Origin of the sequence: Pseudomonas sp. WAC2 (assembly GCF_030403525.1) — a bacterium.
Lineage (GTDB): Bacteria > Pseudomonadota > Gammaproteobacteria > Pseudomonadales > Pseudomonadaceae > Chryseomonas > Chryseomonas luteola.
Genome location: NZ_JAUEPD010000001.1, coordinates 170,202 through 398,938, shown reverse-complemented (window position 1 = coordinate 398,938; position 228,737 = coordinate 170,202). Strand labels below are relative to the sequence as shown.

Here is a 228,737-nt window from a genome sequence, read left to right as displayed (position 1 = left end):
CTGGCTGCTCAAGCCGGTTCGGTAGGGGCTGCCTGGCTCTCCGATATTGTCGAGCTACCGTGGCTGGCCATCAGCGCCACATTGGGTCTGTCCGCGCTACTCTGCGGCATCACCGCGCTGCGCCTGAGTCGAGACTGGCCTGTAACCGAGCAGGAGTATGCGGCGCATCTTGCCTTCGACCTGCTTATCCACAGCGTGCTGCTCTACTATGCCGGAGGGGCAACCAATCCCTTCGTGTCCTACTACCTGGTGCCGCTGACCATTGCGGCGGCAACCTTGCCTTGGCTCTACACGTTGCTGCTGGCGGGCCTTGCTTTGGTCAGCTTCACGTTCATGCTGATCTGGTTCCGGCCACTGCAACTTCTGATCAATCCAGGTGGCGAGATTCTGAGTTACGGCATGTGGCTGAGCTTTGCGCTATCGGCATCACTGATCACCTTTTTCGTCGCCAAGATGGCTGAAGCGCTCCGCCACCAAGAGCTGCTGCAGGCCCAGCGCCGTGAGCAGGGGATGCGCGATCAGCAACTGCTGGCGGTGGCCACGCAGGCCGCTGGCGCTGCCCATGAGCTGGGCACACCATTGTCGACCATGAGCGTACTGCTCAAGGAGCTCCGCCAGGAGTACACCGATAAGGCTGAGCTGCAGGAAGACCTGTCGCTTCTACAGGATCAGGTTCAGCTCTGTAAGGAAACCCTGCAGCAACTGGTGCGCGCCGCTGAAGCGGATCGCCGTCAGACCATTCATGAGCAAACGGCACTGGAGTGGCTGGAAGCCGTACTGAGCCGCTGGCATCTGATGAGGCCCGAGGTCAGTTACCGCTTTGAATGTCCAAGCGTAGGCGCAGCGCCTCGTTTGATTCCACCCACGGATCTGACTCAGGCGCTTCTTAACCTGCTGAACAATGCTGCCGATGCCTGTCCGGATAATCTGCTGGTAACCCTGTCATGGAATGCCTCGGAAATTTGCCTGTCCATCAGAGACCGTGGCCCGGGTGTACCGCTGGCCATTGCCGAGCAGATCGGTAAACCGTTCTTTACGACCAAGGGTAAAGGCTTTGGTCTAGGGTTATTCTTGAGTCAGGCGAGTGTGACCCGTGTCGGTGGTACAGTGAAGCTGTATAACCATGAAGAAGGCGGCACGCTGACCGAGCTGCGTCTGCCACGTCAGTATCCATTGGTCTGAACTGCTGTCGCGAGGATTACAATGAGCGAAAACATTCAACATGACGATGAGCAGCCCCATCTGCTGCTGGTCGACGACGATGCCACTTTTACCCGCGTCCTGGCACGGGCCATGGATCGTCGCGGGCTGCGCGTATCGGTTGCGGGCTCGGCAGAGGAGGGCTACGAGCTGGCCAAGCAAGATCTGCCGGATTACGCCGTGCTGGATCTGAAAATGGAAGGCGATTCCGGCCTTGTCCTGTTACCCAAGCTGCTTGAGCTGCATCCCGACATGCGCGTCGTGATTCTTACCGGTTATTCCAGCATTGCCACGGCGGTCGAAGCGATCAAGCGTGGTGCTACGAATTATCTGTGCAAGCCTGCCGACGCAGATGATGTGTTGACCGCGCTACTTTCCCAGCATGCCGATGTGGACAGTCTGGTGCCGGAAAACCCGATGTCGGTTGATCGGTTGCAGTGGGAGCATATCCAGCGAGTATTGAATGAGCACGACGGCAATATTTCGGCAACGGCACGTGCACTTGGAATGCACCGTCGTACTTTGCAGCGCAAGTTGCAGAAGCGTCCGGTTCGCCGCTGATCAGCTGATCCCCTTCCGGCTGGAAGGGGATTGATAAAAAATGGACAGAAATCTTTTGTTACGTTTGTCATGACAGAAACCATTCAGCTTGGCTGCCCTATGATGGCCTTTGGTTACGTTATTACGTGCTTGCCGAGCTGGAGCGATGAGAGAAAAAGATACTCCCGTACCGCCTGTGTATGGTTCGACCAAGGGCCATTTCTTGTCCCGCGTTTGGGCATTGACGATACCCTACTGGCGCAGTGAAGAAAGAAAGAAAGCCTGGCTGTTGCTGGTTGCTGTGATAGCTCTTTCGCTGGCGGGTGTCGGCTTGTCAGTGGTATTCAATACCTGGAACCGGTACTTCTATGATGCCCTGCAAAATCATGATCTGAAGTCCTTTACGCGTCTTATTTTGTATTTTTGCGGCTTGGCGGCCCTGTTCATTCTGCTGGCCGTATACCGGCTTTACCTGACCCAGATGCTTACCATCCGTTGGCGACGCTGGCTAACCGAGCAGCATTTCTCGCTATGGCTTAGGCACCGCAACTATTATCACTTGGAGCAGAAGGGGGGCGCAGACAACCCGGACCAGCGTATTGCCGAAGATCTGAACAGCTTTACGGACATGACGCTCTCTCTGGGGTTGGGATTCATCCGTACCATTGTCAGCCTGATTTCCTTTTCTGTCATCCTGATCACTATGTCAGGCAGTATCGAGCTGTTTGGCATCACCATTCCTCATTACATGTTCTGGGCTGCAGTACTGTATGCCGCCATTGGCACCGTGCTGACGCATTACATTGGTCGACGGTTGATTGGCCTTAGCAATCAGCAGCAGCGCTATGAGGCGGATCTGCGTTTCGGGTTGATCCGTGTCCGGGAGAATGCCGAGAGCATTGCACTCTATAATGGGGAGCAGAACGAGCAGCAACGGCTCCAGGAACGATTCGGGCACGTCTGGGACAACTTTTGGATGCTGATGCGCTATCAAAAGCGTCTGACCTTCTTTACCTCTGGCTACTCCCAGATTGCCGTCATCATTGGCGCCGTACTTTCGGCACCGCGCTATTTCAGTGGCAAGATCCAGCTTGGCGACATGATGCAGATCAGCGACTCGTTCAGTAACGTTCAAGGCAGCTTGAGCTGGTTCATTGACGCATACCTGCAATTGGCGAACTGGCGTGCTGTAACTGATCGTATCCTGAGTTTTCGCGACACCATGCACAGGCATGAGGCTCAGGCTTCCGCCATTACGCTGGAGCGCGGCGAGGATGCATTGGTATTCGACCGGCTCCAGGTTTCGCTGGCCAACCAGAAGCACTCACTGATCAACCCTATCAGCGGCCGCATTGAGTCAGGCGAGCATGTGCTTATCAGCGGTCCTTCAGGGGGTGGCAAAAGCACCCTGCTACGAGTTATCGCAGGGCTGTGGCCCTATGGTAGCGGGACAGTAAGTCTTCCGATTGGTCGATGCCTATTTCTGCCGCAACGACCTTACCTGCCTATTGGAACATTAAGGGCTGCGTTGAATTATCCTGAGGAAGTTCAGCATGCGCCAGAGCGCCTCGAGAGTGTGCTAAGGCAATGCCGTCTGGCGCATCTGGTTTCTGTCATGGACGAAGCTAACCATTGGGAGCGGCGCCTCTCTCCTGGAGAGCAACAGCGCCTGGCCATTGCTCGGGCTATCCTGTACCAACCGCACTGGCTGTTTCTGGATGAAGCGACCTCTGCCTTGGATGAGCGTGATCAAACGGCTATGTACACCTTGTTACGAGAGCACTTACCCGATACGACGCTGGTGAGCGTAGGGCATCGAAGCAGTCTGCAACGCTTCCATCAGCGGATCTTGCGCCTGGAGGAGGGCATCCTCAAGGACGTTACTGTCTATGAAAGTGCCCAACTTTAGATTAATAGGGTCATCCTACAACGCGGTTACGCTATTATGGTTCATATTTCCAAGACGCCCTGAATGAACCCTTATGCAAAACAGTAACGTGACTCCTCGCCCACGTAAAAAGTCTCGCAGTCTGGCCGAAAACGTTGTCGAGGTCATGAAAGCTCGTATTCGTGACGGCGACCTGAAACCCGGCGACAAGCTGCCGACCGAGTCGGCCATCATGCAGGAGCAGGGCGTCAGCCGAACGGTGGTTCGTGAGGCAATCTCGCGCCTGCAGGCTGCAGGGCATGTCGAAACGCGCCACGGGATCGGTACGTTTGTGCTTGAGCGGCCTGCCGAAGGGCCACTATTCATCGATCCGGCTACCATCACAACCTTGCGTGATGTGTTGGCAATGCTTGAGTTGCGAATCAGTCTGGAGGTTGAGGCTGCCGGCCTGGCGGCGCAGCGCCGAAATGACGAGCAGCTTCAGGAGATGCGTCGTCTGCTGGATCAAATGAAGGCGCGCACCGAGCAGCCTGCCGAGGCTGTCAGTTTCGATCTGCAGTTTCATTTGCAGATCGCCATGTCCACGGGCAATCGTTATTTCAGCGACATCATGACCTACCTCAGTAGCGTTCTGATCCCCCGCACCCGTCTCAACTCGGCTTATCTGGCTCACGATGATCAGCAGCGCTATCAGCTGCGCCTGGATGGCGAGCATGAAGACATCTACAACGCTATCGCTCGGCAGGACACTGATGCGGCACGTGCAGCGATGCGCCTGCATCTGACCAACAGTCGCGAGCGACTACGTCGAGCCAATGAAGAGGTAGGAACAGGCCAGAATTCACGCTGATTAAAAAATCTGCGTAAGGGGAGTTGTACCCTGGAATCTATAGTTGTACGATGACTGACAACGAGCGATATCCCGTCTCATCAACTTCTGTATGCCGTCAGGCCAGGGTGCAACAAAAATGACTCCACAAGAACTCAAGCACACCCTTTCATCCGGATTGCTGTCCTTTCCGGTAACCGATTTCGATGCGCAGGGCGAATTCCGCCGCGATACCTACATCAAGCGCCTGGAGTGGCTGGCGCCCTACGGTGCCAGCGCCCTGTTTGCGGCTGGCGGCACCGGTGAGTTCTTCTCGCTGGACCAGAAGGAATACTCTGACATCATCAAGACCGCCGTGGATACCTGCAAGGGCATGGTTCCGATTCTGGCCGGTGCCGGTGGCCCGACCCGCGTAGCGATTCAGCAGGCTCAGGAAGCCGAGCGCCTGGGTGCCCAGGGCATCCTGCTGCTGCCGCACTACCTGACCGAAGCCAGCCCTGAAGGCGTAGCCGCGCATGTCGAGGCGGTGTGCAAGTCCGTCAAGTTTGGCGTGGTGGTGTACAACCGTAACGTCTGCCGCTTGAAGCCTGACCAGCTGGAAATGCTGGCCGAGCGCTGCCCCAACCTGATCGGCTTCAAGGACGGCATGGGCGATATCGAGTTGATGGTCTCCATCCGCCGTCGTCTGGGTGATCGCTTTACCTACCTGGGCGGCCTACCGACCGCTGAAGTCTATGCCGCGGCCTACAAGGCGCTGGGTGTACCGGTGTATTCCTCGGCGGTGTTCAACTTTGTTCCCAAGACGGCCATGGATTTCTACAAGGCCATTGCTGCGGATGACCACGAGACCGTGGGCAAGCTGATCGATGACTTCTTCCTGCCGTACCTGGACATCCGTAACCGCTGTGCAGGCTATGCGGTAAGCATCGTCAAGGCTGGTGCGAAGATCGCAGGTTACGATGCCGGTCCGGTACGCGCACCGTTGACCGATCTCAAGCCTGACGAGTACGAGCGTCTGGCTGCGCTGATGGACAAGCTCGGTCCGCAGTAAGTGCGTAAATGGCTGACTGGTTTTAGTAGACCAGTCAGCCATTTTTGTTTTATTGTGTTCTGAAATGATTGCGCTATCATTTGGTTGTATAAGCAAAGGCGATGTTTTCGCCTCGCTATAAAAGACTACCCGCGACAAGAATAACGAGTGGGGGCAGAGTGAATATCAACCGAGTCAGTGTGACATCGCTTGCCTTGTCAGGCGCTTCATTGCTCGGTGCTCTTGGCATTCGCAGACCCCGCATTCTGCGCGCGATCAGCTTTTCTGAGCGCTTATCTTTAGTCATCCCGCTTGCCATGGTCGGCTCCCTTATCGGAACGCTGAGGGTTGCCAGAACCTGTCATTTGTCCAGTGGCGAGTCGATCAGGTGCTCTTTATTGCAACCAGTGGCGAAGCGTGGAGAAGCGTCCGCGTGTGTATTGGTGACTCACCGCGGCGGTATGGAGATGGATGAGTTGACCGCCGGTTTACGTTGAATAACAGAACGCGGGCAGAGCATCGCTCTGTTCGCATGCCTTAGCCTGAGTGAGTATAAGAAGGAGTGAGTCATGCAGTTGATTGAACACCAGGACTCGCCTCGTTACATCCGACTTCATGCTGACGATAACGTCGCAATCGTTGTAAACGAGCAAGGTGTTGCGGCCGGTGGCCAGTTTCCAGACGGTCTCATGACCATTGAAGCCGTTCCCCAAAGTCACAAGGTAACGTTGGTCGATATCCCTGAAGGTGGCGCTGTTCTGCGCTACGGTACAGTGATCGGGTATGCCTTGAAGCCCATTCCGCGTGGCTCCTGGGTGAAGGAAGAGCTGCTCAGCCTGCCTTCGCCGCCCCCGCTAGACAACCTGCCGCTGGCAACCGATGTGCCGCCCATTCAGCCTCCCTTGGAAGGCTTTACCTTTGAGGGTTTCAGAAACCCGGACGGTAGCGTAGGGACGCGCAATATCCTTGGCGTGACCACCACGGTTCAGTGCGTGACCGGTGTGCTTGATCATTGCATCGAGCGTGCCCGCAAGGAGCTGCTGCCCAAGTATCCGTATGTGGATGATGTCATCGCATTGACTCACAGCTATGGTTGCGGTGTAGCGATCAACGCCCCCGATGCTGTCGTACCCATTCGTACGCTGCGTAACATCAGTCGTAATCCCAACCTCGGTGGCCAGGCGCTGGTGATCAGCCTGGGATGTGAAAAGCTTCAGGCCAGCCAGATCATGCCGGACGATGAATTGCCCTCTGGTATCGATGAAGAGGAATGGCTGTTCCGCCTCCAGGACTCCAATACCGGTTTCAGCGGTATGGTCGAGCAGATTCTTGGCATGATCGAGGATCGCCTGAAGGTGCTCAATGAGCGCCGTCGTGAGCCATGTCCGGCTTCCGATCTGGTGGTTGGGATGCAATGCGGCGGCAGTGACGCTTTTTCCGGGGTAACAGCCAATCCGGCATTAGGTGTTGCGGCTGACCTGCTGGTGCGCGCAGGGGCTACCGTGATGTTCTCGGAAAACACCGAGGTGCGCGACGGTATCCATCTGCTGACCTCGCGGGCGGCTACACCTGAAGTCGCCAAGGCCTTGGTTCGTGAAATGGATTGGTACGACCGCTATTTGGATCGCGGCATGGCGGATCGCAGTGCAAATACGACGCCCGGTAACAAGAAGGGTGGCCTGAACAACATCGTGGAAAAGGCCATGGGCTCGATTGCCAAGTCGGGCTCTAGTGCCATTGCAGGCGTCGTATCACCCGGCGAGCGCGTTAAGGGCAAAGGACTTTATTACTGCGCAACACCTGCCAGTGACTTTATCTGCGGTACGCTTCAACTGGCTGCCGGTATGAACCTGCACATTTTTACTACAGGTCGCGGAACGCCTTATGGTTTGGCCATGGTGCCTGTCATCAAGGTAGCAACACGCACCCAGCTGGCCGAGCGCTGGCCGGATCTAATCGACGTAGACGCCGGTCGGGTGACATCGGGCCGAATGACACTGGAAGAGTTGGGTTGGGAGATTTTCCATCTCTACTTGGATGTTGCCAGTGGCCGCAAAAAGACATGGGCTGAACACCACAAGCTGCATAACGATCTGACACTGTTCAATCCGGCTCCAGTGACCTGATGGCTAAGTGAAGTACAAAACAGCGGAGCTTGGTGCTCCGCTGTTTTTTGCCTATCAGGATAAGCGCCTGGTTCGGGACAGCGAATTGAAAGGGCGCCCCTCACGCCAGGACGCTAGCTAGGTATAAGGCAAGCTGACCTCTCTGCTCCAACGCATTACTAGCCCCGTCTAGTCAAATCAGTCCAAGGCCCTGATCTGGACTTTCGCAACGCCATCAGAAATCAAGCCGATTGAACTGGCCGCATTGCGTGACAGATCAATAATCCGTCCACGTACGTGAGGGCCACGGTCATTGATGCGTACGACTGCACGCTTTCCGTTGCTCAGGTTGGTCACCTCGACTCGCGTGCCGAAGGGCAGCGTACGATGAGCTGCTGTCATCTCCGAAGGATTGTAGCGTTCTCCGCTGGCAGTGCGGCGTCCGGCATGGCGTTTGGCGTAGTAGGAAGCAAGGCCGGAGTCCTGGTAACCATGAACAGCAGCAGGTGACATGGGTGAAGAATAAGGCTCCCGGTTGGCACACCCGGCAAACAGTATGGTGAGCGATAGAAGAGCAATGCGTAGGCTCCATGACATATCGAAAGCTTCCTGGCGATTTGATATCAGATTGGCTATATGACTCTCTTGAGTTCAAGCCGTTTCGCTGTAATTACGTGCTGAAACACATTCCAGGACTAGTCCGACATTCAGCCCTGCAGATTGTATAAGCGTGCGTAATCTACAGGCGCAGGCCAAGTCCATCGCTCAGATGCTCGACTGCTTCGCATCGGCTGAAAAATAAAAATGAAGAAAGATGAAGTAGATTCGTGAGTGGCATAGCCATGACGCAAGGTTGCGTCATGGCTATCGGAGGAGGTTAACCTTCCAGCTTTTTCTTCAGCAATTCGTTGACTTGCTGAGGATTGGCCTTGCCTTTGGAGGCCTTCATCGCCTGGCCTACGAAGAAGCCAAACATCTTTCCGCGCTTGGCCTCATCACTGGCACGGTACTGCTCGACCTGGGCGGCGTTGGCTGTCAGGACTTCATCCAGCATGGACTCAATAGCGCCGGTGTCGGTTACCTGCTTGAGCCCCTTCTTTTCAATGATCTCATCGGCAGAACCTTCGCCAGCGGCCATGGCTTCAAATACCATCTTGGCGATCTTGCCGGAAATGGTGTTGTCCTTGATACGCAGGATCATATCGCCCAAATGCTCAGCAGAAACCGGCGAGTCGGCGATATCCAGGTCCTGCTTGTTGAGCAGGCTGGAAAGCTCACCCATGACCCAGTTGGCGGCCAATTTGGCATCGCCGCTGACCTGTTGGACCTGCTCGAAATAATCGGCCATTTCACGGCTGGACGAGAGGACCGTCGCGTCATACGTAGACAGGCCAAAATCACGCTCGAAGCGCTCACGCTTCTGCTGCGGCAGCTCCGGCAGCAGGCTGCGGGTCTCTTCAAGGAAGCTCTCTTCGATCACCACGGGCAGCAGGTCGGGATCAGGGAAGTAGCGGTAGTCATTTGCCTCTTCCTTGCTGCGCATGGAGCGAGTCTGGTCTTTATTCGGGTCATACAGGCGGGTTTCCTGAACAACCTTGCCACCATCCTCGATGAGCTCGATCTGGCGCTGGACCTCGTAGTTGATCGCCTTCTCGATGAAGCGGAAGGAGTTGACGTTCTTGATCTCGGCGCGCGTCCCGAACTCGGCCTGGCCTTTCGGGCGAACCGAAACGTTACAGTCGCAACGCAGCGAGCCTTCGTTCATGTTGCCATCACAAATGCCCAGGTAACGCACCAGTGCATGAATAGCCTTTACATAGGCGACGGCCTCCTTGGCGCTGCGGATATCCGGCTCGGAAACAATCTCCAGAAGCGGCGTGCCGGCGCGGTTCAGGTCGATGCCCGTCATGCCCTGGAAGTCCTCGTGCAGGCTCTTGCCTGCGTCTTCTTCCAGGTGCGCACGGGTGATGCCGATGCGCTTGACGGTACCGTCGTCCAACGTAATGTCTAGGTGGCCCTTGCCTACGATAGGCAGTTCCATCTGGCTGATCTGATAGCCCTTGGGCAGGTCAGGGTAGAAGTAGTTCTTGCGCGCAAAAACGTTACGCTGGCCAATGTGTGCGTCTATGGCCAGGCCAAACTTGACGGCCATGCGCACTGCTTCCTGGTTGACTACTGGCAGTACGCCGGGCATGCCCAGGTCGATCAGGCTGGCCTGGGTATTAGGCTCGGCACCAAAGGTGGTGGAGCTGCCAGAAAATATCTTCGATTTCGTGGAGAGCTGTGCGTGAATTTCCAGCCCGATCACGGTTTCCCATTGCATGTGAGTCGTCCTCTGCCTTCTATTCCAGGAACCCAGTCGGGGCTTTCGTATGCCAATCAGTCGCCTTCTGGTACTGATGGGCGATGTTGAGCAGGCGGCCTTCCTGGAAGTAGGGGGCCAGCAGCTGTACGCCAACGGGCAGGCCGTCGACAAAGCCGGCCGGCATCGAAAGACCAGGAACGCCGGCAAGGTTGGCAGTGATGGTATAGATATCCATCAGATATTCAGCCACGGGATCGTTGTTCTTCTCGCCGAGTTTCCACGCCACGCTGGGCGTCGTCGGGCCGAGAATGACGTCCACGTCATTAAAGGCGGTCATGAAGTCATTCTTGATCAGGCGGCGGATACGCTGTGCCTTCAGGTAGTAGGCATCATAGTAACCGGCAGAAAGTGCATAGGTGCCCACCATGATCCGGCGGCGAACCTCATCACCAAAGCCTTCTGCGCGAGAGCGTTTGTACAGGTCGGTCAGGTCTGCCGGGTCTTCACAGCGATAACCGAAACGTACACCGTCATAACGCGACAGGTTGGAAGACGCTTCCGCCGGTGCGATCACGTAATAGGCAGGAATCGCGTGCTGCATGTTTGGCAGACTGATGTCCTTGACGGTTGCGCCCAGCGCCTTCAACTCTTCTACAGCCTTGAGCGTAAGATCTGCGATACGGCTGTCCAAGCCCTCACCGAAATACTCTTTCGGCAGGCCAATGCGCAGGCCGGCGAGCGGCTTGTCCAGGCAGGCCAGATAGTCATCGACCGGTTGGTCTACGCTGGTGGAGTCCTTGGGGTCGAAGCCTGCCATTGCCTGCAAGAGTAGGGCGCAGTCTTCGGCGTTGCGAGCCAGCATGCCGCCTTGATCGAGGCTGGAGGCATACGCAATCATGCCCCAGCGGGAAACGCGTCCATAGGTAGGCTTGAGGCCAGTCAGGTTGGTTAGTGCCGCAGGCTGACGGATCGAGCCGCCGGTATCGGTACCGGTTGCAGCCGGGACGAGGCGAGCCGCTACTGCCGCCGATGAGCCACCTGAAGAACCGCCTGGAATACGAGAGGTATCCCAGGGATTCTTGACCGGGCCGTAGTGGCTGGATTCGTTGGCCGAGCCCATCGCGAACTCGTCCATATTCAATTTGCCCAGGCTTACAACGCCTGCATCTGCTAGCTTCTGAACCACAGTGGCGTTGTAGGGCGCGATGAAGTTATCAAGCATTTTCGAGCCGCAACTGGTGCGAATGCCCTGAGTGCAGAAGAGGTCTTTGTGTGCGATCGGTGCCCCCAGGAGCGCGCCGGTTTCGCCCGCTGATCGGCGCTGATCGGCGATTTTGGCCTGCTCAATGGCCTGTGTTTCCGTCACGGTGATAAAGCTGTTGAGCTGTGGATCAACCCGGGCGATGCGGTCCAGCAGGGCGCGAGTCAATTCCTCGGCAGAAAATTCCTTTGCCGATAGCGCACGGCTGATCTCGGCCAGGGTCAACGTATGCATAGGGGTGTCCTTCATTACTCAATCACCTTGGGTACCAGGAACAGGCCGTTTTCGACCGCCGGGGCGATAGTCTGGTAGGCGTCACGCTGATTGGTTTCGGTGACTTCGTCCGGTCGCAGGCGCTGTACGGCTTCCAGCGGGTGCGCCAAGGGTTCGACGTTATCGGTATTGACGGCCTGCATGCGATCAATCAGGCCGAGGATGTCATTCAACGTCCCGGTGGTCCGTTCAATATCGGCATCGTTAAGGCCTAGTCTGGCCAGGTGAGCGATCTTTTCGACGTCGGAGCGTTCGAGCGCCATCGGATTCTCCAGCAATATCGGGGCTTGACCATGGCGAAAGTCATAAATCGAGAGATTTGCACGGTAGGCGGTCAAGCACCGCGTTAAGAAAGGCCTAAAAGGGCCGCAGAAACGAGCAATCTAGCACATCACCGCCTTGCTCAAAATCCCTGCCGTTGTTAGAGTCTGCCGCAATTTTTCCCACGCGTTTCATCTGCGTGCCTGACGCCACCGCCTAGGGTCACTTCATGTTCAAAAAGTTGCGTGGCATGTTTTCCAGCGATCTGTCGATCGACCTGGGTACAGCCAATACCCTCATTTATGTCCGGGATCGCGGTATTGTCCTTGACGAGCCATCCGTTGTTGCCATTCGTACGCATGGCAATCAGAAGAGTGTAGTTGCCGTCGGTACCGACGCCAAACGCATGCTGGGTCGTACGCCTGGCAATATTTCTGCGATCCGACCGATGAAGGATGGTGTGATTGCAGACTTCAGCGTTTGTGAAAAAATGTTGCAGTACTTCATCAACAAAGTTCACGAGAACAGCTTTCTCCAGCCAAGTCCCCGTGTACTTATCTGCGTACCGTGCAAGTCCACTCAAGTCGAGCGCCGTGCCATTCGCGAATCGGCTCTGGGCGCTGGCGCCCGTGAAGTCTTCCTGATCGAAGAGCCGATGGCAGCTGCCATTGGCGCAGGTCTTCCGGTTGAAGAAGCGCGTGGTTCGATGGTAGTGGACATCGGTGGCGGCACCAGCGAGATCGCCTTGATCTCCCTGAACGGTGTTGTCTATGCCGAGTCCGTACGCGTAGGCGGTGACCGCTTCGATGAAGCGATCGTGACCTATGTCCGCCGCAACTACGGTAGCCTGATCGGTGAATCTACCGCTGAGCGCATCAAGCAGGAAATCGGTACGGCCTACCCGGGCGGTGACCTGCGTGAAATCGACGTCCGCGGTCGCAATCTGGCTGAAGGCGTACCGCGTAGCTTTACGTTGAACTCCAACGAAGTGCTGGAAGCCCTGCAGGAATCGCTGGCAACCATCGTCCAGGCGGTCAAGAGCTGTCTTGAGCAATCCCCGCCGGAGTTAGCTTCGGATATTGCCGAGCGCGGTCTGGTCCTGACCGGTGGTGGTGCTCTGCTACGTGATCTGGATAAGCTCCTGGCGCAGGAAACCGGCCTGCCGGTGATCGTGGCGGAAGATCCTCTGACGTGTGTTGCCCGCGGTGGCGGCAAGGCGTTGGAGATGATGGACCGTCACGCTATGGATCTTCTTTCCACCGAATAAGTCGCATGCATGAATATCAGGGCCTGCGTAGCGGGCCTTGGTGTTGTCATGATTGACGCTTCGAGGACGAGACCATCAAGCGTATATTTTCCAAGGGTCCTTCGCTTGGCGTCCGTCTGCTGGCTCTGGCTGTTCTGTCTGTCAGCCTGATGGTGGTAGATGCCCGCTTCGATTATCTGAAGCCGGTGCGCAGCGAAATGGGCCTGGTGCTTACACCATTCTATTGGGCAGCCGATCTCCCGGTTCGTGCCTGGCAAGCCGTGCGCGATCAGTTTTCCAGCCGTACTGAAATCATGGCTGAAAACGAGCGCCTCAAGGCTGAAGCACTGCTTATGCAGCGTCGCCTGCAAAAGCTGGCGGCTTTGACCGAGCAAAACGTACGCCTTCGGGAATTGCTCAACTCTGCCGCCTTGGTAGACGACAAAGTGCTGGTCAGCGAGCTGATTGGCGTCGATCCGAATCCATTTACTCACCGTATCCTGATCGACAAAGGCGCGAAGGATGGGGTCTTTATCGGCCAGCCGGTGTTAGACGCCAGTGGGTTGATGGGGCAGGTGGTCGAAGTCATGCCCTATGCCGCCCGTGTCCTGCTGTTGACGGATGTCACCCATAGCATTCCTGTTCAGGTCAACCGCAATGGCTTGCGTGCCATTGCTATGGGAACCGGTAACCCTGAGCGCCTTGAGCTGCGCCATGTGGCGGATACCGCCGATATCAAGGAAGGCGATCTACTGGTCAGCTCTGGCCTGGGGCAGCGTTTTCCCGCAGGGTACCCGGTCGCGACCGTGACCGAAGTGGTGCATGATTCAGGGCAACCGTTTGCCATCGTGCGAGCTGTACCTACTGCCAAGCTGAACCGCAGTCGCTATGTGCTATTGGTCTTCAGTGATCCACGCACACCAGAGGAGCGGGCGTACGACGCTGCTCGGGCCCAAGAAGAGGCGGATCGCAAAGTGTCCCAGGAACAGCAGGGGACAACCCCAGCGGCAACCTCGCCCGCCCAGGTTAATAATCCCGCTCAGCCAGCCAATGGCAATAACAAGACACCGGCGACCAACGCGGCGGCTCCAGCAGCTCAGCCGGCTAAACCCCAGGCTCAGCCCGCGAAGCCTGCCGCCAAGCCGCAGGCCAGCCAGGCCCCGGCTGCCTCGACACAACGCGCCCAGGAGGCCCGTTAATGGCCTTTCGGATCGGCCATAACGGCTGGGTTATCTGGCTGACATTGTTGGTGGGGCTGTTGCTTTCGGTTGCGCCAATGCCGGACTTCATGGAAATCGGGCGGCCCTTATGGCTGTCCATGTTCTTGACGTTCTGGACGTTGGCGCTGCCTCACCGGGTAGGCCTGAGTACGGCCTGGGTTTTCGGATTGGCAGAGGACGTACTGTACGGAAATCTGCTTGGCCAGAATGCCCTGATTCTGAGCCTGGTAGTTTTTCTGGTGCAATCATTACAACAGCGGCTTCGCGTCTTTCCCATTTGGCAGCAGGGCTTTGTGCTGCTGGTCGTCTATGGCATCTCGCAGCTGGTTCAGCTCTGGCTGAACACGTTGACGGGTAATCGCCCACCCACGCTGGTATTTCTTGCGCCCTCCCTGGTCAGCGCCTTGCTCTGGCCTTGGGTATATCTGGTGCTACGTGATTTGCGAACGCGTTTCAATGTAAGTTGACGTGGCGTCGGCGGCTGATCTGCTGACGTGAGCGTTTCAAGGAGCCTTCTATGCCACGTCTGTATCTTGCTTCCGGATCTCCACGCCGTCGTGAGTTGCTTGAGCAAATCGGTGTGCCGTTCGAACGTCTTTCGGCCGAAATTAATGAGGCCGTGCTGCCTGGCGAGACGGCAGATGCCTATGTCGAACGTCTTGCCAGAAGCAAGGCACAGGCAGGTCTGGCACTTTTGTCTGGTGACACGGTTGATTGCGTCCTGGGAGCCGACACTAGCGTCGTATTGGATGGGCATATTCTGGGCAAGCCGGAAAGCCGCGAGCATGGCATGGACATGTTGGTTCGCTTGAGCGGCAAGACGCATACCGTTCTGACCGCAGTTGCCGTAGCCAGTAAGGACCTGTGCCTGGCGCGTGTCGTGTCGAGCGAAGTAACGTTCAGGCCTATCAGTGAAGACGAGCGTCAAGCCTATTGGGCAAGCGGTGAGCCGGCCGACAAGGCAGGCGGTTACGGAATCCAAGGGCTGGGCGCTGTCTTTGTTCAACATATAGCAGGAAGCTATAGCGGCATCGTCGGACTCCCCCTTTGTGAAACAGCGGAGCTTTTATCAACGTTTGGCATACCATGCTGGCAGCCCAATGTACCTCGTTGAAAAGGTTAATACCCTAGATAGCGCCGATACCGATAAGCTGCAAGACACCTCGAATAATGGATAAGTCTATGAGCGAAGAAATCTTGATCAACATCACCCCGATGGAGTCTCGGGTGGCGGTTGTTGAAAACGGCGTTCTGCAAGAGGTTCATATCGAACGCACGATGCGCCGGGGCATTGTAGGCAATCTGTATCAAGGCAAGGTTGTCAGAGTCCTGCCTGGGATGCAGGCGGCCTTTGTGGATATTGGGCTGGCCAGGGCCGCTTTTATTCATGCTGCCGAGATTTCTACCCGCGAGGGCAGTGCTGTCGAAAGCATCAGTGCCCTGGTTCATGAGGGGCAAAGTCTGGTCGTTCAGGTCACGAAGGATCCGATCGGAACCAAGGGGGCGCGCCTGACGACGCACCTTTCAATTCCCTCGCGCTATCTGGTGTACATGCCCAAGACCAATCATGTGGGCATCTCGCTGAAAATCGAAGACGAAGCCGAGCGTGAACGGCTCAAGAACATTGTTGAAAAGTGCATCGCCAACGAGTGTATCGAGGAAGCCGGTGGCTTTATTCTTCGTACGGCGGCGGAGGGCGCGCGTGAAGATGAAATCAAGGCGGATATCCGCTACTTGCGGCGGCTGTGGGCTCAGATTCATTCTCAGATGAACAAGGTGCCTGCGCCTACAACCATCTATGAAGACCTTGACCTTCCATTGCGTACCTTGCGGGATCTGGTCAGTCCGCGCAGTGAAAAGATTCGTGTGGACTCGCGGGAAAACTTCCAGCGAATTGGCCAGTTTGTGTCCGAGCTGATGCCTGAAGTATCTGATCGCCTGGAGCATTATCCTGGCGAGCGTCCGATTTTCGATTTGTATGGCGTCGAGGATGAAATCCAGAAGGCGCTTGAGCGAAAGGTCATGCTCAAGTCGGGCGGGTATCTGATCATCGATCAGACCGAGGCGATGACTACGATAGACGTGAATACAGGTGCATTCGTAGGGCACCGTAACCTGGAAGAGACGATCTTCAAAACCAATCTTGAGGCAGCTACGGCAATTGCCCGGCAATTACGGCTGCGAAACCTGGGCGGCATCATCATTATCGATTTCATCGATATGGAAGATGAAGAGCATCAGCGCCAAGTGCTTCGCAATCTGGAGAAGCAGCTGGAGCGCGATCACGCCAAAACCAACATCATTGGCATTACTGAGCTTGGTCTCGTCCAGATGACGCGCAAGCGCACACGTGAGAGCCTGTCGCAGGTCCTGTGTGAGCCTTGTCCGGCGTGCCAGGGACGCGGCATGCTGCGGACGGCTGAAACTATCTGCTACGAAATCTTCCGTGAAATTTTGCGCGAAGCACGCGCTTACCAGGCAAACTCCTATCTCGTGTTGGCCAATCAGAAGGTGGTAGACCGTCTTCTTGATGAGGAGTCAGGCAATGTAGCGGACCTGGAAGCTTTTATCGGTCGAACGATCAAGTTTCAGGTCGAACCTATGTACTCCCAGGAGCAATATGATGTTGTACTGCTGTAAGCCGCTGAGCTTAGGCTGATGGCAGGGTTGGGCCGCTTCATCGGAACACTCCTGCGCCTTGGTTTCGGTCTGTGTGCTCTGATCCTGATCCTGCTGGCGCTTTATGTCAGCGTAGGGCGCCAACTCATACCGGGCGTTGCCGAGTATAGAGCCGACGTTGAGGCGCGCTTGAGCAGTGCCTTGAAGCAGCCTGTACGCCTGGGCGCCTTGAAGGGAAGCTGGCAAGGACTCAATCCTGTCATTGACCTGCAGGACCTGGAACTGGGTGAGGGCAGCCAGCCTCTGCATCTGGAGCGAATCAGGGTTGTGCCGAATATGTTCCAGAGCCTCCTGCACTGGCAGCCCATACTGAGTTATGCCAGCCTCGACGGTGTACGACTCGAGTTGCTGGAGGAAGCGGATGGGCGCTGGCGTATCGCAGGACTGCCCCAGCGTGATGATGAGCAAAAGCCTTTTGATCCCGCACCGCTTCTCAAGTGGCTGCCCTCGCTTGGGCGACTATCAGTACTCAATGGACAGCTCAGCGTTTTATCCCACGAAGGAAAAGTGTTTACGCTGCGCTATGTCGAGGCAACGCTGTCTACGAGACGTAACGGCGACGTCCGCCTCGATGCGCGTTTGAATCTACCTGACGGGCAGCCCTTGGCGTTGGACGTCCAGGGGCAGGTCGATTCGGCGCATTGGCAGGACAGCCGATTCAAGAGCTATTTGAGCCTGCCCCAGACGGACTGGGCACAGTGGGTGCCGCGTACTCTGACGCGGCAGTGGCAGCTGCATGAGTTACATGCAGGAGGAGAGGTCTGGCTTGACTGGGCTCATGGAGTGCCTCAAGACGCAGCCTTGCGACTCAATGCGGCTCGGCTGGTGGCTTCGTATGGTACCCGTGCGCCTGCTGGTCTTGATGACCTCGCCCTAAACCTTGCATTTACCCGCGAGAAAAACGGCTGGCGAGCTATCGGTTCCGATCTGGCGGTAAGCCTTGGGGAGAAGCGCTGGAGTGGTGTGACATTAGCGGTTCAGCGCAATAATGCAGCGGATCGCTGGCAGGTACGTGCCGACCGGCTCGATCTGGCACCATTGACGGCCGCCGTCCAGGCACTTGCGCCTTTACCTGAAAATGTGGCGTCAGCGGTATCGGCACTTAGTCCGCATGGTGCGCTACGTAACATCTCGCTGGACTACCAACCCCAGGAAAGTCTTGCTGATCGTCTGGCGTTTGCAGCCAACCTAGAAAAGGTAGGGTTCTCGGCCTATCACGGTGCGCCGGCTGTCGAAAATGCCAGCGGTAGTGCAACTGGCGGACTGCAGCATGGCGAATTACGGCTGGACACTACTAACTTCTCGCTGCATCTGGCCACCCTGTTTCCTGAACCGTGGCAGTACCGTACAGCCAATGCACGCTTGAACTGGTCCTTAAGCGATGACAGCTTTACCTTGTCGAGTCCGTTGATGCGCGTCTCGGGTGAAGAGGGTGATGCCGCCGGTGACATGTTCATACGGCTGGCGCGCAAGCCAGGCATTGAAAGCTACATGGACCTGCGTGTTGGGCTGCGCAATGGTGATGCGCGCTATACCGCCAAGTATCTGCCTACCCGGACACCCGCGATGAGTGGTCCTCTGGCTGACTGGCTCAAGACTGCGATCAAGGGTGGCCATATCGATGAAGGTATTTACCAGTATCAGGGTTCCCTGATGCACGATGCACCGCCGGGTGCACGTACCATGAGTCTTTTTTTTCGCGTCCACGACGCATTGCTTGCCTACCAGCCGGGTTGGCCAGAGTTGCGTGAGGCCAGCGGCGATATAGTCATTGAAGATGATGCTGTTCGCATTCAGGTACCGGAAGGGCGAATCCTGGATACCCAGGTCAGCAAGGCAAATGTCACCATCCCGCTGCGACATGATGGCAGTACGGTCCATCTGTATCTGAAAAGCGACTTGGACAGCAGTGTAAAGGACGGGCTCACGATCTTGCAGGAGACGCCGTTACCGACAGCCAAGACATTCAAAGGATGGCGGGGGGAAGGGGCTCTAAAGGGTAAGCTTGACCTGGATTTGCCTTTTGATCATGGGCTACCGCCCAAGGTGATTGTGGATTTCGTGGCTAATGGGGCCCGGTTACAGCTGGCAAATCCCATGCTCGATGTCACCAATATCCGCGGTACGTTTCGCTATGACACGACACGAGGCTTGAGCGCACCGGATATCAAGGCGCAGGTATTGGGCAGTCAGGCCCACGGCAAGGCGTTCGCCGAAGGTAACCAGACCGATCCCAAGACCCGCCTCGTGGCTGAGGGCAAGGTAGCGCTCGGTCAGCTTACCCAATGGCTGGGTGTTGGAGGCCGGCCCTTGCCGGTGTCAGGCAATATTCCGTATCGCATGAGCCTGACCCTGGCAAACGAGGCCAGCGAAATCGTAGTAGCCTCGAATCTTCAAGGGGTAGCTATTGATCTGCCGGCACCGTTTGGCAAGGATTCGCAGACCGCCCATGATGGCTTTTTCAGCATGACGCTTAATGGGCCCGAGCGTCGTTATGAGGCGACGTATCAAGACTTGGCGGATGCCGTTATCGTCGTCCCGCCGGATCGCTTGACCGAGGCCCGTGGTGAGGTTGTTCTGGGAAATGGCACAGCCAATCTCCCGAGCGGTCCGGGAATCCGTGTTCGTGGCGTCCTAGATCGTCTCGTGCTGAGTGAATGGCAGGTCGCTATCGAAAAGTACGTTACGCCTGGTAAGGAACCAGCTACGCGCTCCAGCGGTGGGCCTGCCGCGTCCGATTCCATGCTCTCAATGTTTACGGACGGGCAGCTCAAGGTAGGGCATTTCGAAGGTTTCGGTCAGACCGTCGAAAACCTTGCTGTTCAGGTGGAACCACAAAGTAATGTCTGGGTGCTTACGCTCGATAGCTCGGTCATTGCCGGCCAGGTGCGTTTGCCGGAAGACCGCAAGGTACCCATTACGCTTGCGCTCAAACACTTGGACTTTCCCAGTCATGCTGCTCCGGCAGGGGGTGCCAAGCCCGTCGAAAGTCCTGATCCCCTAGCGGATATCGACCCGCATGGCCTGCCGGCAATGGACGTATCGATTGATACCCTTTCGCTGGGCGGTGAGCCTGTTGGCGCACAGCGACTCAGGATCCGGCCAACGACGGCAGGAGTGCGCTTTTCAGACCTGAACCTCTATCTGAAGGGGCTGAAGGTCGAAGGTACGATGGATTGGGAGGGGTTGCCGGGCACTACGCGTACACGGTATAGCGGTCGTCTCTCGGGTGACAACGTTGCCGATGTATTGCTGGCCTGGAAATTTGCATCCAGTGTGACCAGTCGCGAGTTTCGTCTTGATGCCAACGTCAGCTGGCCTGGCTCGCCAGCCTGGGCGGGGCTGAATCGTCTGTCCGGTACACTGGATGCCAGCCTGCGTAACGGACAGTTGCGTCAGGTTGAAGGCTCTGCATCAGCGCTCCGAGTGTTTGGCCTGCTCAATTTCGAGGCCATACGGCGGCGGCTGCGGCTGGACTTTTCCGATATTTTTGGCCGCGGCCTGAGTTACGACACGATCAGCGGGTTACTGGAAGCGCAAAACGGTGTTTTTCTAACCCGGAAACCCATCATTCTGGATGGTCCTTCTACTGATATGCAGATGCAGGGTACGCTGGACCTGGCCCATGATCAGGTTGACGCCCATTTGCAGGTTGGATTGCCATTGACCAACTCATTGCCTATCGCAGCGTTGATTGCCGGAGCACCTGCCATAGGCGGAGCCCTGTTCATTGTGGATCGCTTGATTGGTGATAGGGTAACCCGCATGGCCAGTGTGAATTATCACATCCATGGGCCCTGGCAAAATCCACAGATGACACTGGGCAAGAAGTGAACCCTGCGCAAAAGAAATGCAGGCTGTTCTGCCATGACAGAAGTCGGTTGAGCGTAAGCGGATCCTCTGCGTAGCATAGACAAGTCAATACGAGGTGGGCTATGACGTTTGCGGTAATCCAGATGGTCAGCCAAGACGACATAGAGGCCAATCTTGCTACGGCATACCGTCTGCTTGAGCAGGCGGCCAAGGCTGGAGCACAGCTGGCGGTCCTGCCCGAGAATTTCGTTGCGATCGGTCACTCCAATCCAGCCATGATCGGCCAGGCGGAGGCGCTAGGAGCAGGGCCAATCCTGCCTTGGTTAAGCTGTTCTGCTCGTGCATTGGGGCTCTGGATTGTCGCCGGGACATTACCGCTTCCTCCAGATGATCAGCCATATGCCAAGCCAAGGGCGTGCTGCCTGTTGATCAATGATCAAGGGGAGCGAGTAGCTCGTTATGACAAGCTGCATCTCTTCAATGCCCGTGTAGATGACCGGCAGGGTAGCTATCGAGAGGGTGATCACTATGCGGAAGGCCAGGATATCGTCGTGGCGGATACTCCTGTAGGGCGGCTTGGCTTGACGGTTTGCTATGACTTGCGTTTCCCTGAGTTGTACACCTCTCTACGTGAGGCCGGTGCCGAGTTGATTGCTGCGCCTTCGGCATTCACGGCTGTTACGGGAAAGGCTCATTGGGATATCTTGATACGTGCCCGGGCTATCGAAACGCAATGTTATATTCTGGCCGCTGCGCAGGGAGGCTTGCATCCGCGGGGTCGGGAGACCTGGGGTCACTCCGCTATTATCGATCCTTGGGGGCGCGTCCTTGAAGAGTCGCCTACAGGGGAGGCTGTCATGATTGGACGGCGTGATATTGGCAAGCAACAAGCATTACGCGAACGGATGCCGATTACTCAGCATCGTCGCTTTGGTTTTGCAACATCGCCCTTGCCAAGCCACGAATGACCACAATCGACTTGATTGGGCATTTCCATTAAGCACAACGCGCAAGACGCGCTAAGGTCAATAAAGAAGATCTGTGTTGTTTCAACGTGTTGTGCACGCCTTGCATAAGACCTTTCGGCTATTGGAGTAAGCATGAGCCAATACCTGACTTCTGTCAGTCAACATCTTCTCAATCCAGGTGGGCTTGAAATCGACAGCCTGCCAGCGGTTCTTCATCAACTGGCGGGACCAGGAATCGACGCCGCCGATCTGTATTTCCAAAGCATGATTTCCGAGTCTTGGCTGCTTGAGGACGGCATCGTCAAGGAAGGCGGCTTTCATATGGACCAAGGCGTTGGTGTCCGTGCTCAATCAGGTGAAAAGACCGGGTTTGCCTACAGTAACGCCATCACGCTGGATGCCTTGAGCCAGGCTGCCCAGGCTGCACGTTCCATCTCACGCAGTGGGGATAAAGGCAAGGTTCAGGTATTCAGCCACATCGAGCCGGTACGGCTTTACCCCGAAGAAAACCCATTGGATGTCTTGAGCCGTGCGGAGAAAGTCGAGCTGCTCAAAAATATTGACGTAGCCACGCGGGCTCTGGATCCCCGTATCCAACAGGTTACGGTCAGCCTTTCCGGTGTCTGGGAGCAGGTGCTTGTCGCCGCCAACGATGGAACGCTGGCGGCGGATGTACGTCCTCTGGTGCGCTTCAATGTCAACGTGGTCGTCGAGCAGAATGGTCGCCGGGAACGTGGCAATAACGGCGGTGGCGGACGCACGGATTATCGTTACTTCCTGCGTGAAGACCGTGCCATGAGCTACGCGCGCGAAGCGGTGCGGCAGGCCTTGGTAAATCTGGAGGCTGTTGCCGCTCCAGCGGGTACGCTACCGGTTGTGTTGGGCTCGGGATGGTCTGGCGTCCTGTTGCACGAAGCTGTAGGTCATGGCCTGGAAGGTGATTTCAACCGCAAGGGCAGTTCGGCCTACAGCGGGCGTATGAACGAGCGTGTAGCTTCATCGCTATGCACCATTGTCGATGATGGCACTCTCCCTGATCGCCGTGGTTCGGTATCGGTCGATGACGAAGGCACGCCAGGTGCCTACAACGTGCTTATCGAGAATGGCATCCTCAAGGGATACATGCAGGACAAGCTCAATGCCCGGCTTATGGGAGTGGCACGTACCGGCAACGGGCGGCGTGAATCTTATGCGCACCTGCCCATGCCTCGCATGACCAACACCTATATGTTGGCAGGTGAAAGCGACCCGGCAGAAATCATCGCCTCGGTCGAGCATGGCCTGTATTGTGCCAGCCTGGGGGGCGGTCAGGTCGATATCACCAGCGGTAAATTTGTCTTTACGACCAATGAGGCTTACCTGATCGAGAACGGCAAGGTGACCCGGCCGGTGAAGGGCGCCACGCTGATAGGAAACGGTCCGGAAGTCATGACTCAGGTATCGATGGTCGGCAATGACCTGTCGCTGGACAACGGTGTTGGCACGTGCGGTAAGGAAGGCCAGTCAGTTCCGGTTGGCGTAGGCCAGCCAACTCTGAAAATTGATGCCATCACGGTAGGAGGAACGGGTGCCTGACGGGCAGGCAAGGGCCGCGTATTAACGCAGGCCCCGCTTGGTATCATCCAGTTCACGGATGTACTTGAACAGTTTACGTGCCGCTGACGGCGGCTTGTTATGCGCCTGCTCGTGTTGGGCGTGACGGATCAACTGGCGCAGGTGCTGGCGATCAGCGTCCGGGTAGTCTTCGACAAAAGCCTGCAGGACCTCGTCGCTACCACCCAGCAGACGATCCCGCCAGCGTTCAAGGGCGTGAAAGCGCTCGTTGTACTGGCGGGTCGAGGAATCGACTTGTTCGAGCATGGCCATGATCGCATCAAGATCCTGATCGCGCATCAGTTTGCCCAGGTACTGGGTATGTCGCTTCCGGGCGACGTTGGCTTTGTGCTTGGGAGCCTCGGCCAAAGCGCGGCGCAAAGGCTCGGTCAAGGGGAGGCGGTCAAGCAGGTCAGGGCTCATCCCGGCGAGGCGCGCGCCAAGGTCCTGCAGGGCATGCAATTCGCGCTTGATCTGCGATTTGCTCTTCTCTCCGGAGAAGGAGTCGTCGTCAAGAAAATCAGACATGAGGGTGGTCCATAACTAAAGGTCGCCATCATAACGAGTTGAAGGTCGGTTGTCCGGTCCGCCGGGCTGCCAACGCTGTATAGGAGAGAAGCATGAATCAATCCGTGGAAGCTGTCGGCCCGGCTGCCTTACCTGCCTTGCGTGAACAGGTCGAGCGCATTTTGGCAGAGGCGCGTCAGCAGGGTGCCACTGCTTGTGAGGTCTCGGTATCTGTTGAGCAGGGGTTATCTACAACCGTTCGCAAGGGCGAGGTTGAAACGGTTGAGTTCAATCGTGATGAGGGCTTCGGTATTACCTTGTACGTAGGGCACCGCAAGGGCTCGGCCAGTACGTCCGCAACGGGCGAAAATGCTATCCGTGAGACAGTAGCCGCGGCTCTTGCCATTGCTCAGCACGCTTCCGAAGACGAATATTCAGGTTTGGCCGATCCGGAAAAAATGGCCAAGAGCCTACCTGACCTGGACCTGTTCCATCCCTGGAGCATTACGCCTGACGAGGCGATCGAGAAAGCGCTTATTTGCGAGTCAGCGGCCTTCGCAGCCAATCCCAAAATCACCAATGCTGATGGGACAAGCCTCAACACTCATCAGGGTTGCCGTATCTATGGCAACAGCCACGGCTTTATCGGTGGGTATGCCAGCAGTCGCCACAGCCTGAGCTGCGTCATGATTGCGGAAAGTAATGGCCACATGCAGCGCGATTACTTTTACGACGTCAATCGTGTGGCTGAAGAGTTGATGGACCCTGTCTATATCGGTCAGCGCGCAGCAGAACGGGCGGTGAGTCGCTTGGGAGCTCGTCCGGTTCCAACAGCCCAGGTTCCTGTGCTGTTTGCGCCTGAACTGGCCTCAGGATTGTTCAGTAATTTTCTGGCTGCCATTTCTGGCAGCAACCTCTATCGCAAGACGACCTTCCTGGAAGGCGCAATGGGGCAGCAACTCTTCCCCGAGTGGTTATCTGTCGATGAGCGTCCATTAATCCCCAGGGCATTGGGCAGTGCATCGTTCGATAATGAAGGACTGGCGACCTATGCCAAGCCCTTTATCGATAAAGGTGAGTTGGTTTCCTATTTGTTGGGCACCTATTCCGCCCGCAAGCTGGGGATGCAAAGTACAGCCAATGCCGGAGGCGTGCATAACCTGTTTGTCAGTCACGGCAGTGATGACCAGGCGGCCCTGATCCGTCGCATGGGCAAAGGACTTCTTGTAACCGAACTCATGGGGCAGGGGGTCAATCTGGTAACGGGCGACTATTCACGGGGCGCTGCCGGTTATTGGGTCGAAAACGGCGAAATACAGTTTCCGGTGCAGGAAGTCACTATTGCGGGGCGTCTTCAGGATATGTTTCGCAACATCGTTGCGATCGGTTCGGATGTAGATCGTCGCGGTGGTATTCGAACCGGATCGGTGCTGATTGAGTCCATGACTCTGGCCGGACGTTGATTCAAGCTTTTGCGCCTGCTAATCAAACTACTGTAGGCAGGCGTAAAACGTCGCTTTCGTTTGTCGAATCTGTTAGATATGTTATTGATAAAGAATCTCATTTCTTATGAAGTCTGGTTTTATGGGGTGACAGGTCTTTAATTCTGGCCAGTTAACCCATAGCTAATAACTTTCAGCGTCAAGCCTCACTGGCGCGCTTCACTCAGCAGTAAACACGTGAACGTTCGAGTAACACGGGTCTGCCCTTAGGCAGACGATAGTTATCCTCACATCAGGAGACGACATCATGCCTCATACGCTTCCAGCTTTACCTTATGCCTACGATGCACTGGAACCTCACATCGATGCGCAGACAATGGAAATTCACCATACCAAGCATCATCAGACCTACATCAATAATCTGAATGCTGCGCTCGAGGGGACCGGCCTTGAGTCCTTGCCGGTAGAAGAACTGCTGACTCAACTGGACAAGCTGCCTCAAGATAAGCGTGGTGTGGTAGTAAACAACGGCGGCGGACATGCCAACCACTCTCTGTTCTGGACCGTTATGACTCCGCAAGGCGGTGGTAACCCGGAAGGTGAATTGGCTCAGGCGATTGATTCCCAGTTGGGCGGTATGGACGCATTCAAAGAAGCCTTTACCAAGGCTGCGGTGTCTCGCTTTGGCAGTGGCTGGGCATGGTTGAGCGTGACGCCTGAAAAGAAACTGGTTGTTGAAAGTACACTCAACCAGGACAGCCCCATCATGAATGGCAATACGCCTATTCTGGGCCTGGACGTATGGGAGCACGCATACTACCTGCGTTATCAGAACCGTCGTCCGGAATACATTGGTGCCTTTTACAATGTAGTCAATTGGCCTGAAGTTGCTCGTCGCTATCAGGCAGCAATGGCCTAACGGGGGTACAAGCGTCGTGATCTTCGCGGTGTAAGAGGTTCTTGCACCGCGTCCTCTAATCTTTTTTCGCCTCAGTAGGCCTATGCGTTCGATACAGACGTTTTTATCAAGTTATCTCGGATTGGCGTTGTGTATCGTCTTGCTATTTATTGGGGGCACTCTTCTCCAGTTCGAAGCCTTACAGGCGCTATTTCAAAGACCTTCCATGCAAAGCGCAGTGAAAGACGGCATGCTCTGTGCTCTAGGCACTGCGCTCGGTGCGCTCCCCGTACTTGCCGTTTCTCGTATTTCTGAGCGTCTGTCCAATACCATGTTGGGCTTTGGTGCAGGCGTCATGCTTGCGGCTACTGCCTTTTCCCTTCTATTGCCTGCATTGGATGCAGGGGGCTCGCTGGAGTATTCCAAGTGGGGCAGTGGAGCGGTAGTCAGCTGTGGAATCATGCTAGGCGTGCTTGGCATGCTAGGGTTGGAACGTGTCATGCCGGAGCAGGAGTTAGAGCAGCGTGATTCCATTTCCGCCGTAGAGCCGCGAATCCTACTGTTCGTTGCAGCCATTATTCTTCATAACATTCCCGAAGGCATGGCTGTCGGTGTAGCCGCAGGTGGTGCTGTTGAAGGGGCAGAGAGCTTGGCGCTTGGAATCGCCCTGCAGGACTTTCCGGAAGGGATGGTGATTGCGCTGGTGTTGGCTGGAGCTGGCGTAAACCGGTATAAAGCGGTGGGCATTGGCGCAGCCTCAGGGCTGGTTGAGCCGCTTTTCGCAGTCATTAGCGCCTGGCTGGTCAATTTCAGTCAGATGATGCTGCCCTGGGGGCTGTCGCTGGCAGCAGGTGCCATGCTGTTTGCCGTAACCCACGAAGTCATTCCTGAGGCGCACCTTAAAAAGGGTCACCGCAGTGCTGCCACCGTAGGGCTCGGCATTGGTTTTTGTCTGATGATGGTAATGGATACCGCGTTAGGGTAGGGGAGCGTAGGCGATCATTCGCCTTCGTCGAACCGGTTGTTGATCAGTTCAATCAATGCCTGCAAGGCTTCTTCGCTCTGTTCGCCTTCCGTTGCCAAGTGAAGCATCGTGCCTTTGCCAGCAGCCAGCATCATAACAGACATGATGCTTTTCCCATCGATTGTGCTTTCAGGGCTTCTACCGACTCTGACTTCGCACGGAAAGCGCCCAGCCACACCGACGAACTTGGCCGCTGCGCGTGCATGCAGCCCTAGCTTATTGATGATGGTGATTTCTTGGGCGGGCATTACGTTGAGTGTCCTTAATCGCTATTGTCCAGGTAGGTCGCGGTGGCGAATCTGGACTTTTTTCAGTTTTGATTTGAGAGCTGTTCCCAGTCGCTGGGCAATGTAAACCGAGCGGTGGTGGCCTCCCGTACAGCCAATCGCAATCGTTACATAAGAGCGATTGTTAGCGGCGAAATTGGGCAGCCATTTAGACAGGTAATTATAGATGTCTTGGTAGAGCCCTTCGACCTCGGGTTGCTCCTCCAGATACTCGATCACGGGTTGATCTAGACCTGAAAGCTCCCTGAGCTCTGCTTTCCAATAGGGATTGGGCAGGAAGCGGATATCGAAAACCATATCTGCATCAACCGGGAGGCCTCGTTTGAAACCAAACGACTCGATTAGAAACGCAGTGCCAGGCTCGGGTGCATTGAGCAAGCGTAGCTTGATCATGTCCTTGAGCTGATAAAGATTCAGATGAGTGGTGTCGATCTTCAGGTCAGCCAGATCGGCAATAGGCATCAGCAGCTGACGCTCATCCTCAATGGCTTCAGCCAGCGAACGATACTCGCTCGTAAGCGGATGACGACGGCGGGTTTCCGAGAACCGTTTGAGCAGTGTCTGATCATCTGCATCCAGATACAGCACATCGCAACGGATATGGCGTGATCTGACTTGCTCAAGCAGCTCGGGAAAGCGTTGTAGCTGGCTAGGCAGGTTGCGGGCGTCGATAGACAGGGCTATCTGAGACTGAGCCCCTTCGGATTCAGTCAGGGCGCGCTCGGACAGGTCCGGTAAAAGACCGGCAGGTAGATTATCGATGCAATAAAAGCCGTTGTCTTCCAGCACATCTAGTGCTGTGCTTTTGCCAGATCCGGAGCGTCCACTGACGATAATCAGATGCATGTTAATGACCGCTTTGGGCGTCGATAACTATTTGATAGAGCCCATTGCTAGTAGTTGCATGGCGCAGTCGGTCGCGGATTTCAGTCTTATCCAGCATTGCTGCAATCTGACGCAACAACTCCAGATGCTGCTCGGTAGCGGCTTCGGGTACCAGCAGGACGAAAATAAGGTCTACTGGCGCTCCGTCGAGTGAGTCGAAGTCTACCGGTGTTTGCAGGTGGCACAGCACACTAATAGGCTCCTTGGAGCCACTCAGGCGGCAGTGAGGAATAGCTATTCCATTGCCGAAACCGGTCGACCCTAACTTTTCTCGGGCCATGAGGCTTTCGAAAATCGAGTGAGCGTCTTGCCCTGGCAGGTCAGTCGCAGCAATTTCAGAAATCTGCTGAAGCACACTTTCTTTGCTGACACCTGGCACGCTCACGTGTGAGCGGCCAGGTGTCAGAATGGTTTCTAATCGAATCATAGGGTGATGTTAAGTCTCAACGGACGCCCAACCCTTGCTGCCTCTCGAGCTGTTTCTCTTTGTGTTTGATCAACTGGCGGTCGAGTTTATCGGTGAGAAGGTCGATGGCAGCGTACATGTCTTCATGTTCGGCATTTGCAACGACAGACGCACCTGCAACATGCAAGGTGGCTTCAACTTTCTGTTTCAGTTTATCGACCTGCATGATTACCTGAGCACTGGTAATGCGATCGAAGTGGCGTTCAAGTCGGGCGAGCTTTTCTCCAACGTAGCTGCGAAGGGAGTCGGTAACATCCAGTTGATGCCCACTGATGTTGACTTGCATACCGCGTTCTCCTTATTGCCGTGGTGTAACAGGCAGGCATTAGGCCTGCCGAAGAAACACTGTTGAGCGATAAGCGCCTCTTTCCCCCGCGCTCGCAGTCCGCTCGTGGCGAGCCGCCTAAGTCTAGACCAGCCTTTTCCGTTCACTCGATGGAGCAATGCCCAGCGACTCACGGTATTTGGCTACAGTCCGACGCGCGACCTGTATGCCTTGTGACTCCAGTAAACCAGCGATCTTGCTGTCGCTCAATGGCTTTTTTGCATTTTCGGCAGCAACAAGTTTTTTGATGATGGCGCGAATGGCGGTCGACGAGCATTCACCGCCCTCGGCCGTGCTTACGTGACTGGAGAAGAAGTATTTCAATTCGTATATGCCACGAGGCGTGTGCATATACTTTTGGGTGGTCACACGAGAAATTGTGGACTCGTGCATGCCAACCGCCTCGGCAATATCGTGAAGTACGAGTGGTTTCATGGCTTCTTCGCCATACTCTAGAAAGCCACGCTGATGCTCGACGATTTGCGTCGCAACCTTCATCAGGGTCTCGTTACGGCTCTGCAGACTCTTAATGAACCAGCGAGCTTCCTGCAACTGGTTACGCATGAAAGTGTTATCTGCACTGCTGTCGGCACGTTTCACGAAACCGGCATATTGTGAGTTTACGCGTAGCCGCGGCACCGCCTCCTGGTTCAGCTCAACCAGCCAACGGTCATTATGTTTGCGCACGATGACATCAGGAACTACATACTCGGCTTCACCTGATTCAATCTGGGAGCCTGGCCGGGGGTGCAAGCTTTGAATCAGCTCAATTACGTCGCGTAACTCATCTTCCTTGATCTTCATGCGGCGCATGAGCTGGCTGTAATCGCGGCTGCCTAGGACGTCCAGATAATCTGTGACCAAGCGCTTGGCTTCCGCCAGCCGTGGTGTTTTGCCAGAAAGTTGATTGAGTTGCAGCAGCAGGCATTCCTTGAGATTACGTGCGCCTACGCCTGCCGGTTCGAACTGTTGAACACGACGTAAAACCACTTCGACTTCATCAATCTCTACCTCAAGCTCAGGATCTAGCGAGGCGTGTATGTCTTCGAGTGATTCTTCGAGGTAGCCATCATTATTGATGCCGTCGATGATCGACATGGCGACCATGCGATCCACGTCCGACATCGGGGCCAGATTCAGTTGCCAGAGAAGATGGCTCTGCAGACTTTCACCTGTCGATGTTCTGGAGGTGAAATCCCATTCATCGTCGTCAGAGCTCGGAAGGCTGCTCGCGCTTGTCTGATAGATATCTTCCCATGCAGTATCGACGGGAAGCTCATTGGGGATGCGGTCACTCCATTCAGACTCGTCGGACTCAGAGGTCTCTATCGAGGGAGCCGTATCCTTGAACGTAACCTCCTGGCTACCAGGATTCGATAACTCCTCGCCATCGGCAAGCGGGTCGCTGTGATCAAAATCATCGCCTTCTTCTTGCCGCTCGAGCATGGGGTTGGATTCCAGGGCTTCCTGAATTTCCTGCTGGAGATCAAGCGTCGAAAGTTGAAGCAAGCGAATGGCCTGTTGCAGCTGAGGAGTCATGGTCAGCTGCTGGCCCATCTTTAAAACTAACGATGGTTTCATGGCTGCGGGCTTAGCACCTTAATCTACAGACGCGAACTGCGCCACGGAGCCCACCAGATAATTTGGTAGGGATGAGCAAATTATATGCCTGGTTTTTACCCTTTTGCCTAGAGGCGGAATTCGTGCCCCAGATAAACTTCCTTAACCAGGTCGTTGGCTAGCACGCTTTCGGCATCGCCTTCAGCAATCAGCTGTCCGTCATTCACAATATAAGCCATCTCACAGATTGTGAGGGTTTCCCGAACATTGTGATCCGTGATCAAAACGCCAATGCCTTTGGCTTTCAAGTGGCGAATGATTTGCTTGATATCACCCACTGAAATAGGGTCGACACCGGCAAAGGGCTCATCCAGCAGAATGAACTTGGGCGCCGTGGCTAGGGCGCGAGCAATCTCAACGCGACGACGTTCCCCACCCGACAGGCTCATGCCTAGGTTGTCACGAATATGGGTGATGTGAAATTCCTGAAGCAGCGACTCGAGCGCCTGGGTGCGTCCGTTTCGGTCCAGGTCCTTGCGTGTTTCAAGGATGGCCATGATGTTGTTGGCCACGGTCAGCTTGCGGAATATCGATGCTTCCTGGGGGAGATAACCGATACCTGCCTGCGCTCTGCCGTGCATAGGCAGATTGGTGACATCCTGGTTATCGATCAGGACACGGCCATGATCGGCGTTGACCAACCCTACGATCATATAAAAGCATGTCGTCTTGCCTGCACCGTTAGGTCCGAGCAGTCCCACGATCTGGCCGCTTTCGATGGTCAGGCTGACATCCCGGACCACTTGGCGACCCTTATAGCTCTTGGCCAGATGCTGGGCTTTGAGCAGTACTGTCATTGAGCTTGCCCCGGCTGCTGGTCTTTGTTCTTGGGCTGGATGACCATGTCGATACGTGGTCTTGGCGTGGTGATCTTGTTACCGTTTGCACGGCCAGCATTCACGATCTGGCGCTGGGTGTCGTAAACGATCTTTTCGCCTTCGAACGTATTGCCTTGCTGTTCAACGCGTGCCTGGTCGATCAGAACGATTCGGTTTTCATCCGCATAGTACTGGATAGTCAGGCCGTAAGCCTTCACCGTATCTTTGTCCGCCGATGGCTTCTGCTCATAGTGAGCCGGCTTGCCAACGGCAGTGGCGACCTTGATATTGCCGTTGTTGTCCTGGGTGATGGTCACGGTGTTACCCGTGATCTTCATCGTGCCTTGCGTAATGATGACGTCGCCTCGATAAACCGCTACGTTCTGCTTGTCATCGAGTTCGGCGCTGTCGGCCTGTACCCGGATGGGCTGGTTGCGGTCAGAAGGTAGAGCCCAGGCGTTAACGCTTCCGAACGTAGCGCCCAGGGTTAAAAGAAGGGGTAGAGATTTAACGAACCTCATGCTGGCCTCTTACATTGGACAGCAGGAGCATTCTGCCGTCATTCAGGTACGCTTTCATGCCTTTCGCTGTGGTCACGCTATTAGCGGCCTCAATCTTAACGGCTTGCTCAGTCTGCGCATAATTTTTGTCAGGAAAAACAGTCATTCGCGTCGTCGTCATCACGATAGGGCGGCCCTTTTCGTCTGTACGCTCGACTCTTACATCATCGATCAACTCAGCCTGTGTACCTTTTGGCGCCACCTCGGCCCTTGCGCTGCGAACATGCCAGGGCAGGTCAGTACCGCGGTATGCCAGCATATCGGGTTTCGAAACCAGTGTGACATCGGTGGCCTGAACGTGATCAAGCCGTTCGGCTGTCATCTCGTATTGTACCTTTCCATCGGCACGGTACTGGATCGTTTTGACATTTGTTGCATAGGCATCAATGGCATTATCGGTCTGGGCATTGCCTGCCGGGTCATCGATAAACCGTTGCGGCAAGAGGTTCCAGTAACCGATAGCGACTAGCGCCAGGGCAATCAGGACATAAAGTACAGGTTTACGCAGTGTACGGAACATGACAAAAGGCCTGCAAAAGCATTGTAGTCAAACGGCGGCATAAAGCACGGCAAAGGCTCTGTACCATTTGAGACGTAAAGCATTTATGAGTGCCATCACTGCCATGCAGCAGCAATGATGGGCTATTTCTCGATATGAGCTGCATTCACATGACGCCTGCGCGAAGCAGGTCGTGCATGTTCAGTGCCCCCAGAGGGTAATCTTTCTCGTCGACCACAACCAAGGCGCTAATCTTGTGATCTTCCATGACTTTCAATGCCTCGGCTGCCAGCATCTGTGGGCGTGCCGTACGACCATGCTCCGTCATGACGTGGTCTATGGTCGTTGAGCGTACGTCAATTCCGCGATCAAGCGCACGCCGAAGGTCCCCATCAGTAAAAATACCTGCCAGTCGGCCATCAGGCTCCGTGACGACGGTCATGCCAAGCCCTTTTTGGGACATCTCAAGTAATGCACCGCTAAGCGAAGTGCCTCGTGGCACTTGAGGTAACTCCTTCCCGCTATGCATGACATGCTCGACCTTGAGAAGCAGGCGTCGGCCCAGAGCGCCGCCGGGGTGAGAAAAGGCAAAATCTTCAGCCGTGAAGCCTCGTGCATCGAGCAAGGCAATGGCAAGCGCATCCCCCAGAACCAGACTGGCAGTGGTGGAGGAGGTCGGTGCAAGATTCAGCGGGCAGGCTTCCTTGGCAACGCCTGCGTCCAGGTTGACAGTAGCTGCCTGGGCCAGAGGTGACTGGGGATTGCCTGTCATACTGATCAACGTGATTCCCAGTCGCTTGATAAGTGGCAAGAGCGTCACTATTTCAGGGGTAGAGCCAGAGTTGGACAGGGCCAGCACAATGTCCGCCTGAGTAATCATCCCCATGTCGCCGTGGCTTGCTTCGGCGGGATGGACGAAAAACGCGGGTGTGCCTGTGCTTGCCAGCGTGGCCGCAATCTTATTGCCGATATGTCCGGACTTTCCCATGCCCAGTACAACGATGCGGCCCTTGCAGTCCAGCATCAGTTCACAGGCTTTGACAAAGCGATCATCTATACGCCCACGCAATGCGTTCACGGCTTCCACTTCATAGCTGATGGTACGATTTGCGGATTCGATGAAATTTGCAGCGTGGGTCATTTGTCTACCAGTTTGCTGGGCAGCAGATTGATTGAAAACGCAGAATTATAACGACAATCAATCCCCCCTCCTATGAAAACGATTGAATTATGTTCATGTTGGGGAGGTAGCGCTGAAATGTTATGCTATGTCCTTGTCGAATAGGCCCTTAAAAGTGCCTTGGATGCTATTCGATGCGTCTGCCAGGAGGGCTGTAAGCTAGGAGTTTAGATGAACACCGATAGCGAGTATGCGGTCGAGCTTAAAGGCGTTACCTTCAAGCGAGGCGAGCGTACCATCTACGAGAATGTTGATATCCGCATCCCGCGTGGCAAGGTGACCGGTATTATGGGGCCTTCAGGGAGCGGCAAGACAACGCTGTTACGCTTGATTGCAGCCCAGTTGCGCCCTGAAAAGGGTGAGGTATGGGTTAACAATCTCAATCTTCCCACGCTGTCACGAAGTGATCTGTTCAATGTGCGTAAGCAGATGGGCGTTCTGTTTCAGAGCGGTGCACTGTTTACTGACCTTGATGTTTTCGAAAACGTGGCCTTTCCTCTTCGGGTTCATACCAAGCTGCCTGAGGAGATGATCCGGGATATCGTCCTGATGAAACTTCAGGCGGTCGGTCTGCGGGGCGCTATCGAGTTGATGCCCGATGAGCTGTCCGGAGGCATGAAGCGCCGGGTGGCTCTGGCTCGGGCGATTGCATTGGATCCTCAGATCCTGATGTATGACGAGCCTTTCGTGGGACAGGACCCCATTGCCATGGGCGTACTGGTGCGCCTGATTCGTCTGCTCAATGATGCACTGGGATTGACCAGTATCGTTGTGTCACATGATCTGGCCGAGACGGCAAGTATCGCTGACTATCTTTACATTGTCGGGGATACACAGGTGCTGGGCCAAGGAACCCCCGCAGAGCTCAAGGAGTCGTCTGATCCACGAGTGCTTCAGTTCATAAAAGGTACCCCGGATGGCCCGGTACCCTTCCATTTCGCAGCGCCTGACTATAGCGAAGATCTTTTGGGGAGGCGCTAATGCGTCACATTTCACTGCTTGAGCGCATCCGCTTATTGGGGCGCACAGGCCTGGATGTATTGGCTGCAGCTGGTCGTTCTGTTCTTTTGCTATTGCAATCCTTGTTTGGCCGCTCCGGCGCAGGCAAGGGTGGACAGTTGCTGATCAAACAGCTCTATTCGGTGGGGGTTTTATCGCTACCCATCATCCTGGTTTCCGGTCTTTTCATCGGTATGGTTATAGCACTTCAGGGCTATAACATTCTGGTTACCTATGGTTCGGAACAGGCGGTTGGGCAGATGGTGGCGCTTACCCTGTTGAGAGAGTTGGGCCCTGTAGTTAGTGCGCTTCTGTTCGCAGGTCGCGCAGGTTCCGCGTTAACGGCTGAAATCGGCAACATGAAGTCGACAGAGCAGTTGTCCAGCCTCGAAATGATCGGTGTTGATCCGCTCAAATATATAGTGGCTCCGCGTCTGTGGGCGGGCTTTATTTCCTTGCCTCTGCTCTCGGCCATCTTCAGCGTTGTAGGTATCTGGGGCGGTGCGATGGTTGCGGTTGACTGGCTCGGCGTCTACGACGGCTCGTTCTGGAGCAACATGCAGAACAGCGTCCAGATGGCGGATGTCATCAACGGCATGATTAAAAGCCTTGTCTTTGCCTTTGTGGTGACCTGGATCGCCGTGTTCCAGGGGTACGACTGCGACGCTACTTCCGAAGGGATCAGCCGCGCGACGACCCGAACAGTTGTCTATGCCTCTCTGGCAGTGCTGGGTCTCGACTTTCTTTTGACTGCTTTGATGTTTGGAGATATCTGATGCAAACCCGCACCCAGGAAATTGGTGTCGGCCTGTTTCTGCTCGCTGGCTTGCTGGCTCTCTTGCTGTTGGCTTTGCGAGTGAGTGGCTTGAGCGTTGGCGAGCACAATGACACCTATAAAGCGTATGCCTATTTCGACAATATCGCCGGTCTGACCGTACGTGCAAAAGTCACGATGTCAGGCGTCACGATTGGCCGAGTCACCGCAATCGATCTGGATCGTGATAGCTACCGTGGTCGAGTGACCATGCAGATCGACCAACAGGTCGATAACATTCCGGTCGATTCCACCGCCTCCATCCTGACAGCAGGTCTGTTGGGTGAAAAATATATTGGTATTAGCGTGGGAGGGGATGAGGAGGTTGTCAAAGATGGCGGAACTATTCGTGATACCCAGTCGTCGCTGGTATTGGAAGATCTGATCGGCAAATTCCTGCTCAACACCGTCAACAAAGATTCGTCTGGCGATAAGTAAGAAGGACACGACATGCTCAAATTATTGCGAAACAGCGTTCTGGCCTTGCTGGCCGTAGTGCCATTGCTGGCCTCTGCAGCGCCTTCGGCTCACGATGTCATTCAACAGACTACAGATAAGTTGCTGTCTGATCTGCAAACCAACAAGGAAACATATCGGAGCAATCCAGATGCTTTCTATAACTCTTTGAACGAGATCCTTGGTCCGGTCGTTGATGCCGAAGGTATCTCCCGCAGCATCATGACCGTAAGGTACAGTCGTCAGGCATCGCCTGAGCAAATGGCTCGCTTCCAGGAGAACTTTAAGCGAAGCCTGATGCAGTTCTATGGTAACGCACTGTTGGAGTACAACAATCAGGGTATCAAGGTTCTGCCGGCAACTGACAATGATCCCGAGCGTACTAGCGTAGGCATGGAAGTACGTGATAGCCGCGGAACTGTCTATCCGGTCTCCTATACTATGGTAAATATCAATGGCAGTTGGAGAGTGCGTAACGTAATCATCAACGGCATTAATATCGGTAAGCTGTTCCGTGATCAGTTTGCCCAGTCCATGCAGGCCAACGGCAACAACTTGGACAAGGTTATCGATAGCTGGGCTAATACCGTGGCGCGTGCCAAAAACTCTCCTGAAGCTCAAAAGGCCCAGGCTGGCTCATGAGTACGCAGGCGCATCTAGGAGAGAAGGTGCCGGGCGTCATGATGCTGTCTGGTCTTCTCGATCATCAGACGACGGTAGCGCTGCGTCAGGAAGGGCAGCGCTATATACAGCAGAGCAGTACCGATGTGATCGTGATCGACTGTGCTGGTGTCGAGCGCTCCAACAGTGCAGGGCTTTCCTTGTTGCTGTCCTTTCAACGTGATGTGTTGCAGGCTGGCAAAAAACTTGAGGTTTGGAATTTGCCTGCAGATATGAAGCAGATCGCAAGTGTGTCCGGTTTGCTGGACATTCTTCCTCTCTCTCATTGAATATCCCATCGCCCTCTATCTGCAACCTTGGGGTTCGCAGTTGGGGGGCTTTTTTGTATTATGTCTGGCTGCGGAATAGGCTGCCAGGAGGTTGAACATGCAGGCTGAAGAAGTTAAACGCTTATTGGAAGCGCAACTGCCGGAAACTCAGGTTGAGGTAGAAGGCGAGGGCTGCAACTTCCAATTGAACCTGATTGGCGATGAATTGGCTGCTATGAGCCCAGTAAAGCGCCAGCAGCAAGTCTATTCCCATCTCAATGCATTGATCGCTGATGGCAGTATCCATGCAGTCACTATGAAATTCTATACGCGCGCCGCTTGGGCTGAACGGGCTTGAGTTCGGCGCCGCCGAGATACCTATGGATAAATTGATTATTACCGGTGGCGCCAGCCTAAACGGAGAGATCCGTATTTCAGGCGCAAAAAACTCTGCCTTGCCGATCCTGGCTGCCACCTTGCTTGCGGATACGCCTGTAACTGTTTGCAATCTGCCGCATCTGCATGACATCACTACCATGATCGAATTGTTCGGTCGTATGGGGGTGCAGCCGGTTATCGACGAAAAGCTCAACGTTGAAGTAAATGCTTCGACTATCAAGACGCTTGTAGCGCCCTATGAGCTGGTCAAGACCATGCGAGCCTCTATTCTGGTGCTGGGTCCGATGCTGGCTCGTTTCGGTGAAGCCGAAGTCGCATTGCCCGGCGGATGTGCCATTGGCTCGCGTCCGGTCGATTTGCACCTGCGTGGCCTTGAGGCGATGGGTGCCCAGATTGAAGTCGAGGCAGGCTATATCAAAGCCAAGGCTCCAGCGGGCGGCCTGCGTGGCGCACATTACTTCTTTGATACCGTCAGTGTAACCGGTACTGAAAACGTTCTGATGGCGGCAACGCTGGCCAAAGGACGTAGCGTCATCCAGAACGCTGCACGTGAGCCGGAAGTCGTGGATCTGGCCAATTGCCTGATCGCCATGGGAGCCCATATTGAAGGTGCCGGTACCGATACCATTACGGTAGAAGGTGTCGAGCGTCTGGGTGGCGCCCGTTATTCCGTACTGCCCGACCGTATCGAGACGGGTAGTTATCTGGTTGCGGCGGCGGCTACCCGTGGTCGCGTCAAGCTCAAGGATACTGATCCTTCCATTCTCGAAGCCGTTCTGCTCAAGCTGGAAGAGGCAGGTGCCCACGTTTCTACTGGATCCAATTGGATCGAGCTGGATATGAAAGGGAATCGACCCAAGGCAGTCAATGTGCGTACTGCACCGTACCCTGCATTCCCAACAGATATGCAGGCGCAGTTCATCTCCATGAACGCTGTGGCAGAAGGCACAGGAACGGTCGTTGAAACGATCTTTGAAAACCGCTTCATGCACGTCTATGAAATGACTCGCATGGGTGCTCAGATCGCTGTGGAAGGTAATGCTGCCATCGTAACCGGCATTCCTCACCTGAAGGCTGCCCCCGTAATGGCTACTGACTTGCGTGCATCGGCCAGCCTGGTAATCGCTGCGCTGGTAGCGGAAGGCGATACCCTGATCGACCGCATCTACCATATCGATCGGGGTTATGAGTGCATCGAGGAAAAGCTACAACTTCTGGGTGCTAAAATTCGCCGTGTTCCGGGTTAAGGGCTCATGCTGACTATCGCGCTTTCAAAAGGCCGAATCCTGAACGATACGCTGCCGCTTCTTGCGGCGGCGGGTATCGTCCCAACTGAAGACCCCGATAAAAGCCGCAAGCTGATCATCCCCACAAGTCTGGATGATGTGCGCTTGTTGATCGTACGTGCGACTGACGTGCCGACCTACGTTGAGCAAGGCGCAGCTGACTTGGGTGTTGCGGGAAAGGATGTGCTTATGGAGCACTCTGGCCAAGGACTCTACGAGCCGCTGGATCTGCAGATCGCCAAATGCCGGCTGATGACAGCGGGTGCAGTAAATGCTCCAGAGCCACGTGGCCGCCTCAAGGTAGCGACCAAGTTTGTCAATATCGCCAAACGTTACTATGCCGAGCAGGGACGTCAGGTCGATATCATCAAGCTCTATGGCTCCATGGAGCTTGCACCGCTAGTGGGGCTGGCTGACAAGATCATTGACGTGGTCGATACAGGTAATACCTTGCGCGCCAATGGGCTTGAGCCACAGGAGCTGATTGCCCATGTTAGCTCTCGATTGATCGTCAACAAGGCTTCGATGAAGATGCAGCACGCGCGTATCCAGGCGCTGATCGATGTGCTGCGTGCTACGGTCGAAGAGCGACACCAGGCCTGACCTTTCGCACGGCTGATGCCGTGCCTGCCTATCCGTGTCATAGCCAATTTTCTCAGGTACCCGCACGGCAGGGCTGATACTCTAGCGGTGCCTGAGACTAGCCATTGATAAGAGGCTTCGCTATGACCGCACCGATTACGCTTCGCCGACTCGACGCTGCCGATCCTGATTTCGCGCGTCATCTGGATCATCTGCTGAGCTGGGAAAGTGTTTCTGACGCTGGCGTCAATCAGCGAGTCCTGGAGATTATCGAGGCTGTTCGCACCCGAGGGGATGAAGCTCTGGTGGAGTTCACACAGCGCTTCGATGCCGTTCAGGCTAGCTCAATGGCTGATCTGATTCTGCCTCGCGAAAGACTTGAGTTGGCTCTTATGCGCATTACCGATGAGCAGCGAAATGCTCTTGAGCATGCAGCAGATCGTGTTCGCAGCTATCACGAAAAGCAAAAGCAGGACTCCTGGCGTTATACGGAAGCGGATGGCACCGTTCTTGGGCAGCAAGTGACGCCGCTTGATCGGGCTGGGTTATATGTACCTGGCGGCAAGGCTTCCTATCCCTCTTCGGTGTTGATGAACGCCATTCCTGCCAAGGTTGCCGGTGTTGCTGAAGTTGTAATGGTCGTGCCAACGCCTCGCGGTGAAATCAACGAGCTGGTGCTCGCTGCTGCGTGCATTGCAGGCGTGGACCGCGTTTTTACTGTGGGTGGTGCGCAAGCAGTAGCGGCACTGGCTTACGGTACGCAAAGCGTTCCTCGTGTGGACAAGATCGTAGGGCCAGGCAATATCTATGTTGCAACGGCCAAGCGTCATGTCTTCGGACAGGTGGGTATCGACATGATTGCCGGGCCCTCCGAGATTCTAGTGGTCTGTGATGGCCAGACTGATCCAGACTGGATCGCCATGGATCTGTTTTCTCAGGCTGAGCATGATGAAGATGCCCAGTCGATACTTGTCAGCCCTGATGCCGAGTTTCTGGACAGGGTTGCTGAAAGTATCGCTCGTCTTCTGCCTACAATGGAGCGTGCTGAAATCATCCGAACGTCCTTGGAAGGACGAGGTGCTCTGATTCATGTTGCCGATCAGGCTCGGGCCTGCGAGGTCGTCAATCGCATTGCGCCTGAGCATTTGGAGCTCTCTGTAGCTGATCCTGAAGCCTGGTTGCCGGGCATTCGCCACGCGGGCGCGATCTTCATGGGGCGTTATACCGCCGAGGCACTGGGGGATTATTGTGCAGGGCCCAACCATGTTCTACCCACGTCCGGCACTGCACGTTTCTCTTCTCCTTTGGGCGTGTATGACTTCCAGAAGCGCTCGTCCTTGATCTTTTGTTCCGCGGATGGCGCTTCAGTGCTAGGGCGTACCGCCTCGGTGCTTGCGCGTGGGGAGTCTCTGACAGCTCATGCGCGCAGCGCTGAATACCGGATCAAGGAGTGATGTCATGAGTCGATTCTGGAGCCCCTTTGTCGAGAAGCTGGTGCCGTATGTACCTGGCGAGCAGCCCAAGATTGCCAATCTGGTAAAACTCAACACCAACGAAAACCCCTACGGCCCTTCGCCCAAGGTTATTGATGCGATACGGGCCGAACTGGGCGAGGGCTTGCGGCTGTACCCTGATCCCAATGGGGATCGGTTGAAGCAGGCGGTAGCAGAGTATTATTCAATCAATGTCGAGCAAGTGTTTGTAGGCAATGGTTCGGATGAAGTGCTTGCCCATATCTTTCACGGCTTGTTTCAGCACAAGGCGCCCTTGCTGTTCCCGGACATTTCTTACAGCTTCTACCCGGTGTACTGTGGGTTGTATGAAATTCCATTCGAAGCGTTGCCACTGGATGAACACTATCAAATCAATCTGGAAGACTACATCCGGCCTAACGCCGGTATTATTTTCCCCAATCCTAACGCGCCTACAGGGTGTCTGGTAGGGTTGGAGCACATCGAGTCGCTTCTGCAAAAGAACACGGACTCGGTTGTGGTGGTTGATGAAGCCTATGTGGATTTTGGTGGCGAGACTGCTATTTCACTGGTGGGTCGTTATCCAAATCTGCTAGTGACTCAAACGCTCTCCAAGTCTCGCTCCCTGGCAGGCTTGAGGGTTGGGCTGGCAGTAGGTCATCCCGATCTCATCGAAGCATTGGAGCGGGTCAAGAACAGTTTCAATTCATACCCGCTTGATCGGTTGGCGCTGGCAGGCGCCGTCGCAGCGTTTGAAGACAGGGATTATTTCAGTCAAACGTGCGGAGCAGTGATTGAAAGCCGAACGGTGCTGATAGCCGAATTGGAAGCACTGGGTTTCCATGTGCTGCCCTCTGCTGCAAATTTCGTGTTCGCTCAGCACCCTTCGTATGAGGGGGCTGAATTGGCGGCTGCATTGCGTGAAAGACGCGTCATTGTGCGTCATTTCAATAAGCCTCGAATCGATAAGTTCTTGCGTATCACTATTGGTACGCCAGAACAAAATGCTGTTTTGATCGAGGCGTTGAAGGACTACGGACTCGCCTGATGGAAGAAGAAACGGCGCCTATGGGGCGCCGTTTTTTTGTGTTGACTCATCAGGAGAGGGCTCGGATGACGTGCTGGTATCAATGGGTGGCCTTAAGCCTATGATTCCGGTCAGTTTAAGCGGCTTTCCATTGCGAAGCACTTCTATCGAGATCTTGTCTCCGGGTCTGCTGCGTGCGACCTGATTCATGGACTGGCGACCATCGATCGCAGGTTCGTTGTCTAGCTTAAGCAGAATGTCGCCTGGCTGCAGGCCGGCACGTTGTGCCGGACCGTTGGGGTAAACCCCAGAAACGACAATGCCGTCCTGATTAGGCAGGTTGAACGAAGCGGCAAGCTCTGGAGAAATACGTTCCACCTCAACCCCTAACCAGCCGCGAATTACCTGGCCGTGGGCAATGATTGATTGCATGACGTCCATGGCCAGTTTGATGGGTATGGCGAAGCCGATACCCTGTGAGCCACCGGATAAAATCGCTGTGTTGATCCCAATCAGATTGCCGTTGGCATCTACCAGTGCCCCACCAGAGTTACCCAGGTTGATGGCTGCATCTGTCTGGATGAAATCCTCATAGGTATTTAGCCCCAGCTGGTTACGACCTGTGGCACTGATAATGCCCATGGTCACAGTCTGACCTACGCCGAACGGGTTGCCAATAGCCAGTGCCACATCCCCAATGCGAATGGCTTCCGAATGGCCGATGGAGATGGCCGGAAGACTATCCAGATCAATCTTGAGAACAGCCAGATCCGTATCGGGATCGCTTCCTATCAGATGCGCCACTGTCTGCCGGCCATCCTGCAACGCCACGACAATGGTATCGGCGTCAGAGGTGACATGGTTGTTGGTCAGCAGATAGCCTTCATGGCTCATGATCACTGCCGAACCCAGGCTCAGCTCTTCGTTACTCTTTGGTGGGTTCTTATCAAAGTAGGGTTTGAATAAGGGGTCATCCTGAATTGGCGCACTGGGCTTCTTGGGATGCTTGGTCGAACGTAGTGAAACTACGGCCGGAGCTGCCTTGCTGGCGGCATCAGCATAAGAGACCGGGCCTTGAGTGCGAGGGGAGGTCTCAGTCGTCTGCTCGAAATGTACCTGCTGCTTGGGCAAGCCTACCCATTCAGGAAATCGAATGACTACCACCGCTGCCAGCAGGATGCCTACCACGATGGGCCAGCCGTAGGAGCGCAAGGCCTTTAACATTATTACCAATCCTTGTTGCGAGGCCTGTGTACGGCCGATAAGGTGCGGCCATTATACGGAGCTGCCTTTGTCTATAAAGACATGCGAACCGATTGGTAGAGCCTGTTTAATGGAGAATATAACCATGACCATAGCCTTGACGACACTGCTGGATGAGGCGAACCGCTATCTTGATGCTGCTGCAATCAAGGATTACTGCCCCAATGGCCTGCAAGTGGAAGGTCGCGCTACGGTGGGTCGTATCGTTAGCGGTGTGACCGCAAGCCAGGCGTTGTTGGATGCCGCGATAGAGGCGGGGGCCGACATGGTGCTTGTGCACCACGGCTATTTCTGGAAGAGCGAGGATCCGCGTGTCATCGGAATGAAGCAGCGTCGACTCAAGACCTTGATCATTAATGACGTGAGCCTGGTGGCTTATCACCTGCCGCTCGATTTGCATCCTGTGGTGGGTAATAACGTTCAGCTGGCCGAGCGCTTGGGTATCACGGTTGAGGGAGGGATCGAGCCAGGTAATCCACGCTCTATCGTTTTGCAAGGGACACTAAGTGAACCGCGTACCGCTGCCGAGTTTGCAGCTCATATCAAGCATGTTCTAGGGCGCGAACCTCTCGTAATCGAGGGTGATCGCCCCATCAAGCGGATCGCCTGGTGTACAGGGGGAGCCCAGGGTTATATCGATCAGGCTATCGCCGCTGGTGTTGATGCCTATCTTACAGGTGAAGTATCGGAGCAGACCGTTCACAGTGCGCGTGAAAATGGCATCAGTTTTTTTGCGGCTGGCCATCATGCGACCGAGCGTTACGGCGTTCAGGCTTTGGGAGAGTATCTTGCAGGACGTTTTGGCATAGAGCATGTCTTCATCGACAGTTCGAATCCGGCTTGAATATATATATAGAACACTTGGTTCTAAGCAGGCTCCTGAATAGAAGAGTTATGCTGTGGTATCGTGAGTGTTCGTCCACGGCCCGCTGGCCGTCCCTCCGCAATTCCGTGAGTAGCCATGCTCGATAAACTGACTCATTTGAAACAGCTCGAGGCGGAAAGCATCCACATCATTCGTGAGGTGGCCGCCGAATTCGACAACCCTGTGATGCTGTATTCCATCGGTAAAGATTCCGCGGTAATGCTGCATCTGGCGCGTAAAGCCTTTTTTCCCGGCAAGTTGCCGTTTCCTGTTCTGCACGTCGATACAGGCTGGAAATTCAAAGCCATGTACGAGTTTCGTGATCGCATGGTCAAGGAAATGGGGCTGGATCTTCTGATTCACCAAAACCCAGAAGGTGTCGCTCAGGGAATCAATCCCTTTACACATGGTAGCGCCAAGCATACCGATGTGATGAAGACTCAAGGCCTCAAACAGGCACTGGACAAATACGGCTTCGATGCTGCCTTTGGCGGCGCCCGTCGCGATGAAGAAAAGTCTCGTGCCAAGGAGCGCGTCTATTCGTTCCGTGACACCAAGCACCGCTGGGATCCAAAGAACCAGCGCCCGGAGTTGTGGAATATCTACAACGGCAACATCAATAAGGGCGAATCGATTCGGGTCTTCCCGCTTTCGAACTGGACCGAGCTGGATATCTGGCAATACATCTATCTGGAGAGTATCCCGATCGTTCCGCTGTACTTTGCGGCAGAGCGGGACGTCATCGAGAAGAATGGCACGCTCATCATGATCGACGACGATCGTATTCTTGATCACCTTTCCGACGAGGAAAAAGCACGTATTCATAAGCAGCAGGTCCGCTTCCGTACCCTGGGTTGCTATCCACTTACCGGGGCGGTCGAGTCTTCTGCGGCTACGCTACCCGATATCATTCAGGAAATGCTGCTGACTCGGACCTCCGAGCGTCAGGGTCGAGTCATTGACCATGATGCGGCGGGGTCAATGGAAGAGAAGAAACGTCAGGGGTATTTCTAATATGTCGCATCAATCCGAACTGATTAGTCAGGACATCCTGGCATACCTGGCCCAGCACGAGCGCAAGGAGCTACTTCGCTTCCTGACGTGCGGCAACGTAGATGATGGCAAGAGCACCCTGATCGGTCGCCTGCTGCATGATTCCAAGATGATCTATGAAGATCATCTTGAGGCAATTACTCGCGACTCCAAGAAAGTCGGTACCACAGGCGAGGAAGTGGATCTGGCGCTGCTGGTGGATGGCTTGCAGGCCGAGCGTGAGCAGGGCATCACCATTGATGTGGCGTATCGTTATTTTTCTACGGCCAAGCGCAAGTTCATCATCGCCGATACCCCTGGTCATGAGCAGTACACCCGCAACATGGCGACCGGTGCATCCACCTGTGACCTTGCGATTATCCTGATCGACGCACGTTACGGTGTGCAGACCCAAACACGTCGTCACAGTTTTATTGCATCGCTGCTCGGCATCAAGCACGTTGTGGTTGCGGTGAACAAGATGGATCTGCTGGGCTTTGACGAAGCGGTTTTCAACCGGATCCGTGAGGACTACCTGAGCTTTGCCGAGCGCATCAATCTGGGCGCCAAGGACATTCACTTTGTCCCGATGTCAGCGCTCAAGGGCGATAACGTGGTCAATCGCAGCGAGCAAACGCCCTGGTATACCGGCAAGCCGCTGATGGAAATTCTGGAAACCGTCGAGATCGCAGCCGATCGCAATGTCACCGACATGCGCTTTCCGGTTCAGTACGTAAACCGTCCAAACCTGAACTTTCGCGGGTTTGCCGGTACTCTGGCCTCTGGTGTGGTGCATAAGGGTGATGAGGTTGTTGTGTTGCCGTCAGGCAAGGGTAGCCGCGTGAAATCCATCGTCACGTTCGAAGGCGAGCTGGAGCAGGCTATTCCTGGTCAGGCCGTTACGCTGACGCTTGAAGATGAAATCGATATCTCCCGTGGAGATCTGCTGGTTCATCCAGATAATCGCCCCCACGTGACGGACAGCTTCGAAGCCATGCTGGTTTGGATGGCTGAAGAGCCCATGCTGCCCGGCAAGAAATACGATATCAAGCGTGCAACCAGCTATGTCCCTGGCTCTCTGCCCAGCATCGTGCATACGGTTGATGTGAACACGCTGGAAAAAGGTCAGGCCAGCCAGCTCAAGCTGAACGAGATTGCGCGGGTCAAGGTCAGCCTGGATGCCCCTATCGCTCTAGACAGTTACGAGCGCAACCGTACCACGGGTGCCTTCATCGTTATCGATCGGCTTACCAATGGTACGGTCGGCGCAGGCATGATCATCGCGGATCCCAAGGTGGGCGGTACTACCGATCAGCATGGCCATCAGCTACATGTCTCCACTGAGGAGCGCGCGGCTCGGTTTGGCCAGCAGCCTGCTACGGTGCTCTTTACAGGTCTTTCCGGCGCAGGCAAGAGTACGCTGGCGTACGCAGTCGAGCGCAAGCTGTTCGATGCCGGACGTGCGGTGTATGTACTGGATGGGCAGAACCTGCGTCATGACCTTAACAAGGGGCTTCCGCAGGATCGTGCAGGGCGTCGTGAAAATTGGCTTCGGGCGGCCCATGTGGCCCGTCAGTTCAATGAAGCCGGCCTATTGACCCTTGCCGCATTCGTAGCGCCGGACGCCGAAGGGCGTGAGCAGGCCAAGACGCTGATTGGTCCTGAGCGGGTCATTACAGTGTACGTTCAGGCCTCTCCGCAGGCATGTCGTGAGCGCGATCCTCAGGGGCTGTATGCGGCTGAGGGTGACAACATCCCGGGCGAGTCCTTTCCCTACGATGTGCCGCTAAACGCCGATCTGGTAATCGATACGCAAAGCCTTTCCATCGAGGAAGGAGCCAGGCAGGTAATTGCCTTGCTGCGGGCCAGAGGTCATATCTAGGTGTTAATAAAAAGCCCGGCTATTGCCGGGCTTTTTATTTATCTTTTCAGCGATGATTCTTAAGGCCATAGGCCTCATCCAGCCCGCTGTCAGTATCGCCCTTTGGCGCGTAGTCCTTGGGCGCCTCTGCAGGACCGTCCAGACGGTCGCGTGGTGATGGGTAGTTATCATGGCTATGCAGGGCCGCTTGTAGGCGCTGGCGTGTCAACTCGTCCAGAGCCAGGCGATCCGCACCTTCGGAAAGGTGACGCTGCACATCCTGGTAATTCTGGGTGAGTTTTTTCACAAGTCCTGCCGTTGTGCTGAAGTGGCTAGTGACCTCATGTTGATAACTGTCAAAGCGCTGCTGAAGCTCGTCAAGCTGGCGTTGTACTCGGTTGGGCGCGGTGCCAGGCATCAGGCGCGCAATCAGAAAGCCGATGCCTATACCAACGAGCAGGGCAATAACAGGCATTAGCCAAATAGTCAGGGACTGGTCCACGAATCTTCCTCTCTGAACGTCTTTTGCATTACGGTAACGGCTTCTTGCTGCGCTTGTACACTGTCCCATGTTAAATAGTGAGCGCAGTCAACGAGCTAGACGAGTCGACCCGATAGAGGGTCACGGAGTTCAGGTGTGTCTACACGAGAAAATCCAGTTTTGATCGAAGGGCCTTCAGGGCCACTCGAAGCCTTGCATCTTGATCATCCTGACGCCCGTGGCGTAGCGATCATCTGCCATCCGCATCCCCTGTTTGACGGGACTATGCATAATAAGGTCATTTCTACGCTGCAACGTACTGTAAGGGATGCAGGCTTTTCCACGCTACGTTTCAACTTTCGAGGCGTGGGACAAAGCGCTGGAAGCTACGGTGAAGGAGCAGGTGAAATTGATGATGCCTATGCGGCTGCACAGTGGTTGATAAGGCAGCACCCAGGGGTACCTTTAACCGTCATGGGGTTTTCATTCGGTGCCTGTGTGGCGGGATGCCTGGCAGGGCGTCTGGAAGGAGACGGGCAGGCATTGACTCGTCTGTTCATGCTGGCCCCCTCTGTCGAACGCTTCGATATTGAGGGTAAGCTACCGCTGCGCTGTCCTTTGACAGTCATTCAGCCCGAGGCTGATGAAGTCGTCACGCCGGAAAAGGTCTATGCCTGGTCTGAAGCGTTGCAGCAGCGCCATGACTTGATCAAAGTCCCTGAGTGCAGCCATTTCTTTCATGGCAAACTGACCGACCTCAAAGCGCTGGTCCAGCCTCGACTGGACTGATTAAGCCGTTGCGTCCGAAGACGCCGTAATTGGCGGCCATGCCTGATACTGGCCGCCCTAGATGAGAATGCACCATACGCCATGACCACACGTATTCTGACCGGTATTACCACAACCGGTACTCCTCACCTTGGTAATTATGCAGGCGCTATCCGTCCTGCCATTGTAGCCAGTCGCTCGGCCGATACCGACTCGTTTTATTTCCTGGCGGATTATCACGCCTTGATCAAGTGCGATGATCCGTTGCGTATTCAGCGCTCTCGCCTTGAAATTGCTGCTACATGGCTGGCGTGTGGTCTTGATCCTGAAAGGGTCACGTTCTATCGCCAATCCGATATTCCGGAAATACCGGAGCTGACATGGCTGTTAACCTGCGTCACCGCCAAAGGCTTGCTCAACCGCGCTCATGCTTACAAGGCCTCCGTTGACAAGAACGTCGCTGCTGGCGAAGACCCGGATGCTGGCGTCACGATGGGGCTATACAGCTATCCGGTCCTGATGGCAGCAGACATCCTGATGTTTAACGCTCATCAAGTACCGGTAGGTCGGGACCAAATCCAGCACGTTGAAATGGCACGTGACATCGCTCAACGCTTCAATCATCTGTTTGGTGCCGGCAAGGATTTCTTTGAGCTGCCTGAAGCGCTTATCGAGGAGACGGTTGCCACTCTGCCGGGGCTGGATGGTCGCAAGATGTCCAAAAGCTACGATAACACGATCCCACTTTTTGGGACTGCCAAGCAGCTCAAGGAAGCGATTGCCCGTATCGTCACTGATTCGCGAGAGCCGGGCGAACCTAAAGATCCGGACAGCGCTCATTTGTTTACGCTTTATCAGGCATTTGCTACAGCCGAGCAGACGGCCGAGTTCCGTCATGATCTGCAGGGTGGTCTGGCTTGGGGGGAGGCCAAGCAGCGTCTGTTCCAGCTTTTGGAGGCAGAGCTGGGTGAGGCAAGAGAGCATTACAATGCATTGATTGCCAAGCCAGACGACATTGAAGACGTTCTTCTAGCTGGTGCTACCAAGGCGCGCAAGATAGCTACACCGTTCCTGGGTGAGTTGCGCGAGGCTGTGGGGCTTCGCTCCCTGAATGCTCAGGTCAAGACTGAAAAGATCAAGAAAAAGGCCGCGAAGCGGGCGCGTTTCGTTAGCTTCCGCGAGCATGATGGTTCTTTCCGCTTCAGGCTGCTGGCCGCCGATGGCTCTCAACTGCTGCTTTCTCGCGCCTTTGCGGATCCAAAAACCGCTGGGCAGATGACGCAGCGCCTCCAGAGCGAGGTTGGGCAGCTGGAAATCAAGGCAGAAGAGCTACGCTTCACGGTATGGCTGGCTGGCGAGCCTGTGGCGGAAAGTCCGGACTTCGCTAATGCCGATGAGCGTCAACACGCTGTTGATGCCTTGCGTGAAGCACTGGTGGAAATGACTGCCGAGTAATGGCGCCTATCGCCGAGGCGGGCAGCTTAAGCCGCTTGCCTCGTTAATTGTCAACTTGGAAGCTCGCCGCTAAAGTGAGCTCCCCTTCGAATCTATGCAGCCTGTCATGACACCCTTAGAGCGCTACAAGGCCGATCTGGAACGTCCCGACTTTTTTCATGATCCTGCCCAGGAGCAGGCAGTAAAGCACCTTCAGCGGCTTTATGATGACTTGGTTAGCCAGGCAGACAGCAAGCCTGGGTTGCTAGGCCGTCTTTTGGGTAAAAAGCCCGCCGGCCCTGTAAAGGGGCTTTATTTCTGGGGCGGAGTAGGGCGCGGCAAGACCTATCTGGTTGACACCTTTTATGACTCACTTCCCTTTGACAAGAAAATGCGTACCCACTTTCATCGGTTCATGAAGAGGGTGCATGAGGAGTTGAAGACGCTAAAAGGTGAGAAGAACCCATTGACCATCATTGGTCGGCGCTTTGCGGATGAAGCTCGTGTCATCTGCTTTGACGAGTTTTTCGTATCGGACATTACCGACGCCATGATTCTGGCAACGCTGCTGGATGAGCTGTTCAAAAACGGCGTATCGCTAGTGGCGACTTCCAATATTGTCCCTGACGGGCTTTACAAGGATGGATTGCAGCGCGCCCGCTTCCTGCCTGCGATTGAATTGCTGAAGCAGCACACCGAAATCGTCAATGTTGACAGCGGTGTAGATTATCGTTTGCGCGCGCTGGAGCAGGCTGAGCTTTATCACTGGCCGTTAACGGAGCAGGCCGAGACGGAAATGGCCAAAAGTTTCAAGGCGCTTACGGTGGAGTGCGGTAGTGCATCAACTGGTGAGCCGTTGGTTATCGAGAACCGGGAGATCAAACCACGCAAGACGTGCGACGATGTAGCCTGGTTCGAGTTTCGAGAGCTCTGTGACGGTCCTCGTAGCCAGAACGACTACATTGAGCTGGGTAAGATCTTCCAGGCGGTACTGGTTTCCAACGTCGAGCAGATGAATGCAACAAAAGACGATATGGCGCGTCGTTTCATCAACCTGGTCGATGAGTTCTACGACCGTAACGTTAAATTGATCCTGTCGGCAGAAGTTGAGCTTAAGGATCTGTATGCAGGTGGACGGCTCGAGTTTGAATTTCAGCGTACGCTGAGCCGTTTGCTGGAAATGCAATCCCACGAATATCTGTCGAGAGCGCATAAGCCATAAGATTCAGGGGCCGCAAGTGTGGTTCTGCTGCTATCTGGAACTGGCTGCATTCAATCCGGTTCGAATACCGTAATGGTAACGACAGGAGTCAATGTGGCTACTTCACCTTTCAATGAGTGGGACGGCACGCCCGCCGCTGCGCGCAAACAGCAGATTGAGCTAGCCAAGCAGGTCAGACTGGAGGATGACTTTCCTTCGCTGCGTCTGATTGCTGGCGTGGATGTAGGCTTTGAGGAGGAGGGTGCCGTGACCCGTGCTGCGGCCATCCTGCTCAATGCTGAAACATTGGATCCCATTGCTCAGGCGGTAGCTCGTATCCCCACCAATATGCCCTACATTCCTGGGTTGCTTTCCTTTCGGGAGCTGCCTGCGGTTCTGCAGGCCTTATCGGAGCTGCCTGACACCCCGGACCTGATCTTTTGCGATGGTCACGGGATTGCTCACCCAAGGCGCTTGGGTATTGCTGCCCACTTGGGGGTCGTTACAGGACTGCCAACGATAGGGGTTGCGAAAAAAATCCTGACGGGAAGCCATGAACCTTTGGCAGAAACACGGGGCTCTCAAGTGGACTTGCTTGCCAAGGGAGAGTTGATTGGCACTGTTTTACGCAGCAAGGACAAGGTAAAGCCTCTGATCGTGTCGCCCGGTAATCGGGTCAGTTTGAAAACAGCACCGGAACTGGTTATGGCGTGCGTGCGTAAACACCGCCTGCCCGAGCCGACCCGATTGGCTGATCGACTGGCTTCTCGGCGAGACAAGTCTTCTCAGACATCAGGTCAGCTTGAGGATCAGGGTGATTTATTCTCGTAGCGTAAGCGCTTTCTTGAGGGAAAGCGCTTTTCCGTTAGGGCGCTGGATTGGGTTGGATTTTATGAATGGCCTCAATGCCTGCGACCACTTCCTCCGATAGCGTCAGATTTATGCTGTCGAGATTGCTTTGAAGCTGCTCCAGAGAGGTCGCTCCAATGATATTGCTGGTAACAAATGGACGGCTGGTAACGTAAGCCAGTGCCATTTGTGCAGGATCAAGGCCGTGCTGCTTGGCTAGCTGAACGTATTGTTCGGTAGCTCGCATCGTTTCAGGATTGTTGTAGCGAGTGAAGCGGCTGAACAGTGTCAGGCGTGCGTGTTCCGGCTTTGCGCCGTTGGCATACTTTCCGGTCAGCATGCCAAATGCCAGTGGCGAATAGGCCAGGAGCCCGCATTGCTCGCGGATAGCGATTTCCGCCAAACCTACTTCAAAGGATCGGTTCAGGAGGTTGTAGGGGTTCTGAATGGTGACTGCACGTGGCCAGCCGCGCTCTTCCGCCAGTTGAAGAAAGCGCATCGTGCCCCATGGTGTCTCATTGGAAAGTCCGATATGGCGAATCTTTCCCGCCTGGACCTGCTCATTCAAGACTTCAAGCGTTTCCTCAAGCGGCGTAAACGTCTTGTCGTTATGGACATAGCCCAGCTTGCCGAAAAAATTAGTTTCTCGGTCCGGCCAATGTAATTGATAAAGATCAATATAGTCCGTTTGCAGACGCTCAAGGCTACCTTCCAGCGCCGCGACAATGTGCTGCCGGTTGTGCTTGAGGTTGCCGTCACGGATGTGGGAAATGTTATTGCCCGGCCCTGCAACCTTGCTGGTCAGGATCCATTGGTCACGGTTGCCTCGTTTCTTGAAGTAATTTCCGATAATGCGCTCTGTCTGGCCATAGGTCTCTGGTCGCGGCGGGACAGGATACATCTCGGCGGCATCCATGAAATTGATGCCATGTTCCGCTGCCCGGTCTATTTGAGCAAAAGCTTCATCCTGAGTGTTCTGCTCTCCCCAGGTCATGGTGCCCAGGCAAAGTTCGCTGACGCTGATAGTGGTTCGTCCAAGGGTACGATACTTCATTTAATTTCCTTTCTTGATCTGATAACAGTTGATATTTTCACAGTAATCGTCATAATTCCGCAGCTTTATTGACAGGGGATGCCTAGCCTGTCGATTTTCGCCGTAGCGGACGCGCTGACCCGAGCCCCCGATTAGCGTCTGTTTCCGGCTGCCCTTGACTTGTCAAGGATCGTACTGTTCTGTAAGATTTGCCGTCTTTTTTCAGGCGGCCCTGAGGCCATAACGAATGAAAACCTTCACAGCAAAACCGGAAACTGTTAAGCGCGACTGGTATGTCGTCGACGCTGCCGGCCAGACCCTGGGTCGTCTGGCTACTGAAATTGCTAGCCGTCTGCGTGGCAAGCATAAGCCGGAATACACTCCTCATGTTGATACTGGCGACTATATCGTCGTTATCAATGCCGAGCAGGTTCGTGTAACTGGCGCCAAAACTACCGACAAGATGTACTACCACCATTCCGGCTTCCCGGGTGGTATCAAGTCGATCAACTTCGAAAAGCTGATCGCTCGTGCTCCTGAGCGCGTTATCGAAACCGCAGTCAAAGGTATGCTGCCGAAGAACCCACTGGGTCGCGACATGTATCGTAAGCTGAAGGTTTACAAAGGTAGCGTTCATCCGCATACCGCTCAGCAGCCTCAAGAACTGAAGATTTAAACGGGATAGTACATAATGTCGGCGACTCAAAATTACGGTACTGGCCGTCGTAAGACAGCTACCGCTCGCGTTTTCCTGCGTCCGGGCACTGGCCAAATTTCCATCAATAATCGTAACATCGACGTATTCTTCGGTCGTGAAACAGCTCGCATGGTGGTTCGTCAGCCGCTTGAGCTGACTGAAACCCTCGAAAAGTTCGACGTGTACGTAACTGTTGCGGGTGGCGGTGTTAGCGGCCAGGCCGGTGCTATTCGTCACGGTATTACTCGTGCTCTGATCGAATACGATGAAACCTACCGCAGCTCTCTGCGCAAGGCGGGTTATGTTACCCGTGACGCGCGTGAAGTTGAGCGTAAGAAAGTCGGTCTGCGTAAAGCGCGTAAGCGTCCGCAGTACTCCAAGCGTTAAGCTCCAGCAGCTTTGCTTGCAAAACCCAGTCTCTTTCGAGACTGGGTTTTTTTTTTGCCCTGCGTCTGTTGCCTAGCTATGTTTGGGCAGGTTTGGCTAAAGCAGATGAATAGGTTCTCTCGTTGAATTTAAGTATCCTCTGCCTTCGCGTGACATGGCTTGGGTGGTGGTGGCCGAAGGGGCTTTGAATGAATGATGGGAGTGTCAATCAGGGGCGTCGCCGACTATTGGTGGCGGCAACCTCGGTAATAGGCGCAGTGGGGGTCGCTGGCGCCGCTATCCCGTTTATTAAATCATGGTCTCCAAGTGCCAAGGCGAAAGCCGCTGGCGCTCCGATAAGGGTCAATATTTCCAAGTTGGAGCCGGGGCGGCAAATTGTTATTGAATGGCGTGGTCAGCCTGTTTTTGTACTCAGGCGTGGCGCAGATGCATTGGAGCGCCTGTCGAGGTTGGAAAATCAGCTGGCTGACCCTGATTCTCATGACTCAATACAGCCCGATTATGTAAACAGTCGCTTGCGTTCAATCAGGCCGGATGTGCTGGTCGTGGTAGGTGTTTGCACTCATTTGGGCTGCTCCCCGATCTTTAGGCCGGAAGTTGCTCCTGCTGACCTAGGAACGGAGTGGTTGGGAGGATATTTCTGCCCGTGTCATGGCTCACGCTATGATCTGGCTGGAAGGGTATACAAGGCGCAGCCTGCGCCGCTCAACCTAGTGGTCCCGCCTTACGCTTACGAGTCTGAGCATATTATTGTGATAGGCATGAGTCAAAAGGAGGCGGGATGAGCAGATTGAAGGCTTGGTTAAATGCTCGGTTTCCTGCTTCGCGTTTATGGAGCGAGCACCTAAGCCACTATTACGCACCCAAGAACTTTAATGTCTTTTATTTTTTTGGATCCCTGGCCTTGCTTGTCCTGTTCAACCAATTGGTAACAGGCATTTGGTTGGCGATGAGCTATACCCCCACGGCAGCAGGTGCCTTTGCTTCAATTGAATACATCATGCGCGATGTTGATTACGGCTGGCTCATTCGCTATCTGCATTCAACAGGCGCCTCAGCTGTTTTTATTGTTGTCTACCTGCATATGTTTCGAGGCCTGCTCTATGGGTCTTACCAAAAGCCGCGCGAGTTAGTCTGGGTCTTTGGCATGTTGCTATACCTTGTGCTCATGGCCGAGGCGTTCATGGGATACCTGCTGCCTTGGGGGCAGATGTCTTATTGGGGGGCTCAGGTAATCATCGCTTTGTTTGGCGCCATTCCTGTGGTGGGCGAAGACTTGGCGCAATGGATACGCGGCGATTACCTAATTTCAGGTATTACGCTCAATCGCTTCTTTGCGCTGCATGTTATCGCGCTGCCACTACTGCTGGTCGGATTGGTGGTGCTGCATATTCTTGCCCTGCACGAAGTGGGTTCCAATAATCCGCTGGGGGTGGATATCAGAAAAAGCCTTGATGAAACGGGTAGGCCGCTTGATGGTATTCCCTTTCATCCGTATTACACCGTCAAAGACCTAATGGGTGTGGCGGTCTTTCTCTTTATCTTCTGTAGCGTGGTTTTCTTCTTTCCTGAAGGTGGTGGTTATTTTCTGGAGAGATCGAATTTTGAAATTGCCGATCCGCTGAAGACGCCTGAGCATATCGCTCCAGTTTGGTATTTCACGCCTTTTTACGCGATGCTTCGAGCTGTGCCTGACAAGCTGGCCGGCATCATGATTATGGGAGCAGCTGTTGCCGTCCTATTCGTAGTGCCCTGGCTAGATCGCAGTCCTGTAAAGTCGATGCGCTTCAAAGGATGGATGAGCCGATTGGCGCTGTTGCTCTTTTGTATGGCCTTTGTAGCGCTTGGCGTACTAGGGGTTCTTCCCCCTACGTCTGAACGGATTTTTCTATCTCGCTTGGCTACTGTGCTGTACTTTGGCTATTTCGTCTTCATGCCGTTTTACACCCGTGTCGAGCGGGTAGGTCTGGTACCTGAGAGGGTAGTAAGGTGATGCTGTTCAGGCTAATGGCATTGCTGGTGCTCACGTGTATGCCATTAGCCCTGAAGGGGGCGGAAAATGTTCCGTTTGAGAAGGTTCGCGTTGACCTTTCTGACAAGGCCGCCCTTCAGGAAGGGGCGCGCACCTTTGTTAATTTTTGTATGGGGTGTCATGGCACCCAGTATCAGCGTTATGAGCATGTAGCTAGGGACCTTTCCATTCCTGAGGATGTTCTACAAAAAACACTGATTTTTACTGAGGCCAAGCCAGGCGATCACATGACTTCAAGTATGCGTGCTGAGGATGCAGTGGGCTGGTTTGGCGCCGTACCTCCTGATTTGACGCTGGTGGCTCGCGTTCGAGGGGAAGACTGGCTGTATCACTATCTCAAAGGATTTTATGAAGATCCCTCCAGGCCCTGGGGCGTGAACAACCTCGTATACCCCAATGTAGCCATGCCAAATGTCCTGGGCGCTTTGCAGGGCCGTCAGGCCTGTCTGCCTATAGAAGAGAATAGCGCAGGCAGTTGCAGGGAGCTTGTTGTCATTTCAGGGACAGGATCGCAAACCGCTGAGCAGTTCGACCAAACGGTTCGCCATCTTGTGGCTTTTCTAGCGTATTCAGCGGACCCGAATAAAGAAAAGGCTGAGCGGATTGGCGTTTATGTTCTGGCGTATCTGGCAATTCTTTTTGTATTTGCCTACCTGCTCAAGCGAGAATATTGGAAAGACGTCCAATGATGTCTGTTTTTAGTGGGATCTGTGCCGTGAGGTGCGATCGTTTGCCCTGTTTGGGGCTGCACAGCGAAGAAGTGTATGGCTAATGTAACGCGTCTCACCTGTTTTTCTGACTCTAGGGATCCGTACTCGCATCGTGTTCGCCTTGTGCTTGCCGAGAAGCAGGTCGATGTGGAGGTTAAAGATATCGATCCTGCCAGGTATCCGGCAGCACTGGCTGATGCGAATCCCTACAGAACGCTACCTGTTCTGCAGGATCGTGATCTTGTGTTATATGACTCGACCATCGTGCTGGAGTATTTGGAGGAGCGTTATCCCCATCCTCCGCTATTGCCGGCTTACCCTGTTGCTCGAGCACAGATGCGATTGCTCATGCATCGCATCCAGAAGGATTGGTGCGACAACGCTGATCTCATCATGAGTCAGCAAAAGGGAAGTGGTGATGTTCAGCAGGTCCGCCGGCAGCTCGCCAGCAGTCTTACTTCGGTTGCTCCTCTTTTTGCAGACAAGAAATTCTTCTTAAATGAGGAAATGAGCTTGGTTGACTGCTATTTATTGCCTTTGCTCTGGCGTTTACCTGGCCTGGGTGTTGAGTTGCCGCGACAAGCCAAGCCGATTTTTGATTATATGGATCGCCATTTCGTCCGCGATACCTTTCAGGCGAGCTTGTCGCCAGTTGAGCGCGAGATGCGCTGATAGGAGGAACATAATGAATTCAAGCCGTCCCTATTTGATTCGGGCGCTGTATGAGTGGATCGTGGATAACGATTGCACACCGCATATCCTGGTCAATGCGGACTATCCGAATGTGCTGGTTCCGCCGGGCTATGCCAGTGACGGTCAGATTGTTCTCAACGTTGCGCCAGGAGCTATTCGCCAATTGCACATGGATAACGAAGCCGTGAGTTTCGATGGGCGGTTTGGTGGTGTAGCCCATAGTCTCTATGTGCCCACCCAAGCTGTTCTGGCTATCTATGCGCGCGAAAATGGGCAGGGGATGGTGTTTGATCTGGAGCCTTCTTCTCCAGATGACGATCCCAAGGGTAAGTCGGAAGGTTCTGCGCCTAAGTCGGCGCCAAGCAAGCCGCAAGGGCGGCCTAGCCTGAAAGTAGTCAAGTAAAACGAAACCGCCCACATCAGTGGGCGGTTTTCATTCAGCGCTTCAGTGAGGCGGGTAGGTGAGGTTGCAGCGTAGTCAACAGTGCTTTGAAGCACTTGGTGTTGCCTGCTACTACATGGCCTTTTTCAAGGTAGTCATGGCCGCCATTGAAGTCGCTGACCAGACCGCCAGCTTCCTGAATCAGTAGCGCACCTGCTGCCATATCCCACTCGGATAGCCCCATTTCCCAGAAGGCATCGAATCGACCAGCGGCCACATAAGCTAGATCCAATGCAGCAGATCCCGCGCGGCGAATACCTGCGGTTTGGGTGCTCAGGGTGCGGAACATGCCTAGATAATTATCCAGGTAATCCATATTGCTGGAGCGATACGGGAAGCCAGTGCCGATCAAGGCACCCTCAAGGCTTTTGCGAGCGCTGACACGCAAGCGTCGGCCATTGAGAGCGGCGCCACGTCCGCGACTGGCGGTAAATTCTTCCTGACGAACCGGGTCCAATACAACGGCATGCTCGATGCGGCCGCGATACTTGCACGCGATGCTGACAGAGAAGTGCGGGACGCCATGAATGAAGTTGGTGGTTCCATCCAGCGGATCGACGACCCACAGATAATCAGCGCCGTCACCCTGACCTTCGATGAGCCCGGACTCCTCGCCTAGGAAGCCGTGGTTGGGGTAAGCCTTGCGTAAAACGTTGAAAATAGCTTGTTCGGCGGCCCGGTCGACCTCGGTCACGAAATCGTTGGCGCCTTTTTCGTCGATAGCGATGAGGTCCAGGCGCTCGATTGAGCGAAAGATCAATTCACCGGCACTACGAGCTGCGCGCAGCGCAATGTTCAGCATGGGCTGCATGAGAAACCACCTGGTTGTAAAAGAAAGCCGGTTATTCTAGCAGAAAAGAATGCAGAGAGCGGTTGCCTTGTCGGCATGAATGGTTTTGCGCACAGGGGTCCGGTAAGATTCGCACCTTTAAAGAGGGGGTGCTACTTGCTCGAGAACATACGCGTTGTCCTAGTTAACACAAGCCATCCTGGCAATATTGGCGGTGCGGCTCGCGCCATGAAGAACATGGGATTGAAGCGGCTGTATCTGGTGCAGCCTGAGCAATTCCCCCATGGCGATGCCGTAGCGCGCGCATCCGGTGCCACGGATGTGCTGGATAATGCTTGTGTTGTCGAAACGCTGGAAGATGCGCTGACAGGGTGCAGCGTTGTTCTGGGAACCAGCGCAAGGGATCGCCGTATCCCCTGGCCGCTGCTCGATCCCCGTGAGTGCGCACAAACGTCGCTGCAGCATGCCGAGGTGGGTGGGGAGGTGGCGCTGGTATTTGGTCGCGAATATGCAGGTCTGACGAATGAAGAGCTTCAGCGCTGCAATTTTCATGTTCATATTCCTTCTGACCCGGAATTTGGCTCTCTGAATCTTGCGGCTGCGGTACAGGTGCTCGTCTACGAGGTACGCATGGCATGGTTGGCCCTTCAAGGGCAGCCCACCAAGATGAACAAGGTCGAAAGTACGGCCATGCTCAATACCCAGCTGGTCACTGTTGAGGAGTTGGAGCTGTTCTATCGCCATCTCGAGGAAACGCTTATCGATATTCGTTTTCTCGATCCCGAGAAGCCTCGCCATCTCATGTCTCGCCTACGCAGGCTTTATGGGCGCAGTGCAATCACCAAGCTGGAGATGAATATCCTTCGTGGTGTTCTGACCGAGACGCAAAAGGTTGTTCGTGGCGAAAAATGCAAAACTGATGATGTCTGAAGGCCAGTTTTAGCCGAGTGCGCCAACGCCTCTGGTCGGCTTTAATGGTTGACTGAATCGATAGGGCTTATAGTTGACTTAAATAGTCAGGAATTGCATACTTGACCTATCTAAAGTACATCCTGGTTTTGCCATGAGACTGACAACCAAAGGACGATACGCCGTCACTGCCATGCTTGATCTGGCGCTGCATGCGCAGCGTGGACCGGTCTCCCTGGCTGACATCTCTGAGCGCCAAGGTATATCGCTTTCCTATCTTGAGCAGCTGTTTGCCAAGTTGCGCCGTGGCACTTTGGTAACCAGTGTGCGTGGACCGGGCGGTGGTTATCAACTGTCGCGCGATATGCAGGACATTCATGTCGCTCAGGTCATCGATGCCGTAAACGAGTCTGTCGATGCTACCCGCTGTCAGGGGCAGGGCGATTGCCACTCCGGTGACATATGCCTGACGCATCACTTGTGGTGCGATCTGAGCGAGCAGATTCATACGTTTCTCAGCGGTATCACGCTAGCGGATCTAGTCGCGCGTAATGAGATACAAGCTGTAGCGAACCGTCAGGACAAGCGAGTGTGCAATAGCCGAACTCGTGCCTCGGACATTGAAAAGATTGAAGCGTCCGCTATTGAGTGAGCCGGCCGCCAGCCTGATATAGGAGTTACCGATGAAATTACCGATTTATCTTGATTACTCTGCAACTACTCCAGTCGATCCACGTGTCGCTCAGAAAATGAGCGAGTGTCTCTTGGTGGATGGTAACTTTGGTAATCCAGCCTCGCGCTCGCACATGTTTGGCTGGAAGGCTGAAGAAGCGGTCGAGAATGCTCGCCGTCAGGTCGCCGAGCTGGTGAATGCCGATCCGCGTGAAATCGTTTGGACATCCGGTGCGACCGAATCGGATAACCTGGCGATCAAAGGTGTGGCTCACTTCTATCAGAGCAAGGGCAAGCACATCATTACGTCGAAGATCGAGCACAAGGCCGTATTAGATACGACTCGCCAGCTCGAGCGCGAAGGTTTTGAGGTGACTTACCTAGAGCCAGGCGAAGATGGCCTGATCACGCCGGATATGGTTGAAGCAGTATTGCGTGAGGACACCATTCTGGTTTCCCTGATGCACGTCAACAACGAGATCGGCACCATCAATGACATCGCTGCGCTGGGTGAGCTTACGCGTGCCCGTGGCATCCTGTTCCATGTGGATGCTGCTCAGTCAACCGGTAAGGTTGAGATCGACCTTGAGACGCTGAAAGTTGACCTCATGTCCTTCTCGGCACACAAGACCTATGGTCCGAAAGGTATTGGTGCGCTTTATGTTCGTCGTAAGCCGCGCGTTCGTCTTGAGGCGCAGACCCATGGCGGCGGTCACGAGCGTGGTATGCGTTCCGGTACGCTGGCGACTCACCAGATCGTCGGGATGGGCGAGGCCTTCCGAATTGCTAAGGAAGAGATGGCGCAGGAAAACGTTCGTATCAAGGCGCTGAGCGATCGTTTCTACAGCAAGCTTCAGGATATGGAAGAGCTGTATGTAAACGGCAGTCTGGTTTCACGCGTACCGCATAACCTGAACTTGAGCTTCAACTATGTAGAGGGTGAATCCCTGATCATGGCGCTCAAGGATCTGGCGGTATCGTCGGGTTCGGCCTGTACTTCGGCCTCGCTTGAGCCTTCCTATGTGCTGCGCGCGTTAGGCCGTAACGATGAACTGGCTCATAGCTCCATTCGTTTCACCTTTGGCCGTTTCACGACCGAAGAAGAAGTTGATTACGCCGCCGAGAAAGTGCGTGATGCAGTAACCAAGCTGCGTGAACTTTCTCCGTTGTGGGATATGTACAAAGAGGGCGTTGACCTGACCACAGTTGAATGGCAGGCACACTAAACCGCTCCTGATGAGTGAGGATTGAGAAATGGCTTACAGCGATAAAGTAATCGATCACTACGAAAACCCGCGTAACGTTGGCAAATTCGATGCCGAAGATCCTGACGTCGGAACAGGCATGGTTGGTGCGCCGGCGTGTGGTGATGTCATGCGTCTGCAGATCAAGGTCAACGATCAGGGCATCATCGAAGATGCACGCTTCAAGACCTATGGCTGTGGCTCTGCCATCGCTTCCAGCTCGCTCGCTACCGAGTGGATGAAGGGCAAGACCATCGATGAGGCAGAGGCGATCAAGAACTCCATGATTGCTGAAGAGCTAGCTTTGCCTCCGGTCAAGATTCACTGCTCGGTTCTGGCCGAAGACGCCATCAAGGCGGCGGTGCAGGACTATAAGCAGAAGAAAGGTTTGGCTTGAGGAGGCACTGATGGCCATTAGCATGACTGAATCTGCTGCACGTCACGTGCAGCGTTCTCTGGAAGGACGCGGCAAAGGCGAAGGTATCCGTCTGGGCGTACGTACCACCGGATGTTCGGGCTTGGCCTATGTGCTGGAATTCGTTGATACGCTGGCTGAAGAAGATCAGGTGTTCGAAAGCCATGGCGTCAAGGTCATCATTGATCCGAAGAGCCTTGTCTACCTTGACGGTACTGAACTGGACTTCGTCAAGGAAGGACTCAACGAGGGATTCAAGTTCAATAACCCTAACGTGCGCGGTGAGTGTGGCTGCGGCGAAAGCTTCAACGTTTGAGGTCGCCCGTGGGAACGCCTTGTCACTTTGCCTTGTTCGATCTCAAGCCGTCTTTTGCGCTTGATCTCGAGCAGCTTTCGAGTCGCTATCGTGAGCTTGCGCGTACAGTGCATCCTGATCGCTTTGCCGATGCCCCCGAGCGGGAGCGGCGACAGGCACTGGAGCGTGCGGCGCAGTTGAACGAGGCGTATCACGTTCTCAAGACTCCCTCGCGGCGAGCCCGTTACCTGCTGTCGCTTCAAGGGCATGAAATGCCTGTTGAGGCGACTATCCAGGATCCCGACTTTCTCCTTCAGCAGATGCAGTGGCGTGAAGAGTTGGAAGAATTGCAAGACGAGGGGGATGTTGAAGGTATCGCGCCCTTCAAACAGCGTTTGAAGAAGTCCCAGGCTGAACTCGAGCATGAGTTCGATTCGTGTTGGGAGAACGCTTCGAAACAGGAAACTGCAGAGCGGCTTGTTCGCCGCATGCAGTTTCTCGACAAGCTGAGCAGCGAAGTGCGTCAGTTGGAAGAGCGCCTCGACGATTAATCTGGCGCCTGCTTAAAGGCGCCCCTAGCACAAGCTGAATAGCAATGGCTTTATTGCAAATTGCCGAACCTGGAATGGCTCCCAAGCCGCATCAACGCAAGTTGGCGGTAGGGATTGATCTGGGGACTACGAATTCTCTTGTCGCTGCCGTGCGCAGCGGCGTCTCTGAGCCGCTTCCTGATGAGCAGGGCGGTGTCATTCTTCCCTCAGCTGTTCGCTATCTGGAAAAGGATATTGAAGTAGGGGATGTAGCCAAGCAAAGTGCTGCACAAGACCCTTTCAATACGATTCTTTCCGTAAAGCGCTTCATGGGTCGCGGTCTGGCTGACATCAAGCAGTTGGGCGAGCAGTTACCCTATCGATTCGCTGAAGGCGAGTCCCACATGCCTTTCATCGAGACGATACAGGGGCTCAAGAGCCCTGTTGAGGTGTCAGCCGAAATCCTTCGTGTACTGCGTTCGCGTGCAGAAAAGACCTTGGGTGGTGAGTTGGTCGGCGCGGTAATTACCGTTCCGGCTTACTTTGATGACGCGCAGCGCCAAGCGACCAAGGACGCTGCCAAGCTGGCCGGTTTGAATGTGTTGCGGCTGCTCAATGAGCCCACCGCAGCGGCAGTGGCCTATGGGCTGGATCGTGGTGCGGAGGGCCTCATTGCGATCTATGACCTGGGCGGTGGCACATTTGATATTTCCATCCTGCGTTTGAGCAAAGGGGTTTTCGAAGTTCTGGCTACCGGAGGTGATAGTGCCTTGGGTGGTGATGATTTCGACCATGCCATTGCGACCTGGGTAATCGAACAGGCGGGGCTGTCTACTGATCTGTCGCCCTCGGAGCAACGTCAGTTACTGCAATTAGGCTGCATGGCCAAAGAGCAATTGTCGGCGCAACCTACTGTTACGCTCAGTTACGGTACCTGGCAGGGCGAGCTTACTCGCGAGCACTTTGAAACACTGATCGCGCCGTTGATCGCGCGAAGCCTGAAAGCTTGCCGTCGTGCAGTGCGTGACTCTGGTTGCGAGCTTGAGGAAGTCAAGGCGGTGGTCATGGTGGGTGGCTCCACTCGCGTGCCGCAAGTCCGATCCGCAGTGGCCAGACTGTTCGGTCGCGAGCCACTGACGGATATTGATCCGGATAAGGTTGTTGCCATCGGTGCGGCCATTCAGGCTGATACCCTGGCGGGTAATCGTGGTGGCGAAGAGCTCTTGCTGCTGGATGTCATTCCGCTCTCCCTTGGGCTTGAAACCATGGGCGGTTTGATGGAAAAGATTATCCCGCGTAACACGACCATACCTGTGGCACGTGCCCAGGATTTCACAACGTATAAAGATGGCCAGTCAGCCATGATGATTCATGTGCTGCAGGGTGAGCGAGAGCTGGTGAAAGATGCTCGTTCGCTGGCGCGTTTCGAGCTGCGCGGCATTCCGCCTATGGTGGCTGGCGCTGCCAAGATCCGTGTGACTTTTCAGGTCGATGCGGACGGCTTGCTCAGCGTCTCGGCGCGAGAGCTCTCCAGTGGTGTGGAAGCCAGTATCCAGGTCAAGCCATCCTATGGTCTGACGGATGGTGAAATCGCGCGTATGCTGCAGGATTCTTTCCAGAATGCCGGCGATGACATGAACGCTCGCGTGCTACGTGAGCAGCAGGTTGAGGCGCAACGTCTTCTAGAGGCGGTCCAGGCGGCTGTCGCTGAGGACGGCGATCGTTTGCTGGACGCTGAAGAGCGTGAAGTTATAGAGGCCGAGATCGACAAGCTAAAGAGTCTTGTCGACCATTCAGATGTCTCTGCTATTGAAGTACAAACCAAGCGTCTTTCCCAAGTGACCGATGCATTCGCGGCTCGCCGGATGGATGCATCGATCAAGGCGGCCCTGGCGGGTCGTCGTCTTAACGAAATCCAGGAGTAAGTTCACCATGCCGCAGATCGTTTTTCTGCCCCACCCAGAGCATTGCCCCGAGGGCGCGGTGATCCAGGCCGAAGAAGGTGAAACCATTATCGATGCAGCGTTGCGCAACGGTATTGAAGTCGAGCATGCCTGTGAGATGTCTTGTGCCTGTACGACCTGCCATGTCGTCGTTCGTGAAGGCTTCGGCTCCATGGAGCCGTCTGACGAGCTTGAAGATGACATGCTGGACAAGGCATGGGGGCTGGAGCCGGAGTCCCGGCTGTCCTGTCAGGCAAAGGTTGGCACTGCCGACTTGGTCGTTGAAATTCCCCGCTACACCATCAATCAGGTATCGGAACGTCACTAAGGAAGATCATCATGGCGATGAAATGGGTCGATGTGCTGGATATCGCAATCGCTCTTTCCGAAGCTCACCCGGATGTGGATCCCCGCTATGTAAATTTCGTGAATTTGCGTAACTGGGTCACCGCACTGCCCGGGTTTGACGATGACCCCCAGCGGGGTGGCGAGAAGGTACTCGAAGCCATCCAGGCTGCGTGGATTGAAGAAGCGGACTAACCTATTCTTCGTTAGCCTACGCTTTTGACCGAAGCCCGCGTATAATCCGCGGGTTTCGTTTTTGCTAAATGCCCAACTTTGGAGTTGTCATGTCTGTTCAACGCACCCTTTCTATCATCAAGCCGGACGCTGTAGCCAAGAACGTCGTTGGTGAAATCATCACTCGCTTCGAAAAGGCTGGCCTGCGCGTTGTGGCCGCGAAGATGGTTCAGCTCTCCGAGCGCGAGGCCGGTGGCTTCTATGCTGAGCACAAAGAGCGTCCTTTCTTCAAGGATCTGGTGTCCTTCATGACTTCCGGTCCGGTCGTTGTTCAGGTTCTGGAAGGCGAAAACGCCATCGCCAAGAACCGTGAGCTGATGGGCGCTACCGATCCCAAGAAAGCAGACGCCGGTACCATCCGCGCTGATTTCGCTGTTTCCATCGATGAAAACGCTGTTCACGGTTCTGATTCCGAAGCATCGGCTGCCCGTGAAATTGCTTACTTCTTCGCTGCAACTGAAGTTTGCGAGCGCACCCGCTGATCCACAGGTGAATCCATGAGTAATACAGTCGGCAAGACTAACCTGCTGGGGCTTACCCAGCCACAAATGGAGCAGTTCTTCGAGTCCATCGGAGAGAAGCGCTTTCGTGCCGGCCAAGTGATGAAATGGATTCACCACTTTGGCGTTGATGATTTTGACGCCATGAGTAATCTCGGCAAGGCCTTGCGCGAAAAGCTCAAGGCCTGCGCCGAGGTTCGTGGCCCCGAAGTGGTAAGTGAAGATATTTCGGCGGATGGCACTCGGAAGTGGGTTATTCGTGTGGCTTCCGGTAGCTGCGTTGAGACGGTTTACATTCCTCAGGACAAGCGTGGCACGCTGTGTGTTTCGTCACAGGCAGGCTGTGCACTTGACTGCAGTTTCTGTTCGACCGGAAAGCAAGGTTTCAATAGCAATCTCACGGCTGCCGAAGTCATCGGCCAAGTGTGGGTTGCCAACAAGTCATTTGGTACTGTGCCGGCCAAGATCGACCGTGCCATTACGAACGTCGTGATGATGGGCATGGGTGAGCCGCTGCTCAATTTCGACAATGTCGTAGCTGCCATGCAAATCATGATGGATGACTTGGGCTATGGAATATCCAAGCGCAAGGTAACGCTATCCACGTCAGGGGTAGTGCCCATGATTGAAGAGCTGGCCAAGCACGTCGATGTGTCTCTGGCGCTGTCGCTGCATGCGCCCAACGACGCCTTGCGCAACGAGCTGGTACCGATCAATCGCAAGTATCCTCTGGCCATGCTGCTGGATGCCTGTCAGCGGTACATTGGTCAGCTGGGTGAAAAACGTGTTCTGACCATTGAGTACACTCTACTCAAGGACGTCAACGACCAGCCCGAGCATGCTGTGCAGATGATTGAATTGCTGCGCAACGTGCCCTGCAAGATCAATTTGATTCCTTTTAATCCTTTCCCTCATTCCGGTTACGAGCGCCCCAGCAAGAATGCGGTGCGTCGCTTCCAGGAACTCCTGCAGCAGGCCGGTTTCAATGTCACCGTGCGTACTACGCGTGGCGATGATATCGATGCAGCCTGTGGGCAGCTGGTGGGAAAGGTTATGGACCGTACTCGGCGAAGCGAGCGGTACATTGCTGTACGCCAGTTGAATAATGAGAACGATGCGGCTTTGGGTGTTCGCCAGAATTAATTAAAAGGAGAGGGTTAGTGATGTTGCGTGCAGTATTGGCTTTGGCAGTTGCAGGACTTTTAACCGGCTGCGTCACTACTGGCTCTACTGACCCTCTGAGTACGGGAAAAGGTCGTGATCATGCCCGGGACGCCTACATTCAGTTGGGTCTGGGCTATCTGCAGGAAGGAAACACCGAGCAGGCCAAGATCCCGCTGAAACAGGCCCTGCAGCTTGACTCCTCGAGCGCCGATGCCCATGCCGCGCTGGCATTGGTGTTCCAGACCGAGATGGAGCCCAAACTGGCTGACGAAGAATACCGCAAGGCCATGTCAGCACGCCGTAACGATTCCCGTATTCTCAATAATTACGGAAGCTTTCTTTTTGAGCAGAAGCGATACAGCGAAGCCTATGATCGTTTCATAGAGGCCTCGCAGGATCCTTTGTACCCTGAACGCTCGCGAGTCTTTGAAAACCTCGGTTTAACTGCGTTAAGGTTGAATAAGCCCGAATTGGCACGCCAGTATTTGGAGAAGTCGCTGAGACTGAACAGCAACCAACCCAAGGCTTTGCTGGAAATGGCGCAGCTCTCTTATGCGGCTCGTGAGTATGTACCTGCACGTGGGTATTACGAAGCATTTAGCCGCATTTCGCCCCAGGATGCGCGTAGCCTTTTACTGGGCATCCGTCTGGCCGAAGTATTCAACGATCGCGATACGGCTGCCAGTTATACCTTGCAATTGAAGCGGCTTTATCCCGCTTCTGAAGAATATAAACAACTTCAGTCGGAGCAACGATGAGTAATGTGCAACCTGAGGCTGTAATGTCAGCTCGTGGTAATCCAGGCGACATACTGCGCCAGGCTCGCATTTCCAATGGGTGGAGCATCGCTCAAGTGGCTGCTCAGATGAATCTGAGTGGGCATGTCATCGAGTTGCTGGAAGCTGGGGACTATCAAAAGCTGCCAGGGCATACGTTTGCCCGCGGTTATGTCCGCTCCTATGGGAAGCTGCTGGGGCTCGATCAGGCTGAGCTTGTAAAGGTCTTCGATCAGTACACAGGGACCGATGCCAAAGGCAGTACGGTTCACACCATAAACCGTGTTGAAGAACCGGTGCGCTTGTCGCGTAATGTCCTGCGTATCGTCAGCTTTATTCTGGTCGTTGTTATCATTGGGCTTGGCCTGTTCTGGTGGCAGGAGCGCTCCGGGCTTGGTATGGGCGGTAATGGCCTTAGCCTTGAGCATGTCGAAGTAGAAAGCGCAGACGGCACTACTGAAATTCATACGCTTGATGAGCCTGAAGATCAGGCGGTGGCGGAAGCTCAAAAGGCTGAGGTGCCCGCTGCATCAGAGCCAGGTGTGCCCGCTACACCGACTGCTCCTGCTGCCAATGCTGTTGCGCAAACGCCTGTGCCTGCCCCGAATACCGCTTCCGGTACGGCAGCCAATGGCGCTGCGAATGCTGCTCCTGCTACGGCCGCTACACCGACTACTCCGGTTGTATCGACCGATGCTGCGCTTGCGCCTACCACGCCGCCAGCCGGCGAAACTGCGCCAGCGGCAGAGCAGGGAGGCTTGAGCATTCAGTTGGTAGCGGACTGCTGGATGCAGATCACAGATGCGTCGGGGAAAGTTATTTACAGTGGCCTCAAACGAAAGGGTGATACCCTGCAGTTTGAAACGGTAAAAGCTCCTGTGGAGATTCGTTTAGGCTACGCACGGGGTGCGCAAATTACCTATAACGGCCAGCCGGTAGACATCAAGCCCTATGTACGTGGGGAAACTGCTCGCTTCAAAGTAGGGCAGGCGTCTCAGTAACCAGAATTGCAGTACGATCAAAGCGGCATCATTCTGCCGCTTTGATTTTATTATCGGATCATATTTTATAGTTCTCTGGTTTTAACCAGTCTCCGTAAGGATCTGGTATTTATCAGGAAGAAGAGTCCTGTCATGCATAGCGAATCGCCGATCAAACGTCGCCCTTCTCGAAAGATCTGGGTAGGCTCCGTGCCGGTAGGAGGCGATGCTCCTATCGCGGTACAGAGCATGACGAACACCGAAACCTGTGATGTTGCCGCAACAGTTGCGCAAATCCGTCGTCTGGAAGATGCAGGCGCTGATATCGTTCGGGTTTCAGTTCCCGACATGGATGCTGCAGAAGCATTCGGTCAAATCAAGCAGCAGGTGAACGTTCCTCTGGTTGCAGACATTCATTTTGATTACAGAATTGCCCTTCGGGTAGCTGAACTCGGTGTGGATTGTCTGCGTATCAACCCTGGCAACATCGGGCGTGAAGACCGGGTCAGGGCGGTAGTCGATGCGGCGCGTGACAAGAACATTCCGATTCGTATCGGCGTGAATGCGGGCTCTCTGGAAAAGGATCTGCAGAAAAAATATGGTGAGCCTACCCCTGAAGCGCTACTGGAATCAGCCATGCGTCATGTCGATTACCTCGACAAACTGGATTTCCAGAACTTCAAGGTCAGTGTGAAGGCGAGTGACGTCTTCATGGCCGTATCGGCTTATCGCTTGCTGGCGAAGCAGATCGAGCAGCCGCTACACCTGGGCATCACCGAGGCAGGTGGTTTGCGTTCCGGCACCGTAAAATCTGCGGTTGGCCTGGGCATGCTGCTGGCCGAAGGCATTGGCGATACCATTCGTATCTCCCTGGCGGCGGATCCGGTCGAAGAGATCAAGGTGGGTTTCGATATCCTGAAGTCGTTGCGCTTACGCTCGCGCGGCATCAACTTCATCGCCTGTCCAAGCTGCTCTCGCCAGAACTTTGATGTGGTCAAGACCATGAATGATCTGGAAGGGCGCCTGGAAGATCTTCTGGTTCCCTTAGATGTGGCCGTTATCGGCTGTGTGGTCAATGGGCCGGGAGAGGCCAAAGAGGCTCACGTAGGGTTGACTGGCGGCACGCCTAATAACCTAGTGTATATCGATGGCAAGCCTGCACAAAAGCTGACCAATGAGAATCTGGTGGATGAGCTGGAGCAGCTGATTCGCCGCAAAGCGGCTGAAAAAATGGAAGCGGATGCGGCTGTTATTGCCCGTAGCTGAATGCCGTTAGAGAATTGAATTAAGGACTCCTCGTGAGCAAGTCTTTGCAAGCCATTCGTGGCATGAACGACATACTGCCAGAGCAGACGCCAGCCTGGCGCTATCTGGAAACAACTTTCGCTACCTTGCTGGATGGGTACGGCTACAAGGAAGTCCGACTGCCTATCCTCGAATTCACCGAGCTGTTCGCTCGGGGTATCGGCGAGGGCACCGATGTGGTCGACAAGGAAATGTATACTTTTCTCGACCGTAACGGTGAGTCGCTGACGCTTCGTCCGGAAGGCACAGCAGGGTGTGTCCGCGCCGTGCTGGAGCACGGCCTTACAGGCGGTGGCCAGGTTCAGAAACTCTGGTATACGGGACCCATGTTCCGCTACGAGAAGCCGCAAAAAGGACGCTATCGCCAGTTCCATCAGATTGGCGTAGAGGTCTTTAACTTGCCTGGGCCGGATATCGATGCTGAGCTGATCATCATGACGGCGCGCCTGTGGAGGCAGCTGGGTATTGATGATGCCGTTACACTGCAGCTGAACAGCTTGGGTTCAAGCGAAGCGCGTGCAGCCTATCGGGATGCCTTGGTTGATTACCTCAAGCAGCATTTCGATCAGCTGGATGAAGACAGTCAGCGTCGTTTGACGACTAATCCCCTGCGTATTCTGGACAGCAAGAATGCCCAGACACAGGCCTTGCTGACCGATGCTCCCACGTTGTCGGATTATCTAGACGAAGAGTCTAGTGCCCATTTTGAAGGCTTGAAGGCACGCCTTGAAGCAGCAGGCATCGAGTACACGATCAATCCGAAGCTTGTGCGGGGTCTGGACTACTACGGTCGTACCGTATTCGAGTGGGTAACCGATAAGCTGGGCGCACAAGGTACGGTGTGCGCTGGCGGACGCTACGATGGTCTGATCACTCAGTTTGGTGGAAAGCCTACGCCAGGCGTTGGTTTTGCCATGGGTGTTGAGCGTCTGGTGCTGATGCTTGAGACGCTGAACAAGATTCCCGCCGAGCTTAGCCGTCCGATGGACATCTACTTATGCACCTTTGGTGAAGCGGCAGAACTGGCCGGTCTGGCCTTGGCCGAGCAGCTGCGTACGGCCTTGCCGTCCTTGCGTCTGGCGGTTAATGCTGGCGGCGGAAGTTTCAAGAGTCAGTTCAAGAAGGCAGACAAGAGCGGCGCATGGTTTGCTCTGATTCTGGGCGAGGATGAGCTGGCGCAGCGCCAGGTTGGCCTCAAGCCCTTGCGTAATGATAGTGCCCAGGAGATGGTCGCCTGGGATCAGTTGTCCGCACGCCTGCATGATAGCTTGCAGCAGCAGACGTCCGCACACAGCGAAAGCGAATAGGAGTGACCGGTGAGTTCGCAGAATGAAGATCCAAATGTCGCCCACCTTCAGGATTGGTGGCAGCGTAACGGCAAGCCGCTGCTCACCGGTGGCGTCGTGGCCCTGGTGGCCGTGCTGGGCTGGCAATGGTGGGAGCGTAATCAGACCAATCAGTCTCAGGCTGCGTCCATCGTGTATCAGGAGCTGGTTCAGGCAGCGCTGGATCCCAGCGGCAAACCGGATACCGCTCGGGTAACGGACCTGTCCAACCAGCTCAAGCAGGAATATTCAGGTACTACCTATTCCCAATACGGTAGTCTTTTCGTGGCCAAGGTTGCTGTTGAGAGTGGCAAGCTGGATGACGCAGCCAACGAACTGAAGGCAATTGTCGATAAGCCGGCGGATGATACTGTGGGCGAACTGGCACGCCAGCGTCTGGCGCGGGTGCTGGCTGCGCAGGGCAAGGCTGAAGATGGCCTGAAACTACTGGAAGGCAAGGTTGCAGAGCCTTATGTCGCCAACCGCGAAGAGTTACGTGGTGATCTGTTGGTCAGTCTGGGCCGTGTCGACGATGCCCGTGCCGCTTATGAAAAAGCCAAGTCCGAATTGCCTGCCGATGCCGCCGAAGGCACGCTGCAGATGAAGCTGGATGACCTGGCAAAAGGAGATGCCTGATGCTGCGTTGGAAACATGTTGCGCTACTGGCCTTGGCCCTGACTGCTGTCGGGTGCAGCAGTAACAGCAAAAAAGAGCTGCCGCCTGCTGAATTGCAGGACTTCAAGGCCGATGTTCAGTTGCAGGAGCAATGGAGCCGCTCGGTAGGGGAAGGGCAGGGTGATACCTACAACCTGTTGACGCCTGCCATTGACGGTCAGTCCCTGTACGTGACTGATAACGAAGGCCTGGTCATGGCGTTGAACCGTGAAAACGGTGACATCATTTGGAAGAAAAAGTTGGACCTGCCTGTTTCAGGTGGCGTTGGCGCTGCCTACGGGCTGGTTCTGGTTGGCACGTTGAGAGGAGATGTCGTTGCCCTGGACGCAACCTCGGGCGATGAAAAATGGCGCTCTAGGGTTTCCAGTGAAGTACTGGCTCCGCCGGTCAGCAACGGTGACATCGTGGCTGTCCAGACTCAGGACGACAAGCTTTATGCCCTTGATGCCGAGACGGGTGACCGCCGCTGGCTGTATGAGGAGAGCATGCCTGTTCTGACCCTGCGTGGTACAGGTGCTCCGATCGTAACCAATCGCTATGTTGTCGCTGGCCTGGCCAGCGGCAAGGTGATTGCGCTGGATGAACAGCGTGGCTTGCCGATCTGGGAGCAACAGGTTGCCATCCCGCAGGGGCGCTCCGAGCTGGATCGTATGGTTGATATCAACGGCGGACTGCTGCTTTCAGGCACTACGCTATATGTGGCCACGTACCACGGTCGGGTTGCCGGACTGGATCTGGAGAGCGGTCGTGTGCTCTGGCAACGTGATGCATCCAGCTATACCGGTGTCGCTGAAGGTTTCGGTAACGTATATGTAAGCCTGGAAAATGGCACCGTTGAAGCGGTAGATCAAAATTCGGCTTCAGCGCTGTGGAGCAATGATTCCCTGGCGCGTCGTATGTTGTCCGCCCCGGCTGTGCTGTCGAACTACGTCGCAGTAGGTGATTATGAAGGCTATATTCACCTGCTAAGCCAGACGGATGGTCATATGGCCGGTCGTCAGAAGCTGGGTAACGGCGGCGTTCGGGTTCGCCCGTTAGTGGATGGCGACTGGATGTATGTGTACGGTAACGGCGGTAAGCTGGCTGCCTACACCATTCGCTAAGCTGTCCTGTATGTGTATGGCCGCTATCGCCCTCACGATAGCGGCCTTTGTGTTTTCTGTATTCCTGTGGAGAGCCGTATGGTTCCCGTTATTGCTCTGGTAGGACGTCCTAATGTAGGCAAGTCCACCTTGTTTAATCGACTTACCAAAACCCGTGATGCCATTGTGGCCGATATCGCGGGCCTGACCCGCGACCGCAAGTATGGCGAGGCGCGTTGGCAGGGTCGGACGTATATCGTTGTCGACACCGGGGGTATCTCCGGAGACGAAGAAGGCATCGATATGAAAATGGCTGAGCAGTCGCTTCAGGCCATTGAAGAAGCCGACGCCGTTCTGTTCATGGTGGATTCCCGTGCCGGGATGACGGCCGGCGATCAGATGATCGCCGAGCACCTGCGTACGCGTAACAAGCGCTGCTTTTTGATTGCTAATAAGGTCGACGCAGTTGATCCAGACATTGCCCGGGCTGAATTCAGCCCGATGGGCCTGGGTGATGCGCTGACCATTGCGGCTGCGCATGGCCGCGGTATCAACGGCATGCTTGAGCAGGTGCTGGGCTCCTTCCCCAAGGATGAGGAAGAAGAGTTCATTGTTGATGCGGAGGACGAAGAAGGCGATCAGGCTTCGGATGAGAGTGTCATCGAGAAGCGTATTCCGGGACCGGATGAAAAGGCCGGGATCAAGATCGCCATCATTGGCCGTCCCAACGTGGGCAAGTCCACGCTGGTCAACCGCATGCTTGGCGAAGAGCGTGTCATCGTATATGACCAGGCCGGCACGACTCGCGACAGTATCTACATTCCCTTCGAGCGCAACGAAGAGAAGTACACGCTGATCGACACCGCCGGTGTGCGTCGCCGCGGCAAGATCTTCGAAGCGGTAGAAAAGTTTTCTGTTGTGAAGACGCTTCAGGCCATTCAGGACGCCAACGTCGTTATCTTTGTGATGGATGCCCGTGAAGGGGTAGTCGAGCACGATCTGAACCTGTTGGGCTTTGTCCTGGAAACCGGTCGCGCCCTTGTGATTGCACTCAACAAGTGGGACGGCATGGAGGCCAGTGAGCGTGATTATGTGAAGACCGAACTCGAACGCCGCCTGATGTTTGCCAATTTCGCGGATATTCATTTCATTTCCGCGTTGCATGGCACCGGCGTAGGGCATCTGTACAAGTCGGTGCAACAGGCATTCGCTTCGGCCGTTACCCGCTGGCCTACCAGTCGTCTGACCAAGATTCTTGAGGATGCGGTACAGGAGCACCAGCCGCCGTTGGTTAATGGCCGTCGAATCAAATTGCGTTATGCGCACATGGGCGGAGCCAACCCCCCGCTGTTGGTTATCCATGGCAACCAGGTGGATGCAGTCCCGCGTGCCTATGTCCGCTACCTGGAAAACACCTATCGCCGGGTATTGAAGCTGATAGGTACGCCTATTCGCATTGAATTCAAGTCGGGTGAAAACCCCTTTGCGGACAAGAAGAACACGCTGACCGAGCGGCAGGTGAACAAAAAGCGCCGCTTGATGAGCCATCACAAGAAAGCGGAGAAGAAGCGCAAGGACAAGCGTCGCTAGTCGCTTCCCTGTTGTAACGGGCCGGCGCTGTCTGGCCCGTTCGAATACCAGGCTGCTCGGGCATGTTCCGTGTGGCCAGTCTTAAGTCATGATAGCGGTGCATAGTGCTTCGCTGAGCCGTCGACGGCATCGAAGCCGACCGCCTTGTTGTCGGAGCGTTCGATGATCCAGAGCAAGTTGCCTTCCCTTGGTGTGACTATCTTTACCCGCATGTCCCAACTGGCCATGGAAACGGGTGCAATCAACCTGTCTCAGGGTTTCCCGGATTTCGACGGCCCGGATGCCTTGCGCGAGGCGGTAAGTTGGCACGTCATGGCCGGTCATAATCAGTATGCGCCCATGACAGGGTTGCCTGCCTTGCGTGAGCAAGTGGCCCGCAAAGTGGCTACGCTCTATGGGCGCACGGTTGATGCCGAACAGGAAGTCACCATTACGCCCGGTGCGACGCAGGCCATCTTCTGCGCCATTCAGTCTGTAGTTCGCAGCGGTGACGAAGTGATTGTATTTGATCCCTGCTATGACTCTTACGCACCCTCGGTTGAACTGGCCGGTGGGCGCTGTATCCACCTACCCTTGGCACTGCCGGATTTTGGGATCGACTGGGATCGCTTGCAGGCAGCCCTGACGTCGCGCACACGGGCTATCGTGCTGAACACGCCCCATAACCCGAGCGGCTCGCTGGTTGGTCGCGACGCGCTGGACCGTCTCGCCGCATTGATTCGCGATCGGGATATCTACCTGATCAGTGATGAGGTATATGAGCACTTGGTTTTCGACGGGGCAGAACATGCCAGTGTACTCACCCATGATGAACTCTACGCCCGTGCGTTTGTTATCAGCTCCTTTGGCAAAACATATCATGTGACAGGTTGGAAGACCGGGTATGTGATCGCCCCGCGCGAGCTTTCAAGCGAACTGCGCAAGATTCACCAGTATGTAAGCTTTTGCGGGGTGACGCCTCTGCAATGGGCATTGGCAGATTTCATGGAAGCACATCCCGAGCATGTAACCGAACTCCCAGCGTTTTATCAGGCCAAACGAGATCTGTTCTGTGATTTGTTGGGTTCGTCTAAATTGGCGTTTACACGTGCAGCAGGGACCTATTTCCAGCTGGCGGACTATTCCGCTATTCGGGATGACGTAAGCGATGTCGAAATGGCCGAGTGGTTGACGCGTGAGCACGGTGTGGCTGCCATTCCGATCTCCGTGTTTTATCAGGAAGCTCCAAAGGACTTGCGTCTGGTACGTTTCTGCTTCGCTAAACGAGAGGAGACGCTGCGGCTAGCAGCGGAAAAACTGTGCGCGATCTAAGCCTGAGACCTGATTTGAAACTGGCACTCATCCAGACTGAACTGTTCTGGCATGATGCTTCGGCCAACCGCGACCGGTTTACTGCCTTGCTGCAACAGGCGAAAGGCGCGGATCTGGTTGTACTGCCTGAGATGTTCACTACCGGCTTTTCGATGGAATCAGCCCTGCTGGCTGAGGATGAAGGCGGACGTACCCATGCGTGGATACGCGAGCAAGCGGCATCGCTCAATGCTGTGATAACGGGCAGCCTGATCGTTCGTGATGCCCAAGGGCAGTACCGTAATCGACTCCTGTGGGCGCGGCCTGACGGCACGATGTCCCATTATGACAAACGTCACCTGTTTCGCATGGCCGGAGAGCACGAACATTACACCGCAGGTGAAGCGCAAGCGGTATTCGAGCTCAACGGCTGGCGCATTCGTCCCTTGATCTGTTACGACTTGCGGTTTCCGGTGTGGAGCCGTGATCCAGTCAAGACCGATCTGTTGCTCTATACCGCCAACTGGCCAGCCGCACGGCGTAACCACTGGAATCGGCTGCTTCCCGCTCGGGCCATTGAAAACCTCTGTTATGTCGCGGCCGTGAATCGCATTGGCGAAGACGGAAAAGGAATCGCCTATAGCGGCGACAGCCAGGTATTGGACTACCAGGGCGAGCCGCTCCTGGACGCCAAGGACAGCGCAGGAGTGTTTACGGTGTCGCTGTCTGCCGACACGCTGTCGCGCTACCGCGATGCGTTCCCCGCGTATCGGGATGTGGACGACTTCGAACTGCTTTGATTGCTCACTACTCCTCCCTAACGCCCCGTCTGCCATGCTGGCGATGGGGCGTTGTTGTTTCCGGCGCTTGCCCTTTGCCTTGGGACGATTGCAGACTGGCCCTTCGACAGGCTATTCAGGACAACAACAATGCAAACGCCTCGAATCGCAATTATTGGTGCCGGCCTCATGGGTGTCGGGATTGCCACTCATTTTGCTCGTCACGGACATTCGGTTCTGCTGCGAGACGTTTCCGTTGAGCGTTTGAGCGATGTGCCCGCCATTGCCAGAAGCGTTCTGGAAGAGCTATCAGCGGCTGCGCTGTTTGAACCCAGTCAGACCCATGCAGTGCTGAGCAGGATCACGACAACCGATGCGCTGGCCGATTTGGCTGATGCCACGCTACTGATCGAGGCTGTACCTGAGCGGCTGGCGCTCAAGCATGCGGTGTATGCGGAGCTTGAGTCAGTCGTTTCGCCAGAGGCCATCATTGCCAGTAACACAAGCGGCTTTCCTCCCGATCAACTGGCTCAGGGAATGGCATATCCCGAACGGTTGCTCATTGCTCATTTCTGGAACCCGCCTCATCTGATTCCACTGGTCGAACTGGTGCCGGGAGAAAAGACCAACCCAGCCTGTTTGCAGAAGGTGCGGGATGTATTGCAAGTCATGGACTTGGAAGTTGTTTTGCTCATGCGGGCGATTCCGGGCTTTATTGGCAACCGCCTGCAGTTTGCCGTGCTGCGTGAGGCCCTGCATATCGTACAAAGCGGTGTAGCGTCACCTGAAGATGTGGACCGGGTCATGCGGGCCTCTCTGGGTAGGCGCTACGGCATGGTGGGACCGCTGGAAGCGGCAGACATGGGTGGTCTCGATACCTTTCTGGACATCGCCAGCCACCTGATGCCGACCTTGGCCAAGGATGAGGAGGTGCTAGAGGTTTTGCGTGAACGCGTCGGGCAGGGAAGAACAGGCCTACGCAGCGGCAATGGGTTTTATGAGTGGAGCGAAGAGCGCAAGGCGCGGATAGCCGAGCGGCGTGCCCATCAGCTACAGCATGCCTTGCGGCCATGAATCGCTATACAGGTGTCGATATGGCGACCGCCAATGACCTGAGCGACTATCAGCAGATCAGTCTGCGGGCAATTCGCTCGCTATTTGAAAGCATCGAGCAGAGCAGCGAAGGTACCGTGATTGTGGACCGTGACCTCCGTATCGTCTGGATGAATGAGCGTTATGCCCGGCGCTTTGGCTTGCCCAGCGCAAAGTCGGCGATCGGGCAGGTGTGTGAGCAGGTGATTCCGGGAAGCTTGTTGCGGGAAGTAGTCAACACGGGCCAGCCCATCCTGCTGGATCTGCTTGATACACCCAAAGGACCAATGGTGGTGATGCGTTTGCCCATTCATGACGATACCGGTCAGGTCATCGGTGCCATTGGCTTTGCCTTGTTCGATGAGTTACGGACGTTGGCCCCCTTGGTGACGCGGTTCTTACGGATTCAGGAGGAATTGGCTTCGACGCGGCGGTCGCTGCAGAACGCCCGGCAGGCCAAATACAGTTTTGCCCACTTCGTAGGCAGCGGCCCGGCCAGTCAGGAGGTCAAGCGACGTGCGAGACGTGCGGCTACGGTAGAGACCTCTGTCTTGCTGTTGGGGGAGACCGGCACAGGAAAGGAGTTGTTGGCCCATGCCATTCATGCGGCATCCCCTCGGGCCAATAAGTCGTTTGTCAGTGTGAATGCGGCTGCCATCCCTGAAAATCTGTTGGAAGCTGAGTTCTTCGGCACGGCGCCTGGGGCTTTTACAGGCGCGGACCGCAAGGCGCGGGCAGGAAAACTGCAGATTGCGCAGGGCGGAACGCTATTTCTGGACGAAATCGGCGATATGCCCCTGAGCTTACAGGCAAAACTTTTGAGGGTGCTTCAGGAAAAGGAATTCGAGCCGCTGGGGTCCAACGAGGTGCTGCGCTGCGACGTTCGGCTGATTGCGGCAACCTCACGCAATCTGGATGCGCTGGTAGCTGAAGGCTCATTTCGGGCGGACCTGTACTACCGCTTGAACGTACTGCCCATTGTAGTTCCGCCGCTGCGTGAACGGCGAGAAGACCTGCCGGCGTTATGCGAAGCCATCCTGGACAGTTTGCTGGCGGAAGGACATGCGCCTCGGGAGCTGGATGAGGAAGCACTGGCGTTACTCGCCCGCTACGATTGGCCTGGCAACGTACGTGAGCTGCGCAATGTTCTGGAGCGCGCATCGCTGTTGAGTGATGAGGCCGTTATTGGCGCGCTCAGCATTGGCTCGGCATTAGGAAAACCCTTGCCGCCCAAAGCGATTGAGCTGATGTCCATTAGCACTACCAGGACGACCAGTAGCAACATGACGTATGAAGAGGCAAAACGCCAATTCGAGCATGAGCTCATTACCCAGGCCTTGTCATCGTGTTCAGGTAGGGTCGAGGAGGCTGCCAAACGCTTGGGCCTCGGACGCTCAACCCTTTATAAGAAAATGGCCGCCCTGGGGCTTTTGTCTTGAAATAGAGACTATTCTCAAGTTGGAGACAAAATCGATGCGAAGTTGTCTCCAATTGGAGAAATCAATGAATTGAAGGAGCAATTAGTTAGGTAATTCAAGGTGTTAGTGTCTGGCATGGATCTCGCTAACAAAGCCTTGCTGTCTCCACAGCTACAACAATAACTAGCCGCTGCGCCCGGTACTGACCGGCCAGCGAGGAGAAAACATGAGCGTATTGATTGCTCTGGCGGCGCTGGGTCTGCTGATGCTGGCGGCGTACCGTGGTTATAGCGTTATCCTGTTTGCACCGATTGCAGCCCTTGCGGCGGTGCTGCTGACCGATCCTTCCGCTGTGGCTCCGGCATTTACCGGTGTGTTCATGGACAAGATGGTCGGCTTCATCAAGCTGTACTTTCCTGTCTTTCTGCTGGGTGCAGTCTTCGGCAAGCTCATCGAGCTTTCCGGTTTTTCCCGTTCTATTGTGGCTGCTGCGATTCGTCTGCTGGGCACACGGCAGGCCATACTGGTCATCGTGCTGGTTTGCGCCTTGCTGACCTATGGTGGCGTCTCGCTGTTCGTTGTCGTGTTTGCGGTGTACCCATTCGCAGCCGAGATGTTTCGTCAGAGCAACATTCCCAAACGTTTGATTCCAGCCACCATTGCACTGGGTGCGTTTTCATTCACCATGGATGCCCTGCCGGGTACGCCTCAAATCCAGAACATCATCCCTACGACATTCTTCAACACGACGGCCTGGGCCGCCCCTTGGCTGGGGTTGATCGGCTCGTTGTTTGTCATCGCGGTCGGGTTGACCTATCTGGGGCGGCAGCGTCGTAAAGCGATGGCGCGTGGAGAAGGGTACGGCACCGAGTTGCGCAACGAACCGGAAACACCGGACAACATTAACTTGCCGAACCCGCTTCTGGCGCTGTCGCCACTTATCCTGGTCGGCGTCATGAATCTGCTGTTTACCCATTGGATTCCTCAGTGGTACGGCAAGACGCACACGCTAGCGCTACCGGGTCTGGCAACGCCTGTTACCAGCGAAGTCAGCAAGCTAACGGCAATTTGGGCCGTCGAGGCTGCCTTGTTAATCGGCATTTTGCTGGTGCTTGTGGCTGCGTTTAAAACCATCCGTACCCGCTTGGCCGAGGGCACTAAAACCGCAGTAGGCGGGGCTTTGCTGGCCGCCATGAATACTGCGTCTGAATATGGGTTTGGTGCAGTAATCGCTTCGCTGCCGGGTTTTCTGGTCTTGGCAGACGCGCTCAAGACCATTCCCAACCCACTCATCAATGAAGCCATTACCGTAACGCTTCTGGCCGGTATCACTGGCTCGGCCTCAGGCGGCATGAGTATTGCGCTGGCGGCCATGTCGGACAGTTTTATCGCCGCAGCCAATGCCGCACAGATTCCCCTTGAGGTGCTGCACCGGGTGGCGGCTATGGCCAGCGGTGGCATGGATACCCTACCGCACAATGGCGCCGTCATCACCTTGCTGGCAGTAACTGGACTGACGCACCGGGAAGCTTACAAAGACGTATTTGGTATCACGCTGATCAAGACGTTGGCAGTGTTCGTGGTCATCGGCGTGTTCTATGCCACTGGCATCGTGTAGAGGAGAGCGTTATGGACTTGAAAGGCAAAACCGCCCTGGTAACCGGTTCGACCAGTGGAATCGGTCTGGGTATCGCCACGCGACTGGCCGAAGCGGGTGCCGATGTGATCCTCAATGGCTTTGGTGACAGCGAGACGGCTAAAGCCGACCTAAGCCGTTTGGGTGGGCGGGTGGGCTATCACGGGGCGGACTTGTCCCGGCCTGAGCAGATTACTGATCTTTTCGCCTATGCTGAACATGAGTTCGGTGGTGTGGATATTCTGGTCAACAATGCCGGCATTCAGCATGTGGCATCAGTCGAGACGTTTCCAATCGAGAAGTGGGACGCGATCATTGCAATCAATCTGTCCTCGGTATTTCACGCGACTCGTCTGGCATTGCCGGGCATGAGGCAGCGCGGCTGGGGAAGGATTGTGAACATCGCTTCCGTGCATGGATTGGTAGGGTCGGTACAGAAATCCGCTTATGTGGCTGCCAAGCATGGCGTGGTCGGACTGACTAAGGTGGTTGCACTGGAAACGGCCGATTGTAACGTGACCTGCAATGCGCTCTGCCCGGGCTGGGTGCTGACACCTCTGGTGCAGCAGCAGATCGATGCACGCGCCGCTGCAGATGGCGATGCAGAGCGCGCACGGCGGGAGCTTCTGGAAGAGAAGCAGCCGTCACTTGAATTCGTCACGCCTGCCCAACTGGGCGAGCTGACACTGTTTCTTTGCAGCGATGCGGCCGCCCAGGTACGGGGCGCCGCGTGGAATGTCGATGGGGGCTGGTTGGCCCGTTAACAACAATAACGACACGAGGTAAACCATGAACAAGCTTTATCCCAGTGCCGCCCATGCCCTGGAAGGGGTCGTGGAAGACGGCATGACGCTGGCGGTCGGCGGTTTCGGTCTATGCGGGATCCCCGAAGCGCTGATCCTGGCATTGCGCGAGACTGGTAAGCGCGAGCTGACCGTGATCAGCAATAACGCCGGTGTAGACGGGTTTGGCCTGGGCGTACTGCTCGAGTCCCGGCAGATCAAGAAAATGATTTCATCCTACGTAGGCGAGAACAAGGAGTTCGAGCGGCAGTACCTTTCCGGTGAGCTGGAATTGGAATTCACCCCTCAGGGTACGCTTGCGGAAAAACTGCGTGCCGGTGGTTCAGGCATCCCGGCGTTCTTCACGCGTACCGGCTACGGCACGCTGGTGGCCGAAGGCAAGGAAACACGCGAGTTCGATGGTGAGCAGTATGTGATGGAGCGGTCGCTTGTGGCGGATGTGGCGCTGGTCAAAGCGATCAAGGCTGACAAGGCAGGCAATCTGGTCTTCAACAAGACTGCACGTAACTTCAACCCTCTGGCAGCAATGGCGGGCAAGCTGTGTATTGCCGAGGTGGAGCAGCTGGTGGAAACGGGTGAGCTGGACCCCGACGAGGTTCATCTGCCGGGCATCTTTGTGCAGCGCATCGTTGTGAATGCCAATCCCGAGAAGCGCATCGAGAAACGCACCCTGTCGGAGGGCAACTAACATGGCCTGGACTCGTGAACAAATGGCGCAGCGCGCCGCCAAGGAATTGCAGGACGGCTTCTATGTCAACCTGGGCATTGGCCTGCCCACTCTGGTCGCCAACTATATCCCTGAAGGAATGGATGTGTGGCTGCAATCTGAAAATGGACTCCTGGGTATCGGCCCGTTTCCGACAGAAGAGACCATTGACCCGGACCTGATCAACGCCGGCAAGCAAACTGTTACTGCCCTGCCGGGCAGCAGTTACTTCGACAGTGCCTTGAGTTTTGCCATGATCCGAGGCGGGCACATTAATCTCGCTATTCTGGGCGCCATGCAGGTGTCGGAAAAGGGTGACCTCGCCAACTGGATGATTCCCGGCAAGATGGTAAAAGGCATGGGCGGGGCGATGGACCTTGTTGCCGGTGTAAAACGCGTGGTAGTGCTGATGGAGCACACCGCCAAAGGCGCTCACAAGATCCTGCCGGTCTGTGACCTGCCACTGACCGGAGTAGGGGTGGTCAACCGGATCATTACGGACCTGGGGGTGCTGGATGTGACCCCAGAAGGATTGAAGCTGGTCGAGCTGGCTGAAGGCGTCACCTTCGAAGCATTGCAGGAAGCCACCGGCTGTTCAGTAATGGCATAGGCATGGTGGCCTGTTGATCAGCGCAGGACGTACGCGACGGGATCCAGAAGAATGCCGCAGGCGAACCGCCTTGTGCTGATGCCGGGCGCATGGCCACCTTATTTCAGGAGAACAGTAATGCGAGACGTTGTTATCGTGGCCGCTACGCGGACGGCCATTGGCAGCTTTCAGGGTGCGCTGGCCAATGTGTCGGCCGTGGAGCTAGGGGCTGCAGTCATCAAGGCCGTGATCGAAAAAACCGGTATCGCACCGGAACAGGTCGATGAAGTCATCATGGGCCACGTATTGACGGCAGGTCTTGGACAAAACACGGCGCGTCAGGCCTCCATCAAGGCGGGATTGCCGCCTACGGTGCCAGCCATGGCACTTAACAAGGTGTGCGGCTCGGGCCTCAAGGCGCTGCATCTGGCCACCCAGGCCATTCGCTGTGGTGATGCCGACATCATCGTGGCCGGTGGCATGGAAAGCATGAGCCTTGCGCCTTACGTTCTGCCCAAGGCGCGTACCGGTCTACGAATGGGAAATGCCGAGCTGGTTGATTCGATGATTCAGGACGGTTTGTGGGACGCGTTTAACGATTACCACATGGGGATTACTGCCGAGAATCTGGTCGAGAAATATGGCATCAGCCGCCAGGCGCAGGACGAGTACGCTGCGGCCTCCCAGCAGAAGGCTCTCGCGGCTATCGAGGCGGGCCGCTTCAAGGACCAGATTACCCCTATCGTGATCCCTCAGCGCAAGGGGGATCCGGTGGTGTTCGATACCGATGAGCAGCCGCGTGCAGGCACGACAGCCGAAGCCTTGGCCAAGCTCAAGCCAGCATTCAAGCCCGACGGTACGGTCACGGCCGGTAATGCTTCCAGCATCAATGATGGGGCCGCTGCGCTCATTCTCATGAGTGCGGAAAAGGCCAACGAGCTGGGCCTATCGGTGCTGGCCCGTATCAAGGCCTATGCCAATGCAGGCGTTGATCCTTCCATAATGGGAATCGGACCCGTGTCAGCGACGCGCCGTTGTCTGGACAAGGCAGGATGGGATCTGGGCGAGCTGGACCTGATCGAAGCCAACGAAGCCTTTGCTGCCCAGGCATTGTCGGTAGGGCAGGAGCTGGGATGGGACTGGGACAAGGTCAATGTGAATGGAGGGGCTATCGCGCTGGGTCATCCGATTGGCGCGTCAGGCGGACGGGTCGTGATCAATCTCCTGTATGAGATGATCCGGCGTGACGCACACAAGGGGCTGGCGACCTTGTGTATTGGCGGTGGCCAGGGTGTCGCGCTGGCTATCGAGCGATAAGCCAGGGGCTACACGCTTTGTAATGCTACAGGTGTGTAGCCACTGAATTTTCGATGCGTATGTGGTCGTTATACAAAGATCCTTTTCTTGATGGGAGTCATAACGATGTCTATTTTACGCATGCTGAAAGCCGGTGCCTTGAGCGGGCTCATGGCGATTGCGGGAGGCGTGATGGCCGCTGACGCGGACAATCCTTTGACCCAGGAGCGTTGGAAGACGCGTCCCCTTGTTGTCCTGGCGGCTTCGGCGGATGATCCGGTGCTCAAACAGTTGACCACCTCCCTTGAAGAGCCACGCAACCGTGAGGCTTTTATCGAGCGGGATATGGTGCTTTATACCGTAGTCGGTGATCGTGGCCAGCGTAACGGTGAGCCGCTGAGCGAACATCAGACCCAGGCGCTGGTCAGTGCGCTTGATGAGCAGCCGAGCGGCGAGGCAACGGTCATCCTGGTGGGCAAGGACGGCGGGAAGAAAATCGTGCAACAAGGCCAGATCGATCCTGCTGCGATCTTTGCTACCATCGACAAGATGCCCATGCGCCAGCATTAACCCTGGGCGGCATAGTCATAGGGGCCACCTTTTTCCAGGGCGCGTTGATACGCCGGTCGCGCATGGATACGCTCCAGAAAGGCCTTGAGCTTGGGGCGGCCCTGCGTCAAGCCTGCGCGACAGGCAGCCGCTTCCAGCGGGAAACTCATCTGTATATCGGCTGCTGTAAAGGCGTCACCTGCAAACCATTCGTGCTTGCTCAACTCACTTTCCAGATAATCGAAGTGCAGGTTCAGCTGCGGCTGAATGAAGACTCGGGTGACTTGATCACTGATGGCGCGCGCGATAGGGCGGGCGAAAAAAGGCATCGGACCGGTGCGGACACGGTCGAACACCAACTTGAGAAGCAGGGGTGGCATGGCTGAGCCTTCGGCATAGTGCAGCCAGTAGGTATAGCGTGCACGCTCGGGGGCGTCGGCGGGGGGAACGAGTGATTGCCCGTAGCGGTGGGCCAGATAATCGATGATGGCGCCTGACTCCGCCAAGGTCATCGAGTCATCGGTAATAACCGGCGACTTGCCCAATGGGTGAACATCACGCAGCTCCTTTGGCGCCAGCAACGTCTGCGGATCACGCTCATAACATTTGATCTGATACTCGAGCCCCAACTCCTCAAGCAGCCAGAGGACACGTTGCGAGCGGGAGTTGTTGAGGTGATGAACCGTGATCATGAGCGTTCCATAGGCTGAGTAGATACATAGCCTAGCGTACTGTGCGTCTCGCCAAGCAATAAGCGGAACCAAATAAAAAGGCGCCGTGTAACGGGCGCCTTTTTGGACAGCGAAAACTCAGCGACGCTTCAGCCAGGCCGCATAGGGCGGTGGCAGCAGATCCTGAGGGTTCTCGCGACCCAATTCGATAGCGGCATGGTAAGGCCAGAAGGGATCACCCAGTACAGCCTTGCCCAGCATGATCAGGTCGGTCTGGCCGCTTTCGATGAGTTCATTGGCATCCTTGGGCTCGCGAATGGACCAGCTAATGGAGGTCAGCACATCGACCGCATCGGTAATCTGCTTTGCCTTTTCCCCCATGAAGCCTGGCTTGCCCCATGGAACATTGGACACATCAGGCGTATTGAAGCCCATGCTGACGTCGATCAGGTCCATACCGCCTTCCTTGAAGCGGCGAACCAGTTCGATGGACTCTTCCATACCCTGATCGCCTTCAACGAAGTCAGTCACGCCCAAGCGTACGATCAACGGTAGGTTCTGGGGCCATACCTCGCGTACGGCATGGAAGGTTTCCAGCAGGAAGCGTGCACGGCCTTCGAAGTCGCCACCGTATTCATCAGTACGCTTGTTGGCCAGCGGCGAGAAGAAGCTTTGCGCCAGGTAACCATGGGCGAAGTGCAGCTCAAGCAACTCGAAGCCCGCCGCAAGAGCGCGCTTGGCAGCGGCTACGAAATCAGCTGTAACGCGATGAATATCCTCAACCGTCATCTGCTTGGGTGCACGTGGCAGGTGGGCACCAAAAGCATTATCGGAGGGGCCAATGGTTTCCCAGGCCAGCGGATGATCTTCCGGCAGATGATCATCGCCTTCCCAGGGACGGTTGGCGCTGGCTTTGCGGCCGGCGTGAGCAATCTGGATACCGGCTACGGCACCGGTGGATTTGATGAAGTTGACGATAGGCTTGTAGGCTTCGGCCTGTTCATCGTTCCAGATCCCCAGGTCAGCAGGGGTGATACGGCCTTCAGGGGAGACGGCGCTTGCCTCTACAACAATAAGACCTGCACCGCCTGCCGCACGCGAGGCATAATTCTGGAAGTGCCATTCGTTGGGCATGCCGTCTTTTGCCATGTACTGGCACATGGGAGAGACGGCAATACGGTTACGCAGGGTGACGTCTTTGATTTTCAGTTCGCTAAACAGATCAGCCATTGGGCATGTTCTCCAAGAGTAGGTAGCATCTGGCAGTTAGAGGCTTACCGATATATTGTGTTCAATATAATTGCGTGAAATGTAAACAAGCAAGAGGCTCGGCGTCGCAGGATGTTCGCTTTGGTCTCGACGAGGTCGTCATGTCTGATTCGATAAAAGAGACGCCAAATCGCTCCGTGTGCGAGCTTTCACTCGACGAACAGTTGTGTTTTCCGCTTTACGCAGCGGCAAATGCCACCGTTCGCGCCTATCGGCCATTGCTTGAGCCGCTGGGTCTTACGTATCCGCAATACCTAGTCATGCTTGTGCTCTGGGAGCGGGACGGGCTCAAGGTCACTGAGATCGGCAGGCGCCTGCATCTGGATACCGGAACCCTTACCCCGCTGGTCAAACGCCTCGAAGCTGCCGGCCTGGTCCAACGGTCTCGCCTGGTTGAGGACGAGCGTTGTGTGGCGGTAACGCTGACCCAGGATGGGCGAGCCCTGCAGGAGGCCGCACGTGGAATTCCCGGTACGATGAAACAAACGCTTCCTCTGGACGCCGACACGGTGGCGGCTCTGAAGGCAGGTCTTTCACGCCTGATCGAAGTCAGTGAAACATTGAACGGACGCGATTAGGCCTGGATTGAAACTATAAGGCGCCACGCTTTCCTAACCCTCTGAAACAGTACATTCGATAGGGTGCTGCCATGGCAAAGGCGCATGCACTCAAAGCGCCATGATAGAGACAACAGGTTAAGGATTCTTGAATGCGCGTGTTTAGAACGCTGGGACTGCTGGGGCTGATTTCATTGCTGGCTGCCTGTGCGACACCGTTCGGACCGCCGGCCACGCTGGACGGCAAACTCAGGCGACTGGGCTATAGCCAAGGCGAGCCAATCCGTACAATCCTTGGGTTCGACTTGTCTGGATGGAATTATCTGGATCGCAGCCACATTGCGCTGGGAACTGGCCTGGGGCGGGCCTATCTGGTTGAGTTTGCGCAGCCTTGCGGCAACCTGCAGGCAGGTAACCGTATCGGCTACAGCTCAAGAGCGGCCGGCTTGCGGCCTGGAGATCTGATCATTTCCAATGCGCCAGCCGGTGATGCGGAGCGGTGTACCATTGGTGAGCTGTACAAGCTGATTCCCCTGGACCGCTGATCGCTGCACCGCAGGAGTGGTACTTTGAACAGCAGCTCTGCCCATTTTCTCCCAAGGAGTTTTCGCGTGAGGCGTCTGATTCCGTTTGCCGCTTTTTTCCTGTTTCCGTTGCTGGCCCAGGCCGAGACCATCAACTGCCGTGTGGTAGGTGTGCACGATGGTGATACGCTGACCTGCCTGACGCCACAGAAAAAACAGCTCAAGATTCGACTGGCCGAGATCGATACGCCTGAGTCCAAGCAGCCCTATGGGACTCGTGCGCAGCAGTCCCTCTCCAGCATGGTTTTTGGCAAGGATGTGCGGCTTGAGGTACAGGATACCGACCGCTACGGCCGCAAGGTGGCGCGCGTTTACCAGGACAGGACAGATGTGAATGCCGAGCAGGTCAAGTCCGGCTCGGCCTGGGTGTACCGGCAGTATTTGAAAGACAAGTCGCTGCTGGATCTTGAGGCCGAAGCCAAGGCTGCCAAGCGCGGTCTTTGGGCGCTACCGGAGTCGGAACGCATGCCACCGTGGGAGTGGCGCAAGGCCGACCGTGATAAGCGTCAGGATAAGCGGCAGGGATCAGCCACCTACACGCCGCCGGTCAAGTCGGCAAGCGAGGAAGGCGGCGAGTTCAACTGCTCGACGCTCAAACGCTGTAATGCCATGTCCAGCTGCGCCGAGGCGAAATTTCAACTGCAGCAATGTGGCAACACTCAGATCGATGGAAATCACGACGGGGTGCCCTGCGAGGCGCTTTGCAAGCGGTAGGATTGTTATACCCGTAAGCCTTGCGGGCTTACGGGCTTTCATTGACCCCGTCAGGGTGTATAGGCGTTGATGAAGATGGCGGGATCGACCCGTGCATCGTTCAGGCTGACATTCCAGTGCATATGCGGCCCGGTGGCTCTACCCGTCGACCCCACGAAGCCCACCACGCCACCTCTGGGCACTTCCTGCCCCAGCTTTACGTTCACTTTGGACATATGGCAGAACATGCTGATAAAGCCCTGTCCGTGGTCGACAAATACCGTACGGCCATTAAAGAAATAATCGCCAATCAGAATGACCTTGCCTGCGGCTGGCGCCTTGATCGGTGTACCGGCTGGAACGGCAAAATCGAGGCCTGAATGTGGGTTGCGCTCCTGGCCATTGAAAAAGCGCCGCAAGCCGAACGGGCTGGAAAGGCGTCCATCGACGGGGCGGTCCAGCAGCAGGTTACTGGGCGTACCGGGGGAAAAGATCTGATAGGCCTTGGTCTGCTCAGCTAGCTCACGCTCGATTCGCTTGAGATCCGCCGGATTGGGGTTTACCTGCCGATCATTTTTCAGCGTGATGTGCTGTTCCTTATAGTGGCGACTGCGCACGGCAAAGGTTTCCGTGCGGCTACCATTGACCGTCAATGTCTGCTGACCGGGTTTGATCGTGAGTGGAATACCGACGATAGCGATCCAGCGCTGGCCCTCTTCGTGGACCACCATGACCGGCTTCCCTTGATAGGTCGCTTTGGGAGCCGTCGGGCCGTTGCCCAATGGAACAACCGCTACACCCCCTGGAACAGGTTTATCCAGCAGGCGGGTGATGAAGCCTTCAGCATGGGCGCAAAAGGTAAAACACAGGGTAATCAGTAGCAGAAGAAAGCGAGGCATAGGAAAACAATCAAGGCGATGTGATCCAGTCATCCTCGTTCATGTCTTGGCTTCTGGCAAATCGCTCGTGGCTGAACCCGGGCGAGTTCACACCGGTCACTGCATGAGGACATCAAGGAGAAGCCTCATGAAGCTCTACTACTACGAACACTGTCCCTTCAGTACCAAGGCGCGTATGGCGCTGGGCCTCAAGCAACTCGATGCAACGCTTCAGGTGCTGTTGTATAACGATGCAGCCAACCCTGAGCGTTTGGTAGGCAAGAAGACTGTCCCGATCCTGGTAAAGGACGACGGGACCGCCATGACGGAAAGTCTGGCGATTGTTCACTATCTTGATCATCTCGATGACAGACCAATGATCGAACAGGCCCATTCACAAGCTGTAACCGCTTGGATTGAATCTGCCCTGCCGTCGTTTCAGCAGCTGGGCTATCCGCGCTGGGCACAGATCGGCCTCAAGGAGATGGGCTCGCGTGAAGCGCACGCGCTGTTTGTCGAGAAGAAAAGCCAGATCATCGGAGATTTCAATGCGGCCCTGTCAAACAGCCAGCAGGCAATTGATGACATCAATCACCGCCTGACATTACTGGTCGAGATGTACGGCCTTGATCCGGCGCGTCCGCAACTCCTGCTGGATGACTTCAACCTGTTTCCAATTCTGCGAGGCCTGAGCGTCACGGCTGGGCTGGAGTGGCCTGACTCGGTACGCCGCTATGTTGACGAGCTGAGCGCACGTGTTCAGGTAGAAACGTTTTTCAGTCGCGCCTGCTAATGGTCAGTCCAGCAGGGAGAGCGTCGTTGGTTCCCGATGATTGTCTTCCACCCGAACATCCAGCTCGCCTTCAGCCAGGCGGGCTTTGAGGCGCTGGCCATTACGCGTTTGATCGGCGGATCGGATGGCGTGGCCGCGTTCGTCGAGCAGAATGCTGTAACCACGACCCAGAGTGGCAAGCGGGCTGACGATATGCAGCGTTTGAACCTGGGCGGCCAGGCGCTGACGACGCTCCTTGAGCTGACGCTCCATGCAGCGCGGAAGCTGCTGGGCCAGTTGATCCAGCCGCTGACGTAGCAAAGCAAGTTGACGGCCCGGATGCTGGCCGGCCAGTCGCGTCTCGACATGGGCGAGGCGGTCCCGCCGCCGGTTCATGTCGATGACAAAGGCGCGGCGCAGGCGCATGTCCAGATCATCGATACGCTGTGCTTGCTGGCGCAGCCGCTCGCCCGGATGCTTGAGCCGACGCGTCATGTTTTCCAGGCGCAACTGCTCACGGCTGAGCCGCTCACCCATGCGGACAACCAGGCGCCGATACAGCGCGTCCAGGCGGTTTTTAAGGTCCCCGCTGTGAGGGGCCAATAGTTCTGCGGCAGCGGAGGGCGTCGGGGCGCGTACGTCGGCCACGAAGTCGGCAATCGACACATCCGTCTCATGCCCGACCGCGCTGACGATGGGCGTTTGTAGGGCGGCAATAGCCCGGGCTACCAGTTCTTCATTAAAGCACCAGAGGTCTTCGAGAGAACCGCCACCACGGGCCAGGATGACCGCATCAAAGCCTTGTGCGTCTGCCGTTTGTAGCGCACGTACGATCTGGGCCGTTGCCTCACGTCCTTGCACGGCCGTTGGAATCAGGGCCAACTCGACCTGAGGTGCACGACGCTTGAAGACACTGACGATATCCCGAATGACCGCCCCGGTCGGTGAGGTCACGATTCCGATACGGCACGGATGGCCCGGCAGCGATTTCTTTCGCTCTTGCGCGAACAAGCCTTCATCCTGCAGTTTCTGCTTCAGGGCTTCGAATGCCTGTCGCAAGAGCCCGTCACCTGCTGGCTCCAGGGTTTCCAGAATCAGCTGATAATCACCACGGCCTTCAAACAGCGAGACCTTGCCGCGAACCTTCACCGCCATGCCATCCTTGAGCAGGTTTCTGACGCGCACGGCGTTCTGCCGGAAGAGAGCGCACCGTACCTGGGCGTCCTTATCCTTCAAGGTAAAGTAGATATGACCGGAGGCGGGGCGGGCAAGGTTGGAGATCTCGCCTTCTACCCAGACCTGAGAAAAGACGTCTTCCAGCAGAACACGGGCGCGACCGTTGAGCTGGCTGACGGTTAGGACCTCACGGTCGAGGCCGAGACGTTGAAAAGGATCGTTAAGCATGGCGGGCATCATAAGCCCGCCATCGGCTGGATGCTAGCGACCCAGCACGTCTGGGTTCGCGACATTTTCCGGTTCGCCCGCAAAGAAGGCGATCAGATTGGCAAACGCTTCGCCAAAGTAGAGTTCGTAGCTGTGTTTCTCTACGTAACCCAGATGCGGCGTGCACAGGATGTTAGGGTGGGAAAGGAGGGGATGGCCGGCCGGTACGGGCTCCTCTTCATACACGTCTACCGCGGCATAACCTGGGCGACCTGCCTCGACAGCTTCAAGCAGTGCGCCCGGCTCGATCAGACCTGCACGGGCAGCATTCACCAAAAGGGCTGACTTCTTCATCAACGCCAAGTCCTCACGACGGACGATATGACGGGTCTTGTCTGAAAATCGCAGGTTCAGGCTTAGTACATCCGACTCGGCAAAGAAGGTTTCCTGGCTGTCGGCGGCGCGATGACCGTCCACCAGTGCAGCCTGCCTCGAGGTCTCGCTGCCCCACACCAGAACAGGCATGCCAAAGGCCTGACCATATCGGGCGAGCAGCTTGCCAATCTTGCCGTAGCCCCAAATACCCAAAATTTGGCCGTTCAGGCGTTCGCCCAGATTGACCTGCCAGCCACCAGCATAAAAGGCATCGATGGCTGGTTTGAGCTTGCGCCGCGCCATGAGAATCAGCGCCCAGGTCAGTTCGGCAGCGGCGATGGGCGAGCCGGTGCCTTCCACCACCGCAATTCCGCGATGAGTACAGGCTGCGACATCCAGATGACCGGTCGCCTTGCCGGTCTGGCTGATCAGCTTGAGGCGGGGTAGATGGGACAGCAGCGCCTCGTCGACATGTGTTCGCTCACGGGTCAGCACCAGCGCATCGGCTTCTCGAAAGCGCTCGATCAGAACGGCTGGGTCACGCTCGGCATCATGATAGACCGTGACGGTATGCCCGGCACGTTCGAGCAGGGTAAAGCAGTCCAGGGTTTCGACAACGTGTTGATAGTCATCCGGGATGACGATGTGCATGGCGGCGCTCCGTTGTGTTCTTGTGCCGACAGTTGAGCATAAGAACAGAGAGCCGCCTAGGTGGGATGGGCCGTCTGGGCAGGGTGCCCAGACGGATAATCTGATGCCCTCAGAAGGTCACGCTGGCACTCAGGCGCGCTGTACGAGGCTCGCCCACATTGACCTGCAATGCGCTACCGGTGCTGGAGGGGTAGTAATGCTTGTCAAACAGATTGTCGACGTTGAGTTGCAGCTTGGCTTTATAGCCATGCACAGGCAAGTCCCAGCGTAGGAAGGCATCGGATATAGTGTAGCTACTCATCCAGTAACTGTTGGCATTGTCACCAGCGCGTTCACCGATGTAACGCAGACCTGCACCAGCATGCCAGCTACCAAGGCCAGAGGGCACGTTCAGATGGTGGGTTAAATATAAGCTGGCCGTATGCTTAGGCGCTTGGCTTAGGCGATTTCCTTCGTTATCAGGATCATCAAGGATTTCAGTATGGGTGTAGGCGTAAGTGGCGATCATATCCCAGCGCTCGGCGATCCGCCCCGTTATATCCAGTTCAATTCCTTGTGAGCCTACTTTGCCGGCAGCATCAGAAACACTCTCGCCGCCAACAGTCGTGGTAGTAACGACATTTTTCTTTTCAATATCGAATAGCGCTAGATTGGCATAAAGACCTGGCGCAATATCGTATTTTGCCCCCACCTCATAACTACGGCCTTCTTCGGGATCGAAGGTCCGCCCAGTATCGTCTACCGTGTCGTTAGGGACAAAAGAGCGACTATAGTTGCCGTACAGTGATAGCGCTTCATTGACGTTGAATACCACGCCTGCAAAGGGCAGAAAGGTATCACCGTTATCGTCACGGTTGACCGTGCGACTGGCTCCAAGACCCTGGGCACTATATTGATCATAATGTTGATAGCGTCCGCCCAGTAGCAGTATCCAATGCTCGTTCAGATGCCAGTTGTCCTTGAAATAGAACGATGTAGACGTCAGCTCATTGGATAGGTTGCTGGTGGATGTACTGACTACGCTGGGCTCCGCCAGGCTGCCATAGGTAGGGTTGTAGATATTGAATCCACTCTGCGCCGTATTGCGGTAGGATTTACCTCGGTATTTATCGGAGTTTTCCTGCTCTGCGCCAATCAACAGATCATGACGTTGCCCCAGAACATCTTGATGGCCGATAAAATCCAAACTGCTATAGCGGCTCTCATAATCGTAATGGCCACCATTGGCCTGGCGGCGTAAAGTTCCTGTGCTTGAGAGGGAGCTAGGTTGCGCAATAGCTAGGCTATAGCGATCATTATTCCAACCGTATGTCAGGCGCGTTTTCCAGTCGTCGCTAAGTTGATATTCAAAGCGTGCAGTAACGGTTTCGCTGATACCTATAGTTTTGGCCCACTTTTCGTCTAGACGTTTGCTATAGCTCACATCTGCTGGATGACCGTCAACAAACACGGTGCCGCGGTCAAACGGGCTCGTATAGTCGTTATATTCATAGGCCAGCGTTACACTGGCGCGTTCACCGGTCCAACTCAGCGAGGGAGCTATGAGTGTATGCTGGTTGATACCATAGTTACGCCAGTAATCCTCGCTTTGCCGCTCGGCAATCAGACGGTAGGCTAACCCTGTATCGCCTATCGGACCAGTTGTATCAAGCTCCAAACTACCGCCGCCCTCGCTATAGGCCGAGCCGCTAAGTGTTGTGCTCTGCATGTATTCGGGCTGCTTACTAATCACATTGATCAACCCTCCAGGCTCCAGGGCGCCATAAAGCAGGGAGGCGGGCCCCTTGAGTATCTCGATACGGTCAGTCGTCGCACTCATGTTATGAGATACCACCGAGCGAATCCCGTCGCGCAAAATAGATCCATCATCATTAGTACCAAATCCGCGTTTGACTACCGAGTCTTTGGTATTGCCCAACGTATTACCCTGACTGACTCCACTGATAAATTTCAACGCATCATCCAGGGAACGCACGTGATAGTCCTGGATTGTCTGCGGTGTTACTACATTGATCGATTGTGCTTCTTCCTTAATGGGCACATCACTTTTGCTCGCCGTGCTGGTGCGCTTGGCTGTATAGCCGTCTTCTACCTGAGGCATATCTGCCTGAATTTCCATGGTAGACAGGTCGACGCGGTCTTCCGCCTGGGCGGGTAGGGTGTACGCAGCGATACAACCGGCAAGCAGGGAGAGAAGAAAAGGTATTTGCCGGACATGGCCGAAGGGGCGAGGCGAGGCTTTCAAGATAGGCACTCATGATTTGGTAATGATAATTATTCTAATTTGATATTGTTTCCCATGTAAACGGAGCGGCAACTTTCATGCCTACGTTGAGGCTTTCCTCTAGGACAGGTATAATGTCGCGCTTCTTATTTTTCCCGCCCGGGAGCCCCTGCCATGCTGCGCATCAGCCAAGAAGCCCTGACTTTCGACGACGTTCTCCTGATTCCCGGTTATTCCGATGTCTTGCCAAAAGACGTCAGCCTGAAGACCCGCCTCACGCGCGGTATCGAGTTGAACATTCCCCTGGTATCCGCTGCGATGGATACCGTAACCGAGTCCCGTCTCGCCATTGCCATGGCCCAGGAAGGCGGTATCGGAATCATCCACAAGAACATGACAATCGAGCAGCAAGCTGCTGAAGTCCGCAAGGTCAAGCGCTTCGAGGCCGGTGTTGTAAAGGACCCGATCACGATCGATGCCAGCGCAACCGTCCGCGACCTGTTCGACCTGACGCGTCAGCACAACATCTCGGGTGTACCGGTCCTGGCCAACGGTGATCTGGTCGGTATCGTCACCTCCCGTGATGTGCGCTTTGAAAACCGCCTCGATATTCCGGTACGCGATGTAATGACGCCCAAGGAGCGTCTCGTTACCGTTCGCGAAGGTGCCAACAAGCAGGAAGTGCGCGAGCTCTTGCACAAGCACCGTCTGGAAAAGGTCCTGATCGTCGATGAGGCCTTCAATTTGAAAGGCATGATGACCGTCAAGGACATCGAAAAAGCCAAGGCCTATCCGAACGCCAGCAAGGACGAAGCGGGCAGCCTGCGTGTCGGCGCTGCCGTCGGTACTGGCGCCGAGACGCCTGAGCGTGTGGCTGCGCTGGTTGCTGCCGGCGTTGACGTTATTGTGGTCGATACCGCTCACGGTCACTCCAAGGGTGTGATCGAGCGTGTACGCTGGGTCAAGGAAACCTATCCGCAGGTTCAGGTCATCGGTGGCAACATCGCGACCGGCGAAGCGGCCAAGGCACTGGCTGATGCAGGCGCCGATGCCGTCAAGGTCGGTATCGGCCCGGGCTCCATCTGCACCACGCGTATCGTGGCCGGTGTGGGGGTTCCACAGATCTCCGCCATTGCCAACGTTGCCGCTGCGCTGGAAGGTACAGGTGTTCCGTTGATCGCTGACGGTGGCATCCGTTTCTCCGGTGACCTGTCCAAGGCCATTGTGGCGGGCGGTTACTGTGTCATGATGGGCTCCATGTTCGCTGGTACCGAAGAGGCGCCGGGCGAGGTCGAGCTGTTCCAGGGCCGCTCCTACAAGTCCTACCGTGGCATGGGCTCGCTGGGTGCGATGTCGCAGAGCCAGGGTTCCAGCGACCGTTATTTCCAGGACTCCGCGTCCGGTGCTGAAAAGCTGGTACCGGAAGGCATTGAAGGTCGCGTACCGTACAAAGGTCCGTTAGCCGCTATCATTCATCAATTGATGGGTGGCCTGCGTGCCTCCATGGGTTACACCGGCTGCGCCACGATCGAGGAGATGCGTACCAAGCCTCAATTCGTTCGCATCACCGGCGCCGGCATGGCGGAATCCCATGTACACGATGTGCAAATTACGAAAGAAGCGCCCAACTACCGCGTAGGCTGATTGCCGCGACGATAGGTTCGCTGGGTGTTTTATGTTGAGATTCGGGGCTGTCTTAGACGGCCCCGAATCGTCTGTTCTTACCGCTCATGAGAAATGGCCATGTCCCAAGACATCCACGCTCACCGTATTCTGATTCTCGACTTCGGTTCCCAGTACACCCAGTTAATCGCACGCCGTGTGCGTGAGCTCGGTGTTTACTGCGAACTCCATCCCTTCGACATGGATGACGCCGACATCCGTGCCTTTGCCCCTCGCGGTATCATCCTTGCCGGCGGACCGGAATCGGTACACGAAGCCAACAGCCCTCGCGCACCCAAGGCCGTATTTGAGCTGGGTGTTCCGCTGCTAGGCATTTGCTATGGCATGCAAACCATGGCCGAGCAGCTGGGCGGCAGAGTCGAAGGCTCCAACGTTCGCGAGTTTGGTTATGCTAAAGTCGATGTAGTCGGCAAGAGCCGCTTGCTTGACGGTATCGAAGACCATATCGACGACGATGGTGTCCTCGGTCTGGATGTTTGGATGAGCCATGGCGACAAGGTGTCCAACCTGCCGGAAGGTTTCCATATCGTTGCCAGCACTCCAAGCTGCGCCATTGCAGCCATGGGTGACGAAAAGCGCGGCTGGTATGGCGTGCAGTTCCATCCGGAAGTGACTCATACCAAGCAGGGCGGCCGTATCCTGTCGCGCTTCCTGTTGGATATCTGCCAGTGCAAGGCACTGTGGACACCTTCCAATATCGTTGAAGACGCCATTGCCCAGGTTCGTGCCCAAGTAGGCAGCGCCAACGTGCTGCTGGGGTTGTCCGGCGGTGTGGATTCTTCTGTGGTCGCGGCGCTGTTGCACAAGGCTATCGGTGATCAGCTGACCTGTGTCTTTGTCGATAACGGCCTGCTGCGCCTGCACGAGGGCGATCAGGTCATGGCCATGTTTGCCGAGAACATGGGCGTGAAGGTCATTCGTGCCGATGCCGAGCACCGCTTCCTGACCAATCTGGAAGGCGAAGCCGATCCAGAGAAGAAGCGCAAGATCATTGGCCGCACCTTTATCGACGTGTTCGATGCAGAAGCCAGCAAGCTGCCAAACATCAAGTTTCTGGCACAGGGCACTATCTATCCGGACGTCATTGAGTCTGCTGGCGCCAAGACGGGCAAGGCGCACGTGATCAAGTCCCACCACAACGTGGGTGGCCTGCCGGAAGAGATGAACCTGAAGCTTGTCGAGCCGCTACGTGAGCTGTTCAAGGATGAGGTCCGCAAGATTGGCCTGGAACTGGGTCTGCCCTATGACATGGTGTACCGCCATCCTTTCCCCGGCCCGGGTCTGGGCGTGCGTATTCTGGGTGAAGTGAAAAAGGAATACGCCGACCTGCTGCGTCGCGCGGATGACATTTTCATCACCGAACTGCGTAAGGCTGATTGGTATCACAAAGTCAGCCAGGCTTTCGTAGTATTCCAGCCGGTCAAGTCGGTTGGTGTGGTTGGCGATGGCCGCCGTTACGCCTGGGTCGTAGCCCTGCGTGCTGTAGAAACGATCGACTTCATGACCGCGCGTTGGGCTCACTTGCCTTATGAGCTTTTGGAAAAGGTTTCCAACCGCATCATCAACGAGATCGACGGCATTTCCCGCGTGACCTACGACGTGTCGAGCAAGCCGCCGGCAACGATCGAGTGGGAATGATCTGACGCATTGAGCACAAAGGCCGCCTTTCTAGGCGGCCTTTGTGCTTTTAGGCGCCCCGCTTCAGCCCCAGCCACCGTCGACAGGAAACTCGTGCCCCGTCAGTTGGGCACTGTCATCCGCCGCTAGGAACAGCACAGTAGGGGCAACGTGCTCAGGAAGCAGGCGCAGTTTGAGGCACTGGTGTTTCTGAATACGTGCTTCGTCTTCCGGCTTGATCCATTTCTCCAGCTGACGCTCGGTCATGATGCAGCCTGGCACAACCGTATTGACACGAATGGCATCGACGCCCAGATCCCGCGCGAAGGTTCGTGTCAGTCCGTGTACCGCTGCTTTGGCACTGACATAAGCTGCCAGCCCGCCAAGCGCAAGCTGGACGCTGATGGAGCCAAAGTTGATGATCGATCCGCCGCCAGCTTGGATCATCTGTGGCGCAGCGGCCTGAATAGCAAAAAACATGGGGCGAAGGTTGATGGCCATGCGGTCGTCCCAGTATTGGGTATCCACTTGGCGCCAATCGTGACGATCATCATTGGCAGCGTTGTTAACCAAGACACGGATAGGCCCCAACGCTTGTCCTGCGTCCCTTATGGCTTCCTGAAGACTATCGATGTCTCGGATATCACAGCGGCGAAACCAGGGGGCTTGGCCGGTTTCGGTCTCCAGCTCAGTTATCAGGCGCTGACTGGCCTGCTCATCGATATCGATAAAGGCGACGTGTGCGCCTTGTGTGTGAAAGGCGCGAGTCAGGGCACCACCGATGCCGCTGCCGCCACCCGTAATGAAAACGGTGCGGTCCTTGAGGCTAGGGTACTGTGCAGTTGCTTGAGTCATTTAGATTTCTCTGTATGGACAAGAATTAGGCGCGCTCGGCGACCAGGTCGGATGTTGAAGGCGTCCGAGGTGACCAGGCAGCATTCATTTCTTCCAGGGTTTTGTTTTTTGTCTCTGGGACCCAGCGCCAGACAAATACAGCGGCCAGCAGGCCCATAGCGCCATATACCCAATAGGCGAAGCCGTGGTTGAAAAGGTCGGTCAACCAGGCATTGCTGTTCATCATGGGGAACGTCCAGGACACCAGTAGATTGGCTAACCATTGAGTAGCGACAGCAATAGAAAGGGCGCCTCGAATGCTGTTAGGAAAGATCTCCGAAAGCAGAACCCACACCACAGGCCCCCAGGAAACTGCAAAGGCGGCTACGTACACCAGCATCATCAACAGGGCAGTAATGCCTAGGCTTTGCAGGTAGAACGCTGTACCCAGCCCCAGCATGCTAACGGCCATTCCAAGCGCGCCGATGATCATCAGGGGTTTACGCCCAACACGATCTACTAAAACGATGGCAACAACCGTGAAGATCAGATTGACTGCGCCAACAATGATGGTCTGGATCAACGAGACGTCTGCTTGGCTACCCATGTTCTTGAAGATTTCCGGCGCGTAGTACAGCACCACATTGATGCCCACAAACTGTTGGAAGATGGACAGCAGCATGGCAATCAGGATGAGGGCGCCGCCATAAGAGAGCCAGGGCGCTTCACGGTGGCTCTGCTGGAAGGACAGACGAATCTCATTAAGAATGGTTTGTGCTGCGGCAGAGCCGTTGATTTGTTCAAGTACCTCCAGGGCACGGCCCGGTTGGCCTTTCATGACGAGATAACGGGGTGTTTCAGGCGTTTTGAGAAGAAGCGCCATAAAGGCGAAAGCCGGTACGATCTCTGAGCCCAGCATCCATCGCCAGCCGTATTGGCTCAGCCATTCCGTAGTTTGGCCGCGGGCAATGAAGTAATTGACGAAATACACCAATAACATGCCAAAGATGATGCAGAACTGGTTGCACGACACCAGCCGACCACGCATGTGACTGGGTGCAATTTCAGCGATGTACATAGGCGAAAGCATAGAGGCAATACCAACCCCTATTCCGCCTATGATCCTATATAGGTTAAAGGCGCTGATGTGCTCAATACCAAATACGTTAACGACTTCAGGCAAGGCGGAGCCGATAGCCGAGACGATAAAAAGCAAGGCGGCTAGAATCAGCCCGTTGCGACGGCCTAGACGCTGGCTGATATAGCCAGCAAAAAAGCCTCCAATTACGCAGCCTAGCAAGGCTGATGCAATGGTAAATCCAGTAATAGAGTTGGCGAGATTAGGCGTGATTTCATCCGGAAGAATGAAAACTTGCCTGTAGAACAGCCAGCCCGTAATAACAGAAACAATCGCAGCAAACACTAAGCCACGAATGCGTCCGTAAAGCCGCATGAAATAATAGATACTTAAGGCAAGCACAAGCAGAGTACTGAGCAAAAGCGTGTTCTTGAATTCAATGACGACCCGACTGGCCTGCATAGGGTCTTGAAACAACGGGTCAATAAAGTGCATCCGTATCGGTTCTACAGCACCGGAAATCACGGCAGTGTCGTAGCCGAACAGCAAGCCGCCGAATGCTGCGGCAATAGTGACGAATACCAAGAATCCAGAGGATTTGGCACGGTTCATGTTGTCTCCTAGGCTGTGGAGGCAGCCGGTTTTTGTATTTGTTAACGATTCCCTGGAGTACAACGATCCGCCTCCTTGCGGATCAGAAAATTGTGCTGAGTAATGAGGCAGGTTCAGCCTGGAGCAGTCAGGCTGAACAGTTCAGGTAAATACAGGGCGGCTGATGGATCACTGCAGAGGAACAACGCTCAAAGGCAGGCCGCGGCGCTGAAGATTGTCCATTAGTGAGCGAATGCCAAAGGACCACGGGGCAGCTTGGTCGCTGGTGGTGACCCGGTTGCTCAGCGTGCCCAGACGCGATGTGCTGATCGTGACCACATCGCCCAGTTTGTGGGTGAAACCACCGCCGGGTTGATCGCGATCCTGGCGTGGAGCGAATAGGGTACCGAGAAACAGGACAAACCCATCCGGGTACTGGTGGTTGGCATTAAGCGTCTGCGCGACCAGATCGAGTGGGTCTCGGCTGATCTGGCGCATGGAGCTGTGGCCTTCCAGCAGATAGCCGTCTTCGCCGTGAATGCGCAAGTCAACCTCTGCCGAGCGCACATCGTCGATGCCGTAACTTTCATCGAAAAGACGAATGAAAGGGCCGATGGCTGTTGAAGCATTATTGTCCTTGGCTTTGGACAGCAGCAGAGCGCTACGACCTTCAAAATCCCTGAGGTTTACATCGTTGCCCAAGGTCGCGCCCTGAACTTTGCCCGTACTGGAGACCACCAGCACAATCTCAGGCTCTGGGTTGTTCCAGGTGGATTTGGGGTGAATACCAATGTCCGAGCCGTAACCTACCGCTGAAAGAGGCTGGGCCTTAGTAAACACTTCGGCGTCCGGCCCTATACCTACTTCCAGATATTGAGACCATAGGCCCTGCTCGATGAGTACCTTTCGTAGCGCTTCTGCCTGATCTGATCCTGGCACGATGTCGGATAGATCAACGCCGATGCGCTCAGTCAATGAGGCGCGGATGTCAGCCGCCTTGCCTGGATCGCCCTTGGCCTGTTCTTCGACGACGCGCTCCAGCAGGCTGGCCGCGAAGGTGACACCGGCTGCCTTGATAGCCTGTAGATCGATCGGTGCAAGAAGCCAGGGCTTGCTCTCATCACGCCCGCGGCTGTCGCTATTGGCGAGCAGACCTGGCAGGTCTATCAGGGGCGCTGGCAACGGCAGCTCACGAAGATAGGCAGCAGGGTTGTCCAGTTCCATCAACGCAGATACGGTCGAAACCGAGGTGCTGATGTCATACACCGCCTGCTCTTTGACGAGCACCACGGCAGGGCCGGCGGTGGAGCCGGGTAGCCAGACACGGCCGACCCAGGTACCAGCGGCCATGTCGTCAGGCGCTTGATAGGCCGCCGTCAGGGGATGTGAAGGCGTGTAGGAAGACATGCGGTTCTCCTTGGTCAATGGGAGTGGCGAGGGGCACCGTTTTCGGTGATCACTCGCATATACAGGGTGGCTGGCTCCAGGCAGCCGCCAGTCGATAACTGCCCGACCAGTTTGCGGTAGAGCTCCTGCCAGGGGGTCTGAGAGGGCGGAATGCTGGGCAAGGCCTCACCGCGCCGACGCTCCAGTTCATCCTCATCGATCAGCAGTTCGACCCGTCGTGCATTAAGGTCGACCCTCAGACGGTCCCCTGTTCTGAGCAGGGCAAGTCCGCCGCCTATAGCTGCTTCGGGTGACATGTTGAGAATAGACGGGCTGGCTGAGGTGCCGCTCTGGCGTCCGTCACCCATGCAGGGCAGTGAATCGATGCCTCGACGGATCAGCTCTGAAGGTGGCGCCATGTTGACCACCTCGGCGCTGCCGGGGTATCCCACTGTGCCGCAACCGCGAATGACTAGGATGCAGTGCTCATCGATTTCCAGGCTGGGATCGTTGATACGGGCGTGATAATCCTCAGGCCCCTCGAAGACAATCGCACGCGTCTCGAAGGTGTTCTCCTTGCCTGGCTCGGCCAGATAGGTCTGACGGAACGCTTCGCCAATAACCGAGACCTTCATGATGGCGCTATCGAAAAAATTGCCGCTCAGGACAATAAACCCGGCGCGATGCTTGAGGGGCGATTCGCAGGGGCGAATCACATCGTTATCGAGCGTCTGATGCTGCGTGATAATCTCGCCAATGGTTTTGCCGGAGACGGTGCTGCAGTACCGATGGATCAAACCGGCCTTATCCAGTTCGTGAAGCACGGCCGGTACACCACCCGCGCGGTGGAAGCTTTCACCCAGGTATTCACCTGCCGGCATGCAATTGACCAGCAGCGGGACATCCTCGCCCAAGCGCTGCCAATCTTCCAGGCTCAGATCGATGCCCATGTGGCGGGCAATCGCGATCAAATGTGGAGGGCAGTTGCTGGAAGCCCCTAGGGCCGAAGCCAGCACGATGGCATTTTCGAATGCCTCTCGCGTCATGATCTGCGAAGGACGGATCTCTTCTTTCACCAGGTCGACAATGCGCTTGCCTGTGACGTAGGCCATCTGGCCACGCTCGCGGTAGGCAGCCGGAATACTGGCGCACCCAGGCAGCGACATGCCGAGCGCCTCGGCCAGTGAGTTCATGGAGAGGGCCGTGCCCATGGTGTTGCAGTGGCCGATGGACGGGGAGGCCGCCGTGGTCATTTCCATGAAGCCTTCGTAGTCGATCGTCCCGGCAGACAACAGATTGCGTGCATGCCAAAGCACGGTTCCGGAGCCGATACGCTTGCCGTTATGCCAGCCGTCCAGCATGGGACCGCCGGAAAGCACGATGGCAGGAAGATCTGTCGTGGCGGCTGCCATCAGGCAGGCCGGGGTGGTTTTGTCGCAGCCTGTAGTTAACACCACGCCATCGAGCGGATAGCCGTGCAGAATCTCCACAAGCCCCAGATAAGCCAGGTTTCGATCTAGAGCAGCGGTAGGCCGCCGGCTCTGCTCAGCGAGCGGGTGCACCGGAAACTCCATGGGAATTCCGCCCGCGTCGCGAATGCCGGCCTTGACGCGTTGGGCAAGTTCCAAATGGTGGCGGTTGCAGGGGGCCAGGTCGCTACCTGTCTGGGCGATCCCGATAATAGGTCGACCCGATTGCAATTCATCACGGGTCAGCCCGTAGTTCATGTAGCGCTCGACATAAAGCGCGGTCATGTCGGCATGGGCAGGATCATCAAACCATTGCTGGCTGCGTAGTCGGCGTTGTGTGGATTCACTCATGCTTTGTTGTTCTTCAGATCAGAGGTGAAGGGGCGCAGCGAGCGCTCCGGAGCGATGACAGGTATCAGACGCTGTGCTGGAAAAGGACGTGTGAGGGGCAAGGACATGATGCGTTCACCACTATTGTTTTTATCAAGCGAATGTTAGCGCCTACATCTCGATGTTAGCGCCTACATTTTGTTTGTAAAGACCTCTTTTGACGCTAAAATCAGCTGTGCTTATAACGGTATGGATGATGAGAAACCGGAAACCGGCTCGTAGACGAGTCACGATGCAGGACATAGCGGAACACGTCGGCGTGAGTTCGATTACGGTTTCCCGAGCGCTCAAGACGCCGGAAAAGGTCGCCGTGCCGGTGCGTGACAAGATCCTCGAAGCATGCAGCCAGCTGGGCTACGTCCCCAACCAAGCCGCTATGGCCCTAGCGTCGGCACGTTCCCAGAATATTGTCGTGTTGATCCCCTCGCTTACCAATAGCGTGTTCGTCGACATCCTGGTCGGCATCAAGGAGCGGCTCGACCGGCATGGATATAACCTGCTCATCGGCATAACCGGCTATTCGCTCGAACAGGAGGAACACCTGCTGCGTACCTATCTGCAGCATTCTCCGGATGGTGTGATCCTGACGGGTATCGACCATACGCCCGGGCTATGGGCATTGCTGGAACAACAGCAGATTCCAACGGTGCATACCATCGAAACCCTGACGCGGGACGATTGTTGGAGCGTAGGGTTTTCCCAGTTTGCCGCTGGGTATGCCGCGGCCCGTCATCTGATCGAGTGCGGCTATCGACGTATCGGCATCATTGGCGCGCAGGGCGATCCACGCACGCTGCGGCGTCGGGATGGGTGCCGCCAGGCGCTTGAGGAAGCCGGGTTATATGCTCCACAGCGGGAGCTGTTTGTGACCAGCAACTCTTCCCTGGCGCTTGGGGCAGAGCTGTTTGAGCGGATGCACCGTACACATCCCGATTGTGAGGCGCTGTTCTTTTGCAATGATGACTTGGCGCAGGGAGCTGTTTTCAAATGCGGCCGCCTGGGTATTGCCGTTCCCGACCGCATGGCCATCATGGGCTTCCATGACCTAAACGGGTCGGCCTGGACGTCTCCGCCGCTTACGACTGTGGCAACACCACGCTATCGCATCGGTTGTGAGGCCGCAGAGCTGCTTGTCGCTCATCTGGCGGGGCAGGACAGGCCGGAGCGTCATGTAGACCTGGGATTTGAAATCGTTCACCGCGAAACGACACGGCTTGATCCCAGGGCCTAGGTCGCTCATCTTCCATCAGTCTGAAAGCGTGCGTCTCCGCTTACTTAATTGAGAGTGCTTCTTATCTTTGAGTGAAATCGGGTGTATTGTGCGCTCCTCCAATTTCCCGAGGGACTGCATTTCATGTCTTTCACGCGGCGCCAGGTGCTCGGCGGTTTGACCGGTCTGGTTGTGGTAGGGGTAGGCGCTGGCGGCGCTCGCTGGTGGCTGGGGCGGCCACAGGTGGCCAAAGCATATGACTACGAGCTGATCGCGGCGCCGCTGGATGTCGAGTTGGTGCCAGGGCATGTCACGCCTGCGCTAGCCTATGGCGGCCAATTTCCAGGCAAGGAGATCCGGGCGCGGCAAGGCGAGTGGCTGCGTGTCCGTTTCACTAATCATCTCGATCAGCCCACCACGATTCACTGGCATGGCATTCGTCTGCCCATCGAGATGGATGGCGTACCGTATATCTCGCAGGCACCAGTGCTGCCGGGCGAGAGTTTCGTTTATCAGTTCAAGACGCCGGACGCCGGAACCTATTGGTATCACCCGCATGTCGCCAGTAGTGAGCAACTGGGGCGAGGCTTGGAAGGACCGCTCATTGTCGAAGAGCGTGAGCCGCCCGGCTTTGCGCACGACATGACGTTGTGCCTGAAGAACTGGCATGTGGATGATCAAGGAGCCTTTACAGCGTTCAGCATTCCTCGAGAGGCGGCTCGCGTAGGCACGCTGGGTCGGCTGACCACAGTAAACGGAAAGCACGTTCCCACCATTGATCTGCCCGCGGGTGCAGTGGTGCGTTTGCGGATTCTGAACGTGGATAACACGGCAACCTACCGATTGAACCTGACGGATGTCGAGGCGCGTATTTACGCGCTGGACGGCCATCCTATCGAGCCTCGGGCGTTTGGCGATGAGTACCTGCTAGGCCCTGGTATGCGTATCGATCTGGCATATAGGGTACCGGCAGCCGGGACAGAGGTGTCCCTGCGTAACGGCCCGCTGCGATTGGCCACCCTGGGGTCTACCGATCAGGGCGCCCAGCCTGGAGAATGGCCGCGGCCCTTGCCGCCAAACCCTGTCAGCGAGCCGGACCTTGAACGCGCGGAAACCGTAAGCTTTCGCTTCGAATGGGTAGCGACTCTGGCCAGCGACCCGGCGTACTGCGGCAAGGCGATGTACTGGCAGATCAACGGCCAGGCTGGTAGCGAGCATAAGGAAGGGGACCCGCATCCAGCGTTGGCGAAGCTCAAGCTTGGGCAGAGTTACATCCTTGAGTTTCGTAACATGGCCCAGTATTTCCATCCTGTGCATCTGCATGGGCTGACCTTCAAGGTCTTGAGCTCGGATCGGCATCCCGTGACGCCGTACTATACCGACACCTACCTGCTCGGCAAGAACGAGACAGCTCGGGTAGCGCTGGTGGCCGATAATCCAGGACAATGGATGCTTCACTGCCATGTGATCGACCACATGGAAACCGGCCTCATGGGGACCATTGAGGTCAGCTGACGTTTGAGCTTGTCATGAATCGTATGCGCCGTTTCCCTCCCATTATTGACCGTAGTCAGGATGAGCTTTTCATGCGAGAGGCGCTGGCCTTGGCGGCTGAAGGGGCATCCCTGGGTGAGGTGCCTGTCGGTGCGGTATTGGTTCATGAGGGACGGATCATTGGACGCGGCTTCAATCAGCCCATTACCGGCCATGATCCCAGCGCCCATGCAGAAATGCAGGCCATTCGTGCAGCGGCCTTGGCGCTGGAAAACTATCGTCTACCGGACACTACCTTATATGTAACCCTTGAGCCGTGCAGCATGTGTTCAGGGCTTCTGGTGCACGCCCGGATCCAGCGTCTGGTATATGGTGCACGTGAGCCGCGTGCCGGTGCGGTAGAAAGCCGTGGGCAGTTCTTCAAGCAGGATTTTCTGAACCATCGCGTTATTGTTGAGGGCGGCCTTCTGGCTGAAGAGTGTGGCGCCTTGCTGACCGACTTCTTCCGGGCGCGTCGGAGTAAATCCTAAGGCGCATTGGCCTTTTTCTTTCGCTTCGGCTTGGCCTCCTCGCCAATCAGGCTTAGATCCCATTTGCCCAGGCTTTCCTTCAGGCCTAGCGCCACTGTGAGCCGGTCGGCATCGAACGGCGCGTGGACATTGGCATCATTATCAAAATAGCAGTAGATGTCTCGGCTCTCCTGTGTCGGCAACCGATGTGCCTGGTCAATCAGCTGGGCATCGTCCGGCTCTCCACCTTGCGCCCAAGCCTGAATGCGAGACGTCCAATAGTGCAGCGCTTCATCCGAGTAGCGGCTTGAATAGAGCTGCTCGTGACCGTGCAGGCGTATATAAAGAAAGTCTGCCGTGACATCCTCCCGGTACAGCCACTTGCCCGCTGTGTCGGCAATTACCAGCGCCACGTTATAGCGCCGCAGTAGTTCGACAAAAGCGGGGTCGATAAAGCTCTCATGCCGGATCTCGACGGCATGGCGCAAGGGGCGATTGGCATCGATACTCAGGCTGCAGCGGCCCTCCATGCGCGCCTCACAATGCAGGGCGAGCGCCTGGGCGGTCTGGGTGTCCTGAGGCAGGAGCTTTAGAAATGCCTCAAACCGCTCAGGCTCGAACTTCAAATTAGCTGGAAACTGCCAGAGGATAGGTCCCAGTTTCTCCTTGAGCTCAAAGATGCCGGAGGCCAGAAAATTGGCCATCGCTTTTTCGATATCTTTTAGGCGCAGGATATGCGTGATGTAGCGCGGACCTTTGACGCTGAAAAGAAAGTTTTCTCCGGTTTCTGCATACCAGCTGGCGTAGCTCTGAGGGCGCTGAAGCGAATAGAAGGAGCCATTGATCTCGATTGTAGACAGCGCTCGTGAGGCAAAGCGCAGCTCCTTGTTTTGAGTCAGCCCTTCAGGATAGAAAACACCCCGCCAAGGCACGTAGCGCCAGCCGGAAATACCAATACGGATCTGCGCAGCCATAGAGAACTCCTCAACTCGTCTCTTCTTCGGACTGCGCGGAGGGGAGTGGGGTTCGGCTAGGCTTCAGCCAGCGTTCGCATGCGTTCGACTACCGCACGTAGGCCATTGCCACGAGAGGCGGAGAGTTGCCGCTCCAGCCCTAGTTGGCCCAGCCAGTCATGAATATCCAGCACGGCCAGTTCTTCCTGGGTCAGTCCATTGGCTCGGACCAAGAGTACAGCCAGCAGGCCACGTAGAATGCGAGAATCGCTGCCCGCTCGAAAGAAATGCTGCTTTCCATCCTGCTTGTGAGTGACCCAGACCTGACTTTCACAGCCATAGACCCGATCTTCGTCTCGTCGGGTTTCAACATCGGGCAAGCGTGTCGCCCACTGCAGCAAGAGGCGTGAACGGGCTTCCCACCCGTTGGCGGAAGAAAAGGCATCCAGCGCAGCCTGCGCCTCAGTCGTCAAACCTGTCATCGTAGTAGCTCCAAGGCATTATCCAGCGCCATGAAGAAGCGCTCCAGATCCGTTGAGTCACTATACAGACCGAGAGAAATCCGCAGCGAGCCTGCCTCGCCCAGGCGCTTGAACAGCGGCATGGCGCAATGATTGCCCGCCCGCACGGCAATGCCTTGCTCGGCCAACATATGGGAAAGATCAGCCACATGTATGCCATCAACCACTACGCTGGCCAGGGCAATCTGCGGCTCGCCCAATACACGAACACCTTCGCGAGCCGCCAGTCCGGCCTGTAGCTTCACGCACAACGCCTGCTCATGACCAAAAATGGATGACTCGTCTTGTGCGCTGAGCCAATCCAATGCTGCCCCCAAGCCAATGGCTGCACCAACAGGCGGTGTCCCGGCCTCCAGCCCCATGGGAGCAGAATGAAACTCAGCGTGTTCATAATCGGCGTTACGCACCATCTCGCCACCAAACTGCCAGGGCGCAAGAGCTGCCAGGGCCTCGGCATGTCCCCAGAGTACCCCTATGGCCTCTGGTGCGTAGAGCTTATGGCCGGAAAATACATAGAAATCCGCGCCCAGGTCCTTGGGACTGTGGCGGCCATGAACCACGCCTTGAGCGCCATCCACAACGAACCAGGCGCCTTGATCGTGGGCCAGACGGGAGAGCTCGGCCAGCGGCTGCCAGGTTCCCAATACGTTCGACAGCTGGCTGATGGCAACCAGACGCGTGCGTGGGCCGATCAGTTCACTGGCTCGATTGAGGTCGATATGGCCCGAGTCTGTAAGCGGCAATACGATCAACTCTACCCCCTGGCGCCGAGCCAACTGCTGCCAGGGCAGAAGGTTGGCATGATGCTCCAGGGCACTGACCACAATTTCATCGCCGGGCTTGAAGTGATGCTCAAGCCCGTAGGCTATCAGGTTGAGCCCTTCCGTCGTGCCGCGAGTAAACACGACTTCCCTAGAACTGGAAGCGCCTAGCCAGCGGGCCACCTTGTCGCGTACGGACTCATAGGCCTGGGTGGCGCGCTCGCCAGGGCGGTGCTGAGCGCGATGAACATTGGCGGCGCCGCGGGCATAGTACGCTGTGAGCGCATCCAGTACAGCCTTGGGCTTTTGCGCTGTGGCCGCAGTGTCCAGATAAGTGATGCCGTCTTCTTCAAAGGCAGCAAGGGCCGGAAAGTCGGTGCGCCAGGGGGAGGGCAAGGTCATGGCTTCAACTTTTGGAAACGGATGAAAAAAAGCCGCCCGGCCGTGAGCCGGCGGGCGGCCTACTTACAGGTCTGGACCCGGTACCAAGGTACCGGGTTCCATGACTCAGTTATGCGCGTGCAGGGCTTCGTTTAGCTCGATTGCACTCTTGTTGGTTTTGCACTCGACCGCGCCGGTCTGGGAGTTGCGGCGGAACAGAAGATCATTCTGGCCTGCCAGATCGCGCGCCTTGACCACCTGTACCTGCTGGTTCTGATCATCCAGCACAATCACCTTGGTGCCCGCTGTTACATACAGGCCGGATTCCACTGTGCAGCGATCACCCAGCGGAATGCCGATGCCCGCATTGGCACCGATCAGGCAGCCCTCGCCAACGCTGATCACGATATTGCCGCCGCCAGACAAAGTACCCATGGTGGAGCAGCCGCCGCCCAGATCCGAACCCTTGCCGACGAATACACCCGCCGAGACGCGGCCTTCGACCATGTTCGGGCCCGCCGTACCGGCATTGAAGTTTACGAAGCCCTCATGCATGACGGTTGTGCCTTCACCGATATAAGCGCCCAGACGAACACGGGCGGTATCGGCGATGCGCACGCCACTGGGAACGACATAGTCGGTCATCTTCGGGAATTTATCGACGGAGAACACTTCCAGCAATTTGCCGCGCAGACGGGCTTCCAGTTGCTCGGAAGGCAGTTCTGCCAGGTCGATGGCACCCTGATTGGTCCAGGCAACATTCGGCAGCAGGGCAAAGATGCCGCTCAGGTTGAGGCCGTGCGGCTTGACCAGGCGATGCGACAGCAAATGCAGCTTCAGGTACGCCTCAGGCGTTGAGGAGGGCGCAGCGTCTTCCGCCAGAATCGTGGCAACTAGCGGCTTGGCGCTTTCAGCCAGACGGGTTAGCAGCGCCATCTGAGTCTGAGCGTTCTCTACACCACGCAAGGCATCGGCCAGAGAGCGCGCCTGAGACGGCGTAAAGGCGATGGTTTGGTTCCCGCCTGCATAATTGAGAACCGGCGTGATGGCCGCAATCAGTTCTGCCGAGGGGTTCAACAGGGGCTGGGCATAGAAGACTTCGAGCCAGGCGCCGTCGCGATTTTGCGTGCCGACACCAAAGGCCAGGCTGAACACATTCTGAGACATGAAACTTTCCTTCTAAACAAATAAGGTCAGGCCGGACGCCGGCTGAGAAGTAATCCCACACCGGCACTACCCAGAAGGGCGGCACAACCACGGTTGAACAGACGCTTGGCACGCTCACCAGCCAACAGGCGGCCGAGACGTGCTCCGGCGAAGGCGTAAATCGCAATGGCGAAGCATTCCATGATCAGAAACGCTGCGCCCAATTGAGTAAACTGCTGCCCAAGCGGCTCACCCACCACTACAAACTGCGGAAGAAACGCGGTAAACAGCAAAATAGCTTTGGGGTTGCCTGCAGCGATCAGAAACTCCTGACGCATCAACTTCCAGAGGTCTGCCTTGATGACTTCGTCAGGAGATGGAGCGTCCGTCGAGGTGTTGGCAGTCCATAAGCGGATGGCAGTCCAGATGAGGTACACCGCACCTACAAGCTTGATCGCAGTAAAGAGCCAGGCCGACGTCAACAATACGAGCGCCAGGCCTGAGCCCGCCAGCGCGATCATGCCGGCAAAGGCAATCAGTCGGCCCAAGGTGCCGATACAGGCCGCTGCAAAGCCGAAGCGGGCAGCATTATTGACGGACAGCAGATTGTTCGGCCCAGGCGCCATGTTCAATGCGAAACAGGAAGGTATGAATAGTGCCCAGGCAATCGACATGTCAGCGGTCCAGTTCAGCCGAGTAGAGTTCCGGCTTGAAGCCTAGTACGCGACGCTCTCCCAGGTCCAGTACAGGACGCTTGATCATGGAGGGCTGCGCCAACATGAGCTCGATGGCACGGGCCTCATCAATATCTGCCTTTTGTTCGTCAGGCAGTTTTCTGAACGTAGTGCCGGCGCGGTTCAGCACCTTTTCCCAACCAAGCTCACGGCACCAGGTTGAAAGCGTTTCCCGGTCGATGCCGCTGACCTTGTAGTCGTGAAAATGATAGGTCACGCCATGTTCGTCGAGCCATGTGCGCGCCTTTTTCATGGTGTCGCAGGCCTTTATGCCATACAAGCTCAATGTGCCGTTCGTGTCGGGCATTCCTGGCCTCCCACCCTTGTAAAGTAATCGCCAAATAGGAATGTCAGAGTATGCCATGTAGAGGTGGGCTGTGCGCCTATCGACGCAATCTATAACAAGGCGCTAAGGCATTGCCTAAGCTCTCTACGCACTCTATACGATAGGAATATGAAGAAATGGCGATCGACCTGAACCACAGACCCAGACTGAGCGATATGCGCCGACTCGCACCGCAGGAGGCAGCGCCTGCGGTTGATCTTGAGGCCAGGCAGCAGGGCCCTCGTATCACTGATGCCGAGTCGCTGTCCGAGCGCCCAGGATATGCCGCCGACTTTCTTGGTGAATTCAGCGTACCCTGGCCTACCATGAGCGATGAGCGTGCCGGGGACGTGCTGCCTGTTTCAGGTTCCGCCGAAAATCGGCTCGACTATATGCATTTCTCTATCACCATGTCGGCGTCACGCCGGCTGGCGTTCTACGTTGGCGTCAATATCGATGGTGCTCAGTCCGTTTCGGTCGAGCGGGGCAAGGATCGCTGGTCCTATGACGGACGTATCCCGCTGGAAGCCCAGATTGGCGAAGACCTGTACGCCAATAACCTGCTGGATCGCGGACACCTTGTTCGTCGTGAGGACCCTAACTGGGGGAATGAGGCGGAAGTTGCCAACCGTGACACCTTTCATTTCACCAACTGCTCTCCGCAGATGGCCGGCTTCAATCAGAAGAACTGGCTGGATCTGGAGAACTATCTGCTGGAAAACACCCGGCGCTGGAAGGAGCGAGCGACGGTATTTACCGGGCCGGTTTTCCGGGACGATGACCGGCGCTATCGAGGTGTGCTGATCCCGTCTGCATTTTGGAAGGTAGTTGTCTTTTTATCCGATGACGGAAAACCATCTGCAACCGCCTACATGATCGATCAATCTAGCGAGCTGGGACAGCTGGATGCCGCGTTCGGACGCTTCCGAACCTATCAGCGCAGTGTTCGTCGTATCGAACAGCTGACAGGTATCAATTTTGGCCCACTCTCCCGTTACGACGGTTTTTCCAACGAGGAGGCCATGACAGGGACACGGATCGAGGCTGAGCTTCACACATTGGCCGACATACGGGTTTGATGGCTTAACGCCTTGCAGCTCAAGACGTTGGCCTCTTGAGTTGCAATCGTTTTCTGCCAAGCGGACACAAGGTAAGGAACTCACCCGCCAGGCAGGGGCCAAATTGTACAACCTGTACAATTATTAACTGCCAGATGTGCTGACGTATGCAGACCACTACACGAGCCACGACGAGCCGACAGGCTGTGTTAACGCCGTACGCCCTTGAGCCATCCCGTCATCTTTATTTTTCTCTGCTTGAACAGAAACCCGCGGCTGACGCGCTCGAAAAGGCTCGGCACTATCTTGACGAGCAGCTGAGTGCGACTCGACCTATGCCATCCGATTTGCCGGAGGATCCGCAAGGGCTAGAGCGCTGGATGCTACAAAGTACCGAGCAGGTAGGTCAGGAGTACCGAGCCTATCTTAAGTCGCGAAAGGCAGGCGCCCCTCGTCGTTATTTCACGAGTAAATCCCATGCGCTCTACTTTTTGAGAGGGGTTGCCCCGACCAAACTGGTAGACGGCGCCTGGCTGTACGGTATTTTGCAGCGCTGGAATGACACCCGTTTCACTGCACCTATCCAGATCTATCTGGAAGAGTTGGGCGAGGGTTTGCCAGACAAGAATCATGTCGTCCTGTATAAGAAATTGCTGGCCAGTAACGGTTGTGAAGACTGGGATGGCCTGAGCGATGATCATTATGTTCAGGGCGCGATCCAGCTGGCGCTGGCCTATAACGCCGAGCATTTCCTGCCCGAGATCATTGGCTTCAACCTCGGCTATGAACAGTTGCCGCTTCATCTGCTCATTACCTCTTACGAGTTGAATGAGCTTGGGATCGATCCTTATTACTTTACGTTGCACGTGACGGTCGATAACGCCGGTACCGGTCATGCAAAGAAGGCCCTGCAGGCCGTTCATGACGCCATGCCGGTAGAAGATCGCGAAGCATTCTATCGACGTGTAGCTCAGGGCTATCTGCTCAATAACCTGGGCGCAGGCACAACGTCTGTCATTGGCTCGTTCGATCTTGAACAGGAGGTTATTTCGCTACTGGCAGAGAAAAGCACCGTCGGCAAATACGTGCATTCTGATTACTGCCGAATCGGTGGGCGCAATGTAAGTGAGTGGCTGGCCGATCCAGCTCAGATACCGGCCTTTCTTGAAGCCATGGAGGCTCAAGGCTGGATCAAGCGCCATGAAGACCCACAAAACAGCCGTTTCTGGAAGCTCATACAAGGTGAGCGTGCCGAAATGTTTGGTGTGTTTACTGCCTATGAGCAGCAGCTTATTCATGACTGGATTGCGGGTGATCTGGTGCACACCGGTGCCAAGGTAATAGCCAAGGACCAGGCAGGGCAGGACCGAGTTGCTATCTTGCCTAAGCGGGAGCTGAGCTTTCGCGCCAAGCAGCGCCAGCAGGAAGCGCTTTGTCAAAGCGCAGGCGATAATGCGGCCTCAAATGCCTCCATTGGAGAGGTAAATGACTTTGACAGCGAAGCCGCAGCGTTGGAGCAACGCTTGGCGTGCCAGCCGACTCGCGAAGCGGGTATGGCGCTTCTGATCGAGATGATGTCGCCAGCCAATCACCATACCGCCTCTGGACTGTTGGCCACACGCCTCTTCAACAAGCTTTTCAACTGACCATCCAACGACAGGGCCCAACGAGGGCCCTGTCCTGTTTCTAAAGGATCAAACTGCGTGACGGATACACAGATGCGCGAACAGCCTGCAATCTCCAAACACTCGGTCCAACCTTTTCGTCTCCTGATCGAAGCATTACGCGACGCTCATTACCAATTCATCACAATAACGCCGGCCTCACATGCCCGCGTCAATAGTCGCCCCGGCAACGAGTGGGCGAAGGACTTGCAAGGTATTTTTGGCTGGAGTCGGCCTTTCAAACAGGGGCTCATTTCACCCGAGCTTTTCGAAGCCATGCAGGCCGCCGACATCCTGGAATCCTACCAGGATGGTTGGCGCAGCAAGGTTCGTGTGTCGACTTTGGGCGATCAGCTGTTCGTCCACTCCGCTTATCCTACGGACGAGGCGGATGCAGTGTTCTTTGGTCCAGATACCTATCGCTACGCCAACGCTATCGAAGCCCAGCTGCGCTTCGAAACTGGGCAGATCCGGCGGGCAGTCGATATCGGCAGTGGTGCAGGCCCGGGTGCGATACTTGTCGCGCTGGCGAGGCCAGGCGCCGAGGTCTTGGCTGTTGATATCAACGATCGCGCGCTCCGCTTTACTGAAATCAATGCGGACATGGCTGAGGCGACCAATGTGGTGGCTCGGCATAGCAATCTGCTGAATGATGTTGAAGGCGAGTTCGATCTTATTATTTCCAATCCGCCTTATCTGGTCGACCCTACCGAACGCGCCTATCGCCACGGGGGCGGGCCGCTGGGAGCCGGACTCTCTCTTTCCATTCTGGACGCCGCGCTGGAGCGCTTGGCACCAGCGGGAACCTTGCTGCTGTATACCGGCGTGGCCATGGTGGGCAGCCAGGATCCGTTCCTAGAGGCTGTCCAGGAGCGGTTAGCCAAAACAGATTTGGTCTGGCGTTATCGTGAGATGGACCCGGATGTCTTCGGTGAAGAACTGGAATCCGGTGTTTATGCACAGGCCGACCGCATCGCGGCTGTAACCCTGACCGTTACCCGCCCTGCCTGAAACTGTCTTTCAACGTGACGTCCTCTTAGTTGAGGGCGTCCAGTTGGCGCCAGCACGACGTACTGGCGAGCCTTGGGTGAGGTGTATGACCTCATGACACCTCATGCCTACCGTTTGGGCGCGGCATTGCCGAACGTGTCTTTGCAGGGCTTGTCGATAGGGATCGTGTCGTACAGATCGGGCGGATCGGCTCGGTAGCCAGCGGAGAGAAGCGGTGACACTCGTTTATACCATCTTGATCATGCTGCTTGTGGTGGGCGCGACCCGCTTGAGTGCTCAGTTTCTTCCCGTGCCGCTTCCACTGATCCAGGTCGTTGTCGGGGCGTTACTGGCGTTGCCATCCCTGGGCTTGCATGTCGCGCTTGATCCTGAACTGTTCATGCTCTTATTCATTCCGCCACTTCTGTTCTCCGATGGGTGGCGCATGCCGAAGCGCGAACTCTGGCGGCTTCGGGCGCCTATCCTGACGCTGGCGTTTGGTCTGGTATTCATCACCGTTTTGGCCGCTGGCGCCTTTATTCACTGGCTGGTGCCTGGCTTGTCCTGGCCGGTAGCCTTTGCACTGGCCGCGGTTCTGTCGCCGACCGATGCCGTTGCGGTGTCCGGAATTGCACGTGGGAAACTGCCCAAGCGGCTGATGCATATCCTGCAGGGTGAAGCACTTTTCAATGATGCGTCCGGTCTTGTCACCTTTCGCTTTGCCGTAGCGGCTGCCATGACGGGCGTATTTTCGCTGGCAGATGCGAGTCTGACGTTTCTCATGGTTGCCATTGGCGGTCTCTTTACAGGGGCGGCGCTCAGCTGGCTGACAGGGCAGGCCCGTAACTGGCTGGTCGAGCATGGGTGGACGGATCCTGCACCCTATGTCGTCTTCTTGCTTCTATTGCCATTTGCCGCTTATGTCATTGCCGAACACCTGGGCTTCTCAGGCATTCTTTCTGCGGTTGCCGCCGGGCTTGTGCAAAGCCGTATCGACATGCTGCCCAGGCAGTCGCGTACTCGATTGCTCAACCACAGTATCTGGTCGATGCTGGAGTTCACCTTCAATGGGCTGGTGTTCCTGCTCTTGGGCCTGCAGCTGCCCGACATCATTGCTGCCGTGCTCAAGCCTTCCGAGCATGTCTACAAAACGCTAGGGTGGCTGATGGGGGAGGTGACTCTGATCTTCCTGGCGCTGATCCTGCTGCGTTACTTGGTCATGAACCTGTATTGGCGCATCTCCCGACATCATGAGGCTATGCCGGGCAATGATTTCCAACGTACCGCAATTATTGCGTCAATTGCAGGTGTACGCGGGGCCGTGACGCTGGCAGGTGTACTGTCTCTACCCATTATTCTCGCGAATGGACAGCCATTCCCCCAGCGCGATGTCCTGATCTTTATTGCTGCGGGCGTAATCCTGCTGTCCCTGCTGGCGGCCAGCATTGGATTACCCCTGCTGCTGCGTGGACTAAGTGTGGGTACCAATGAGGCTGCCGACCGTGAGCGCCGAGAGATTCGGCGTAATACGGCAGAAGCGGCTCTTCGCGCCCTTGAGGCGGAAAACATTGATGACGAAGATCCTGCGCGTGCGGGATTGAAGGCGGAAATCAAGACGCAGCTCATGGCCGAGTTTCGCGAACAGCTTGATATCTACCAGGACACGGAGGAGGTTCAGGCGCGTGCCCGAACCAGTCTGTTTATTGAAACGCAGCTGCGGTTGCTGGCTATCCGGGCTCAGCGTCGGGAGCTCTATCGTATGCGCTTGTCTGGCGTAATCGACGATGAAATCGTCGCTGAAGTCCTGAGTGATCTGGACTTCAGCGAGGCGACACTGATGCGCAGCCTGCCAGCTTCAACGGCAGGCTGAGCAGGCGTCAGCGGCTGCAGAATGCGCGGATACGCTCGGCTGCTTCGATACACTCGTTCAGAGGTGCTACCAAGGCCATGCGAACCCGATTGGCACCAGGATTCACGCCGTCCACCGTCCGGGAAAGGTAGGAGCCTGGCACAACGGTAACATGTTCCTTTGCGTATAGCTCACGGGCGAAGGACTCGTCATCTAACGGTGTCTTAGCCCAGAGGTAAAAACCTCCGTCCGGGCGCTCGACCTCCAATACATCTTTTAGTATTGCCAGCACAGCGTCGAATTTTTCCCGGTAAAGCACGCGGTTCTCGCGTACGTGGATCTCATCGCTCCATGCGGCAATGCTGGCGCGCTGTACCTGGATCGGCATGGCGCAGCCGTGGTAGGTCCGATACAGCAGGAAGCGTTTGAGAATCTCAGCGTCCCCTGCAACGAAGCCTGAGCGCAAACCAGGTAGATTCGAGCGCTTGGACAGGCTGTGAAAGACCACGCAACGGCTGAAGTCCTTACGACCTAACTCCGCGCAGGCTGTCAAAAGGCCAGCAGGTGGGTTGTTTTCATCGAAATACAACTCGCTATAGCACTCATCTGCTGCAATCACGAAGTCATGCTGGTCGGCCAGCTCGATCAAACGCTTCAAGGTCTCGACAGGCAACAATGCTCCGGTTGGGTTGCCAGGAGAGCACAGGAACAGCAACTGGCAGCGATCCCATATTTCGGCTGGAACGGCATCGAAGTCAGGATTAAAACCTTTCTCGGGCAGGCAGGGCAGGTAGTGCGGCAGCGCACCAGCCAGCAGCGTGGCGCCTTCATAGATCTGATAGAAAGGGTTGGGGCTTACTACCAGCGCGCCTTCCTGGCGATTCACCACCGCCTGTGTAAAGGAGAAAAGCGCTTCGCGCGTGCCGGTTACCGGTAAGGCATGCTGAGCTGCATCCATCCAGCCGGTCGGTACACGAAAACGCTGCTCGCACCACGTCACAATCGCTTCGCGCAAAGCAGGCAGTCCGGCTGTTGTTGGATAGACCGCCAATTGGTCAAGGTGCTCGGTCAGCGCTTTTGCGACAAACGCTGGGGAGGGGTGTTTAGGTTCGCCGATTGATAACGCGATGGCCTTTTTATCTGCTGGTGGCTGGACACCTGCCAGCAGCGCGCGCAGTTTTTCGAAAGGGTAGGGCTGGAGCAGGTTCAAGGCATCGTTCATATACAGGTCTCGCGAGTGCAGCCTGGCCTTAGGCTGAGTTGTCCATTAGATACTGATGCGTAGCAACGGCGTTTCTGAGCCATTGGCCCCGCTTAGGTTTTTGATCAGCGCTTGTTGAAGTTGCTCGCACAGCTTCGGATCCGACAGGGGCTGCCCTTGAGCATCCGTAACATAAAAGACGTCTTCAACACGCTCGCCCAACGTGGCGATTTTGGCATTCTGAACCGACAGATCGAAATCCAGGAATATACCGCCCACGCGAGCCAACAGGCCCGGGCGATCAGGGGCGGTCAGCTCAATCAGGCTCACGGCGCGCTGAGCATCCGTATAGATATTCACGTGTGGCGCGAACGCAAAATGCTTGAGCTGACGAGGGACACGTCGGTTGATGATGTTGGGGTACTCTTCAGGGGTCTTCAGGGTCTGGATCAAGCCGCTTCTGATCTGCTGGATACGGGCCGGATTATTGCCGATAGAGCCTCCGTCCGCGTCGAGTACAACGTAGGTATCCAGGGTAAACTGGCTGGTGGACGTAATAATACGCGCGTCCTGGATGCTCAGGTTCAGCTGGTCCATTGCCGCCACAGTCACGGCAAAGAAGTCGTGCTGGTCCTGCGCATAAATGAAGATCTGGGTACCGCCTTCAAACTCGCGTTGGGTAGTCTCCTTGATCAGGATCAGCGGATTACCGTCATTGGGATGACTCAAAATAGCTTCGGTGTGCCACGCTACATCGCTGGCAGTGTGACGCAGGAAATAGTCGTCGCCGAGCTGTCCCCACAGGTGTTCGGCATCATCTTGATCGATGCCATTACGCACCAGGATATCGATGGCTGAACTCTGTGTCTGGCGAATTTGCTCTTCACGTTCTACCGGATTCTCAAGTCCGCGGCGCAAGGCACGCTTGGTCTCGGTATACAGCTGCCGCAGGAGGCTGGCGCGCCAGGAGTTCCAGAGGTTGGGGTTGGTCGCGTTGATATCTGCCACAGTGAGCGCATAGAGGTAATCCAGATGGACCTGGTCGCCTACCGTCTGTGCAAAGTCATGAATCACCAGGGGGTCAGACAAATCCTTGCGCTGCGCTGTGGTCGACATCGCCAAGTGATTGCGTACCAGCCAACAGATTAGGTTGCTGTCCCATTCGGGTAGCTGATGGCGGCGGCAGAACGCTTCGGCATCTACGGCGCCCAGCTCCGAATGATCACCGCCTCGACCCTTGCCAATGTCATGGTAAAGACCGGCAATATAGATCAACTCCGGTTTAGGCAGCTTGTTCATCACCCGCGTGGCCAGGGGATACTTTTCCGTCATCTCCGGTCGGTTCAGTTTGCGCAGATGCTTGATCAAATTGAGTGTATGCGCATCGACCGTATAGATATGGAACAGGTCATGCTGCATCTGACCGATGATTTGGCCGAACTCCGGCAAGTACAGGCCAAGAATACCGTAGCGGTTCATACGGCGAAGGTTGCGATGAATGCCTTCGCGGCTCTTGAACAACTCGATAAATAAGCTGGTGTTGCGGATGTCATGTCGGAATTCGTCATTGATCAGATGACGGTGGTCGCGAAGCAACCGGATCGTACCCGCAGAAACACCCTTGATTTCCGGGTGCTGAGCCATCAGCACGAAAATTTCCAGCAGTGCAAAGGGGGTACGCTTGAATACCTCCGGATGCGTAACCTCAATATAGCCGTCCCGTAACTGGAAACGGCTGTTAAGAGGCTGCGTTGGCTCGCTTTCGTCATCCCGCAGGATGGCCTCCTCAAAGTGCTGCATGACAACATCGTTGAGCTGGGCAATGTCCATGACCACGCGATAATACTTCTGCATGAAGCGCTCAACGGCCAGCTTCGCATCGCTGTCTTCATAACCCAGGAGGCCGGCGATGCGGCGCTGATGATCAAACAGAAGGCGATCCTCAGGGCGGCCTGCCAGCATATGCAGGGCGTAACGCACCTTCCACAGGAACTCCTGACTGGAAGCCAGCAGCGAACATTCGCTTTCAGTCAGAAAACCCTGACCAACCAGCGCATGCAGGTTCAGCGTCCCGAAATGGCGACGTGCAACCCACAAGAGTGCCTGGATATCACGTAATCCACCCGGTGAGCCTTTGACGTTGGGCTCAAGGTTGTATTCCGTGTCGTTGTACTTGGCATGCCGGGCTTTCTGCTCATCCCGCTTTGCCAGAAAGAAATCACGGCTGGGCCACATTCGCTTGGGGCTGGTTACATCCAGCATCCTCAGACGAAGGGCTTCCGGGCCGGCAATGGTACGGCACTCCATCAGATTGGTGATGACGGTCAGGTCGGCCCTGGCCTCATCCGCGCACTCCTGAACCGAGCGCACACTCTGTCCGACAGCAAGGCCGATATCCCATAGCAACGTCAGGAAGCCCTCAATGGCTTCCCGATGCGCTTCCTGATCTTCCGAGCCCAGTAAAATGAGCAAGTCGATGTCTGATTGCGGATGCAGCTCGCCGCGGCCATACCCCCCTACGGCGAGCAAGGCAATCTGTGCATTACCCCAGTTCAGTCGTTGCCAGGCTTCGCACAGTATCTGGTCAACGAACCAGGCTCGATCCTCAACCAGGCGACGCGTGCTGCGCCCGGCTGAAAATCGCTCGTCCAATACCTCATTTGCCTTGCGGATCGCCTTTTTGAATGCGGCGATGGGGCTGGTCTTTAATGCGAGTTCAGCCTGAAACTGTCCGCGGTCGAACAGTTCGGGATCTACCTGGGGCATACCCGTATTACCTCATGCGGGGGTGCGGGAAATGGTTTCGTCTTTGCGCAGTGTCAGAATTTCATAGCCATCGGCGGTAACCAGTACGGTGTGTTCCCACTGAGCAGACAGCTTGCGGTCCTTGGTGATGGCCGTCCAACCGTCACCAAGCAGCTTGGTTTCAGCGCGGCCCTGGTTGATCATCGGCTCAATGGTGAAGATCATGCCTTCCTTGAGTTCAAGGCCTGTTCCAGTACGCCCATAGTGAACAACCTGCGGCTCCTCATGAAAGCCCTTTCCGATACCATGACCACAATACTCGCGCACCACGGAAAAACCCTGTTTTTCAGCGTGCTTCTGAATGATTTCGCCAATATCACCCAGCCGGGCGCCGGGGCGAACAACCGAAATACCTTTATATAGGCACTCCTGAGTTACCTCACAGAGTCGCTTTGCCCACTCGGCCACTTCGCCGACGCAGTACATCTTGCTGGTATCGCCGTGGTAGCCGTCTTTGATAACCGTTATATCCACGTTAAGGATGTCGCCTTTCTTGAGTGGCTTGTCATTGGGGATGCCATGACAGACGACATGATTAAGCGAAGTACAAATGGACTTGGGGTAGCCCTTGTAATTGAGTGGCGCCGGAATAGCCTGTTGCACATTGACGATATAGTCGTGGCAAAGCTTATTCAGCTCTTCGGTCGTAACGCCCGGCTTAACATGCTCATCCAGCATTTCCAGTACATCAGCCGCCAGTTGGCCGGCGATACGCATTTTCTCGATGTCTTCGGGAGTCTTGATAATAACGGTCATTAGAATCTCTAAGCGCTGCGCAGGCAGCCTGCATATGAACTAAAATAAGAGGGTTGGACAGGATTCTAACAAACCTGTCCTTCGTCACCATCCCAATCGCATTAGTCTGCCATGGTTTAATTCGGCTGACTTCTGTGGTATAAAGCGCGGCGCTTTTCGGGCAATAGCCCTAAAACGCCCTAAACCCCACACACGTATCGGCACGATGGCCTGGGTGCTCTGCAAGGAGTTGGTCATTGGGATGCGTGGAGGCCCAACCCGACTTATTGAGGAAATATCAATGTCCCAAGTCAACATGCGCGACATGCTGAAGGCCGGTGTGCACTTCGGCCACCAGACCCGTTACTGGAACCCGAAAATGGGTAAGTACATTTTCGGCGCGCGTAACAAGATTCACATCATCAACCTCGAAAAGACTCTGCCAATGTTCAACGAAGCGCTGAGCTTTGTTGAGCGCCTGGCTTCTGGCAAGAACAAGATCCTGTTCGTTGGTACCAAGCGTTCCGCTGGCAAGATCGTTCGCGAAGAAGCTGCTCGTTGTGGCATGCCTTTCGTGGATCACCGCTGGTTGGGCGGTATGCTGACGAACTATAAGACTATTCGTCAGTCCATCAAGCGTCTGCGTGAGCTTGAAGTTCAGGCTGAAGACGGCACCTTCACCAAGCTGACCAAGAAAGAAGCGCTGATGCGCACTCGCGATCTCGAGAAGCTCGAGCGCAGCTTGGGTGGTATCAAGGAAATGGGCGGTCTGCCGGACGCTCTGTTCGTTATCGACGTTGATCACGAGCGCATCGCGATCACCGAAGCGAACAAGCTTGGTATCCCGGTTATCGGTGTTGTTGATACCAACAGCAGCCCTGAAGGCGTTGATTACATCATCCCGGGTAACGATGACGCCTTCCGCGCTGTCCAGCTGTACCTGAGCGCCACGGCTGATGCCGTACTGCGTGGTAAGCAGAACGCAGGTGCAACACCTGAAGAGTTCGTTCAAGAAGCAGCGAGCGAAGCTGCTGAAGGCTGATTGACCCTGTCGTAAAGACTTGGACATTCAGTGAGCAGGAAGGGGGCTAGGCCCCCTTTTTGCCACTCAGAGAATTACTGCCCTAGGGCATTGGTTTAGACACTGATTCAAGAGGATTCGAGCATGGCAGAGATTACTGCGGCCCTGGTCAAAGAACTGCGTGAGCGTACCGGCCTTGGCATGATGGATTGCAAGAAGGCGTTGACTGCTGCCGGCGGCGACATCGAGAAAGCCATCGATGATATGCGTGCAGCTGGCGCCATCAAGGCGGCCAAGAAGGCTGGTAACATCGCTGCTGAAGGTGCGATTGCTGTCAAGGTTTCCGACGACAACAAGGCTGCTCTGATCATCGAAGTCAACTCCCAGACTGACTTCCTGGCTCTGCAGGATGACTTCAAGGCTTTCGTTGCAGATAGCTTGAATAAGGCGTTCGATCAGAAGCTGACTGATGCTGCTCCGCTGGTAGAGTCCCAGGAAGAGGCGCGTCTGGCGCTGGTTTCCAAGACAGGCGAAAACGTCACTATTCGTCGCCTGACTCGTGTGGAAGGTGATGTGATAGGTGCCTACCTGCACGGCCACCGCATCGGTGTTGTCGTTGCTCTGAACGGTGGTACGCCTGAGCTGGCTCGTGATATCGCGATGCACATTGCCGCAAGCAACCCTCAGTTCCTGAACCCTTCCCAGGTTTCTGAAGAAGCGATCGCCAAGGAAAAAGAAATCTTCCTGGCGCTGAACGCAGACAAGATTGCTGGCAAACCGGAAAATATTGTTGAAAACATGGTCAAAGGCCGTATCAACAAGTTCCTGGCTGAGGCAAGCCTGGTTGAGCAGCCTTTTGTAAAGGATCCAGAAGTCAAGGTTGGCGATCTGGCCAAGAAGGCTGGCGCTGAAATCGTTTCCTTCGTCCGTTACGAAGTAGGTGAAGGTATCGAGAAAGCCGAAGTGGACTTCGCAGCTGAGGTGGCCGCTCAGGTCGCAGCCAGCAAGCAGTAAGACGCTATCGATGCTGAAAAAGAGGCTGCCCGCCACCGCGTGCGGCCTCTTTTTTCAAGTAGCGAAGGTATGGGTTTTCTTTTTTATTTGGTAACGATCCCACTATCGATGCGTCAACGCTGACGTTCCGGTTCGGTAATGGGAAAATGATTTGTTTTTTATTATTTCAAATCGTCGCAGGAGAGACTGAATGGCTCAGCAGATGAGTGGTCGCCAACCCCGTTACAAACGTATTCTGCTTAAACTCAGCGGCGAAGCCCTAATGGGATCCGAAGATTTCGGGATTGACCCAAAAGTGCTTGATCGTATGTCCTTGGAAATCGGTCAGCTTGTTGGTATCGGTGTTCAGGTCGGGCTGGTGATTGGTGGTGGTAACCTGTTCCGTGGGGCTGCGTTGTCAGCCGCAGGTATGGACCGTGTTACGGGTGACCATATGGGTATGCTGGCTACCGTTATGAATGCGCTGGCCATGCGTGATTCCCTGGAGCGCTCCAATATCCCGGCAACTGTTATGTCAGCCATCTCCATGGTGGGTGTGACTGATCAGTATGATCGCCGTAAGGCTATGCGTCAGTTGCAGAACGGCGAGGTGGTTATTTTCTCGGCTGGTACGGGTAACCCATTCTTTACCACTGATTCGGCTGCCTGCTTGCGTGCTATCGAAGTTGAGGCTGATCTGGTGCTTAAGGCAACCAAGGTCGATGGCGTGTACACTGCAGATCCTTTCAAGGATCCGAATGCGGAAAGGTTCGATCGCTTGACGTATGACGAAGTGCTCGACCGTAAGCTGGGCGTGATGGACCTGACAGCAATCTGTCTGTGTCGTGATCATAAGATGCCGCTTCGGGTGTTCAATATGAATAAATCCGGCGCCTTGCTGAATATTGTTGTAGGCGGCGGAGAAGGTACTTTGATCGAAGAGGGCACAGTATGATCAATGAAATAAAGCAAGAAGCTCAAAGCCGAATGACCAAGACCATTGAAGCGCTTGGTCACGCTTTCGCCAAGATCCGTACTGGACGCGCTCATCCAAGCATTCTTGATAGCGTTATGGTGTCCTATTACGGTAGTGACACGCCGCTGCGCCAGGTGGCCAATGTGACCGTGGAAGATTCCCGTACGTTGGCGCTGACTGTTTTTGATAAAAGCATGATTCAGGCTGTTGAAAAAGCCATCATGACTTCGGATCTGGGACTGAACCCCGCGACAGCCGGGACTACCATTCGCGTCCCGATGCCGGCTCTAACTGAGGAAACTCGAAAGGGTTTCACTAAGCAGGCGCGCCAGGAGGCTGAACAGGCTCGTGTTTCCGTGCGGAATATTCGCCGTGATGCGCTGGCTCAGCTGAAGGATCTGCTCAAGGAAAAGGAAATCAGCGAAGACGAAGAGCGTCGTGCGCAGGATGAGATCCAGAAATTGACTGATAAATATGTCGCTGAGGTCGATAAGGCCTTGGAGGCTAAGGAAACTGATTTGATGGCCGTTTGACGGCAGGGATGCAAGATGGGCAATAGCGACCCTAGTTCTGTAGTACCGCGTCATGTCGCCATTATCATGGATGGTAATAACCGCTGGGCTCGCCGGCGGTTACTGCCTGGAGTGGCAGGACATAGAGCTGGTGTTGACGCTGTTCGTGCGGCTATAGAAGTCTGCGCGGACGCCGGTGTCGAAGTGCTCACGTTGTTTGCGTTTTCCAGTGAAAACTGGCGGCGCCCGACTGATGAAGTCAGTGCATTGATGGAACTGTTTCTATCAGCGCTTCGACGGGAAGCCAAAAAGCTCGATCAGAACGGCATACGTCTTCGCATCATTGGAGATCGTTCCAGGTTTCATCCTGAACTGCAGCGTGAGATGGAGCAGGCAGAAGCCTTGACTGCTGGTCATACAAGACTGGTACTCCAGGTGGCTGCCAATTATGGTGGTCAGTGGGACATCGCCCAGGCGGCCCAGCGGCTGGCGCAGGCAGTCAAGGAGGGTACGCTTGAGCCTGAGCGGATAACGCCTGAGTTGCTTCAGAACTGCTTGACCACCGCAGGCATGCCTTTACCTGATCTATGTATCCGTACGGGTGGAGAGCACCGCATCAGCAATTTCCTGCTCTGGCAATTGGCTTATGCGGAGCTATATTTTTCCGACTTGTTCTGGCCTGACTTCAAACATGAGGCTATGCGTAAGGCGTTGGCGGATTATGCGACGCGGCAAAGACGCTTTGGAAAGACCAGTGAGCAGATTGAAGCAGAAGTGAGAGCATCATGCTAAAGCAAAGGGTCCTTACCGCTCTGGTGTTGCTGCCCGTAGCGATTGGGGGCTTCTTTGTGCTAGAAGGTGGGATGTTCGCTGCCTTTATCGGAGCAGTGGTTTCCCTGGGTGCTTGGGAGTGGGCTCGGCTTTCCGGGCTCGTCTCTCAGGCGGCTCGTGTAGGTTATGCAGCTGTAATTGCTTTCCTTCTTCTGTTCTGCTGGCAGCTGCCTCAGCTGGCATTGGCTATCCTGCCGATGGCAGTGGCTTGGTGGATTTTTGCTGCCGTGCTCATAATGACCTATCCAGAAAGCGCTCATTATTGGAAGTCAACTTGGCGACGCCTTTTGATTGGTGTGGCTATCCTGGTTCCTGCCTGGCAGGGGTTGATCCTGCTGAAGCAGTGGCCTCTCAATAATTGGCTTATTCTTGGTGTCATGCTACTGGTATGGGTGGCTGACATTGGTGCTTATTTTTCCGGCAAGGCATTTGGCAAGCGCAAGCTTGCTCCTAAGGTAAGTCCAGGTAAAAGCTGGGAGGGCATGATTGGCGGCCTAATAGCCAGTCTTGTGCTGACATTGGGTGTAGGTCTCTATCGCGGATGGGATGCCAATACTCTGATTAAGGCTCTGATCGGTGCTTCGCTGGTTGTCGTTATTTCGGTTGTAGGTGATCTTACGGAAAGCATGTTCAAGCGACAGGTGGGGCTTAAGGACAGTAGCCAGCTTCTACCTGGGCATGGCGGCATCATGGATCGTATTGATAGTCTGACTGCTGCAGTGCCTCTTTACGCAGCGCTTCTCTGGTGGTCGGGCTGGGGTGTTATGTGACTAGTCCTCTAAACATCACCGTACTGGGTGCTACCGGATCGATAGGTCTTAGTACTTTAGATGTCATTGCACGTCATCCTGATCGTTACAGGGCATTTGCGTTAACTGGCTATACCAGGCTCGATGAGCTCGGGGCGCTTTGTATTACTCATGAGCCGAGGTTCGCTGTAGTGCCGGGCGGCGCTCAGGCCGAAGAGCTGGAGCGCAGAATCAAGGCGGCCGGACTCTCGACGCAAGTGCTGGTCGGTGAGGCAGGGCTAAGTGAAGTATCAGCTTATCCTGATGTTGATGCTGTTGTGGCTGCTATCGTTGGCGCGGCAGGTCTTAAGCCTACCCTTGCAGCCGTCAAGGCAGGAAAAAAGGTTCTCCTTGCCAATAAGGAGGCGCTTGTCATGAGCGGCTCCTTATTTATGCAGGCTGTGAAAACATACAATGCAAAGCTGTTACCAATTGATAGTGAGCACAATGCTATTTTTCAATGCCTGCCAATAGGCTATGAAGAGGGACTGGCGGCAAAAGGGGTGCGGCGAATTTTGCTGACGGCGTCAGGCGGGCCTTTCCGTGAAACCTCACTAGACGTATTGCGTGACGTTACGCCTGATCAGGCGTGCGCGCATCCCAACTGGTCGATGGGACGTAAAATTTCAGTAGACTCTGCCACCATGATGAACAAGGGGTTGGAGTTCATTGAGGCCTGCTGGTTGTTCAATGCAAGGCCTGATCAGGTTGAAGTTGTTGTTCATCCTCAAAGTGTTATTCATTCGTTAGTGGACTACATTGACGGTTCGGTTCTTGCGCAGTTGGGCAATCCTGATATGCGTACCCCAATTGCTCATGCTTTGGCGTGGCCTGAGCGAATAGAGTCTGGAGTTAGCCCTCTGGACTTATTTGCAGTAGCACGCCTTGATTTTCAAAAGCCTGATGAGCAGCGCTTTCCTTGCCTCAGATTGGCGAGGGAAGCTATTAGCGCAGGTGGTACCGCGCCTGCCATATTGAACGCTGCGAACGAAGTGGCAGTAGATGCCTTTCTAAACGGCAGGGCGCGCTTTGATGAGATACCGCAGATCATCGAGGCTGTGCTCCAGCAGGAAACAATCTCTGCCGTAACCGATCTTGAATGTGTCATGCAAGCGGATCGCCATGCCAGAGACTTAGCCAATGCCTGGCTTGAGCGCCACAGGCGCTAAGCGCGGAGGAACGCCATGAGTGCACTGTATATGATTCTTGGAACCCTGATTGCATTAGGGGTGTTGGTTACTTTCCATGAGTTTGGGCACTTTTGGGTCGCTCGTCGATGTGGTGTCAAGGTCCTGCGTTTCTCTGTTGGATTTGGTAAGGCGCTATTTCGTTGGCATGATAGGCAGGGAACTGAGTTCGTAGTAGCAGCAATACCGCTTGGCGGTTATGTAAAAATGCTGGATGAGCGAGAAGGGGAGGTTTCTGCTGACCAGCTCGACCAAACGTTCAATCGTAAGTCTGTATATCAGCGTATCGCTATCGTAGCGGCGGGGCCGGTGGCCAATTTCTTATTGGCTATCGTGTTCTTTTGGGCTCTGGCCATGCTTGGAACTCAACAGGTGAAGCCTGTCGTCGGAAAAGTCGATGAAGGTAGTCTTGCTGCGCAAGCAGGCTTGCAGGCAAACGATGAAATTGTCTCGGTTGATGGGAAGGCCGTTTCCGGATGGGGTGAGGTCAATCTCAAGCTGGTTCGCCGTCTCGGTGAAACGGGTACGTTGGTCGTGGAAACTCGCGAGTCTGGTAACAGTCAGCAAGAAGTGCATTCCATTCGGCTTGATGGTTGGCTCAAGGACTCTGATAGCCCGGACCCTATTGGATCTCTCGGCATACATCCATGGCGTCCGGCACTGCTACCTGTTGTGGCTGAACTAGATCCTGAAGGGCCTGCCTCCAGAGCAGGTATTCAGTCTGGTGATCGTATTGTTTCGGTTGATGGTTCATCGGTTAACGACTGGCAAGAGGTGGTCGATTATGTTCGTGCCCACCCGAATCAAACAGTAAACCTAGTGCTTAATCGTTCCGGAATTGAGCGCTCTGTCCCAGTTATGCTTTCTAGTAAAGGTGATGCAAAAAGTGCCTCTGGCTACTTGGGCGCTGGTGTCAAGGGCGTGGAATGGCCCTCTGAAATGCTTCGGGAGGTCAGCTATGGCCCGCTGGAGGCCGTAGGTCAGGGACTTTTGCGTACTTGGACCATGAGTTTGCTGACGCTCGACTCGCTTAAGAAAATGTTGCTTGGGGAACTCTCGGTAAAAAACTTGAGTGGGCCGATAACCATTGCTAAAGTGGCGGGCGCTTCTGCCCAGTCAGGTGTCAGTGACTTCTTAAACTTCCTGGCCTACCTGAGCATAAGCCTTGGGGTTTTAAACCTGCTTCCTGTGCCGGTACTGGACGGTGGACATTTGTTGTTCTACTTCGTCGAGTGGGCAAGAGGGAAACCTGTATCCGAGCGCATTCAGGCGTGGGGTATGCAGATTGGTATAAGCCTAATTGTTGGTGTCATGTTACTGGCTCTGGTCAATGACCTGGGGCGTCTGTAACTCGCCGCTGAACGCTTAGTCTGCCGTATAAGCGGTAGGCTATTTATTTGTCAGTTGGAATAAAAAAGGGACTCATGAAACGCTTGCTGCTACCTGCGGTAATAGCCGCGCTGATGATCGGCGAGGTTCACGCCGAGTCCTTCACCATCTCCGATATTCGTGTAAACGGTTTGCAGAGGGTTTCTGCCGGAAGCGTTTTCGGTGCATTACCTCTTAACGTAGGCGATGCTGTAGATGATCGTCGCCTTTCCGATGCGACTCGCTCCCTGTTCCGTACGGGTTTTTTCCAAGATATTCAATTAGGGCGTGACGGTAACGTCCTGGTTGTGAGCGTAGTTGAGCGCCCCTCGATTTCAAGCATCACTATTGAGGGCAACAAGGCGATCTCAGAAGACGACCTTAAAAAAGGTCTTCAACAATCGGGTTTGGCTGAAGGTGAAATTTTCCAGCAGGCAACGCTGGAAGGTGTGCGCAATGAGCTGCTTCGTCAGTATGTTGCTCAAGGCCGCTATTCTGCCAATATCGAAACCGAGGTTATTCCGCAGCCACGTAACCGCGTTCAGTTGAAAATCAAAATCAACGAAGGTGAAGTGGCAACGATCTCTCAGGTTAATATTGTCGGAAATCATGTGTTTCCAGAGCAGGATCTAATTGATCTGTTCGAATTGAAGAAAAGCCATCTGCTTTCTTTCTTCAAAAACGACGATAAATATTCCCGTGAAAAACTTTCTGGCGATCTTGAGCGCTTGCGCTCCTATTACCTTGATCGTGGTTATATCAATATGGATATCACCTCGACTCAGGTATCGATTACGCCTGATAAGAAACACGTCTATATTACGGTCAACGTCAACGAAGGTGAAAAATACACCGTTCGGGATGTAAAACTTTCAGGTGACCTGAAAGTGCCGGAAGAAGAAATTCGCAAGCTGATGTTGGTACAGCCCGGACAGGTGTTCTCTCGAAAGGTGATGACTGGCACCTCAGATCTGATCACCCGCCGCCTCGGGAATGAAGGCTATACGTTCGCTAATGTGAACGGTGTACCGGAACCACATGATGATGACCATACGGTTTCGTTGACCTTTGTAGTCGATCCCGGCAAGCGTGCCTATGTAAATCGTATCAATTTCCGTGGCAATACCAAGACGGAAGATGAAGTCCTCCGCCGCGAAATGCGCCAGATGGAAGGTGGCTGGGCCTCCACTTACCTGATTGATCAGTCCAAAACCCGTTTGGAACGTCTGGGCTATTTCAAGGAAGTCAATGTCGAGACGCCGCAGGTTCCTGGCACTGACGATCAGGTCGACGTGAATTACTCTGTGGAAGAGCAACCGTCTGGTTCTATTACCGCAAGTGTTGGCTTTGCTCAAAGTGCGGGTTTAATCCTGGGTGGATCTATCAGCCAGAGCAACTTCTTAGGTACTGGGAACCGGGTTAGCGTAGGCCTAACGCGAAGTGAATATCAGACTCGATATAACTTCAGTTTTACTGATCCTTACTGGACCGATGATGGCGTAAGCCTTGGTTATAACGCTTTCTACCGCTCAACTGACTATGATGATCTGGATGTTGATATTTCCAGTTATTCCATCAATAGCCTCGGTTTTGGGGTAAATTTTGGCTATCCGATTAGTGAAACGTCTCGACTGAACTTTGGGCTTGGCGTTCAGCGTGATGAGCTTGACCCCAACAATTACACTGTTGATGAAGTTTATAAGTTTATTGAGCAAGAAGGCGATAACTTTACTAACTTTAAGGCGTCAATCGGCTGGTCAGAGTCAACCCTAAATAAAGGCGTGCTGGCTACTCGAGGGCACTCGCAAAGTCTTTCTCTGGAAACAACAATTCCGGGGAGCGATCTGAGCTATTACAAAGTTGACTATCGTGGTCAGATTTTTGCTGGGTTAACGCAGAATACTGCACTTCGCTTCCATACCGAGCTGGGATATGGCGATGGTTATGGTTCAACCAGCGGCTTGCCATTTTATGAAAATTACTATGCTGGTGGTTTTAATTCAGTTCGTGGTTTTGAAGATAGCAGCCTTGGTCCGAGGAGTACTCCTGCTTCTGGAAGATATAAGGCTCAAGGTCAAGAGACCGATACCGATCAAGATCCTGAACCATTTGGCGGTAATGTGTTGATCACAGGCGGGGCCGAATATCTGTTCCCCTTGCCCTTCGTGAAAGATCAGCGTCAGCTGCGAACAGTGCTGTTCTGGGATGTGGGTAGTGTCTTCGACACCAAGTGCCGCTTGGTCGACAAGGATAGCGCCAGCTGTAACAAGGTCAGCTTTTCCAATATGGCAAGCTCCGTGGGTGTTGGCTTGACTTGGGTAACTGCGTTGGGTCCGTTAAGCTTCAGTCTGGGTATGCCCGTCAAGAAGCCTGATAATGCCGATACGCAGGTATTCCAGTTCTCGCTGGGCCAGACGTTCTAATTGATCTAACTCTATATCGCGTTTAAACGCAGGAGTGCATTGTGCGTAAGTTCTTCCGTTTCGCCTTGATCGCCGCCGCTGTTGTTGCCACCCCGGCTTTTGCCGAGATGAAGATTGCGGTGCTCAATTATCAAATGGCACTCCTGGAGTCGGATGCGGCAAAAAAATACGCTGTAGACGCTGAGAAAAAGTTCGGCCCACAGCTTAACAAGCTGAAGGCACTGGAAGGTGATGCGAAGAATATTCAAAGTCGCCTTGCTGCTGGGGGCGATAAAATGAAGGATTCTGAACGTGACCGTCTTGAATCGGACTTCAAGCAGAAAGCGCGTGACTTCCAGTTTCAGTCAAAAGAGCTGAACGAAGCCAAGGCCGCAGCTGATCGCGATATGTTGAAGCAGCTCAAACCGAAGCTGGATAAAGCGGTGGAGGAAGTATTGAAGAAGGGCAACTACGACATCGTCATCGAGCGTGGCGCTGTGGTTGACGCCAAGCCTCAATATGATATTACACGTGATGTCATCGAGCGGATGAACCAGAACCGCTAATGATGACCTCTACCACTTACACTCTAAGGCAGCTGGCAGAGCGCCTTGGAGCTGAGCTCCGGGGAAACCCGGAGCTTCTCATTTCTGGTCTTGCGACATTGCAGGATGCCCAGCCCGAGCAGTTGAGTTTCCTTGCCAATGCCCAGTACAAGAAATACTTGGCTGACACCAAAGCGGGTGCTGTGATCTTGCATCCGACTGAAGTGGAGGGATTTTCAGGCAATTGCCTGGTAATCGCCAATCCTTACCTTGCCTATGCGCAGCTTTCCCATCTGTTTGATCGAAAACCTCTGCCGAAAGCTGGTATTCATCCTTCTGCACTGGTCGCTGAGGACGCTTTTGTAGATCCTACGGCAAGTGTCGGTGCGTATGCAGTTATCGAGTCAGGTGTATCGATAGGTGCAGGTGTTGTCATTGGAGCGCATTGCTTCATCGGTGCTCGTAGTCAGATCGGCGAAAACGGATGGCTTGCACCGCGAGTTACGCTGTATCACGACGTTCGAGTTGGGAAGCGAGTGGTTATCCAGTCAGGCGCCGTTATCGGCGGCGAGGGATTTGGTTTTGCGAACCATCAGGGGCAATGGAAAAAAATTGCTCAGCTGGGTGGTGTCAGTATTGGCGATGATGTCGAGATTGGCGCCAATACTACTATCGATCGAGGCGCGCTGGCCGACACGATCATCAGTAATGGCGTTAAGCTCGACAACCAGATAATGATTGCTCACAACGTACAAATTGGTGAGCACACAGCGATGGCGGCTTGCGTAGGGATCTCGGGCAGTACCAAGATCGGACGCCATTGCACAATTGCCGGCGGTGTCGGCATGGTTGGACATATTGAGGTCTGCGATAACGTTTTCGTTACTGGCATGACCATGGTTACCCGCTCGATTACCGAGCCAGGCGCTTATTCTTCCGGCACGGCAATGCAGCCTGCTGCCGAATGGAGAAAAAGTGCGGCTCGTATCCGTCACCTGGATGATATGGCTCGGCGTCTGCAGCTTCTCGAAAAAACAGTAGCTGCCGTGACCTTACAGGATGACGCTGCTTCTGATGCAGAGTAACGCATCGGGCGTTTCCTTTTTTTTGAACAGGCCTCTCCAGATATGATGGACATTAACGAGATTCGCGAATACTTGCCTCACCGCTACCCGTTCCTGTTGGTGGACCGGGTAGTGGAGCTGGACATTGAAGGCAAGCGTATTCGTGCCTACAAAAATGTCAGCATCAACGAACCCTTTTTTAATGGTCATTTCCCTCAGCATCCCATTATGCCGGGTGTTTTGATTATCGAAGCAATGGCGCAAGCGGCAGGGATTCTTGGTTTCAAGATGATGAATTCTTCTCCGGCAGAGGGAACCCTGTATTACTTTGTCGGCTCGGATAACATGCGCTTTCGTCAGCCTGTTTTGCCGGGCGATCAGTTGCAGCTGGAAGCTCGTTTCATTAGTTGCAAGCGCGGCATTTGGAAGTTCGAATGCCAAGCAACAGTTGACGAGAAAGCGGTATGCTCTGCTGAAATTATCTGTGCGGAACGCAAGCTATGAGTTTGATCGACCCTAGGGCGATCATTGAGCCAGGCGCCAAACTGGCTGACGACGTCAAGGTTGGGCCTTGGTCCATCGTAGGCGCCGATGTTGAAGTGGGTGAGGGCACGGTCATAGGCCCGCACGTTATACTGCATGGACCAACGGTCATCGGTAAGCACAACCGCATCTACCAGTTTTCTACAATTGGAGAGGACACCCCAGACCTCAAGTACAAGGGTGAACCTACTCGCCTTGTTATTGGTGACCATAATGTCATTCGCGAGGGTGTCACGATCCATCGGGGGACCGTTCAGGACCGTAGCGAGACCACTATTGGTGACCATAACCTGCTGATGGCATATGTCCACATCGGGCATGATAGTGTGATAGGCAATAACTGCATTCTGGTCAATAACACGGCGTTGGCAGGGCATGTCCATGTGGATGATTGGGCAATTTTGTCCGGTTACACACTGGTACATCAATTCTGCCGTATCGGTGCACACAGCTTTTCAGGTATGGGCACTGCCATCGGTAAGGATGTGCCTGCCTACGTAACGGTCTTTGGCAACCCGGCCGAAGCGCGCAGCATGAATTTTGAAGGCTTGCGCCGCCGTGGTTTTTCCAGTGAAGCGATTCATGCCCTCCGTCGTGCTTACAAGGTTGTCTACCGCCAAGGTTTGACGGTTGACGAAGCATTGAAGGAATTGGAGCAGGTTGCTCTTGAGTTTCCCGAAGTTGCAGTATTCAGGGACTCTATAGTCAGCTCCACACGCGGCATAACACGTTAATCCTTTCAAGGCCGCAGATGCGGCCTTCAGTTTATATTGGCGCTATTAAAGAGCTGGGTATGTCTGCCTTGAATCGACCCTTGCGAATCGCTCTCGTTGCCGGTGAGGCTTCTGGGGATATTTTAGGCTCAGGCCTTATGAGAGCGCTTAAAGCACGGCATTCGGCTGTCGAGTTCATTGGTGTTGGCGGTCCGCGCATGGAGGCAGAGGGCATGAGCTCGGCCTTTCCCATGGAGCGACTCTCCGTAATGGGGCTGGTAGAAGTGCTAGGCCGGCTTCGAGAGCTTTTGCGGCGTCGAAAAGAGCTTATCCAGACACTCATACAGGCCCGTCCCGATGTCTTTATTGGCATTGATGCGCCAGATTTCGTACTTGAAATGGAGCAGCAGCTTCGTGCCGCAGGGATACCGACTGTTCATTATGTCAGTCCCTCTGTCTGGGCATGGCGGCAAAAGCGTGTTCTTAAGATTCGTGAGGCCTGCGATCTCATGTTGACGTTGTTTCCTTTTGAAGCCCGTTTCTATGAGGAAAAGCAGGTTCCCGTACGTTTTGTTGGCCACCCGCTGGCCGATACCATTCCGCTTGATCCTGATCGCACGCTTGCCCGCAAAGTTTTGGGCTTACCGCCAGATGGGCCTGTCGTTGCTTTGCTCCCAGGAAGTCGTGGTGGTGAAGTTTCACGGCTGGGTGCTCTTTTTTTCGATGCAGCAGAACGGTTGAGTGCGTTAAGGCCTGATATTCAATTTGTATTGCCTTGTGCCAATGAGCATCGGCGTAAGCAGATAGAGTCTTTACTAGAAGGCCGCTCTGTTCGTGTGATGTTGACTCAGGGGCAGTCACATGAAGTGCTGGCCAGCTGTAATGCTGTGCTTATTGCTTCAGGAACGGCCACGTTGGAAGCAATGCTATTTAAACGTCCAATGGTGGTTGCCTATAAGGTCGCCCCATTGACGTACTGCATCTTGAAAAGGATGGTAAGGAGTCCTTATATCTCTTTACCGAACTTGCTGGCAGGCAAGCCTCTTGTTCCTGAGTTGATTCAGGACGATGCCACGGCAGAAAAATTGGTAAACGCGATATTGCCTCTTTTGGACGATCCTTCTATGCAAACGGAAGGATTTGAGGCTATTCATCATGCATTACGTCAGGACGCGTCACGACAAGCCGCAGATGCAGTACTGACGCTTATTGGGGCTAATTGATGCAATTGGGGTTGGATTTCACATTGGTGCAGGAACTGGTCGCAGGTGTCGATGAAGTAGGACGAGGTCCCCTATGTGGGCCTGTCGTTACCGCTGCTGTGATCCTGGACCCAGCACGTCCTATCCATGGGCTCAACGACTCTAAAAAGCTTACCAAGGCGCGCCGCGAGGCGTTGTTTGAAGAAATTCATGAAAAGGCATTGGCATGCTGTATCGCTCGCGCCGATGTTCATGAAATTGATGAGATCAATATTCTTCATGCAACCATGCTAGCAATGAAGCGAGCAGTTGAAGGGCTGGCTGTTTTACCCAAGCTGGCCTTGATCGATGGTAATCGCTGTCCCGTACTGTCGATTCCAAGTGCTGCGGTAATCAAGGGTGACAGTCAGGTGCCTGCTATCGCAGCAGCGTCTATATTGGCTAAGGTCTCTCGAGATCGGGAAATGGCAGAAATGGATCTGCTTTATCCAGGATATGGCTTGGCAGGTCACAAGGGGTATCCCACAGCTGAGCATCTTGATGCGCTCAAACGGCTTGGCCCCACGCCTATACATCGACGCTCATTCGCGCCCGTGCGGGATGCTTTTGCTGCATTGGAAGTCAGCGTGAAGCAAGTTACAGCGGCTATGGCGCTCTAATCGAAGATTAAGAAAAAGCGAGCCGACGGACGGCGGCGCCTGTGTTTTCTAGGCTGAACAGTGTTGGCGCGTTCATTTGCCTGAGCATGCATATCTGCTCATTCCTATCAAGCTTCTAGCTTGTCCTCCCGGTTAGTACAATTCCGGTTCGTTTTTGCATGATTGTCGGGGTTCCCATGACCGTATCCTTTGTTCACTTGCGTTTGCATACTGAATATTCGCTGGTTGATGGTCTGGTCAGGGTAAAGCCCTTGGTCAAGTCGGTAGCGGGGGCAGGCATGCCTGCTGTAGCTGTGACAGACCAGAATAATTTGTGCTCGCTGGTAAAGTTTTACAAGGCTGCTATGGGGGCCGGTATCAAGCCCATCTGTGGCGCCGACCTGTGGCTGGCCAATCCTGATGAGGAAGGGCCGCTTACCCGCCTGACCTTGCTGGTCATGAACAAGCAAGGCTATAGAAATCTGACTGAGCTGGTTTCGCGCGGTTATCAGGAAGGACAGCACGAAGGCCAGATCATTGTCCAACGTGAGTGGGTCAAGGCGGCTGCCGACGGCTTGATTGCGCTTTCCGGCTCTAAAGAGGGTGAGGTGGGGCTGGCCTTGCTAGCCGGTGACAATCTACGCGCCGAGCGGTTGTTAGGTGAATGGCTGGATGTCTTTGGTGATCGTTTTTACCTGGAGGTGCAGCGCACCCAGCGCGTCAATGATGAAGAGCATCTTCACGCCGCGGTTGCCTTGGCGGATCGTTGCAACGTACCGCTTGTAGCAACCAACGATGTTCGTTTTATCAAGCAGGACGACTTCGAGGCTCATGAAACGCGGGTCTGCATTGGTGAGGGGCGGGTACTCGATGATCCGTTGCGTCCTCGTACCTATAGCGATCAACAGTACCTCAAGTCTCCTGAGGAGATGTGGGAGCTGTTTAGTGATCTGCCAGAGGCCTTGGAAAATACGGTCGAAATCGCCAAGCGCTGCAACATTGAAGTGCAGCTTGGCAAATATTTCTTGCCTAATTTCCCCATTCCCGAAGGCATGACCATTGACGATTACCTGCGAAAGGTATCGTTTGACGGATTGGAAGAGCGCCTAGCGGTACTCCTGCCTAAGGAAACGCCGGATTACGAGGCCAAGCGGCAAGTCTATGTGGATCGCTTAAACTTCGAGCTGAATATCATTATTCAGATGGGGTTTCCCGGCTACTTCCTCATCGTAATGGACTTCATTCAGTGGGCGAAGAACAATGGCGTCCCGGTGGGACCGGGTCGTGGATCAGGTGCTGGCTCGCTGGTAGCGTATGTGCTGAAAATTACGGATCTGGATCCACTAGCCTATGATCTGCTGTTCGAGCGCTTCCTTAACCCTGAACGTATTTCCATGCCTGACTTCGATGTCGATTTCTGCATGGACGGTCGTGACCGCGTAATTGATTATGTTGCGGGCGCCTATGGGCGTAACGCGGTCAGTCAGATCATTACTTTTGGCACCATGGCCGCAAAGGCGGTGGTTCGTGACGTTGCCCGTGTGCAGGGTAAGTCTTACGGTCTGGCCGATAGATTGTCCAAGATGATCCCCTTCGAAGTAGGTATGACGCTTCAGAAAGCCTATGAGCAGGAGGAGATGCTTCGTGACTTCCTCAAGGTCGACGAAGAGGCCCAGGAAATCTGGGACATGGCGCTCAAGCTGGAGGGTATTACTCGGGGAACCGGTAAGCATGCGGGTGGTGTGGTAATCGCACCTACCAAACTGACAGACTTCTCTCCCGTTTCTTGCGATGAGGACGGTAACGGACTGGTTACCCAGTTCGATAAAGACGATGTAGAGCAGGCGGGCCTGGTGAAGTTCGACTTCCTGGGTTTGCGAACATTGACCATCATCAAATGGGCAATGGAAACGATCAATCGGGAGCACGCTGCAAAAGGGCTCGATCCGGTTAACATCGACTTTATCCCGCTAGATGACAAGAAGACCTACGATCTCTTGCAGAAGGCGGAGACGACGGCCGTGTTCCAGCTGGAATCCCGCGGCATGAAAGAGCTGATCAAAAAGCTCAAGCCCGACTGTCTGGAAGACCTGATTGCATTGGTGGCCTTGTTCCGTCCGGGGCCGCTGCAGTCAGGCATGGTAGATGACTTCATCAACCGAAAGCACGGCCGTGCCGAGTTGGCCTATCCCCATCCCGATTATCAGTATGAAGGGCTCAAGCCTGTCCTGGCTCCCACCTATGGCATCATCCTGTATCAAGAGCAGGTTATGCAGATTGCCCAAGTTATGGGGGGCTATACCCTGGGTCAGGCCGACATGCTGCGTCGCGCCATGGGTAAGAAAAAGCCGGAGGAAATGGCCAAGCAGCGGGGCGGCTTTATTGAAGGTTGTGCCAATAATGGCATCGATGCTGAGCTTGCCGGTAACATCTTTGATCTGGTAGAAAAATTTGCGGGTTATGGCTTCAACAAGTCCCACTCGGCTGCCTATGGTCTGGTGTCCTATCAAACTGCCTGGTTGAAAGCGCATTTCCCTGCGCCGTTCATGGCTGCGGTGTTGTCAGCGGATATGCACAACACCGACAAGGTGGTAATCCTCATTGAGGAATGCCGCCATATGAAACTGCGGATCGATGCGCCGGATGTGAACATTTCTGATTTCAAGTTCACTGTAAATGAAGGTGGACGCATCGTTTACGGTCTTGGTGCTATCAAGGGGGTTGGTGAGGGTCCGGTAGAGGCGATTGTAGAAGCGCGCCAGGAGGGGCCTTTCAAGGATCTGTTCGATTTCTGCGACCGTGTCGATCTCAAGCGCATCAACAAACGTACCCTTGAAGCGCTTATTCGCTCGGGAGCGCTGGATCGCCTGGGGCCGCATTATCATGACGAGCTCAAGGCCTACCAGGCGACTATCGATCAGAATCGCTCAGTGCTGCTGGCCGCAATGGAAGAGGCGATTGCGGCAGCCGAGCAAACGGCACGGAGCAATAACAGTGGGCATATGGATTTATTCGGGGGTGTATTTGCCGAGCCGGAAGCCGATGTATACGTTAATCATTACAAGGCACGAGCGCTGACGCTCAAGGAGCGTCTGAGGGGAGAAAAGGAAACCCTCGGCCTGTACCTGACGGGGCATCCGATCGATGAGTATGAGGGTGAAGTACGGCGACTGGCTCGCCAGCGCATTGTGGACCTCAAGCCCTCTCGTGAAACCCAGACGGTTGCCGGCCTTATCGTTAATCTGCGTGTGATGAAAAACAAGCGCGGCGATAAGATGGGGTTTGTTACACTGGATGATCGCTCGGGCCGGATTGAGGCTTCGCTGTTTGCCGAAGCATTTCATGCAGCTCAGTCCTTGTTGCAGACTGACGCCTTGGTCATTGTTGAGGGCGAAGTCAGCCAGGATGATTTCTCGGGCGGCTTGAGACTGCGCGCCAAGCGCGTGCTGGGCCTGGAAGAGGCTCGCACCGCATTGGCTGAAAGTCTGCGCATCTCGGTTGCAAGCGACGCATTGAAAGGCGACCGTCTTCGGTGGTTGGCCGACCTCTGTACCAAGCATCGGGGCGCTTGCCCGGTTACGCTGGATTATCGAAGCCAGGATGCCAGGGCCCTGCTGCAATTTGGCGAGCAGTGGAGAATCGATCCTGGTGATGGCCTGATACAGGCACTACGTGACCAGTTTGGAAGAGAAAACGTCTTCCTGAACTACCGTTGATCCGAGCGGCGCAAGTGCCGCTCATTCGACCAAACCATGCCAATGGCCTCAAGGGTTGAGGCGGCGATCTCGATAATTGATCTGCCGGCCTCGACCTGATCCGCCTGATCTTTTAAGGTAGGCGACCCGGCCGCTGGCTCAAGATTGCAAGACGGATACTCATGAACCCGAACTATCTCGATTTCGAACAGCCGATCGCTGACCTCCAGGCCAAGATTGAAGAGCTTCGCTTGGTTGGTAATGACAATTCGCTGAACATCAGTGACGAGATTGCCCGGCTGCAGGAAAAGAGCCAGGCACTGACCAAAAGTATTTTCGGTAGTCTGAGCAGCTGGCAGGTGGCTCGTCTGGCGCGTCACCCCTTGCGGCCCTACACGCTGGACTATATCAGCCATCTTTTCGTTGACTTCGAAGAGCTTCATGGCGACCGTCATTTCGCTGATGATCCAGCCATTGTTGGCGGTATCGCTCGTCTGGATGATCAACCCGTCATGGTCATCGGTCATCAGAAGGGACGTGAGGTGCGTGAAAAAGTACGTCGTAATTTTGGTATGCCTCGCCCGGAAGGTTACCGTAAAGCCTGCCGTCTGATGGAAATGGCCGAGCGTTTCAAGATGCCGATTCTGACGTTTATCGATACTCCCGGTGCTTATCCGGGGATCGATGCCGAAGAGCGTGGACAAAGCGAGGCGATTGCCTGGAATCTGCGTGTCATGTCGCGTTTGAAAACGCCTATCATCGCAACCGTGATCGGCGAGGGTGGTTCTGGTGGCGCCCTGGCAATTGGCGTGTGCGACCAGCTGAACATGCTTCAACATTCGACTTACTCTGTGATTTCGCCTGAAGGCTGCGCCTCGATTCTCTGGAAAACTGCCGAGAAGGCGCCTGATGCGGCTGAAGCCATGGGCATTACTGCGGAGCGTTTAAAGGGGCTGGGTATTGTAGATACCGTTATCGATGAGCCACTGGGCGGTGCCCATCGTGATCCCGCTGTAATGTCTGCTTCCATTCGTGAAGCTCTGGTAGATCAGCTTGATATGCTCAAGAAATTCTCCAGCGAAGAGTTGTTGACGCGTCGTTACGAGCGCCTGATGAGCTACGGCATTTCCTGATCTGTCTCCACGTATGTCCGGCCCATGCCGGACATACGCTTAAGCTGTTTACATGAATAATGTGTATTCATTGATGGGCAGCCATGTCCCTTTCTGATGTCTCGCTTCCCCCTCTGGCTGACAACGTCCTGAAGGTCTTGACGCCCTATCTGCATGCCAAGCGATGGCATATCGCATTTTCAGGCGGCATGGATTCTTCGGTTCTTCTGCATGTTTTATCGCGGCTGTCCTTCTACAGGCAGGTGCCGTCGCTACATGCGATTCATGTGCACCATGGTCTTCTTAAAGAGGCTGACGAGTGGGTGGAGCATTGTCGGCAGATGTGTGACCTGCTCCAGGTTCCCTTGAGCGTCGAGCATGTACAAGTGGATCAGAATTCAAGCCTGGAGCGAGCGGCCCGGGATGCACGCTATGCCGCCTTTGCGCGGCACGTTAGAGAGCATGAAGTTCTGCTAGTGGCTCAGCATCAGGACGATCAGGCGGAGACTCTGCTGCTAAGACTGCTGCGTGGAGCTGGGGTAAAAGGTTTGTCTGCCATGGCGACCTCGCGTGCAATGGCTGAGGGGCGCCTGGTAAGACCCTTCCTGTCTGTTCCTCGAGCTGAACTGTCACGTTATGCCTTAGCGGAAAAGCTGGAGTGGGTGGAAGATCCTAGTAACATACAGGTTGTTCAGGATCGTAACTTCCTGCGCCATGAGATTCTCACTCGACTGCGCTTACGATGGCCGCAGGCTTCAGCCAGCGTTGCCCGCAGTGCAGGGCATATGGCCGAGGCGCTGGCTATTCTTGAAGAGTGCGCTGCCATGGACTTGTCTGCCGCACAGACAGCTACTGCATTTCCTTGGTTGCCACTTCCAAGTCTCGAACTTGAGATTATCAGGCAGCTGAGCGAGCACCGTCAGCGCAACGCACTTCGCCACTGGTTAGATCGATATAGCCGTATGCCAGATACTGATCATTGGGTGGGCTGGGCTGCATTGCGGGATGCCGGTCCCTCGGCCAGTCCCGTCTGGGTACTGGAAAGCGGTGAGATACATCGGGGGGCGGGACGGCTCTGGTGGTTACCGCATCAGTGGTTGGGCGCCGCCTGTGTGCCTTGTCAGTGGCCTGAAAAGGAGTCGGAGGTAGCGTTGGGTGGCAATGGACAAGTGTATATCGTTGGTCAGCGGCCCTCGGGATCACTTGAAGTCCGCTATCGTCAGGGAGGAGAAATCATGGCTGTCCCTGGGCGTGGGCACAGAGATCTCAAACGGCTCCTGAATGAGCATCATGTGCCGACGTTCTTGCGCGGCAGATTGCCGCTGCTGTTTTGTAACGGGCAGTTGATAGCCATTGCGAATCTGTCTGGACTCAGTGGTCCAGCCGATCAGCACTGGCGGTTCGAGTGGGTTCCTGCGACGAGCGGCCAGCGTTTGAGCTGAAAGGCACTTTGTTGTAGACTACGCTCCCGTCTTGTACCGCACTTGTTGTTTACGTAACAACCGGTGTGCGTTGGGCATAAAGTATTACCGTGCTCAACCGAGGCCTCTAGGCCTCCCTCGCTTCCCGGCGGCTTTCCGCCTAACTACAGATTTCTAGGAAAATTCATGACGCGCTACATCTTCGTCACGGGCGGTGTTGTTTCTTCATTGGGGAAAGGCATTGCCTCGGCTTCCTTGGGCGCCATTCTGGAAGCGAGGGGCTTGAAGGTCACCATGCTCAAGCTGGATCCCTATATCAACGTCGATCCAGGTACCATGAGCCCATTCCAGCACGGCGAAGTGTTTGTCACCCATGACGGTGCCGAGACCGATCTCGACCTGGGTCACTACGAGCGTTTTATTCGCACTACAGTGACTCAGGACAACAACTTCACGACCGGCCGCATCTACATGGATGTGCTGCGCAAGGAGCGTCGCGGCGATTACCTGGGCGCGACCGTTCAGGTAATCCCTCACATTACCGATGAAATCAAGCGCCGTATTATCAAGGGCGCAGGTGATGCGGATGTGGCGCTGGTCGAAATCGGCGGTACCGTAGGTGACATCGAGTCCCAACCCTTCCTGGAAGCCATACGCCAGTTGCGCGTGGAAATCGGCGCTCGCCGTGCCATGTTGATGCATCTGACGCTGGTGCCCTATATTGCAACCGCGGGTGAAACCAAGACCAAGCCGACTCAGCACTCGGTAAAGGAATTGCGCTCCATCGGCCTGCAGCCTGATGTTTTGATCTGCCGCTCCGATCATCCGGTAGACAGTTCCTCCCGCCGCAAGATTGCGTTGTTCACTAACGTGGAAGAGCGTGCCGTCATCTCTCTGGAAGACGTGGATACGATTTATCGTATTCCTTCCGTTCTGCATGCACAGGGTCTGGACGATTTCGTGGTAGAGCGCTTTGGCCTCGAATGCGGTCAGGCTGACCTGAGCGAGTGGGATCGTGTGGTCGATGCCAAGCTCAACCCAGAGCGTGAAGTAACCATTGCCATGGTTGGCAAGTACATGGAGCTTCTGGATGCATACAAGTCGCTTATCGAGGCGATGACGCATGCCGGTATCCAGTGCCGTACGAAGGTCAACCTGCGCTATATCGATTCGGAAGATATCGAGCAGCAGGGTACCCATCTGCTCAAGGGTGTTGATGCGATCCTTGTGCCGGGTGGTTTTGGTCTGCGCGGTGTAGAAGGCAAGATTCGCACGGTTCAGTATGCACGTGAGAACAAGATTCCGTACCTGGGTATCTGCCTGGGCATGCAGGTAGCGGTAATCGAGTTCGCCCGTAACGTATTAGGCTGGAGCGATGCCAACTCCACCGAATTTGACAAGTCTGGTCAGCACCCGGTGGTTGGTTTGATTACCGAGTGGCAGGATGCGTCCGGCGCTACCGAGATCCGTACAGAAGCTTCGGATCTGGGCGGCACCATGCGCCTGGGAGCTCAGGAGTGCCAATTGTCTTCAGGTACACTGGTACATGATTGCTACCAGCAAGACGTAATCGTTGAGCGTCACCGTCACCGTTACGAAGTGAACAACAACCTGTTGCCCGAAATCATGGCGGCGGGCCTGAAGGTCACTGGCCGTTCCGGCGACGGTGCATTGGTGGAGGTCGTCGAGGCGCCGGATCATCCCTGGTTTGTGGCGTGCCAGTTCCATCCGGAATTCACCTCTACCCCGCGTGATGGTCATCCGCTCTTCAGCGGTTTCGTGAATGCGGCTCTGAAATACGCTAATAAGGCTTGATGACTATGGCTCAGAAAACGATTCGTGTCGGTACTATCGAAGTGGCTAACGATAAGCCGTTCGTGCTGTTTGGCGGAATGAACGTGCTTGAGTCTCGCGATCTGGCGATGCAGATCTGCGAAGAGTACGTGAAGGTAACGCAGAAGCTGGGTATCCCTTATATCTTCAAGGCCAGCTTCGACAAGGCCAACCGTTCTTCGGTCAACTCTTTCCGTGGCCCAGGCCTGGAAGAGGGCATGAAGATCTTTGAAGAGATCAAGAAGACCTTCAATGTACCGGTTATCACGGATGTCCATGAGCCCTATCAGGCGGCACCGGTTGCAGAAGTATGCGACATCATCCAGCTGCCGGCTTTCCTGTCCCGGCAGACGGATCTGGTAGTTGCCATGGCTAAGACCAATGCCGTTATAAATATCAAGAAGGCCCAGTTCCTCGCGCCTCAGGAAATGAAGCATATCCTGCAGAAATGTGAGGAAGTGGGTAATGATCAGTTGATCCTGTGCGAGCGTGGCACGTCCTTTGGTTATAACAATCTGGTAGTCGACATGCTGGGCTTCGGCATCATGAAGCAGTTCGACTACCCGATCATTTTTGACGTGACCCATGCCCTGCAGATGCCTGGCGGTCGCAGCGATTCTGCTGGTGGTCGTCGTGCACAGGTTACCGATCTGGCCAAGGCCGGTTTGAGTCAGGGACTCGCAGGTCTGTTCCTGGAAGCACACCCTGATCCTGACAGTGCCAAGTGCGATGGCCCTTGCGCACTTCGATTGAACAAGCTGGAGCCCTTCCTGGCTCAGCTAAAGGCACTGGATGAACTGGTGAAGTCGTTCACTCCAATCGAAACCGCTTAATGCTCCGCTGAACTTAGTTCCAAATAAGAAGCCGAAGGTGCAGTTTGCACCTGACCAGAACCATGGAGAGCGTATAACAATGGCAAAGATCGTCGACATAAAAGGCCGGGAAATTCTGGATTCCCGCGGTAACCCTACCGTGGAAGCCGAGGTGATTCTTGATAACGGTATCGTCGGCAGGGCTTGTGCGCCCTCTGGTGCATCCACAGGATCCCGCGAGGCATTGGAACTGCGTGATGGCGACAAGAGCCGTTACCTGGGCAAGGGTGTTCTGACAGCCGTTGGTAATGTAAACGGCCCGATCCGTGATCTTCTTCTTGGCAAGGACCCATCGGATCAGAAAGCGCTCGACAAAGCGATGATCGAGCTCGATGGTACCGAGAACAAGTCCAAGCTGGGCGCCAACGCCATTTTGGCGGTATCCCTGGCAGCTGCCAAGGCGGCCGCCGAGGATAAAGATCTGCCCTTGTATGCCCATATCGCAGAGCTGAACGGCACGCCCGGGCAGTACTCTATGCCGGTTCCGATGATGAATATCATCAACGGCGGCGAGCATGCCGATAACAATGTCGACATCCAGGAATTCATGGTTCAGCCGGTTGGCGCAAAAAGCTTCGCTGATGCCCTGCGCATGGGTGCTGAGATATTCCATCACCTGAAGGCGGTTCTCAAGGCGCGTGGCCTGAATACTGCCGTGGGCGATGAAGGTGGCTTTGCCCCGAACCTGTCCTCCAACGAAGATGCCCTAGGCGCTATTGCCGAAGCGGTTGAAAAGGCCGGATACAAGCTGGGCACGGATGTAACTCTGGCCTTGGACTGCGCCTCCAGCGAGTTCTATGAAAACGGTCAGTACAGCTTGTCTGGCGAAGGCAAGACATTCGATGCTCCTGGTTTTGCCGATTATCTTGCGGGTCTGAGCGAGCGTTTCCCGATCATCTCTATCGAAGATGGTATGGATGAGTCCGACTGGGCTGGCTGGAAGGCGTTGACTGATAAGATCGGCAACAAGGTGCAGCTGGTAGGTGACGATCTGTTCGTGACCAATACCAAGATTCTCAAGGAAGGGATCGAGAAAGGTATCGGTAACTCCATCCTCATCAAGTTCAACCAGATCGGTTCTCTGACCGAGACGCTGGAAGCCATCCAGATGGCCAAGGCTGCTGGTTATACAGCAGTTATTTCTCACCGCTCGGGTGAGACCGAAGACGCAACGATTGCTGATCTTGCCGTGGGTACTGCGGCAGGGCAGATCAAGACCGGCTCACTGTGCCGTTCAGACCGGGTCTCCAAGTACAATCAGCTGCTTCGTATCGAAGAGCAGCTTGGTGCAAAAGCACCGTACCGTGGACGTGCCGAATTTCGTAGCTGAGTTCACAGTGAGCGGTGCAGGCCGCTCCGCTGTTGCGAAATGATGTGTTAAAAGAGCAGGATTGAAGTGTCGCTTATCGGTATAGGCATCATTTCCTTCCTGCTTTTGTTTTAAGTATGTTCTCATTAGCTCACTTAACTTGTTGCTTTGAACCGTAAAGCCAATGCGTAGCCCTTACTGGTTGTTTCCTGTCCTGATCATTGCATTAGCCGGCCTGCAGTATCGCCTGTGGGTAGGTGATGGCAGTTTGGCGCAGGTAAAAGAGCTGCGTGAGCAGATTTCCAGTCAGGACGAGGAAAACAAGCAGCTGCTTGAACGCAACCGGATTCTCGAGGCGGAAGTTGCCGAGTTGAAGAGGGGCATGGAGACGGTTGAAGAGCGGGCTCGCCATGAGCTCGGTATGGTTAGAGAGGGTGAGACCCTTTACCTGCAGTCCAAATGATAAACACCTCATTACCTCTTTTCTGGGCCGTTATTCCGGCAGCGGGTATCGGTTCGCGCATGCGAGCAGATCGCCCCAAGCAATATCTGGATCTGGCGGGCCGAACGGTCATTGAGCACACGCTTTCTGCGTTAGTGGATCACTCTTCCCTGCAAGGAATAGTCGTTAGCCTGGCGGCTGATGACAGATGGTGGCCTGGTCTTGCCTGCGCTACGGATAATCGGATTACCCGGGCTACTGGTGGGAAGGAACGTGCCGACTCTGTACTGAACGGCCTTATGCGTCTGGAAGCCTGCGGCGCATCTGATCTTGACTGGGTATTGGTGCATGATGCAGCGAGACCTAATCTGGCTCAGAGCGACATTGATCGGTTATTGCAGGAGCTGGCTGATGATGAGGTCGGGGGATTACTGGCTATTCCAGTCAAGGATACGTTAAAGCGTGTCGACCCTTATGGCCGGGTTGAGGTGACAGTAGATCGCAGTGTCATCTGGCAGGCCTATACACCTCAGATGTTTCGATTGGGCCATCTGAGACAAGCGCTCAGTGATGCATTGGCTGCTGGCGTCATGATCACGGACGAAGCCTCCGCTATGGAGTGGGCGGGCTATAGACCCCGCGTGATAGAAGGGCGAAGTGATAACATCAAGATTACGCGGCCTGAGGATCTGGTTTGGCTGACGCAACTTTGGCATGAGCGCCGGCACGAACCGACGCCCACGACCTGACCCTTTAGAAGCGATACACTGCCGCTGCCCCCGTCTTGGACGGCATACGCTCACGGGGTACGACGACCACATCGCCGCCATGTTCCATGACGTAGGTGATCAGCTCATCCAGCACATCAGCTGTTTCAGCTCCAGCGGGTTTGGAGGGATGCAACTCGCCACTTTCCCGATCAAGCAGCCCGGGTATTTGGCGATCAGCCTCTACCAGCAGCATGGCTACACGGCTTTCAGCAGTAGCTTTTCCAATTTCTTCCAGTTGATCGGAGGCCAAGCCTTGGCCACGGGATTCGCCGTATTGGTCAAGAATGCCATTCAGGCGCTTCAAGTACATAGGCTCCATGAGCTTCCAGCTTTCCTGGCGCAGCATTTCTGTATCCAAGGCACCCTGGCCGATAGAAATACCTTTTTCCAAAAGCTGCTGGTTGTGACTGACATGACGGAAAACGGTCTGATTTTCCGGGAGCGCAGCCAAAATAAGGGGCAGTCCGGAGGGTTTGGAGTGGTGTTCAGTAATGGCTCGGTCGACAGCTCTAAAAAAGCGCTCACAGTCGATATCGATCTGCTCTTGCTTACCACTTCCACCAGAGCCGTGAATCATGGGGTCGCCACGCTCGCTCGCTCCACCAAAGCCGTTGGTATTACCAATCTGATCCTTGGGCGTTAGTTCTGAACCTAATGCCTCATCTTGATTGCGGGGTACTTCAGGCGCCAGCTCAACTTCATCCAATACGTCCCGGTTGCCTTCAAAGAGGCGTACCTGATTACGAGACAAGCACAGAATCTGGTAACGATCTGCTGACTGAGCAATACGAAGAATGGGCTTTAGATAATGCTGAGAGTTAACAAGGGCCACTTCAGGCACCTTGCGCTGCAGCGGATAAACCATGAAATAGTCTTTGCCACCAAAGACGGCGACACCATCACGGGTGTGATTCCAGAAGTCGCGGTTATCAACCAATTCATCGAATGGCTTGAGTAGCGTATCGCTGGGAGCGTCGGGGAATTGCTGTTCCAGAGAGGCTCTCAGGTCGCGGACCAGATTCTTGAAGCGGATCGGGTCCTGCGTGCGCTCTGGGAAGCTCCGATGGGTAGGCATGTAAATCGATAGGCATGGCGGCTCATGCTTTTCCATTAGTTCAGCCAATGTTGCTTTGGTGATGGGTCCGTACATGGCGGCTTCCTCGCTATGGTTATGGAGGGTTCGTCAACTACGAATGAGCGTGGCACCTGGTATAGACCAGGCAGAGCCGGCTCCTCGCTGAATCCGGCAAGGTAGAACGTGTCCGCTTTCGGTTTCACATCGCTTTGAAAGTATCGATGCAGAATGCTCAAGAATGCGGTGCCGTTCTGACCTCTGGGATTCGACTGTTTGGAGCATGACCCTTTCATGTTCCATATAGGTACGACGAGCCCGGCAACGGCGGGTTCCAACCGTTGGACGTATGGCGTCTCTGCTGGCAACTCTCGCGTCAGCTCTGAAGATAGGTGACCAGATTGCTTTTGAGGTAGTCCACCAGTTGCCTGACCTTCGGGGACAAGTGGCGCCGCTGTGGATACAGCGCCCATACGCCTGTGTTGGGCGGTTGCCGGGTTTCCAGCAGGGAGACCAGCTCCCCTCGTGTCAGGTGAGGAGCCACGTAGTAATCCGGCAGCTGGCACAGACCAAATCCTCTGAGTGCCGCATCCAGAACGGCCTGGCCGCTGTTGCAGCGCCAGTTTCCTGCAACCTTGATGGGGATTTCCCGTCCATCTTCCTGAAAGGTCCAAACATCGCTATTACCGATCAGACAGTTATGCCGGGCCAGTTCTGACAGGGCATGGGGAGCGCCGAAGCGCTCGAGATAGCGTGGCGCAGCGCAAAGGTACATGATGCGAGGCGCAAGCTTGGTTGCTATGAGTTGGGAGTCGTTTAGCCGGCCCAGGCGAATTGCCAGATCGAAGCCTTCCTGGACCAGATCCAGCGTCCGGTTGGAAAGCTCTATTTCCAGACGCAATTGCGGGTGCAGTGCCATGAAGCTGTTCACTAAGGGGATGATAAAACGCTCCCCGTAGGTCACTGCACATGTCATGCGCAGCAATCCCTTGGGCTCGCTGGACAGATCACTGACGGCCCGAAGTGCTTCCTCGCGAGCATCCTGCAGGCGTTGGCAATGCTGAAGAAAGGTCTGTCCGGCCTCGGTCAGTACGACACTGCGCGTGCTCCGATAGAACAGGCGTGTCTGCAGACGTTCTTCCAGTCGGGCGATTTGTCGGCTGACATGGGATGAGGAAACACCAAGCCGTTCGGCGGCCAAGCTGAAATGACCTGCTTCAGCAACCGCAACGAACTCATCCAAGCCTTCCCAGGCGCTCATGATTATCCCTGTATGGCAATAATATTTTGCAGTACGTTGGATTATTAACTGAATCAAAGCTCATACACTAGACGTACCGTATCACCAGATGGATGACGACCTCCATGATTAAATCACGCGCTGCTGTTGCTTTTGAGGCTAACAAGCCCCTTGAAATCGTTGAAGTAGATGTTGCCCCGCCTAAAGAGGGCGAGGTGCTGGTTCGTATCGTGGCGACAGGTGTCTGCCATACCGATGCCTACACACTGTCCGGCGCTGATCCGGAAGGTATTTTTCCTGCGATCCTTGGGCATGAGGGCGGCGGTATCGTCGAGGCGGTTGGTCCGGGAGTGACGTCCGTTGCCGTAGGTGATCATGTCATTCCGCTCTATACCCCGGAATGTGGCAAATGCAAGTTTTGCCTGTCCGGCAAGACCAACCTGTGCCAAGCCATTCGCGCTACCCAAGGCAAAGGGCTCATGCCGGACGGCACGTCCCGTTTCTCTTATAAAGGCCAGCCGATCTATCACTATATGGGGACTTCCACGTTCTCTGAGTACACGGTATTGCCGGAAATCTCGCTGGCCAAGATTCCCAAGGAAGCGCCTCTGGAGAAAGTCTGCCTGCTCGGCTGTGGTGTTACTACTGGGATCGGTGCAGTACTGAACACTGCCAAGGTGGAAGAGGGCGCTACGGTAGCCATCTTCGGTTTGGGTGGTATTGGCCTGTCAGCGGTAATCGGTGCGACTATGGCCAAGGCGGGACGTATCATCGCCATCGACATCAACCCTGCTAAGGCTGAAATTGCCAAGCAGCTCGGGGCTACGGATTTCGTCAACCCCAACGACTACGACAAGCCTATCCAGGAAGTGATAGTCGAGCTGACGGATGGCGGCGTGGATTACTCGTTCGAGTGTGTGGGTAACGTGAAGCTTATGCGTGCTGCACTGGAATGCTGCCACAAGGGATGGGGTGAGTCGGTCATTATTGGTGTCGCTGGCGCTGGTCAGGAAATTAGTACACGTCCGTTCCAGCTGGTTACGGGGCGTGTATGGCGGGGCAGTGCGTTCGGAGGCGTCAAAGGTCGCACCGAGCTACCGGGCTACGTCGATAAGGCCCAGAAGGGCGAAATTCCGCTGGATACCTTTATTACCCACACCATGGGGCTGGACAAGATCAATGATGCCTTTGATCTGATGCATGAAGGTAAGAGCATTCGTACGGTTATCCACTATTGATCATGCATGGGTCCGGCGTCTTGCAACGTCGGGCCTGTCTCTGCCCATAAGGAGCTACCCATGAGCAATACGCTGGAATTGGTCTCATGCCAGAAGTCTTTTGGCGGCTGGCACAAGCGCTACAAGCATCGGTCGACGGTTCTGGGCTGTGAGATGACTTTTGCTGTCTATCTGCCTCCTCAAGCTGAGCAGAAAACACAGCTGCCAGCCCTGTACTGGTTGTCAGGATTGACCTGCACCGATGAGAACTTCATGCAGAAGGCTGGCGCGCATCGAGTAGCTGCTGAGTTAGGACTGGTACTCGTAGCACCGGATACCAGCCCTCGTGGTCCGGACGTGCCCGATGATGCTGAAGGTGCCTGGGACTTTGGACTAGGAGCAGGCTTTTATCTAAATGCCACTCGCGAGCCCTGGGCCAAACACTATCGGATGCATGATTACGTTGTGAGGGAGCTGCCTGCTGTCATCGAGGCAAACTTCCCGGTGTCGGAGAAGCGTGGCGTAAGCGGCCACTCGATGGGAGGCCATGGTGCTTTGGTCTGCGCCTTGCGTAATCCCGGTTTCTATCGTTCGGTTTCGGCTTTTTCACCTATCGTAAATCCGATGAATTGTCCTTGGGGGCAAAAGGCGTTTTCCAATTATCTGGGGGAAGACCGTTCCAACTGGGCTGAGTGGGATGCCTGTGTACTGATGGGAAAAGCGCAGGAACGACTACCTGTTCTTGTGGATCAAGGGGAGCAGGACAGTTTTCTTTCCGAGCAGCTCAAACCAGAGGCATTGGAGCAGGTAGCTACCCGTGTCGGTCATCCCTTGACCCTGCGTCTGCAGCCAGGTTATGACCATAGTTACTATTTCGTTGCCACCTTTATCGAGGATCATTTGCGTCATCATGCCCGCGCGCTGATCGATTGATCGAACTTGCGTGTTCGGTAACGGCGACGTTTACGGATTACCCCGGTAGAATTGACGCCCTGATCCTTCAGGGCGTTTTTATTTATGCGAATTGGCCACGGCTATGATGTCCATCGTTTCGGTGAAGGTAACTTCATCACGCTGGGCGGGGTACAGATTCCCCACACTTCTGGACTGGTTGCTCACTCGGATGGCGACGTCGTTCTGCATGCCTTGGCAGATGCCCTGCTGGGAGCGGTTGCACTGGGCGATATCGGTAAGCACTTCCCAGATACCGATCCGCAGTTCAAGGGTGCCGATAGCCGAGCATTGCTACGTCATGTGTTGGGTCTGGTCCAGCAAAAGGGCTTCAAGGTTGGTAACGTCGACGCCACGATTATCGCTCAGGCTCCCAAGATGGCCCCTCACATCGATGCCATGCGTCGTGTGATTGCAGAAGATCTGCAGGTTGAGCTTGATCAGGTCAATGTAAAGGCAACCACCACAGAACGCTTGGGATTTGCCGGGCGTGAGGAAGGCATTGCCGTGCATGCAGTAGCGTTGTTGCTTCCGGTATGACTGAAATCGAACTGCTAGGCCCGCCGGCTCATGGACCGGCCTGTGGTACCGCTGTATTGAAGGCGACTGCCGAAGACTTTCAGGTGAACGAGGTGCTCGATATTCCCTTGGAAGGCGAGGGTGAACATCTCTGGCTCTGGGTCGAGAAGCGAGGCCTCAACACAGAGGAGGCTGCACGTCGTTTGGCGCGCGCGGCTGGTGTTCCGCTACGGGCCATCAGTTATGCAGGGCTCAAGGATCGACAGGCGCTTACGCGTCAATGGTTCAGCCTGCATCTTCCAGGAAAGACCGACCCTGAGCTCAGCGCTGCTGAAGGCGATGCCTTGTGCATCCTGAAGCGGGCCAGGCACCGCCGTAAGCTTCAGCGCGGCGCTCACGCAGCTAATGGATTCACGCTCAGGCTGACCGAGCTGGCGGCTGACAGGGATAAGCTGGAGGAGCGGCTGAGCAAGATAGCCGCTGAAGGTGTACCGAACTACTTCGGACTGCAACGCTTCGGGTACGAGGGTGGCAACCTGGACGAGGCGCGACATTTCGCACAGCAGGGCACGCTGCCCGAACAGCGTAATCGCCGTTCCCGCATACTGTCCGCAGCGCGTAGCTACCTGTTCAATCAGGTACTGGCGCAACGTGTTGCCGCCGGAAGCTGGAATGTGGCCAGGGTTGGCGATCTGTTGGCCTTCACTGACAGCCGCAGCTTTTTCCCTGCGGGGGAGGCAGAGTGCTCCGACCCCCGGCTGGCGGCCCTTGACCTTCACCCTACCGGCCCGCTCTGGGGAGAAGGTGACTCACCTGCCGGTGGCGCAGTCCAACAGGAAGAACAGGGTGTAGCCGCCGATGCGGCCGGATTGCCCGCCTGGCTTGCTGATGCGGGGCTTCGGCATGAACGGCGCATTCTTCGCCTCCCTATTAACGGTTTGTCATGGCATTATCCCGAGCCTGACATTCTGCAACTTGATTTCGTCTTGCCGGCTGGCTGCTTTGCTACCGTTGTAGTGCGTGAGCTCGTCTCGCTGGCCACGGCAGGACAGACGGATACTCCATGCGACTTTTGATTGCCAACGATGACGGCGTTCTTTCACCCGGCATTGCTGCCTTGCATGCGGCGCTGGACGACTATGCCGAGTGCACCGTGGTAGCGCCATTGACGGATATGAGTGGAATCAGCAGCGCCTTGACGCTGGATCGTCCCTTGCATCCACAACGGTTGCCTAATGGTTATATCGGTATAAACGGTACGCCTACCGATTGTGTGCATCTGGGCATCAACGGTCTGCTGGAGCATACGCCCGACATGGTCGTATCAGGTATCAACCTGGGCGCCAACCTGGGCGATGACGTTCTATACTCGGGAACGGTGGCAGCGGCACTGGAAGGTCGCTTTCTTGATCGTCCGGCTTTTGCCTTCTCGCTCTTATCACGGCTTCCGGATAATCTTCCGGCGGCCGCGCAAATCGCCCGGCAGCTGGTCGAGGCCCATACGCAGTTTGATCTACCGCCGCGTACGGTGCTGAATGTCAACATACCCAACCTGCCGCTTGAACATATTAAAGGGATGCGGCTGACCCGGTTGGGCCATCGTGCACGTGCCAAGCCTCCGGTCAGGGACGTTAATCCCAGGGGTAAGGAAGGGTACTGGATCGCAGTCGCGGGTGATGCTGAAGACAGCGGCCCGGACACGGATTTTCATGCGGTGATGCAAGGTTACGTATCGATTACGCCGCTACAGTTGGATCGGACCTTCCATGAAGGGTTTGCCGGACTGGCTGTTCTAGAGGAGATGTTTCGATGAATCAGGGGCAAGAGCATATGCAGCGTCATGGGATCGGCATGACTTCGCAGCGGACTCGCGAACGGCTCATTCAAAGGCTTTATGAGGAAGGCCTGTCCAATGCGCAGGTGCTGGAAGTAATTCGACGCACGCCCCGTCATCTGTTTGTCGACGAAGCCCTGGCGCACCGTGCCTATGAAGATACGGCACTGCCCATTGGTCATAACCAGACCATTTCTCAACCGTACATGGTGGCTCGCATGACCGAGCTGCTGCTGGCGGCCGGTCCGCTGGACAAGGTCATGGAGATCGGTACGGGATCCGGCTACCAGACTGCAGTGCTGGCCCAACTGGTTGAGCGTGTGTTCTCTGTTGAGCGTATTCAGTCGCTGCAGGACCGAGCCAAAGAGCGCCTGGTCGAACTCAATGTGCGCAACGTCGTATTTCGTTGGGGAGATGGGTGGGAGGGCTGGCCAGCCCTGGCTCCCTATAACGGCATCATCGTAACAGCGGCGGCTCGTGAAGTGCCTCAAGCCTTGCTGGATCAGCTGGCACCGGGTGGACGTCTCGTGATTCCGGTAGGCGAGGGCGAAGAGCAGCAATTACTGTTGATCGAACGCCAGGAAGAAGGTTTTTCACGTCAAGTGCTCGATTCTGTGCGCTTTGTTCCACTTCTGAATGGACCGTTGGCCTGACCCCTTCGTCAGGGAACGATAGCATTGGCAATGGTCAATACAGCGGCCAATTCGGCTTGCGTTGACGTACAAGCTTTCTAAGGGGGAAGGAGTGAGGCTTCTTAAGGCCCGGCTGCGAGGGATTCGCAACGGTAGTGGGATCAGCTTGGTAGTGGCTCTGATGCTAAGTCTCGTCTTGTCAGGATGCTCCAGCTCCTCATCCCGAGGTGTACAGGTCGTTGATCGCTCCGGTGGTTCGGCAAATACATACCGTGTTACAAAAGGACAATATACCGTTCGGCGAGGGGATACCCTCTACGCTATAGCCTCCCGTAATGGATGGGATTGGCGAAGCCTTGCCGCTCATAACGGTATTTCTCCACCATATGTCATCCATGTTGGCCAGAAAATCAACTTTGGCGGCAGCAGCTCCAGTACGGTCGCAACTACCTCTCGAAGACCTGTACAAACCGTGTCGTCTGCGCCTGTTTCTACCGCTCCAGCTAGTACGAACACGCCTGTGACTACACCTGCACCCACCTCTCCACCCGTAGCGCAGAGCGTTCCGGCTGCGCCTCCGCCGGTAACCGCGCCTCCGGCGACTACACCAACTGTCGAGGTCGCCAAGACTTCTGCAGGCTGGGCCTGGCCCACTAAGGGCACACTGATTTCCCGGTACTCCTCGAACGGCAGTTTGAATAAAGGCATTGATATAGCCGGAGATTTGGGACAGCCTGTTCTGGCGGCTTCTGGTGGAACCGTCGTGTATGCAGGCAATGGGTTAAGGGGTTACGGTGAGCTGATCATCATCAAGCACAACGAAACCTACGTCAGTGCGTACGGTCATAATCGCAGGCTTCTGGTTCGGGAGGGGCAACAGGTCAAGGTCGGGCAAACAATCGCCGAGATGGGTTCTACAGGAACCGACCGGGTGAAGCTGCATTTTGAGATTCGCCGGCAGGGTAAACCCGTAGATCCTCTGCAATATTTGCCAAATCGTTGACTCGTTGTCTGACCCGTTCCAGCGCTAGGGGGACGGGTTCAGGCGTAATCAGGGGGATTGATCACGCCCGGGCTTGTTGTCGAACTCAAGCAAGGGACATTGATCATGGCGCTTAATAAAAAAGAACCCGAGTTTGACATGAGTGACGAAGTGCTCCTGCTGGAAACTTCCGTCTCATTCGAAGAAGGGTCATTTGATGCATCACAGCTATTGGGTGATGCGCCTAAAGCACTTCAATCACGTACGTCCAAGCAAACCAAGCATATCGATTACAACCGGGCGCTCGATGCGACTCAGTTGTATCTCAATGAAATCGGTTTCTCTCCACTGCTTTCTCCTGAGGAAGAGGTTCATTTTGCGCGATTGGCGCAAAAGGGAGATCCCGCTGGCCGCTGCCGTATGATCGAGAGCAACCTTCGTCTTGTGGTGAAGATTGCTCGCCGTTATGTGAATCGGGGGCTGTCCCTGCTCGATCTGATCGAGGAAGGCAACCTGGGGCTGATTCGCGCGGTAGAAAAATTCGATCCTGAGCGTGGCTTCCGCTTCTCAACCTACGCGACCTGGTGGATCCGACAGACCATCGAGCGTGCCATCATGAACCAGACGAGGACGATTCGTCTGCCCATTCATGTGGTCAAGGAGCTTAATCTGTATTTGCGGGCTGCCCGTGAACTGGCGCAAAAGCTTGATCATGAGCCGTCGCCGGAAGAGATCGCCTGTCTGCTGGAAAAGCCAGTGGAAGAGGTGAAGCGGATGATGGGACTTAATGAGCGGATCAGCTCTGTTGATGTGTCTTTGGGGCCTGATTCAGACAAGACGCTTCTCGATACGCTTACCGACGATAGGCCAAGCGATCCGTGCGAACTATTGCAGGATGACGACCTCAGCCAGAGCATTGACCAATGGCTGTCGGAGTTGACGGACAAGCAACGTGAGGTGGTTGTCCGGCGTTTTGGCTTGCGCGGGCATGAAAGCTGTACGCTTGAAGAAGTAGGGCAGGAGATCAACCTGACCCGCGAGCGGGTACGGCAGATACAGGTCGAGGCCCTAAAGCGGTTGCGCGAGATTTTTGAGCGTAACGGCTTGTCGAGCGACTCGTTGTTTCAATAAGCCTTCTAATTGGCACTAAAGCCCGACGTTGAGTTGGGCTTTTTTATAGGCGCGCGAAAGCCATCGGCAACGTGATAACGAGGTGGCAGAGGTGAGTCACGGGAGGTTCTCTAATGCTCTAGGCAGCGGAGAAAGAGAGCGGGTTGCGAGGTGGTGCGGCAGATGAATAAACAAAGACAAAGGGCGAGTTAACTCGCCCTTTTAGATGCGTGCAACAAATGCAGCGCCTGAACAGCTGGGTTCAAGCCCTGATCAGCGCTCCAGGTACTGCAACTTGTTAGGCTTGCCGTCCCACTCTTCCGCATCGGCCAGCGCTTCTTTCTTCTCGGTGATATTCGGCCAGACTTCACAGAGATCACGGTTCAACTCTATGAATTCCTGCTGGTTTTCCGGTACCTCATCTTCAGAGAAGATAGCCTGTGCAGGGCATTCCGGCTCGCATAGGGCGCAGTCGATACACTCATCTGGATGAATGACCAGAAAGTTGGGGCCTTCGTAAAAGCAGTCCACCGGGCATACTTCTACACAGTCGGTATATTTGCATTTGATGCAGTTGTCGGTGACAACAAAAGTCATTATTAGAACTCCTCAGGCGGCTAGGCGCGGGATTTTAGCAGTATTAGGCCAATCCCCGTCATCGGGTTGTCAGATACGCTTTTTCCATTCATAGATAAGCTGCAGCGCTTTAAGTGGCGTCAGCTCGTCGGGATTCAGTTTTTCCATCTCATCCAACAGCGGATGCGTAGCCGCTGCAAACAGATCGGCCTGCATGGGTTGAGGTGCCTGGCTGATCGTTTTCGGGGCTTCGTGGGACAGACTGGTCTTTTCCAAATGCGCCAGATGCTCACGGGCCCGCTGGATGACCTGACTAGGTACACCTGCCAGTTGAGCGACCGCAAGGCCGTAGCTCTGGCTGGCCGGGCCGGGCAGAACATGGTGCAGGAAGACAATCCGGTCGTTGTGCTCAGTGGCGTTGAGATGCACGTTGGCTACTACTGGCTCGTTGTCTGGCAGAACCGTAAGCTCGAAGTAGTGTGTTGCAAACAGAGTGTAGGCACGCAGCTTGGCCAGCTGTTCAGCCGCGGCCCAGGCCAATGACAGGCCGTCGAAGGTACTGGTGCCTCGCCCGACTTCATCCATGAGGACCAAGCTATGCTCGCTAGCATTGTGCAGGATGTTGGCGGTTTCACTCATTTCGACCATAAAGGTCGAGCGTCCGCCTGCCAGGTCATCACTTGAGCCAATTCGGGTAAAGATGCGGTCTACCAGGGACAGGCGGCACGCCGCTGCCGGTACGAAGCTACCGATATGTGCCAGGAGAACGATCAGGGCGGTCTGACGCATATAGGTGGATTTACCGCCCATGTTCGGGCCGGTAATGATCAGCATCCGCGTATCGTTATTCAGGTTCAGGTCGTTGGCTACAAACGGGGTATCCAGCACTTGCTCCACAACGGGGTGACGGCCCTGTGATATTTCCAGGCAGGGTTCATCGACAAAACTCGGTCGATTGAGGTCGAGGTTCAGTGCACGTTCGGCCAGGTTGCTCAGTACATCAAGCTCGGCCAAGGCCGCCGCGGTGTCCTGAAGGGGGGCAAGCTGTTCGATGAGGCTATCGATCAAGGCTTCGTACAGGACCTTTTCACGGGCCAGTGCACGGCTCTGGGCTGACAAGGCCTTGTCTTCAAACGCCTTCAACTCCGGCGTAATGAAGCGCTCGGCCCCTTTGAGCGTCTGTCGGCGAATATAGTCAGCTGGTGCCTGCTCAGCCTGCATCCGGGGTAGCTCGATGAAGTAGCCATGGACGCGGTTGTAGCCAACTTTCAAGCCGGAAAGGCCGGTACGCGCCTTTTCCCGAGCTTCGAGATCCATCAGAAACTGCCCGGCGTTCTCGCTCAAGGTCTGTAGCTCGTCCAGCTCGGCATCGTAGCCGCGCTTGATGACGCCGCCATCGCGGATGACTGCTGGCGGAGTGTCGACAACAGCGCGAGAAAGCGTATCCGCCAGTTCGGGATAGGTCTGGATGCTTTTGGCCAAGTCGTTGAGATGAGGCGCTACCAGATCCTGCATGCCGCGCTGTAATTCGGGGAGCGCCGAGAGCGCGTCGCGCAGACGGGCCAAATCCCGCGGGCGAGCCGTACGCAAGCCGATTCGGGCCAGGATACGTTCTATGTCGCCGATTTCTTTCAGTTGAGGTTGCAGCTGTTCGAAGCGGTATTGCTCCAACAGACAGGTAATGGCGTCTTGGCGCGCCTGGATGACGCTGCGGTTGCGCAGGGGGCGGTTGAGCCAGCGAGTCAGAAGGCGGCTACCCATGGCCGTTTGGCAACGATCTACCACCGATTGCAGTGTATTCTCACGGCCGCCGGAGAGATTGGTATCCAGTTCCAGGTTGCGGCGGCTGGCGCCATCCAGAATGACCGTGTCGTCCAGGCGCTCGTGATGCAGGCTGCGCAGGTGATGAAGCGCAGTACGCTGCGTCTCTTTGGCATAGGCCAGCAGGCTACCAGCCGCACCGATGCCCAGTTTGAGCTTGTCACAGCCAAACCCTTTGAGGTCCTGCGTACCGAACTGCTGGCATAAACTCTTAACAGCCGTGTCGCAGTCGAAGTCCCAGGGTGCCCTACGGCGAAGTCCGCGGCGCTTTTCGATAGGTAGACCCTGCGGCCAGTCATCAGGAATAAGCAGCTCGGCCGGGTTGAGTCGCTCGATCTCGGCCATGAGCGGCTCCCAGCCGGATAGCTCCTGAACAACAAAGCGTCCACTGGTGATGTCCAGGACCGCAAGACCGAACAGTTTGTGATCGCCTAGAATGGCGGCGAGCAGGTTATCGCGTCGCTCATCCAGCAGGGCTTCATCACTGACTGTGCCAGGCGTAAGAATCCTGACGACCTGACGCTCCACGGGGCCTTTGCTGGTAGCCGGATCGCCGATCTGCTCGCAGATGACTACGGACTCACCCAGTTTGACCAGTTTGGCCAGATACCCTTCGGCTGAGTGAAAGGGGATGCCCGCCATGGGGATAGGCTTGCCTGCCGACGCGCCACGGGCAGTCAGTGTGATGTCGAGCAGCTTGGACGCCTTTTTGGCATCATCATAAAAAAGCTCGTAAAAATCACCCATGCGATAGAAGAGCAGCTGCTCAGGGTGCTGATGCTTGATCTTCAGGTATTGCTGCATCATCGGCGTATGGTTGGAAAGGCTTTCCATACAGGTCATTCACTCGCGGGGTCGTTTTACAGGGTCGGCAATTCTACCGGATTTGTCGGTATCGTCGGATAAAAAGCACCGGGTAGGAGGCTGTTGAGGCGCTAAACCCAAGCGGTAGCCGGAAGCGGATGATTGATGGGTAAAGGCGCTATCAGTCTATCGTCCAGAAGACACTAAATTTTCTCTCAACCCCCCTTCACAACGGCTTTGCCGCGAATAAAATGACGCTTCTCTCGCCGGCATTCGTCCGGTTTTTCTGGTGTTCTGCCAAACATGTCGACCGATAATCCTTGCCTTAACTGCGGTGCCTGCTGCGCGTTTTTTCGTGTGTCGTTCTACTGGGGTGAATGCCGGTCCGCCGGTGGTCTGGTGCCGGATGAGTTGACGGTGGGAGTTACTCCTCACCACGTTGCGATGGTAGGTACTGATACCAAACCTGCACGCTGCGTCAGCCTACTGGGCGACGTAGGCTGCGGTACGCGTTGTACCATGTACGAAAGCCGACCGAGCCCTTGCCGTGAGTTCGAAGCCTCATGGATCAATGGTGAGCATAACGAGCGGTGCGATGCTGCGCGTGCGGCCTACGGGCTGCCTCCATTGACGCCACCGTTGCAGCCTCATCAGTCGCCTGAGCGTGTAGCCTGATAGCTGGGCGTTTCAACAGAGGCGGAAAAAAGCTTCAAGGGGGCTGCAAATGGAAAGGGCGCGGGTAATGATGGCGATGATCAGGCCCAGCATGCCCAATGTGCCTGCCCACAGCAGGGCCAAGCCGACAGGATGCTGATTTCTGGCGAAGCCTGTGATAAGCATGGCTGAAAACAGAATGATGAAAACAAGGGTGGTGTTGTGATTCATGATGATCGTCCGTCGGTGGCGGTCCGAAGTGTATGCCATTCGCTGCTCTAGAGGCGGCCTATCATCATGTTTGGGAAGAAATATCGAGGGGCCGGTATGAACGGCAATCGCTCATACCGGTAATGACCCGGTCAGGCTGCCTGCCAGGAGCGCTCGGCTTCGTCACGCGTCTTGACCAGTTGAATCTTGCCGCCTTCGACAGACTTCACCCAGGACAGCGGAATATAGTGGTGCTGGCCATTGGCATCCTGATCCTGCTTGGTCAGCTTGATACGATCAGTGCCTTCTAGGTGATCGACTGTGCCAACGTGCTGGCCATCGGATCCTACGATTTCGGCGTGTTCTTTAATGCTATTTACATCAACCATTTCATTCTCCTGTTGGGACGTGAAAGGGTGAGTTGCCCTCAAGCAACTCGCTTAGGCCCATTCAAGGTGCCTACTCAAGGTCCGACAGGGAGAGGCTTCGCTATGTTTCATGGGTGCGACGAGAGGTCGCAGAGGTTGCCGTGCTGTGAAAGTAGGATGACGGTTGCGTGATGAAAGGTGCGTTTCGAAGGTAGAAACGCCCGGATGATCCGGGCGTTTGAAAGCTCTGACAAGGTATTCAGATGCCTTCATCTCCTTGAAACTCTTCAACGGCGCGAACCACTTTGTCATGGTGGGACTCGCCTGCAGCCTCTGCCAGCTTTTCAACCGCCTTGGCAAGTGCCTCGAAGGCATCACGGTAATAAGCAGGCTGATCTTGATCGGCCGCTTTGCCAGCCTGCATACGGGCTTGCTGGAGCAGTTCGGCAATTTCTTCTTTATTTGCTGCCATGGTGGTTTCCCTCATGTAATCGACAGACATTGGACAGCCGCTCGCGAGGTGGATTCACCTTTACTGGCTACGTCGTTCCCACGCCTCCCGATTGACCAGATCAGGCGGGCGCTTACCTGACAGGGCAGCCAGCAGATTATCGACCGCACAGCGTGCCATGCCTTCGCGCGTGCCATGGGTTGCCGAACCAATATGAGGTGTAGCAACCACATTGGGCAGGCTCAGCAGAGGGGAATCTGCCGGAAGCGGCTCCTTTTCGAAGACATCAAGACCGGCACCTTTGAACTGCTGCTTTTGAAGCGCGTCGATCAGGGCCTTTTCATCAACCACCTTGCCACGGGAGATGTTGATGAAAAAGCTTTCCGGTTTTAATAACGCCAACTCCTGCGCCCCGATGAGGCGCGTTGTTTCGGAGCTTAGCGGTACGGTGACACAAATAAAGTCCGCCTCGCTCAGCAGTTGGTCCAGAGAGCGGTACTGTGCGGCGAACTCCCGTTCGATATCCGGCTTGGGTGAATGGCTGTTGTAGAGGATAGGCATGCCAAAGCCGAAGTGACCGCGACGGGCAATCGCCGATCCGATCCGGCCCATTCCCACTATTCCCAGCGTCTTGCCATGAACATCACTGCCGAAGAGGGGTTCCCCCAGGCTGGCCTGCCAGTCTCCCGCCTTGACATAGTTCGCAAGCTCAACCACACGTCTGGCGGTCGACAGGATCAAGGCGAAAGCTGTGTCAGCGACAGTTTCCGTTAGTACATCCGGCGTGTTGCACAAGAGAATGCCACGGCGGGTAAGGTAGTCGAGGTCATAGTTGTCGTAGCCTACCGATACGCTAGCAATGGCTTCCAGGTGAGGTGCCTTGTCCAGCAGTTCAGCGTTGAGTTTGACGCTGGAACCAATCAGGCCGTGCGCGTCTGGCAAGGCGTCTTCCAGCGGTGCCAAACCATGCGTACCGGTTACATCGACATGGATCAGCTCAGCTGCTTCCTGTAGGCGGGCAGTAAGCGCAGGTGAGAGTTTCTTGTAGGCAATGACACGCTTTTTCATGAGCAGTCCTGTTCAGTGAGAGGTGACCGTACGCATCGGCTGTGCGTTTTTGGCTGTTTCCTGGCTGGCAGTAGGAGCGGAACGCAGGAGCATGGTCAGCACGGCAGAGACGAGAAGTGCACTGCCCATGAAGACATAGGACGCAGCAGGGGTACCGGTAACACCGTTCAGATAACCCACGATGTAGGAGCCAACAAAGGAACCCAGTGCTCCCATGCTGTTGATAAGCGCCATGGCTCCACCCGCCACATTGCTGGGCAGGATCTCGGGCACGATGGCGAAGAACGGACCGTAAGGCGCGTACATGCAGGCACCTGCGATAACCAGCAAGGTGTAGGACCACCAGAAATGCTGAGTGCCCAGCATGAACGACCCTGCAAAAGCGAGGGAAGCGATTAGCAGGGGAGGCCACACAAAGCGTTTGCGGTTGAGGGTTTTGTCGGACATCCAGGAGACCGCCAGCATGGCAAGGACCGCCATCAGATAAGGCAGAGCGGATAGCCAGCCAGCCTCGACAATATCCAGCTGAGCGGCCTGTTTTAGGATGGAGGGCAGCCAGATCACGAAACCATATACGCCAATACTCCAGCAGAAATACTGGGCAGACAGCAGAATGACTTTGGGCGAGCGAAAGGCCTCCCGGTAATTCTTGACGGGTTTCATACCCACCTGTTCAGCCTGAAGCGCGCTCTCGAGGTCCTGCTTTTCCTGAGTGCTCAACCATTTGGCCTGTGCGGGACGGTCATCGGCCAGGCGCCACCAGATAAAGGCCCAGATAATGGCGGGAAAGCCCTCGATGATGAACATCCAGCGCCAGTTGAGGGTATGCACCAAGTAGCCTGAAACGACCGACATCCAGAGAATGGTTGCGGGATTACCCAGGATTAAAAACGTATTGGCCCGGGAGCGCTCCGCACGGGTAAACCAGTGGCAGAGATAAACCAGCATGGCTGGCATGACCGCTGCCTCAACCACGCCCAGGAGGAAGCGAATCGCAATCAGGGCCTGTACGTTTGGAATCACGCCGGTCAATGTGGCACAGCCGCCCCACAGGATCAGGCTCCAGAAGATCAGCTTTTTTACGCTGCGCTTTTCAGCGTATATCGCGCCAGGCACCTGAAAGAAGAAATAGCCAAGAAAGAACAGGGCACCCAGGAGCGACGACATGGCTGGAGTAATGGCCAGGTCATCAGCCATGCCGGAGGCGGCCGCGAATCCATAGTTGGCCCGGTCCAGATAGGCCAGGCTGTAGGTGATGAACACGATGGGCATGATGTACCACCAGCGGCGGGTGGCAATGGAGGAGGTTGCATTCATGACGATATACCTGTGGGCTTATTGTTGTTGTCTACGGGGTGTCCAGGTGTTATGGCAGCTCGTGGCGGTAGGGTAGACCTTCCATATCTCCGATAACCTGTACGGCCTTTGCACCGATCCAGTTACCCCGGGCCACGGCAGCGGAAACATCCAGGCCCTCGAGGCAGGCACTGACAAAACCGGTTGCGAAGCCATCGCCAGCGCCGACGGTATCGACGACATTTTCCACCGGATAGCCAGAAACGTGACCCTCGCTTTCATGGGTGCGGTAGTAGGAACCCTCTGGTCCCAACTTGATGGCAACCACCTGGGCGCCCTGGTCCAGATAGAAGGCAGCAATATCTTCGGGAGTGTCATAGCCGGTAAGTAACCTGCCTTCGACCAAGCCCGGCAGTACCCAGTGGGCCAGACTGGCGAGGCGGTTGATCTCCTCACGCATGCGGGCTTCGCTAGGCCAGAGGGAGGGACGCAGGTTGGGATCAAAGGACACACTACGGCCCTTCTGACGGGCACTGTTCATCAAGTGGTAGGCCAGTTCGCGAAGAGAATCTGAGAGCGCGGGTGGAATACCCGTCGCATGCACATGGCGAACATCCAGTAGGGCGTCATCGAAGTCATGCTCTATCGATAGGTGACTGGCAGCTGACCCCTTGCGAAAGTACTCCACGATAGGATCACGGCCATCAATTTCCCGCGATTTGAACTGAAAGCCCGTAGTGTGCTTGGGGTCGATGGCAACCCGGCTGCAATCGACCCCCTCGCGTTCAAGCGTTGCACGAATGAAACGGCCCAGGGAGTCATCGCCTACCCGTGACAACCATCTTACTTTCAAACCCAGACGGGTCAGGCCAATGGCGACATTGCTGTCAGCCCCGGCGATACGCTTGCCGAAGTGCTCGACGTCGGCCAGGTCACCGGGCTCTTCAGCCACGAACATTGTCATCGTCTCGCCAAAGGCCAGCACGTCGTAATCAGGCATGGTGCATCTCCTGCTGAGTGGTACCAAGACGGCCCAATGCCTCGACATGACGCTGGGTCTCGCGAACCACGTCGCCCTGCAGGGGAAATTCGATGGCGCGTGGCAGTCCTGTCTTGAAATGAGTAAATAGCCGCGCCCAGCGTTTCAGGTCCTCAGCTTCAGGGGGCATCGCATGAAGACGGCCGTTGCGCTCGCGAACAGCCTTGCAGTGGATGTACTCCACGTAACATCCCAGTAATTGTGCGGCCGTTTCTGGTTGCTCGTTCTGCCAGTGCCAGTTGCCGACATCGAAGGTCATGCCGATAGGCAGTTTCATTCGCTGCACAATATCAAAAAACGTTTGTAAGGCCTTGAGTCGGCCCCCTTGCGGAGTCTGGTCATTTTCAATCAGCAGGCGCACAGAGCTGGCTTCCAGCATGTGACCCAATGCTTCCATGTCACAGTAAGGTGTGAAGTGGCCAAGGGAGATCTTGAGCGTATGCGCCCCAAGTCGTGCAGCACGTACCATCGCAGGCTGTAACTCACGGGTGGGTTGATGCTCGCCTTGTGACCATAGCTCGATGGGGACCGAATAGACGCATTCCAGTCCCTGTGCAGCTATGCTGTTACCCAGGGCGGATAGCTCAGGTCGCATGTCATCGAAAAGTTCATCACGTATTTCGACGGTACTGGCGCCGGCTCCTGCGATCAGCGGAAGGAAATTTTCCTGACCGCGAGCGCGTACAGCATCAGCACCAAAGGCAGAAGTAGTCACTACGACATCAGGTTTCATAACGCCTCCTGAAACCGGTTTCATTGAAGGTCGAGCACAGTGTGCCGCCCCCACATTGTTGTTTTAACGTCGCGCCGGGGTAGAGCCGCGTACCACCAGTTCAGCCGGTAAGGCCAGCGTTCGTGAGCTCGACACATCGCCTCGCAGGCGTTCCAGCAGATACTCCAATGCGGCTACGCCCAGCGCATGGGTTGGTTGAGCAATGGCGGTAATGCCGTCGTCTACCAATGGATACCAGTCAAGATCGTCCAGGGCGATTAGTCCAACCGATTCAAACGTTCTGTAACCTAATTCCCTGAGGCCTTTTGTCACAGCGAGCGCGGCAATGCCGTTCGCGGCCATGATGGCTTTGGGGCCATGATTGGTATCGGAGAGAAAATGCGCGAGCTGCTCAAGTAGCGCTGCGCTGAAGCCGGCGGAGGAGCTGACGCGACCTCGCACACCCGCACGGGGTGACAGGTAGTGAATGAAGGTTCGGGCGCGCTCTTCTCGTGAACTGGTTCCGTCCAGATCTTCGGTTACCATGAGCAGGTCGCGGTAGCCGCGCTCAAGCAAATGCTCAAGACCCAACCGAATGGCCTGTGTGTTGTCCAGCCCAACGAGATCAGCATCCAGACCATCCAGCTTGCGATCAAGCAATACCATGGGCAGTTCTCGATGCAGTTGCTGAAGCTCTCGAGGATGGTGACCCAGCGTGTTGACGATCAAGCCTTCCACGTTATAGGACTGAAGCGCATTCAGGTGGCGCTCTTCTTGGAGGTCATCTCGATCAGTGTTACATACGATGAGAGAATAGCCATGCCGACGGCAGGCCGTCTCGACGCCATGCATGACGGCAACGGAATAGGGATTGAGCATGTCGGCTACCAGCATACCTATAAGCCGGCTGCGGCCGCGCTTGAGACCTCGCGCCATTTGATTGGGCTGAAAGCCAAGCTTTTCGATCGCCCGTTCGATGCGCAAGGCCAGCGCATCCGATAATAGCTGCCGATCCCCGCTGATGTAGCGAGAAACGCTCGCCTTGGAAACGCCTGCTTCCTGAGCGACCTGATTGATAGTGGCACGCGGCGGACGCATGCTTTGAAGAGGCATATCCAATGGGCCTGCTCCCTAATATTGTGGAGTTCTTGTCTATGGAACGACAGGCTTTGAAACCGGTTTCAGAAAACCATTTGTCCTTTGGCTTGGCAAGAGTACGCCTGGCTTGAACCGACGAGCGGCAGTCCTCATATAGAAAGCTCATAACCTTGTACAATAAAGGTTTCGCCTCGCCATCTTCTCAGGGCCACACAATGACTATCGATGAGTTATCAGCTGAGCTGGGCAAACGGTTATCGGCATTGAAGGCACAGGTCGTAACTGCCGAGTCCTGCACCGGCGGCGGTATTGCCGAAGCCATTACCCGCGTAGCGGGCAGCTCTGCCTGGTTCGAAGCGGGATTTGTGACGTATTCCAACGCCCAGAAAACGGCCCAGCTGGATGTGCCGGATCACTTGTTTATGGAGGTAGGCGCTGTCAGCCAGGCGGTTGTCGAGGCCATGGTACGTGGGGCGCAGGCACGCAGCGGGGCCCGGTTCGCTGTTGCGGTCAGTGGTATCGCAGGCCCGGGTGGCGGCTCTCCAGAAAAGCCTGTCGGGACGGTCTGGCTGGCGTGGGGAAACGGCTCTGACATCTATAGCGAGAAACATCTTTTTCCTGGCGACAGAGCTGCTGTCAGGGCTCAGACCGTTGTGGCTGCATTGGAAGGATTATTGCGAATTTCGACATGAGAAAATCGCATCGAAAGGTAGCCAGCGAGCCCTTCTTATGCTTTAATACTGTTCACATATACAGTGCTTTCCACGGCCGTCTGGCCTACCTTCTTGCGAGAGGATTTTAATGGACGACAACAAAAAGCGCGCCCTGGCCGCGGCCCTGGGTCAAATTGAGCGTCAGTTTGGCAAAGGCGCAGTCATGCGCATGGGTGATCATGAGCGTCAGGCAATTCCAGCTATTTCCACCGGTTCGCTCGGCCTCGATATCGCCCTGGGGATCGGCGGTCTGCCCAAGGGCCGTATCGTAGAAATCTACGGTCCGGAGTCGTCGGGTAAAACTACGCTGACCCTGTCCGTCATTGCTGAGGCGCAAAAGCAGGGCGCAACTTGTGCCTTCGTTGACGCAGAGCATGCGTTGGATCCGGATTATGCCAGCAAGCTGGGCGTCAATGTTGACGACCTGCTGGTTTCCCAGCCGGATACCGGTGAACAGGCGCTGGAAATCACCGACATGCTGGTGCGCTCCAATGCTGTAGACGTGATCATCGTCGACTCCGTAGCTGCCCTGGTGCCCAAGGCGGAAATCGAAGGCGAAATGGGTGACATGCACGTAGGTCTGCAGGCGCGTCTGATGTCTCAGGCGCTGCGCAAGATCACCGGCAATATCAAGACCGCCAACTGCCTGGTTATTTTCATCAACCAGATCCGTATGAAGATCGGGGTGATGTTTGGCAACCCGGAAACTACAACTGGCGGTAACGCGTTGAAGTTCTACTCCTCGGTCCGTCTGGATATCCGCCGTACCGGTGCGGTGAAGGAAGGGGACGAGGTGGTAGGTAGCGAGACCCGCGTTAAAGTCGTCAAGAACAAGGTGTCTCCACCATTCCGTCAGGCTGAATTCCAGATCCTGTACGGCAAGGGCATCTACCGTAACGGTGAGATCATTGATCTGGGCGTACAGCTGGGTCTGGTTGAAAAGTCAGGTGCCTGGTATAGCTACCAAGGAACCAAGATTGGCCAGGGTAAGGCTAACGCGGCCAAGTTCCTGGAAGAGAACCTTGAAGTACGTAATGCGCTCGACAAGAGCATTCGCGAAAAGCTTCTAAGCCAGGCCCCCGTTAAAGGGGCGGCCACTGAAGAAGCCGAAGCGGGCGCTGACGCTGACTTCTAAGGTTCTGCCTGATAAAAGCCCTCGCTGTGCGAGGGCTTTTTTATTTCAGCCTGATAATTTTACGGGGCGTTTGAATGCCTATTGAACTCGATACCCCAGCGGCTGTTCGCCTGGCAGCTATGGATCTACTGGCCCGCCGAGAGCATGGCCGACAAGAGCTGGTTCGCAAGTTGCGTAAGCGGGGGGCACCGGATGAACTGATCAACGCAGCCCTGGATCGCCTGGCCGAAGAGGGGCTGCTGAGCGAGACACGTTATCTGGGTAGCTATATCGCAAGTCGTGCCCGGGCGGGTTATGGACCTGTTCGTATCCGTGAGGAATTGGCCCAGCGCGGTCTTGCCCGTGCTGATATCGAACAGGCGCTATCGGAGTGTGAGGAAGACTGGTCAGCTCATTTACGTGATGTCTGGCAACGCAAATTCAAAGGCAAGCGCCCCGCTGACGCTAAGGAACGTGCACAGCAGGGACGTTTCTTGAGCTACCGCGGTTTCTCCATCGACAGCGTCAGTCGATTGCTGCGTGGCGCGCCAGATGACTGATAGGGCGGGCCCGGCTAACGCCTCTCGATCAGCGTAGCCAATGTTGTGGATCGTTCAGTGAATCCACCAACTCGCGCAGGCGCCCATAATCGCGGCCATTGAAGTTGAAGGAAAGCTGGCTCAGGTGAGCAAATTCCGGTTCGTCGATGTTGGTTTTGCCCGAGGCTTGCTGAGTGAAGTGCCCGCTCTTGCACAGGTCCGCAAAGTGCGTATCGATATGCGCCAGCGCTTCGGATGTTAGGGCATGGTTCAGACGCATCACGAATTGACCGTTCAGCCAGCGTGTCGAATGAAAGTTGCTGTAGAACCGGCTGATGATCTCTGCTGCCTCTTCCGCAGTATGCACCAGCGTTGCCAGTTTCAGGTCCTTGGGCAGGATATAGCGCTCATCCGCCAGGTTCTTTTTCAGAAAAGTGACCGCATCCTTCCAGAACGTACCCTCAGGTGTATCCAGTAGCACGACGGGTACGAGAGGGCTTTTACCGGTTTGTATCAGCGTAAGGACTTCAAAGGTTTCGTCCAGGGTGCCAAATCCGCCAGGGCAGAGTACAAGTGCATCGGCTTCCTTGAGAAAAAACAGTTTACGTACGTAGAAGAAGTGAAAGGACAGCAGGTGATCGGTGCCGTCCATGGTTTGGTTGGCCCGTTGTTCAAAAGGCAGGGTAATGTTGAAGCCCAGGCTATTGTCCAAGCCGGCACCTTCGTGAGCTGCCGCCATGATGCCGCCACCTGCTCCAGTGATGACCATCATGTCCCGCTGAGCGAGGGCTGAGCCGAGTGTGCGGGCCAGCACATAGAGTTCATGATCCACGGCCGTACGGGCTGATCCGAAAACCGTTACCTTGCGCCGTCGCTTGTATTGCTCAAGATGACGAAAGGCATTTTCCATCTCTCGCATGGTTTGCACCATGATCTTGGCATCCCAACGGTTGCGGTCTGCCTGGGCCATGCGAACCACGGTCAACAGCATGTCGCGATACAGAGACAGATTGGGACTGTTGGCCGGAACGGTATGAGCCAGCAGCTCATCGATCTTTTGGGAAAGGTCTTCGGCACTGACCTGTACATGACGAGACAGATAGTCGTCTTGTGCGTCTGGGTTCATCTGCATACTCCTGGTAGCCACTGCTGTGTAATCAAGCTGCCATTCCAGGCAGCGATTACCTTGCCTTTAGCATAGTCGTGGCGCGGAGTAAGAAAGGCAAATGCCTGTCTTGAATGGCCATGCCAGACGCGGCATGGCAAAGGAAGCTTACTTGCTCAGACCGCAATCGGCTGCTTCGAAGCGCTCGTTCGCAACCGGGCGATTGCTCTGGTATTCGGTAAAGCTGTACACCAACATGGCGCCACGGGCTAACAACTGGCGGTAGCCGGTGTTGCGGCAGACACTGGCGGCCAGCTGGGTGCGTACAGTCGCCGGGTTGGCTTCCATCTGATGCGCATGGCTGGCACGTACACTCAAATGATTGATGAGCTGGCGCCCTTCAACGGTATAGCCACGGTCAAGAATGTCTTCATTGATAGCGCGTGGAGTCCCCACGCTGCTTTCTTTCGCGACCTTTTGCAGCATCTGCGACAGTTCTTGTTCTTTCAGCGAGGCCGCCTGGGCCGCTGCAGGAAGGATGAAGCAAAGGGCGAGGGCAGTATAACGCAGCATTGAACTCTCCAACGTAGATCAGGCTCGCTTCGACCGCAGGGCAGCCGTGATGTTCGCAAGCAAAGGCTAATTGCGGTACGCAAAGGGTACTCCTGTGGTCGGCGCTTTCAAAATGCCAGATGTGTTCTGGACAGCCTTTGTTAAACTTGCCTGCGTAAATCACGCAGTACTTCTCATGCCTTATATCCGCTCTGCCAATTCTTCTTCCAGCCCGCCAAATGCCGTAGCCCGGCTGCGTCATGATCGTCTGGCGCGCAGCAGCAAACCTTTTGTTGCCCGTGGATCCCGCGTTCAACGCTGTGAGGGTTGTCGCCTTGCGTTGCCTCACTGCTTCTGTGAATGGCGACCTGCGGTCGAATGCGCGGCAGGCATGTGCCTGATCATGCACGATGTAGAGCCGCTCAAGCCAAGCAATACCGGATGGCTGATTGCCGATGTGGTCAGTGACAGTTTTGCCTTTGGCTGGTCGAGAACGGATGTAGATGACGCACTACTGGCCGTACTGGGCGATCCCCAATGGCAACCTTATCTCGTATTTCCGGCCGAGTATTCAACGCCTGAGCGAGTCGTGCAAACAGTGGAGCCCATTCAGGGCAAGCGACCTTTATTCGTCCTGCTGGATGCTACCTGGACGGAGGCACGAAAGATGTTTCGCAAGAGTCCTTATCTGGATAGCCTGCCAGTACTCAGCCTAAGCCCTGAAGAGCTTTCCCGGTATCGGCTGCGACGCTCCACACGAGGCGAGCACCTCTGTACGGCAGAAGTGGCTGCACTTTGTCTGGAGCTGGCGAGAGAGGAAAGAGCGGCGGTGGCGCTTGATGCCTATCTGGACGTGTTCAGTGAACGTTATCTCAACGCCAAACAGAATCGCCAGACAGATCCGTTCAGCCCGGCGCATCAGCGATTGCAGCCCTTCGTTGCCGCATTCCCCTGATTAGTTAGTCACCTTGGGCTCGACCACGGCCTTTCTGGGCCAGAGCTGCGCAACCAGCATGCCGATAAACATGAGCGCGCAGCCCAGATAACCGCGGGCGGTAAGCGACTCGTCCAGCAGCCAGGCGCCAAAAAAGGCCGCAAAGACGGCTTCGAGTGAGAAAATGATGGCCGCATGGGAAGCAATGGCGTCGCGCTGTGCAACGACCTGCAACGTATAACCGATGCCGGCGGCAATGATACCGCCATACAGCAGCGCGGGAGCGGCCTGAATAATGTTCTGAGCCTGAATCGGCTCAAACAGCAATGCCAGCGTCAGGCTGACCGCTGCGCAGAATGCGAACTGAAGGATGGACAGCAGCATTGGATCATGGCGGCTTGCAAAATGCCCTACGACCAGCACATGCGCTCCCCAGGCAAAGGCGCCGGCCAATTGCAGCCAATCGCCGGAAGCTACCTGAAAATTCTCGCCTATGCTAAGCAAACACATGCCTGCCACCGCCAGGCAGGCACCTAGCCAAGTGCCTCTGCCGGTGCGTTCGCCAAACAGTAAACCCAGAATGGGGACTACAATCACATAGAGTCCGGTGATGAAACCGGAGTTGGTCACGGATGTGAATAGCAGACCCACTTGCTGGAGGTTGATGCCAATGGAAAGCAGCAGACCCATCAGACAGCCGCCGATCACTAATCGCCGGTCGAGGCTAATCGGTGTTCTGGCGCGGCGATGCAGCACCAGCAGGACTGGAATCAGTGTCAGTGCACCCAATGCAAAGCGAAGTCCCGTAAAGAGGAACGGACCGATGGAGTCCATGCCGGCGCGCTGTGCAATAAAGGCGCTCCCCCAGATCATGGCTGTGATCAGCATGAGAACATCGGCACGCAGGGCTTGGGTACGCATGACAGGCTCGCTTGGCAAAAGTCGCCACTCTGCCGGATGGCTGTGACTTTGGGAACCCTGTGATTATGGTCGCAAAGTGCCTTGACCCGTCGTCGGACGCTCGGCATTCTGAGCCGCTGAAATTACAGAATCATAATAAGGACCAATTTACCGATGGCCGCCTATCAGATCCTCATCGCGGATGATCATCCGCTGTTCCGTAGCGCCCTGCAGCAAGCCTTGACGCTTGGCTTGGGGCAGCAGGCACAGCTGGTGGAAGCGGCAAGTATCGCCGAACTCGAGGCTCAGCTGGCGCACAAGACTGACTGGGATTTGGTCCTGCTCGACCTCAACATGCCGGGCGCCTATGGTTTTTCCGGACTAGTGCTGCTGCGCGGGCAATACCCACAGATTCCGGTGGTCATGGTCTCTGCTCAGGAAGACGCCGCTGTAGTGCAGCGCGCACGGGAGTTCGGTGCCAGTGGTTTCATACCTAAATCCAGCGATCTGGAAACGATCCAGCAAGCCGTACGCCTTGTGCTGGATGGTGATACCTGGTGGCCGGCCCAAGGGGAGGGCGCTGCGAACCTCAGCGAAGAAGCCAAGGCCGCGAAGGCCGGATTATCCAGCCTGACGCCCCAGCAGTTCAGGGTGCTGACCATGGTATGCGATGGTCTTTTGAACAAGCAGATTGCCTATGAACTCAGCGTGTCGGAAGCCACAGTAAAAGCGCATGTAACGGCTATCTTCCGTAAATTGGGTGTGAGAACCCGAACGCAGGCTGCCCTGTTGCTGCAACAGCTCGAATCAACTCCAGGCTGATGAGTTTTCACGCTTTTTCGACACGCTACAGGCTAGTCTTCTATTGAGTCGCTGCATGGAGCCTGGTGTGATATCTCCCTATAAAGGCAAGACCGGCCTTAAACGTGTCATCAAGGCTACGGGCTATTCCCTGGCCGGTCTGAAGGTGGCTTTCAAAGGAGAGGCTGCCTTCCGCTCGCTGGTGCTGATGAGCTGCATCCTGATCCCGCTGGCCTTTTGGCTGGATGTATCGCGAGGCGAGCGGGCAATCATGGTGGGTGTCTGCCTGCTTTCGCTGATTGTTGAGCTGTTCAATGCCGCTATCGAAGCCGTGGTGGACCGGGTCTCGCTGGAATGGCATGAGTTGTCCAAGAACGCCAAGGACTTGGGCAGTGCGGCTCAATTCGTGGCAATGTGGATGATTGCAGCCGTCTGGTCGATCATTCTGCTGGGGTAGCACGCTCCTTAAAGGGGGCCAGCAAGATCTGGTCGCTACGTGCAATACCCTCGGTAAGCTTGCGACACAGTGCCAGGAATTCGGTCATGGCTGCCGTCTGGTATTTCTGGCGGTGCCAGATAAAACAGAACTGACGACGCAAATCCAGGCTGGGGGTTTCGATTGGGACAAGACTGCCGCGCTCGAAGGCATCGCGCAGGGCAAGCCTCGAGATGCAACCAATACCTAGACCTGATTCCACTGCCCGAATAATGGCCTCTGTATGCTCCAGTTCCAGGCGAATATTCAGGGGCGCCGCATGATGACGCATGGCCTGATCGAACGTCAGGCGGGTGCCGGAGCCTTGCTCCCGAAGAATCCAGGCCTGATCAATCAGCTCTTCCAGACCTACCGTTGGATGGTTGGCTAAAGAATGTTGCGGAGCACAAAAGATTACCAGCTCATCTTCAATCCAAGGGTGGACTTCAATATCCGCGTCCTGGCAATCCCCCTCAATCAGCCCCAGATCAATGTCATGGTTAGCCACGCGCTGTACGATATGCGCCGTGTTGTGAACATGCAGGCGCACCCGGCAATCGGGATGACGTTGCATGAAATCACCCAGCAGGAGCGTAGCCAGATAGTTGCCAATGGTGAGCGTGGCGCCGACCTCCAGTGAGCCGAATCCGGTCTTGCCCCGTAGCAGGTTTTCGATCTCGTCGCTGCGGTCGAGCAAGGCAACTGCCTTGGGCAATAACTGGCGGCCCAAGGCATTAAGGGTTAGCCGTTTGCCTGCACGGTCAAAGAGTTTGCAGTCGAACTGACGCTCTAGCTCTCCCAAGGCCGTGCTGGTTGCCGATTGTGAGAGCGCAAGCGTCTCTGCCGCGCGGGAAACACTTTCCAGGCGGGCGACGCCGACGAAGACTTCGAGTTGACGCAACGTGAATCTCATATCTGCTCACTGGATAACCGATATCCGAATTATTCATTTTACGGATATTCTTGCGTTATATAAAATGCCGCGCAAATGCGCTTGGTCGCGTCCTTTTTGTCAAACCCGATCCAGAGCGGTCACACGTGCAGGTAGTCCCGCCTCCGCGAGACAGAGCCGGGCATCAGCGTCTTTGGGCAGGTGATTAGGAGTTTTTCATGAGTAATCTGTACACCGAGCGCGTCCTGAGCGTTCACCACTGGAACGATACACTGTTCAGCTTCAAGACGACCCGTAATCCGGGGCTGCGTTTCGAGAACGGCCAGTTTGTCATGATTGGACTGGAAACCGAAGGCGGCCGTCCGTTGATGCGCGCCTACAGTATCGCCAGCCCCAACTATGAAGAGCACCTGGAATTTTTCAGCATCAAGGTTCCGGATGGTCCGCTGACCTCCCGCCTGCAGCACCTGAAGGAAGGCGATAACCTCATGGTTAGCCGCAAGCCTACCGGTACGCTGATTCTGAGCGACCTGAAGCCTGGCAAGCACCTTTATCTGCTATCCACCGGCACCGGCATGGCGCCGTTCCTGAGCACCATTCAGGATCCGGAAACCTATGAGCGTTTCGAGAAGGTGATTCTGGTTCACGGTGTACGTTATGTAAATGAACTGGCCTATGCCGACTTCATCACCAACGTACTGCCTGAGCATGAATACTTTGGCGATATGGTTCGCGAAAAGCTAATCTATTATCCGCTGGTGACGCGTGAAGAATTCCGCAATATGGGTCGTCAGACCGATCTGATGCGCAGCGGCAAGTTATTTGAAGATATCGGCCTGCCTCCGATCAATCCTCAGGACGACCGTGCGATGATTTGCGGCAGCCCTAGCATGCTGGACGAAACCAGCGAAGTGCTGAACGAGTTTGGTCTGACCATCTCTCCACGTATGGGTGATCCGGGTGACTACCTGATCGAGCGCGCGTTCGTCGAGAAGTAAGCGCTACCCGCGTTATCGAAACCCGCCCTGGAGGCGGGTTTTTTGTGTCTACGGTAAGGGCTGATCAGGCGCAGAAAAGCTGTTTGACCCAGACTCAGTCATTATCTGCACGCTCGATATCCAGAATACGGATGACATTGGGCTCCGGATAATGCCAATGGACGTCTACATCCCATAGGCGAACACCATAACGGCGGTCAGGCGGCGGGATTTGATAAGCCGGGCGAGGGTCCTGAGTCAGGCATTGCTCAATCAGAGCGGCCAATGGCTCGTTCAGACGCTTTCCATGCTGCTCCGCCTGCACACGGGCCTCGTGCGTCCAGAGGACCGGAATCCCATCGGGAGGTGCACTGGCTATAGTATTAAAGGCAGTTGGAATTGCATCGGCGTAGGGCACGTAAGGCTTGATGTCCAGCACCGGGGTACCGTCCAGTAGATCGATACCTGACAGCATGAGCCGGCCCGGCTCGATAGCGTCCAGTGTTACCACAGATTGCCCAATACCATTAGGACGGTGAGTGGCACGCGTCGCAAAGACACCCAGGGAACGGTTCCCGCCCAGGCGGGGAGGACGTACTTTAAGACGCGGTTTCTCTTCCAATGTCTGGTGAAAGAGAAACAGCAGCCAGACATGACTGACGTGTTCCAGCCCCTGTACAGCATCCGGGTGGTCGAACGGCGGTACAAACTCCAATACACCTCGGGCAGCCGGAGCCAAATGGGGCTGGCGAGGGATGGCGAACTTCTCCTTGAAACAAGAGCGGATATGGCCGATAGGGGAAACGCTATAAGTCATGGGGAGCGTCATAAGGGAGACAGGCTGGCTATTTTAGCCTGTCTGCCTCAAGTATGACTCTCACGCATAGTCTTTGAAGTATTCAGCTGGTTACGGCGAACACCACGGATATTCATGAATGCCAGCCCCAGTTGCAAAACGATCAAGGCATACGCCTGTGTATGCAGGCCCCAAGTGATCCATAATCCATTGCTGGCAAGAAAGCACCAGAACCCAAGGTTTCGGCGGTTTTCACGTTGGGAAGCAACCAGCCACGCCGCGATCAGGGTCACGGCCATGGCTGGCCATTGCAATAAATCGATGTAATCCATGAAACATTCCTGCTGACAGACCTTATGCAGAGCGCTCTATCGGCAGGTGAGTTCCAACAGCGTGTCGGCGGTCATCCATCAATGATGTCGAATCAGTTGCAGGCCGTTTGCAACCACAAGCAGGCTGGTACCCATGTCGGCGAAGACAGCCATCCAGAGCGTGGCCTCGCCCATGATCGTCAACGCCAAGAATATCGCCTTGATTCCCAAGGCTAGTGCAATATTCTGCATGAGAATGCGGTGCGTGCTACGGGAGAGGCGAATGAAGTCCGGCAGTTTGCGCAAATCGTCATCCATCAGTGCCACGTCTGCCGTTTCGATAGCCGTATCGGTACCGGCGGCGCCCATGGCAAAACCAATGTTAGCCCGAGCCAGAGCAGGGGCGTCGTTGATGCCATCGCCAACCATACCGATCACAGCACCGCTCCGTTGCTTTTGCTCCAAAATCGCAAGCTTGTCCTCGGGCAGTAACGAGCCATGCGCTTCATCGATGCCTACCTGACCGGCAATACGGTCTACGCTGTGAGGATTATCGCCACTGAGCACCAGGGTTTTTATGCCTAACGCATGAAGTGCTGCGACAGCGCTCTGGCTGGTTTCCTTTACTTGATCAGCAATGATGAACAGCGCCAGTACCTCCTGTTGACGGGCAAGCGCCACCACACTTTTACCTGTCTGCTCCAGCGATTCGATACGGTGCCGTAGATTCTCGGAGGCCAGCCCTTCGCGCTCCAGCAGGCGGCGATTACCCAGAAAGTAGAGCTGATCCTCTATACGGCCTTGCACGCCTTGTCCTGCCCGGGCCGAGAAATCCTGCACGTCCTTTAAGGCAGTACCTTCTTGCAACAGAGCATGGCTCAAAGCCTGTGAAGCGGGATGATCTGAGCGCGAGGACAAACTGGCCGCCCATTCCAACGCCTGACTCTTCTGTCCGGTGAGTACGATGCGGTCGACCAACTGCGGCTTACCCTCAGTAAGCGTGCCGGTCTTGTCGAGGGCAATCCACTCAAGCTGGCGGCCTTGCTCAAGAAATGTCCCACCTTTCACCAAGATGCCACGTCGTGCGGCAGCCGAAAGCCCGCTGACAATTGTAACCGGTGTTGAGATGACCAAGGCGCATGGGCAGGCAATAACAAGCAATACCAGCCCTTTATATAACCACTCCAACCAACCTCCCCAACCCAGCAGGGGAGGCAACAGGGCAACCGCAACGGCAATGAGAACAACCGCTGGCGTATACAAGCGGGAAAAGCGATCTACAAATCGTTGGGTAGGTGCGCGAGCGCCTTGAGCCTGCTCTACGGCATGGATAATGCGAGCCAGGGTACTTTCGTTGGCTCGATGGGTAACACGATACTCCAGGCTGCCCTCACCATTGATGGTGCCGGCAAACACGGTATCGCCGGGAGCCTTGTCGACCGGCAGGCTTTCGCCTGTAATAGGCGCCTGGTTGACACCTGACTGACCGGATTCCACCTCTCCATCCAATGCAATTCGCTCACCCGGTCTTACCCGGATGAGCGCGCCGAGTTGGACCTGTTTGGCTGGCAGTGTTGCCCAAGTACCATCCGCCTGTCGTACGGTTGCGTTTTCTGGTGTCAGTGCCAGTAATCCCTGGATGGCATTGCGGGCACGGTCCAGTGAGCGTGCCTCGATCACTTCAGCGATGGCAAACAGTACGCTGACCATGGCCGCTTCAGGCCAGTGGCCAATTAACAGGGCGCCGGTGACCGCAATGCTCATCAATGCATTGATGTTAAGAGTGCGCTGCCTGATAGCGATCCAACCTTTGCGATACGCCGGTAGACCAGCCAGGGCAATGGCGGCCAATGCCAGGAATGCTACAGCGAACTCAGGCACAGTACCCAACCACTCACCGACTTCGGCTGCCAGGGCGGTAGCCAAGCCCAGGCCCAGCGGCCACCAGGGTTTTGCCGCTGGTACTGCAGAGGCTTGCTCATCACCTTTCAGTTCAACAGCCTGCATGCCCAGCCGATTGATCTGGGTCTTTAGCGGTTCTGCATCGGGGTAGCGATGGCGAACGCGTAGGCTGCGCTGAATCAGGTTGAATTCCAGTGCTTCGACCGCCTTCAGCTTGGCGAATGCATCACGGATCAGCTTCTCTTCAGTCGGGCAATCCATGGCATCGATACGCAGGCTTGTCCACTTGGAGTGATCAAGCACCTCGGGCTCGGTAACGCCCGGTAGAGGATTGGACTCAAGCGAAATCTTTGTGTGACTGTCGCAGCAGGTCTTTACCTGAGGCTCACAGCAGGACGATGGTTTGGGTCCGCAACAGGATGAATCATGCGCCATGACAACCTCCATTGACGTTAGGGTTGTCATTGCACACCCTGTAGCTACTACAGGGTCAAGGAGGCGTTATGAAAATAGGTGAATTGGCCAGCCGAACGGGATGTTCCGTGGAAACCATTCGGTATTACGAGCGTGAGGGACTGCTGCCAGCGCCTGTTCGCAGCGCGGGAAACTACCGTCAATACAGCGAGGCCCATCTGGAGCGATTGACCTTTGTTCGGCATTGCCGCTCTTTGGACATGACACAGGACGAGATCCGTTCCCTGTTACAATTGCGGGATCAGCCTGAGCCGGACTGCTGTCGGGTCAATGATCTGATCGAGGACCATATTCATCATGTGGAAGTGCGCATTCGAGAGTTGACCGAACTGCGCAGACAGCTCATGGCGTTGCGTCAGCAATGCTCAGGCAAGGTATCCAGCGATGTATGCGGCATCATTCGGGAGCTGCAACAACCCGCCGGACCTTCAGCGATCGAGGAGGCCTGTAGCCATGCGGGGCATGACCATGTGCCAGGAGTGCACAGACGATAGGGTAGGCCGGTCGGCATAGGGCACCCATAAAAAAAGCCCTGCAATCGCAGGGCTTTTCGGGGTTATGGCTGCGTTACAGCGTCTCGGCCCACAGGTCGTATTCGTCTGCGTCGGTTACGCGTACCCATACCTTGTCGCCTGGCTTCAGGTCGTGTTCGCTGTTGACGTACACATTGCCGTCGATCTCTGGGGCATCGGCATAGGAGCGGCCAATGGCGCCTTGTTCGTCGACTTCGTCGATCAACACTTCAATATCCTTTCCAACCTTCAATTGCAGGCGAGCCGCAGAAATGGCCTGCTGATGTGCCATGAAGCGTTCCCAGCGATCCTGCTTCACGTCATCCGGTACGGCACCTTCCAACTCATTGGCCGGTGCGCCTTCCACAGGGGAATACTGGAAGCAGCCCACACGATCCAACTGAGCTTCGGTAAGCCAGTTCAGCAGGTACTGGAAATCCTCCTCCGTCTCACCAGGGAAGCCCACAATGAATGTGGAGCGAATGGTCAGTTCCGGGCAGATCTCACGCCACTTCTTGATACGGGCCAGGGTGCGGTCCTCGAAGGCAGGACGCTTCATGGCCTTGAGAACTTTGGGGCTGGCATGCTGGAAGGGGATATCCAGGTAGGGCAGGATCTTGCCCTCGGCCATCAGCGGAATGATGTCGTCCACGTTCGGGTAGGGGTAGACGTAGTGCATACGTACCCAGACGCCCATGCTGCTCAACGCCTCGCATAGTTCCAGCATGCGAGTCTTGACCGGCTGGCCATTCCAAAAGCCGGTACGGTACTTGAGGTCGACGCCATATGCACTGGTGTCCTGGGAGATGACCAACAGCTCCTTGACTCCGGCCTTGACCAAACGCTGAGCCTCATCGAGCACATCGCCGATCGGGCGGCTGACCAAATCGCCACGCATGGACGGGATGATGCAAAAGCTGCAGCGATGGTTGCAGCCTTCGGAAATCTTGAGATAGGCGTAGTGGCGGGGGGTGAGCTTGATGCCCTGCGGCGGTACCAGGTCGACCAACGGATTATGCTCGCGCTTTGGCGGCACTACTTCATGGACCGCGGTCACCACCTGCTCATACTGCTGCGGACCCGTTACCGCCAGTACGCTCGGATGTACATCACGAATCGCAGATTCTTCCACCCCCATGCAGCCGGTCACGATGACCCGGCCATTTTCAGCTAGGGCTTCGCCGATCACTTCCAGAGACTCGGCCTTGGCGCTGTCAATGAAACCACAGGTATTGACCACCACCACGTCGGCGTCCTCGTACGTGGGAACAACCTCGTAACCTTCCATGCGAAGCTGGGTCAGGATGCGTTCGGAGTCGACCAGAGCTTTAGGGCAGCCGAGGCTGACAAAGCCGACTTTGGGCGTGGCGGGGGTGGACATGGCTAACCTCAGGAGGTGCGCAGAACGCGCTGATGATCAAAAAACGCGCGATTTTAGCGGTGCGCGCCCGGACTGAGAAGAGGCATTTGGCGCTTTTACTCGGATTAACCTGCGCTTCGTCAGTTATCGGGTTTGGCTTGCCCGAGGCTGAACCGCTAGACAGGCATAACTAGTGATAGGGTATTTATTATGTTATAAAGTAACAATTTCAAGGTGGTTTATATGTCATCGAATTCTTCCCTTACGTTCAAGCCGTCCTTTCTGACCCAGTCTGCCTGGGCCCGTTTAGGGGTGTCGATCGTGCTGCTTCTACTGCTATGGGCTGCTATCCACTGGGCGGTATCCATCCCATGAGTGCCTGTATTTCATTAAATGACTTAACGGTTGCCTACGAGCGTCATCCCGCCGTACATCATGTGTCGGGTTGCTTTGAAGCGGGCAGCCTGACCGCTATTGTGGGCCCTAACGGCGCAGGCAAGTCGACTCTGATCAAGGCCATGGTCGGCATGCTGCGACCAGTAGGGGGCGGCGTCGATCGAAAGGCCTTGTCTGCCTCGGCTATCGGCTATCTGCCCCAAGCGGCTGAAATTGACCGAACCTTTCCGCTGACGGTTCTCGACACGGTTGCCATGGGCGCCTGGAGACGCATCGGCATATTCGGTGGAATGAGCCGGGGCCAGCTGCAGCAAGCCCATGAGGCGTTAGTGGCTGTAGGGCTGGAAGGTTTTGGGCATCGCCTGATCGGCTCTCTGTCGGCAGGTCAGTTCCAACGCGTACTGTTCGCACGGCTCCTGCTGCAGGATGCGTCAGTCATCCTTCTGGATGAGCCGTTCAATGCCATCGATGCACGCACGACTCGCGATCTGCTTGATCTGGTCCGGCGCTGGCATGGTGAGGGGCGCACCGTCATCGCTGTTCTGCATGATCTTGAGCAGGTAAAGCAGCATTTTCCCAGTACATTACTGTTGGCTCGCGAAACCATTGCCTGGGGGGATACCCGAACGGTGCTGACCCAGGAGAACCTGCGGCGTGCCCGGAATATGGCTGAGGACTGGGATGAACAGGCCGACGTCTGTGATGAGAGGCGCCGCGCATGATGTTGTATCACGCCTTGTTCGAGCCGTTTGTCGAGTTCGGATTCATGCGTCGCGCCTTGGTCGCCTGCATGGCGCTAGGGCTGGGCTCAGGTCCGGTCGGTGTATTGCTCATGCTCAGGCGCATGAGTCTGGTAGGGGACGCCATGAGTCATGCGGTCCTGCCGGGGGCTGCCATCGGTTTTCTGGTCGCTGGGCTTTCCTTGCCAGCCATGGGCCTGGGTGGGTTGGTAGCCGGCTTGGCCGTAGCCCTGTTGTCTGGGTTGGTCAGTCGTTTTACTTCGCAGCGTGAAGATGCCAGTTTTGCGAGCTTCTACCTAACTTCTCTCGCTGCGGGTGTCTTGATCGTCTCGCTAAGAGGCTCGAATATCGACCTGTTGCACGTCCTGTTCGGTACGATCCTGGCGATTGATGATGCCGCGCTCTATCTGGTAGGGGGCATTGCCTCTGTGACGCTTCTCCTGCTGGCCATTATCTATCGTCCGCTGGTGCTTGAGTGTTTCGATCCTGGATTCCTGCGGGCCGTAGGTGGCAAGGGCTCGCTTTATCACTTCCTGTTTCTGCTGCTGGTCGTGCTCAACCTGGTCGCAGGCTTTCAGGCGCTTGGAACACTTATGGTGGTCGGCCTGATGATGTTGCCTGCCACCGTAGCGCGCTTCTGGGCTCGCTCGTTGCCTGGACTGATGCTGGTAGCGAGTCTGGTTGCCATGCTGTCCGGCTTTATCGGCTTGGTTGTTTCGTACCACCTGGGCGTGGCCTCGGGCCCGTCCATCGTTCTGACGGCCAGTACGCTTTACATCTTCTCGTTAATTTTTAGCCCTCTGGGCGTTATTCGCCGTTTCTTCCCCAAACCCCATCTATCCCGTTGAAAGGAGTCATGTCATGCGTCTCACGTTGTGGAGCGGGGCTGCTGCCTTGCTGTTGTCAGCGCTTTCCAGTTTTGCCCAAGCCAAGCCGGTAGAAGCCGTTGCGTCATTCACGATCCTGGCCGATATGGTTCACCAGGTAGGAGGCGAGCGGGTTCATGTCATTTCATTGATCGGGCCCAACGGCGATCCTCATGCGTATGAGCCGACGCCTGACGATGCCACAGCGCTCAAGGCCGCCGATGTGGTATTTATCAATGGACTTCATCTTGAAGGCTGGATGGATCGTCTGATCCAGGCATCAGGGTATAACGGTACCCCTGTCGAGCTGTCGGACGGTATCAAGACTCGTATGCGGCAGAAGAACGGCAAGACCGTAGTGGATCCCCACAGCTGGAACAGCGCTGCCAGTGGTGTTGTTTATGTTCAAAACATCATCAAGGCCCTCAAGCGCATAGACCCCGAAGGCGCTGATCAATACGAAGCCAATGGTCAACGCTATATCGATCAGCTAAAGGCGCTGGATGCGTATACCAAGCAGCAGATCGAAGCCGTGCCGAAGGCGCAGCGTAAGGTGCTTACCTCCCATAACGCGTTTGGCTATTTCGGTGATGAATACGGTGTGACATTCCTGTCTCCCCTGGATCTTTCTACCGAATCTGAAGCGTCTGCCCAAAAAGTGGCCAATCTGATCCGTCAGATCAAGGAGGAGCACATCACGGCTTATTTCATTGAGAACTCGAACGATCCGCGTCTGGTGCAGCAGATTGCCCAGGCAACCGGGGCTCGTGCCGGTGGCGAGTTATATGTCGAGTCGCTGTCCAAGGCGGACGGGCCTGCGCCTACCTACCTGAAAATGTTCCGTTACAACGTCGATAAGATGGTTGCAGCCATGAAAGGAGAGTGACTGGTTTCTTTTCATTCAGCCACGTAACAAGGCGTGGCAGATGGAACTCCTGAATCACAAGAACCGTCCTTTTAGGACGGCTCTTGCTTGAATCCGGAGAAAACAATGACGACTCGCCGCCGCTTCATGCAATATTCCCTGTGCGCCTCGTCGGCGCTGCTCTTGGAAGCCATTTTGCCTCGTCTTGTGCTTGCACAGGCTGGCATGCTGAGGCGGCAGATTCCCTCTACCGGCGAGCAACTCCCTGTCATTGGCCTTGGAACCGCCGATTCCTTCAATGTCGAAAGCACTCCACAAGCCTTAAAGCCGTTGGCTGACGTGCTTGACCGTCTATTTCAGGCGGGAGGCACTGTTATCGATACGGCGCCGAGTTACGAGAAATCCCAGGGCGTCATTGGTACGTTGCTGGCGCAGCAGGGACGTGCTGAAAAGGCGTTTCTGGCTACCAAGGTAGAAGGGCGCGAGAGCAGTATCGAAGAGATCCAGCAGGAAATGGCGGACCTCAAGGGCGCTCCTATTGATCTGCTGCAAGTGCATAGCATGATTAATTACAAGACGCTGCTCCCGTTGCTACGAGAGATGAAGCAGCAGAAAATGATTCGATATGTAGGGATTACCCATCACTCAGAAATGGCTCAGGATCAGATGATGGACCTGGTCGCTTCGGAGCCGATGGACTTCATTCAGATCAATCTCAATCCCCAAGATACCAAAGCCGAAGAAAAGCTGTTGCCTCTGTGTCAGGACAAGGGCGTAGCGGTCATGATCAATCGCCCGTTCCTGGACGGCCGTCTGTTCAACCAGGTAGCAGGCAAGCAGCTTCCGGCATTCGCGTCCGATATCGGCTGTGCTTCCTGGGCGCAGCTGATGATCAAGTACTCAATTTCGCATCCTGCAGTTACCTGCATTATTCCGGCGACCTCAAACCCGGCCCATATGGCGGAAAATGCACTGGCTGGAACTGGTGAGCTGCCCGATGAGTCCATGCGCAAGCGCATCGCGGAATATTTCCAGTAAAGTGTCAGGTAATCGCTGGACACTTTTAAGCAGGATTCAATACGCCGGGTAGGGTAATGACCATGCCTTGGTTGCGTTGTGCACACATATTCTTGGCAATCCGTACTTGATCCTGCCGCCACATCGGAGCAGGATGCGCCCGTTTCGATAAACCCGGAGTCTTGCATGAGTCAAGCTGCTTCCCAGGCCCATGGTGAAAAGGGAGCCTCGGCCATAGGTATGGCCATCGCGGCCGCGGGTATCGTCTATGGCGATATTGGTACCAGCCCGCTATATACCCTCAAGGAGGTATTTTCTCCTACGTATGGCCTGGTGCCTACCCACGATAGCGTTCTGGGTATCCTGTCCCTGATCTTCTGGTCGTTGATCTGGGTCGTGACGATCAAGTATGTCTTTTTTGTTCTGAGGGCGGATAACCAGGGCGAGGGCGGCATCATGGCCTTGACTGCATTGGCAAGGCGGGCGTCCGCACCGTTTCCAAAATTGCAAATGGTGTTGGTGCTGCTGGGGTTATTTGGTGCCTCGCTGTTTTACGGCGAAAGCATGATTACACCGGCCATTTCGGTACTGTCTGCTGTAGAAGGCCTGGAAGTAGCCTTTTCTGGGCTTGATCATATTGTGGTGCCAGCGGCAATCGTTATCCTGGTCGGACTCTTCATGTTACAGCGGGGCGGTACTGCCAAGATTGGCAAGCTGTTCGGTCCGGTTATGGTCCTTTGGTTCACCGTGCTAGGCGCATTGGGTATTTATGGCATTCTGCAGGCGCCTGAAGTCCTCAAGGCCTTGAACCCATGGTGGGCATTCAACTTTTTCATCGTACACCCCGGACTTGGCATCGCTATTCTGGGCGCTGTTGTGCTAGCGCTGACAGGGGCTGAGGCGCTGTATGCCGACATGGGCCATTTCGGTCGCAAACCTGTCGCGCGCGCCTGGCTCTTCCTAGTGCTGCCCGGATTGGTGCTCAATTACTACGGTCAAGGTGCCTTGGTTCTGATTGACCCAGAGTCCGTACGCAATCCCTTCTACCTGCTCGCACCTGAATGGGCGTTGATCCCAATGGTCGTCCTGGCGACTTTTGCCACGGTTATTGCCTCACAGGCAGTCATCTCAGGTGCGTTCTCCATTACCCGTCAGGCAATCCAGCTGGGGTATGTACCGCGTATGCAAATCCTGCATACCTCAAGTCATGAACAGGGCCAGATTTACATTCCTGCCATGAACTGGGCCCTTTTGACAGGCGTTATTCTCCTGATTATCGGGTTCGAATCTTCTGGCAACCTGGCCGAGGCCTACGGCATCGCCGTCACGGGAACGATGCTGATCACGACCTGCCTGGTATCTTCGGTAGCGCTGCTGCTATGGAAATGGCCTCGCTGGTTCGCCATTCCGATGCTCATTGGATTCTTCATTGTCGACTCGCTGTATTTTGCAGCCAACGTTCCAAAAATCGTGGCAGGCGGTGCATTTCCTGTCATTGCGGGCATCATTCTGTTCACGTTGATGACCACATGGAAGCGTGGTCGGCAGATTCTGGCTGAACGGCTGGATGAAGGGGCACTACCGCTACCGATCTTTATCGGCAGCATCCGCTCCAATCCGCCTTTCCGTGCCAAGGGGACAGCCGTCTTTCTGACAGCGCGGCAGGATGCCGTTCCACACGCTTTGCTTCATAACATGCTGCACAATCAGGTATTGCATGAGCAGGTAGTGCTGCTGACTGTTATCTATGAAGATACGCCGCGGGTTCCTGTCAGCCGCCGTTTCGAGGTGGACAGCTACGGGGATGGTTTCTACCGTGTCCTCTTGCATTATGGCTTTATGGACGAGCCCGACGTGCCGGCTGCGCTCGCATTGTGCCACCTGGAGGACCTCGACTTCACGCCCATGCGGACGACGTACTTCCTTAGCCGTGAAACGGTCATTGCGTCGAATAATCGTTTGGGAATGGCTCGCTGGCGAGAGAATTTGTTTGCTTTCCTTATGAAGAATGCCAGTGGCAGCCTGCGCTTCTTCAATCTGCCGGTTAACCGGGTAATCGAGCTGGGTACCCAGATCGAGATCTAGCGGCCAAGTCTGCAGATGTAAAAAAGCCGCCTTGGGGCGGCTTTTTTATTGGGATCAGTTGAATGCAGGTGGAGGCAGGGCATCCGGGTCGGTAATAAACGGCATCTCCCATGGGTCCAGCGATTGACCCTGCTGGGAAAGCTCTTGCCGAACATGCTCGATAAAGTCTTTAAGCTGCAGCGGATCGCTGTACTGTGCAGCGGTCACCTCAGAGACCGCCAAGACCTCTTCTCCTTCATGCCCGATTACGCTGAAGCCAAAGCTGTCAGCCTGGGGGTTGGCTGAAATAACACAACCCAGCGGAGTGAAGGCATCTACAACCAGTTTTTCAGCGGCATCCAGCGAAAGGGGAGTGGTCATGGGCGTCCTCGTTCAAAGGTTGAGAGCCGGTAGACCACTGATCGCACGCGTTCTTTCCGACCATTCGTCTCCAGCCGCGGAGGTGATCCATCGGCTGGGCGTCCTGGTTACGGTGTGCATGTACGAGCCTCGATGGCGTTCATCATGTGGCGTGCAAGCTTGTCGTAGTCATTATCGAAATGGTGACCACCGGGTAACTCAAGCTTTTCGAAATTAGCTCCAGGCTGCGTACAACCGCTCTCATCCTTTTCTTCCGCACCGTAAATGCAGTAGATCTTGCTGGCAGGCACCTTGACCATCTCCGGTCCGGTTTGCATCTCGTCACCAGCCTTGCCCAGCCAGCCCTCGACTTGAATTTCAAAATCACCGCTGCGGGCAAAGGCCAGCAACACCATGGCCGATACCTGCTCCTGGTCTGTCGCAGGTAAACGGTTATAGACCGCCGGAAGCAGATCCGCGCCAAATGAGTAACCGGCCAGGACGAAGCGTTTCGCGCCCCAACGCTCACGGTATGTCTGCATCAGATGGGACAAGTCTGTCGCCACCTGTTCCGGGCTTTTGTGTTCCCAGAAATAGCGCAAGGTATCGATACCTACGATTGGCCACCCATTTTCTGCCATGGTCTGTGCCGAATCACGGTCAAGATCACGCCAGCCACCATCGCCGGAATAAAAAAACGTCACTGTATCCTTGTGCGCGGCCGGCTCTTCAGCCGGGACCTCTACAACAGGGACATCGCCACCCTGACCGAGCAGCTGACGTTGAAGCTGGGTACGCAAAAGCGTAACCAGTGGTGTGCCGTAATCACTGATAGTGGTATCGGCATTATCCTGGCCGCGGACAAAGCGAGCAGTCTCATCGCCTGGGTTATCGTTCCAGGCCAGATGCCATTTACCGTGTTCGGCTTTCTGCGGCAGCGGATCAGAGCAGTCGGGCTCGTCGAGCTTTGTACCGACCGACAGGGCGCTGACCTTGTCATCCTGTTGCCCGGCCAGCCAGCGCCAGGCCAATGATCCACCCGCATCGATGCCTGCTACCATGGTAGGTGCTCCGCCAAGATGGCTGATGGCGTCCTCTAGGCTGGCGCGTTGCGCGGCACATGCCTTGCTCTCGGGCAGCTCATACTGGACCAGCATGGCCTTGGTGTTTTTAGCCAGGGTTAGCAGGTCAGCATCGGATAACTGCTGTTCAGCGGGGTTTGCAACAACGACTCGGGCCAGTGGCTTGCCGGCAGGCCTTGCGACGGTTACGACGCTCTGATCGTCCTGTACGTGTACCTCAAGGCTGGCGGTACTGGGCCAGCGATGAAACCACCACCACAGTGCCGCTGCGGCAATGACAATGATCAACAGAAGAAAAAGCAACCCGCGTTTACGTCTAGTCATCAACGTTTTACCAGTCCTGTAATACCGCCCGCGATCAACGCAGCGGTGTCAGCCAAGGCGACCAAGGGATCAAGTCCTGCTGGAACGGCCAGATAGCGAGGCTCCCATTCCGGATCGAACTTATCTTTGAACCGTCTCAAGCCCTGAAAGTTATAGAACTGCTCGCCACGTCGGAACACCATGGCCCCTAGACGCTGGGTCAGAGGAGCACCACGGCGTGGATGCAGTCCTGCCAATGGCACCATCCCCAAGCTGAAGCGTTCCAGGCCTCGCTCCTTGAAGTGCAGGATAAGGCCGAGCATGAGGAACTCCATGGTCAGTTTGGGCGCATCAGCTGCCACTCGCATCAGGTCGATACTGGCCAACTCAGGCCGATCGGTTTCCAGAAGATTAGCAAACGCTACCGCTTTTCCCTGAAACCGAACGACAGCAATGCGGAAGTGCTGCAAATACTCCGGGTCGAAACGACCAAGTGAAAAGCCCTTCTCGCGGACATGTTTACTCTCCAGCCAGATGTCGGAGATAACTTTTAGCTCTTCGAGAGGTGCCTGACCCGGTTCATGGAACTCGATGAGCAGTCCATCCCGCTGGCCTCGGTTCCAGGTGTAGCGCAGGTCTTTCTTACCCTTGCTGTCCAGATCGAATGTCTTGAGATTGACGCGGGCTTCCTCACCCAACTTCAGCGCGGTGAGACCGATGTCCATGTAGAAAGGCAGATTCTCGGCACGAACCTGATAGAACACAGGTCGTGCATGGTGCATGTCGCACAGGTCGCGGAATTTCCAGATCAACTCGGCTCGTGTCTGAGCGGAGCCGATAGGATCAAACAGGGCGATCATGCTACGGCCACGACGGCCATACATCAGGAAAGCATTTTCCGTTTCATGAAACAGCAAGGCCTTGTCGCCTGTCATGGCCAAGCCGCCATCAGGCTGCTCAGATGCTTTGACGGCGTCCAATGCCTTTTGTAGATCTTCTGTGGTAGGCAGCGTAATTTCTGGCGGTGCAGCCCGCAAGAGCCAGCCGAGTGACAGGGCCAGTAGTAGCACCACGCTGCCCATGGCTGCTCGTGCACCTCGCGGGGCGCCTTCCTCCAGCGTAAATTGCCACCAGAGCTGGTTGTCGTAGGACGCATCCTGGTAAACAAACAGGAGCAACCAGATAGATGCCGCCACGACGCACAGGCTTGCAACGACGTACAGGGGTGAAAAGGGCAGTTCCAGTAAGCGGCTCCGGCGGTAGAAGGAGCGGCGGAACGTAGCCAGGAGGGCAGCCGTAATCGCCAGGATCGATGCCTCCTCCCAATCAAAGCCCTTTAGCAAAGAAAGCAGGGAGCCTACCAGCAACAGCACCAGGGTGAGTACCCAGGCGGCCGAGAGCCGCCGCCGCAGGCCTTGAGCCAAGAGTAGGCACACAACTCCGATTAGACTGGCTCCCAGATGCGAGGCTTCAATAAGACGCTGTGGCAGCAGGAATCCGATACCCTTCAGGCGCGTATCGATCTCTGGCGTAACGCCTGAAAAGAGCAGTACGACCCCTGAGAAAAATACCAGGACTGACAGAACGGGGGCTGCAAGGCCAGAGGCAACGCGGATGGCCGAGCTGCCAGATAGAAAGCGCTTTCCCTCGGTCAGCAGCAGGACAAGGCAAGCGATGACCAGGGGAAGCAATACATAAATGATCCGGTACAGCAGCAGGGCCGCTGCCAGGGGAGCTGTCCCGATCTTGTCCGAAAAAGCGGCTAGCAAAACGGCTTCAAATACCCCAACGCCACCCGGAACATGGCTAAGCACGCCTGCTGCGAGTGCCAGTAGGTACACCAGCATGAATGCACCCAGCGGTGGTGCCTCGGGCAGTAATAGATACAGCACTGTGGCAGCAGCCATGACGTCCAGGGCTGTAATCACCAACTGTAGGGCGCTTAGCTTGAAGGTGGGTAAGCGTAGGGTCTTACGGCCCAGGCGGAACAGGCGACTATCAGGCGAAGGCTGCTCGTCCAGGGCTCGCTTGCGAAGGAATACAATGCCTATGGCATAGATTGAGAGAATGGCAATTGCAATGCCAGCTACCAGAGTAGGTGAAAGACGCAGGGCTGTGGAAGCCGAAGGCAAATCACTTAATGCTGCAACCGCAGCCAGAGGGGGCAATGCCGTTCCCAGCGACAGGCTGGCAAAGAAAGTCATCTGCGCCACTTCAATGGCGCTCAGGCCTTGGCGGGCATAGAGACGATAACGAACCGAGCCGCCAGACAGCATGGACAGGCCAACTGCATTACCAATGGCGAAGGCGGTAAGTCCACCCAGCGCCAGGGTCTTGCCTGGTAGATGAACGCCGGCGAAGCGACTGGCAGACCATTCGTAGCCAAGCAGAATGAGAAAGCCCACAGCCGTTGCCACGACGGCCCCCATAATAGCGTGCGAGGGGATACCCAGCAGTGCAGTGTGGAGAGAGGGTAGATCAATACTGCTGACCAGATGCCAGCACACAAGCAGGGCTACGCCAAACAGGAGCAGTGTCAGGCCTAGCTCAAGAGGTTCTTTATAGGCCGTAATGCGCTCTAGCAGGCGCCAAGGCAATGCTTGCGGAGGAGAAGAAGGTGAAGATGAAGATGAAGACGAAGACGAAGAATCGGATGAAGAAACAGCAGATTTGTTTACAGGATCATTGGCGCTCATGAAAGCCCCTCAGGGAAACTGCGCGTCAGATTAGTCACATACAGACTTTTGCCAAGCCCTATGTATCAAAAAAATGGAAACTCTTTGAATATTGAAGGCTAAAAGGAATAAAAATTCGACACAAACAAAAAAGCCACTCGATTGAGTGGCTTTTTAAATTTGGTTGCGGGGGCAGGATTTGAACCTACGACCTTCGGGTTATGAGCCCGACGAGCTACCAGACTGCTCCACCCCGCTTCTGATGTGGCCAGTATACGGGTTTAAAAAATGATGTCAACAAAAAATTCAATGCTGACAATGATTTGCTGAAAGCCTTATCACGAGGACTTATGAATGCACCTTTATAGGTAGTGTATTGCCTAAAGAGGGTATCCCTTCATCGGAGTGCCGAAATGAAACCGCAATGGCTGATAAATACCTCCATGGCACTGGCTTTACTGTCACCGCTAGCCATGGCCCAAACGGCTGAATCAGGCCGTACCCCTCAGGACACCGAGCATGATCCACAGCATGTCGAAGTTATTTCACCAGATGCGCAGGAGGCCGAGCAAAATCAGCGGGGCGTTGAGCTGCCGGAAAACAGGGTCAATCAAGGCGCTACTCGAAGCGATCCGCTTGCCCGGGAACGGCAAGAAATCGACAACGATATGGAGCTAGATCGCAAGCAACCGCTAAACAACTGAAATGCGGTCTGTATCCCGTTGTCTGGATTAGGGCGATAAACGGTGACCAGAAAAGGATTTTTTGCATTGCCGAGGTGGTCATTTAAATAGGCTCTGGTTATTCCAGTGTCTCCCTGGCGGTTTCAACGTCGCTGTCGGCCGCCAGGGCTTACCTCTGCTCTAGAGCAAAGGCGTACCTGGTAACCTTTTTATCATTAAAGTTATCACGATAACGGTCGATAAGATCTGGACCTTCATGCCATTTCAACGGCTTGCCGAAATTATTGTCCAGAGGCTGCGCTATGCTCCAACGTTTGAAATTTAGGCATAAGATTTTGGCGACGGCCTCTATTGTGCTGATCGTCGCCTTTTCATTATTCATGGTCTATAACGACTACCTGCAGCGAAAGGCTATTACACAGGATTTGTCGTCACGCCTGGACGAGTTGGGCTCCAGCGCATCAGCAAATATCGTTAACTGGCTCAATGGGCGGATCACTCTGCTTGAAGGTGAGGCCCAGGCTATCCAGAACAATGCCTCTCCTGAAGGAGTGTTTTCCATCCTTGAGCAGAAGGCCTATCTCTCCAGCTTCGAGTTCACCTATCTGGGACATGCCGATGGTCAGTTTTCCATCCGTCCTTACGATGAAATGCCTGCCGGTTACGATCCCCGTACCCGTGATTGGTATGTTGCCGCTCAGTCGCAGGGCCGCTCCTTATTGACGGAGCCTTATGTTGATGTGGGTAATGGAAAGCTGGTCATGACGCTGGCTACGCCTGTCATGAAGAACGGCACCTTGGCGGGTGTTCTGGCTGGCGATCTGAGTCTGCAGACGATGGTGGGTATCGTCAATTCGCTCGACCTGGGCGGTATCGGTCATGCGATTCTGGTGAATAGTGAGGGCAAGGTGCTGGTCAGTCCCAGAAAAGAGGAGGTGATGAAAAGCCTCGCTGAGCTGTTTCCCGCCGGTGCGCCTGCACTGGATGGCGCGCTCAAGCGGGTCGAGCTGGACGGCAAGCCTCAGCTTATGGTCTTCAAACCAGTCACCGGTCTGCCATCGGTCAACTGGTACCTGGGCCTGATGGTTGATGAAGAGAAAGCCTACGCTCCGCTCAAGGAGTTCAGAACCTCGGCCATGCTGGCCATGGTGATTGGCGTTGTGTTGATCATGCTGCTCCTGGGTGTGCTGATCCGTGTACTGATGCGTCCGCTCACGACCATGAGCCAGGCAATGCAGGACATCGCACAAGGAGAGGGCGACCTGACCCGGCGTCTGGCCATCAATAGCCAGGACGAGTTTGGTGTGCTGGCCGCTGCCTTCAACCGCTTTGTCGAGCGTATCCATGGCTCGATCAGCGAAGTATCGGCCAGTACCCGCCAGCTCAACGAGGTCTCCCGTCAGGTGCTGGCGGCCTCCAACTCCTCGCTGCACAACTCGGACAATCAGGCCGGACGTACTGGAAGCGTGGCGGCAGCCATTAACCAGCTGGGCGCCGCCACACAGGAGATCGCCCGCAACGCTGCCGATGCGTCCGTACAGGCTACCAGTGCCCGGCAGCAGGCCGAGGAGGGTCGCCGCGTACTGGGCCAGACCCTGACGGCGATGGAAACCCTGTCCGCCAACATCAGCGCCTCCTGCGGCCGTATCGATGAGCTGAACCAGAAGACCACCCGCATCGGACATATCCTGGAAGTGATCCAGGGCATTTCCGAGCAGACCAATCTGCTGGCGCTCAACGCTGCGATCGAAGCTGCACGGGCAGGCGATGCCGGGCGTGGTTTTGCGGTGGTAGCGGACGAGGTGCGTGGTCTAGCACATCGTACCCAGAGTTCAGCCCGGGAAATCCAGAGCATGATTCAGGAGCTGCAAACCGGGGCGGGGGAAGCGGTTTCTACCATGACCGAAAGTCAACGCTTCAGCGAGGACAGCATGACCATCGCGCAAAAGGCCAACGAGCGGTTGGGCTCGGTAGCCGAGCGCATTACCGATATCGATGGCATGACCCAATCGGTGGCGGCCGCAACAGAAGAGCAGAGCGCGGTAGTGGAGTCGCTTAATGTCGACATTACCGAGATCAACTCGCTCAACCAGCAGGGCGTGGAAAACCTGAACGCGACCCTGGGCGCTTGCCATGCCCTGGAGCAACAGGCCAATCGCCTCGATCAGCTCGTTTCAAGCTTCAGAATCTAACGATAGGGAGGCGGGCAGGTTTTCTCGTCTGTCTCTAATAGTTACCGCGGCGCCTCGGCTATCGGGGCGCTGCTGTTTATATGTGCCGATTCAAACCATTCATGGTCTTAGCTTTCAAGATGCTCTATGCCGATACATTCATTTATTCGAGAAGCTGACCATGTACCTGATCCAGTTACTGCTGCCCCTTTATGACAACGATGGTCACGACCTCCCTAAAACGCTATTTGGTGAGGTGCGCAATGAACTCGTGGAAAAGTTTGGCGGATTGACCGCATTCAGCCAGGCACCAGTAAAAGGTCTTTGGCAGGAAGACGAAAGCCATACGATACAGGATGAATTGATCATCTATGAGGTGATGACCGACGCGCTGGAGCAGGGGTGGTGGCAGCAGTATCGGGCCTCGCTCGAGACCCGGTTTCGTCAGGAGGCTGTGGTGGTCAGGGCCCATACCATCAGCCTATTGTAAGGTTTACTTATCCAGCTTCTTCTCGACCTCATCCAGTTTACGGTTCAACTCATCGACTTGGCTGTCCAGCTTCTTGTTCGATACCGGAGTGATGATCTTGTCGATGGTATGAGTGCCAGGCTCGGGGCTTTCCAGATCGCTTACCGCTTCTTCAGGTAGCTTGCGCTGTGCATGAGCTTCGTCGCGTTTAGCGACCTGATCATGGTCATGGGACTTGTCGAGTTTATCCGTACGATCGGTCATGGCGGCTCCTGGTTATCGTAATGTTCTAGAATTCCGAGTGTCGCGGGAGCGCTAAAGTTTCGGTGAACCGCTGGGTGGGTAGCGGTGTATAGCGCATAATGCAGGTGGAGCGGTGTTAGCGAACCTGTCGAGCATGAGGGTATGACGCAGAGAAAAATCATCCATATCGATTGCGACTGTTTTTATGCCGCTGTCGAGATGCGTGACGACCCTCGCCTGGTAGGCCGGCCAATCGCCGTCGGTGGTACTCCTGATCGGCGTGGCGTGGTTGCAACCTGCAATTATGAGGCGCGTGCATACGGCGTGCGTTCAGCAATGGCCTCCCATCAAGCCCAGCGGCTGTGCCCCGACATCATCTTTGTGCGCCCGCGCTTTGATGTCTACAAGGCGGTATCGCGTCAGATCCATACGATATTTCGTGATTTTACCGATTTGATCGAACCGCTTTCCCTGGATGAGGCCTATCTCGACGTTTCGGACAGTCCGCATTTTTCCGGCAGTGCAACCCGAATTGCGCAAGAGATTCGGCGGCGTGTGTGGGAAGAGCTTCATATCACTGTTTCGGCCGGTGTGGCGCCAAACAAGTTTCTGGCCAAGATTGCGAGCGACTGGCGCAAGCCGAACGGGCTGTTTGTTATTACCCCACCGGAAGTGGCCGCGTTTGTGGCTACTCTGCCTGTTGCCCGGCTGCATGGCGTAGGCAAGGTGACGGCTGAAAAGCTGACGCGCCTGGGGATCGAGCGGTGCGAGCAGTTGCTGGAGTGGGGACGCCTTGCATTGATCAAGGAGTTTGGTCTGTTTGGCGAGCGGCTGTGGAATCTGGCTCAGGGAATTGACGAACGATCAGTCCAGGTGGATAGCCGACGTCAGTCGGTCAGTGTTGAAAATACCTTCGAGCATGACCTGCCTGATCTGGCCGCCTGTACGGCCCAGCTGCCCGCTTTGCTTGAAGAGCTGGCCGGGCGGCTTGGCCGACTGGATACCCATTACCGGCCGGAAAAACCTTTCGTCAAGGTCAAGTTTCACGACTTTACCCAAACCACCCTTGAGCAGGCCGGGGCTGGGCGGGATATCGATAGTTATCGACGGCTTCTGACCCAGGCTTTCATGCGGGGAGGCAAGCCTGTTCGCCTATTGGGCGTAGGGGTAAGACTAATTGATCTGCGGGAGGGCGCTCGCCAATTGTCACTCTTTGAAGAGTAACCCGGGCGCCAGATACCGCTCGGTCAACGTGGACGCATCGACCGGACGGGAGAACAGGTAACCTTGGTAGAGGTCGCATCCCAGGCTATCCAGGAGCGCCAGTTGTTCATTGGTTTCCACCCCTTCGGCAACGACTTTTAGATCCATCAGGCGCGCCAGGGCGATCAAGGTCTTGATCAGCGTTTCCTGGCGCTCGCTGCCAGGGACGTCGGCCAGGAAGGAGCGGTCAATCTTCAAGCTCGAAATAGGCAAGTGGGTCAGGCGGCTGAGTGACGAATAGCCAGTGCCAAAGTCATCCATAGTGAGTCGATAGCCGCTGGTTTCGAGGATCTTGAGGTTGGTCAGCGTGGTTTCGTTTTCATGAAGCAGACTGCTTTCAGTGATTTCGATTTCCAGGTCATGAGGGGTCAGCCCGTATCGTTGCAGGCAGCCGGAAAACTTTTCGGCCAGACCTTCCGTTGCAACTTCCTGAGCGGACAGATTGACTGCCACCAGTGGTGCGGTACCCAGGTCGCGTTTCCAGCGTGCAATCTGGGCACATGCCATATCGCGAACATAGGCGTCCAGCGTATGGATTAGTCCACTTTCCTCGGCTATGGCGACAAACTGATCGGGTGGAACGGGACGGCCGTTGGGGTCCGTCCAGCGTACCAGTGCTTCCACACTGTGAAGGTTGCCTTGAGCATCGACCCGAGGTTGATAGTGAAGAAAAAGGGCGCGGGTTTCGATGGCTTTTCTCAGCTCCAGCAACAGCTCGGTTCGCTCGAACGTGCGCTGCGCCAGGTTGGAATCATAGGTGGGTAGCAGCGTATCGCCATGGGGATTCTTGAGCGCATGACTGCTACGTTCGATCAATTGCAGCGCATTGGTTGCATCCTGAGGATAGAACGCGGTTCCAAGATCAGGCGCCACATCAATAAGATGTCGGTCGATCTGCAAATGCGGAGGTAGGCTGCTCTTAAGTTCATGTAGCCGATCAAGGCCGATTTCGATGCTGTCCAGCTCGGTGAGAACCACCAGAAACGTGGCGCCCTTGAGGCGAGCTACCAGATTCTTTCGTGGCAAGCGACTCAGGTGGTGCGCAAAGGCCTGCAGGTACTGATCGCCGACGTCCAGGCCATACTTGGTATTGATGTAGGTCAGGTGAGGAAGGCGAATGGTCAGCGCGGCCAGTGGCTTCGAGCCCGCCTGGCCAATTGCCTGCTCCAGTCGCTTGATGGCGCCGCTGCGGTTCAGTACGCCTACCAGCGGGTCCAGAATGCTCAGGCGCTCGGAGTTACGCAGCTCGCTTTGCAATGCATGCAGATGGGTAATGTCACGCAGTTTTACCAGTATATTCTGATTGGACGTCGGCTGGCTGATACGAAGATTGAGCCAGCGAGGTTTAGTTCTACCCTGGACCTGCCATTCCTGCAGGGAGTCGTCCGGAACCAGTTTGACCGGCTCACCTTGTTCATTGCGTACTAGATTGTCCAAATAAACCTGACTCTCGATTACCCGCGCTGGTAGCCCCAGCAAGGCAGCCGCTTCGTCATTGAGTTTGAGGATCAGTCCATCGCTTCGGCAGAGCAGAAATGCGCCGAGGTGGGAAAACACCTCATTGTAAAGTTGCTGGCTGTATTGCAGCGCCTGATTGAGCTGATGCTGGCGTCGCTGCGCATTGGCCAAGGTGGTTATGAGACGAGCAATGGCAAGCGGAATACACACGTTGAACAGCATGAACAGAAGCAAATGCAGGTAGTTGCGCGTGTAGCTCAACGACAGGTTGATGCCAAACAGATGAGGTATGGGGGTGTCGCTCAACAACAGGTAAAGAGGCAGCAAATTGGCGACGCACAGCACCAGATAAACGCGCCAGTTGAAAAAGATCAGCGCCAGCAGCGGTGTGGCATAAATGATGAGGATGCCAGCCTTGGCCTGCTTGTAGTCGACGAAGAACAGGCTACACAGACCGAGTGCGTATAGGACGAAGATCAAGACCGTACCGCTAAGCCGATAGGAGCGTGATCTGAAAGCGAAGAGGCTGAAGAAGGCGCCAAGAAAGACGGCTTCCATTATCAGAACGTAAGGGCGACCGGCCTCTAGTGCCTGATAGGTACAGTGGATGAAAATAAGGGCAACCAGCACGATACTGCTGAGCGCCAGTACACGCAGCGTGCTGGTTTTCCAGATAAAGTCAGGTGTTGGGGTTTGTCTGGATTCATCCAACAATAAAAAACGTCGGAGCCGATGAATCACTATAGATAGCCTGTCTGACAGTTAAGCGGCGGCGAATATCGCATACCGGATTTAAGGTGTCACGATAATGGCGCCACGGAATGGACGCCGTTTATCGAAAAGATAGCTGCCTACTATATAGTGTTTACAAAGGAGTGAAACCTTGAACACTGAGTTGGCCTATTGGCACCACTCCGTTAAATAGGTGTTTTGGACATGGTCGAAAGCTGCACGATAGCGGCATCAAGTTCGTCCAGAATGGGCGATGAAGTAGGGGCGCCTTGTTTGAGCAGTGTCTCGCTCTGGTAGCACGCGGCTCGTAACTGAGGAACTCCACAGTAGCGGGTTGCGCCATGCAGGCGGTGGATCCGCTCGATTAGGCCGATGCGGTCGCCATTCTCCCGGGCCGAACGGATGGCTTGCCGGTCAGCTGCCAGCGAGGCGAGCAGCATGGTCAACAGGTCACTGGCCAGATCGGCCTTGCCTGCGGCCAGCCGCAGCCCTTCGTCTTCATCCAATATGGCCAGATTGGCAATGTCCGCTCCGGAAGAGGACAGCGGGCTCATCTCCTGAGTATCGTTTTGCTGAAGGCGCAGACCAGTCCATTTGAGCACCACCTGGGCAAGCTGCCGATCACTAATGGGCTTGGTTAAGTAATCATCCATGCCTGCCTGAAGCAAGGCCCGCTTCTCGTTGGACATGGCGTGGGCAGTCAATGCCACGATAGGTACCGGCGGATGTTCGCTTTCCACCTCCCAGGCGCGAATCGCTTCAGTGGCCTGTCGACCATTCATGCCAGGCATCTGTACGTCCATGAAGATAAGGTCGTAGCGTTCCCTCTGTGCTGCCTCGACAGCGGCATAACCACTGTCGACACCCGTGACCTCAGCGCCAAGGTCGGTAAGAAGCGTTTCGACCAGCAGCAGGTTGGCGGGGTTATCGTCAACACAGAGCAGGCGAGGTGCGCGGTCAATTCGGGTATGGGCAGTATTTTCAGGACGAGTCGGCCGCTGATTGAGCAGCTCACCCACGGCGCGTTCCAGTTTACGGCTGCAAGCAGGCTTGGCCTGCAATTGGCAATGCACATCTGGCAAGGCTGCATGGAACACGGACTGATCGGTCGTAGGGCAGAAGATCAACGAATTACAGTCCAGCCGCTCCAGCTGCCAGACGCGCTCAGTCAGTAGATCAGGTGGCAGGGTGCTGGAGCTTACCCCTAGCACGGCCAGCGTGATGGCGGCCTCGCTTTTCCGCTGCCTAGAAACGGCTTCCGTCAGCTGCTCAAGCGTCTCGAACTCGACCACCTCCAAACCGCAATCTTCCAGCTGATGGCGTAGCGATTGGCGTGTCAGCTCGTGTGGTTCCACAAGGCCTACGCGGCGGCCGGCAAAGGCCAGTCGGCGATGGGTTTCCAACGGATTGCGCGATTTGGGTAGGTTGATGGTGATCCAGAACTCAGATCCTTCCTCGGGCTCGCTCTCCAGTCCAATTTCGCCGCCCATTTGCTCGACGAGACGTTTGGAGATGACCAGACCCAGGCCGGTGCCCCCCGCCTGTCGGGAGAGTGAATTGTCTGCCTGGGTAAAGGCCTGGAAAAGCATGTCCCGATCTTGCTCGGAGAGACCAATGCCTGAGTCCTGAACACTGATCCGTAGCTGGGCATGGTCATCGTCTTCATCTTCCACCATGGCGCGGACAGCAATAGTGCCTTCGTGAGTGAACTTGATGGCGTTGCTGACCAGGTTGGTCAACACCTGGCGCAGGCGCTGGGGATCACCTACCAGATGGACCGGAGTGTCACGGTAGATCAGGCTGACCAGTTCCAGCTGCTTTTCATGCGCAGCTGGCGCCAGAATGGTCATGGTGTCCTGAATCATGTCCCGCAGATTGAAGGGAATACTTTCCAGAACCAGCTTGCCGGCTTCGATCTTGGAGAAGTCCAGGATCTCATTGATGATGCCCAGCAGGCTTTCAGCAGAGTTCTGAATAGTGCCGAGATAATCTTGCTGCCGGGGCGTCAGCTCGCTTTTTTGCAGCAGATTGGTAAAGCCGATGATGCCATTGAGGGGCGTTCTGATCTCATGACTCATGTTGGCCAGGAATTCGGACTTGATCCGGCTGGCTTCCAGGGCTTCCTTGCGGGCGAGATCCAGCTCGATGTTCTGAATTTCGATGGTTTCCAGGTTTTGCCGCACATCTTCCGTGGCCTGGTCGATGTTGTTCTGCATTTCCTCCTGGGCGTTCTGCATGGCTTCGGCCATACGGTTGATCCCGTCCGCCAGGGTATCCAGCTCGTAACTGCCAAGGTCTTTGGGCAGGCGGGTTTCCAGCTGACCGTCCTTGAGATGACCCACGCCATCGCTGATGATGCGCAGGGGATGATTGATGCTGCGACCGATACGGACAGCTACCACGGCTGTCAGGCAGAGACCGAAGATGATCAAAAGGAGGCTGATCACCAGATTGCGGTAGCCGCGCAGGAGGGTGGCGTGGTGAGACAGCTCGATATCGATCCAGCCCAGCAGGTGCGAGCTGGGCATGTTGACCTCACCGGTAATGAGCTTGAGATGCCGGGCCTGAACGGGTAGATGGAAGTGTGTGACATCCAGACCGCTGCGCAGGCTGGCGGTCTCGCCATCGTCGTTACGAATGGCGATTGTCATACGAGGGCCGGCATGGGCCAGGATTTTCTGGTCGGCACTGATGAACTCGACAGCCCGTACATCGGCCTGATCAAGTACATCCTGGGCAATGCGCTGGAGCAGGACCCGGTCATCCCGAAGCAGGGCAGGCGCGGCCAGTGGTCCAAGCTGTTCGGCGATCAGTTGGCCGCGCTCTTCCAGCACCGTCCGCATGTCGGATAGCTGAACCCAGCTGAAGTAACCGCCCAGCACCATCGCCATGACACACGTCGGTAGCAGGCTCAGCAGCAGGATGCGGCCCTTGATTCCCAACTCGTTCAGCACTTACCCGTCTCCAGAGCAACAATGGGGGAAGTGTAAAACACTTGTTTCGATTGCCGGGACGATTTTGTGGCGGATGGTCGCTAAACGGTTCTCCGCGGGAGTAAACAGGCCGAAAATGCTGGAGTCGTGGTGTCAGCTCACGGCCAGAGGCTGCGGAAAAGACGACCTGATATCGCCTTTATTCATCCCGCGCATCATGAGATTAGGGAACGCCCCTCATTTGCCGGTATCATAGAGGCCTATTCAAAGGCAGCGGAACCGAGCGAATTCCATGAGCGTGCAGTATCCGACCATTGCCGACTGCGTCGGCAATACACCGCTGGTGCGTTTGCAGCGCCTGCCCGGTGAGACATCCAATACCCTGCTGGTCAAGCTGGAAGGCAACAATCCGGCCGGATCGGTAAAGGATCGGCCAGCCTTGTCGATGATCACGCGTGCCGAGTTGCGCGGTGACATCCAGCCGGGCGATACACTGATCGAGGCGACCTCGGGCAATACGGGCATTGCCCTGGCGATGGCTGCAGCCATCAAGGGTTATCGCATGGTTCTGATCATGCCGGATAACTCCAGCGCCGAGCGCAAGGCGGCTATGACGGCTTATGGCGCCGAGTTGATCCTGGTCAGTCGCGAAGAAGGCATGGAGGGTGCGCGTGATCTGGCGACCCGTATGCAGGCCGAGGGCAAGGGCAAGGTGCTGGATCAGTTCGGCAATGGGGACAACCCTTCTGCCCACTACAGCTCGACCGGCCCTGAAATCTGGCAGCAGACCGGCGGTAGCATCACGCACTTCGTCAGTTCCATGGGTACGACCGGTACCATCATGGGCGTGTCGCGCTACCTGAAGGAGCAGAATCCTGAGGTGCAGATCGTCGGACTGCAGCCGAGCGAAGGTGCCGCCATTCCCGGTATCCGCCGGTGGCCGCAGGAGTACCTGCCAAAGATTTTCGATGCCACGCGTGTGGATCGTATCGTCGACATGAGCCAGGAGGAGGCGGAAGACGTGATGCGCCGTCTGGCCCGGGAAGAGGGTATTTTCTGCGGCGTATCGTCGGGTGGTTCCGTAGCGGCTGCGCTGCGTATTTCCAAAGAAGTTGAGAATGCAGTCATCGTGGCGATCATTTGTGATCGTGGTGACCGTTATCTTTCTACTGGTGTTTATGATCCGCGTTAAACGCGGGTTTGATTCAAGAGAACAGTATGCGTGCAAAAGGGCTGCGTTTTCAGCCGAGCGGCGGTAGCCGGGCCTCGTCGGTTCCGGTCGGCAAGAAACAGCGCCTGACCATTGAGAAGATGGCCAATGATGGCCGGGGTATCGCCTATCTCGAAGGTCGGACCTGGTTCGTTTCGGGTGCCTTGTCATCGGAAACGGTTGAGGCGCGTGTGTTGTCTGCCAAAAGCCAGGTGGTTGAGGCGCGTGTGGAGCGGGTGCTTGAGCCTAGTGGCGAACGACGCCTGCCTTCGTGTGCCATGGCCGGTCGTTGCGGTGGCTGCACCTTGCAGCATATTCCGCATGAGGCTCAACTGGCCCTCAAGCAGCGTACGCTGGCCGAGCAATTACAGCGATTTGCCGGCGTGACGCCCAATGAATGGGCTGCGCCACTGCATGGCCCAGAGTTGGGCTATCGGCGTCGTGCACGTATCGCGGTGCGCTGGGATGCCAAGGCTCGCCGCCTGGATGTTGGATTTCGGGCGCTTGCCAGCCAGGATATCGTTCCGCTGGAGGCCTGTGGTGTGCTGGTTGAGCCATTGCAGCCTATCGCCAGAGCGCTACCGGCTTTACTTGTCGGGTTGGAGCAGCCACAAGCCATTGGTCACGTCGAGCTGTTTCAAGGGACGGCCTGCGCCATGCTGGTGCGTGTCACGCGTCCGCTCTCGCCGCGTGACAGCGATCATCTGCGCCATTTCTGCATGGAGCACTCGGTTCAGCTCTGGTGGCAGGCCGAAGGTGAGCCGTACCCCGACGAGCCCGAGGCAGCACTTAGCTACCAACTGGAGCCATGGAACCTGACGATTGCTTACCGTCCGGGTGATTTCGTACAGGTCAATGCATCAGTTAACGAAGCGATGATTGCACAGGCGCTCGACTGGCTTGCGCCGGAGCCGAATGAGCGGGTGCTCGATCTGTTTTGCGGACTTGGCAATTTCGCCCTGCCATTGGCGCAGCGTGTGCATGCCGTGGTTGGCGTAGAAGGCGTTTCCGTCATGGCGGAGCGCGCGAGTGAAAATGCCCGGGCCAATGGCCTGGATAACGCGCACTTTTTCCAGGCAGACCTGTCGAAGCCGCTTATCGATGCGCCATGGTTTGGCCAGACCTTTTCATCCGTATTGCTGGACCCGCCACGTGATGGCGCGTTGGCCGTAGTGCAGCAGATGAAGCAACTGGGTGCACAGCGTGTGCTCTATGTGTCCTGTAATCCCGCTACATTGGCACGGGATGCAGGCGAACTGGTTCGTCAGGGGTATGTTCCTGTGCGGGCTGGAATCCTGGACATGTTCCCGCAGACGGCGCATGTCGAGGCGATGGTTTTGTTTGTAGCGAGGTAGGGGCAGGTCTAGCGAAAAGTAATGAATGAGGGTGAGTCCGGTGTGACTGTATTCGGGACTGTAATGGCCTTTTACATTCCGATCACTCGCAGATCACCTGAATACGTGTTTTTTCGTTTAGCCTGAACCTCGCGTAATCGGCCAGTTGATGGCTGGACTTAAACGGCGCAATAAATAGCGCCGAGGAACGTAAGATGGTACAGGTCAGAGCGCATCAACCCGTCAATAATGATGGCAGCATCAACATCGAGGCATGGCTCGATCACGTCCAGAGCATGGACCCGAACTTCGAGCGTCAGGCCTTGCTGGAAGCATGCGAATTCGCTCGTGCGGCCGAAGCAGAGGCTGCACCCTCCGAACACTTGTGGGCTCCGGGTACCTCCAGTTTTCAGACGGGGCTGGAGATGGCGGAGATCCTGGCAGATCTCAAACTGGATCAGGATTCCCTTGTCGCCGCGCTGATCTACCGCGCCGTACGCGAAGGCAAGGCAAGCCTGGAAGAGGCTGGCAAGCGTTTCGGCCCCGTTGTGGCCAAGCTGATTGAAGGCGTGCTGCGCATGGCGGCGATCAGCGCCAGTCTCAATCCGCGGCAATCAATGGTACTGGGCACCCAGGCCCAGGTGGATAACTTGCGCCGCATGCTGGTAGCCATGGTGGACGATGTCCGCGTGGCCTTGATCAAGCTCTCCGAGCGTACCTGTGCGATCCGGGCAGTCAAGAACGCCACGGATGAACGTCGCAACCGCGTCGCACGTGAAGTATTCGATATCTATGCGCCCTTGGCTCATCGCCTCGGGATCGGCCACATTAAGTGGGAGCTGGAAGACTTGTCCTTCCGCTACCTGGAGCCGGTTCAGTACAAGCAGATCGCCACGCTGCTGCACGAGCGCCGGCTCGATCGCGAGCAATATATTGCCGATGTCATGCAGCAGCTCAAGCAGGAGTTGGCTGCGACGGGCGTCAAGGCGGATATCAGCGGTCGTGCCAAACATATCTACTCGATCTGGCGAAAAATGCAGAAAAAAGGTCTGGATTTCAGCCAGATCTACGATGTTCGTGCGGTTCGTGTGCTTGTTCCTGAAATCCGCGACTGTTATACCGCCCTGGGGATCGTACACACTTTGTGGCGCCATATTCCCAAAGAGTTTGACGACTACATTGCCAACCCCAAGGAAAACGGCTACCGCTCGCTGCATACGGCGGTGATCGGCCCTGAAGGCAAGGTGCTTGAGGTGCAGATCCGTACTCATGCCATGCATGAAGAGGCGGAGCTGGGGGTGTGCGCTCATTGGCGTTACAAGGGGACAGATGTCAAATCGGCCTCCAGCCATTACGAAGAGAAAATCTCCTGGCTCCGGCAGGTGCTGGAATGGCACGAGGAGCTGGGTGATATCGGTGGCCTGGCCGAGCAGCTGCGGGTAGATATCGAACCTGACCGGGTCTATGTGTTTACACCGGATGGGCATGCCATCGATTTGCCCAAGGGCGCTACTCCACTCGATTTCGCCTATCGTGTTCACACTGAAATCGGGCATAACTGTCGGGGCGCCAAGATTAATGGCCGCATCGTGCCGCTCAATTACACGCTGCAGACAGGTGAGCAGGTAGAAATCATTACCGGCAAGCAGGGTTCACCCAGTCGTGACTGGCTCAACCCGAACCTGGGCTATGTAATGACCTCGCGTGCTCGGGCCAAGATTGTTCACTGGTTCAAGTTCCAGGCCCGTGATCAGAATGTGGCTGCCGGGAAGGCCATGATCGATCGAGAGTTGCTTCGTCTGGCGCTACCGCCGGTGGACTACAACACGCTCGCCGAAAAGGTCAATTACAAGAATGCAGAGGATATGCAGGCTGCCCTGGGAGCAGGTGACCTGCGTCTTGCCCATGTCATGCATGCGGCTCAGCAGCTGGTCGAGCCAGAGAAGGAGACCGATCCACTTGATCTCCTGCAGCGCAAGCCGTCTCCGCACAAGTCGGGCAAGCGGGGCGATGTACAGATCAACGGTGTGGGCAATCTGCTGACTCAGATTGCCGGGTGCTGCCAACCAGTGCCGGGTGATCCCATTGTTGGCTACATCACGCTGGGCCGTGGCGTCACCATTCACCGTCAGGATTGCCAGAATGCGCTACAGCTTTCCAGCCGTGAGCCCGAGCGTATCATCCAGGTCAGCTGGGGGCCGGTACCCGTCCAAACCTATCCGGTGGATATCCTGGTTAAGGCCTACGACCGCCCGGGGCTGCTGCGTGACGTCTCGCAGGTGCTGCTCAACGAGCGCATCAACGTATTGGCAGTCAACACGCGTTCCAACAAGGAAGAGAATACGGCCAACATGTTGCTTACCATCGAGATTCCAGGGCTGGATGCGTTGGGGAGGCTCCTGGGACGTGTCTCCCAGCTACCTAACATCATAGAAGCCCGTCGTAATCGTGCCACCTGAGCCCCGCCGGAGCCGTGTATGACCATGAAAGGGTGAGCGTAAGCTCGCCCTTTTTATTGACCGTATTTCGATTGTAAGGACGACCTATGTATAGCCTCGACGATCTGCTTCATCTCATGGCCCGACTGCGTGATCCGCAGCATGGGTGCCCTTGGGATCTCAAACAGACCTACGCCAGCATCATCCCGCACACGCTCGAGGAGGCTTACGAGGTGGCCGATGCCATCGAGCAGGGCGACTATGCGCAGCTGCGTGATGAGTTGGGGGATCTGTTGTTTCAGATCGTCTACTACAGTCAGCTGGCAAAAGAGGAGGACCGGTTCCTGTTTGCAGACGTCGTAGACAGCATTACCCGCAAGCTCGTGCGGCGCCACCCGCATATATTCCCCGACGGCGACCTCTATGGCCCTCTGGATCAGCCCCGTCTGAGTGAGGAAGCCATCAAGCAGCGCTGGGAGGAAATCAAGGCGCAAGAGCGTGCCGAAAAGGCCGAGGCGCCAGAGCAGCTCTCTCTGCTGGATGACGTTCCTGCTGTGCTGCCAGCGCTGTCTCGTGCGGCCAAGCTACAGAAGCGTGCAGCTGGAGTAGGTTTTGACTGGCCGGCCGCAGAGCCCATCATCGACAAGCTGCACGAAGAGCTGAACGAAGTTATCGAGGCCATGGCCGAGCAGGATCATGAGCACATTACTGAAGAGGTTGGTGATCTGCTCTTTGTGGTGACCAACCTGGCCCGCCATCTCAAAGTCGATCCGGAAAATGCCTTGCGCGTTGCCAACAGCAAGTTCGAGCGGCGCTTCCGCTTTATCGAGCAGGCGTTGCGCGAGCAGGGTAAGCGTCCGGAGGCATGTGAGCTGGAAGAGCTTGATGCGTTATGGGATGCTGCCAAGGCGAAGGAGCGAGCGGCCAAAGCGCCCCGTTAAGCGCTTTGGCACAAGATAGATCAGCCGAAGATCCACTTCAACAGCAGGGCAAAGACCAGGATGGCCAGTACAGGCTTGAGGACCTTATATGCCTTGGGGTGGCGACGCTTGAAGCTGCGAACCATGCCACCAAAGGCGTCACCGAAGCGCTTGCTGAAGGCATAGGCCTGGTTGATACCGCCTACGCGTTCTCCATCAACGTTCTGAGGCGCAGTGGCGCTGCCCAGGAAATGGCTGACACGACGGTTGATGGAGGTCAGCAGGCGCGAGCGGAGCGGACGTTCGATATCGCAGAACAGGATGACCCGAGTCTGCTCCGTTTCGTTCTTGACCCAATGCACGAAGGTCTCGTCGAACATGACGTCCTCACCATCCCGCCAGGCGTAAGGCTCGCCATCTACGTAGATCCGGCAGGCATCCGAATTGGGAGTCGAAAGTCCCAGATGGTAGCGTAGGGAGCCGGCGAAGGGATCACGGTGCGGGTTCAGATGGCTGCCGCCGGGCAGCAGCGCAAACATGGCACCCTTTACATTGGGAATGCGACTGACCAGCTCAACGGTCTTGGGGCAGAGCGTCTGGGCCGAAGGCAGCGGCTCGCCATACCAGGTCAGGTAAAAACGCTTCCAACCCTTCTTGAAGAAAGAGCCAAAGCCCGCATCGTTGTTGTTCTCGGCGGCGCGAATATAGCCTTCGTCGAACAAGTGCATGGCCTCTTCACGAATGACCTCCCAGTTGTCTTTGAGCACATCCAGTTCCGGGAAACGCTCACGATCAAGGTAAGGCTTGGAGGGTACGCTGGAGAACAGATACATCAGGGAATTGTAGGGCGCGAAGACCGCAGAGTGATTGACCAGCTGACGCAGGAATGGCAGGCGTGAGCGGCCGCGCAGATGTACGAACAGTACGCTGGCAACGAACAGGGCAAGAATAATAAAGGTAATCATGGGCTCGGCTTTTCAGGTTGAGCTGGTTAGCAGGCTAAGCATTTCAGTGGCGTAGTGTGCCAATATTAACGCGCTGACTGTATGGTGGTGATTATTTCACTCTATACCCATGCTTGCACTGCGCAAAATCAATGCACAGGATGGTTGGCGAACATTGACGATTCCGATTGTCGGCTGGCCTAGGGGCCGACCGTCCGGGTACTATGCGTCTTTTAACGTAACATGCCCGCCCGACGGGCTTTAGAACGAGTTGCACCCATGAGTATGTCTTTGCGCGACCAGCTCCTGAAGGCGGGTTTGGTCAACGAGAAACAAGCCAAGCAGGCTACCAAGCAAAAGCAGAAGCAAACCCGTATGGAGCACCGCGGGCAGGCTGAGAAGGATGAGTCCCAGAGACTGGCTGCCCAACAGGCCCAGGCTGAAAAGCTTGCCCGGGATCAGGAGCTTAATCGTCAACAGGAAGAAAAGAAGCGGCGCAAGGCTGAGCAGGCTCAGATCAAGCAGTTGATCGAAGGGAGTCGTCTGCCAAAGCTTGAAAGCGACGATTACTATAATTTCGTTGATGAGAAGAAGGTCAAGCGCGTCCCGGTCAATGCCTTGATGCGTGAGAAGTTGAGCAAGGGTAGCCTGGGGATCGTGCGACACGAAGGCCGTTATGATGTAGTACCCCGCGCAACGGCTGAGCGCATCCAGGAGCGTGACCCGCGTCGGGTCGTGCTGCTCAATGTGCAGAATGAAGCGCCAGATGCGGACGATCCATACGCGGCGTATCAGATTCCTGACGATCTGATGTGGTAATGCTTGAGTCCGGCCGCATAGGCGGCCGGATAACTTTTTATGCTAGGCAGACAAATACCGTATAGCGTCCCTCGATTTCCTCGAACGCGATCAGCCTATCATTCGAAGGCAGTGTCAGCGCCTTACCTTCGCTCAAGAGCAGCATGCCGTTATGCATGTGAACATTGCTCCAGGAAGCTGCTCGCCGCGACATACTCTACGTGCGCGCGAGGCCAAGCCTCATCTGTATGGAAAGACCTGCGTTAAGATAGCGGCCGTCTGGCTTGAGCTTTGATCGGCTCAAGACGAACGGTCAGCCATCATGAACAGGCGAAATATGGCGATCGAAGAGATGAGCTGGAGCAGACCAGACAGGCTCTGCAAAATGATTTGCAGAGCTGACGTATCGCTAAATTGACTGCTGATCCAGGCATCCAGCAGCCAGGCGGGTAGAAGCGTGATTAGGATCAGCGGCAGCAGGGTCAGGAAATGTCCGCGAGTCTTCTGGAAGCTTGCGCTCATGGCCTCCAGCGGGGCCATGCCACGCAGGACCAGCATGGGCTCGGCAAAGGCAAACTTCACCATGACCAGAAAACCCGGCACGATCATCAGCGAAAAGCCAAATACGACCAGCGAGGCAACCAGACCCGCCATGATGGCGAAGCGGGGCCATAGACGAAGGGCATGACCCCACAGCTCGGTAATTGGAGGCATATGGCCATGGCTACGGGCATTCAAGAACAGGATGAGTGAGCCGGTGTAGATCGGATAGAACATCACACCAACCAGCAGCTCCCAAAGGCCTCCTTCAGTGCCGAAGTGCTGAACCACCTGCCAGCGTGCCACGCTTTCTATGACCAGCCAGGGCAGGCAAAGGATCAGCAGCGAAACCAGGTGGCGGGAGAAAAAATACAGTGCATCGCGCAGGATATTGAAAGGCGTCATGACTCGCTTGTCCGATAAGAACGGAACGGCTTTTATCAGCCGTTTTCTGACAGGGTAAAACCGAGGCCTGACAGCAGCTGGGCTGTCGTCATGACGTCGGCATATTCTTGTTGCAGGTTGGACATGGCCATGGCGTGAACCTCTTCGGCGCTTCGGGGAGTGCCATAAAAGTCCGTCTTGGCAAAGGTGTAGCAGGCATCCTCCACTACACGCGTGGCAAACCCCAGGTTGCTGGCCGTCCGGGCCGTTGCTTCCACCGAATTCTCGCTGGCTACGCCGGTAATCACAACCTGCTTGATGCCGCGGGTATGTAGCCAGCGCTCAAGGCCGCTATGGATAAAGGCATCGGTAACGTTCTTCTCAAAGACCATTTCCTGGGGCAACGGGCACAAGCGCGGCTGAAACGCTGCCCCTGGCTGGCCCGGTGCGAAAACAGATTGCGGATCACGTGAGATATGACGCACATGAACGATCGGCCAGTGTTGTTCACGCCAGACCGTGAGCAGGGCCGCGATCCGCTGCTCAGCTTGGGGGTGGTTACGTGGTCCCAGCACGGGTGACTGGATACCTTGTTGCTGGTCAATGATCAGTAGGGCGGCGGGCTCTGTGGTCATGAAAGTGCTCTAGGATGGGGAACGGGAGACTGTACACGCCCTTGGTCGGTTGTCCATGTCTTGTAACAAACGCGAGGAACTTGCGCGTTTCGCAGGCCTTCTGAACACAAAGCCTACTTTCAGGAGAGCCTTATGAGCAATGCGTTAGATGGTCTGGGCGGACGTCGTAAATTTCTCATGTATGCCGGACAGGGTGCGGTAGCAGCCGGTGTGCTTGGTCTGGCCAGCAAAAGTGCCTGGGCCCAGAATACGGCTGGCGCTGCCCAGGCGGTGCCTACGGGCGGGGCGGGCCAGCCGGCGGAGCAGTTGCCCAAGCCCATTACGCTGCCGCATATGCAGGAAGGCAAAAGCGACAAGACGGACATGCCGGTTCAACTGGGACGTGACCAGCGTGTCGGGGTTGCAGTTGTAGGCCTGGGAAGGCTGTCGCTTGAGGAGATCCTGCCAGCTTTTGCGTCCTCCAAGCGGTGCAAGGTGACCGCGCTGGTCAGCGGAGATCGCGAAAAGGCAATGCGTGTCGCCCAGATGTACAACGTGCCCGAAAGCGGTCTCTACAACTACCAGAGCTTTGATCAGATCCGTGATAACCCGGACGTGCATGTCGTCTATATCGTATTGCCCAACAGCATGCACCATGAGTTTACGCTGCGAGCCGCCAAGGCGGGCAAACATGTCCTGTGCGAGAAGCCCATGGCCAATTCCGTAAAGGAATGCCAGGAAATGATCGAGGCCTGCGCTCAGGCCAATCGGTTATTGATGGTGGCTTATCGCATTCAGTATGAGCCGCGTAACCGCCAGGTAATGGAGTGGCTACGCAACGGAACCGGGCTTGGTACTGTGAAGCTGCTGGAGATGGCGAACTGTCAGAATCAGTCCAAGGAAAATGTGGACCAATGGCGGCACAAGAAAGCCTTGGCCGGTGGTGGGGCCTTGCCGGATATAGGCCTGTATTGCCTGAACACCGCGCGCTTTCTGTTGGGCGAAGAGCCGGTCGAGGTGTTCGCCACGCAGTACAGCACGCCGGATGACCCGCGCTTCAAGGAAGTCGAGGAGGCCATGCTCTGGCAGATGCGATTCCCTAGTGGTGTACACGTGCAGTGCATGACCAGCTACTCCACATTCAATTCCAAACGCTATCGGGTCGTAGGAGACAAGGGATGGGTAGAAATGGACCCTGCGTTTTCCTACCGGAACCTTCAGCTCAAGCGCAGTCAGGAGTCGCAGAACACGACGGAGTTCGTCGCGCCGGTGGTGGAACAGATCAATGCTCCGGACAAGAACCAGTTTGCTATCGAGATGGACCATTTCGCCGAATGCGTCGTAACCGGTAAGAAGCCTTACACCCCAGGTGAGGAGGGGCTACAGGATCAGCGCATCATGGAAGCCTTGTATGAATCGGCGCGAACCGGTCGGCCTGTAAAGCTGGATGAGGTCAAGCAGAAAGATGCCTTCCGCGGCACGCCGCCTAGCAAGGAGGTGTCGAGCTGAACCGATTCTGAATGGCTGCAGGGACAGGATTGAAATGTCCGGGACTGATCGGCATCTATAGAAGGCCGGTCCGCTGGTAGAAACCGACCTGCCAGCGGACCATAACTCGATATTCACGAACACCTATGCAGGTCTACGGCGCCTGGGTTTTCGTTTCTTGGCCGTCTTCGGGAGGTCACATGCAATCTGAAGAGAAACAACTGATCGAAGGCCTGTTTACGCGCCTTAAGGATGCGGAGTCTCAAACCGCCAGCCGCGACGCTCAGGCTGAAGCTTATATTCAGGAGCGCCTGCATCAACAGCCCGCCGCACCGTACTATATGGCTCAGGTCATCCTGATCCAGGAAGCGGCACTCAAACGTCTGGATCAGCGGGTACGCGATCTGGAAGCGCAGGTCACACAGATGCAGCAGAACAAGCCGAGCAGCGGTGGCTTTCTGTCCAACCTGTTTGGTGGCGGCTCCCAGCAGGAGCAATCGCGATCGCAGAGTCAGGCACAAGCTCAGGCACCTCGTGGTGGCTGGACCGACCCAGGCCCGCGTCAGGCGCCTTCCTATGGCCAGGCGCCTGGGTATGGTCAGCCTAATCCAGGGTATGGCTACAATGCTGCACCGGCTGCACCCTCCCGAGCGGGCAGCTTTTTAGGGGGAGCAATGCAGACTGCTGTGGGGGTGGCCGGCGGTGTATTGCTGGCGGAAACTATTTCCAGCATGTTTCACGATTCCCAGCCGCAGGAAATCGTCAACATCATCAATGAAGAACCTGCGGCAGACTTGGCCAGCGATACTGGGGGCCAGGACAGTGGTTTGACGCCGGCCAGCGACGCTGGCGGCTATGATGATGGCTACGGTGACGGCGGCTTCCAGCAAGCCGACTACGGAAGCGACGACAGTGGCTTTTTTGACAATGGTGGGGATGACGATCAGTTCATCTAATCGACCGTTCGAAAGCAAAGGCAGCCCAATTGGCTGCCTTTGTCGTTTCAAGTGACCTATTCTGTAAAAACGGCTTCAGGCCGGTGGTAGAGGAGCGTATCGGGGCGGAGTGACCCGGGCAGAAATGACCTTGATGTACGCGACGTTAGTCGATGGGAGTGTTGTGAAGAAGATTGCTGTGTTCGTCGATGTTCAGAATATCTATTACACGGTTCGCCATACGCATGGCTGCCACTTCAATTATGCGAACTTCCTAAAGGAAATCTCGCAACGGGGCGAACTGGTGTTTGCGTCAGCCTATGCCATAGAGCGAGGAGACAGCCGGCAACAACAGTTCCAGCAGATCCTGCGTAATCTGGGTTTTACGGTAAAGCTCAAACCCTATATTCAGCGCAGTGACGGTTCCGCCAAAGGCGATTGGGACGTAGGTATCACAATCGATGTGCTCGATGCTGCGCCCAAGGTCGATGAAATCGTCCTGGCTTCAGGAGACGGTGACTTTGACCTCCTGCTGGAGAAGGTCCGTGAGTGTTACGGCGTTCATACCCGTGTCTATGGGGCTCCTGGTCTCACAGCGCATGCCTTGATCCGGGCAGCGGACGAATACGTCGTCATTGAGGACGGTTTGCTGTTGCGCTGAACATCAGGCGCGGCGGATGGATCGAGCGTCCTCGACTGCCGGATACAGTTTGGCTGGAGTCTGTCTTTCGAAAGGCGTCGATAGAATGATCGACGTCTTGCTCATGCCGTAGCGCATCAGCCGATCGATGAGCGCCTCCAGTTCGGCCATGTCTGCCACGGCTGCCCGCAGCACGATACAGGACTCACCCGTTACGCGATGGCAGGCGATAAGCTGCGGAATCGCGGCCAGCTCATCGAACAGTTTGTCGCTGCTGGTTTTGGTCAGTGTTACTGAAATCAGACATTCGATTGGTTGGCCAAGGGCTTTGAGGTTGACCGACGCGTGATAGCCGGTAATGACACCGCTGGCTTCCAGTTTCGCGACACGTTCTGCTACCGCAGGAGCCGACAGATTAACTCGCCGCGCCAGGTCGGCAAACGAGGCTCTGCCATTTTCCAGTAAGGCATTGATAATCTGTCGGTCATAGTGATCCATACGTCCTCCCGTGACGGTTTGGAATCCTCGCCTGTTTTATCAAAAGACCTTTGAAACGAAGGCGGGGGCGCAGAAAAAACAAGCTTATCGCATTAACGTGCTCGCTTGCTCTTTCTAAACTAATGGTCTGGTTCGTAAGCCGCTGATTGACTCTGACCGTATTCAGAATTGCACGCTGCGCCTGGCCGAGAGGGCAGCTTCCTACAGCAAGGTGCCTGCTGCTTGAATACGTTTTCCGGTTCTTGATCACCTGTACGACTCAGCTACCAGGATTTCAATCATAAGAGTTGCCATCATGCCTGCCCGGGATAGCCGTTCGTTGTTGCTTTTGTTGTGTGCTTTTTTCGCGCTCTACGTTATTTGGGGCTCGACCTATCTGGTCATTCGCATCGGTGTTGAGTCGTGGCCGCCCTTGTTGATGGCCGGTTTACGTTTTCTGATTGCTGGCAGCCTCTTGTTTGTCTGGCAACTTTCCCGAGGAGCTCCCATGCCGACACGGCGTGAGTGGGTAGGTGGCGGCTTGGTCGGGTTTCTGCTGCTCAGTTGCGGAAATGGCGGTGTGACTCTGGCCGAACACTCGGGGGTTGCCTCTGGAGTGGCCGCGCTGGCCGTGGCTACGGTACCGCTCTTCACCTTGTGCTTCGGCCTGTTCTGGGGACAGCACAACACCCGGCTCGAATGGGCTGGGATTGGCTTGGGGTTCATTGGCATTCTGCTGCTGAACCTGGGCGAGAACATGCAGACGACCCCCCTGGGGGCGGTGATTACCCTATTTGCAGCTGCCAGCTGGGCTTTCGGTTCAGTGTGGAGCCGTCATCTGCCACTGCCGGCAGGGCCGATGGCCAGTGCCGTTGAGATGATTGTGGGCGGAGGTATTCTATTCATTGGCAGCCGTCTCAGCGGTGAGCCGTTGACCACACCGTCGACCATGGACGGCTGGTTGGCGTTGGGGTATCTCATCGTGTTTGGTTCGATCATCGCGTTCAGCTCTTACATGTATCTGCTAAAACATGTACGACCGGCCGCAGCGACCAGTTACGCCTATGTCAATCCGGTCGTGGCGGTGCTGCTGGGGATTGTGTTTGCCGGGGAAAGGATAGGTCAGGCGGAATGGATGGCCATGATAGTAATCGTGGCGGCCGTGATACTGGTCGGGCTTCCACAGTGGCGAGCGAGAGGCAAGGCTCGCAAAGCAAGCCTTGCCGAGGCGGAAGTCAAGCCGCAGGCTTGAGCACCACTTTGGTCCAGCCATCGTCCCGGGCATCGAAATGCTTATAGGCGTCCGGAGCCTGGTCCAGCTTGAGGCTGTGGGAGATGATCTTCGAGGGGGTGGCGCGTCCGGCATGAATCAGGGCGCTCAGGCGACGGTTGTAGGCCTTTACGTTGGCCTGACCTGTCCGGATCTGCTGACCCTTGAACCAGAACTGACCGAAGTCAAAGGCCATTTTGCCTTCCTTTGCCAGTTCATTCTGTGCGCCTGGGTCCTGCGGTATGAAAACACCCACTACGCCGATGCCTCCAGTCGCCTTGGTCGAGGCAACCAGATTATTCATGGTGAGGTGATTGGCTTCATGACCATGGCGGTCGCAGCATTGATAGCCCACACACTCGCAGCCGCGGTCCGTACCTCGGCCATTGGTCTTGTTGAGAATCTGTTCGACCGCCTCGCCTTCTGCACCGTTGATGGCAATTGCCCCCAGGCGTTCGGCCAATGCGAGCCGGTCAGGGTGCGTGTCGATCACGAAGACCTGCGAAGCCCCTTTGATCATGGCCGAGTGAGCGGCCATCAGCCCTACAGGACCGGCCCCGTAGATGGCGACTGATTCGCCCGGTAAAAGGCCTGCCAGTTCGGTCGCATGCCAGCCAGTGGGAAAGATGTCGGAGAGCATGACGTAATCATCCTCTTTCTTCTGGGCATCTTCGGGCAGTACCAGGCAGTTGAAGTCGGCGTAGGGAACGCGCAGCAGCTCAGCCTGGCCGCCTTCATAAGGGCCCATTTCCGCAAAGCCATATGCAGCACCCGCACTACCGGGGTTGGCGGTTAGACAGAATCCGGTCAGGCCTTTTTCGCAGTTCTCGCAAAAGCCGCAGCCGATGTTGAAGGGCAGGCATACATAATCACCGACCTTGACGCGATCAACACCCGAGCCGATTTCGACTACCTGACCCAGATTTTCGTGGCCCAGGATGCGGCCTTGTTCAAAACTGGTACGGCCTTCATACATGTGAAGGTCAGAGCCGCAGATGTTGGTAGTAGTGATACGCACCAGAGCATCTGTAGGTTTTTCGATCTTGGCGTCGGTGACATTCTTGATGCTGACATCACGAGGGCCGTTATAAACGACAGCTTTCATGGAGTCTCCTTGCTGGATTGTTCGATATCTGGCTGTGCCAGTCGAATTCATCAGATCCTTGATCGGTAAGGCCATACATGAGGGTTACCGCCTGAGACGTCCAGGGCATCCTTTAAGAGTTGGTCTGCACGAATAGCTGAGCGTTCAAGAAAAGATCCATTAAAGCGGCGTAACCCTCAAAACGGGGTGCAAAAGCGTTCATTCGGCAGGGCAGGGGCCGGCGTTTGTCTACCGCTCCGATGGCCGCGCTCGACGCTACGTTGCTTGGCGCCTACAATTTCGTCCTTTTCTTCATTGCGGTTAGCGTCATGACTTTTGCCGAACTCGGCCTGATCGAGCCTTTGTTGCGTGTGCTCGACGCGCTGGAACACACCACTCCGACTCCGATCCAGGCTCAGGCCATTCCTGCGGTACTCAAAGGCCGCGATCTGCTTGCCGCGGCCCAGACGGGTACAGGCAAGACAGCTGGCTTTGCTTTGCCGACACTGCAGCGCCTCGTTCAGGAGGGCCCGGCAGTCACGGCGAACCGAGTCCGTGCATTGATTCTTGTGCCAACCCGCGAACTCGCCGAGCAGGTTCACACCAGCGTACGTGATTACGCGCAGCATTTGCCGCTGCGTACGGCGGTGGTATATGGCGGCGTCAGCATCAATCCGCAGATGATGAAGTTGCGTAAAGGGGTGGATGTGCTGGTCGCCACGCCAGGTCGTTTGCTGGATTTGTTCAACCAGAACGCTGTGCGCTTTGATCAGGTACAGACGCTGATCCTCGACGAAGCGGATCGAATGCTGGATCTGGGCTTTTCCCGCGAGCTGGGCGAGATTTTTGTCATGGTGCCCCAGCGTCGGCAGACACTTCTTTTTTCCGCTACGTTCTCCGAGGCCATTCGTGATCTGGCCAAGCCACTGCTGCGCGATCCGTTGACCATCGATATCAGTCCGCGCAACACGACCACCAAGAGCGTCAAGCAGTGGCTGATTCCCGTGGACAAAAAGCGTAAGGCGGAACTGTTCTGCCACCTCTATGCGCAAAAGCGCTGGGGGCAGGTGCTGATATTTGCCAAGACCCGTAAGGGTGTCGACCAGCTGGTGGAAACGCTGACGCAGGAAGGTATTCGTGCCGAGTCGATTCATGGCGACAAGCCTCAACCGGCTCGTCTGCGTGCGCTGGCTCGGTTCAAGGCGGGTGAAGCGGATGTTCTGGTGGCGACTGACGTGGCCGCACGAGGTCTGGATATTCAGGACTTGCCGCTCGTGGTCAATCTGGATCTACCCATCGTGGCGGAAGATTATGTCCACCGTATTGGACGTACAGGGCGTGCCGGTGCGACCGGGGCGGCCGTTTCTCTGGTAGCTGCCGATGAAGTCGACCACTTGGCAGCCATTGAGACGCTGATTGGACAAACCATTGCGCGACGGGACGAGCCGGATTTCATCCCTGATCACAAGGTGCCGCAAACCGGTCCTGGTGGCGTTGTGATGAAAAAGCCGAAGAAGCCGAAGAAACCCAAGGTAGGCTCAGTAAGCGACGCTAAAAGCGGGAAGCCTCTGGGGCGCTGGATCGAGAACGACAAGCCGTCGGTAAAGCCGGTTCGCAAGATGCCTGGGTTCGGCAAGAAGAAGTAGATGATCGTGCAGTCTCTGTAACACCGTCCGGCGTTACAGAGACTGTCAGGGCTCAAGCCGCTTTGCGTGCGTTGAGCTCTTGCTTGAGCGACTTTTTGCGCTCCTGCATTTGTGTGCCTAGCTCGTCCAGCTGGGACGCCAGCAATTCCTGGGCATCCTTGAACATCTCTTCTTCTTCCTCTTCAATGTGATGCTCAAGCAGTTCCTTGACCACTTTCACGCGGCCAGAAAACTCCAGGCTATCAGGCGCTGTAGCCTTGATGTGCGGCAACACCAGCGAGTCGACTGCCCGATGCTCTTCAATCGCTTCGTAATACATCTTTGCTTCTTCTTTCTTGCCCGCCGCCTTGAACGCCGGATAGAAAATTTCTTCCTCGATATGCGTATGAAGTGTCAGCTCGTGTTCAAGCTTTTGCACCAGATCCTGACGCTTTTTTACGGCGCGCTCGGAGGTGCTGCTCAGCTGCTCAAGAATATCGAGAATAGTTTTATGATCGTTTTTCAGGAGGTCGATAGCATTCATGGTCAGGCTCTCTCATCATAAGGATAAGCACGGTAGTAAGCCTCGTCACGGGCTCTATGAGAGCTGACCATGGGCATGACGAGGCGGTTCGGGGTATCCGACAGGAGGGCTGTGATCAAGGCCGCACAATAAACGGTTACCGGTTCAGCCAGGCTGCAGCACCCAGGCCGGCCGTACGGCCAGTAGCAAAGCAGGCCGTCAGCAGATAGCCTCCCGTAGGCGCTTCCCAATCCAGCATTTCACCGGCACAGAACACGCCCGGCAGGGCGTTGAGCATGAGCTGCTCGTTCAGCGCTTCAAACGGTACGCCGCCGGCCGAACTGATGGCTTCCTCGATAGGGCGGGGGCGGATTACAGTCAGGGGTAACGATTTGATCGCGGCTGCCAGATGCTGCATGTCATCAAACGCCTTGGCGGGAGCCAGCTCCCGCAGCAGGGCAGAGCGAGCGCCTTCCAGTCCGGCATGGGCACGCAGGTGATTGGCCATGGACTTGCCTTTGCGCGGCTTGCTTAGCGCCGCGGCAAGCGCGCTCTGTTCCTTGGTAGGCGCAAGGTCCAGGTATAGGGTGGCGGAGCCGGTACGAAGCAGTTCGGTGCGAATTTCAGCCGACAGGGCATAGACCAGACTGCCCTCAATGCCTGTCTCAGTCAGCACGAATTCGCCTTGGCGGCGAGTACCGTCTTTAAGCATCATGGCTACAGGTTTGATAGGCGAGCCGGCAAACTTGCTGCGTAAATGATCGCTCCACTGAGCGACCTCAAAACCGCAGTTGGCTGGTTTTAGCGGGGCAAGGGCAATACCCTGTTCCTCAAGATATCCTGTCCACACCCCATCGGAGCCCAGTCGCGGCCAGCTGGCTCCACCTAAGGCCAAGACTGTCGCCCCGGCGCGCAGGCAGGTTTCCCCAGCCGGAGTGGAAAAACGCAGGGTGCCGTGCTCGCCCCAGCCCAACCAGCGGTGCCGCGTATGAATGCGAACGCCTGCTTCCCGCAGGCGATGCAGCCAGGCTCGGAGCAGAGGAGCGGCCTTCATGTCTGTGGGAAAGACGCGGCCTGAGCTGCCGACAAACGTCTCGATGCCCAGCCCATGAATCCAATCTCGCAAGCTATGACTGTCGAATCCGTCGAGGCAGCGGGAAAGGGCGGTTTCACGCTCGCGGTAACGGGAGCGAAAGGCGGGTTGGTCTTCGGCGTGGGTAATGTTCATGCCGCCTACCCCGGCCAGAAGAAACTTGCGTCCGACCGAGGGCATACCGTCATATACGTCTACTGTTACACCAGTACCGGCCAGAACTTCGGCAGCCATAAGGCCGGCAGGCCCACCGCCGATAATGGCGGCGGTACGGGAATGAGTAGGCACGTGTGGGGACATGACAGCCATCGCAGGTAGAGAAAGCCCGCCAGTTTACCGCGAAGTACCAGCAGAATCCCGCTGGTGTACGATTGAACAGGGCATGGCTCTTGCGTGACTAACTGATTATCGATGAACGGAGCGTGGTAGATGGGACCCGAGGTTGATCTAGTCAAGGCGGATAAGGCGCTACCAGCCAAGGTTCAGGTCGTTGTGATCGGCGGAGGCATTGCCGGGACCAGCGCGGCATTGGCGCTGGCGCGGGAAGGCATTTCCGTGGTGCTCTGCGAGAAGGGTTATATCGCTGGAGAACAGTCCAGCCGCAACTGGGGGTGGGTGCGCAAGCTGTACCGTGACCCCCGCGAGATTCCGCTGGCAGTTGAAAGCCTGAGGCTCTGGGAGGGTCTCAATGAGGTTGTACAGGGCGAAACCGGTTTTCGCCGCTCCGGCATTCTGTTTTCGTCCGAATCCGAGCAGGAGGAGGCCGACTACGAAAAATGGATCAGTGTGGCGCGTCAGCATGATATAGACGTGCGCATGGTGTCTGGCAGCGAGCTCAAGCAGTTGCTGCCAGCCGGCGAAGTCAGCTGGAAAAGCGGTATCTATTGCCCCACCGATGGGCGCGCCGAGCCCCAGAAAGCAGCACCTGCGATCGCAACGGCGGCCCAGCGGTTCGGGGCTGTCATTCTGACCGACTGCGCCGTGCGGGGGCTGGAACTGTCGGCCGGGCGGGTCAGTGCAGCCATTACCGAACGAGGCCGAATTGCCTGCGAGTCCGTAATCCTGGCAGGTGGGGCCTGGTCGAGCCGTTTTCTGAAGGACCTTGGCGTGCGACTGCCACAACTCAAGGTACGCAACAGCGTACTGCGGACGGCGCCGCTGGAGGAGGGGCCTGACTGTACGCTCTGGACGCGCGACGTGGCATTTCGCAAACGCCTGGACGGTGGCTATACCATTGCCAATGGCAGCGTGAATATCGCTTCGCTGGTACCCGACAGCTTCCGCTTCTTTCTGGACTTTTTACCGACCTTGAAATCGGAATGGTCGAGCCTGCGGATCCGGTTTGACGAGCGCTTCCGCCAGGAATGGCATGAAGGCAAACCTGTCCCGCTGGATCGCCCGTCTCCCTACGAATACATGCGCGTGCTGGATCCTTACCCGGACCCTCAGCAGAACCTGAACGCCATGAATCAACTGGTTCGTCAGTTTCCAGTGTTTGCCAAGGCACAGATCGCCCAGCAGTGGGCGGGGCTGATCGACGTAACCCCGGATGCCGTTCCTGTTATCTCCGAGATTGATGCAGTGCCTGGATTGGTTGTGGCGACAGGGCTTTCCGGTCATGGGTTTGGCGTGGGGCCTGCGGTTGGGCAGCTGGCAGCAGACCTGGTAACAGGCGCCAGGCCGATCGTTGACCCTTATGAGTTCCGGTTTACCCGCTTTTCCGATGGCTCCAAGCCCAGACCCATGAAGCTCTAGCCCGGCGCAAGCCCGCTGGCCCAGACCCTGGCGGCGCTGTGATGCAGGATGCCGTGCCGTCTGGCCAGCAGAGCTCGGTCCCGGTCGTAGCCGCCGCCAATCACGCCGACGACCGGGATGTCCCGGCTCAGGCAATGGCGGATGACGTATTCGTCCCGTGCAGCGATGCCTTCGTCCGTCAGCATGAGATAGCCCAGGGCATCGCTGGCATGCACGTCGACACCGGCGTCATAGAGCACAATGTCAGGCTGGTGGAGAGGTAACAGGTAACTCAGTGCTTCCTCAACGGTATGCAAATACCCTGCATCACCCATGCCCTTGGGTAATGGAATGTCCCAATCGCTCTGTGCCTTACGCGCCGGGTAGTTGGTCTGGCAATGCAGCGACACCGTGACGGCATCGGGAACATGTTCAAGAATTCGGGCAGTGCCGTCCCCCTGGTGAACATCGCAGTCAAAGATCAGAACGCGTCCCGCCTTGCCGCTTTCCAAGAGATACAGCGCCATGATGGCCAAGTCGTTGAAGATACAAAACCCAGCTGGGTAATCATGATGTGCATGGTGCGTGCCCCCAGCCATATGGCAGGCCAACCCGTGTTGCAACGCCAGCTCCAGCGTCAATAGCGAGCCGCCCACAGCGCGAATGGTTCGTCGTGCCAGCGCCTCGCTCCAGGGCAGACCCAGCTGGCGCTGCTCGGCATGGGACAGCTCGCCGCCCATGTAGCGCTCGACATAGACCGGATCGTGAGCCAGTGCCAGCACTTCTGGCACAGGTAATTCCGGGCGGTACAGGTTGTCAGCCGTCACCAGTCCGCTTTCGCTCAAGTGCTCATAGAGCAGGCGAAACTTCTCCATCGGAAACCGATGCTCGGGTGGAAAGGGTGGGCTGTAATCGTCGTGGTAAACCAGAGGAAGTGCTGTCATGAAAAGGCTGATGGCTAGAGCAGGAGACTGATGAGCAGCCAGACGATACCGCAACAGAATCCGCTGGCCAGCAGGAATATAAGTCCATCACGGGCGATGAGCGAGATGGCGAATGCCGTCATGGCGGCTCCGGCCGTGGTATTGGCGAAGGGCACCAGATCCAGAACCGGCATGCATACCGCGACCCCAATGCAGAGCAACGCCGTGATGTGCTGGAAGATACCCTTGGTCAGGAAGGTCAGACGTGGTTTCAAAAAGCGATCCACGAAACGTGCGGTAGGGTGCAGCATGCGCAGTGATTTTCGTAGCTTGCCACGCGGAACCTGACGTTTCAGTGCCCAGCGCGGCAGCCAGAAATGCTTGCGGCCGATGAGCAGTTGTACGCTCACCAGAACGACATAGATCGAGATGACGGTGGCAACGCCAGGAATGCCCGTCAGGGGAGACAGGGTAATGATGCCTGCAAGCAGAAGAAGTGGACCGTAGGAGCGACTCCCGATGGCATCGATCAAGTGGCCCACAGAAACCTTTTCCGGGCTGCGCCCGACCTCTTCGAGGCAACTGAGAAAGGCTTCCAGGCTGGCTGGTGAGTCACTTTCGGCACTGCACTCGTAGCGGTCGTCTTCCTCCATCACACCCTCATTGTCATTCATCCTGCTCCGTCCAGTATCTTCCTGACTCGACGCGCGAGTTCCAGGCGACCGTAGGGCTTGCTCAGCACTTCGAATTCAGAGGTATCCGTCTGGCCACGCTCCAGCGTGGTATCGGCATAGCCGGTCGTGAGCAGGACGCGGATATGAGGCCAGCGTCGGCGGGCTTCCTGGGCGAGCATTACGCCATTCATGCCGCCGGGCATGATCAGGTCGCTAAAGAGCATCTGGATATCGCCATGCTGCTCCAGGGTAGCCAGCGCTTCCTTGCCATTGTAGGCGACCCGAACCGAATAACCGAACTCCTCAAGAATGGCCTGTGCCAGCGCTGCCACTTCTTCTCGATCATCCACAACCAGAATAGTCTCGTTACCGGGCTCCTCGCTGGTGTCATTGGATTCGGCAGGCTGCTGGATGATTTCACTTTGTGTCGTCGGGAAATACAGGCGGACCGTCGTACCCATACCGGCCTCGGAGTACACACGAACCGCGCCGCCGGACTGCTTCATGAAGCCATACACCATGGATAGACCAAGACCGGTCCCTTTGCCTTCTTCCTTGGTTGTGAAGAACGGATCGAGGACCCGTCCAAGCACTTCTGTTGGAATGCCCTCTCCGGTATCGGTAATGGCGATGCAGGCATAGCGGCCAGGAGTCAGGCCTCCGTAGGCCATATCCTCTGGCGTTACTTCAATGTTGCGGGTTTCGATCGTGACACGACCTTCACCCCGCGATTCCATGGCATCACGTGCGTTCGCCAGGATATTGATGAGCGCCATTTCGGCCTGGGTCGGGTCTATCTTGCAATTCCAGAGGTCAGGCGCCAGCCGAGTCGTTAGCTGATAGGGCTCTCCCAGCGTTCGATACAGCAGGTCGAGTCGCTCTTCAATCAGCTCGTTGATGTTCAACGTTCGACCGGTCAGGCGCTGCTTGCGGGCAAACGCCAAAAGCTGTTGCGTCAGTGTGGCCGCGCGATTGACCGCTTCTCGGGTGTTGTCGACATGGCGCTTGGCCTTTTCCCTGTCCATTTCCGGACGATCCAGGTTGATCCGGAGAATGTCCAGATAACCCACCATGACCTGCAACAGATTGTTGAAATCATGGGCAATGCCGCCGGTGAGCTGACCCAACGCCTCCATTTTCTGGGATTGCCGCAAGGCCTCTTCGGCGTCATGGCGGCGGCTGACATCCAGTTGCGAGGCAAAGAAATACACCAGCTCGCCTGCTTGGTTGTAGACCGGAGAAATATACAAGGCATTCCAGAAGGTCGAGCCATCTTTGCGGTAATTCAACAACTCGGTATTGCATTCATGACGGGACTCGACGCTTTCGCGGATCTGTCGGATGGTCTCCCGGTCCGTTTCCGGGCCTTGAAGAAAACGGCAGTTGCGTCCCAATACTTCATGCTCTTCATAGCCGGTCGTTTTCAGGAAGGCGTCGTTGGCAAAAATAATGGGATTATCGTCCTGCCGTGGGTCGGTCACGACCATAGGCATGCGAGTCATTTTAACCGCAGCGAAAAAGATATCGACGTGCTGGCTACGGACTTCATCTGGCATACCTTTTGCCACTTTATTGTGGTCATTAGTGGTGAAGTTGTCCGAATTCTTGGAAGTCATGTGTGTGCAGCAGCCTGAAAAGAACGCATTAATGATGTAGGACCATTCGCCGGCCATATTGCTCAGTGAAGGTCAATACATTGGTCGAATTTAGAGATGTAGTTGTTAGGATGCGGCTAAATGCCAAGTTTCGGCAGATACAGGCGATGCTGCCGACGGGCGCTCATGATGACGATTCCTGCCGATCTCGCCAAGCGGTAGCCATTATCAAAAAACCGAACCGGCTTTACGGAATACTCTGGCTTCACAACAGTCCCAACATCAAAGGACCTTAAAAGAGGGTGGAGATGAGCCAGGCCTATCCCAAGGTGTTACGTACCGAACGTTTGATTTTGCGCCCTTGGCGCAATGAAGACTATACGCCTTTCGCTGCACAAAGCGCTGATCCACGGGTAATGGAATTTTTCCCCAAATGCCTGAGTGAGGCTGAAACGCAGGCGCTGACCGAGCGTATCCAGGCGCATTTCCACGATCATGGCTATGGCTGGTGGGCCGTGGAGGTCAGGAACGGTCCGCCTTTCATTGGGTATGTCGGGCTTGAGCATTCCAATTTCGACGCACCTTTTACGCCAGCGGTCGAGATCGGCTGGCGGCTGGGTGCCGAATATTGGGACGAAGGCTATGCCCATGAAGCTGCCGAAGCCGCGCTTGCCTTTGGCTTCGAGCAGGTAGGCCTGGAAGAGATTGTGGCGTTTACCGTGCCTGAAAACGAACGCTCCCGCGGCCTGATGGCACGATTGGGTATGCAGTACGATCCGGCCGACGACTTTGAACATCCAAACCTGCCGGAAGGCCACCCCTTGCGCCACCATGTTCTGTATCGACTCAGCCGCCATCAATGGATTAGTAGACTGGAAACTGGCGACAGCATGAATGCCTGTTAATGACAAAGAGGACTGCATGACCCCAGAAGACATCGTCAGAGCCTATCATTCGCTCAGCATGCACCGTCGTGAGGGCTATGCCCGCGGACCCGATGCGCTCGATTGGGCTAACCAACCTGCGCCATTCCGCCGGTATCGGGGATGCGAAGTCATTCCGTTACTGCGCCGCATGCTAGAGGATTCGCCTCTGTACGATGAGGTTTTTGCAGGCCCTGTAGGCGAGCCGGCCCCGCTGGATCCTGCCAATATCTCTCGGCTGTTTTATGACAGTTTGGCCATTTCTGCCTGGAAAGAGTCGGGCAGCAGCCGCTGGGCGCTGCGAGTGAATCCTTCCTCCGGTAATCTGCATCCCACCGAAGCCTATGCCTTGCTGCCACCGGGTGTACTGAACGATCGTGCCTTGATGACACATTACACGGCCGACCTGCATGCCCTGGAAGTACGCGCCGAGCTTCCCGAAGTGCTGGATGAAGACATTATTGGCGCCTTGCCGCCGGGAAGCTTTTTGGTCGCGCTGTCCAGTATCTATTGGCGTGAGGCCTGGAAATATGGCGAGCGAGCCTGGCGCTACTGTCAGCATGATATAGGCCACGCCTTGGCCGCCATTGCCATTGCTGCCGCCGCGCAAGGTTGGGAAACACGACTGATTCACGACGTGGCGGATGAAACGCTCGACGCGGCGTTTGGAGTTGATCGAGACGGCTTTGGTGAGCAGGAGCAAATGGAGGCGCTGCTCTGGATCGGTCCGCCGCAATCGGCCGAGCCTTCCTTGCCCGATAGTCTGTTCAAGCTGCTGAGTCAGTTGCAGCTCGCCGGCACGCCTAATCGACTTTCGCGAGAGTACGTAGAGTGGCCTGAGGTTGGGCGGATCGCTGCCGCATGCCGTGCGCCCAAGCGCTTGCCCTATGACATGCCCATTTCCCGGGGCGTAGTTATCCAGGAAAACGACCAGCTACTGCTGCGGCCATTGCTGCATCAACGGCGTAGCGCGCAGTCCATGGATGGTCGGACGGGCATTCTGTCTGATCTTTTCTTTGCCTGGCTAAGGCGTACATTGCCGGAGCAGGCACCGGTGCCTTTCCTGACGTTGGGCAAGCCTGCTCAGGTCGATCTTCTGATCTTTGTAAATCGCGTTGTGGGACTGGAACCGGGGTTGTACTGGCTGGCGCGCAGTGAGGGAGAGCTCAATATCACCGCCCGAGCGGACTTACTCTGGGAGCGGGTAGAGGAGGCGGAGGGGCTCAGGTTGTTCCGGTTGCTCAAAGGGGATGCCAGTGAGCTGGCTGGCTTGCTTTCCTGCGGCCAGGACATTGCGTCTGACGGTTGTATCAGTATCGCAATGATGGCTCGTTTCGATGATGCCCTTGCCCAGGGGGCCTGGTGCTATCCGCAGCTATTCTGGGAGACCGGACAGATTGGACAGGTGCTTTACCTGGAGGCAGAAGCGGCAGGGCTTTCAGGCACCGGTATCGGTTGCTATTTCGACCCGCTGGTGCATGACTTGATAGGGCTTGCGGATACAACCTGGCAAAGCCTTTATCACTTCACCATGGGACGCGCGACCGTGGACATGCGCCTGACTTCGCTGCCAGCTTATCCCGCGCCTGAGAACGACTTTGCCTGATGGGTGGCGGAGTCCTGGAGGGACGTCCTACCGCCGCCGTTTCCTCATCATGGGGCTACGGCTTCACGACTGACTTGCGTATGATTTGGCCATTATCAAAACGACCACGGAAAACGTGATGAGCACAGTGCTGGATGATCTTGTTGCCTTGTTAAGCCTTGAGTCCATCGAGGAAAACCTCTACCGCGGTCGTAGTCAGGACCTGGGCTTTCCGCAATTATTCGGTGGGCATGTGCTCGGTCAGGCCCTGTCAGCGGCGAGCCAGACGGTGGATGCGTCGCGTCAGGTGCACTCGCTGCATGGCTACTTCTTGCGGCCTGGCGACGTGACGATTCCGGTGGTGTATGAGGTGGATCGCGTCCGGGATGGCGGCAGCTTTACGACCCGTCGCGTCACGGCCATCCAGAAAGGCAAACCGATTTTCTTTTGCAGTGCCTCGTTCCAGGGTCTGGAACCCGGTTTTGAACACCGGAGCGAAATGCCGGACGTGCCCGATCCAGACTCGCTGGCGTCCGAGCTGGACTACATCCAACAGTTTGCCCAGTTTATCCCGGAGCCTACGCGGGAAAAGCTGCTGGCACCAAAGCCCA

219 protein-coding genes and 1 tRNA gene (2 of these 220 cut by a window edge) are annotated in these 228,737 nt (G+C 55.7%); 146 read left to right on the top strand and 74 right to left on the bottom strand.

What is annotated here, in order from left to right; translation table 11 throughout:
- The 6 genes from QWJ10_RS01895 to garD form a co-directional block, all read left to right on the top strand.
- Window positions 1-1,182: the 3' portion of an ATP-binding protein gene (locus QWJ10_RS01895; protein WP_122043333.1), read on the top strand. The gene continues 78 nt to the left of window position 1, outside the view; only the last 1,182 of its 1,260 coding nucleotides appear in the window; the start codon falls outside the window, past its left edge; the stop codon is at window positions 1,180-1,182.
- A 21-nt stretch (window positions 1,183-1,203) separates the two neighbouring features.
- Window positions 1,204-1,761, top strand: a complete 558-nt coding sequence (locus tag QWJ10_RS01890; protein WP_010797258.1) for a response regulator transcription factor — start codon at window positions 1,204-1,206, stop codon at window positions 1,759-1,761.
- Window positions 1,762-1,906: 145 nt separating this feature from the next.
- Window positions 1,907-3,649, top strand: coding sequence for an ABC transporter ATP-binding protein/permease (locus QWJ10_RS01885; protein ID WP_289923957.1), 1,743 nt, complete (start codon window positions 1,907-1,909; stop codon window positions 3,647-3,649).
- A 73-nt stretch (window positions 3,650-3,722) separates the two neighbouring features.
- On the top strand, window positions 3,723-4,478 hold the full coding sequence (locus QWJ10_RS01880; protein WP_010797260.1) for a FadR/GntR family transcriptional regulator: 756 nt from the start codon (window positions 3,723-3,725) through the stop codon (window positions 4,476-4,478).
- A gap of 118 nt (window positions 4,479-4,596) precedes the next feature.
- Entirely contained in the window at window positions 4,597-5,508 is a 912-nt protein-coding gene (gene kdgD / locus QWJ10_RS01875; protein WP_289923952.1) for a 5-dehydro-4-deoxyglucarate dehydratase, read from the top strand.
- Between the two features lie 548 nt (window positions 5,509-6,056).
- Entirely contained in the window at window positions 6,057-7,613 is a 1,557-nt protein-coding gene (garD, locus tag QWJ10_RS01870; RefSeq protein WP_289923950.1) for a galactarate dehydratase, read from the top strand.
- A 177-nt stretch (window positions 7,614-7,790) separates the two neighbouring features.
- On the opposite strand, the gene QWJ10_RS01865 is transcribed toward garD, so the two are convergent.
- From QWJ10_RS01865 to gatC, 4 genes are all read right to left on the bottom strand, one after another.
- Complete coding sequence (locus QWJ10_RS01865) at window positions 7,791-8,189, bottom strand: septal ring lytic transglycosylase RlpA family protein (protein ID WP_010797264.1); 399 nt, start codon at window positions 8,187-8,189, stop codon at window positions 7,791-7,793.
- A gap of 280 nt (window positions 8,190-8,469) precedes the next feature.
- Window positions 8,470-9,915, bottom strand: a complete 1,446-nt coding sequence (gene gatB, locus QWJ10_RS01860; protein ID WP_125889400.1) for an Asp-tRNA(Asn)/Glu-tRNA(Gln) amidotransferase subunit GatB — start codon at window positions 9,913-9,915, stop codon at window positions 8,470-8,472.
- A gap of 19 nt (window positions 9,916-9,934) precedes the next feature.
- Window positions 9,935-11,392 (bottom strand): Asp-tRNA(Asn)/Glu-tRNA(Gln) amidotransferase subunit GatA, encoded by a 1,458-nt coding sequence (gene gatA / locus QWJ10_RS01855; protein WP_289924530.1) that lies wholly within the window; start codon window positions 11,390-11,392, stop codon window positions 9,935-9,937.
- A gap of 14 nt (window positions 11,393-11,406) precedes the next feature.
- On the bottom strand, window positions 11,407-11,694 hold the full coding sequence (gene gatC / locus QWJ10_RS01850) for an Asp-tRNA(Asn)/Glu-tRNA(Gln) amidotransferase subunit GatC (protein WP_010797267.1): 288 nt from the start codon (window positions 11,692-11,694) through the stop codon (window positions 11,407-11,409).
- Window positions 11,695-11,921: 227 nt separating this feature from the next.
- On the opposite strand from gatC, the gene mreB reads away from it, so the two are divergent.
- The 8 genes from mreB to tldD all read left to right on the top strand — a co-directional run bounded on the left by mreB (window position 11,922) and on the right by tldD (window position 23,193).
- Window positions 11,922-12,959 carry a rod shape-determining protein MreB gene (gene mreB, locus QWJ10_RS01845; protein ID WP_010797268.1) on the top strand — a complete coding sequence of 346 codons (1,038 nt, stop codon included), beginning with the start codon at window positions 11,922-11,924 and terminating at the stop codon, window positions 12,957-12,959.
- Window positions 12,960-13,042: 83 nt separating this feature from the next.
- A complete protein-coding gene (mreC, locus tag QWJ10_RS01840) occupies window positions 13,043-14,137 on the top strand; it encodes a rod shape-determining protein MreC (RefSeq protein ID WP_197872059.1) in 1,095 nt (364 codons plus the stop codon).
- Entirely contained in the window at window positions 14,137-14,625 is a 489-nt protein-coding gene (gene mreD, locus QWJ10_RS01835) for a rod shape-determining protein MreD (RefSeq protein WP_010797270.1), read from the top strand. Before mreC ends, mreD begins: the two co-directional genes overlap by 1 nt.
- Before the next feature lie 50 nt (window positions 14,626-14,675).
- Window positions 14,676-15,272: a nucleoside triphosphate pyrophosphatase gene (locus QWJ10_RS01830; protein WP_289923940.1), complete on the top strand. Its 597-nt coding sequence runs from the start codon at window positions 14,676-14,678 to the stop codon at window positions 15,270-15,272.
- A gap of 68 nt (window positions 15,273-15,340) precedes the next feature.
- Window positions 15,341-16,798: a ribonuclease G gene (gene rng / locus QWJ10_RS01825; protein ID WP_122043326.1), complete on the top strand. Its 1,458-nt coding sequence runs from the start codon at window positions 15,341-15,343 to the stop codon at window positions 16,796-16,798.
- Between the two features lie 18 nt (window positions 16,799-16,816).
- Window positions 16,817-20,671, top strand: coding sequence for a YhdP family protein (locus QWJ10_RS01820; RefSeq protein ID WP_289923936.1), 3,855 nt, complete (start codon window positions 16,817-16,819; stop codon window positions 20,669-20,671).
- A gap of 101 nt (window positions 20,672-20,772) precedes the next feature.
- Window positions 20,773-21,618, top strand: coding sequence for a carbon-nitrogen hydrolase family protein (locus QWJ10_RS01815; RefSeq protein WP_289923934.1), 846 nt, complete (start codon window positions 20,773-20,775; stop codon window positions 21,616-21,618).
- 132 nt (window positions 21,619-21,750) lie between these two features.
- Complete coding sequence (tldD, locus tag QWJ10_RS01810; RefSeq protein ID WP_019365681.1) at window positions 21,751-23,193, top strand: metalloprotease TldD; 1,443 nt, start codon at window positions 21,751-21,753, stop codon at window positions 23,191-23,193.
- A 21-nt stretch (window positions 23,194-23,214) separates the two neighbouring features.
- On the opposite strand, the gene yjgA is transcribed toward tldD, so the two are convergent.
- The gene (gene yjgA / locus QWJ10_RS01805; protein ID WP_019365680.1) at window positions 23,215-23,739 is read right to left on the bottom strand and encodes a ribosome biogenesis factor YjgA; all 525 of its coding nucleotides are present in this window, start codon (window positions 23,737-23,739) and stop codon (window positions 23,215-23,217) included.
- A gap of 92 nt (window positions 23,740-23,831) precedes the next feature.
- Between yjgA and pmbA the strand changes: the two genes are divergently transcribed.
- From pmbA to QWJ10_RS01790, 3 genes are all read left to right on the top strand, one after another.
- A complete protein-coding gene (pmbA, locus tag QWJ10_RS01800) occupies window positions 23,832-25,181 on the top strand; it encodes a metalloprotease PmbA (RefSeq protein ID WP_122043323.1) in 1,350 nt (449 codons plus the stop codon).
- 286 nt (window positions 25,182-25,467) lie between these two features.
- Window positions 25,468-26,079, top strand: coding sequence for a superoxide dismutase (locus QWJ10_RS01795; RefSeq protein WP_019365678.1), 612 nt, complete (start codon window positions 25,468-25,470; stop codon window positions 26,077-26,079).
- An 82-nt stretch (window positions 26,080-26,161) separates the two neighbouring features.
- Window positions 26,162-27,043: a ZIP family metal transporter gene (locus QWJ10_RS01790; RefSeq protein ID WP_289923927.1), complete on the top strand. Its 882-nt coding sequence runs from the start codon at window positions 26,162-26,164 to the stop codon at window positions 27,041-27,043.
- 14 nt (window positions 27,044-27,057) lie between these two features.
- Here QWJ10_RS01790 and QWJ10_RS01785 read toward each other — a convergent pair whose 3' ends face one another.
- From QWJ10_RS01785 to QWJ10_RS01745, 9 genes are all read right to left on the bottom strand, one after another.
- The gene (locus QWJ10_RS01785; RefSeq protein WP_010797280.1) at window positions 27,058-27,330 is read right to left on the bottom strand and encodes an HPr family phosphocarrier protein; all 273 of its coding nucleotides are present in this window, start codon (window positions 27,328-27,330) and stop codon (window positions 27,058-27,060) included.
- Between the two features lie 21 nt (window positions 27,331-27,351).
- Window positions 27,352-28,215 (bottom strand): RNase adapter RapZ, encoded by an 864-nt coding sequence (gene rapZ, locus QWJ10_RS01780; RefSeq protein ID WP_197871981.1) that lies wholly within the window; start codon window positions 28,213-28,215, stop codon window positions 27,352-27,354.
- 1 nt (window position 28,216) lies between these two features.
- A complete protein-coding gene (gene ptsN / locus QWJ10_RS01775; protein ID WP_125889389.1) occupies window positions 28,217-28,681 on the bottom strand; it encodes a PTS IIA-like nitrogen regulatory protein PtsN in 465 nt (154 codons plus the stop codon).
- A gap of 16 nt (window positions 28,682-28,697) precedes the next feature.
- Complete coding sequence (gene raiA / locus QWJ10_RS01770; protein ID WP_010797283.1) at window positions 28,698-29,006, bottom strand: ribosome-associated translation inhibitor RaiA; 309 nt, start codon at window positions 29,004-29,006, stop codon at window positions 28,698-28,700.
- A 123-nt stretch (window positions 29,007-29,129) separates the two neighbouring features.
- Window positions 29,130-30,626, bottom strand: coding sequence for an RNA polymerase factor sigma-54 (locus QWJ10_RS01765; RefSeq protein WP_289923920.1), 1,497 nt, complete (start codon window positions 30,624-30,626; stop codon window positions 29,130-29,132).
- Between the two features lie 107 nt (window positions 30,627-30,733).
- Complete coding sequence (gene lptB / locus QWJ10_RS01760; RefSeq protein WP_010797285.1) at window positions 30,734-31,462, bottom strand: LPS export ABC transporter ATP-binding protein; 729 nt, start codon at window positions 31,460-31,462, stop codon at window positions 30,734-30,736.
- Window positions 31,459-32,004 (bottom strand): lipopolysaccharide transport periplasmic protein LptA, encoded by a 546-nt coding sequence (gene lptA / locus QWJ10_RS01755; protein WP_010797286.1) that lies wholly within the window; start codon window positions 32,002-32,004, stop codon window positions 31,459-31,461. Before lptA ends, lptB begins: the two co-directional genes overlap by 4 nt.
- Window positions 31,991-32,563 (bottom strand): LPS export ABC transporter periplasmic protein LptC, encoded by a 573-nt coding sequence (gene lptC / locus QWJ10_RS01750; RefSeq protein ID WP_010797287.1) that lies wholly within the window; start codon window positions 32,561-32,563, stop codon window positions 31,991-31,993. Before lptC ends, lptA begins: the two co-directional genes overlap by 14 nt.
- A gap of 145 nt (window positions 32,564-32,708) precedes the next feature.
- Window positions 32,709-33,683: a KpsF/GutQ family sugar-phosphate isomerase gene (locus QWJ10_RS01745; RefSeq protein ID WP_010797288.1), complete on the bottom strand. Its 975-nt coding sequence runs from the start codon at window positions 33,681-33,683 to the stop codon at window positions 32,709-32,711.
- 210 nt (window positions 33,684-33,893) lie between these two features.
- On the opposite strand from QWJ10_RS01745, the gene QWJ10_RS01740 reads away from it, so the two are divergent.
- From QWJ10_RS01740 to hisC, 10 genes are all read left to right on the top strand, one after another.
- Window positions 33,894-34,703: an ATP-binding cassette domain-containing protein gene (locus QWJ10_RS01740; protein ID WP_074827898.1), complete on the top strand. Its 810-nt coding sequence runs from the start codon at window positions 33,894-33,896 to the stop codon at window positions 34,701-34,703.
- Window positions 34,703-35,497: a lipid asymmetry maintenance ABC transporter permease subunit MlaE gene (gene mlaE / locus QWJ10_RS01735; RefSeq protein ID WP_010797290.1), complete on the top strand. Its 795-nt coding sequence runs from the start codon at window positions 34,703-34,705 to the stop codon at window positions 35,495-35,497. The genes QWJ10_RS01740 and mlaE overlap by 1 nt, the downstream gene beginning before the upstream one ends.
- A complete protein-coding gene (mlaD, locus tag QWJ10_RS01730) occupies window positions 35,497-35,973 on the top strand; it encodes an outer membrane lipid asymmetry maintenance protein MlaD (RefSeq protein ID WP_019365671.1) in 477 nt (158 codons plus the stop codon). The genes mlaE and mlaD overlap by 1 nt, the downstream gene beginning before the upstream one ends.
- Before the next feature lie 12 nt (window positions 35,974-35,985).
- Window positions 35,986-36,633: an ABC transporter substrate-binding protein gene (locus tag QWJ10_RS01725; protein WP_074827900.1), complete on the top strand. Its 648-nt coding sequence runs from the start codon at window positions 35,986-35,988 to the stop codon at window positions 36,631-36,633.
- Window positions 36,630-36,941 (top strand): STAS domain-containing protein, encoded by a 312-nt coding sequence (locus QWJ10_RS01720; protein WP_289923910.1) that lies wholly within the window; start codon window positions 36,630-36,632, stop codon window positions 36,939-36,941. Before QWJ10_RS01725 ends, QWJ10_RS01720 begins: the two co-directional genes overlap by 4 nt.
- A gap of 97 nt (window positions 36,942-37,038) precedes the next feature.
- Window positions 37,039-37,278 (top strand): BolA family protein, encoded by a 240-nt coding sequence (locus QWJ10_RS01715; RefSeq protein ID WP_010797294.1) that lies wholly within the window; start codon window positions 37,039-37,041, stop codon window positions 37,276-37,278.
- Window positions 37,279-37,300: 22 nt separating this feature from the next.
- A complete protein-coding gene (gene murA / locus QWJ10_RS01710) occupies window positions 37,301-38,566 on the top strand; it encodes a UDP-N-acetylglucosamine 1-carboxyvinyltransferase (protein WP_010797295.1) in 1,266 nt (421 codons plus the stop codon).
- Window positions 38,567-38,572: 6 nt separating this feature from the next.
- Window positions 38,573-39,208 (top strand): ATP phosphoribosyltransferase, encoded by a 636-nt coding sequence (hisG, locus tag QWJ10_RS01705; protein ID WP_019365667.1) that lies wholly within the window; start codon window positions 38,573-38,575, stop codon window positions 39,206-39,208.
- A 122-nt stretch (window positions 39,209-39,330) separates the two neighbouring features.
- Window positions 39,331-40,641, top strand: coding sequence for a histidinol dehydrogenase (hisD, locus tag QWJ10_RS01700; protein ID WP_289923904.1), 1,311 nt, complete (start codon window positions 39,331-39,333; stop codon window positions 40,639-40,641).
- Between the two features lie 4 nt (window positions 40,642-40,645).
- Window positions 40,646-41,707, top strand: a complete 1,062-nt coding sequence (hisC, locus tag QWJ10_RS01695) for a histidinol-phosphate transaminase (RefSeq protein ID WP_289923903.1) — start codon at window positions 40,646-40,648, stop codon at window positions 41,705-41,707.
- Window positions 41,708-41,725: 18 nt separating this feature from the next.
- On the opposite strand, the gene QWJ10_RS01690 is transcribed toward hisC, so the two are convergent.
- Window positions 41,726-42,910, bottom strand: a complete 1,185-nt coding sequence (locus tag QWJ10_RS01690; protein ID WP_289923901.1) for a trypsin-like peptidase domain-containing protein — start codon at window positions 42,908-42,910, stop codon at window positions 41,726-41,728.
- Between the two features lie 124 nt (window positions 42,911-43,034).
- Between QWJ10_RS01690 and QWJ10_RS01685 the strand changes: the two genes are divergently transcribed.
- From QWJ10_RS01685 to cysN, 3 genes are all read left to right on the top strand, one after another.
- The gene (locus QWJ10_RS01685; protein WP_122043309.1) at window positions 43,035-43,793 is read left to right on the top strand and encodes a Nif3-like dinuclear metal center hexameric protein; all 759 of its coding nucleotides are present in this window, start codon (window positions 43,035-43,037) and stop codon (window positions 43,791-43,793) included.
- A 117-nt stretch (window positions 43,794-43,910) separates the two neighbouring features.
- Entirely contained in the window at window positions 43,911-44,828 is a 918-nt protein-coding gene (gene cysD, locus QWJ10_RS01680) for a sulfate adenylyltransferase subunit CysD (protein ID WP_289923895.1), read from the top strand.
- A 1-nt stretch (window position 44,829) separates the two neighbouring features.
- A complete protein-coding gene (gene cysN, locus QWJ10_RS01675) occupies window positions 44,830-46,728 on the top strand; it encodes a sulfate adenylyltransferase subunit CysN (protein ID WP_289923893.1) in 1,899 nt (632 codons plus the stop codon).
- Window positions 46,729-46,774: 46 nt separating this feature from the next.
- Here cysN and QWJ10_RS01670 read toward each other — a convergent pair whose 3' ends face one another.
- Window positions 46,775-47,209, bottom strand: coding sequence for a DUF1043 family protein (locus QWJ10_RS01670; protein ID WP_122043306.1), 435 nt, complete (start codon window positions 47,207-47,209; stop codon window positions 46,775-46,777).
- A 135-nt stretch (window positions 47,210-47,344) separates the two neighbouring features.
- On the opposite strand from QWJ10_RS01670, the gene QWJ10_RS01665 reads away from it, so the two are divergent.
- From QWJ10_RS01665 to nfi, 4 genes are all read left to right on the top strand, one after another.
- Window positions 47,345-47,977, top strand: coding sequence for an alpha/beta hydrolase (locus QWJ10_RS01665; RefSeq protein WP_289923889.1), 633 nt, complete (start codon window positions 47,345-47,347; stop codon window positions 47,975-47,977).
- Between the two features lie 81 nt (window positions 47,978-48,058).
- The gene (locus QWJ10_RS01660; protein WP_289923887.1) at window positions 48,059-49,411 is read left to right on the top strand and encodes a tryptophan--tRNA ligase; all 1,353 of its coding nucleotides are present in this window, start codon (window positions 48,059-48,061) and stop codon (window positions 49,409-49,411) included.
- A 106-nt stretch (window positions 49,412-49,517) separates the two neighbouring features.
- Entirely contained in the window at window positions 49,518-50,612 is a 1,095-nt protein-coding gene (gene zapE / locus QWJ10_RS01655; protein ID WP_037030784.1) for a cell division protein ZapE, read from the top strand.
- A gap of 72 nt (window positions 50,613-50,684) precedes the next feature.
- Window positions 50,685-51,422 carry a deoxyribonuclease V gene (nfi, locus tag QWJ10_RS01650; RefSeq protein WP_289923882.1) on the top strand — a complete coding sequence of 246 codons (738 nt, stop codon included), beginning with the start codon at window positions 50,685-50,687 and terminating at the stop codon, window positions 51,420-51,422.
- A 34-nt stretch (window positions 51,423-51,456) separates the two neighbouring features.
- Here nfi and QWJ10_RS01645 read toward each other — a convergent pair whose 3' ends face one another.
- Window positions 51,457-52,494, bottom strand: a complete 1,038-nt coding sequence (locus tag QWJ10_RS01645; RefSeq protein WP_289923880.1) for an NADP(H)-dependent aldo-keto reductase — start codon at window positions 52,492-52,494, stop codon at window positions 51,457-51,459.
- A 226-nt stretch (window positions 52,495-52,720) separates the two neighbouring features.
- On the opposite strand from QWJ10_RS01645, the gene rplM reads away from it, so the two are divergent.
- The 7 genes from rplM to QWJ10_RS01610 all read left to right on the top strand — a co-directional run bounded on the left by rplM (window position 52,721) and on the right by QWJ10_RS01610 (window position 57,395).
- Window positions 52,721-53,149 (top strand): 50S ribosomal protein L13, encoded by a 429-nt coding sequence (gene rplM, locus QWJ10_RS01640; protein ID WP_010797309.1) that lies wholly within the window; start codon window positions 52,721-52,723, stop codon window positions 53,147-53,149.
- A gap of 15 nt (window positions 53,150-53,164) precedes the next feature.
- On the top strand, window positions 53,165-53,557 hold the full coding sequence (gene rpsI, locus QWJ10_RS01635) for a 30S ribosomal protein S9 (protein ID WP_010797310.1): 393 nt from the start codon (window positions 53,165-53,167) through the stop codon (window positions 53,555-53,557).
- A 188-nt stretch (window positions 53,558-53,745) separates the two neighbouring features.
- The gene (gene petA / locus QWJ10_RS01630; RefSeq protein ID WP_289923875.1) at window positions 53,746-54,342 is read left to right on the top strand and encodes a ubiquinol-cytochrome c reductase iron-sulfur subunit; all 597 of its coding nucleotides are present in this window, start codon (window positions 53,746-53,748) and stop codon (window positions 54,340-54,342) included.
- A complete protein-coding gene (locus tag QWJ10_RS01625; RefSeq protein WP_289923874.1) occupies window positions 54,339-55,550 on the top strand; it encodes a cytochrome bc complex cytochrome b subunit in 1,212 nt (403 codons plus the stop codon). Before petA ends, QWJ10_RS01625 begins: the two co-directional genes overlap by 4 nt.
- Before the next feature lie 38 nt (window positions 55,551-55,588).
- Window positions 55,589-56,278, top strand: a complete 690-nt coding sequence (locus tag QWJ10_RS01620; protein ID WP_289923872.1) for a cytochrome c1 — start codon at window positions 55,589-55,591, stop codon at window positions 56,276-56,278.
- A gap of 75 nt (window positions 56,279-56,353) precedes the next feature.
- Window positions 56,354-56,971 (top strand): glutathione S-transferase N-terminal domain-containing protein, encoded by a 618-nt coding sequence (locus QWJ10_RS01615; protein ID WP_219650607.1) that lies wholly within the window; start codon window positions 56,354-56,356, stop codon window positions 56,969-56,971.
- Window positions 56,972-56,984: 13 nt separating this feature from the next.
- Complete coding sequence (locus tag QWJ10_RS01610; RefSeq protein WP_010797315.1) at window positions 56,985-57,395, top strand: ClpXP protease specificity-enhancing factor; 411 nt, start codon at window positions 56,985-56,987, stop codon at window positions 57,393-57,395.
- A 34-nt stretch (window positions 57,396-57,429) separates the two neighbouring features.
- Here the strand turns inward: QWJ10_RS01610 and suhB are convergent, their stop codons facing one another.
- The gene (gene suhB / locus QWJ10_RS01605; protein ID WP_289923860.1) at window positions 57,430-58,245 is read right to left on the bottom strand and encodes an inositol-phosphate phosphatase; all 816 of its coding nucleotides are present in this window, start codon (window positions 58,243-58,245) and stop codon (window positions 57,430-57,432) included.
- Window positions 58,246-58,380: 135 nt separating this feature from the next.
- Between suhB and trmJ the strand changes: the two genes are divergently transcribed.
- The 28 genes from trmJ to QWJ10_RS01465 all read left to right on the top strand — a co-directional run bounded on the left by trmJ (window position 58,381) and on the right by QWJ10_RS01465 (window position 84,387).
- Window positions 58,381-59,154, top strand: coding sequence for a tRNA (cytosine(32)/uridine(32)-2'-O)-methyltransferase TrmJ (trmJ, locus tag QWJ10_RS01600; protein WP_026003925.1), 774 nt, complete (start codon window positions 58,381-58,383; stop codon window positions 59,152-59,154).
- 133 nt (window positions 59,155-59,287) lie between these two features.
- On the top strand, window positions 59,288-59,785 hold the full coding sequence (gene iscR, locus QWJ10_RS01595; protein ID WP_010797318.1) for a Fe-S cluster assembly transcriptional regulator IscR: 498 nt from the start codon (window positions 59,288-59,290) through the stop codon (window positions 59,783-59,785).
- A 31-nt stretch (window positions 59,786-59,816) separates the two neighbouring features.
- Window positions 59,817-61,031: an IscS subfamily cysteine desulfurase gene (locus QWJ10_RS01590; RefSeq protein WP_010797319.1), complete on the top strand. Its 1,215-nt coding sequence runs from the start codon at window positions 59,817-59,819 to the stop codon at window positions 61,029-61,031.
- 28 nt (window positions 61,032-61,059) lie between these two features.
- Window positions 61,060-61,446: a Fe-S cluster assembly scaffold IscU gene (iscU, locus tag QWJ10_RS01585; RefSeq protein ID WP_019365648.1), complete on the top strand. Its 387-nt coding sequence runs from the start codon at window positions 61,060-61,062 to the stop codon at window positions 61,444-61,446.
- A gap of 10 nt (window positions 61,447-61,456) precedes the next feature.
- Complete coding sequence (iscA, locus tag QWJ10_RS01580) at window positions 61,457-61,780, top strand: iron-sulfur cluster assembly protein IscA (RefSeq protein WP_074827960.1); 324 nt, start codon at window positions 61,457-61,459, stop codon at window positions 61,778-61,780.
- A gap of 8 nt (window positions 61,781-61,788) precedes the next feature.
- Window positions 61,789-62,310, top strand: a complete 522-nt coding sequence (hscB, locus tag QWJ10_RS01575) for a co-chaperone HscB (protein ID WP_289923851.1) — start codon at window positions 61,789-61,791, stop codon at window positions 62,308-62,310.
- 44 nt (window positions 62,311-62,354) lie between these two features.
- Window positions 62,355-64,214, top strand: a complete 1,860-nt coding sequence (gene hscA / locus QWJ10_RS01570) for a Fe-S protein assembly chaperone HscA (RefSeq protein ID WP_289923849.1) — start codon at window positions 62,355-62,357, stop codon at window positions 64,212-64,214.
- A 7-nt stretch (window positions 64,215-64,221) separates the two neighbouring features.
- The gene (gene fdx / locus QWJ10_RS01565) at window positions 64,222-64,560 is read left to right on the top strand and encodes an ISC system 2Fe-2S type ferredoxin (protein ID WP_010797324.1); all 339 of its coding nucleotides are present in this window, start codon (window positions 64,222-64,224) and stop codon (window positions 64,558-64,560) included.
- Between the two features lie 11 nt (window positions 64,561-64,571).
- On the top strand, window positions 64,572-64,772 hold the full coding sequence (gene iscX, locus QWJ10_RS01560; RefSeq protein WP_010797325.1) for a Fe-S cluster assembly protein IscX: 201 nt from the start codon (window positions 64,572-64,574) through the stop codon (window positions 64,770-64,772).
- A gap of 89 nt (window positions 64,773-64,861) precedes the next feature.
- On the top strand, window positions 64,862-65,293 hold the full coding sequence (ndk, locus tag QWJ10_RS01555) for a nucleoside-diphosphate kinase (protein WP_010797326.1): 432 nt from the start codon (window positions 64,862-64,864) through the stop codon (window positions 65,291-65,293).
- A 15-nt stretch (window positions 65,294-65,308) separates the two neighbouring features.
- The gene (rlmN, locus tag QWJ10_RS01550) at window positions 65,309-66,454 is read left to right on the top strand and encodes a 23S rRNA (adenine(2503)-C(2))-methyltransferase RlmN (protein ID WP_074827970.1); all 1,146 of its coding nucleotides are present in this window, start codon (window positions 65,309-65,311) and stop codon (window positions 66,452-66,454) included.
- A 17-nt stretch (window positions 66,455-66,471) separates the two neighbouring features.
- Window positions 66,472-67,233, top strand: coding sequence for a type IV pilus biogenesis/stability protein PilW (pilW, locus tag QWJ10_RS01545; RefSeq protein WP_026003924.1), 762 nt, complete (start codon window positions 66,472-66,474; stop codon window positions 67,231-67,233).
- Complete coding sequence (locus tag QWJ10_RS01540; RefSeq protein WP_074827976.1) at window positions 67,230-68,252, top strand: RodZ family helix-turn-helix domain-containing protein; 1,023 nt, start codon at window positions 67,230-67,232, stop codon at window positions 68,250-68,252. The genes pilW and QWJ10_RS01540 overlap by 4 nt, the downstream gene beginning before the upstream one ends.
- Before the next feature lie 132 nt (window positions 68,253-68,384).
- Entirely contained in the window at window positions 68,385-69,497 is a 1,113-nt protein-coding gene (gene ispG / locus QWJ10_RS01535; protein WP_010797330.1) for a flavodoxin-dependent (E)-4-hydroxy-3-methylbut-2-enyl-diphosphate synthase, read from the top strand.
- A 32-nt stretch (window positions 69,498-69,529) separates the two neighbouring features.
- Entirely contained in the window at window positions 69,530-70,843 is a 1,314-nt protein-coding gene (gene hisS / locus QWJ10_RS01530) for a histidine--tRNA ligase (RefSeq protein WP_289923838.1), read from the top strand.
- Between the two features lie 9 nt (window positions 70,844-70,852).
- Window positions 70,853-71,497, top strand: a complete 645-nt coding sequence (locus QWJ10_RS01525) for a tetratricopeptide repeat protein (RefSeq protein ID WP_122043290.1) — start codon at window positions 70,853-70,855, stop codon at window positions 71,495-71,497.
- Window positions 71,497-72,639 carry an outer membrane protein assembly factor BamB gene (gene bamB / locus QWJ10_RS01520; protein ID WP_289923837.1) on the top strand — a complete coding sequence of 381 codons (1,143 nt, stop codon included), beginning with the start codon at window positions 71,497-71,499 and terminating at the stop codon, window positions 72,637-72,639. The genes QWJ10_RS01525 and bamB overlap by 1 nt, the downstream gene beginning before the upstream one ends.
- A 78-nt stretch (window positions 72,640-72,717) precedes the next feature.
- A complete protein-coding gene (gene der, locus QWJ10_RS01515) occupies window positions 72,718-74,208 on the top strand; it encodes a ribosome biogenesis GTPase Der (RefSeq protein WP_125889365.1) in 1,491 nt (496 codons plus the stop codon).
- A gap of 162 nt (window positions 74,209-74,370) precedes the next feature.
- Window positions 74,371-75,519 carry a pyridoxal phosphate-dependent aminotransferase gene (locus tag QWJ10_RS01510; protein WP_289923831.1) on the top strand — a complete coding sequence of 383 codons (1,149 nt, stop codon included), beginning with the start codon at window positions 74,371-74,373 and terminating at the stop codon, window positions 75,517-75,519.
- Window positions 75,507-76,298, top strand: a complete 792-nt coding sequence (locus tag QWJ10_RS01505; protein ID WP_074827988.1) for an amidohydrolase — start codon at window positions 75,507-75,509, stop codon at window positions 76,296-76,298. Before QWJ10_RS01510 ends, QWJ10_RS01505 begins: the two co-directional genes overlap by 13 nt.
- Before the next feature lie 129 nt (window positions 76,299-76,427).
- A complete protein-coding gene (locus QWJ10_RS01500) occupies window positions 76,428-77,351 on the top strand; it encodes a 3-hydroxyacyl-CoA dehydrogenase family protein (protein ID WP_289923827.1) in 924 nt (307 codons plus the stop codon).
- Window positions 77,348-78,808, top strand: a complete 1,461-nt coding sequence (locus QWJ10_RS01495; RefSeq protein ID WP_289923825.1) for a sigma 54-interacting transcriptional regulator — start codon at window positions 77,348-77,350, stop codon at window positions 78,806-78,808. Before QWJ10_RS01500 ends, QWJ10_RS01495 begins: the two co-directional genes overlap by 4 nt.
- Before the next feature lie 205 nt (window positions 78,809-79,013).
- Complete coding sequence (locus QWJ10_RS01490; protein ID WP_289923823.1) at window positions 79,014-80,405, top strand: GntP family permease; 1,392 nt, start codon at window positions 79,014-79,016, stop codon at window positions 80,403-80,405.
- A gap of 11 nt (window positions 80,406-80,416) precedes the next feature.
- Window positions 80,417-81,187, top strand: a complete 771-nt coding sequence (locus tag QWJ10_RS01485) for a 3-hydroxybutyrate dehydrogenase (protein WP_289923821.1) — start codon at window positions 80,417-80,419, stop codon at window positions 81,185-81,187.
- A 25-nt stretch (window positions 81,188-81,212) separates the two neighbouring features.
- Window positions 81,213-81,914: a CoA transferase subunit A gene (locus tag QWJ10_RS01480; RefSeq protein WP_010797341.1), complete on the top strand. Its 702-nt coding sequence runs from the start codon at window positions 81,213-81,215 to the stop codon at window positions 81,912-81,914.
- A 1-nt stretch (window position 81,915) separates the two neighbouring features.
- Complete coding sequence (locus QWJ10_RS01475) at window positions 81,916-82,542, top strand: CoA transferase subunit B (RefSeq protein WP_019364404.1); 627 nt, start codon at window positions 81,916-81,918, stop codon at window positions 82,540-82,542.
- A 117-nt stretch (window positions 82,543-82,659) separates the two neighbouring features.
- Window positions 82,660-83,838 carry an acetyl-CoA C-acetyltransferase gene (locus QWJ10_RS01470; protein ID WP_289923817.1) on the top strand — a complete coding sequence of 393 codons (1,179 nt, stop codon included), beginning with the start codon at window positions 82,660-82,662 and terminating at the stop codon, window positions 83,836-83,838.
- Window positions 83,839-83,943: 105 nt separating this feature from the next.
- Window positions 83,944-84,387 (top strand): DUF4174 domain-containing protein, encoded by a 444-nt coding sequence (locus QWJ10_RS01465; protein ID WP_019364406.1) that lies wholly within the window; start codon window positions 83,944-83,946, stop codon window positions 84,385-84,387.
- Here QWJ10_RS01465 and QWJ10_RS01460 read toward each other — a convergent pair.
- Both QWJ10_RS01460 and QWJ10_RS01455 read right to left on the bottom strand, forming a co-directional pair.
- A complete protein-coding gene (locus tag QWJ10_RS01460; protein ID WP_289923805.1) occupies window positions 84,384-85,058 on the bottom strand; it encodes a glutathione S-transferase in 675 nt (224 codons plus the stop codon). The two genes, QWJ10_RS01465 and QWJ10_RS01460, sit on opposite strands and share 4 nt — an antisense overlap.
- A gap of 117 nt (window positions 85,059-85,175) precedes the next feature.
- The gene (locus tag QWJ10_RS01455) at window positions 85,176-86,267 is read right to left on the bottom strand and encodes an NADH:flavin oxidoreductase/NADH oxidase (protein WP_239381641.1); all 1,092 of its coding nucleotides are present in this window, start codon (window positions 86,265-86,267) and stop codon (window positions 85,176-85,178) included.
- A gap of 140 nt (window positions 86,268-86,407) precedes the next feature.
- Between QWJ10_RS01455 and QWJ10_RS01450 the strand changes: the two genes are divergently transcribed.
- The 3 genes from QWJ10_RS01450 (at window position 86,408) to QWJ10_RS01440 (ending at window position 88,161) form a co-directional block, all read left to right on the top strand.
- On the top strand, window positions 86,408-86,884 hold the full coding sequence (locus QWJ10_RS01450; RefSeq protein ID WP_074828019.1) for a MarR family transcriptional regulator: 477 nt from the start codon (window positions 86,408-86,410) through the stop codon (window positions 86,882-86,884).
- Window positions 86,885-87,015: 131 nt separating this feature from the next.
- The gene (locus QWJ10_RS01445; protein ID WP_122043276.1) at window positions 87,016-87,408 is read left to right on the top strand and encodes a DUF6491 family protein; all 393 of its coding nucleotides are present in this window, start codon (window positions 87,016-87,018) and stop codon (window positions 87,406-87,408) included.
- Between the two features lie 66 nt (window positions 87,409-87,474).
- Entirely contained in the window at window positions 87,475-88,161 is a 687-nt protein-coding gene (locus tag QWJ10_RS01440) for a thermonuclease family protein (RefSeq protein ID WP_239381635.1), read from the top strand.
- Between the two features lie 50 nt (window positions 88,162-88,211).
- On the opposite strand, the gene QWJ10_RS01435 is transcribed toward QWJ10_RS01440, so the two are convergent.
- Entirely contained in the window at window positions 88,212-89,039 is an 828-nt protein-coding gene (locus QWJ10_RS01435) for a peptidoglycan DD-metalloendopeptidase family protein (protein ID WP_289923796.1), read from the bottom strand.
- Window positions 89,040-89,166: 127 nt separating this feature from the next.
- Between QWJ10_RS01435 and grxB the strand changes: the two genes are divergently transcribed.
- Window positions 89,167-89,811 (top strand): glutaredoxin 2, encoded by a 645-nt coding sequence (grxB, locus tag QWJ10_RS01430; RefSeq protein WP_289923794.1) that lies wholly within the window; start codon window positions 89,167-89,169, stop codon window positions 89,809-89,811.
- A gap of 3 nt (window positions 89,812-89,814) precedes the next feature.
- Here grxB and xseA read toward each other — a convergent pair whose 3' ends face one another.
- The 3 genes from xseA to QWJ10_RS01415 all read right to left on the bottom strand — a co-directional run bounded on the left by xseA (window position 89,815) and on the right by QWJ10_RS01415 (window position 94,318).
- Window positions 89,815-91,194, bottom strand: coding sequence for an exodeoxyribonuclease VII large subunit (xseA, locus tag QWJ10_RS01425; protein WP_289923792.1), 1,380 nt, complete (start codon window positions 91,192-91,194; stop codon window positions 89,815-89,817).
- A gap of 33 nt (window positions 91,195-91,227) precedes the next feature.
- A complete protein-coding gene (locus tag QWJ10_RS01420; RefSeq protein ID WP_289923790.1) occupies window positions 91,228-92,199 on the bottom strand; it encodes a D-2-hydroxyacid dehydrogenase family protein in 972 nt (323 codons plus the stop codon).
- Between the two features lie 109 nt (window positions 92,200-92,308).
- Window positions 92,309-94,318 (bottom strand): TonB-dependent siderophore receptor, encoded by a 2,010-nt coding sequence (locus QWJ10_RS01415; protein ID WP_289924529.1) that lies wholly within the window; start codon window positions 94,316-94,318, stop codon window positions 92,309-92,311.
- A 279-nt stretch (window positions 94,319-94,597) separates the two neighbouring features.
- Here QWJ10_RS01415 and guaB point away from each other — a divergent pair, with 279 nt between their 5' ends.
- Both guaB and guaA read left to right on the top strand, forming a co-directional pair.
- Window positions 94,598-96,067 carry an IMP dehydrogenase gene (gene guaB / locus QWJ10_RS01410; RefSeq protein WP_125889351.1) on the top strand — a complete coding sequence of 490 codons (1,470 nt, stop codon included), beginning with the start codon at window positions 94,598-94,600 and terminating at the stop codon, window positions 96,065-96,067.
- Between the two features lie 99 nt (window positions 96,068-96,166).
- Window positions 96,167-97,744: a glutamine-hydrolyzing GMP synthase gene (gene guaA, locus QWJ10_RS01405; RefSeq protein ID WP_010797356.1), complete on the top strand. Its 1,578-nt coding sequence runs from the start codon at window positions 96,167-96,169 to the stop codon at window positions 97,742-97,744.
- A 63-nt stretch (window positions 97,745-97,807) separates the two neighbouring features.
- On the opposite strand, the gene QWJ10_RS01400 is transcribed toward guaA, so the two are convergent.
- The 4 genes from QWJ10_RS01400 to QWJ10_RS01385 all read right to left on the bottom strand — a co-directional run bounded on the left by QWJ10_RS01400 (window position 97,808) and on the right by QWJ10_RS01385 (window position 103,432).
- On the bottom strand, window positions 97,808-98,578 hold the full coding sequence (locus QWJ10_RS01400; protein WP_289923784.1) for an SDR family oxidoreductase: 771 nt from the start codon (window positions 98,576-98,578) through the stop codon (window positions 97,808-97,810).
- A gap of 25 nt (window positions 98,579-98,603) precedes the next feature.
- The gene (gene xylE / locus QWJ10_RS01395; RefSeq protein ID WP_289923781.1) at window positions 98,604-100,247 is read right to left on the bottom strand and encodes a D-xylose transporter XylE; all 1,644 of its coding nucleotides are present in this window, start codon (window positions 100,245-100,247) and stop codon (window positions 98,604-98,606) included.
- A 168-nt stretch (window positions 100,248-100,415) separates the two neighbouring features.
- Window positions 100,416-101,576, bottom strand: a complete 1,161-nt coding sequence (locus QWJ10_RS01390; protein WP_237719446.1) for a fumarylacetoacetate hydrolase family protein — start codon at window positions 101,574-101,576, stop codon at window positions 100,416-100,418.
- Window positions 101,577-101,647: 71 nt separating this feature from the next.
- Window positions 101,648-103,432 (bottom strand): IlvD/Edd family dehydratase, encoded by a 1,785-nt coding sequence (locus QWJ10_RS01385; protein WP_289923779.1) that lies wholly within the window; start codon window positions 103,430-103,432, stop codon window positions 101,648-101,650.
- Window positions 103,433-103,703: 271 nt separating this feature from the next.
- Between QWJ10_RS01385 and QWJ10_RS01380 the strand changes: the two genes are divergently transcribed.
- The 3 genes from QWJ10_RS01380 (at window position 103,704) to tadA (ending at window position 106,705) form a co-directional block, all read left to right on the top strand.
- Window positions 103,704-104,702, top strand: a complete 999-nt coding sequence (locus tag QWJ10_RS01380) for a LacI family DNA-binding transcriptional regulator (RefSeq protein WP_289923777.1) — start codon at window positions 103,704-103,706, stop codon at window positions 104,700-104,702.
- A gap of 123 nt (window positions 104,703-104,825) precedes the next feature.
- The gene (locus QWJ10_RS01375) at window positions 104,826-106,196 is read left to right on the top strand and encodes a multicopper oxidase family protein (RefSeq protein WP_289923774.1); all 1,371 of its coding nucleotides are present in this window, start codon (window positions 104,826-104,828) and stop codon (window positions 106,194-106,196) included.
- Between the two features lie 23 nt (window positions 106,197-106,219).
- On the top strand, window positions 106,220-106,705 hold the full coding sequence (gene tadA, locus QWJ10_RS01370; RefSeq protein ID WP_125889499.1) for a tRNA adenosine(34) deaminase TadA: 486 nt from the start codon (window positions 106,220-106,222) through the stop codon (window positions 106,703-106,705).
- Here the strand turns inward: tadA and QWJ10_RS01365 are convergent.
- The 6 genes from QWJ10_RS01365 to QWJ10_RS01340 form a co-directional block, all read right to left on the bottom strand.
- Window positions 106,702-107,658, bottom strand: a complete 957-nt coding sequence (locus QWJ10_RS01365) for a DUF72 domain-containing protein (protein ID WP_010797364.1) — start codon at window positions 107,656-107,658, stop codon at window positions 106,702-106,704. The genes tadA and QWJ10_RS01365 overlap by 4 nt on opposite strands.
- A 56-nt stretch (window positions 107,659-107,714) precedes the next feature.
- Window positions 107,715-108,119: a SufE family protein gene (locus tag QWJ10_RS01360; protein WP_197871947.1), complete on the bottom strand. Its 405-nt coding sequence runs from the start codon at window positions 108,117-108,119 to the stop codon at window positions 107,715-107,717.
- Window positions 108,116-109,321, bottom strand: a complete 1,206-nt coding sequence (locus QWJ10_RS01355) for a cysteine desulfurase (protein WP_289923769.1) — start codon at window positions 109,319-109,321, stop codon at window positions 108,116-108,118. The genes QWJ10_RS01360 and QWJ10_RS01355 overlap by 4 nt, the downstream gene beginning before the upstream one ends.
- 105 nt (window positions 109,322-109,426) lie before the next feature.
- On the bottom strand, window positions 109,427-110,467 hold the full coding sequence (gene dapD, locus QWJ10_RS01350; RefSeq protein WP_289923768.1) for a 2,3,4,5-tetrahydropyridine-2,6-dicarboxylate N-succinyltransferase: 1,041 nt from the start codon (window positions 110,465-110,467) through the stop codon (window positions 109,427-109,429).
- Between the two features lie 26 nt (window positions 110,468-110,493).
- A complete protein-coding gene (locus QWJ10_RS01345) occupies window positions 110,494-111,120 on the bottom strand; it encodes a LysE family translocator (protein WP_122043262.1) in 627 nt (208 codons plus the stop codon).
- A 1-nt stretch (window position 111,121) separates the two neighbouring features.
- Complete coding sequence (locus QWJ10_RS01340; RefSeq protein ID WP_122043261.1) at window positions 111,122-111,487, bottom strand: ArsC family reductase; 366 nt, start codon at window positions 111,485-111,487, stop codon at window positions 111,122-111,124.
- Window positions 111,488-111,642: 155 nt separating this feature from the next.
- Here QWJ10_RS01340 and QWJ10_RS01335 point away from each other — a divergent pair, with 155 nt between their 5' ends.
- From QWJ10_RS01335 to QWJ10_RS01320, 4 genes are all read left to right on the top strand, one after another.
- On the top strand, window positions 111,643-112,584 hold the full coding sequence (locus QWJ10_RS01335) for a DNA/RNA non-specific endonuclease (RefSeq protein ID WP_289923765.1): 942 nt from the start codon (window positions 111,643-111,645) through the stop codon (window positions 112,582-112,584).
- Between the two features lie 146 nt (window positions 112,585-112,730).
- Window positions 112,731-114,209: an iron-containing redox enzyme family protein gene (locus QWJ10_RS01330; RefSeq protein WP_289923763.1), complete on the top strand. Its 1,479-nt coding sequence runs from the start codon at window positions 112,731-112,733 to the stop codon at window positions 114,207-114,209.
- Between the two features lie 72 nt (window positions 114,210-114,281).
- Window positions 114,282-115,238 carry a class I SAM-dependent methyltransferase gene (locus QWJ10_RS01325; protein WP_289924528.1) on the top strand — a complete coding sequence of 319 codons (957 nt, stop codon included), beginning with the start codon at window positions 114,282-114,284 and terminating at the stop codon, window positions 115,236-115,238.
- Window positions 115,239-115,452: 214 nt separating this feature from the next.
- The gene (locus QWJ10_RS01320) at window positions 115,453-117,087 is read left to right on the top strand and encodes a Na+/H+ antiporter (RefSeq protein ID WP_289923760.1); all 1,635 of its coding nucleotides are present in this window, start codon (window positions 115,453-115,455) and stop codon (window positions 117,085-117,087) included.
- Between the two features lie 7 nt (window positions 117,088-117,094).
- Here QWJ10_RS01320 and dapC read toward each other — a convergent pair whose 3' ends face one another.
- Genes dapC through map form a run of 3 tightly spaced genes read right to left on the bottom strand, consistent with a single transcriptional unit; the run spans window position 117,095 to window position 121,828 of the window.
- Window positions 117,095-118,288, bottom strand: coding sequence for a succinyldiaminopimelate transaminase (dapC, locus tag QWJ10_RS01315; RefSeq protein ID WP_289923758.1), 1,194 nt, complete (start codon window positions 118,286-118,288; stop codon window positions 117,095-117,097).
- Between the two features lie 45 nt (window positions 118,289-118,333).
- Window positions 118,334-121,033, bottom strand: a complete 2,700-nt coding sequence (locus tag QWJ10_RS01310) for a [protein-PII] uridylyltransferase (protein ID WP_289923757.1) — start codon at window positions 121,031-121,033, stop codon at window positions 118,334-118,336.
- A gap of 12 nt (window positions 121,034-121,045) precedes the next feature.
- Entirely contained in the window at window positions 121,046-121,828 is a 783-nt protein-coding gene (map, locus tag QWJ10_RS01305) for a type I methionyl aminopeptidase (RefSeq protein WP_289923755.1), read from the bottom strand.
- Between the two features lie 280 nt (window positions 121,829-122,108).
- Here map and rpsB point away from each other — a divergent pair, with 280 nt between their 5' ends.
- The 23 genes from rpsB to ispD all read left to right on the top strand — a co-directional run bounded on the left by rpsB (window position 122,109) and on the right by ispD (window position 148,023).
- Entirely contained in the window at window positions 122,109-122,849 is a 741-nt protein-coding gene (gene rpsB, locus QWJ10_RS01300; protein WP_019364435.1) for a 30S ribosomal protein S2, read from the top strand.
- A 123-nt stretch (window positions 122,850-122,972) separates the two neighbouring features.
- Window positions 122,973-123,842, top strand: a complete 870-nt coding sequence (gene tsf / locus QWJ10_RS01295; protein ID WP_010797378.1) for a translation elongation factor Ts — start codon at window positions 122,973-122,975, stop codon at window positions 123,840-123,842.
- A gap of 190 nt (window positions 123,843-124,032) precedes the next feature.
- The gene (gene pyrH / locus QWJ10_RS01290) at window positions 124,033-124,776 is read left to right on the top strand and encodes a UMP kinase (RefSeq protein ID WP_010797379.1); all 744 of its coding nucleotides are present in this window, start codon (window positions 124,033-124,035) and stop codon (window positions 124,774-124,776) included.
- Entirely contained in the window at window positions 124,773-125,330 is a 558-nt protein-coding gene (gene frr / locus QWJ10_RS01285) for a ribosome recycling factor (protein WP_019364436.1), read from the top strand. The genes pyrH and frr overlap by 4 nt, the downstream gene beginning before the upstream one ends.
- 15 nt (window positions 125,331-125,345) lie before the next feature.
- A complete protein-coding gene (uppS, locus tag QWJ10_RS01280) occupies window positions 125,346-126,101 on the top strand; it encodes a polyprenyl diphosphate synthase (RefSeq protein ID WP_010797381.1) in 756 nt (251 codons plus the stop codon).
- The gene (locus tag QWJ10_RS01275; RefSeq protein WP_289923744.1) at window positions 126,095-126,910 is read left to right on the top strand and encodes a phosphatidate cytidylyltransferase; all 816 of its coding nucleotides are present in this window, start codon (window positions 126,095-126,097) and stop codon (window positions 126,908-126,910) included. The genes uppS and QWJ10_RS01275 overlap by 7 nt, the downstream gene beginning before the upstream one ends.
- The gene (ispC, locus tag QWJ10_RS01270; protein WP_289923742.1) at window positions 126,907-128,097 is read left to right on the top strand and encodes a 1-deoxy-D-xylulose-5-phosphate reductoisomerase; all 1,191 of its coding nucleotides are present in this window, start codon (window positions 126,907-126,909) and stop codon (window positions 128,095-128,097) included. The genes QWJ10_RS01275 and ispC overlap by 4 nt, the downstream gene beginning before the upstream one ends.
- A gap of 15 nt (window positions 128,098-128,112) precedes the next feature.
- On the top strand, window positions 128,113-129,465 hold the full coding sequence (rseP, locus tag QWJ10_RS01265) for a sigma E protease regulator RseP (protein ID WP_019364439.1): 1,353 nt from the start codon (window positions 128,113-128,115) through the stop codon (window positions 129,463-129,465).
- Between the two features lie 74 nt (window positions 129,466-129,539).
- Window positions 129,540-131,906 carry an outer membrane protein assembly factor BamA gene (bamA, locus tag QWJ10_RS01260; RefSeq protein WP_019364440.1) on the top strand — a complete coding sequence of 789 codons (2,367 nt, stop codon included), beginning with the start codon at window positions 129,540-129,542 and terminating at the stop codon, window positions 131,904-131,906.
- Window positions 131,907-131,947: 41 nt separating this feature from the next.
- A complete protein-coding gene (locus tag QWJ10_RS01255) occupies window positions 131,948-132,451 on the top strand; it encodes an OmpH family outer membrane protein (RefSeq protein ID WP_074828089.1) in 504 nt (167 codons plus the stop codon).
- Window positions 132,451-133,515, top strand: coding sequence for a UDP-3-O-(3-hydroxymyristoyl)glucosamine N-acyltransferase (gene lpxD, locus QWJ10_RS01250; protein WP_019364442.1), 1,065 nt, complete (start codon window positions 132,451-132,453; stop codon window positions 133,513-133,515). The genes QWJ10_RS01255 and lpxD overlap by 1 nt, the downstream gene beginning before the upstream one ends.
- 42 nt (window positions 133,516-133,557) lie before the next feature.
- Window positions 133,558-133,998 carry a 3-hydroxyacyl-ACP dehydratase FabZ gene (gene fabZ / locus QWJ10_RS01245; RefSeq protein ID WP_010797388.1) on the top strand — a complete coding sequence of 147 codons (441 nt, stop codon included), beginning with the start codon at window positions 133,558-133,560 and terminating at the stop codon, window positions 133,996-133,998.
- Window positions 133,995-134,771, top strand: a complete 777-nt coding sequence (lpxA, locus tag QWJ10_RS01240; protein WP_010797389.1) for an acyl-ACP--UDP-N-acetylglucosamine O-acyltransferase — start codon at window positions 133,995-133,997, stop codon at window positions 134,769-134,771. The genes fabZ and lpxA overlap by 4 nt, the downstream gene beginning before the upstream one ends.
- 68 nt (window positions 134,772-134,839) lie before the next feature.
- On the top strand, window positions 134,840-135,973 hold the full coding sequence (gene lpxB / locus QWJ10_RS01235) for a lipid-A-disaccharide synthase (protein WP_085985619.1): 1,134 nt from the start codon (window positions 134,840-134,842) through the stop codon (window positions 135,971-135,973).
- The gene (gene rnhB / locus QWJ10_RS01230; protein ID WP_019364445.1) at window positions 135,973-136,611 is read left to right on the top strand and encodes a ribonuclease HII; all 639 of its coding nucleotides are present in this window, start codon (window positions 135,973-135,975) and stop codon (window positions 136,609-136,611) included. The genes lpxB and rnhB overlap by 1 nt, the downstream gene beginning before the upstream one ends.
- 176 nt (window positions 136,612-136,787) lie before the next feature.
- Complete coding sequence (gene dnaE, locus QWJ10_RS01225; protein ID WP_019364446.1) at window positions 136,788-140,306, top strand: DNA polymerase III subunit alpha; 3,519 nt, start codon at window positions 136,788-136,790, stop codon at window positions 140,304-140,306.
- A 161-nt stretch (window positions 140,307-140,467) separates the two neighbouring features.
- Window positions 140,468-141,418, top strand: a complete 951-nt coding sequence (locus QWJ10_RS01220; RefSeq protein WP_019364447.1) for an acetyl-CoA carboxylase carboxyltransferase subunit alpha — start codon at window positions 140,468-140,470, stop codon at window positions 141,416-141,418.
- 83 nt (window positions 141,419-141,501) lie between these two features.
- The gene (gene tilS, locus QWJ10_RS01215; protein ID WP_125889478.1) at window positions 141,502-142,839 is read left to right on the top strand and encodes a tRNA lysidine(34) synthetase TilS; all 1,338 of its coding nucleotides are present in this window, start codon (window positions 141,502-141,504) and stop codon (window positions 142,837-142,839) included.
- Between the two features lie 165 nt (window positions 142,840-143,004).
- The gene (locus QWJ10_RS01210; RefSeq protein ID WP_289923722.1) at window positions 143,005-144,633 is read left to right on the top strand and encodes a CTP synthase; all 1,629 of its coding nucleotides are present in this window, start codon (window positions 143,005-143,007) and stop codon (window positions 144,631-144,633) included.
- A 5-nt stretch (window positions 144,634-144,638) separates the two neighbouring features.
- Window positions 144,639-145,484, top strand: a complete 846-nt coding sequence (gene kdsA, locus QWJ10_RS01205; RefSeq protein WP_122043243.1) for a 3-deoxy-8-phosphooctulonate synthase — start codon at window positions 144,639-144,641, stop codon at window positions 145,482-145,484.
- A 79-nt stretch (window positions 145,485-145,563) separates the two neighbouring features.
- The gene (eno, locus tag QWJ10_RS01200; RefSeq protein WP_125889476.1) at window positions 145,564-146,853 is read left to right on the top strand and encodes a phosphopyruvate hydratase; all 1,290 of its coding nucleotides are present in this window, start codon (window positions 145,564-145,566) and stop codon (window positions 146,851-146,853) included.
- A 163-nt stretch (window positions 146,854-147,016) separates the two neighbouring features.
- Window positions 147,017-147,295, top strand: a complete 279-nt coding sequence (locus QWJ10_RS01195) for a septum formation initiator family protein (RefSeq protein ID WP_289923718.1) — start codon at window positions 147,017-147,019, stop codon at window positions 147,293-147,295.
- Entirely contained in the window at window positions 147,292-148,023 is a 732-nt protein-coding gene (ispD, locus tag QWJ10_RS01190) for a 2-C-methyl-D-erythritol 4-phosphate cytidylyltransferase (RefSeq protein WP_289923717.1), read from the top strand. Before QWJ10_RS01195 ends, ispD begins: the two co-directional genes overlap by 4 nt.
- A gap of 4 nt (window positions 148,024-148,027) precedes the next feature.
- Here the strand turns inward: ispD and QWJ10_RS01185 are convergent, their stop codons facing one another.
- A complete protein-coding gene (locus tag QWJ10_RS01185; RefSeq protein ID WP_010797400.1) occupies window positions 148,028-149,194 on the bottom strand; it encodes a hypothetical protein in 1,167 nt (388 codons plus the stop codon).
- Between the two features lie 298 nt (window positions 149,195-149,492).
- Entirely contained in the window at window positions 149,493-150,377 is an 885-nt protein-coding gene (locus QWJ10_RS01180) for a LysR substrate-binding domain-containing protein (protein WP_019364453.1), read from the bottom strand.
- A 104-nt stretch (window positions 150,378-150,481) separates the two neighbouring features.
- Here QWJ10_RS01180 and QWJ10_RS01175 point away from each other — a divergent pair, with 104 nt between their 5' ends.
- The 8 genes from QWJ10_RS01175 (at window position 150,482) to rpoS (ending at window position 157,622) form a co-directional block, all read left to right on the top strand.
- On the top strand, window positions 150,482-151,594 hold the full coding sequence (locus tag QWJ10_RS01175; protein ID WP_150347878.1) for an S-(hydroxymethyl)glutathione dehydrogenase/class III alcohol dehydrogenase: 1,113 nt from the start codon (window positions 150,482-150,484) through the stop codon (window positions 151,592-151,594).
- A gap of 60 nt (window positions 151,595-151,654) precedes the next feature.
- A complete protein-coding gene (gene fghA, locus QWJ10_RS01170; RefSeq protein WP_289923709.1) occupies window positions 151,655-152,506 on the top strand; it encodes an S-formylglutathione hydrolase in 852 nt (283 codons plus the stop codon).
- Between the two features lie 84 nt (window positions 152,507-152,590).
- Window positions 152,591-153,064: a 2-C-methyl-D-erythritol 2,4-cyclodiphosphate synthase gene (gene ispF, locus QWJ10_RS01165; protein WP_019364456.1), complete on the top strand. Its 474-nt coding sequence runs from the start codon at window positions 152,591-152,593 to the stop codon at window positions 153,062-153,064.
- Window positions 153,061-154,119 carry a tRNA pseudouridine(13) synthase TruD gene (gene truD / locus QWJ10_RS01160; RefSeq protein ID WP_197871931.1) on the top strand — a complete coding sequence of 353 codons (1,059 nt, stop codon included), beginning with the start codon at window positions 153,061-153,063 and terminating at the stop codon, window positions 154,117-154,119. The genes ispF and truD overlap by 4 nt, the downstream gene beginning before the upstream one ends.
- Window positions 154,107-154,856, top strand: a complete 750-nt coding sequence (surE, locus tag QWJ10_RS01155) for a 5'/3'-nucleotidase SurE (protein ID WP_197871930.1) — start codon at window positions 154,107-154,109, stop codon at window positions 154,854-154,856. Before truD ends, surE begins: the two co-directional genes overlap by 13 nt.
- A 38-nt stretch (window positions 154,857-154,894) precedes the next feature.
- Window positions 154,895-155,530, top strand: a complete 636-nt coding sequence (locus QWJ10_RS01150; protein WP_167517287.1) for a protein-L-isoaspartate(D-aspartate) O-methyltransferase — start codon at window positions 154,895-154,897, stop codon at window positions 155,528-155,530.
- A 160-nt stretch (window positions 155,531-155,690) separates the two neighbouring features.
- Window positions 155,691-156,512 carry a peptidoglycan DD-metalloendopeptidase family protein gene (locus tag QWJ10_RS01145; protein ID WP_083848814.1) on the top strand — a complete coding sequence of 274 codons (822 nt, stop codon included), beginning with the start codon at window positions 155,691-155,693 and terminating at the stop codon, window positions 156,510-156,512.
- 105 nt (window positions 156,513-156,617) lie between these two features.
- Window positions 156,618-157,622 (top strand): RNA polymerase sigma factor RpoS, encoded by a 1,005-nt coding sequence (gene rpoS / locus QWJ10_RS01140; RefSeq protein WP_010797411.1) that lies wholly within the window; start codon window positions 156,618-156,620, stop codon window positions 157,620-157,622.
- A gap of 252 nt (window positions 157,623-157,874) precedes the next feature.
- Here rpoS and fdxA read toward each other — a convergent pair whose 3' ends face one another.
- Complete coding sequence (gene fdxA, locus QWJ10_RS01135; protein WP_010797412.1) at window positions 157,875-158,198, bottom strand: ferredoxin FdxA; 324 nt, start codon at window positions 158,196-158,198, stop codon at window positions 157,875-157,877.
- Window positions 158,199-158,267: 69 nt separating this feature from the next.
- Window positions 158,268-160,832, bottom strand: a complete 2,565-nt coding sequence (mutS, locus tag QWJ10_RS01130; protein WP_289923702.1) for a DNA mismatch repair protein MutS — start codon at window positions 160,830-160,832, stop codon at window positions 158,268-158,270.
- 273 nt (window positions 160,833-161,105) lie between these two features.
- On the opposite strand from mutS, the gene QWJ10_RS01125 reads away from it, so the two are divergent.
- Window positions 161,106-161,477, top strand: a complete 372-nt coding sequence (locus tag QWJ10_RS01125; RefSeq protein ID WP_010797414.1) for a YkgJ family cysteine cluster protein — start codon at window positions 161,106-161,108, stop codon at window positions 161,475-161,477.
- A 12-nt stretch (window positions 161,478-161,489) separates the two neighbouring features.
- Here QWJ10_RS01125 and QWJ10_RS01120 read toward each other — a convergent pair whose 3' ends face one another.
- The 8 genes from QWJ10_RS01120 to QWJ10_RS01085 form a co-directional block, all read right to left on the bottom strand.
- Window positions 161,490-161,687 carry a hypothetical protein gene (locus QWJ10_RS01120; protein ID WP_010797415.1) on the bottom strand — a complete coding sequence of 66 codons (198 nt, stop codon included), beginning with the start codon at window positions 161,685-161,687 and terminating at the stop codon, window positions 161,490-161,492.
- 131 nt (window positions 161,688-161,818) lie between these two features.
- The gene (locus QWJ10_RS01115; RefSeq protein WP_010797416.1) at window positions 161,819-162,055 is read right to left on the bottom strand and encodes a DUF2171 domain-containing protein; all 237 of its coding nucleotides are present in this window, start codon (window positions 162,053-162,055) and stop codon (window positions 161,819-161,821) included.
- A 238-nt stretch (window positions 162,056-162,293) separates the two neighbouring features.
- Window positions 162,294-162,506: a hypothetical protein gene (locus tag QWJ10_RS01110; RefSeq protein WP_289923694.1), complete on the bottom strand. Its 213-nt coding sequence runs from the start codon at window positions 162,504-162,506 to the stop codon at window positions 162,294-162,296.
- A gap of 60 nt (window positions 162,507-162,566) precedes the next feature.
- Window positions 162,567-163,553, bottom strand: a complete 987-nt coding sequence (locus tag QWJ10_RS01105; protein ID WP_289923692.1) for a D-glycerate dehydrogenase — start codon at window positions 163,551-163,553, stop codon at window positions 162,567-162,569.
- A gap of 12 nt (window positions 163,554-163,565) precedes the next feature.
- On the bottom strand, window positions 163,566-164,870 hold the full coding sequence (locus tag QWJ10_RS01100) for an MFS transporter (RefSeq protein WP_125889468.1): 1,305 nt from the start codon (window positions 164,868-164,870) through the stop codon (window positions 163,566-163,568).
- Window positions 164,871-164,919: 49 nt separating this feature from the next.
- A complete protein-coding gene (locus QWJ10_RS01095) occupies window positions 164,920-165,849 on the bottom strand; it encodes a sugar kinase (protein WP_289923688.1) in 930 nt (309 codons plus the stop codon).
- Window positions 165,842-166,621, bottom strand: coding sequence for a TIM barrel protein (locus QWJ10_RS01090; RefSeq protein ID WP_197871926.1), 780 nt, complete (start codon window positions 166,619-166,621; stop codon window positions 165,842-165,844). Before QWJ10_RS01090 ends, QWJ10_RS01095 begins: the two co-directional genes overlap by 8 nt.
- A 63-nt stretch (window positions 166,622-166,684) precedes the next feature.
- Window positions 166,685-167,713 carry a LacI family DNA-binding transcriptional regulator gene (locus tag QWJ10_RS01085; protein ID WP_289923681.1) on the bottom strand — a complete coding sequence of 343 codons (1,029 nt, stop codon included), beginning with the start codon at window positions 167,711-167,713 and terminating at the stop codon, window positions 166,685-166,687.
- A gap of 200 nt (window positions 167,714-167,913) precedes the next feature.
- Here QWJ10_RS01085 and QWJ10_RS01080 point away from each other — a divergent pair, with 200 nt between their 5' ends.
- The 3 genes from QWJ10_RS01080 (at window position 167,914) to recX (ending at window position 170,085) form a co-directional block, all read left to right on the top strand.
- Window positions 167,914-168,390, top strand: coding sequence for a CinA family protein (locus QWJ10_RS01080; RefSeq protein ID WP_019364467.1), 477 nt, complete (start codon window positions 167,914-167,916; stop codon window positions 168,388-168,390).
- A gap of 109 nt (window positions 168,391-168,499) precedes the next feature.
- Complete coding sequence (recA, locus tag QWJ10_RS01075) at window positions 168,500-169,546, top strand: recombinase RecA (protein WP_010797425.1); 1,047 nt, start codon at window positions 168,500-168,502, stop codon at window positions 169,544-169,546.
- 74 nt (window positions 169,547-169,620) lie between these two features.
- Window positions 169,621-170,085: a recombination regulator RecX gene (gene recX / locus QWJ10_RS01070; protein WP_010797426.1), complete on the top strand. Its 465-nt coding sequence runs from the start codon at window positions 169,621-169,623 to the stop codon at window positions 170,083-170,085.
- A gap of 28 nt (window positions 170,086-170,113) precedes the next feature.
- Here the strand turns inward: recX and QWJ10_RS01065 are convergent, their stop codons facing one another.
- Together QWJ10_RS01065 and QWJ10_RS01060 are read right to left on the bottom strand one after the other, a co-directional pair.
- On the bottom strand, window positions 170,114-171,190 hold the full coding sequence (locus QWJ10_RS01065; protein WP_019364468.1) for a TIGR00730 family Rossman fold protein: 1,077 nt from the start codon (window positions 171,188-171,190) through the stop codon (window positions 170,114-170,116).
- Between the two features lie 147 nt (window positions 171,191-171,337).
- A complete protein-coding gene (locus QWJ10_RS01060) occupies window positions 171,338-171,742 on the bottom strand; it encodes a quorum-sensing-regulated virulence factor family protein (RefSeq protein ID WP_010797428.1) in 405 nt (134 codons plus the stop codon).
- 175 nt (window positions 171,743-171,917) lie between these two features.
- Here QWJ10_RS01060 and QWJ10_RS01055 point away from each other — a divergent pair, with 175 nt between their 5' ends.
- Window positions 171,918-172,676, top strand: coding sequence for a tRNA-uridine aminocarboxypropyltransferase (locus tag QWJ10_RS01055; protein ID WP_289923676.1), 759 nt, complete (start codon window positions 171,918-171,920; stop codon window positions 172,674-172,676).
- On the opposite strand, the gene QWJ10_RS01050 is transcribed toward QWJ10_RS01055, so the two are convergent.
- Entirely contained in the window at window positions 172,677-173,576 is a 900-nt protein-coding gene (locus tag QWJ10_RS01050; RefSeq protein WP_125889461.1) for a DMT family transporter, read from the bottom strand.
- 153 nt (window positions 173,577-173,729) lie between these two features.
- On the opposite strand from QWJ10_RS01050, the gene erdR reads away from it, so the two are divergent.
- The gene (erdR, locus tag QWJ10_RS01045) at window positions 173,730-174,377 is read left to right on the top strand and encodes a response regulator transcription factor ErdR (RefSeq protein WP_010797431.1); all 648 of its coding nucleotides are present in this window, start codon (window positions 173,730-173,732) and stop codon (window positions 174,375-174,377) included.
- 55 nt (window positions 174,378-174,432) lie between these two features.
- Window positions 174,433-174,813, top strand: a complete 381-nt coding sequence (locus QWJ10_RS01040) for a diacylglycerol kinase (RefSeq protein ID WP_010797432.1) — start codon at window positions 174,433-174,435, stop codon at window positions 174,811-174,813.
- Here the strand turns inward: QWJ10_RS01040 and QWJ10_RS01035 are convergent.
- Entirely contained in the window at window positions 174,797-175,744 is a 948-nt protein-coding gene (locus QWJ10_RS01035; protein ID WP_019364472.1) for a LysR family transcriptional regulator, read from the bottom strand. The genes QWJ10_RS01040 and QWJ10_RS01035 overlap by 17 nt on opposite strands.
- A gap of 197 nt (window positions 175,745-175,941) precedes the next feature.
- Here QWJ10_RS01035 and fpr point away from each other — a divergent pair, with 197 nt between their 5' ends.
- Window positions 175,942-176,721: a ferredoxin-NADP reductase gene (gene fpr, locus QWJ10_RS01030; protein WP_019364473.1), complete on the top strand. Its 780-nt coding sequence runs from the start codon at window positions 175,942-175,944 to the stop codon at window positions 176,719-176,721.
- Window positions 176,722-176,815: 94 nt separating this feature from the next.
- On the opposite strand, the gene tsaA is transcribed toward fpr, so the two are convergent.
- From tsaA to QWJ10_RS01015, 3 genes are all read right to left on the bottom strand, one after another.
- Complete coding sequence (tsaA, locus tag QWJ10_RS01025) at window positions 176,816-177,517, bottom strand: tRNA (N6-threonylcarbamoyladenosine(37)-N6)-methyltransferase TrmO (protein ID WP_289923664.1); 702 nt, start codon at window positions 177,515-177,517, stop codon at window positions 176,816-176,818.
- A gap of 47 nt (window positions 177,518-177,564) precedes the next feature.
- Window positions 177,565-177,828 carry a hypothetical protein gene (locus QWJ10_RS01020; RefSeq protein ID WP_289923661.1) on the bottom strand — a complete coding sequence of 88 codons (264 nt, stop codon included), beginning with the start codon at window positions 177,826-177,828 and terminating at the stop codon, window positions 177,565-177,567.
- A 78-nt stretch (window positions 177,829-177,906) separates the two neighbouring features.
- Complete coding sequence (locus QWJ10_RS01015) at window positions 177,907-180,144, bottom strand: heavy metal translocating P-type ATPase (RefSeq protein WP_289923659.1); 2,238 nt, start codon at window positions 180,142-180,144, stop codon at window positions 177,907-177,909.
- Between the two features lie 68 nt (window positions 180,145-180,212).
- Here QWJ10_RS01015 and cadR point away from each other — a divergent pair, with 68 nt between their 5' ends.
- Window positions 180,213-180,677 (top strand): Cd(II)/Pb(II)-responsive transcriptional regulator, encoded by a 465-nt coding sequence (gene cadR / locus QWJ10_RS01010; protein WP_019364477.1) that lies wholly within the window; start codon window positions 180,213-180,215, stop codon window positions 180,675-180,677.
- A 73-nt stretch (window positions 180,678-180,750) separates the two neighbouring features.
- Here the strand turns inward: cadR and rimO are convergent, their stop codons facing one another.
- Window positions 180,751-182,076: a 30S ribosomal protein S12 methylthiotransferase RimO gene (gene rimO / locus QWJ10_RS01005; protein WP_010797439.1), complete on the bottom strand. Its 1,326-nt coding sequence runs from the start codon at window positions 182,074-182,076 to the stop codon at window positions 180,751-180,753.
- A 222-nt stretch (window positions 182,077-182,298) separates the two neighbouring features.
- Here rimO and QWJ10_RS01000 point away from each other — a divergent pair, with 222 nt between their 5' ends.
- The 6 genes from QWJ10_RS01000 (at window position 182,299) to QWJ10_RS00975 (ending at window position 188,024) form a co-directional block, all read left to right on the top strand.
- On the top strand, window positions 182,299-182,430 hold the full coding sequence (locus tag QWJ10_RS01000) for a hypothetical protein (protein ID WP_267888707.1): 132 nt from the start codon (window positions 182,299-182,301) through the stop codon (window positions 182,428-182,430).
- Entirely contained in the window at window positions 182,427-183,173 is a 747-nt protein-coding gene (locus tag QWJ10_RS00995; protein WP_289923642.1) for a metal ABC transporter ATP-binding protein, read from the top strand. The genes QWJ10_RS01000 and QWJ10_RS00995 overlap by 4 nt, the downstream gene beginning before the upstream one ends.
- Complete coding sequence (locus QWJ10_RS00990) at window positions 183,170-184,039, top strand: metal ABC transporter permease (RefSeq protein ID WP_289923640.1); 870 nt, start codon at window positions 183,170-183,172, stop codon at window positions 184,037-184,039. Before QWJ10_RS00995 ends, QWJ10_RS00990 begins: the two co-directional genes overlap by 4 nt.
- A gap of 13 nt (window positions 184,040-184,052) precedes the next feature.
- Window positions 184,053-184,943: a metal ABC transporter substrate-binding protein gene (locus QWJ10_RS00985; protein WP_289923639.1), complete on the top strand. Its 891-nt coding sequence runs from the start codon at window positions 184,053-184,055 to the stop codon at window positions 184,941-184,943.
- Between the two features lie 105 nt (window positions 184,944-185,048).
- The gene (locus tag QWJ10_RS00980; RefSeq protein WP_289923636.1) at window positions 185,049-185,960 is read left to right on the top strand and encodes an aldo/keto reductase; all 912 of its coding nucleotides are present in this window, start codon (window positions 185,049-185,051) and stop codon (window positions 185,958-185,960) included.
- A 165-nt stretch (window positions 185,961-186,125) separates the two neighbouring features.
- Window positions 186,126-188,024: a potassium transporter Kup gene (locus QWJ10_RS00975; protein ID WP_122043222.1), complete on the top strand. Its 1,899-nt coding sequence runs from the start codon at window positions 186,126-186,128 to the stop codon at window positions 188,022-188,024.
- 54 nt (window positions 188,025-188,078) lie between these two features.
- On the opposite strand, the gene QWJ10_RS00970 is transcribed toward QWJ10_RS00975, so the two are convergent.
- The 4 genes from QWJ10_RS00970 to QWJ10_RS00955 all read right to left on the bottom strand — a co-directional run bounded on the left by QWJ10_RS00970 (window position 188,079) and on the right by QWJ10_RS00955 (window position 192,681).
- Window positions 188,079-188,384: a hypothetical protein gene (locus QWJ10_RS00970; RefSeq protein WP_289923633.1), complete on the bottom strand. Its 306-nt coding sequence runs from the start codon at window positions 188,382-188,384 to the stop codon at window positions 188,079-188,081.
- Window positions 188,385-188,491: 107 nt separating this feature from the next.
- Entirely contained in the window at window positions 188,492-189,769 is a 1,278-nt protein-coding gene (locus QWJ10_RS00965) for an AcvB/VirJ family lysyl-phosphatidylglycerol hydrolase (RefSeq protein WP_289923632.1), read from the bottom strand.
- On the bottom strand, window positions 189,769-192,444 hold the full coding sequence (gene mprF / locus QWJ10_RS00960; RefSeq protein WP_289923629.1) for a bifunctional lysylphosphatidylglycerol flippase/synthetase MprF: 2,676 nt from the start codon (window positions 192,442-192,444) through the stop codon (window positions 189,769-189,771). Before mprF ends, QWJ10_RS00965 begins: the two co-directional genes overlap by 1 nt.
- A 160-nt stretch (window positions 192,445-192,604) precedes the next feature.
- Window positions 192,605-192,681: transfer RNA gene (locus QWJ10_RS00955), tRNA-Met, on the bottom strand.
- A gap of 155 nt (window positions 192,682-192,836) precedes the next feature.
- Here QWJ10_RS00955 and QWJ10_RS00950 point away from each other — a divergent pair.
- The 3 genes from QWJ10_RS00950 to QWJ10_RS00940 all read left to right on the top strand — a co-directional run bounded on the left by QWJ10_RS00950 (window position 192,837) and on the right by QWJ10_RS00940 (window position 195,767).
- Window positions 192,837-193,127, top strand: a complete 291-nt coding sequence (locus QWJ10_RS00950) for a hypothetical protein (RefSeq protein ID WP_125889456.1) — start codon at window positions 192,837-192,839, stop codon at window positions 193,125-193,127.
- Window positions 193,128-193,408: 281 nt separating this feature from the next.
- Window positions 193,409-195,298, top strand: a complete 1,890-nt coding sequence (locus tag QWJ10_RS00945) for a methyl-accepting chemotaxis protein (RefSeq protein ID WP_289923621.1) — start codon at window positions 193,409-193,411, stop codon at window positions 195,296-195,298.
- 160 nt (window positions 195,299-195,458) lie between these two features.
- The gene (locus QWJ10_RS00940) at window positions 195,459-195,767 is read left to right on the top strand and encodes a hypothetical protein (protein WP_289923620.1); all 309 of its coding nucleotides are present in this window, start codon (window positions 195,459-195,461) and stop codon (window positions 195,765-195,767) included.
- A gap of 3 nt (window positions 195,768-195,770) precedes the next feature.
- Here QWJ10_RS00940 and QWJ10_RS00935 read toward each other — a convergent pair whose 3' ends face one another.
- Entirely contained in the window at window positions 195,771-196,010 is a 240-nt protein-coding gene (locus tag QWJ10_RS00935; protein WP_125888795.1) for a hypothetical protein, read from the bottom strand.
- Window positions 196,011-196,151: 141 nt separating this feature from the next.
- On the opposite strand from QWJ10_RS00935, the gene dinB reads away from it, so the two are divergent.
- Window positions 196,152-197,213, top strand: a complete 1,062-nt coding sequence (gene dinB, locus QWJ10_RS00930; protein ID WP_010797453.1) for a DNA polymerase IV — start codon at window positions 196,152-196,154, stop codon at window positions 197,211-197,213.
- Here the strand turns inward: dinB and QWJ10_RS00925 are convergent.
- Both QWJ10_RS00925 and QWJ10_RS00920 read right to left on the bottom strand, forming a co-directional pair.
- Window positions 197,196-199,451 carry a bifunctional diguanylate cyclase/phosphodiesterase gene (locus QWJ10_RS00925; protein ID WP_289923615.1) on the bottom strand — a complete coding sequence of 752 codons (2,256 nt, stop codon included), beginning with the start codon at window positions 199,449-199,451 and terminating at the stop codon, window positions 197,196-197,198. The two genes, dinB and QWJ10_RS00925, sit on opposite strands and share 18 nt — an antisense overlap.
- Window positions 199,452-199,627: 176 nt before the next feature.
- Window positions 199,628-202,396: an ATP-binding protein gene (locus QWJ10_RS00920; RefSeq protein WP_010797455.1), complete on the bottom strand. Its 2,769-nt coding sequence runs from the start codon at window positions 202,394-202,396 to the stop codon at window positions 199,628-199,630.
- 271 nt (window positions 202,397-202,667) lie between these two features.
- On the opposite strand from QWJ10_RS00920, the gene cysM reads away from it, so the two are divergent.
- The 4 genes from cysM to mazG all read left to right on the top strand — a co-directional run bounded on the left by cysM (window position 202,668) and on the right by mazG (window position 208,298).
- Window positions 202,668-203,567, top strand: coding sequence for a cysteine synthase CysM (cysM, locus tag QWJ10_RS00915; RefSeq protein WP_010797456.1), 900 nt, complete (start codon window positions 202,668-202,670; stop codon window positions 203,565-203,567).
- Window positions 203,568-203,593: 26 nt separating this feature from the next.
- Window positions 203,594-204,940, top strand: coding sequence for a 23S rRNA (uracil(1939)-C(5))-methyltransferase RlmD (gene rlmD, locus QWJ10_RS00910; RefSeq protein WP_289923611.1), 1,347 nt, complete (start codon window positions 203,594-203,596; stop codon window positions 204,938-204,940).
- 194 nt (window positions 204,941-205,134) lie between these two features.
- Entirely contained in the window at window positions 205,135-207,378 is a 2,244-nt protein-coding gene (gene relA / locus QWJ10_RS00905; RefSeq protein ID WP_289923609.1) for a GTP diphosphokinase, read from the top strand.
- A gap of 86 nt (window positions 207,379-207,464) precedes the next feature.
- Complete coding sequence (gene mazG / locus QWJ10_RS00900; RefSeq protein ID WP_289923607.1) at window positions 207,465-208,298, top strand: nucleoside triphosphate pyrophosphohydrolase; 834 nt, start codon at window positions 207,465-207,467, stop codon at window positions 208,296-208,298.
- Between the two features lie 20 nt (window positions 208,299-208,318).
- On the opposite strand, the gene QWJ10_RS00895 is transcribed toward mazG, so the two are convergent.
- Window positions 208,319-209,242: an aspartyl/asparaginyl beta-hydroxylase domain-containing protein gene (locus QWJ10_RS00895; RefSeq protein WP_289923605.1), complete on the bottom strand. Its 924-nt coding sequence runs from the start codon at window positions 209,240-209,242 to the stop codon at window positions 208,319-208,321.
- Window positions 209,243-209,500: 258 nt separating this feature from the next.
- Between QWJ10_RS00895 and QWJ10_RS00890 the strand changes: the two genes are divergently transcribed.
- A complete protein-coding gene (locus QWJ10_RS00890) occupies window positions 209,501-210,040 on the top strand; it encodes a DUF2058 domain-containing protein (protein WP_010797461.1) in 540 nt (179 codons plus the stop codon).
- Between the two features lie 279 nt (window positions 210,041-210,319).
- Here QWJ10_RS00890 and QWJ10_RS00885 read toward each other — a convergent pair whose 3' ends face one another.
- On the bottom strand, window positions 210,320-210,964 hold the full coding sequence (locus QWJ10_RS00885) for a YciC family protein (RefSeq protein ID WP_122043212.1): 645 nt from the start codon (window positions 210,962-210,964) through the stop codon (window positions 210,320-210,322).
- 35 nt (window positions 210,965-210,999) lie between these two features.
- Window positions 211,000-211,578 carry a cysteine hydrolase family protein gene (locus QWJ10_RS00880; protein WP_289923599.1) on the bottom strand — a complete coding sequence of 193 codons (579 nt, stop codon included), beginning with the start codon at window positions 211,576-211,578 and terminating at the stop codon, window positions 211,000-211,002.
- Window positions 211,579-211,710: 132 nt separating this feature from the next.
- On the opposite strand from QWJ10_RS00880, the gene QWJ10_RS00875 reads away from it, so the two are divergent.
- From QWJ10_RS00875 to QWJ10_RS00865, 3 genes are all read left to right on the top strand, one after another.
- Complete coding sequence (locus tag QWJ10_RS00875; RefSeq protein WP_289923595.1) at window positions 211,711-213,066, top strand: Gfo/Idh/MocA family oxidoreductase; 1,356 nt, start codon at window positions 211,711-211,713, stop codon at window positions 213,064-213,066.
- 179 nt (window positions 213,067-213,245) lie between these two features.
- Window positions 213,246-214,001, top strand: a complete 756-nt coding sequence (locus QWJ10_RS00870) for a DUF2076 domain-containing protein (RefSeq protein WP_289923593.1) — start codon at window positions 213,246-213,248, stop codon at window positions 213,999-214,001.
- A gap of 133 nt (window positions 214,002-214,134) precedes the next feature.
- Window positions 214,135-214,641, top strand: a complete 507-nt coding sequence (locus QWJ10_RS00865) for an NYN domain-containing protein (RefSeq protein ID WP_112297893.1) — start codon at window positions 214,135-214,137, stop codon at window positions 214,639-214,641.
- A 3-nt stretch (window positions 214,642-214,644) separates the two neighbouring features.
- On the opposite strand, the gene QWJ10_RS00860 is transcribed toward QWJ10_RS00865, so the two are convergent.
- Window positions 214,645-215,118: an Lrp/AsnC family transcriptional regulator gene (locus QWJ10_RS00860; RefSeq protein WP_074827783.1), complete on the bottom strand. Its 474-nt coding sequence runs from the start codon at window positions 215,116-215,118 to the stop codon at window positions 214,645-214,647.
- A gap of 295 nt (window positions 215,119-215,413) precedes the next feature.
- Here QWJ10_RS00860 and yedA point away from each other — a divergent pair, with 295 nt between their 5' ends.
- Window positions 215,414-216,349 (top strand): drug/metabolite exporter YedA, encoded by a 936-nt coding sequence (yedA, locus tag QWJ10_RS00855; RefSeq protein WP_289923589.1) that lies wholly within the window; start codon window positions 215,414-215,416, stop codon window positions 216,347-216,349.
- On the opposite strand, the gene QWJ10_RS00850 is transcribed toward yedA, so the two are convergent.
- On the bottom strand, window positions 216,333-217,472 hold the full coding sequence (locus QWJ10_RS00850; RefSeq protein WP_289923587.1) for a glutathione-independent formaldehyde dehydrogenase: 1,140 nt from the start codon (window positions 217,470-217,472) through the stop codon (window positions 216,333-216,335). The genes yedA and QWJ10_RS00850 overlap by 17 nt on opposite strands.
- Before the next feature lie 308 nt (window positions 217,473-217,780).
- Between QWJ10_RS00850 and QWJ10_RS00845 the strand changes: the two genes are divergently transcribed.
- Window positions 217,781-219,097: a DEAD/DEAH box helicase gene (locus QWJ10_RS00845; RefSeq protein ID WP_289924522.1), complete on the top strand. Its 1,317-nt coding sequence runs from the start codon at window positions 217,781-217,783 to the stop codon at window positions 219,095-219,097.
- Between the two features lie 52 nt (window positions 219,098-219,149).
- Here the strand turns inward: QWJ10_RS00845 and QWJ10_RS00840 are convergent, their stop codons facing one another.
- Together QWJ10_RS00840 and QWJ10_RS00835 are read right to left on the bottom strand one after the other, a co-directional pair.
- Window positions 219,150-219,620: a hemerythrin domain-containing protein gene (locus QWJ10_RS00840; RefSeq protein WP_010797473.1), complete on the bottom strand. Its 471-nt coding sequence runs from the start codon at window positions 219,618-219,620 to the stop codon at window positions 219,150-219,152.
- A gap of 136 nt (window positions 219,621-219,756) precedes the next feature.
- The gene (locus tag QWJ10_RS00835) at window positions 219,757-220,992 is read right to left on the bottom strand and encodes a TIGR03862 family flavoprotein (protein WP_289923585.1); all 1,236 of its coding nucleotides are present in this window, start codon (window positions 220,990-220,992) and stop codon (window positions 219,757-219,759) included.
- A gap of 129 nt (window positions 220,993-221,121) precedes the next feature.
- On the opposite strand from QWJ10_RS00835, the gene QWJ10_RS00830 reads away from it, so the two are divergent.
- Entirely contained in the window at window positions 221,122-222,447 is a 1,326-nt protein-coding gene (locus QWJ10_RS00830) for an FAD-binding oxidoreductase (protein ID WP_139208851.1), read from the top strand.
- Here the strand turns inward: QWJ10_RS00830 and QWJ10_RS00825 are convergent.
- The 3 genes from QWJ10_RS00825 to QWJ10_RS00815 are packed head-to-tail and all read right to left on the bottom strand — an operon-like array spanning window position 222,444 to window position 225,639.
- Window positions 222,444-223,370, bottom strand: coding sequence for a histone deacetylase (locus tag QWJ10_RS00825; protein WP_289923580.1), 927 nt, complete (start codon window positions 223,368-223,370; stop codon window positions 222,444-222,446). The genes QWJ10_RS00830 and QWJ10_RS00825 overlap by 4 nt on opposite strands.
- Before the next feature lie 14 nt (window positions 223,371-223,384).
- Window positions 223,385-224,023 (bottom strand): exopolysaccharide biosynthesis protein, encoded by a 639-nt coding sequence (locus QWJ10_RS00820; RefSeq protein ID WP_289923579.1) that lies wholly within the window; start codon window positions 224,021-224,023, stop codon window positions 223,385-223,387.
- Window positions 224,020-225,639: a histidine kinase famiy protein gene (locus QWJ10_RS00815; protein WP_289923577.1), complete on the bottom strand. Its 1,620-nt coding sequence runs from the start codon at window positions 225,637-225,639 to the stop codon at window positions 224,020-224,022. The genes QWJ10_RS00820 and QWJ10_RS00815 overlap by 4 nt, the downstream gene beginning before the upstream one ends.
- Before the next feature lie 287 nt (window positions 225,640-225,926).
- On the opposite strand from QWJ10_RS00815, the gene QWJ10_RS00810 reads away from it, so the two are divergent.
- The 3 genes from QWJ10_RS00810 to tesB form a co-directional block, all read left to right on the top strand.
- Complete coding sequence (locus QWJ10_RS00810) at window positions 225,927-226,523, top strand: GNAT family N-acetyltransferase (RefSeq protein WP_010797479.1); 597 nt, start codon at window positions 225,927-225,929, stop codon at window positions 226,521-226,523.
- 16 nt (window positions 226,524-226,539) lie between these two features.
- The gene (locus QWJ10_RS00805; protein WP_289923574.1) at window positions 226,540-228,147 is read left to right on the top strand and encodes a nitroreductase family protein; all 1,608 of its coding nucleotides are present in this window, start codon (window positions 226,540-226,542) and stop codon (window positions 228,145-228,147) included.
- A 118-nt stretch (window positions 228,148-228,265) separates the two neighbouring features.
- Window positions 228,266-228,737: the 5' portion of an acyl-CoA thioesterase II gene (tesB, locus tag QWJ10_RS00800; protein WP_289923572.1), read on the top strand. Its footprint extends 389 nt past the window's final position; only the first 472 of its 861 coding nucleotides appear in the window; the start codon lies at window positions 228,266-228,268; its stop codon lies off the right edge, out of view.

Coding starts and splice junctions, on each gene's coding strand:
- QWJ10_RS01120 (WP_010797415.1), bottom strand. CDS start 161,687: ATGAATCACAACACCACCCTTGTTTTCATCATTCTGTTTTCAGCCATG.
- QWJ10_RS01385 (WP_289923779.1), bottom strand. CDS start 103,432: ATGAGTGAATCCACACAACGCCGACTACGCAGCCAGCAATGGTTTGAT.
- QWJ10_RS00860 (WP_074827783.1), bottom strand. CDS start 215,118: ATGGATCACTATGACCGACAGATTATCAATGCCTTACTGGAAAATGGC.
- QWJ10_RS01400 (WP_289923784.1), bottom strand. CDS start 98,578: ATGACTCAAGCAACTGCACAGTACCCTAGCCTCAAGGACCGCACCGTT.
- lpxA (WP_010797389.1), top strand. CDS start 133,995: ATGAGTTTGATCGACCCTAGGGCGATCATTGAGCCAGGCGCCAAACTG.
- tadA (WP_125889499.1), top strand. CDS start 106,220: ATGCGCCGTTTCCCTCCCATTATTGACCGTAGTCAGGATGAGCTTTTC.
- QWJ10_RS01465 (WP_019364406.1), top strand. CDS start 83,944: ATGTCTATTTTACGCATGCTGAAAGCCGGTGCCTTGAGCGGGCTCATG.
- recA (WP_010797425.1), top strand. CDS start 168,500: ATGGACGACAACAAAAAGCGCGCCCTGGCCGCGGCCCTGGGTCAAATT.
- QWJ10_RS01480 (WP_010797341.1), top strand. CDS start 81,213: ATGAACAAGCTTTATCCCAGTGCCGCCCATGCCCTGGAAGGGGTCGTG.
- pmbA (WP_122043323.1), top strand. CDS start 23,832: ATGAATCAATCCGTGGAAGCTGTCGGCCCGGCTGCCTTACCTGCCTTG.
- QWJ10_RS00990 (WP_289923640.1), top strand. CDS start 183,170: ATGATGTTGTATCACGCCTTGTTCGAGCCGTTTGTCGAGTTCGGATTC.
- QWJ10_RS01060 (WP_010797428.1), bottom strand. CDS start 171,742: ATGCTGCGTTATACTGCCCTCGCCCTTTGCTTCATCCTTCCTGCAGCG.
- QWJ10_RS01195 (WP_289923718.1), top strand. CDS start 147,017: ATGCGTAGCCCTTACTGGTTGTTTCCTGTCCTGATCATTGCATTAGCC.
- truD (WP_197871931.1), top strand. CDS start 153,061: ATGACTGAAATCGAACTGCTAGGCCCGCCGGCTCATGGACCGGCCTGT.
- QWJ10_RS01485 (WP_289923821.1), top strand. CDS start 80,417: ATGGACTTGAAAGGCAAAACCGCCCTGGTAACCGGTTCGACCAGTGGA.
- QWJ10_RS01150 (WP_167517287.1), top strand. CDS start 154,895: ATGACTTCGCAGCGGACTCGCGAACGGCTCATTCAAAGGCTTTATGAG.
- mprF (WP_289923629.1), bottom strand. CDS start 192,444: ATGAGCGCCAATGATCCTGTAAACAAATCTGCTGTTTCTTCATCCGAT.
- QWJ10_RS01345 (WP_122043262.1), bottom strand. CDS start 111,120: ATGTCGATTGCCTGGGCACTATTCATACCTTCCTGTTTCGCATTGAAC.
- tsaA (WP_289923664.1), bottom strand. CDS start 177,517: ATGACTTATAGCGTTTCCCCTATCGGCCATATCCGCTCTTGTTTCAAG.
- QWJ10_RS01275 (WP_289923744.1), top strand. CDS start 126,095: ATGCTAAAGCAAAGGGTCCTTACCGCTCTGGTGTTGCTGCCCGTAGCG.
- yjgA (WP_019365680.1), bottom strand. CDS start 23,739: ATGTCTGATTTTCTTGACGACGACTCCTTCTCCGGAGAGAAGAGCAAA.
- QWJ10_RS01185 (WP_010797400.1), bottom strand. CDS start 149,194: ATGTACGGACCCATCACCAAAGCAACATTGGCTGAACTAATGGAAAAG.
- rpsB (WP_019364435.1), top strand. CDS start 122,109: ATGTCCCAAGTCAACATGCGCGACATGCTGAAGGCCGGTGTGCACTTC.
- yedA (WP_289923589.1), top strand. CDS start 215,414: ATGCCTGCCCGGGATAGCCGTTCGTTGTTGCTTTTGTTGTGTGCTTTT.
- xseA (WP_289923792.1), bottom strand. CDS start 91,194: ATGCTTAACGATCCTTTTCAACGTCTCGGCCTCGACCGTGAGGTCCTA.
- QWJ10_RS01745 (WP_010797288.1), bottom strand. CDS start 33,683: ATGACCCACGCTGCAAATTTCATCGAATCCGCAAATCGTACCATCAGC.
- QWJ10_RS00830 (WP_139208851.1), top strand. CDS start 221,122: ATGGGACCCGAGGTTGATCTAGTCAAGGCGGATAAGGCGCTACCAGCC.
- QWJ10_RS01740 (WP_074827898.1), top strand. CDS start 33,894: ATGAACACCGATAGCGAGTATGCGGTCGAGCTTAAAGGCGTTACCTTC.
- QWJ10_RS01815 (WP_289923934.1), top strand. CDS start 20,773: ATGACGTTTGCGGTAATCCAGATGGTCAGCCAAGACGACATAGAGGCC.
- QWJ10_RS01690 (WP_289923901.1), bottom strand. CDS start 42,910: ATGTTAAAGGCCTTGCGCTCCTACGGCTGGCCCATCGTGGTAGGCATC.
- QWJ10_RS01090 (WP_197871926.1), bottom strand. CDS start 166,621: ATGAAACCTGATGTCGTAGTGACTACTTCTGCCTTTGGTGCTGATGCT.
- iscA (WP_074827960.1), top strand. CDS start 61,457: ATGGCCATTAGCATGACTGAATCTGCTGCACGTCACGTGCAGCGTTCT.
- rplM (WP_010797309.1), top strand. CDS start 52,721: ATGAAAACCTTCACAGCAAAACCGGAAACTGTTAAGCGCGACTGGTAT.
- QWJ10_RS01040 (WP_010797432.1), top strand. CDS start 174,433: ATGGAGCCTGGTGTGATATCTCCCTATAAAGGCAAGACCGGCCTTAAA.
- QWJ10_RS01720 (WP_289923910.1), top strand. CDS start 36,630: ATGAGTACGCAGGCGCATCTAGGAGAGAAGGTGCCGGGCGTCATGATG.
- QWJ10_RS00980 (WP_289923636.1), top strand. CDS start 185,049: ATGACGACTCGCCGCCGCTTCATGCAATATTCCCTGTGCGCCTCGTCG.
- QWJ10_RS01360 (WP_197871947.1), bottom strand. CDS start 108,119: ATGACAGGTTTGACGACTGAGGCGCAGGCTGCGCTGGATGCCTTTTCT.
- QWJ10_RS00985 (WP_289923639.1), top strand. CDS start 184,053: ATGCGTCTCACGTTGTGGAGCGGGGCTGCTGCCTTGCTGTTGTCAGCG.
- erdR (WP_010797431.1), top strand. CDS start 173,730: ATGGCCGCCTATCAGATCCTCATCGCGGATGATCATCCGCTGTTCCGT.
- fdxA (WP_010797412.1), bottom strand. CDS start 158,198: ATGACTTTTGTTGTCACCGACAACTGCATCAAATGCAAATATACCGAC.
- QWJ10_RS00950 (WP_125889456.1), top strand. CDS start 192,837: ATGAAACCGCAATGGCTGATAAATACCTCCATGGCACTGGCTTTACTG.
- rlmN (WP_074827970.1), top strand. CDS start 65,309: ATGAGTAATACAGTCGGCAAGACTAACCTGCTGGGGCTTACCCAGCCA.
- QWJ10_RS01145 (WP_083848814.1), top strand. CDS start 155,691: ATGCTAAGTCTCGTCTTGTCAGGATGCTCCAGCTCCTCATCCCGAGGT.
- guaA (WP_010797356.1), top strand. CDS start 96,167: ATGTCCCAAGACATCCACGCTCACCGTATTCTGATTCTCGACTTCGGT.
- ispG (WP_010797330.1), top strand. CDS start 68,385: ATGCATAGCGAATCGCCGATCAAACGTCGCCCTTCTCGAAAGATCTGG.
- QWJ10_RS01420 (WP_289923790.1), bottom strand. CDS start 92,199: ATGCACATCGTCATCCCGGATGACTATCAACACGTTGTCGAAACCCTG.
- recX (WP_010797426.1), top strand. CDS start 169,621: ATGCCTATTGAACTCGATACCCCAGCGGCTGTTCGCCTGGCAGCTATG.
- guaB (WP_125889351.1), top strand. CDS start 94,598: ATGCTGCGCATCAGCCAAGAAGCCCTGACTTTCGACGACGTTCTCCTG.
- map (WP_289923755.1), bottom strand. CDS start 121,828: ATGACCGTTATTATCAAGACTCCCGAAGACATCGAGAAAATGCGTATC.
- QWJ10_RS01035 (WP_019364472.1), bottom strand. CDS start 175,744: ATGAGATTCACGTTGCGTCAACTCGAAGTCTTCGTCGGCGTCGCCCGC.
- mazG (WP_289923607.1), top strand. CDS start 207,465: ATGTATAGCCTCGACGATCTGCTTCATCTCATGGCCCGACTGCGTGAT.
- QWJ10_RS01015 (WP_289923659.1), bottom strand. CDS start 180,144: ATGGCGCATGATTCATCCTGTTGCGGACCCAAACCATCGTCCTGCTGT.
- QWJ10_RS01390 (WP_237719446.1), bottom strand. CDS start 101,576: ATGGCCGCTGGTACCTGGGTCGGCCGTGTCTGGCTACCCGGCTCCACC.
- rseP (WP_019364439.1), top strand. CDS start 128,113: ATGAGTGCACTGTATATGATTCTTGGAACCCTGATTGCATTAGGGGTG.
- QWJ10_RS01340 (WP_122043261.1), bottom strand. CDS start 111,487: ATGCCCGACACGAACGGCACATTGAGCTTGTATGGCATAAAGGCCTGC.
- QWJ10_RS00825 (WP_289923580.1), bottom strand. CDS start 223,370: ATGACAGCACTTCCTCTGGTTTACCACGACGATTACAGCCCACCCTTT.
- QWJ10_RS01790 (WP_289923927.1), top strand. CDS start 26,162: ATGCGTTCGATACAGACGTTTTTATCAAGTTATCTCGGATTGGCGTTG.
- QWJ10_RS00840 (WP_010797473.1), bottom strand. CDS start 219,620: ATGAATGCTATCGACCTCCTGAAAAACGATCATAAAACTATTCTCGAT.
- hscA (WP_289923849.1), top strand. CDS start 62,355: ATGGCTTTATTGCAAATTGCCGAACCTGGAATGGCTCCCAAGCCGCAT.
- QWJ10_RS01890 (WP_010797258.1), top strand. CDS start 1,204: ATGAGCGAAAACATTCAACATGACGATGAGCAGCCCCATCTGCTGCTG.
- QWJ10_RS00995 (WP_289923642.1), top strand. CDS start 182,427: ATGAGTGCCTGTATTTCATTAAATGACTTAACGGTTGCCTACGAGCGT.
- gatA (WP_289924530.1), bottom strand. CDS start 11,392: ATGCATACGTTGACCCTGGCCGAGATCAGCCGTGCGCTATCGGCAAAG.
- tldD (WP_019365681.1), top strand. CDS start 21,751: ATGAGCCAATACCTGACTTCTGTCAGTCAACATCTTCTCAATCCAGGT.
- QWJ10_RS01660 (WP_289923887.1), top strand. CDS start 48,059: ATGACCACACGTATTCTGACCGGTATTACCACAACCGGTACTCCTCAC.
- QWJ10_RS01475 (WP_019364404.1), top strand. CDS start 81,916: ATGGCCTGGACTCGTGAACAAATGGCGCAGCGCGCCGCCAAGGAATTG.
- murA (WP_010797295.1), top strand. CDS start 37,301: ATGGATAAATTGATTATTACCGGTGGCGCCAGCCTAAACGGAGAGATC.
- QWJ10_RS01615 (WP_219650607.1), top strand. CDS start 56,354: ATGGCTAATGTAACGCGTCTCACCTGTTTTTCTGACTCTAGGGATCCG.
- mlaE (WP_010797290.1), top strand. CDS start 34,703: ATGCGTCACATTTCACTGCTTGAGCGCATCCGCTTATTGGGGCGCACA.
- QWJ10_RS01065 (WP_019364468.1), bottom strand. CDS start 171,190: ATGAACCCAGACGCACAAGACGACTATCTGTCTCGTCATGTACAGGTC.
- mreB (WP_010797268.1), top strand. CDS start 11,922: ATGTTCAAAAAGTTGCGTGGCATGTTTTCCAGCGATCTGTCGATCGAC.
- QWJ10_RS00940 (WP_289923620.1), top strand. CDS start 195,459: ATGTACCTGATCCAGTTACTGCTGCCCCTTTATGACAACGATGGTCAC.
- QWJ10_RS01355 (WP_289923769.1), bottom strand. CDS start 109,321: ATGACCTTGCCCTCCCCCTGGCGCACCGACTTTCCGGCCCTTGCTGCC.
- kdgD (WP_289923952.1), top strand. CDS start 4,597: ATGACTCCACAAGAACTCAAGCACACCCTTTCATCCGGATTGCTGTCC.
- dnaE (WP_019364446.1), top strand. CDS start 136,788: ATGACCGTATCCTTTGTTCACTTGCGTTTGCATACTGAATATTCGCTG.
- QWJ10_RS00820 (WP_289923579.1), bottom strand. CDS start 224,023: ATGAATGACAATGAGGGTGTGATGGAGGAAGACGACCGCTACGAGTGC.
- QWJ10_RS01540 (WP_074827976.1), top strand. CDS start 67,230: ATGAGTAATGTGCAACCTGAGGCTGTAATGTCAGCTCGTGGTAATCCA.
- frr (WP_019364436.1), top strand. CDS start 124,773: ATGATCAATGAAATAAAGCAAGAAGCTCAAAGCCGAATGACCAAGACC.
- QWJ10_RS01510 (WP_289923831.1), top strand. CDS start 74,371: ATGATCCAGAGCAAGTTGCCTTCCCTTGGTGTGACTATCTTTACCCGC.
- QWJ10_RS01325 (WP_289924528.1), top strand. CDS start 114,282: ATGCGCGAACAGCCTGCAATCTCCAAACACTCGGTCCAACCTTTTCGT.
- QWJ10_RS01210 (WP_289923722.1), top strand. CDS start 143,005: ATGACGCGCTACATCTTCGTCACGGGCGGTGTTGTTTCTTCATTGGGG.
- rpsI (WP_010797310.1), top strand. CDS start 53,165: ATGTCGGCGACTCAAAATTACGGTACTGGCCGTCGTAAGACAGCTACC.
- QWJ10_RS01110 (WP_289923694.1), bottom strand. CDS start 162,506: ATGGCAGCAAATAAAGAAGAAATTGCCGAACTGCTCCAGCAAGCCCGT.
- QWJ10_RS01080 (WP_019364467.1), top strand. CDS start 167,914: ATGACTATCGATGAGTTATCAGCTGAGCTGGGCAAACGGTTATCGGCA.
- lpxD (WP_019364442.1), top strand. CDS start 132,451: ATGATGACCTCTACCACTTACACTCTAAGGCAGCTGGCAGAGCGCCTT.
- QWJ10_RS01365 (WP_010797364.1), bottom strand. CDS start 107,658: ATGGCTGCGCAGATCCGTATTGGTATTTCCGGCTGGCGCTACGTGCCT.
- dinB (WP_010797453.1), top strand. CDS start 196,152: ATGACGCAGAGAAAAATCATCCATATCGATTGCGACTGTTTTTATGCC.
- QWJ10_RS00835 (WP_289923585.1), bottom strand. CDS start 220,992: ATGTCCCCACACGTGCCTACTCATTCCCGTACCGCCGCCATTATCGGC.
- QWJ10_RS01335 (WP_289923765.1), top strand. CDS start 111,643: ATGGCGATCGACCTGAACCACAGACCCAGACTGAGCGATATGCGCCGA.
- pyrH (WP_010797379.1), top strand. CDS start 124,033: ATGGCTCAGCAGATGAGTGGTCGCCAACCCCGTTACAAACGTATTCTG.
- QWJ10_RS01125 (WP_010797414.1), top strand. CDS start 161,106: ATGTCGACCGATAATCCTTGCCTTAACTGCGGTGCCTGCTGCGCGTTT.
- rnhB (WP_019364445.1), top strand. CDS start 135,973: ATGCAATTGGGGTTGGATTTCACATTGGTGCAGGAACTGGTCGCAGGT.
- lptC (WP_010797287.1), bottom strand. CDS start 32,563: ATGTTCCGTACACTGCGTAAACCTGTACTTTATGTCCTGATTGCCCTG.
- hisC (WP_289923903.1), top strand. CDS start 40,646: ATGAGTCGATTCTGGAGCCCCTTTGTCGAGAAGCTGGTGCCGTATGTA.
- ispD (WP_289923717.1), top strand. CDS start 147,292: ATGATAAACACCTCATTACCTCTTTTCTGGGCCGTTATTCCGGCAGCG.
- dapD (WP_289923768.1), bottom strand. CDS start 110,467: ATGTCTCAGAATGTGTTCAGCCTGGCCTTTGGTGTCGGCACGCAAAAT.
- QWJ10_RS00945 (WP_289923621.1), top strand. CDS start 193,409: ATGCTCCAACGTTTGAAATTTAGGCATAAGATTTTGGCGACGGCCTCT.
- QWJ10_RS01460 (WP_289923805.1), bottom strand. CDS start 85,058: ATGATCACGGTTCATCACCTCAACAACTCCCGCTCGCAACGTGTCCTC.
- rimO (WP_010797439.1), bottom strand. CDS start 182,076: ATGTCCACCCCCGCCACGCCCAAAGTCGGCTTTGTCAGCCTCGGCTGC.
- ndk (WP_010797326.1), top strand. CDS start 64,862: ATGTCTGTTCAACGCACCCTTTCTATCATCAAGCCGGACGCTGTAGCC.
- QWJ10_RS00865 (WP_112297893.1), top strand. CDS start 214,135: ATGTACGCGACGTTAGTCGATGGGAGTGTTGTGAAGAAGATTGCTGTG.
- lptB (WP_010797285.1), bottom strand. CDS start 31,462: ATGACAGTACTGCTCAAAGCCCAGCATCTGGCCAAGAGCTATAAGGGT.
- garD (WP_289923950.1), top strand. CDS start 6,057: ATGCAGTTGATTGAACACCAGGACTCGCCTCGTTACATCCGACTTCAT.
- QWJ10_RS00815 (WP_289923577.1), bottom strand. CDS start 225,639: ATGACTTCCAAGAATTCGGACAACTTCACCACTAATGACCACAATAAA.
- QWJ10_RS01795 (WP_019365678.1), top strand. CDS start 25,468: ATGCCTCATACGCTTCCAGCTTTACCTTATGCCTACGATGCACTGGAA.
- nfi (WP_289923882.1), top strand. CDS start 50,685: ATGGTAACGACAGGAGTCAATGTGGCTACTTCACCTTTCAATGAGTGG.
- mutS (WP_289923702.1), bottom strand. CDS start 160,832: ATGGAAAGCCTTTCCAACCATACGCCGATGATGCAGCAATACCTGAAG.
- iscU (WP_019365648.1), top strand. CDS start 61,060: ATGGCTTACAGCGATAAAGTAATCGATCACTACGAAAACCCGCGTAAC.
- lptA (WP_010797286.1), bottom strand. CDS start 32,004: ATGAGGTTCGTTAAATCTCTACCCCTTCTTTTAACCCTGGGCGCTACG.
- rapZ (WP_197871981.1), bottom strand. CDS start 28,215: ATGCATCTGATTATCGTCAGTGGACGCTCCGGATCTGGCAAAAGCACA.
- QWJ10_RS01490 (WP_289923823.1), top strand. CDS start 79,014: ATGAGCGTATTGATTGCTCTGGCGGCGCTGGGTCTGCTGATGCTGGCG.
- relA (WP_289923609.1), top strand. CDS start 205,135: ATGGTACAGGTCAGAGCGCATCAACCCGTCAATAATGATGGCAGCATC.
- QWJ10_RS01785 (WP_010797280.1), bottom strand. CDS start 27,330: ATGCCCGCCCAAGAAATCACCATCATCAATAAGCTAGGGCTGCATGCA.
- QWJ10_RS00895 (WP_289923605.1), bottom strand. CDS start 209,242: ATGATTACCTTTATTATTCTTGCCCTGTTCGTTGCCAGCGTACTGTTC.
- QWJ10_RS00975 (WP_122043222.1), top strand. CDS start 186,126: ATGAGTCAAGCTGCTTCCCAGGCCCATGGTGAAAAGGGAGCCTCGGCC.
- QWJ10_RS01865 (WP_010797264.1), bottom strand. CDS start 8,189: ATGTCATGGAGCCTACGCATTGCTCTTCTATCGCTCACCATACTGTTT.
- cadR (WP_019364477.1), top strand. CDS start 180,213: ATGAAAATAGGTGAATTGGCCAGCCGAACGGGATGTTCCGTGGAAACC.
- fdx (WP_010797324.1), top strand. CDS start 64,222: ATGCCGCAGATCGTTTTTCTGCCCCACCCAGAGCATTGCCCCGAGGGC.
- QWJ10_RS01085 (WP_289923681.1), bottom strand. CDS start 167,713: ATGCCTCTTCAAAGCATGCGTCCGCCGCGTGCCACTATCAATCAGGTC.
- QWJ10_RS01100 (WP_125889468.1), bottom strand. CDS start 164,870: ATGAATGCAACCTCCTCCATTGCCACCCGCCGCTGGTGGTACATCATG.
- QWJ10_RS01050 (WP_125889461.1), bottom strand. CDS start 173,576: ATGCGTACCCAAGCCCTGCGTGCCGATGTTCTCATGCTGATCACAGCC.
- QWJ10_RS01095 (WP_289923688.1), bottom strand. CDS start 165,849: ATGCCTGATTACGACGTGCTGGCCTTTGGCGAGACGATGACAATGTTC.
- mreD (WP_010797270.1), top strand. CDS start 14,137: ATGGCCTTTCGGATCGGCCATAACGGCTGGGTTATCTGGCTGACATTG.
- ptsN (WP_125889389.1), bottom strand. CDS start 28,681: ATGATTCGATTAGAAACCATTCTGACACCTGGCCGCTCACACGTGAGC.
- hisG (WP_019365667.1), top strand. CDS start 38,573: ATGCTGACTATCGCGCTTTCAAAAGGCCGAATCCTGAACGATACGCTG.
- fabZ (WP_010797388.1), top strand. CDS start 133,558: ATGATGGACATTAACGAGATTCGCGAATACTTGCCTCACCGCTACCCG.
- petA (WP_289923875.1), top strand. CDS start 53,746: ATGAATGATGGGAGTGTCAATCAGGGGCGTCGCCGACTATTGGTGGCG.
- xylE (WP_289923781.1), bottom strand. CDS start 100,247: ATGAACCGTGCCAAATCCTCTGGATTCTTGGTATTCGTCACTATTGCC.
- hisD (WP_289923904.1), top strand. CDS start 39,331: ATGACCGCACCGATTACGCTTCGCCGACTCGACGCTGCCGATCCTGAT.
- QWJ10_RS01175 (WP_150347878.1), top strand. CDS start 150,482: ATGATTAAATCACGCGCTGCTGTTGCTTTTGAGGCTAACAAGCCCCTT.
- QWJ10_RS01455 (WP_239381641.1), bottom strand. CDS start 86,267: ATGGCTGATCTGTTTAGCGAACTGAAAATCAAAGACGTCACCCTGCGT.
- QWJ10_RS01495 (WP_289923825.1), top strand. CDS start 77,348: ATGAATCGCTATACAGGTGTCGATATGGCGACCGCCAATGACCTGAGC.
- QWJ10_RS00965 (WP_289923632.1), bottom strand. CDS start 189,769: ATGACTAGACGTAAACGCGGGTTGCTTTTTCTTCTGTTGATCATTGTC.
- fghA (WP_289923709.1), top strand. CDS start 151,655: ATGAGCAATACGCTGGAATTGGTCTCATGCCAGAAGTCTTTTGGCGGC.
- QWJ10_RS00880 (WP_289923599.1), bottom strand. CDS start 211,578: ATGACCACAGAGCCCGCCGCCCTACTGATCATTGACCAGCAACAAGGT.
- QWJ10_RS01715 (WP_010797294.1), top strand. CDS start 37,039: ATGCAGGCTGAAGAAGTTAAACGCTTATTGGAAGCGCAACTGCCGGAA.
- iscX (WP_010797325.1), top strand. CDS start 64,572: ATGGCGATGAAATGGGTCGATGTGCTGGATATCGCAATCGCTCTTTCC.
- uppS (WP_010797381.1), top strand. CDS start 125,346: ATGGGCAATAGCGACCCTAGTTCTGTAGTACCGCGTCATGTCGCCATT.
- QWJ10_RS01380 (WP_289923777.1), top strand. CDS start 103,704: ATGCAGGACATAGCGGAACACGTCGGCGTGAGTTCGATTACGGTTTCC.
- QWJ10_RS01625 (WP_289923874.1), top strand. CDS start 54,339: ATGAGCAGATTGAAGGCTTGGTTAAATGCTCGGTTTCCTGCTTCGCGT.
- QWJ10_RS01765 (WP_289923920.1), bottom strand. CDS start 30,626: ATGAAACCATCGTTAGTTTTAAAGATGGGCCAGCAGCTGACCATGACT.
- QWJ10_RS01375 (WP_289923774.1), top strand. CDS start 104,826: ATGTCTTTCACGCGGCGCCAGGTGCTCGGCGGTTTGACCGGTCTGGTT.
- QWJ10_RS01880 (WP_010797260.1), top strand. CDS start 3,723: ATGCAAAACAGTAACGTGACTCCTCGCCCACGTAAAAAGTCTCGCAGT.
- QWJ10_RS01470 (WP_289923817.1), top strand. CDS start 82,660: ATGCGAGACGTTGTTATCGTGGCCGCTACGCGGACGGCCATTGGCAGC.
- QWJ10_RS01500 (WP_289923827.1), top strand. CDS start 76,428: ATGCAAACGCCTCGAATCGCAATTATTGGTGCCGGCCTCATGGGTGTC.
- QWJ10_RS01020 (WP_289923661.1), bottom strand. CDS start 177,828: ATGGATTACATCGATTTATTGCAATGGCCAGCCATGGCCGTGACCCTG.
- QWJ10_RS01590 (WP_010797319.1), top strand. CDS start 59,817: ATGAAATTACCGATTTATCTTGATTACTCTGCAACTACTCCAGTCGAT.
- QWJ10_RS01180 (WP_019364453.1), bottom strand. CDS start 150,377: ATGAGCGCCTGGGAAGGCTTGGATGAGTTCGTTGCGGTTGCTGAAGCA.
- mlaD (WP_019365671.1), top strand. CDS start 35,497: ATGCAAACCCGCACCCAGGAAATTGGTGTCGGCCTGTTTCTGCTCGCT.
- rng (WP_122043326.1), top strand. CDS start 15,341: ATGAGCGAAGAAATCTTGATCAACATCACCCCGATGGAGTCTCGGGTG.
- QWJ10_RS00805 (WP_289923574.1), top strand. CDS start 226,540: ATGACCCCAGAAGACATCGTCAGAGCCTATCATTCGCTCAGCATGCAC.
- tilS (WP_125889478.1), top strand. CDS start 141,502: ATGTCCCTTTCTGATGTCTCGCTTCCCCCTCTGGCTGACAACGTCCTG.
- bamA (WP_019364440.1), top strand. CDS start 129,540: ATGAAACGCTTGCTGCTACCTGCGGTAATAGCCGCGCTGATGATCGGC.
- gatC (WP_010797267.1), bottom strand. CDS start 11,694: ATGGCGCTCGAACGCTCCGACGTCGAAAAGATCGCTCACCTGGCCAGA.
- QWJ10_RS01885 (WP_289923957.1), top strand. CDS start 1,907: ATGAGAGAAAAAGATACTCCCGTACCGCCTGTGTATGGTTCGACCAAG.
- bamB (WP_289923837.1), top strand. CDS start 71,497: ATGCTGCGTTGGAAACATGTTGCGCTACTGGCCTTGGCCCTGACTGCT.
- kdsA (WP_122043243.1), top strand. CDS start 144,639: ATGGCTCAGAAAACGATTCGTGTCGGTACTATCGAAGTGGCTAACGAT.
- der (WP_125889365.1), top strand. CDS start 72,718: ATGGTTCCCGTTATTGCTCTGGTAGGACGTCCTAATGTAGGCAAGTCC.
- zapE (WP_037030784.1), top strand. CDS start 49,518: ATGACACCCTTAGAGCGCTACAAGGCCGATCTGGAACGTCCCGACTTT.
- QWJ10_RS00870 (WP_289923593.1), top strand. CDS start 213,246: ATGCAATCTGAAGAGAAACAACTGATCGAAGGCCTGTTTACGCGCCTT.
- iscR (WP_010797318.1), top strand. CDS start 59,288: ATGAGACTGACAACCAAAGGACGATACGCCGTCACTGCCATGCTTGAT.
- QWJ10_RS01115 (WP_010797416.1), bottom strand. CDS start 162,055: ATGGTTGATGTAAATAGCATTAAAGAACACGCCGAAATCGTAGGATCC.
- QWJ10_RS01820 (WP_289923936.1), top strand. CDS start 16,817: ATGGCAGGGTTGGGCCGCTTCATCGGAACACTCCTGCGCCTTGGTTTC.
- QWJ10_RS01450 (WP_074828019.1), top strand. CDS start 86,408: ATGTCTGATTCGATAAAAGAGACGCCAAATCGCTCCGTGTGCGAGCTT.
- QWJ10_RS00885 (WP_122043212.1), bottom strand. CDS start 210,964: ATGACGCCTTTCAATATCCTGCGCGATGCACTGTATTTTTTCTCCCGC.
- QWJ10_RS01445 (WP_122043276.1), top strand. CDS start 87,016: ATGCGCGTGTTTAGAACGCTGGGACTGCTGGGGCTGATTTCATTGCTG.
- QWJ10_RS00890 (WP_010797461.1), top strand. CDS start 209,501: ATGAGTATGTCTTTGCGCGACCAGCTCCTGAAGGCGGGTTTGGTCAAC.
- QWJ10_RS01435 (WP_289923796.1), bottom strand. CDS start 89,039: ATGCCTCGCTTTCTTCTGCTACTGATTACCCTGTGTTTTACCTTTTGC.
- raiA (WP_010797283.1), bottom strand. CDS start 29,006: ATGCAAGTCAACATCAGTGGGCATCAACTGGATGTTACCGACTCCCTT.
- QWJ10_RS01415 (WP_289924529.1), bottom strand. CDS start 94,318: ATGGAAATTCAGGCAGATATGCCTCAGGTAGAAGACGGCTATACAGCC.
- gatB (WP_125889400.1), bottom strand. CDS start 9,915: ATGCAATGGGAAACCGTGATCGGGCTGGAAATTCACGCACAGCTCTCC.
- QWJ10_RS01055 (WP_289923676.1), top strand. CDS start 171,918: ATGCCTTATATCCGCTCTGCCAATTCTTCTTCCAGCCCGCCAAATGCC.
- QWJ10_RS00935 (WP_125888795.1), bottom strand. CDS start 196,010: ATGACCGATCGTACGGATAAACTCGACAAGTCCCATGACCATGATCAG.
- cysM (WP_010797456.1), top strand. CDS start 202,668: ATGAGCGTGCAGTATCCGACCATTGCCGACTGCGTCGGCAATACACCG.
- tsf (WP_010797378.1), top strand. CDS start 122,973: ATGGCAGAGATTACTGCGGCCCTGGTCAAAGAACTGCGTGAGCGTACC.
- fpr (WP_019364473.1), top strand. CDS start 175,942: ATGAGTAATCTGTACACCGAGCGCGTCCTGAGCGTTCACCACTGGAAC.
- QWJ10_RS01620 (WP_289923872.1), top strand. CDS start 55,589: ATGCCATTAGCCCTGAAGGGGGCGGAAAATGTTCCGTTTGAGAAGGTT.
- QWJ10_RS00970 (WP_289923633.1), bottom strand. CDS start 188,384: ATGACCACTCCCCTTTCGCTGGATGCCGCTGAAAAACTGGTTGTAGAT.
- eno (WP_125889476.1), top strand. CDS start 145,564: ATGGCAAAGATCGTCGACATAAAAGGCCGGGAAATTCTGGATTCCCGC.
- ispF (WP_019364456.1), top strand. CDS start 152,591: ATGCGAATTGGCCACGGCTATGATGTCCATCGTTTCGGTGAAGGTAAC.
- QWJ10_RS01220 (WP_019364447.1), top strand. CDS start 140,468: ATGAACCCGAACTATCTCGATTTCGAACAGCCGATCGCTGACCTCCAG.
- rlmD (WP_289923611.1), top strand. CDS start 203,594: ATGCGTGCAAAAGGGCTGCGTTTTCAGCCGAGCGGCGGTAGCCGGGCC.
- cysD (WP_289923895.1), top strand. CDS start 43,911: ATGCTCGATAAACTGACTCATTTGAAACAGCTCGAGGCGGAAAGCATC.
- suhB (WP_289923860.1), bottom strand. CDS start 58,245: ATGCAGCCCATGCTGAACATTGCGCTGCGCGCAGCTCGTAGTGCCGGT.
- rpoS (WP_010797411.1), top strand. CDS start 156,618: ATGGCGCTTAATAAAAAAGAACCCGAGTTTGACATGAGTGACGAAGTG.
- QWJ10_RS01330 (WP_289923763.1), top strand. CDS start 112,731: ATGCAGACCACTACACGAGCCACGACGAGCCGACAGGCTGTGTTAACG.
- QWJ10_RS00875 (WP_289923595.1), top strand. CDS start 211,711: ATGAGCAATGCGTTAGATGGTCTGGGCGGACGTCGTAAATTTCTCATG.
- grxB (WP_289923794.1), top strand. CDS start 89,167: ATGAAGCTCTACTACTACGAACACTGTCCCTTCAGTACCAAGGCGCGT.
- QWJ10_RS01000 (WP_267888707.1), top strand. CDS start 182,299: ATGTCATCGAATTCTTCCCTTACGTTCAAGCCGTCCTTTCTGACCCAG.
- QWJ10_RS01685 (WP_122043309.1), top strand. CDS start 43,035: ATGACCATAGCCTTGACGACACTGCTGGATGAGGCGAACCGCTATCTT.
- QWJ10_RS00850 (WP_289923587.1), bottom strand. CDS start 217,472: ATGAAAGCTGTCGTTTATAACGGCCCTCGTGATGTCAGCATCAAGAAT.
- cysN (WP_289923893.1), top strand. CDS start 44,830: ATGTCGCATCAATCCGAACTGATTAGTCAGGACATCCTGGCATACCTG.
- QWJ10_RS00845 (WP_289924522.1), top strand. CDS start 217,781: ATGACTTTTGCCGAACTCGGCCTGATCGAGCCTTTGTTGCGTGTGCTC.
- surE (WP_197871930.1), top strand. CDS start 154,107: ATGCGACTTTTGATTGCCAACGATGACGGCGTTCTTTCACCCGGCATT.
- QWJ10_RS01310 (WP_289923757.1), bottom strand. CDS start 121,033: ATGCCCCAGGTAGATCCCGAACTGTTCGACCGCGGACAGTTTCAGGCT.
- QWJ10_RS01105 (WP_289923692.1), bottom strand. CDS start 163,553: ATGAAAAAGCGTGTCATTGCCTACAAGAAACTCTCACCTGCGCTTACT.
- QWJ10_RS01645 (WP_289923880.1), bottom strand. CDS start 52,494: ATGAAGTATCGTACCCTTGGACGAACCACTATCAGCGTCAGCGAACTT.
- QWJ10_RS01830 (WP_289923940.1), top strand. CDS start 14,676: ATGCCACGTCTGTATCTTGCTTCCGGATCTCCACGCCGTCGTGAGTTG.
- QWJ10_RS01610 (WP_010797315.1), top strand. CDS start 56,985: ATGAATTCAAGCCGTCCCTATTTGATTCGGGCGCTGTATGAGTGGATC.
- QWJ10_RS00810 (WP_010797479.1), top strand. CDS start 225,927: ATGAGCCAGGCCTATCCCAAGGTGTTACGTACCGAACGTTTGATTTTG.
- dapC (WP_289923758.1), bottom strand. CDS start 118,288: ATGAACGATGCCTTGAACCTGCTCCAGCCCTACCCTTTCGAAAAACTG.
- QWJ10_RS01725 (WP_074827900.1), top strand. CDS start 35,986: ATGCTCAAATTATTGCGAAACAGCGTTCTGGCCTTGCTGGCCGTAGTG.